Here is a 201,102-nt window from a genome sequence, read left to right on the forward strand (position 1 = left end):
CCGCAGGACGATGACGTCGAACTGGCGCGGCGGCAGGCTGGACATCGCCTTGAACAAGCCGATGTCGCTGCGCAGCAGGGCGAGCTTCCTTCGGATCCCTCAGGGGCTTGCGATATGACGACCCGGCGCAGGATCGCCCAGGCACCTACGTCTTCGACGAGGTCCGGATCGAGCCCGTACGGGTCAGTGACACCGCGGACCGCTGGGCGGTCACCGCGGGAGCGGTGCTCGACCTGCGGTTCACCGCCGGCGGGCGCAGCCTCACCGGGCTGCTGCTGCGCACGGTCCCCGGTGCCCTGGCATCCCGGCCCGGCTGGACGGCGGTGATGGACCCTGCGGCCCGGCTGCTGCTGCGGGTGCGCACCCGGGGCACGGCCGGTGGCGGCCGGTACGAGTGGTACGGGGCACGCGACCTGCACCGCATCGTCGCCGCCGGCGTCGTCCTGGAGGGGCGGGACCTCGGACCGCTCACCGCGGTATGGCCGCGGGTGCGGTTCGGCTTCGACTCCGCGCCCCGAGCCTCGTACGCGTCATGACGACGGTGCGCACACCCCCGGTGAACCCGACACAGGAAGGGCGGTCTCCTGCCGCCCACCGGCGAGGGCCCGGTGTGCCGCCTGACAGCGGCCTTGCAGCCCGGCCTCGCCGTGCGGCCCGTCCGGGCCGGCGGGCGCGCCCGCCCGCCGGCAGTGGCCGTCCGCCGGCCCCTGCCGCCTGCCGGCCGTACTCGGCCTGCTGCCTACCGAACGGGCGGGCTGAGCGGTCAGCGTCCAGGTGTACAGGCCATTGGGAAGCAGTCCGCCGGTCGCGTCACGACCGTCCCACTCCGCCGCGATGGAGTACTCGGCCGGTCCGCCGCTGCGCGTGACCACAGCCTGCCCGTCGCCTTGTGCCGTATCTCCAGCTTCCAGGAGGCGGCCGGCTCCGACGGTGAAGCGTGGCAACGAAGTTGGGGGGTCCCGTGAGGCGTCGGTGGGTGGCAATAGAACATCAGACGCATGTCTTACACATCCCGACGAAGACTCCTCACCGCCTTCGCGGCCTCTGCCGCCGCTGCCCCGCTCACCGGCCTGGCCGCCACCCCGGCGCGCGCCTCCACAGCGGCAGACGTCCCGGCCTTCCCGGGGCCGGGAGGCCTGTCCTCGGCCCATTCGTGGGTGACCATGGCGCCGCTGGGCGTCTCGTACTTCACCCCGGTGACCCTCAGCACCCCACTCACCACCACTGTGCTCTCCGGCACCCCAGCCCGCACCGAGGTCACCTCCGGCGGCAAACGCGTCGCGCTGCTGACGCACGGCGCGCGTACCGTCGTACTGCCCGGCCCGCAGCGGACGTTCGCGGAGAACAAGCGGCCCTTCGTGGACGACTTCCAGCGGACACTGCCCGACCTCGCGCTGGACGCGGAGGACCGGGTGCACTGGGGCACCTCGCCGGGCGGTGGCAGGTGGGTCACGTCCGAAACCTTCAAGACCGATTTCTCCGTGGTGCCGGGCACCGGAATCATCGACCTCACGACCGCCGGGTACAGCCGATACGCCAGCCTGCTCGATGACGAGATCACCGATGTCGACGTGCGCTGCACGGCCAGGTCTGACAAGGTCCCGATGGGTCAGGCCTGTTCGTTCGCGCTGACCTTCGGATACGTCAGCACCCAGAACCACTACCGGGCGCGGCTGTCCTTCCTCACCTCCCGGGCGGTCGAGATGCGGTTGGAGAAGGAGACCAACAACGACGTAACCTCACTGGATACGGCGGTCACGCTGGCCACGGGTGTGCCGGCGGGGACCGACTGGACGATCAGGGTGCGGCGGGAGGGCGCCCGTATCCAGGCGAAGGCCTGGCAGTCCGCGTCGGCGGAACCGTCTTCGTGGGCCTTCGACGTCACCGACTCCACGCCCACCTTGGCCAAGGGCCGGGTGGGCCTGCGCGCCTTGGCCAACGAGGGCTGCACCAACCTGCCGGTCCGACTGTCCGTGAGCCGTTTCGAGGTGAGCGCCGCGAACTGGGCGGACCTGCCGACCGTTACCCATAACGACTGGGTGCGCCTCCTGCCCCAGCCGTACGACGGCACCTGGACGGCCGAGTTGGAGCAGACGATCCGCGGCTGGGCCGGATCCACCGACCCGGACGTCCTCGCGTACGCTGCGATGTTCCTCGGGGGTGTTCCGCCGGTCACGGCTGGCGCCGGACCGGCCCAGGGCAAGCAAGTGCTGGGTGAGGCCGGGTACGGCTATCTCGATGCGCAGGGCTACCGGCTCGAGGGCGCCGATTTCCACGAGTACATGAAGGTGGGCTGGACCTTTCCGGACGGTACGCACAAGGGGCCGTCCAGCAAGCAGGTCGGCAACCTCGACTGCTCGGGCTACACACGCATGGTCTACGGCTACCACCTGGGCGTTCCCCTGGCTGCCGATGAGGACACCTCGGGCACCCGGATCCCGCGCAGGTCGCGGCACCTCGCCGACTACGCGCCGGGCGTGGTCGTCGACCGCGCCACCGGCACCACCCCTCCCGCCGCGGCCCTGCTCCAGCCCGGCGACCTGGTGCTGTTCAACGCCGACTCCAGTGACGACGGGGTCAGCCCGACCGTCGACCACGTCGGCATCTACCTGGGTCTCGACGACGGCAAGCGCCGCTTCTTCTCCAGCCGCAAGACGGTCAACGGGCCCACCATGTCCGACCTCGGCGGCGCGTCCCTGCTCGACGGGCCGGGGACGTACGCCAAGACACTGCACACCGTGCGCCGTATCTGAGCCGGGTCAGGGGCCACTCGGCCGGATCGAGCCGGTCGCGGCGAGAAGCTCGGGCCCGTCAGCGGGCACACGCTGCGCTGCCTGTCCTGCGGCCACTTCGCGGTGCTCGTCGCCCCGGGAAACGGCGGTGTGCGGCCGGTCGCATGCCTGCTGTGCGGCAAGGCGTACGACGACGTAGCGGATGTGGTGGACGCCTACGGCGTGGGCAGCTTTTTGCGAAGCGATCACCGAAGGCGGCGAGCCGCCCGCCTACGAGTGCGCGGAGTGCTCCACGGGGCAGGCAAGCGTCGTGCCGACCCAGACGGCCGACGATCCGGACGGGGAGGTCCTGCTGTGCCTGACGGGCGGGCACCCACTCGACTTCGCTCTGCCCGACATGTGCAGTTGGATATTCGGTGGGCGAAGTTCTGACAGGTGTGAGCACCTGACCCGGCAGGTCGCTGTGCAAGCCGAACAGCGCGCGGGGAAAACCGCTGGTCGGCGCCTGCCCGCGATGTTGGAATGAGGCATGCGAGTCGATGCTTCGACGGTCGTGGACCGGGGCCGTTACGCGGACGTGGTGACTCCGTGGGAACAGGAGTCGTGGCGTGCGGCGGCCCTCGACTGGGTGGCCGCCCGGCTCGCCGCGCACGGCCTGAGCGCGGACGGTGCCCCGCAGGTGCGGCTGCGGCCGTGGTCGGTGCTGGTCCGGGTGCCCGTCGCGGGCCGGCCGGCCGTCTGGTTCAAGGCGAATCCGCCGGCCAGTTCCTTCGAGGGGCCGCTGACCGCCGCCCTGGCCCGCTGGGTGCCGGAGCATGTGCTGCACCCGCTGGCCGTCGACGCCGCGCGCGGCTGGACGCTGTTCCCCGACGGAGGCGACCTGTTCCGGACCGTGCTCGGCCGGGAACCGGTCGAGCCGCGGGAATGGGAGGCCCTGCTGCACCAGTACGCGAGCATGCAGTGCGAACTGGTCGCGCGCGGGGACGAGATCGAGCGGCTGGGTGTGCCCGCCGCCCGCACCCGGGACCTGCCCGCGGTGTTCGACGAACTGCTCGCAGGGAACACCGCGCTCGGCCCGGACGGGCGCGCCCGGCTGGAGGGGCTGCGGCCCCGGCTCGCCGAGTGGTGTGCCGAACTGGCCTCCCCAGGCGTCCCGGACACCCTCGACCACGCCGACCTGCACGACGGCCAGCTGTTCCGGCGGGCGGCGGGCCGGTTCACCTTCTTCGACTGGGGCGACGCGGCCGTCTCCCACCCGTTCAGCAGCCTGCGGGTCACGGTGGAACGGGCCTGCGAGCGCTACGGACCGGGGGTGCTCCCCCGCCTGCTCGACGCCTATCTGGAGCCCTGGACCGGCAACGGCCGTACGGCGGCGGAGCTGCGCCGCGCGGCGGAGCCGGCCTGGCGGCTGAGCGTCCTGAGCCGGGCCGCCGCCTGGGGCCGGATGTTCCCCGGCGCCGGCGCCGAGCCGGGCGCGGCGCAGACGGCCCGGTGGCTGCTGGAACTCCTGGCCGAGCCGCCGTTCCGGGCCGGCTGAGCGCGCCATCGCGCCCATGGCCTCAAGCGGGACAGGCCGCCGGGTTCCCCCTCCCCGCCACGGGCGGGCGGCGTGCCGCCGCGGTCAGGCCGTCGGGGCGTTCGCCCCGGTGGCGCGCATCCGGTCCCTGCGGGCGAGGTTGTAGATCCGCAGGAGATGCTTCGCCACCGCACAGGGCGCCGCGTCGGCGTGGCACTGGCGGCACGTCTGCATGTGCTGCTCGTAGGTGAAGCGCGCGTTCTCGAACGCGTCGATGACAGAAGACATGGACTTCTCCGGGCCGGGCGCGTCCTGGGACCGCGCCGAGTTGACTGACTGGTACACCCGGAACAAGGTGATCATGTTACTGGCGGTACTGGGAAACTCGTACTGTGACGCCGTCGACCCGGGAGCCGGCCCCGCGCGCCGAGACCCCCGGCGGCTCCGGTGCGCGTGGACGGCACCGTGGAGGGCGGTACGGCGTGGCTGGAGCATCCCGACTGCCACGGCCAGGGCACGGACGCGTTCTGGCCCGACCCGCACGCCTACGCCGCGGCCGTGCGCACCCTGCACGCGGCCGGCGTCCGCACCGCCACGCACGCCATCGGGGACGCCGCCGTCCGGCACGTCCTGGACACCGTGGCCTCCCTGGGTCCGGGCGCGCACGGCGCGCACCGGATCGAGCACATCGAGACGGCGCCCGGCGAACTCCTCCCATGCTTCGACGAGTTGGGGGTCGCAGCCTCGATGCAGCCGCCGCACACCGGCTACACCCGCGACGACGGCACCGACGAGTGGTCGCGCCGGCTGGGCGAAGACCGGGCCGCCCGCGCCTGGCGGCTGCGGGATCTCCGGGAGGCCGGGGCCACGGTGACCCTCGGCTCGGACTGGCCCATCGCGCACTACGACGTGCGGGCCGTACTGGCGACGGCCCGCAGGCCCAGGGGCGCCGCCGCGCACCGGCCGGGGCTCACGCCGTTGCAGGCGCTGGAGGGCTGCACCAGTCATGCGGCGGCCGCCGCCGGGAGACCGCCGTGGCCGGCCGGATCGCACCCGGCCGGCGTGCCGACCTGACCGTGCTGTCCGTGGATCCGGTGCACGCGTCCACCGACGAACTCACCGATGCGCCGGTGGTGTTGACGGTGACGGGCGGACACGTCACGCACCGGGGGCCGTCGAATCCGGGACGGTAGGATGGTCACACGGCATCGCGTGCCGGTCACCGACCGGGTGAGGCATGGAGGTGCCCGTGAGATTGCCCTCGGAGGCATTCCACTCATGTCAGTCGAGCTGAACCACACCATCGTCCACGCCCGGGACAACCGGGAGTCCGCCGCGTTCCTGGCGGACATCCTGGGGCTGGAGGTCGGCCCCGAGTGGGGCCCGTTCGTCCCCGTCGCCACGAGCAACGGGGTGACCCTGGACTTCGCCACGATCCCGGCGGAGTCGATCGTCATGCAGCACTACGCCTTCCTCGTCTCCGACGAGGAGTTCGACGCTTCCTTCGCCCGCATCCGGCAGGCCGGGATCACCTACTACGCCGATCCGCACGGGAAGCAGCCGGGCGAGATCAACCACCATCACGGCGGCCGCGGCCTGTACTTCATGGATCCGGCCGGACACGGCATGGAGATCATCACCCGGCCCTACGGCAGCCACGAGCAGCCGGCGGAGTCCTGAGACAGGGGCGGGCCGGCGGCCACTCCCGGCCCCCGGCCCGCCCCGGCGGCCGCGCCCGTCCGCGACCGGGCACACTGTGCGGGTGAACGACTTCCCCCTGGTCGACCAGGAACCCGCCCCGGAGTGGTACGGCCGCCTGCACGTGCAGACCGGCGACCTCTCCCCCGCCGGCCGGCTCACCGGGCTTGGGCAGGGCGCGTTCGGCACGGTCGCGGCCATCGCCGCGCCGGGGTTCCCCGCCTACGCACGCGTCCTGCACCCCGCCGCGCTCGACGAGCGGCCGGTACGCTGGTCGACGGTGGCCGCCGCGCACGGAACGCGGGTGACGCCGGTCGTGCGCTGGCACGAGGTCATCGGAACGGACCGGGACTTCGTCAACCGCTCCGACCAAGGCCTGCCCGGCGTGTGGGACGAGCATCCGGAGGAAGGGCCGACCCCGCCGGACGTCGCGCGGGCGCTGCTGCCCGTCCTGGCCCGGCACACCGGGACGCCCGACCGGTGCTGGTTCGGGCTCTGGTGCGGGTACGGCCGCTGGGACTTCGGCCGGTTCCCCACCTTCGAGACCCCGGGACGGGACGAGGTCCTGCTGGCCGGCCGGCTGCGGGACGCGGTCTCGCCGGTGTCCCTGGACGACTTCGCCCAACTGCCCGACCTGTGGTGGCCGCAGGACCTCGCCTGGTGTCTGGGCGGGGACGTGGACCTGGTCAGCACCTACGTCGGCGGTTCACCGGAGCTGATCGCCGACCTCCTGTCCGCGCCGGACCTGGAGGCACATCCCGTCACCCCGGACGACCACGTCGGCTGAACCACGGCTACGGCCCGGCGGGAGCCGTCGGTGCCGCTGCGCAGGCCGCTGCCGGAGTATCCGGTCCGGTCCGAGTCCGGTCGAGGGGCTGCTCGCCCGGGGGCTAGTGCTGTGACCGGCAACGTTCACCGGTTCTGCCATGGATGAACGGAAGTTAGGCAGGGCGGAGTCGATGTCTGGGCTACTGCGCTGAGGGAGCGCGCTGTGCGGTCAGCACGGGCTGGTAGTACCCGCTGGAGGCCGGACTGTGCCAGGCGATTTTGGTGAAGCCGGCTTCAGTCACGAACTCTGTCAGCTGCGGGGGCGTCAGCGCCCAGTGGGTGGTCCGGCGGACTCGGACCTGCCAGGTGTTCTTTGCGGGGATGAGCTGGAAGTGCTCCAGGTCGTAGCGTTCGCCGTCTTCGTGCCAGTGCCACAGCTGGAAGGTGATCGCTTGGCCGTCGCGTGTTTGCGAGACCTGGGGAGGTGTCGACGTGGGTCTGGTCCGGCTCACCTCGTCGTAGGCCCGGACGGTGATCACCAGCAGTCCGTCGTCTCGGAGTACCCGTCTCATGCCGAGGAGTGCCGTCCGGAGATCTTCCCCGGAGAGTAGGTGCGTGAGCGAGTTGTCCGCGCAGAGGACGACGTCGAATGACGTCTCTCTGAAAGGAAGTCGGCGCATGTCAGCCGCAGCGGTCGGAAGCCGGCTGCCACGGGCCGCCGCCTCGGTGGCTGCGCGCGCGGCGGCGACGGGGCTCAGGTCGCTGCCGACGACCTGGTGCCCGGCCAGGGCCAGCCCGATGGCCTGGGTGCCGATCCCGCACGAGCAGTCCAGGACGGTGTGTGGTCCAGCGCCGAGGGATTGACAGACGAGCCCGCCCAATACCTCGGCCTGGTAGGCCATGCTTGCGTCCCAGTCCCGGAACATCAGGTGGTAGTCGTGGGCCAAATCGTCGTAGAAATCCCGCACGGAGGGCTCGGACATGTATCCCACCGTAGTGCGTGGTCGCCGGGGAGTGCGGGCAGTTTTAAGGCAGCGGCTGGCTGACTTCGGCCGCCCCAGCGGATGCCCTTCTCGCTGCGGATACGGGAGCGTTCGCGGCGTTGGGCGGCCAGTACGGCGGGGTGGCGGGCGTTCGCGTTGCGCCAACGAAGGTAGGCGTGGAGGGCTCGGGTCTGCGCGGTGTGGTTGCGGTGGTTGGAGTCGGCGACGGTGAACTGCCGCAGCGGTCCGAAGTGGGCCTCGATCGGGTTGGTCCAGGACGCGTAGGTCGGGGTGAAGCACAGCTCGACCCGGTTCTTCTTTGCCCAGCGCCGGATGGTCTCGCCCTTGTGGGCGGACAGATTGTCCAAGATGACATAGATCGGGGCGCCGTCCGGGCGGGCCGCCCGGATCGACCTCAGCGCGGTCAGGGTGTTCGCGGCCCCTTTCTTGCGGCCGGTTGACGCCCCAGAGCGTGTCGTCGCCGACCGAGTAGCAACCGTGAAAGTAGCGCACCCCGTGAGTACGGTGATAGGTCGCGGGATGCCGCTCGGGCCGACCCTGTTCGGCCCAGCACGACCCGGCGGTGGGCCTGATGCCGAGCGGGCCGAACTCGTCGAACGCGAAAATGCGGTCCGGGAAGTGCTCCAGCACGTGCTCGATCCGGTCGAGCTTGGCGTCGCGCTCGGGGTCGGGGGATTCCTTCCAGGTCTTGGTGCGGCTGGAAGGTGATCCCGCGGCGGGCGAGCAGGCACCGTAACGCCTCGCGGCCGATCCGGATCACCCGGTCGTGTACGCGGCGCAGGTAGGGGGCGAGTTTGCGGATGGACCAGCGGGTGAAGGGCTGCCCGAGCTTGGTCGGTCGGGTGGTGGCCGTCTGGACGACGAAGTCCTCGTCGTCAGGACTGAGAAGGCGGGGACGGCCTCCCGCCCACCGAGGGTCCAAGCAGACCAGACCGATCTCGTTGAACCGGTGGATCACGTCCCGGACCGTGTCCTCGTCGGCCTGCACCAACTTCGCGATCACCGGCACTCGGTTCCCGCCAGCCGAGGCCAGCAACATAACCGCGCGCCGGTAACGCACCGAACTGGTGCTGCCCCGGCGCACGATGTGCTGCAGCTTCTGCCCCTCCTGGTCAGTCAACCTGCGCACTCGGACAGCCTCAGCCACCACACCCCCGGCGGTCAGATCGGACGTCACCGCCCATCCAACCGCTCGGATGCCCAACCCGGCGAACCTACGTGGTCAGAGCACTAGACGAGGGGGCTACTCGCCGGGGGCGACGAGGCGGGCCGCGATCCGGGCCGCCTCCTCGATCAGCTTCTCGTCCACCGGAGCGTCCTGTGCCGGCCTGGTGGACAGGACGGTCAGCACGACGGGGGTCCCCCGGGTCGTCCAGGCCACACCGATGTCGTTGGCCGTCGCGTACGAACCCGTACCGGTCTTGTCCGCCACGACCCAGCCCCGCGGCAGCCCGGCCCGGAACCGCGCCTTGCTGGTCGTGTTGCCCTTCAGCCAGCCGACGAACCGCTCCCGGTCGGCGGGCCCCAGGGCCCGGCCCAGCGCCACGCACTCCAGGCTCGCGGCGACGGCCCCCGGAGTCGTCGTGTCGCGCGGATCACCGGGGACCGCGGTGTTCAGCTCCGGCTCCCACCGGTCGAGCCGGCTCACCTCGTCGCCGAGCGAGCGGTAGAAGCGGGTGAGACCGGCCGGACCGCCGATCTCACGGAGCAGCAGGTTGCCGGCCGCGTTGTCGCTGTACTGGATCGCCGCCGCGCACAACTCGGCCACGGTCATGCCGGTCTCCAGGTTCTCCTCCGTGCGCGGCGAGTTGGGCAGGATGTCGTGCGGCGGGTAGTGGACCACCCGTTCCATCGGCGCACAGCCGGCGTGGTCGCGCAGGACCGCCGCCGCGGCGAACGCCTTGAACGTCGAGCACATCGCGAACCGCTCGCCCGCCCGGTGGGTCACGGTCCGCCCGGTACGGACGTTGCGCGCGAACACACCGAGCCGGGCGCCGTAGCGCCGCTCCAGTTCGGCCAGCTCCGCCTGCCCGGCACGCGGTCCGGCGGCCGGAGCCGAGGCCGCGGCGGGCGTGGAGAGGGCGGTCGCCGTCACCGCGGCGCCGGTGAGCGCGAGGCCGGCCTTGATCAGACCGCGGCGCGGCAGCTGGGTGGGGCGGTCGGGGCTGGTCATGGGCGAAGTCCTCCCGGATCGTCCGTCGTCTGCGTCGATCTTCGACGGCCACAGCGAAACAGCCGGATCCCCTTCATGTCCAAGAGGAAACTTTGAAGATCCCATGCCTTATTGATATGAGTGCAGGGTGGATCTGCTGGCACACCTAGAGGCGTACGTGGCGACGGCCGACGAAGGGAGCTTCTCCCGGGCGGCCGACCGGCTCGGCATCGCCCAGCCGCTGCTCAGCCGCCGTATCAAGACGCTGGAGGAACACTTCGGCGGCTCGCTGTTCGACCGTTCCCGGCGCCGGATCACGACCACCGAGCTGGGCGTCACGCTGCTCCCGTACGCACGGGACGTGCTCGACCGGGCCCAGCGGCTGCGCCAGGTCGCCGGCTCGGCCCGCCGGTCCCGGGTGCGCGCCGTCGGAGTGCCCGCCGACTGCGCCCCGGCCACGCTGGCCCGGGCCATCCGGGCCGGGGGCGAGCGCGGGATCACGCTCGGCATGCGAGAACTAACGCCCCTGGAGCGGGAGTCCGGGCTGGCCGACGGTTCGCTCGGGTACGCGCTGCTGCGGACGGCGCCGGAACAGGCCGCGTATCAAGCACCGTTGGGTCTGGCGTCCGCACCGGAGCCGGACGCCTCGGCGAGCGGGCTCACGCGGCGTACGGTCCACCTCGAAGAGCTCCGGCCGCGCCGCGGCAGCACCGCCCGGCCCTCCGCCCCGCCTCCCCTGCTGCTTCTGACGGAGGATCAAGTGCCGTACTTCGAGGACAGGATGGCGCGGGCCGCCGCTCGTGCGGGGCTGCCCGAGGGGCGCATCCGGCCGGCCGGCCCGGCGGCCACCGCGCTCGCGGAGACCCTGGCCGGGCGAGCCCTGCTGGTGTGTGCCGAACCGTTCGCCCGGCAGCACGGGGCGCACTGGACGCCCCTCGCCGAGCGTGCGCTGCACCGGGGGTACGACGTGAGCGGCGCGCCGGGCCGGACCGACGCGGAAGACGTGCCGGACTGGCTGGCGGCGCCGCTCGCGTCGGCCGTGGGCGCCGTACCCCGCCGGAACGGCGGGCCGGAGCCCGGGGCCGGGGGCGAGGACGCATCCGCGCGGCTGGCGGCACGCGGATGAGCGCGGCGGAGCACCACCCGGTCCACGCCGAGCACGGCCCGGTCCCCGCGGAGCACCGTCCGGTCTGCACCGGTGACCACGGTGCCCTCCTGGACGTCGCCGAGGCCATAGCCGGGGACTGGGCGGCTCTCGGCGTCCGCGGCTCCTTCCTGGCCCGCAACCTCGACACCGGCGAACAACTGGGCTTCGACGTGGACGAGTCGACACCGCTGGCCTCGGTGGCGAAGGTGCCCCTCGCCCTGGTCGTGCTGGACCGGGTCGCGGCCGGGGAACTCGACCCGGCGCACCCGGTGACGGTGGACCCGGGCAGCAGCAGCGTCGGTCCCACCGGGCTCGCCGCCTTCCGGCACCCGGCCACCGTGGCCGTCGGCGACCTGCTGCTGATGATGCTGTCGGTGAGCGACAACGCCGCCGCGGACGCGCTGTTCGGCCTGGTGCCGCCGGCGGAGGCCGACGCGCGGCTGCGTGCGTGGGGGTGCGACGGGGTCCGGGTGCGGCACCGGATGAACCACCTGTACGAGTGCGCGGCCGGTGCCGCCGGCAACGACTTCTCCCTCGCGCTGGAACTGGCCCTCCGGGACGAGCGGACGGGCCGGCACACCATCGAGACCCTCGATCCGGCGCACGCCAACGCCGGCTCCGCGGCGTCGCTCGTGGATCTGCTGCGGCGCGTGTGGCGCGACGAGATCGCCAGTCCTCCGGCGACGGCGGAGCTGCGCCGGCTGATGGGGCTGCAGGTCTTCACCCATCGGCTGGCGAGCGAACTGCGCGCGGACACCCTGCGGTGGAGCGGGAAGACCGGTACGTTCCTGCATCTGCGGCACGAGATAGGCGTGGTCGAGGCGGACTCCGGGGACCGGGTGGCGATGGCCGCGCTGACCCGGTCGGCGCGTCGGGCGGGTCTCGCCCCGGACATCGACCTCGCGATCGGCGTGGCGGGGCGGGAGGCCTTCGAGGCGTTGCGCTGCCGCTGACGACGTGCGTGCGGGCCGCCGCGCCGGCGGGCAGGGCCGGCGGCACCGGGACACCGCCGTCCCGCGGACGGAGCGGGGCCCGCCGGACGTCAGTCGGCGGGGCGGAACCGGAGGGCCGACCAGGTGTCGTCGATGGCGATCTGCCGCACGGGCCGCACACCCCGCTCGGAGAGCGCGGCGGCCAGGGTGTCGCGGTTCAGGTCCGTTCCGAGCTTCCCGCCCTTCGGGTAGGCCACCCAGGCGAGGCCGTCGCGCCGGGCGGCGGCGAGCGCGGCCTGCGCGTCGGCCCCGAGAAGGTCACCGGAGGCGGTCACGAAGGCGACCACCGCGTCGGCCGTGGCGGGGTCACCCGTGGTCTCGGCCTCCAGCTGGACGTCGTCGGGCTTGCCCAGGACGACGACGCTCTGACCGGGCTTGATCTGCAGCTTGCTGATGACGGACATCCCCCTGATCCTGCCACCCGCGACGCGGTTCCGGCCACCGGTCGGGTCACGTCGGTTCCGCCCCGCGCCGGTCCGCGCCCGCGCCTCTCGGGGGCGCTTCGCCGGGCAACGGTCAGGCCGGGAGACCCGGGTCCGGTCCGGCGTCAACCGCGCGCGGGAGCGCACCCGGCGCGGGCCCCGGTCTCGTTCGGCGGTCGTCAGGGCAGCAGGCGTTGTTCCTTCGCGACCGCCACCGCGCCCGCCCGGCTGTCGACGCCGAGTTTGTCGTAGATGCGGCGCAGATGCGTTTTGACCGTGGCCTCGCTGATGTACAGGGCCCGGGCGATGGCGTGGTTCGACAGGCCCCGGGAGAGGTGCGTGAGGATGTCCCGTTCGCGTGGTGTCAGGGCGGGGCGCGGGTTGCGCAGCCGGGACATGACCAGGTCGGCGACCGGCGGGGAGAGCGCCGGGCGGCCCTGGGCGGCGGCGTGGATCGCCGTGAAGAGGTCCTCGGCGCGTTCGGCCTTCAGCAGATAGCCGGTGGCGCCCGCCTCGATCGCGCGGGTGACGTCGGCGTCGGTGTCGTACGTGGTCAGGACCAGCACGTGCGGGGCGGGCGGCGCGGCGCGCAGCCGGCGGGTGGTCTCGACGCCGTCGATGCCCTCGCCCAGTTGCAGATCCATCAGGACGACGTCCGGGGCGGTTCTGCGGGCCAGGGCGAGAGCCTCCTCGCCGCTGCCGGCCTCGCCGACGACCTCGATGTCCGGCGCGCTGTGCAGGAGCGCCAGGAGTCCGGCGCGTACGACGGCGTGGTCGTCGCAGACGAGGATCCGCACCGGTGCGGGCGCGGCCGTCTCGGGGTTGTGGGTCATCTCGGCTCCAGCGGGATGGCCGCCGACAGGGCCGTGCCCTGGCCCGGCGCCGACTCGATGGTGAGGGTGCCGCCCAGCTGGCGCAGACGGGCACGGATGGCGGGCAGGCCGTGACCGCGCGACTCGGCGGCGGGCCGTGGGACGTCGGTCGCGGGACCGGTGGCCGTGGGGGCGGTCCGGGTGTGGGGGTCGAAGCCGCGGCCGTCGTCCGTGACGTCGAGCACGATCTGGTCGTCCAGGCAGGTCAGGGTGAGGGTCGCGGTGGTGGCCACCGCGTGTTCGCGGACGTTGGCCAGGGCGCCCTGGGCGATGCGCAGCAGGGCCGACTCGACGGGGGCGGGCAGCGGTTCGGGCGGGCTGCCCTCGGTGTGCACCCGGACGGTCAGCGAGGACGTCGTCTCCCGCTCGGCGACGGCCCGCAGCGCCCGCAGCAGGCCCCCGCCCTCGGCCAGGTCCGCCGGGGTCAGGTCGTGGACGAAGCGGCGGGCCTCGGCGAGGCTGCGCTCGGCGATCGCCGCCGCCGTACGGACGTGGTCCCGGGCCGTGCCGGGCGCGGTGTCCCACAGGCGGTCGGCCGCCTGGAGGAGCATGCGCTGGCTGGACAGCCCCTGGACGAGGGTGTCGTGGATCTCCCGGGCGAGCCGCTCGCGTTCGGCGAGGGTGCCCTCGCGGCGCTCGGTGGCGGCGAGGTCGCGCCGGGTGCGGACCAGGTCGTCGATCAGGGCGTCCCTGCGGGCCGCCTGGCGCTGCATCACGATGAACACGGTGGTGGCCACGGCGGCCACCGCCGGCGGCGCCAGCAGCACGTTGGGGTCCGGCCAGCCGGCCAGGCTGAGCTGCGCGGCCACCGCGAGCGCCGTCAGCAGCGCGACCAGCGGGATCGCGGCGCGTGGCGGGAGCGTGCGCAGCCCGGTGTAGAAGAGCGGGACCGCGCACCAGGCGAAGCTCGGGGCCAGGACGACGAGCAGGGCCCACGCCGCCACGACCAGGCCGAGCCAGGTCAGCCGGCGCGGGGTGGGACGGGTGCCGAGGGCGGGGCCGAGGACGTAGAGCACGGCGAGCAGCACGGACAGGGCGATCACCCAGGGGGTGTGCGGTCCGTCGGCGTGCCGGGCCAGATAGCGGGCGACGGACGCGGACAGCAGCACGAAGAACGCCGTGTGCATGACGACGGTGAGGGCGCGCGTGTCGTCGCGCTCGGGTTCCGGCATCGTCGGCACCTCCCTCGGCTCCGCGCTGAACTGGGCAAACACCCTCCATTCTTCCCTGGCCGGGCGGGCACGGGGTCATCCGATCGGATGACCCCGGGGACGCCCGGTCCGGCGACGGGACAGGGCCTCCGCAGGGCCCAGGATCGGTTCCGGGAGCGATTGCGCCCCCGCCCCGGCTCTCCTGGAAGGTTCCTCAGCATGCCCAGCCGCAAGAAGCCCTCTGCCCGTACCCGCGTCCTCGTCGGCGGTGCCGCCCTCGCCGTCGTCGGTGCCGGTGTCGTCGGCACCGTCGCCGCCAACGCCGCCGACTCCACCGACGCCACGCCCGCCGCCGCCCCCGTGGCGGCCCGGAGCGGCGAGCTGACCCAGAGCACCCACCTCACCCTGGACGCCGCCACGAAGGCCGCGCGCGCCGCGGTGGACGCCGCCGAGAAGGACGGCCGCCATGTGTCGGTGGCCGTCGTCGACCGCAACGGCAACACCCTGGTCATCCTGCGCGGTGACGGGGCGGGCCCGCAGTCGTACGAGTCCGCGGAGCGCAAGGCGTTCACCGCGGTCTCCTGGAACGCGCCCACCTCGGAGCTGGCCGCACGGCTGGCGCAGGCGCCGAACCTGAAGGACATCCCGGGCACGCTGTTCCTGGCCGGCGGCACGCCGGTGACCGCTAAGGGCGCTCCGGTCGCGGGCATCGGCGTGGCGGGCGCTCCGTCGGGCGAGCTGGACGAGCGGTACGCGCAGGCGGGCGCGGCGGTGCTCGGCCACTGACGCGGACGGCCGGCCGGTCACCGCCCTGACCGCGGACGGCCGACCGGTCACATCCGGAACGCAGAACGTCCGGGTCCGCCCTGCGAGGGCGGACCCGGACGTTCTGTTCAGCGGGTCGGATCAGGCCGGAGCGGTCCGCGGGCCGAGCGGCCTCGGCCCGTTGGACCGGTCAGGCGACCGGTCGTGCGACGGTCACGCGATGTCGAACCGGTCCGCGTCCATGACCTTGTGCCACGCGGCGACGAAGTCCTTGACGAACTTCTCCTTCGCGTCGTCGCTCGCGTAGACCTCGGCGAGCGCGCGCAGCTCGGAGTTGGAGCCGAAGACCAGGTCGGCACGGCTGCCGGCCCACTTCACCTCGCCCGTGCTCGCGTCGCGGCCCTCGAAGGTGGTCTGGTCCTCCGAGGTGGACTTCCACGTCGTGCCCAGGTCGAGCAGGTTGACGAAGAAGTCGTTGGTGAGGACGCCGGGCGTCTTGGTGAACACGCCGAGCTGCGACTGCTGGTGGTTGGCGCCGAGGACGCGCAGGCCGCCGACCAGGACGGTCGTCTCCGGAGCGGTCAGGCCCAGCAGGTTCGCCCGGTCGAGGAGCAGGAACTCGGCCGGCAGGCGGTTGCCCTTGCCGAGGTAGTTGCGGAAGCCGTCCGCGGTCGGCTCCAGCGCCTCGAAGGACTCGGCGTCGGTGTGCTCCTCGGTCGCGTCCACACGGCCCGGGGTGAACGGCACCCGGACCTCGAAGCCGCCTTCCTTGGCCGCCTTCTCCACCCCGGCGACGCCGCCGAGGACGATGAGGTCGGCCAGGGAGACCTTCTTGGCGCCGGAGGAGGCGTTGAAGTCCTGCTGGACGCCCTCGAGGACGCGCAGCACCTGGGCCAGCTCGTCGGGGTCGTTGACCTCCCAGCCGCGCTGCGGGGCCAGGCGGATGCGGGCGCCGTTGGCACCGCCGCGCTTGTCGCTGCCGCGGAAGGTGGACGCGGACGCCCAGGCGGTGGTGACCAGCTGGGACACGCTCAGGCCCGAGTCGAGCAGCTTGGTCTTCAGGGTCGCGATGTCGCCGTCGTCGATCAGCTCACCCTCGCGCTCCGGCAGCGGGTCCTGCCACAGCAGCGTCTCCTGCGGGACCTCCGGGCCGAGGTAGAGCGACTTCGGGCCCATGTCGCGGTGGGTCAGCTTGTACCAGGCGCGGGCGAAGGCGTCCGCGAAGTCGTCCGGGTTCTCGTAGAACCGGCGGGAGATCGGCTCGTAGATCGGGTCGAAGCGCAGCGACAGGTCAGTGGTGAGCATCATCGGGCGGTGCTTCTTCGCCGGGTCGTGCGCGTCGGGGACGATCTCCGGGGCGTCCTTCGCCACCCACTGGTGGGCGCCGGCCGGGCTCTGGGTGAGCTCGTACTCGTACTCGAAGAGGTTCTTGAAGAACCCGTTGCTCCACCGGGTCGGCGTGGTGGTCCAGGTGACCTCCAGGCCGGAGGTGATGGCGTCCCCGCCCTTGCCGGTGCCGTAGGTGCTCCGCCAGCCCAGGCCCTGCTCCTCCATCGAGGCGGCCTCGGGGTCGGCGCCGACGTGGTCCGCCGGGCCGGCACCGTGGGTCTTGCCGAAGGTGTGGCCACCGGCGATCAGGGCGACGGTCTCCTCGTCGTTCATCGCCATGCGGCCGAACGTCTCGCGGATGTCGCGGGCGGCGGCGACCGGGTCCGGGTTGCCGTTCGGGCCCTCGGGGTTGACGTAGATGAGGCCCATCTGGACGGCGCCGAGCGGGTTCTCCAGCTCGCGGTCGCCGGTGTAGCGCTTGTCGTCCAGCCAGGTGGTCTCGGGGCCCCAGTAGACGTCCTCCTCCGACTCCCAGACGTCCTCGCGGCCGCCGCCGAAGCCGAAGGTCTTGAAGCCCATCGTCTCCAGGGCGACGTTGCCGGTGAGGATCAGGAGGTCGGCCCAGGAGATGCTCTGGCCGTACTTCTTCTTGACCGGCCACAGCAGACGGCGGGCCTTGTCGAGGTTGCCGTTGTCCGGCCAGCTGTTGAGCGGGGCGAAGCGCTGCTGGCCGGCGCCGGCGCCGCCGCGGCCGTCGCTGATGCGGTAGGTGCCCGCGCTGTGCCACGCCATACGGACCATGAGGGGGCCGTAGTTGCCGAAGTCGGCCGGCCACCAGTCCTGCGAGGTGGTGAGCACCTCGGCGATGTCCCGCTTCACGGCGGCGAGGTCCAGGGCCTTGAACGCCTCGGCGTAGTCGAACTCTCCGTCGAGCGGGTTCGTCTCGGCCGCGTTCTTGGAAAGGATCTTCAGGTTGAGCCGCTCCGGCCACCACTGGCGGTTGCCGCCACCCTGGGTCGGGTGCAGGGCCCGGTCATGCGCGACGGGGCAGCCGCCGCTCCCCTCCTCCGACTTCGAGTCTGTGACGATCGCGTCGTGGTTCTCAGTCATGGCAATCCTTCCGAACTGTGCGGAACTCGGTGCTCAGGAACTGCGGCCGGTGGAACAGTCGGGGCAGGTGCCCCAGTAGACGACCTCGGCCTCGTCGATGGCGAAGCCGTGGTCGTCGGCGGCGGTCAGGCAGGGCGCGTCGCCGACGGCGCAGTCGACGTCGGCGACGGCGCCGCACGACCGGCACACGATGTGGTGGTGGTTGTCGCCCACGCGCCCCTCGAACCGGGCCGGGTGGCCGGCCGGCTCGATACGGCGCACGAGCCCCGCGGCCGTCAGGGCGTGAAGGGCCTCGTAGACGGCTTGCAGGGAGATGTGGCCTACGCGATCGCGGACTCCGGAGGCGATCGCCTCGACGCCGAGGTGGTCGCCGTCCCGGACGGTCTCCAGCAGCGCGACGCGAGCCGCCGTCACGCGCAGGCCGGCACCGCGGAGCTCTTCGGCGGTGGTCGGTGTCGGGGAGGCGGTCATGAGGCCGAACCTACCCTCATAAACACGAAGGGTTCAAGAAAACGAACGATGCAATTCTGGCCACGTGCCGACGCCCGCCGTCCACCTCGGCGCCGGCTCCCCGCCCCCTCGTCAGCGGGTCCGCGCGTGGCCGGTACGGGCGGCGAGGTAGCGGCGGGCCAGGGCGTGGAAGGCCTCCTTCGGCTCCCAGTGCCAGTCGGAGGCGGGGTCGTCCGGGCGGTCCTTGACGGTCCGGGTGAGGGAGTAGCTCGCCATGTCGAGGTCGTGGCGCGGGTCGTCCGGGCGGTACGGGGCGTCGGCGGTCACGAACTCGAAGGCCATCGCCGCGTACAGGTCCACCGAGGAGAAGGCGTCGAGGAGCTGGGTGAGGTAGGCCGCCTGGGTCCGCTCGCTGCGGACCAGGTCGCCCTTGATCTCCTCGGGCTTCTTGTCGTGGTCGACGACGTCCCAGCCCATGCCGCCGGCCTGGGGCGCCCCGACGTAGGCACAGGTGCCGAACTCGGTGATGGCCAGCGGTTTGCCCCAGCGCAGACAGCGGCTCAGCTCCTTCACGTAGTCGGCCTTGTGCGGGAAGTACGAGTAGTAGTCGATGCCCACGATGTCGAAGAGGCGCCAGTCGACCTGGTCGTCCTGCGCGGCGGCGTAGGCGAGCCGGCCGTGGTAGACGGACCGGCCGACCGCTGCGGCCTTCGCCGTGAAGCGGTCCAGCCGGCGCTGCATCGCGTCGTGGTCCACCTTGCCGTCGAGCAGGTTCCGGATGCGTTCGAGGACATCGGCGCCGGGCACGATCCCGGGCACGAACAGCCAGAACTCACAGCCCACGCTGAAATCCACGGCCGCACCGTGCCGGCGCAGCCGCTCCGCGAACCGGCCGGTCTCGGCGATGTGCTCCAGGATGTCCCGCTCCGGGGCGTCGCCGAGGGTGGGCTGGAGCCAGACGCGCAGCCCGTGCTCGGCCGCCTCGGCGGCGGTGGCGGTGAGCCGCTCCACGCCGTCACCCGTCACGTCGACGGTGTCGGCGTGCAGCTCGTCCCGGATGGCGCGGATGTCCCCCCGCATCCGCGCCGCGCTGAACGCCGTACCCGGCGTCTCCCCCTCGCCCACGGTGTACACCACCCCGTGGTGACGCGGCCCGCCTCGCGCGCCGCGCCCCTGTCCGGAGCCGGCCCGTTCGACGCGCCCCTGCGCGGCCCCGCCCTGCCCGGAGCCGCCCTGCACCGCGCCGGCCCGGCCCGCCGGCAGCACGGTCGCGGCACCCGCGGCGGCCAGGCCGGCCAGGAACTGCGCACGCTTGATCCCGTTGGTCTTCTGCATGCGATCACCCTGCCGGGGCGGCCCGCCCGGCGGCGTCGGCCGACGGTCTACGGAGTGGGGCCGAAGGGCGGGAGTCCGGCGCCGAAAGGCGGGGGCCCCGGGCCGAAAGCAGCAGTGCGTACCTCTCCCCCGAACCATCACATAAGGCACATGAAGCACCCAGGGTGAGAAACTCGGACTCCCACACCGAGGGGCCGTCGAGAGGGACGCTGGTGGACCTGGACGCCGTCGCCGACGAGCTGTACGCGCTGCGGCCGGAGGACTTCGTGGCAGCCCGTGACCGCCGCGCCCTGGACGCCCGCGAGGCCGGTGATCAGGCCCTCGCCAAGGAGATCGGCGCGCTGCGGCGGCCGAACCTGGCCGCCTGGGTCAGCAATCTGCTCGTCCGCCGGCAGCCGGAGGAGGTGCGGCCGCTGCTCGGTCTCGGTGAGGAGCTGCGCCGCGCGCACCGCGAACTGGACGGGGCGCAGCTGCGCAAGCTGGCCCGGCGGCAGAACGAGGTGATCGGCGCGCTCGGCCGGCAGGCACGGAAGCTGGCGGGGCAGGCCGGGCATCCGGTGGGTGAGGGTGTCCAGCGGGAGGTGGAGGAGACCCTGCACGCCGTGCTCGCCGATCCTCGGGCGGCGCGGGAGTGGGCGGCGGGCCGGCTGGTGAAGCCGCTCAGCTCGACGGCCGGGTTCCCGGCGGCCGACGAGGCCGTGCTCGGCAGCCGCCCCGCTCCCCCCGCGGCCGAGCCGCGGACACCCGCCCGGGGCAAGGGCCGCGCGCAGGGCGCGGAGCGCCGTCGGCACCTCACCGAGGCCCGGGAGGAGGCCGACGCGGAGCGCCGGCGGCATCTCGCAGCGGCCCGGGAGGAGGCCCGCGAGGCCGAGCGGGAGCTGCGTGCCCGTGAGACGGAGGCCGCCGACGCGGCGCGGGCGGCGGACGAGGCCGGTGCCCGGCTGACCGAGGCGGAGGAACTGGTCGCTGAGCTGCGGGAGCGGCTGCGGCACGCGGAGGAGGGGCAGCGGCGGGCGCGGGCCGGTGAGCGGGACGCGCGGGAACGGGCGCGGCAGGCCGGCCGCGCGGCGCAGGAGGCCCGGCGCCGGGCCGGAACGGCCGCCGCGCGGCTGGAACGTCCGGCCACGGGCTAGCGTCGGAACACGGGACGGGAGACGACGAGTCATGGCGAGACCGATCTGGACCGGTGTCCTGACCTTCGGGCTGGTCACCCTGCCCGTGGCGCTGTACACCGCCACCGAGGACCACACGGTCCACTTCCACCAGCTGCAGCGCGGCACCTCGGACCGGATCCGCAACAAGCGGGTCAACGAGCGCACCGGCAAGGAAGTCGCCGCCGACAGGATCGTCAAGGGCTACGAGCTGGAGGAGGGCGAGTACGTCGTCGTGGAGCCGGAGGAGCTGGAGGAGATCTCGCCGGGGCGGTCGAAGGTGATCGACCTGGCCGGCTTCGTCGACCTCCGCCAGGTCGAGCCCGTCTACTTCGGCCGCACGTACTATGTCGGGCCGCGCGGCACGGAGTACGGGAAGGTGTACGAGGTGATGCGGGCGGCCCTCGACCGCTCGGAGAAGGCCGGGATCGCCACCCTCACCCTGCGCGGCAAGGAGTATCTGACCGCGCTGCGCGCACAGCCGGACGTCCTCGTCCTGCACACCCTGCACTGGGCCGACGAGGTGCGCGACCCCGGCGACGTGGTCCCCGAACTGCCGGAGCGGCGCGCGAAGCCCGACGGCAAGGAGCTGCGGACGGCGGAGCGGCTGATCGACGCCCTCACCATCGGCTGGGACCCGCGCGACTACCACGACACCTATGAGGAGCGCGTCAAGCGGCTCGTCGCGGCCAGGCGCGAGGGCGAGGAGGTCGTCGGCGAACCCGAGCCGCCGGAGTCGACCAGTGTCATCGACCTCATGGAGGTGCTCAGCCGCAGCGTCGAACAGAGCCGGTCGCGGGGCCGCGAGGGTGGTGGCGGGAAGCAGGGCGGAGGGAAGCGAGGCCGCGGCGGCAAGCAGGACACCGGCCGGAAGGAGGCCTCCCGCCGGAAGGCCGCCCCCCGGAAGACGGCGCCTCGCCGTGGGCGGTCCGAGGACCTCGCCTCCCTGTCGAAGGCGGAACTGTACGAACGGGCGACCGCCGCCGGCGTACCGGGCCGGTCGAAGATGACCCGGGACCAGCTGATCGAGGCCCTGGGCCGGCAGGGTGCCGCGGCCTGACCGGGGCCGTCCCGGCGGGGTCCCGATGGGTGCCCTGCCCCCAGCAGTCCGGCACCCGACCGGACCCGGACCCGGACCCGGTTCCGGTTTCTCCGTGCGCCGGCCGTCGAAGCGGAGCGCGTGACCTTCCCCTCTCGGGGCCGAGCCCTACGGGGTCACCGAAGAGAACCGACCGCGCGCTCGGGGCCGCGCGGGCACACGCCGGTGTGTCCTCCCGGCGCCGTGAACGGCACTTGTCACCTCGGCGGGTGCCCTCACTCGTGTGGGTGCACCTGGTCCCGCCGTCCGTGGCATGGACGGCGGTTCCTCGTTCGGCAGCAGTGTGATGTTTGCCATTCGGCGTGATGGATCGGGGACAGACGGGCAACGTTCCCCTTCATGCCCCACGCGAACCCCCTGCGGCAGGTGATGTGATGACCACGGCGACGACCCGGGAGCTCCGGACGCCGCCCGCCCGAGACGGCGCGGCGACAGCCAGGTCCTCCCCGCCGGCCGCCCAGCCCTCCCTGCCGTCCCTCACCGGCCTGCGCTGGATGGCGGCGCTGCTGGTGTTCGGACTGCACGTCAACAACTTCGGCTATCTGGGCGGAACGGGGGGCCGCCTCGTGAACTGGGCCTTCAGCCCCGGCGCCACCGGAGTGTCCTTCTTCTTCGTGCTGTCCGGATTCGTGCTGACCTGGTCGGCGCGGCCCGGCGACCGGCCGCTCTCCTTCTGGCGGCGGCGCATCGCCCGGATCTACCCGGTGCACCTGGTCACCCTCGTCGTGGCGTTCGTCGTGGCGTGCACGCTGACGCACCAGGCGCGGCCGACGGCGAAGCAGGCCCTGTCGAACGCGTTGCTGCTGCACTCCTGGTGGCAGCCGTGGTGGCAGACGCTGAACCCGGTGAGCTGGTCCCTGGCCTGCGAGGCGTTCTTCTACGCCGTCTTCCCGCTGCTGATCCCGCTGCTGCGCCGGCTGGAAGCACGCGGGGCCACCGCCCTGGGCGGGCTGTCGGCGGCGGCGCTCCTGGTGCTGGCCTGGATGGACCTCCACCACTGGTGGTCCCACTCGATCTACTCGTTCCCGGCCGCGCGGCTGCCCGAGTTCGTACTCGGCGCGGTCACCGCCCGGCTGGTGCTGCTCGGCCGCTGGCGCGGACCCGGCATGGAGGCGTCGCTCGCCCTGGCCCTCATCGGCTACTTCCTGGTCCCGCAGGCAACGCACGGCGGCTACCCCGCCACCGTCTGCACCATCACCGGGTTCGCCCTGCTCATCCCGGCGGCGGCGGTCGCGGATCTGCACGGGCTGCCGTCCCTGTGGCGGCGCGGGTGGATGGTGCGGCTCGGGGAGCTGTCGTTCGCCTTCTACATGATCCATCTGCTGGTGCTGCGGTCCGCGACCTCCCTGCTCGGCACGAAGCCGCGCTTCGGGGCGCCGGCCGGCCTGGCCGTCACCGCGGGCGCTTTCGCCGTGTCGCTCGCCCTGTCCTGGGTGCTGTACGAGGCGGTGGAGCGCCCGGCGCGGCGGCTGCTGCTGCGCCGCCGCCGAGCGGTCCCGCCGCCGGAGCGGACCGCGGCCCGCCGTGAGGCCCCTGCGCCGGCGCGCGACTGACGACGCGACCGGCGGGACCCTTTCACCCACGCCTACGCCGATCGGCCCCCGCGCCGCCATGACCGGCGCGACCGGCCGCGACCGGCGACGCGTACGGCCGTTCCCCGCCTCACACACCGGTCGTCCGTACGCGTCGCGGGCCGCGGCCGGTCGCACGCGTGGGTGACGTCGGTAACAGCGAGGAGAGTCCCGCGGGTTTCGGGGTAGGCGGCTGATCTACACCGGCCCGGCGGCGCACCCGGCGGGCCGGCACCGTTGGAACGCACCGAAGGAGCCGAGTCGACGTGCGCGGGAAGCAGAACCGGGGAGCCGGCGGCCACCGGCCGGCCCGTCCCTCCGCCCTGCCCGCCGGTGCCCCGCGGCACTCCGGGCCGGGGCACGGGCGTCGGCGCGGAGCCGTGACCGGCGTGCCCGGTGACGCGAGCGCCGGGCCGGACACCTCGCCGCGGCGCCGACGCGTCCGGTATGCCACGGTGACACCAACTTCCCCCACACAAGGGCAAGTTGAGGCACGTTTGGCGTCGCGGGGGGCGGGATCGGCCAGGCCGGACGCCGGGGGTTACGGTGGGCGGCCGACGATGATCGACTTCGGGAGACCGGCCGACCGGCGCACCGGGTTGTGCGAGAGGAGAGGATGACAGTGTCCGAGCAGGACGCGGCGGAATCAGCACCGCGGGTGGTGAGTTCCTTCCTGGAACAGCGCAAGGAGCAGATCGCCCAGCGCTGGGCCGACGCCCCCTTGTTCCGCTCGGTCTTCACCGTCTCGCGCGACGAGGCGGTCGAGGCGTGCAAGGCCGTGGTGGAGGCGCTGTCCGAAGTGGCCGTCACCGGACGGCTGGAGGACATCGCGGCACCCGGCTTCGGCACCGTGCGCGACCAGCTGGGACGCATGGCCGCGACCCGGGCCCGCAGCGGGTCCGCGCCGGCCCAGATCGCCGCCGAGGTGGCCGGACTGCGCGCGCCCGCGGTCGACCTGCTGCGCGAGGAGTTCGCCGACCCCACGGCCCCGCAGGCCCAGGAGTGCGTGCTCACGCTGACCCTGCTGCTGGGCACGCTGCGCCTGGTGGTGATGGAGACGGCGCTGGACGCGAACACGGAGCTGATCGAACGGCAGCGGCAGCAGCTGCTGGAGGTGGCCACCCCGGTCATCGAGCTGTGGGAGGGCACGGTCGCCGTACCGCTGATCGGGACGCTGGACAGCGCGCGCAGCCAGATCGTGATGGAGTCGCTGCTGGAGGCCATCGTCGACCAGCGGGCCCGGTACGCCATCCTGGACATCACCGGGGTGCCGACCGTGGACTCGCTCGTCGCACAGCACCTGATGAAGACGGTCGCCGCGGCGCGTCTGATGGGAGCCGAGTGCATCGTCTCCGGTATCCGCCCGGCCATCGCGCAGACCATCGTGCAGCTCGGCATCGACCTGGGCTCGGTGCTCACGCGGGCCTCGCTGGCCGACGCGCTGGCCTACGCGCTGGGCAAGCAGGGCATCGAGATGTCCCGTTCGGACGCGGGTGCGAGCGCCCGGTGAACCAGCCCCTTCCCGGCCAGCCGTCCCAGGTCCCGGTGCTCGCCCTGGGCGACGTCCTGCTGGTCTCCCTGCAGGGCGAGTTGCACGACGGCATGGCCGAACAGCTGCAGCACGACATCACCCACCGCGTCTCCACCAGCCGGGTGACCGGTGTGGTGATAGACATCTCAGGGGTGGATGTCGTCGACTCCTTCCTCGGCCGGGTGCTCGCGGAGATCGCCTCCACGGCCCGGCTGCTGGCGGCCCGTACGGTCCTGGCCGGCATGCGGCCCGCGGTGGCGATCACCCTGGTCGAGCTGGGTCTCGCCCTGCCCGGCCTGGTCACCGCCCTGGATGTCGACCGCGCCATGGAACTGCTGTCCCAGAGGGGGAGCTGATGCAGCCGTCCGGCCAGGCGTCCGCGACGAGCCTGCCCATCGGCTCGGACGCGGATCTGGCCTGGGTCCGGCAAGAGGTGCGGCAGCGTGCGGCAGGGCTCGGCTTCGGCCTGGTGCAGCAGACCAAGCTGGTGACGGCGGCGAGCGAGCTGGCCCGCAACACGCTGGTACACGGAGGCGGCGGCCGGGTCGAGATAACGCCGCTGGACAACGGCCGCACCCGGGGCCTGCGGATGTGTTTCATCGACAGCGGCCCCGGCATCCGCGACCTGGAGCTGGCCATGACCGACGGGTACACCACCGGCGGCGGCCTGGGGCTCGGGCTGAGCGGTGCCCGGCGGCTGGTGCACGAGTTCACCGTCGACACCGAACCCGGCCGGGGCACGACCATCACGGCCGTCGCCTGGGTGGCTCAGGTGCCCTCGTCACGTCCGGGGGTGGGATGAGCCGGGTATGGGAGATCCCGGTGCACGACTCCACGCGGGTCCGGGACGCCCGGATCGCGGCCCGTGAGGCGTGCGGGGAGGCAGGGCTGGCCGCGCCGCGCACGGCGATCGCCGAGCTGGTCGCCACCGAGCTGGCCACCAACCTGCTCAGGCACGCCGGAGGGGGCCGCATGGTGGCGAACCTCGTGGACCGGCCGGGCGACGGAGCGGGCACGTCCGTGCAGCTGTTCTCGCTGGACAACGGGCCGGGCATCGCCGACGTGGCCACCGCGCTGCGGGACGGCCACTCCACCGCCCCCGGATCGCTCGGTGCCGGCCTGGGCAGCTGTCTGCGCAGCGCCAGCGCCTTCCACCTGTACAGCCTGCCGGGCCGCGGGACGGTGGCGACGGCCCGGATCGACCCGGAGCCCGGCGTGCGCGGGGCGCGCACGGAACAGCTGCCCGCAGGCGGCATCACGGTCGCCCTCGGACAGGCCGACCAGTGCGGTGACGCCTGGGCCTGGGTGCGCTCCGGGACGCTGCTGACGCTGCTGCTCGCGGACGGTCTCGGGCACGGCCCGAAGGCCGCGCACGCCGCCACCGCGGCGGTGGCGGAGCTGCGCCGCACCGCTCACCTGCCGCCCGGGGACATCCTGCGACGGCTGCACACCGCGCTGCGGCCGACCCGGGGGGCCGCGGTCGCGGTGGCCCAGGTGGACGCGGAGCGGGCGGAACTCCGCTTCGCCGGTGTCGGGAACGTCGGCGCCCGGTTGCGCGACGGGGAATCCTGGACGTCCCTCGTCTCCCATCCGGGGATCGTCGGGGCGTACTTCCCGGCGCACGTCCCCGTGCGCCGGGTGCCGTGGCGCCGGGACAGTCTGCTCGTGCTGCACAGCGACGGACTGCCCAGCCGCTGGGCCCCGCCGGAGGACCACCGGCTGCTCGCCCACGACCCGTCGGTGGTGGCCGCGGCGATCCTGCGCGACGCGGGCAGCCCCGCCCGCCCCGTACGCGACGACACCAGTGTGGCCGTACTGGCCCCCGACCGCCGGACCGGCACCCATGACAGCCGCCTCTGAGAACTGGACCATCGCCTCCGCGGCCGACGCGGCCCGCGCCCGTGCGCTGCTCGCGCGGCTCACCGCGGAGGCCGGCGTGCCCGCGCTCGACCGCGCCCGTTTCCTGACCGCGCTCGGCGGCCGGCTGCTGCGCGGCCTCGACGCGGGCGCCACGGAACTGACCGTGACCACCGGCGTGGGCCGGGAGCTGCGGGTGGCCCTGGGCGGACCGGAGCCCTGGCGGCACACCCTCGTCTGCCCCTCCCCCGTCCCCGGACCGCTGCCCCGCCTGGACGAGGCGCCGCTCGCCGAGGCGCTGCTGGGCGCCGACGAGGACGCCGCCGCCCTGCTGTCGAGCCTGGCCGAGACGGAGGAGCTGCTGCGGATCCACCGGGAGGAGCTGCACCAGACCAATCAGGGGGTGCTGGCGCTGCACGCCGAGCTGGAGGCGGCGGCGCTGGCGCAGCGCGAACTCCTCGACGCCGAGCGGACGGCCCGCGCGGAGGCGGAGAAGGCCCGCCGGCTGCTGACCTTCCTCGCCAACGCGAGCGCCGTGCTCAACGCCTCCCTCGACCACGACGACATCCTGCGCCGGCTGCCCGAGCTGCTGGTGCCGGAGTACGCCCGGCACGTGGACGTGTGGATCGTGGACGACGAGCGGACCCCGCCGGGCGAGCGGGCGGCGGCCACGGTGACGGCGGCACGCACCGGCCGTCCCCAGCACGCGGGGCGCCATCTCGCCGAACTCCCGGGCGTGGACGACCTGCCGGCCTCGGCGCTCTCCCCGGACCGGCCGCTGCTGTGCCTGCCGGTGGGCGCCCGGACGGTGCAGGGTGTGCTGACGCTGGCCGCGCCCGGCGACCGCTTCGACCCGGACACCACCGTGATGCTGCTGGAACTGGCCCGGCGGGCGGGCATCGCCCTGGACAACGCCCGCCAGTACGAGCAGCACCGGGATGTCGCCGAGGCCCTGCAGCGGGCCCAGCTGACCGAACTGCCCCCCACCCCGGGCCTGGCGCTGGCCGCCCGCTATCTGCCGGCGACGCACGGCCTGAACATCGGCGGCGACTGGTACGACGCCTTTCCGCAGCCGGACGGCAGTGTGCTGGCGGTGATAGGGGACGTCACGGGGCACGGGCTGCGGGCGGCGGTCATCATGGGTCAGCTGCGCACCGCGTTGCGCGCCTACGCCTTCGAGGGCAACGGTCCGGCGCGGATCCTCACCCTGCTGCACCGGATGCTCCGCCATCAGGAGCCGGAGCTGTACGCGACCTGCGCGATCGCCCGGTTCACGTCCGGTGAGCCCGGGGTGGTGTGGGCCGCCGCCGGACATCCGCCGGCCGTCGCCCGCGGCCCTCGGGGCGAGGTGCGGGTGCTGGAGGCGAAGCCGGGGATCATGCTCGGGGTGCCGATGCCGTACGAGTACGAGGAGCACACCGTCGACCTGCCGGCGGGGTCCACCCTCGCGCTGTACACGGACGGTCTGGTGGAGCGGCGGTCGGCCGGGATCGACACGGGCATCGACCGGCTCGCCCGGGCCATGGGGGCGCTTCGCACGGAGGATCTGGCGGACCTGGACGCGGCGGCGGACTCGCTGCTCAAGCCGATGCTGCACGACTCCGAGCACGACGACGACATCTGTCTGCTGCTCTGCCGCACCGCGCGGGTCTGAACAGCCGTGCGCCGGCCCCGGGCGGCGGGGGCCGGCGCACGGCGGGCGTCACTTGGAGGTGGTGCAGGAGCTGCCTCCGGCGGGATTCAGCAGCGCGATGAGGTCGATGCTGTCACCGCACAGGTTGAGCCCGAGATTGACCGGCACCTGGATCACGTTGCCGGAGACGACGCCAGGGCTGTTGGCCGCGACCCCGGTCGTGGGGTTCGGGTCGGCCGCAAAGGCATTCGCGGCGCCGGCCAGGGCAAGTACGCCCGTCAGTGCGGTCGTTGTGGCAAAGCTACGAAGACGCATGGTCTGCCTCACTAGTTGGCATTGGGACGCTTCCATCACAACCGGGGCGTGCGTCGTCCGCCTCTCCTGGTACGCCGTCCGTGCGGGGGCCCCGCGGCGATCCGCCGGGCGGCCGGTCAGGCGGCGGACGGGAAGCGTTCCCAGACCCGGTGGGCGCCCAGTAGTTGGACGAGCTGCTGGAACACGGTGGAGGCGCTGTCGCCGGCGATCACCCCGGGGGCGTCGAGCGGGATGCCGGCCGCCTCCAGCGCGGCCTCCCCGCCCTTGGCGGCACCGATGGCCTTGCCGTGCCGGAACGCCTCCGCCAGCAGCAGCCCCACGCGCGGGTCGGGGGTTGCCTGCTGGGCGTCGGGCAGGGCCGCCTTGGCGTCCCGGGCGCCGAAGGCGTCGGCGCCCACGCCGGGGGTGCCGGCCACCAGCACCGCGTCGAACTCCACCGAGCGTGCGGTGGCGTAGGTCCGCTGGACGGCCAGTGCGTCGGCGCCGTCGCCGAGGGTGCCGCCGGCCGGGGCGACGACGAGCGGGACCATGCCGCCGTCGAGCACCTCCTGGCGTACGGCCCGTACACCGTCGAGGTCGCCGTCGGGGCCGGTGACGATGCCGACGACGCGGCCGTCGGTGGGCCAGGTGTGTCCGATCTGGGAGAGGGCGGGGCTGGGCGCGACGTCGGCCAGGGGCACGGTGGGCTCGGGGGCGGGCAGGCCGAGGCCGGCGGCGACGCCCGCGCACAGCTCCGGGTCGATGTTCGCCAGGACCTGCAAGGCCCGCTCCCGGATGGCCTGTTCGTAGCACTTGGCGAGTTCGAAGCTGTAGGCGCCGATGATGTGCTCGCGCTCCACCGGGCTCATGCTGAGCCAGAACCGGCGCGGCTGGCTGAAGTGGTCGTCGAACGACGCCGGCGCCTCGCGGACCTTCGTCGCCTCCGGTACCCGTACGGGCGCCTCGATGTACGCGCCCATGTCCGCGCCCGCCGTGAACGGGCAGCCGCCGTCCAGGGAGTTGGGGCGGTAGGGGGCCACGCCCCGGTGCACGGCCGACTGGTGGAAGCCGTCACGGAGCATGTCGTTGACGGGGGCGTGCGGCCGGTTGATGGGAATCTGCGCGAAGTTGGGGCCGGCCAGGCGGGTGATCTGGGTGTCCAGGTAGGAGAAGAGGCGGCCGGCGAGCAGCGGGTCGTCGGTGATGTCGATGCCGGGGACGAGATGGCCGGGGTGGAAGGCGACCTGTTCGGTCTCGGCGAAGAAGTTGGAGGGGTTGCGGTTGAGGGTGAGCAGCCCGATCGGCTGCACCGGGGCGAGTTCCTCGGGGACGATGTTCGTCGGGTCCAGCAGGTCGATGCCCTCGAAGGTCTGGTCCGGGGTGTCGGGGAAGGTCTGGATGCCGAACTCCCACTCGGGGTAGGCCCCGGCCTCGATGGCGTCGGCCAGGTCGCGGCGGTGGAAGTCCGGGTCCATGCCGTTGACGAGCTGCGCCTCCTCCCACACCAGGGAGTGCACGCCCAGTTTGGGCTTCCAGTGGAACTTCACCAGGGTCGTCCCGCCGGCGGCGTCGACCAGCCGGAAGGTGTGGACGCCGAAGCCCTCCATGGTGCGGAACGAGCGGGGGATGCCCCGGTCGGACATGTTCCAGAGGGTGTGGTGGGTGGCCTCGGTGTGCAGGGTGACGAAGTCCCAGAAGGTGTCGTGGGCGCTCTGCGCCTGCGGGATCTCCCGGTCCGGGTGGGGCTTGCCGGCGTGGATGACGTCCGGGAACTTGATGGCGTCCTGGATGAAGAACACCGGGATGTTGTTGCCGACCAGGTCGAAGACGCCCTCGCTGGTGTAGAACTTCGTCGCGAAGCCCCGGGTGTCGCGGACCGTGTCGGACGATCCCCGGGAGCCGAGCACGGTGGAGAAGCGGACGAACACCGGTGTCTCGACGTCCTCGGCGAGGAATCCCGCCTTCGTCACGTTCGCCGCGGTGCCGTAGCTGCGGAACACGCCGTGCGCTCCGGCGCCGCGGGCATGGACCACGCGCTCGGGGATGCGCTCGTGGTCGAAGTGCATGATCTTCTCCCGCAGGTGGTGGTCCTGGAGGAGGATCGGGCCGCGGGGCCCCGCCTTGAGGGAGTGGTCCGTGTCGTACAGCCGGGTGCCCTGGGCGGTGGTGAGGTAGCTGCCGCTCTGGGCCGTCCGCGCCTGGTCGGCGCCGGTCGGCTGGCCGGTCGGGGAGACGGTGTCCGGGCCGCTCTGGTCGGGCTTGGGCGGAAGCGGCTCATGGGGTTCGGTCGGCTCGGCGACCGTCGGCGACTCGGGTCCCGGCTTGCCGGGGATGCCGTTCTCCGGGCCCGCGGGTGTTCCCTGCAGGGCGTCCGCCACCTTGTCCGCCGCTCGCTTCAGGGGGTTCGTCTCGCTCATCAGTACCAATTCCTTCGCTGGTCACGGGGCGGGCCCGGCGCGGGCGAGGTGGGCGTCACGATGCGCGGTGACCACGCCGGGGCAGGCGGCCGACATCGCGGATGTTCCGGGTGAAACGTGGGCGAACAGGGTTGACGGCGGCCCTCGTACCGAGGTCCCCGGGGCGGGGCGTCCGAAACCGGGAAACGCGGTGGTTTCCCGGTCGGGGTGAAGTCGGGCCGTCTCACGTCGAGTTGCCGGGATGACAGACCCGCCGGACGCACTGGTCCGGACCCGGGGACCGCCGGCAGGGCCATATGCCCCCTGCCGAGGACGCCTTCGTCAGCAGGGCCGGCTTCTTGACCCGGAGCGGGCGCACACCCGGCCGCCCGCACGAGCCCACCCTAGGCGCTGAGCCCGGGCGGCGCAGTTCGAAAGGGGCCGGTCAGGGTCGTGTACGGGGGTGGGCCGGTCAGGCGCGTGCCGTGACGCGGAGGGTCTCCAGGGAGGAGTCCGCCGCGTCCGGGACGAGGAAGCCGTGGGCCATGCCGGAGCGCAGATAGTCGACGACCTCGGCCGTGATCTTCTCGCCCGGTGCCACGACCGGCACGCCCGGCGGGTAGGGGCTGATCGTCTCGGCGGCGATCCGGCCCACGGCCCGCTCGGCGGGCACCTGTTCGGCGGGCCCGAAGAAGGCCTCGCGGGGCAGGACGGCCTGTTCCAGTTCGAGCGTGCCGGGCTCGGGCAGGTCCACGGCGGGCTGCCGTTCGATGGAGTCCGCGTGCCGCACCAGTGAGCGCACGGACTCCAGCAGCAGTTTCTCGGTCTCGTCGTCGTCGGAATGGGTGATGGAGGCGCTGATCCGGCAGCTGTCCGAGCCGCCCATGTCGATGTGGCGGTGGGCGCGCAGCCACTCGGTGGCCTGCATGCCGCTGATGCCGAGGTCCCGTACGTCGACGACGATCTTCAGCGGGTCGAACTCGGCGGCCAGGCCCTCCTCGACGACCTCCCCGCCCATCACGCGCAGCCCCGGCAGTTCCCGCAGCTCGGCCCGGATGCGCTCGGCGCGGTGCAGGGCGGCGTCGAGGAGGCCGTGCCCCTGCTCGACCATCTGCCGGCGCCAGCCGTCGAGGGCCGCGTAGACCAGGGTGGAAGGGCTGGTGGTGCCGAGCAGGTCCTCACGCTGTTTCAGCACGACGGGCGAGACCCGGTCGTGCTGGAGGTGGAACACCGAACTCTGCTCGATGGCCCCGCCCATCTTGTGGACGCTGGTGACGACCAGGTCGGCGTCCGCGTTCATGCCCCAGGCGGGCAGCGCGGGGTGGAAGGGCAGATGGGCACCCCAGGCCTCGTCGACGATGAGTGGCACGTCGACGGCGTGGCAGGCGTCGGCCACCCCGCGGACGTCGGCGCAGGTGCCCCAGTCGGTGGGCGTGATGAGCAGCATGCCCTTGGCGTCGGGGTGCTCGCGCAGGCGGTCGCGGACGTCCTCGGGCTCCGGCGGATGGGCCATGTGCCGGTCGGCGTCAAACTTCGGGTGGACCCAGACCGGCTCGACGCCGTTGATGATCACCGCGGCGATGACCGACTTGTGCGCGTTCCGGGACAGCAGCAGCTTCTCCCCCGGGCCGGCGACGGAGCACATCGCGGTCTTCACGGACAGGGAGCTGCCGCAGGTGGAGAAGAACGCGTGCTCGGCGCCGACCGCGTCCGCCATCAGCTCCTGCGCCTGCTCCACCACGCCCTGGGACTGCCGGCGGTCGTCCAGCCCGTTGAGGCTGAGCACGTCCGAACGGAAGACGTCCGGTCCGAGGATGTCGGCCACGCGTGGATCCGTCCCGCGTCCTTGCTTGTGACCCGGAGGTCCGAAGACCACGTCTCCTCGTCGCCGGAACTCCTGCAGGGCCTCCAGGACGGGTACGCGTGAGTGATCCATGTGCCGGTCCTCCTGAGCCGATCGTCGTCGCACCCCCGAGTTGCACCCGTCCGGCACCCCAAACCCGGCGGCCGTCGTCACGGCGGTCCGGGCGACCCGCTCCGGGCCCGCGCCGACCCGCCCGGCCCGGATCGCGGACGTCGGCGCTCCGGCGGCGCGTCGGTCACGCTCAGACCGGCCGGCCGCAGCGGACCTCCCCCGCGTCCTCCCGCCCGTCGGCGTGAGTGCGGGCGCGCGCGTATTCCACGGCGGCGGGCAGCGCCCGCCGGATCGCCTCCGGGACCCTGCCGCGGGCCGGCCACTCCACCAGGCAGCGCGCCACCTCCCGCAGTTTGACGTTGGTGTGCTGCGACATGTGCTTGAGGGCGTCCCAGCCCTGGTCCGGACTCAGTCTGCCCACGGTGATCACCACGCCGATCGCCTGGTCGATCAAGGCGTGCGAGACCAGGGCCTGACGCAGCTGGCCGACCTCCTCCTGGAGCGCTGTCAGCCGGTCCGCCGTCTGCTCGTCTCGTCCGATCATGAGATCACCCTGGGCAGCCCGGCAGCCCGGCGACAGCCACCTGGCGAACAACGGGGCAAGCCACCGTACAGAAAACGAAAAACCGCTGGTCAGCGAATACATGTAAGCGCCGGAAGGGGGCAATTGGGGTCCATGGAATCGCTCACTTTCGACAGCGACGACCTGGATGTGACGGAGGAATTCCTCAGCCACGCCTACGCCAGAATGCGTATCGCCAGCGGTACCCCCGGCTCGCACCGGGCCCGGATCCGGCGCTCCGGCATTCCGTCGGTGAGCCTCGACGAGCTCGCGCTGGACTTCGAGATGGAGTACTCGGTGACGCCGCTGGGCCGGATCTGTCTGTGTGTCGTGCACGAGGGCACCGTGCGGGACCACAGCTTCCAGGGCGTCGAGGACTCCTTCGGCCCGGGTGACGTGGTGCTGTTCGCGCCGCCGGACCTGCCGTACGCGGGACGGATCTGCGACGCCCGCTACAACATCACCATGCTGGACCCGGCGCTGCTCTCCCAGGTGGCCGGGGGCCCGGACGGCTCGCCGCCGGTGCGGCTGACCGGTCACCGGCCGCGTTCGGAGGCGGCGGCGCGCCATCTGCACCGGACCATCGCGCATCTGCGCGACACCGTGCTCGTCGATCCGGAGATCGCGGACCAGCCGCTGATCGCCGCCACGGCCGGCCAGCACCTGGCCGCGAGCGTCCTGGCCGCGTTCCCCAACACGGCGCTGGACGAGCCCGAAGGCGCGGACGGGGACGGTGTGCGCCCGGCGGTGCTGCGCCGCGCGCTCGCCTACATCGACGACCACGCGGACCAGCCCGTCACGGTGGCCGACATCGCCGCCGCGGCCCATGTGACGGTGCGCGCGCTGCAATACGCCTTCCGCCGTCATCTCGACACCACCCCGCTGGCCCAGCTGCGCCGGGTGCGGCTCGCGCACGCGCATCATGACCTGGTGGCGGCCGGCCCCGGTGACGGGGTCACGGTCACGGAGATCGCGGCCCGCTGGGGCTTCCACCACCCGGGCCGTTTCGCCTCCCTGTACCGGAGCACCTACCGCCGCGCCCCGCACCGGACGCTGTCCGACGGCTGACCCGCGTCCCGTACGAAGGCGGGCCTGTGTACGGGACGCGGGGGCGCGCTACGGGAAGGACGTCACCTTGGACGGGACCGTGCCGGTGCCCGAGGTGGGTGCGCCGGTGCTGTTCACGACGTGGGCGTACTGGCCCTTGCCGCCGAGGGAGATCACCTGCAGGTCGTGCATCCTGATCCCCGGTCTCGCGGGCACCTGGAAGCCGTGTGCCTGGACGATCGACGGGTCGGCCGTGTAGTTGCAGTAGCTTCCCAGGCCCCACGCCTCGTGGGCGGTGACGGAGTCGGCGACCTTGTAGGCCGCGTAGCCGGTGATGCCGTCGTGGGTGATGGCGGCGGCGTTCGGGGCGTCGTACGCCTTCTCGTTCTGGAAGAAGATCGTCCGGCCGCGTTCGCCGTTCCAGTAGACGTCGTACTTGTTGAAGTGCTCGACGAACAGGCCGGTGGCCAGGACGTCGTCGCCGTTCACGCGCAGGCCGTAGTCGGCGCGGTTGGTGTCCCAGCCGACGCCGCTGCCGTGGTCGGCACGCCAGATCCAGGTGTGGTCGATGACGACGTCGTCGCTGTTGACGACCACGGAGTCGGTGGCGAGCCCGGGGCCGGCGCCGCCGATGCGGACGAACACGTCCTGCATGGTGGTGGGGTTCGCCGAGTGGTCGGCGGTGGAGCCGGGCTCGCCGATCCGCAGCAGGGTGGCGGAGTCGGCCGGGCCCGCGTCGATGAGGAACCCGGCGAGCCGCACGCCGTCGACGTCGGCGACGTGCATCGCGTCGACGCCGTTGTCGGGGACCAGGGTGGCGAGGCCGAGCCCGAGGACGACGGTGTTCGCGCGGGTGACGTCGATGGTCCGGTCGAGGTGGTAGACGCCGGGCGTGAACAGGAGGTTGAGGCCCTGGGCGAGGGCCGCGTCGATGGTGGCCGCCGTGGCACCGGGCTTGACGACGTAGAACTGGTCCAGCGGGAGGGAGGTGCCCGCGTCGGCCGGCCAGGAGACGCCCCGGGCGCCCGTGCGCTTGGCGGGGACGAACACCTTGTAGTCGCTGCCGTCCAGGTAGAGGAACGGCTTCTCACGCGAGACCGGGGTGGTGTCCAGCGTGGTGTACGGGCCGCTGTCGAAGTCGGTGGCGGGTGCGCCCTGGACTCCGGAGAAGGTCATGTTCCACACGCCGTTGGTCCAGCCGCCGACCGAGCTGTCGCGGGTGTACCACTGCTGCTGGGAGTACGGGCCGACCGTACCGTCGATCTTCGAGTCCGCGATGTAGCCGCCGGACGCCCAGCCGTAGCCGTTCGGGGCGAGGTTGAGGCCGCCCTTGACGTGGATCCGGCGGAAGGGTGCCGCCTGCGCGACCGCCCAGCGGTCGGTGCCGTTGGACGGCGTGATGGCGAGGTTCTCCGCCGAGCGCCAGAAGTTCTGGGTGGCGTTGCCGTTGAACCAGCCGGCGTCGACGGTCACGTCACCGTTGATCTGGGTGTCGTCGGGGTTCAGGCCGAGGCCCGAGATCGAGGTGTAGAACCCGATCTGGGCGTTGATGCCGTTGTAGGTGCCGGGCTTGAGCAGGAACTGGTAGCGGCCGGTGCCGAACTGGGCGGATTCCTGCTGGGCGAAGACCTGGTCGAACTTCTGCTGGAGGTTGGGCGTGGAGGGGTCGACGACGATGACGTTCGGGCCGAGGTCGCCGCCGCCCTGGACCGGCGGGACGCCGGTGGTGCCCGTGTGCACGGCGACCTCCCACAGGGAGTAGCCGTAGCCGGTGGCGCGGGCGGTGCCGTGGATCCGGACGTACCGGCCGGAGCCGCTGACGTCGTACGACGCCTTGCCGCCGCTCGCGCCGGTGACGCTCCGGAGCGTGTTCCAGCTCTGGCCGTCGGTGGAGGCCTGGATCTGGAAGTCCTTGGCGTAGGCGGCCTCCCAGTTCAGGTCGACCCCGCACAGGTCCTGGACGGAGCCGAGGTCCACCTGGAGCCACTGGGGGTCGGCGGCCTGGCTGGACCAGCGGGTCGCGGTGTTGCCGTCGAAGGCGGCGGAGGCGGGTGTGCCGGCGTTCTCGGTGGAGGAGGCCGTGGCGGGCCTGCCCTGGGCGGCGTCGGCGGTGCCGCAGCCGGTCTGGCCGCCGTCCGTGCTGCCGAACACCTGGAACTCCCAGAGGGAGTAGCCCCACTGGGTGGCCCGGTGCACGCCGAGCATCCGGACGTAGCGGCCGCGGCCTGACACGTCGAGCGTGTCGACGCCGCCGTCGGAGCCGGTGACGGACTTCAGGTCGGTCCAGGTGGTGCCGTCCGCGGATATCTGGACCTTGTAGTCCTTGCCGTAGGCGGCCTCCCAGTCGAGGACCACCCGGGTGACGGCGGTGGTGCCGCCGAGGTCGACCCGGAACCACTGGTCGTCGCCGGCGGCCGAGGACCAGCGGGTCCCGGTGTCGCCGTCGACGGCCTGGGCGGCGGCGGTGCCGTTGTTCTCCTGGGACGACGCGGTGGCCGTCTTCCCCTGGGACAGGGGGATCTCGGCCGCGGTGGCCGAGGGGTGCGTGGCGGGCAGGACGATCAGCGCGGCCGCGGCGGACAGCGCGACGCCCAGCGATCTCCATCTCATTCGGCGGCTCCAGACGAGTGCGGGGGTCGAACGACTCGACCCCACGGCTTAGTTCATGTTTTGATTTAAGTGATGAACCAAGCGGGCCACAAGCCTTCGGAAGTCATCTCCTTCAACTGATGTGCCGGACCGGCACTTTGCTCAACGCGACCGGGACGTCCCGGCCTTGACCGACTCCAGCAGGGCGGCGTGGGTCCCGGTGTCGGCCGCCGCGATCAGCCCGCCCGCGCCGGTGTGCAGCGGCTCGCCGTACAGGCCGGTGACCGTGCAGCCCGCCGCGCGGCACAGCGCGATGCCCGCGGCGAAGTGCACGCTGTCGGCGAGGTGTCCGTCGGTGACGTAGGCGGCCCGGCGTCCGGCGGCGACCCAGGCCACCGCGAGGGTGCTGGAGATCACCCGGGGCCGGAACCGCTCCGCGAAACCGGGGTCGGCGAGCAGGCGGACCGCATGGAACCGGGGCGCGTTCGGGAACGGAGGATCGAGGTTGACGTCCACCAGCGCGGACCCGGCCGACGGACTCAGTTCCGCGTCGTCGCCGTCCCGGCGGACCCGGGCCCGCTCGCCGTCGGTCCAGAAGACCTCGCCGCTGAACGGGTCGGCCGTCGCCGCCGCGGTGACCTCCCGGCCCACCCGCAGGGCGACGTTCACACCGACGAGCATGTTCTGCACGGCGTAGTTGAGCGTGCCGCACAGCGGGTCGACCAGCCAGCGGCGGCCGGCGCCGGCGGCGCCGGTGCGTCCGCTCTCCTCGGCCGTGACCGCGTCCCCGGGGCGGGCGGCGCGCAGGACGTCCAGGATGGCCCGCTCGGCGGCGAGGTCCGCCTCCGTCGCGAAGTCGCCGCCGGACTTCGCGTAGTGGTCCAGCCGCCGGCCGTACAGCTCGCGGACCACCGCCGCACCGGCCTGGGCCGCGGTCACGGCCACCTGGGCGTCCGACGCCCCGTTGCTGATCGACATGGCCGCAGGATACGGGGGCCCACGGACCCGGTCGCGTCCGGGCCCGGAGCCGGCGCGGCGGGAGCACGCACCTGCCGCCGCGAGGTCGCCGTCCGGCGACGTCGCGGCGGGCGGGGGGCCTCAGCCCTTGGCGGGGGTGAAGGACAGGGTCTGTTCGGCCGCGGTGCGTCCGTCGCCGAGGGAACCGGTGCCGGTGTCCGTCCAGGTGCGCGGCGGCGTGGTCTCGGCGAGGCGGCCGGAGGCGGCGGAGAGGCCGAGCACGAGGCCGCTGTAGCGGTTGACCAGGCGGTATCCGCCGGCGGACGCGGCGGGGATCACGAACCACTGCTGTCCGACGGCCGGTCCGCCGGCCCGGGCCACGCCGGCCGTGGGCTTGGCACCCCAGGCACGGCCGGCCGTCCTCGTGGAGTCGACGCCCAGCAGCCGGCCGGTCGCCGCGTTGGTGAGGGTGAAGGCGCCGTCGCCCGTCGGGGTGAAGGACCATGTGGCCCGGGCGGAGCGGGTGGCGCCCGCCGTCGAGGTGACGGCGGAGCCGCCGGACGCCTGGACGAGGATCCGGCCCGTGCCGGCGGCGATGCGGTACCCGCGGCCGGTGTCCACGGGCGGGGCGGCCGGGGCGGAGGAGTCGAGGGTGAGGTCGACGTACTCTCCGGAGGAGTCGTGGGAACAGCCGAAGGAGCAGTAGGCGCGGAAGGTCTTCCCGACGACCGCGGAGCCGGTGCGGCCGACGCGGTCCAGGAACCAGCGGTACCAGGAGGCGGTGGTGTAGTCGCCCGTGTCGCCGAGGAGTTCCCACTTCTGGCCGGCCAGGTCGTCGGTGGCGTACAGGTACTGCGGTGCGTCGCCGCTCTGGTCGACGGCCTGCGGTGTGCCGATGTAGCGGCCGAGGTAGGCGTCGTAGGCGATGTTCATCACGAACAGCGGTGAGGTCGGGGGCATTTCGCCGGCCGCGATCTGTTCGGCGGCGGTGCCGGTGTTCGCCGGGTCGTACTCGGCGGAGACGGGGGTGTAGCCGGTGGGGTGGCCGGCGTCGACGGGGACGATGTTGCTCTCCCGGCCGCTCGTGCCGGGCTGGGACCAGGCGCCGTCGTACCACTTGCGCCAGGAGCCGGGGGCCATCTTCGCGGCGATCGGGGCACGGGCCACATGCTCGTAGAACGCCTTCCAGCCGCCGCTCTTGTCGACGATCCGCGAGCCGTAATAGACGTAGAAGTAGCCGGAGGCGGTGTCGGCGAACAGCCGCTGGTCGCCGTCGCCGTAGGAGTACGTCTGGTGCGGGAAGGCCGTGGTGTCGGCGCGCTTCGTGCTGTACGGCGAGGTGATCACATGGTCCTTGACGGTCCAGGTGCGGCCCCGGTCGGTGGAGACGGCGTAGTCGATGGCGTCGTAGTGCAGCCCGTCGCCGAAGGGCTGTGGCGTGAACTCGTTGTGCACCAGGCCGTACCAGTCACCGGTGTCGGGGTCGATCCACACGCCGGACAGGTCGCAGTAGTTCCGCTGCGCGTAGCCCGAGCCGCTCGGGGCGTAGGTCGCCTCGCGGCCGGTGGGGCTGTTGTTGCAACGCCAGGTGGTGTCGTCGTTGCGGTCGGCGGGGTTGGCCGGGTTCACGGCCTCGCTGAGCTTCTTGTCGTACGTCGCCGAGTCGAAGTCCCTGCCGGTGTAGAAGTCCCAGACCCGTGGGTCGTCGGCGCCGTAGAGCGCGGCGGACTGCTGGTAGTGGAAGGTGCCGTCCCGGTCGAGGTACGGGGTGGCGGGGGTGTCCGTGGGGTGGGTGAACGGTACCGGGGTTCCCACGGTCACGGTGTAGCCGGTGCCGGAGGGGGGCGCGGCCTGTGCGGGGGACACGGTGCCGCCGCCCAGGACGAGGGCGACGGCGGCGGCCACGGCGCCGCCTGCTCTGCTCAACAGTCGCACGGGAGCTCCTAGTTGCCGAAGGTCCGGTTGCACGGAACGATCCGGCCCCCGGCGTCGCCCCGGCAATGGATTCCCGTACGCCGCTTCTTGCACTTTCGCGCGTGCATTCCCGACCGTGCGACCACGTTCGCGCAGGGTTCGATGCGCGCAGGGTTCGACCGGAGCGGGCACTCCTTCCGGGTCAGTGCGGCTCGGACGGCACGGCGCTCAGGGGGGTGTCCCAGGCCAGTTGGCCGAGGAGCCGCTCGTCCGGCCCGGTGGGACGGGCCATGACGGGGGCCGGGCCGGACGGTGTGCGGGTGCCGCGGGACAGGCCGCCGCTGACCGTGATGTTGTGCTCCGCGCGCGGCCGCCGGTGCCGCTCGTACTCGGCGAACGCGGCCTCCGGCGCGGGCAGGTCGCGCAGTGCCTTGGCCAGGACGACGGCGTCCTCCAGGGCCATCGAGGCACCCTGGCCGGTGGCCGGGGAGGCCGCGTGGGCCGAGTCGCCGACGAGCAGGACACGTCCGGTGTGCCAGGGCGTGCCGAGCGGCAGCTCCGTGGCGTTGGTGACCATGATCGCGTCGGCGGAGCCGTCGACCAGCCCGGCGGCGGGCGTGGCGTCCTCGCGCAGCAGCGGGAGAAGTTGCTCGCGCAGCACGTCGGGCGGCGCCGGGGGCGCCCCGGCGGGCAGCGGCTCGCCGCCGGCGCGGGCGAACCAGTACGTCTCCCCCGCCGGGGACACCGCGTACCCGAAGGCGGTCCCGCTGCCCCGCACCATGGTGATGGCGCCGTCCGGGCCGGGTGCGGGCGTGCCGGCGTAGCCGTAGTAGACGCGCTGGCCGGCGTACACGGGCCGTACGCCGGGCGTGAGCAGCCGGCGTACGGTGGAGTTCAGTCCGTCGGCTCCGAGGAGCAGGTCTCCGGTGGCCGTGGTGCCGTCGGCGAAGCGGGCGGTCACACCGTCGGGGCCGTCCGCCACGGACACCAGCCTGGCGCCGTGGCGCAGCCGGATGCCGCGCCCGACCGCCTCGTCCTGCAGGGCCGCGTTCAGCTCGCCCCGGCGCAGACAGCGGTAGCGCAGGGCGGGGTCGTCCGTCTCGCCCATCGGTACGTGCGTCACCTCGGTCCCCCGGCCGTCCAGCAGCCGCAGTGAAGTCAGCGGAAAACCGACGGCCGTGACGGCTTCGGTGGCGTCCAGTTCGGCGAGCGCGCGCATGCCGTTGCTCGCCAGGGTCAGGAAGGCGCCGAGGTCCTCGGCCGTGTCCGGGTGGGCCTCGAACACGGAGACGTCGAAGCCGGCCTTGTGCAGCCCCAGGGCGGTCGCGGTCCCCGCGATGCCACCGCCGATCACCAGTACCCTCATCGCATCCGCTCCGGTCGCCTGCCGCCTCCGCGCGCCGGCAGTGGTGGCGACCATCTAAGGGCAGCGGGGGCCGCGCCGGGGCGTGCGGGGCCGAGATCCGGACACGGCCGGCGGGCGGGGGACCGGGCCCGGGCACCGCCGGTGGGCGGTGGCGGACGCGCGGAGGGTAGTGGCCCCGAGGGGTCGTCAGCGCTTCGGCAGGATCTGGACGGTGTCTCCGACCGTGCGTTCGCCGGCGGCGTCGGACGGATGGTTGACCAGCTTGCCGTTGACGGTCATCGCGGTGGAGCCGCCGCCGTCGAGGTTGATCGCCTGCACGGCGCCGAGCGACTTCATGAAGGCGGCGGACTCGTAGACGGTGAACCCTTCGCTGCCGTTCGTCAGTCGCCCGTCCACCGTGACCAGGAGCAGCCGGCCCAGCTTGTCGATGCCCGCGAGGGTGCGCGGCTGACGGACGCTGGCCCACGCATATCCGAAGGAGGTGTACGGGGGGTCGACGAAGCCCTCGGCGGCGGCGTCGATGTCGATGCTGCCGTCCTTCACCAGGGTCGGGGCCGCGCTGACGATCGAGTCGCCCGCGCCGAGCACGACGCGCTCGCCCTCCGCCGTCCGGATGACCTCGTCGACCCGGACGCGGCTGTGCGGCTTGGCATGCGTCTTCAGCCAGTCGGCCGCCCGTCCGATGCCCTGCAGCACGTGTCCGCCGCTGGGTACGTGACCGCCGCGCGCGCCGACGGACACGACGGTGCCGGATGCGTTCAGCACGACCTGCACGCCGGCTCCGGTGGGCAGGGCGGCCCGGAAGGCGGGCGTGAACTGGACCATGTCGTTGGCGAGTTGGCAGGTCACGTCCTGCCAGGGCAGTTCGCTGGGCGTGGTGCCGGGACGACCGCAGTTCCGGACCGTGCCGGGCACCCGGTTGATGCCCTGGATGCGGTAGGCGGCCGTGCCCGACCGGGCGGTGACGGTGGTCGTGAGGTCCGCCATGCGGTAGCCGCGGCCCCCGTCCTCGATGATCAGCGCGGAGCGGGAGCCCGCCGCCATCGACTCCAGTTCGCCCCGGTAGGCGCCGATGCCGGCCATGGTGCCCGGCACGCCGTCGCGGGCCGTCATCACGAAGAAGCCACCGTTGACCCCGACCAGCGACTTCATCTTCCGGGCCACCGCGGAGGTGGTCTCGCGCTGGGCCACGTTGCCGTCGTGCGTGGCTTCGACCCTGCCCTTCAGGGTCTTCGGGTCGATGACCGCCACGTGGATGTTCTCCCGGTCGGCCGGCTCCTGGACGTCGTATCCGGTCCAGGAGAGCGTCGCGTGGAACCCGGCCCTGACGACGGCCGACGCGGCCTTCTTCGCCTCCGCCTGGGTGGCGAAACGGCCGGTGCGGACGCGGTATCCCATCAGCCCGTGCGGGGTGTCGGCGTAGCGGGGCCACTGGACGCTCTCGGTCCGGGGCCGCAGGCCGGCCGCGGTCAGCTTGCGCGCCGTGTCGTCGGCCCATGTGCGGGTGCCGACCTCGGCCCAGGCCATGGGCGAGTCCGGGTCGTTCGAGTCCCACCGGGACTTGGCCGGGGCCTGGACGGTGACCGTCCAGGAGTGTTTCGTGCCGGGGTGCAGGATGACGCCGGTGCGGACCGTGACGCCGGGAGCGAGCGTCCTCGATGTCCACCGGGCGGTCGTCGTGCTCTGCGCGGTACGCACGAGCTGCGCGGTGTGGGCGGCGTGGGCGGTGTGCGCGGTGTTCGAGGCGGGTTCCGAACCCGCCTCCGCCGCGCTGAAGAGGAGGAGGAACGGTGCCGTCACGGCGAGCACGACGGTTGTCGCGAGCCGCGCGCGGACACGAGTGGTGTTTTGTGCAACACCCTGGACATGGGTTTGACGCATGCGCATGCACCTCACGAATGGTCTGGCGCGACAACGCACCTCGGCAGCTGTCGTCTACTTCACCGGCCGTAGGTGACGACCACCGTCTCGTGAGCCGAAGTAATCACGACAGGCATATGAACTCGACAGCGCCGAAGGGGGATCGAACGATTTCTTCCCGCGCCGTCGACAACGCACGCGGCCGACCGGGTGACTATTTTCGCCGAATGGGGAGGAATCCCGCGCCGGACACGCCGGAACACACGCGAACGGCGGCGCGCAGGGGGCGCCGGGGAAACCGGGCCGTCCGCCGGCCGCGCGGGCGGTCGGCGGCGCGCACACTGTCGTGCGGGCCGGTCTCGTGGATCCCCGGCACCGTGCGCCGGCCACCACCGCTCGGCGCGGGGCCGTCGCACGAGCCGTCGCCGAGGCACGCGCCGGTTGCGCTGTGCGCCGACACGCCCCCCGTGCGAAGCGTTGTCACCGGTGAAGTGGGTACGTCCCGGCCATGCGGGTGAGTGTGGTGGATGCGGGGTCGAACACGGTCCGGTTGGTTATCGCGGATGTGGAGGGTGGCGTTCCGCTGCCGGTGCACACGGTCAAGTGGAAGCTGCGCCTGTCCGAACAGGTCGGTCCGGACGGCACCATCGCCGACGAGGCGGTGGAGCGACTGGTCAAGGCGGTGGGCGCGGCGGGCGCCACGGCGCGGAGGTGGCACGCGGGGGGCCCGCTGGCCTTCGCGACCGCGGTGGTCCGCAACGCCCCGAACCGCCATGACGTGCTGCAGCGGGTGGCGTCCGGGACGGGAATCCGCATGTGCACCCTGCCCGGTGAGACGGAGGCCGAGCTGACCTTCCTTGCGGCCCGCCGCTGGCTGGGCTGGAAGGCGGGCCCGCTCGCGCTGCTGGACATCGGCGGCGGCTCACTGGAGGTGGCTTTCGGACGGGGCCGGCTGCCCGATTTCGCCGCGTCCCTGCCGCTGGGTGCGAACCGGCTGACCCGGGAGCACCTGGGAGTCCAGGACCCGCCCGGGCCGGGCGAGCTGAAGGAGCTGCGCCGCCGGATCCGTCATGAACTGCGGGACGTGGCCTCGCGGATCCGCTGGGAGCGTCCCCGTACCGCCGCCGTCACCTCGCGTACGTTCCAGCAGCTGGCCCGGCTGTGCGGGGCGGTGCCGGGGCGGTACGGCCCGTTCGTGGAGCGGGAACTGGTCTGCGGGGACCTGAAGGCGGCGGTGCACTCCCTCGCCGCGCTGCCCGCCGCCGAGCGGGCCCAGCTGCCCGGGATCTCCGCCCCGCGCGCCGCCCAGAGCCTGGCCGGAGCGGTCGTCGGGCACACGGCACTGAAGCTGATGGGCCTGCCCCGGGCCGTCGTCTGCCCCTGGGCGATCCGCGAGGGCGTGCTGCTGCGGTACGTCGAGGACGGCGCCGACTGGTGGACGGACGCCACCGGCACCGCCGACACCACCGTGGCGCCGTCCGCCACGGCACCCCTGCGCATCGCGATTCCGCCGGTGTGACCGGGAGCAGTGGCCGGTCACGTCGCAACTCCCCGCACCCGGCGGGGAGTTGCGACGAGCCGATCAGGGCACCCAGGGCATGTGGTCCGGGCCGTGGCGCTCCTCAGTCCGTGGGCGTGGTCTTCTTGCGGGCGCGGTACGCGGCTGCCTTGATCCTGTTGCCGCAGGACTCCATTCCGCACCAGTGACGGCGCATGCCCCGGGAGCGGTCGATGTAGGTGCGGGTGCATTCGGGGTTGCCGCACTCCTTGAGCAGGGGCACCTCCGGTCCGCTCAGGAGCTCGATGGCATGGCGCGCCACGACGGAGAGGGCTTCCTCCGGCGTCGCCTGGGTCCATCGTCCCGCAGGGGTGAGCTGTGACACGGCGGGCGGGGTGCGTGCCGCGTTGTTCACGACGGTCAGCGCCGCCCCGTCGTAGTCCTCGCCGAGCCGGCGCGCGGTGACCAACCGGTAGACGGCCTCCCGGACGGCCTTCGCCTGCTCCACATCGGCCTCCTGGCCGGGCGAGACGGCGTCGACGAGGCCGGATTCCACGTACCATGCGGTCAGCCTGTCCGGCGTCCCGAACATCTCGAAGCGCGCGGTGCGGCGTGCTCGCAGTGTCGCGGCGAAGTCGAGTGCCGGGTTTCCGCACACGAAGACATGGTCCAGGTTCACATCACCATTCTGGCCGGTGACTGCGACGTCGGGCAAGGTCTCCGGCTCACAGGCCCAGATCGACGGCGAGGCAGGAGAAGGACGTCCAGGACCTCTCCGGGTCGTGGGCGTACCGGGCCGGATCGTGCGGTGCGACCGTCTTCACCTCGGTCATGTCCTCGTAGCGGATGCGCTCGGGCAACGTGCTGAACCGGGCTCGGCGTACCGCCGCGGCGCCGTCGGCGTGGTGCGGGTTCTCCATGATCGGACTCCGTTCGGTCTCTTCGGGAATCGGGCGGGTGTGTCACTTGTCGAGAAGGTGAGCGGGGGCGGGTCGGCGTCAGAAGCGGTCCACGTCGACGACGGCCTGGGCGAAGGCGGTGGGCGCCTCCTGGGGCAGGTTGTGGCCGATCCCCGCCAGGGCCCGGTGCTCGTACGCGCCCGTGAACCTGTCCCGGTAGGACGCGCCGCCGCCCGGAGCGGTGAAGGGATCCCGCTCGGCGTCCAGGGTGATGGTGGGCACCCCGATGACCGGGCGGCCGGCGAGCCGCTTCTCGAGTCCGTCGTAACGGCGCTCCCCCTCGGCCAGGCTCAGCCGCCAGCGGTAGTTGTGGATGACGACGGCCGCGTAGTCGGGGTTGTCGAAGGCCGCCGCGGTGCGCTCGAACGTGGCGTCGTCGAAGTCCCAGGTCGGGGAGACCGTCTCCCAGACGAGCCGGGTGAGGTCGCGCCTGAGGGTCCGGTCCTCCATGGCGAGCCGGCCCCGCTCGGTGGCGAAGTAGTACTGGTACCACCAGGCGTGCTCGGCCGCGGGCGCCAAGGGCTTCAGGTTGGCCCGGAGGTCGGTGACGAGGTATCCGCTCACCGACACGAGGGCCTTGCAGCGTTCGGGCCAGAGCGCGGCGATGATGTCGGCGGTGCGCGAGCCCCAGTCGAAACCGGCGAGCACGGCCTTCTCGATCTTCAGCGCGTCCATCAGGGCGACGATGTCGACGGCGATGGCCGACTGCTGGGCGTTGCGGAACGTCCGGCCGGAGAGGAACCGCGTGGTGCCGTGGCCGCGCAGGTACGGGACGATCACCCGGTAGCCCCGCTCGGCCAGCGGCGGGGCGACGTCGACGTAGCTGTGGATGTCGTAGGGCCAGCCGTGCAGGCAGATGACGGCGGGGCCGCGGGCCGGGCCGAGTTCGGCGTAGCCGACGTCGAGCAGGCCGGCTCTGATCTGCTTCAGGTGCGGAAACGAGGTGCGCGCGCCGGATCCGGCCGTGCGGACGGCGGGCCCCGCGGTTCCGTGCGTCGCGGTTCCGTGTCCCGCGGCGGCGGAGGCGGAGGCGGAGGCGGACGGAACCGCCCGCGGACCGCCCAGCGAGACGGCCGCCGCGCCCGTGCCGAGCGCCTTGCCGAAGGTACGCCTGCCGATCATGTGAGCCCCCACGAGTCGTCACCACGAACTGCCTGCGCGACAACTGTCGCAGGGGTCGCGTCACCAGTCAAGACGGTGACGAATCAACGGCAAGCGAAGTCCTCGCCGCATGATGACAACTAGTACTGACCTGACTGCGATCGAGTCACCCATCGAAAAGGTGACGGGTGCGGGATGCGCGAATGCACCGCCGACCGCCCCGGTGTTCGTGGGGTTCGCCACCCGCCCGCACCCGGTGGAGCCGGCCCACCGCCTGTGGCGCAGGCCGGTGGGCAACCTGCGGACGCGCGGCCAGGAGCCCGCCGCGACAATCCGCCCCCGCCCACCGCGCGCTTCGCCGTGCTCGCCGCCTCTGCCGAGGCCCTGGCGCACGACCTGCACCTGCGGCGGGGCTGGGTGAAGGTCGGCGAGCTCAGCGGGCCGCCGCACGGCGTGGACCTCCTCGCTCTTCCGCTGCCCCGCCCCTCGTCCGGACCCGCACCCCGCTGAGGCCGCGTTCCACCGTGGGCGGACCACGGCCGCCACGCCCTCCCCCTCCTCCCGAGCCCCGCGCATCCGAGGGCCGTGCGGGCGGTGCCGGGACGTCCGCGCTCTTGACATGTCCCCGCGCCAACACCGAGGCTCATGCGTGAAGTTGCTCGATTCTTGCTTATTTCAAGCGCGTACGAGCATTTCCAGCAAGGGCAGTCAATCCGCAAAGGTGCGAGGGGAGCTGTTCCGCCGTGCGAAGAATCCGACACCGTGTGCCGTGGCCGGCCTGGATACCGCTGGGGCTGGCGAGCGTCCTGGCCGGGACCGCGCTGGCCGCCCCGGCCCCGGCCCAGGCCGCCGCGACCACGGCCGGCGCCGTCCTGGACGCCGCTCACAGCAGCGTCAGCTGGCAGAGCCCGGTCTACGCCAAGGGCACCGGCGGCGGCCCCGAGAAGTGCCCCGCCGCGGCCGACGACCCCGACGGCAAGGTCTGCGACCGCTTCGACCTGACCGTCTCGGTGCCGGACGGCTACTGGGACGACAATCCCGAGGGCGGCATCCCGCTGTCGATCAAGTGGGAGCACCCCTCCGACGACTTCGACCTGTACGTCTACGACGACCACGGCAAGCAGGTGGCGTCCAGCGCGGGCACCGCCGACCCCGAGGCCACGGTGATCCCGCGGGCGTCGGGGGCGTACCACGTGGTGGTGGTGCCGTACGACGTGCACGACAACTCCTTCACCGGCACCGCCTACCTTCCCGCGACCACGGACGCCGGCGACCTCACCGCCTTCTCGGGCGGCGACGGCAGCTACACCGTGCGGGCGGGACAACTCGCCGCTCGAACCGACTTCCTGTCGAACGGTCAGCTGCGGATACAAGCCGATCCGTCCGGCTCGCTGAGCGACCCGGCCGGTGACGCCATCGTGCGGAAGCAGCCGCCCCTCCAGCGGCACACCTCCTCCTTCGACGCCGGCGACTACTACGGCATCCGCTCCCCGGAGGCCGTGCTGCGCGTGTACAAGAAGCCGCTGCGGTTCGGGCTGTACAAGCCCGACAACCGCACCCGGATCTGGCAGGAGGACAAGCCGCTGCGCTGGTCGACCGGCGGGATGCGGCAGAGCCTCGCGCGCGGCGCGGACGAGCAGTTCTTCGGCGGCGGCGAGCAGAACGGCAGCTTCTCGCACCGCGGGCGCACGATGTACGTGGCCAACAGCTTCGACTGGAACGAGGGCGGCTACAACAACTCCCAGCCGTTCTACCTCTCCAGCGCGGGCTACGGCGTCTTCCGCAACACCTTCGCCCCGGGCGTGTACACCTTCGGCTCGCCGGTCACCACCGGTCAGCAGGAACGGCGCCTGGACGCCTACTACTTCCTCGGTGATGCCAAGCAGGTCATCGGCAAGTACACGGCGTTGACGGGCAAGCCCTTCATGCCACCGGTGTACGGCCTCGAACCCGGTGACTCCGACTGCTATCTGCACAACGCCAACCGGGGCGAACGCCACACCCTCGACGCACTGAAGATCGCCGACGGCTACACCGAGCACCAGATGCCGCTCGGCTGGATGCTCGTCAACGACGGGTACGGCTGCGGGTACGAGAACCTGGAGCAGACCGCCAAGGGCCTCGCGGACCACAACGCCCAGCTCGGCCTGTGGACCCAGGACGGCATCGACAAGCTCGCCGACCAGGTCAAGGCGGGTCAGCGAGTGGCCAAGCTGGACGTCGCCTGGGTCGGCAACGGCTACAAGTTCGCGCTGGACGCCTGCGACGCGGCGAAGAAGGGCATCGAGGACAACAGCGACGCGCGCGGTTTCGTGTGGCTGCCGGTGTCCTGGGCGGGCGCCCAGCGCTGCGGGGTGCTGTGGAGCGGCGACCAGAAGCTGTCCTGGGACTACATCCGCTGGCAGATCCCGACGTACGCCGGAGCGACGATGTCCGGTATCGCCTACAACACCGGTGACGTGGGGAGCATCTACCGCCACGACGCCAAGATGTACGCCCGCGACCTGCAGTGGAAGGCGTTCCTGCCGGCCATCATGACCATGGACGGCTGGGCGAGCGACATCACCACCGGCAAGCCGGCCGATCAGCAGCCCTGGCTGGACGGGGAGCCGTACACCTCGATCAACCGCACGTACCTGCAGCTGAAGGAGCGGCTGCTGCCGTACATGTACACCCTGTCCGCCCAGGCGGCCAGGACGGGCGTGGGCGCGGTGCGTCCGCTGTGGCTGGAGTACCCCGACGACCCCGGCACGCTCGGGGCACAGGCCACGTACGAGTTCCTGTCCGGCCCGGACTTCCTCGTGGCGCCGGTCTACGAGGACTCCGACACCCGTGACGGCATCTACCTGCCGAAGGGCACCTGGACCGACTACTGGACCGGCCGCACCTACGAGGGCCCGACGACACTGAACGGCTACCACGCCCCGCTGGACACCCTGCCGCTGTTCGTGCGCGAGGGGGCGGTCGTCCCCATGTGGCCGAAGGGCACGACGAGTTGGCAGACCCGCGACCGGCACGAGCTGGACTGGGACCTGTACCCGGCCGCGCACGGCACCAGCCACTACACGCTCTACGAGGACGACGGCGTGACCCGTGACTTCACCAAGGGCGCGGCGGCCACCCAGCGGGTGTCGGTGCGCGGCGACACCCGGGGCACGACCGTGACGGTCGGCGCGAGCCGGGGCGGCTACACCGGCAAGGTGGACGCGCGGACGTACCGGTTCACCGTGCATGGCGACACGACACCCGCACGGGTGCTGCTCGACGGGCGCCAACTCCCCTTGAGCGCCTGGTCCTACGACGCCACCCGGCACGTCACGACCATCAGCACACCGCGCCTGCCGCTCGACCGCGGGTTCACCGTGCGCCTGGTCGACAAGAGGTAAAGGAATCGTATGGTCTAGTCCAAAGAGCGAGTTGGTCTAGTCCAACTTATTGACGTGACCGCAACAGCTCCCGGAGGGTGGGGCTCCCCGCTGTGGGGTCCCCACCCTCTGGAGGCACACATGAGACGTCTTCGGGCATGTCTGGGCGCGGCCGCGGTCGTCACCCTCGCCGCGGCCGGCACCACCGCGCTGGTCGCGGGCAACGCCTCGGGCGCGACCGCCGCGCTCGGCAACCGCTGGTACGCCGCCGCCCCGTACCTGATGCCGCTGGACAACGAGCCGCCGGACCCGGCCGCCATCATGGACGCCACCGGCCTGAAGGCGTTCCAGCTGGCCTTCGTCCTGGCCCCCGACGGCGGTGGCTGCACGCCGACCTGGGGCGGCACGGCACCGGTCTCCTCGGACACCGCCGTACGGTCGGTGATCGACACCATCCGGGCCAAGGGCGGTGACGTCTCGATCTCCATCGGCGGCTACGGCGGCACGAAGCTCGGCCAGGCCTGCGCCGATCCGGCCTCCACCGCGGCGGCCTATCAGCAGGTCATCACCAAGTACGGGCTGCACGCCATCGACTTCGACCTGGAGGAGCCGGAGTACGAGAACAGCGCGGCCATCAGGAACGAGATCGGCGCGGCGAAGATCCTGCAGCAGAACAACCCGGGGCTCTACGTGTCCGTGACCACGGCCGGCACGGCGGACGGCACCGGCTGGTTCGGGAAGCAGATGCTGCTGGAGGCCAAGTCGCAGGGGTTCACCCCGAACAACTTCTCCATCATGCCGTTCGACGGCGGTTTCAACGGGGCCGCGAGCCAGACCAGCGCGCTCACCAACTTCAACTCGATCCTCCGTTCCACCTTCGGCTGGGACGAGGCCACCGCCTACGCCCACGAGGGCTTCTCGGGCATGAACGGCCGCAGCGACACGGGCGAGTACTTCACCCAGGCCGACTTCCAGACCGTGCTGGACTTCGCGACGAGCCACCACATGGACCGGTTCACGTTCTGGTCGCTGAACCGCGACCGGCAGTGCACCCCGGCCGACAACGGCGGCCGCACCTCCGGCACCTGCTCCAGCGTGGCCCAGAACTCCTGGGACTTCGCCAAGTATTCGGTGAAGTTCGCCGGGGTCACCCCGCCCAACGCCACGCCCACCCCGACGCCGACACCCACCCCCACCGTCTGCAAGACGGCCTGGAGTGCGGCGACGGCGTACACGGGCGGCAGCGAGGTCTCCTACAACAAGCACAACTGGAAGGCCAAGTGGTGGACCCAGAACGAGGCGCCGGGCGCCTCGCAGTGGGGGCCGTGGCAGGACGAGGGCGCCTGCTGACGCCGCGGAGCCACCGCGCCTCTTGACGTGTCAGGTTCAGACCTTTAACTTCTCGGGTCACCGGCGACCACGGATGCGTTCAGCGTTCATCATGCTGAACGCATCCTGGTCCGACGAAGGGACCCCCGCATGACGCGCTCACGGCTGCTCGCGGCGACGACCACCGCGGGTCTCGCCCTCGCCCTCACCGCCCTCGGCACCGGCGGCGCCGACGCGGCGGACCCGCATGTCGCCCCGGGCGGCAACTTCGACCTGTCGGTCTGGCAACTCCAGGAGCCCGTCGGCTCCCCCGGCAAGCCCACCACCATCCCGTCGTCCCGGCTCCAGGGCGCGAACGGCTACCAGGACGCGTACTTCTACACCGACGGCCGCGACGGCGCGATGACCTTCTGGGCACCCGAGAAGGGCGTCACCACGCCCAACTCGAACTACGCCCGCTCCGAGCTGCGCGAGATGAACCGCGACGGCTCCGCCGCCGACTGGCCGTTGAGCGGCAGGCACCGGATGAACGCGACCCTGCGCGTGGTGTCCGTGACGAAGAACGTCTGCGTCGGCCAGATCCACCTCGGCTCCGGCGGCTCCTCCACCAAGCCGCTGGTGGAGCTGTACTACCGCTCGAACGGCGACATAGTCCTCGGCACCGAGGACTCGCCGTCCGGCGGCCAGACCCAGCATCCCCTGGGCCACGTGTCCGTCGGCAAGACCTGGAGCTACACCATCGCCGTCTCCGGCGGGAACACCGTCGACCTGACGGTGAACGGCACCACCACCCACTACGCCATCCCGTCGTCCTTCAAGCCCTACAAGCAGTACTTCAAGGCCGGCTCCTACAACCAGTCCTCCTCGGACAGCACCACCCAGGGCGCCCGTGTGGCCTTCTACGGGCTGACCGTCTCCCACGGCTGACACACGGCCCGACCTGCGCGACTGGTGCGAACGGCGGGACGGTCGTAGCGTCGGTTGAACGCGGTCGGACACAGCACGACGGTGGGAGCGGCCATGCGCGGGACAGTGGTGGGAACAGCGGTCACCCTCTCTGCGGGGGCCCTGCTGACAGCGGCGATGACCACGGCGACGGCAAGTCCGCCGACCGCCGCCACGACGCCTCCCCGGACCGCCGTGGCGCAGCCCGTCCTGGTCGACTGCGTGTGGCAGCGCACCGTGCGCCCGATCGACTTCCTGCTGGCCTGCGGCGACGGCAACAGCCGCCTCACCGGGCTCCACTGGGAGCAGTGGAGCCCGACCAAGGCGACCGCCGTGGGCGTGAACGTGGTCAACGACTGCAAGCCGTACTGCGCGGCCGGCAGGTTCCACTCGTACCCGGTGACCGTCCGGCTGGACGGCACGAAGCCGTGGAAGAAGCACCCGGGGGTCCAGCGCTACACCCTCATGACCCTCACCTACTCGGACTCCCGTCCGGACGGCTTCAAGCAGGTCATGAGCTACCCGCTCTGGGACTGACGGGGTTCTGGGACTGACGGGGTTCTGGGCTCGGCGGAGCGCCGGGACCGGCGGGGCGGGTTTTCGGCAGCGGCTGACGAGCCGGGTTTTGGGCCGGGGCCGACAGCCGGGCCCTCAGGCCTTGAGAGCGGCGTCGCGGCCGGACGCCACGGCCGTACGGCCCGTCAGGGTGGTCCGCGCGGGCGATCCCGCGGCCCCGGCTCCCGCCACCGGCGACCCGTCCCCCCTCATGTTGGTGTGACCCCGCACGCCGGCGCCTCGCGCGCCGACCGAAATGAGGTCACATGCCCCGTCTTCCCCGGCTGACCGGCGCCGCCACAGCCGCCCTCACGCTCGGCCTCGTCGCGGCGGCGCCCGCCGCGCCCGCCGCCGACGACGAACCGCTCGTCACCGACGCGCGTGTCATCGCCCACTTCGACCCGGCCACCGGTCAGACACCCGAGAACATCACGCTCGAACCCGACGGCTCCGCCGACCTCACCTTCGCCTACGCCCGCACGGTCGCCCACGTCGCCCTCGACGGGACCACCACGCCCCGCGCGAAACTGCCCGAGGTGGCGAACCCGGACACCCCCCTCGTGCGCAGCGCCGTCGTGACCGGCATCGCCCGGGCCCACGACGGCACGCTGTACGTCAACTACGCCACCGGCACCAGCGCGACCGGCGTCTGGCGCGTCTCCTCCGGCAGCGCACCGGTACAGATCGCCGAGCTGCCGCCGGACGGCTTCCCCAACGGCCTGGCCCTCGACGAGCGCCGGGACGTGCTCTACGCCGCCGACTCGGTCCGCGGCACCATCTGGCGCGTCCCGCGGGCGGGCGGCACGGCCACCGCGTGGGCGACGGGCCCGGCGTTCGCTCCGCTCCCGGCGCCGCCGGCCTCCGGCTTCGGGGCCAACGGCGTCAAGGTCCACCGGAACGCCGTGTGGGTGTCCAACACCGACCGGGGCACGCTGCTGCGCGTGCCCGTCGTCCAGGACGGCTCCGCCGGCCCCGTGGAGACCCGCGGTGACGGGCTCACCGGTGTCGACGACTTCGCCTTCCCCGGGCACGACAAAAGCGTGCTGGTCGCGCTGAAGTCCGGCAGCGAGGTCGTGCTGGTGCGTCCGGACGGAACCGTCGCGAGCCTGCTCACCGCGGCGGACGGCCTGTCCGAGCCGACCTCCGTGGCCGTCCGCGGCCGGACCGTCTACCTGCCGAGCGCCGACCTGTCCACCCGGCGCAACCCGAGTCTCCTCCTCGCCCACCTGCGCCACCTCATCGGCCGCGGGTAGCGCGACCCCGGGCCGCACCGGCAGCCCGAACGCCGCTCGCCGCCGGCCGTCCCTCCCGGCCGACGGCGAGCCCACACACCACCCACCGGACGGACGCTGCCACCGGCAGCCACCACCACGGCGGCACGGCACGTGCGCCACCACCAGGCACACGCCGCCGTCAGGCGGACACCGCCGTCAGGCAGGCACCGCCCTCGGGCAAGCATCACCGTCAGGCGGGCGCCGCCCCCGGGCGGCCGTCACCGTCAGGCCAGTTCCGCCAGGAGGTCGCCGCCCTCCACCTGCTGGATGCGGTTGATGGCCAGCCGGGAGACGCGGCCCGCCTTCGGGGCCGTGATCGTGGCCTCCATCTTCATCGCCTCGATGGTGGCGATCGTGGCCCCGGCGGCCACCTCGTCTCCTTCGGTGACGGCCAGGGTCACCACACCGGCGAAGGGTGCGGCGACATGGCCGGGGTTGGCACGGTCGGCCTTCTCCGTGACCGGGACGTCGGTGGCGGCGGCCCGGTCACGGACCTGAATGGGCCGCAGCTGCCCGTTGAGCGTGGACATCACGGTGCGCATACCCCGCTCGTCGGCCTCGCCGATCGCCTGGAGCTCGATCAGCAGCCGGACACCGGGGTCCAGGTCGACGGCGTACTCCTTGCCGGGACGCAGACCGTAGAAGAAGGCCTTGCTGTCGAGCACGCTGGTGTCGCCGAAGTTCTGCCGGTGCGTGTCGAACTCCCGGGTGGGGCCGGGGAACAGCAGCCGGTTGAGCGTGGCCCGGCGGTCCTTGGTCAGGCCGTCGCGGTCCTCCGCGGACAGTTCGGGGACGGGCTTGGGCGCGGCCCGGCCCTGCAGCGCCTTGGTACGGAACGGCTCCGGCCAGCCGCCGGGCGGGGTGCCCAGCTCACCGCGCAGGAAGCCGATCACCGAGTCGGGGATGTCGTACTTGTCGGGGGTGGACTCGAAGGCGTCCGGGGAGACACCGGCGCCCACCAGGTGCAGGGCGAGGTCGCCGACCACCTTCGAGGACGGGGTGACCTTGACCAGGCGGCCGAGGATGCGGTCCGCGGCGGCGTACATCGCCTCGATGTCCTCGAAGCGGTCGCCGAGGCCGAGGGCGACGGCCTGGGTGCGCAGGTTGGACAGCTGGCCGCCGGGGATCTCGTGGTGGTAGACGCGGCCGGTCGGCGAGGCGAGGCCCGCCTCGAACGGGGCGTAGATCCTCCGCACGCCCTCCCAGTACGGCTCGAGGTCGCCGACGGCCTGGAGGTCGAGTCCGGTGGGCCGGTCGGAGTGGTCGGTCGCCGCGACGATCGCGGACAGCGACGGCTGCGAGGTCGTGCCGGCCATGGAGGCCACCGCGCCGTCGACCGCGTCGGCACCCGCCTGGATCGCGGCCAGATAGGTGGCCAGCTGGCCGCCCGCCGTGTCGTGCGTGTGCAGATGCACGGGCAGGTCGAACTCGCGGCGCAGCGCCGAGACCAGCTTTGCGGCGGCCGGCGCGCGCAGCAGGCCGGCCATGTCCTTGATCGCGAGGACGTGCGCGCCGGCGTCCACGATCTGCTCGGCCAGGCGCAGGTAGTAGTCGAGGGTGTAGAGCCGCTCGGCGGGGTCGCCCAGGTCGGCGGTGTAGCAGAGCGCGACCTCGGCGATCGCCGTGCCCGTCTCCCGTACGGCCTCGATGGCGGGGCGCATCTGGCCGACGTCGTTGAGGGCGTCGAAGATGCGGAAGATGTCGATGCCGGTGGCGGCGGCCTCCTGCACGAAGGCGTCGGTCACCTCGGTCGGGTACGGCGTGTAGCCGACGGTGTTGCGGCCGCGCAGCAGCATCTGCAGGCAGATGTTCGGCACCGCCTCGCGCAGGGCGGCCAGCCGCTCCCAGGGGTCCTCGGCGAGGAAGCGCAGCGCGACGTCGTAGGTGGCGCCGCCCCAGCACTCCAGCGAGAGCAGCTGCGGCAGGGTGCGGGCGACGACCGGGGCGACGGCGAGCAGGTCCTTGGTGCGCACCCGGGTGGCGAGCAGGGACTGGTGGGCGTCGCGGAAGGTGGTGTCGGTGACACCGATGGTGGGCGACTCGCGCAGGTGCCGGGCGAAGCCCTCGGGGCCGAGGTCCACGAGGCGCTGGCGGGACCCGGCGGGCGGCGCGCCGGCGGGCAGCGGGGGCAGCTTGGTCAGCGGGTCGAGCAGGCCGGGCCGTTCGCCGTGCGGCTTGTTGACGGTGACGTCGGCGAGGTAGGTGAGCAGCTTGGTGCCGCGGTCGGCGGAGTGGCGGGCGGTCAGCAGGTGCGGCCGCTGCTCGATGAAGGAGGTGGTGACCCGGCCCGCCTGGAAGTCGGGGTCGTCCAGGACCGCCTGCAGGAACGGGATGTTGGTGGCCACGCCGCGGATGCGGAACTCGGCGACCGCGCGCCGGGCCCGGCCGATGGCGGCGTGGAAGTCACGGCCCCGGCAGGTGAGCTTGACCAGCATGGAGTCGAAGTGGGCGCTGATCTCCGTACCGGCGTGGGTGGTGCCGCCGTCGAGCCGGATGCCGGAGCCGCCCGGGGAGCGGTAGGCGCTGATGCGGCCGGTGTCCGGGCGGAAGCCGTTGGCGGGGTCCTCGGTGGTGATACGGCACTGGAGGGCGGCGCCGCGCAGGGTGACCGTGTCCTGGGCGAGGCCGAGGTCGGCGAGGGTCTGGCCGGAGGCGATGCGCATCTGGGCCTGGACCAGGTCGACGTCGGTGACCTCCTCGGTCACCGTGTGCTCGACCTGGATGCGCGGGTTCATCTCGATGAACACGTGGTTGCCGGCGCGGTCGAGGAGGAACTCGACGGTGCCGGCGTTGCGGTAGCCGATCTCGCGGGCGAAGCGGACGGCGTCCTCACAGATCCGGTCGCGCAGCTCGGGGTCGAGGTTCGGGGCCGGGGCCAGCTCGATGACCTTCTGGTGGCGGCGCTGAACCGAGCAGTCACGTTCGAAGAGGTGGATGACGTTGCCCTCGCCGTCGGCGAGGATCTGCACCTCGATGTGGCGGGGCTCGACGACGGCCTTCTCCAGGAAGACGGTCGGGTCGCCGAACGCGGACGCGGCCTCGCGGGAGGCGGCCTCGATGGACTCGCGCAGCTGGGCCGGGTCCTCCACCCGGCGCATGCCGCGCCCGCCGCCGCCCGCCACCGCCTTGACGAAGACGGGGAAGCCGATCTCGTCGGCGGCGCGCACCAGTTCGTCGATGTCGGTGGAGGGTGCGGAGGAGCCGAGGACGGGGACGCCCGCGGCGCGGGCCGCGGCGACCGCGCGGGCCTTGTTGCCGGTCAGCTCCAGGGTGGCCGCGCTGGGGCCGACGAAGGTGATGCCCGCCTCCTCACAGGCGCGGGCCAGTTCGGGGTTCTCGGACAGGAAGCCGTACCCGGGGTACACGGCGTCGGCGCCGGCCCGGCGGGCGGCGCCCACGATCTCCTCCACGGAGAGGTAGGCCCGCACCGGGTGCCCCGGCTCCCCGATCTCGTACGCCTCGTCGGCCTTGAGCCGGTGCAGCGAGTTGCGGTCCTCGTGCGGGAACACGGCGACGGTGCGCGCGCCGAGTTCGTAGCCCGCCCGGAACGCGCGGATCGCGATCTCGCCACGGTTGGCGACCAGCACCTTGCGGAACATTCTGGATTCCCTTCAGCTGCCTGCCGGCGACGAACACCCTGGTGTCAGCCACGCCCTGCCGTACTGGCGGACACCTTAGGGGCTGCCCGCACGGGTCGATGTGCGAAAACCATCACACTGCCGGGGTGTCCGACGCCACAGAGGCACGCCGTTCCCGGTCGGCCGGTCCGGCTCCCGCGGGCCGGCTGCGTCCGGTCCGGCCGGGCATGTGGGCAGGGTGGCGGGGGTGTTCGGTTCGGTTCAGGCATCGGTGCCGTGCCCGGGCGCACAGCCGGCTTCGAGGCCGGGGGCGAGCCGGCAGGAGCGACCGGCTTCACGCGGACGACTGAACCAGTCGCAGTGTCTGGTTCAGGTTGTGCTCGGCGATGCCCGCCATGACGGCCCGGTCGGGGAAGTCCCCGTCCAGCAGCCGCAGGGGCCCGGCCGTCAGGGAGAGCCGCTGGGCGAGCAGGTAGAACGCGAGCCGGTCCTCGTCCAGCCCGTCCACCCTCAGTGGCGGGTAGGCGTCGTGCAGGCGGATCCGCAGAAACACGTGTTCCCATTCGACGTCGAAGTACATCAGTCCCTCGATGTCGATCGGCACAGGGTTCCCGTCCGTGTCCACCCGCACATGATCGGGGCCCAGTTCGCCGTGCACGACCGCGTACTCCTCGCGCGGCCGCACCGCCGCCGCCAGGCCCAGCAGCCGCTCCTCCAGCCGGTCCCGGGCGCCCGCGATCCGCGGATCGCGCGATGCCGCCTCGGCGAGGTCCCGCAGCGCACGGTCGAGAACCACGCCCTCGCACGACGTACCCCGTGACGTGCCTCCCCCGTCGACCAGGGCCACCTTGCCGTACGCGGGCGCCCGGTGGCCCCGCATCGCCTCCAGCGATTCCGCGAGCCGGGCCATGACCGGGGCGGCCGCGCCCCGGTCCCGGGCGAGCAACTCCTCCAGGTTCTCCCCCGGGATGTCTTCGACGATCGCGAGTCCGGCCTGGCAGTGAGCCCCGTCGCGGTCGACGAGCCGGATCGCCGGGACGCGGACGCCGAGCGCGTCCAGGCGCGCGTGCGCGGCCTGGAACGGATCGAGCCCGAGGCCGGGCGAGAACGGGTCGGTGAGGTCGTCGTCACCCTCGGCCGCCGGCCAGTAGTTCTCGGCGTCGTCCCACAGGTAGGCGATCGCCGTCGTCGCATCGTCCATCACCAGGCGGTACACGCCCTTCTTGCTGCCGCCCGCGACCCGCTCGACCGCCTCCAGCCGCCGTCCGCCGCCCAGCGCGGTCCGCGCCGCACCCGCCAACTGCTCTCGCGTCACCGATCTGCGTGTCACGTTCCGAACCGCCCCTCCGCCACGACAACCCGCGAACCCTACGGGAGCATCAGCGTGCGGGCGAACGGCTTGTCCCGGATCCGGGCACTCGCCGGACCGGGACCGGCGGCGGTGCGCGCCGGACCGGGCTCGGCGGGGCGCCCGCGACAGCGGACCACGCGGTGCCTCCCCGGTGGCCGTCGGGGAGGCACTCCCGTGCCGGGCGCTGCCGTCAGCGGCGCAGTGCCGCCAGGTTGCGGTAGCCGATCGCCGCGTGCTCCAGGGACTGCCCCGGGCTGGTGGAACTCGGGGCGTTGTCCTGCTCGACCATGGGGTTGTGGTAGTTGCGGTGGCCGACGCGGGAGAAGAACGTCCGGTAGTCGATGACACCGGTGCCGAACGGAACCATGTCGTAGCCCATGCCGTTCGTCGCGTTGACGACGCCGTCCTTGGCGTGGAAGAGCGGGTAGCGCTTGTCGTGGCGGGTGACGAGGCCGGCCGGGTCGAAGATGTTCGTCCGCGTCGAGCCGTCGTGGGCGGTGTAGGTGCGGAACTTGTACTGGGCCACGTGCGCCCAGAAGATGTCCATCTCCAGCCAGACCAGCTTCGGGTCGGTGATGGAGAGGAAGTACTCCAGCTTGCGGATGCCGGAGCTGCGGGTCGGCCGGCCCTGAGCGTCGAGCGGGCCGCCGTCGAGGAGGAAGCCGTAGGCGGCGTCGTGGTTGTGGGTGTACAGCTTGAGGCCGGCGCGGCGGGCCAGCTCGCCGAGGGCGTGCCACTTGTCGGCGGCCACGTCCCAGTCCGCCTTGTAGGCGCTGCCGGTGGGGTCGCCACCAGTGCCCACGTGGGCCATGCCGAGGAGGTTGGCGATCTCCAGGTGCTTCTTGAAGGTGTCCAGGTCGGTGCTGCTCAGCGGCCAGGAACCGGGGATGAAGCCGTGGTTGCCCTGGGCCCGCAGCCCGTAGTCGTCGAGCCAGCGCCGCAGCTGCTTCGCGCCCTCGACGGACTCCAGGTTCGCCCCGCCGGGCGCGTTGGCGTGCTGGCCGTAGCCGGCGAACTCGACCTGCCGGTAGCCGAATCGGGCGAGCTGTTCGAACACCTCCCGGAAGCCGGACGGCAGCGACGTGGACTGCGGGTCGCGGCCGACGGCGTCGCGGACGGTGTACAGGATGATGCCGCGCTTGTCGGCCGGGACGAGGACCTGCCCCTTGCCGTGCTCACCGCCCGGCCGGGGAGCGGCCTGGACGGGGCTCGCGCCGAAGGCGGGTGCGGCGATCGCGCCCGCCGCGACGGCGGTGCAGGTGCTCAGGAAGCGACGGCGGCCGATGCCGAGAGTGCGGCGCAGCTGGTCGTCGGTGTCAGGCGTGTTGTTCACGAATGCCTTCCTTCACAGGTGGTCGGTGCTCAGACCGGCGAGGTGGAGCAGGAGCGGTTTCACGTCGGTGGCCGCGATGCGGTCGCCGACGGCGCGGGGGGTGGAGGACAGGAGGAGCGGACCGTCGTCGTCGCTCGAGGGGAGGCGGCCGTGGCTGCCCCGGACGGGTGAGGGGTCGAGGGGCACGACCGCCATGCGGTAGCGCAGGCCGAGCTTCTTGCGGGCGAGCGCGGTGGCGGCCTTGAGCTTGACGTAGGGGTCGTGGGGGTCCATGAACAGCTCGACCGGGTCGTAGCCGGGTTTGCGGTGGATCTCCACGAGCCGTGCGAAGTCGGGGGCGCGGGCGTCGTCCAGCCAGTAGTAGTACGTGAACCAGGCGTCCGGTTCGGCGACGGCGACGAGTTCGCCGGAGCGCGGATGGTCCAGGTGGTGGGCCTTCTTGCCCTCGTCGTCGAGGAGCTGCTCGATGCCGGGCAGCCCGTCGAGGGCGGCGCGGGTGGCGGCCAGGTCCTCGGGCCGGCGCACGTAGACGTGGGCGATCTGGTGGTCGGCGACGGCGAAGGCGCGGGAGGCCATCGTATCCAGGTACTCCATGCCGTCCTGGGTGTGCACCTCCAGCAGCCCGGCCCGGCGCAGCGCGCGGTTGATGTCGACGGGCCTGCTGACGCGGGTGATGCCGTACTCGGAGAGGGCGACGACGGTACGGCCCTCCGCGCGGGCCTCGTCGAGCAGCGGGGCCAGCGCCGTGTCCAGGTCGGTGGCGGCCCGCAGGGAGCGCGGGTCGTCGGGGCCGTAGCGCTGGAGGTCGTAGTCGAGGTGCGGGAGGTAGCAGAGCGCCAGGTCGGGGTGGCGGGTGCGCAGGATGTGCCGGGTGGCGTCGATGATCCACCGGCTGGAGACCAGGTCGGCGCCCGGCCCCCAGAACCGGAAGAGGGGGAACGTGCCCAGCTTTGCGGTGAGTTCGTCGTGCAGGGCGGGCGGCCTGGTGTAGCAGTCGGGTTCCTTGCGGCCGTCCGCGTAGTAGACGGGGCGCGGGGTGACCGTGATGTCGGTGTCGGCGCCCATGGCGTACCACCAGCAGATGTTGGCGACCGTGTAGCCGGGGTGGGCGCGGCGGGCCGCGTCCCAGATCTTGTCGCCGGCGACGAGGCCGTTGTGCTGGCGCCACAGCAGGACGTCACCGAGCTCGCGGAAGTACCAGCCGTTGCCGACGATGCCGTGCTCGCCGGGGAGTGTCCCGGTGAGGAAGGTGGACTGGGCGGCGCAGGTGACGGCGGGCAGGACGGTGCCGAGGTGGGCCCGGGAGCCGGCCTCGGCGAGCGCCGAGAGGTGCGGCATGTGGGCGAGGAGCCGGGGGGTCAGGCCGACGACGTCGAGGACCAGCAGCGGGGTGGGTCCGGTCATGGCAGCTCCTTCAGGCCCAGGTCGGTCAGCAGGTCGCGGGCGAGGGCGAGTTCGGCGGCGATGCCGTCGGCGAGCCGGTCCCGGCCGCGAGGGCGCAGGCCGGGCGGGAGCGCCTGCCAGGTGTACGTCTCGACCTCCAGATGGCGGGTGAGCGGGCGGGGTCCGCCGACGAGGCGGGTGAGCGCGGCGCGGAGCACCGGGAGGGTGGCGGTCAGCGGACCGTCGGGGCCGGCGTGCAGGGGGACGTGGAAGTGGGCGCGCCACGGTGCCGTCACGGGGAGGGCGTCGCCGCTCAGGGCCTCGGGCAGGTCGTCGGTGCCGCGCGGGCCGGCGGGGGTGACGGTGCGGGTCTGGTGCAGGAAGCGGGGCTCGGCGAACGCGGCCAGGGCGTCCCGGACTTCGGGGCGGCCGGGGTGTTCCGCGTGCAGGGCGGCCGACAGCTGCGACTTCACGACGGGTATCCGTGCGGTGGCGAGGGCGTCCAGTGCGGTCCGCGGGTCCTCGAAGGACGTGGCGAGGTGGCAGGTGTCGACGCAGACGCCGATGCGGGGGTGGTCCACGGCGGTGAGCGGGGCCAGGGCGTCCTGGGTGGTCTCGACGGTGCAGCCGGGCTCGGGTTCCAGGCCGATGCGGATGGAGCGGCCCGTCAGCTCCGCGAGCGCGTCCAGGCGTGCGCCGAGGGTGCGCAGGGCCTCGTGTCCCGTGCGGGCGCGTTCGGCGGTCCAGGTGGTGCGCCATCCCAGCGGCAGGGTGGAGACGCTGCCCTCGGTGACGTCGTCGGGCAGCAGCGCGCCGAGGATCCGGGCCAGCGCGGTGGTGTACTCCAGGCGCTCGGGATCCGCCCAGTCCGGCCGGTACACACGGTACTTGACCTCGTCGGAGCCGAAGCCCTCGTAGGGGAAACCGTTGAGGGTGACGACCTCCAGGCCGCGCCGGTCGAGTTCCCCGCGCAGCGTGCGCAGCGCGGACGGGTCGGTGTCCACGGCGCGGGCGGCGTCGTGGGCGAGCCACAGGCCGATGCCGAGGCGGTCGCGGCCGAGCCGGCGCCGTACCGGCTCGCAGTGGTCGCGCAGTTGGGCGAGGACGCCGTCGAGGGTCTCGGCGGGGTGGACGTTCGTGCAGTAGGCGAGGTGGACGGTCGTGCCGTCCGGATGCCGGAAGCGCATCCCTCACTCACCGCCACGGGCCAGGGAGTTGCCCTCGTGGGTGGCGTCCGGCGGGGCCACGTCGAGGTCCAGACGTCCGCTGAGCCCGTAGAAGGCGACCGGGTTGCGCCACAGGACCCGGTCGACGTCGTCCTCGGTGAAGCCCTCGGCCAGCATCAGGTCGGCCACCGCGCGGGTCTTCAGCGGATCGCTGCGGCCCCAGTCGGCCGCGGAGTTGACGAGCACCTTCTCCGGCCCGTACGCGCGCAGGATCTCGACCATCCGCCGCTCGTCCATCTTGGTGTCGGGATAGACGGAGAACCCGAGCCAGCAGCCGCTGTCCTTGGCCTCCTCGACGGTCGTCTCGTTGAGGTGGTCGACCAGGACCCGGTCCATGGGCAGGGCGGACTCGCGGACGGCGTCGAGGGTGCGGCGCAGGCCCGCGAGCTTGTCGCGGTGCGGGGTGTGCACGAGGGCGGGCAGGCCGTGGTCGGTGGCGAGCTGGAGCTGTGCCGCGAGGGCCTTGTCCTCGGCGGGGGTCATCGAGTCGTAGCCGATCTCCCCGACCGCGACGACCTGGTCCTTGACGAGATAGCGGGGCAGTTCGTCCAGGACGGCGGCACAGCGCGGGTCGTTGGCCTCCTTCGGGTTGAGGGCGAGCGTGCAGTGGTGGGCGATGCCGTGCTGGGCGGCGCGGAACGGCTCCCAGCCGAGCAGGGAGTCGAAGTAGTCGAGGAAGGAGGCGGGTGAGGTGCGGGGCTGGCCGAGCCAGAAGGAGGGCTCCACCAGCGCGCGGATGCCGGCGGCCCGCATGGCCTGGTAGTCGTCGGTGGTCCGGGAGGTCATGTGGATGTGGGGGTCGAACAGGCGCATCAGGACTCCTTGCGGGTCTCCGGGCCGGCCAGGGCCAGCACGCGGTACAGGCCGCTGGGCACGGGACGGTCGGCCGCGGTGCGTTCGGCCGCGAAGTCGGTGAGCATGCGGGCGAGTTCGGCGTCGGCGTGGGCGCGCTGGGCGAGGCCGGCCACGGCGTCGACGGGGACGCCGGTGAACAGGCACTTGAGGACGGCGTGCCGCCAGCTGTGCGCGTCCAGGTGGCGGGCCGCGTAGGGGCCGACGGCGGCGGCGATCAGCCGGGTGTCGTTGGTGCGCAGGGCGTCCTCGACCAGCGGGAGCGCGTCCGGTCCGGACACGAGGTGGGGCAGGGCGAGCAGGACGGCCCGGCGCTCGGCTGCGGTGCCCTGCCGGTAGACGCGGGTGAGCGCGGCGGTGCCGGCGTGGGCGGCGTGCAGGATGAGGACGCGGGCCGCGTCGGCGTGCCGGCTGCCGCAGCGGCGCCCGGCCTCCGCGAGCCGGAGCTCCCACGCGGTGATCGGGCCGTGTCCGCCGGGGTGGTCGGCGGCTTCGGCGAGGGCCTGGCGGCACCACTCGCGCGCGGCCGGATCAGGGTGGGCGTCGAGGTGATCGCGCAGGGCGTCGAGGGAGGGTGCCGCTGCGTCGGTCGAGTGGGTCACGGGGTGCTCCCTTCAGCGGTGGCACGGCCCGGGTGGGGCGGCTTCACGACTCGCTCCTTCCGGGTACGGCCGCGGGACGGGCAGCGGCGGCGCGGCGGAGGAAGGGCAGTGAGGTCTCCGCGTGGTGGGGGCCGGCGTGGGAGTGGCGGGGCAGTTCCACGACCGTGAGGCCCTGGTAGCCGGAGGCGTCGAGGGCCGCGAGGACCGGCGGGAAGTCGATCTCGCCCTCCCCGAACGGGAGGTGGTCGTGGACACCGCGCCGCATGTCCTCGATCTGGACGTACCGGAGCCAGGGCGCGGCGGCGCGCACGCAGTCCTCGGGCGGCAGGGGTTCCAGGCACTGGCAGTGGCCGATGTCGAGGGTGAGGCCGAGGGCGGGCGGGTCGCCGAGGAGCCCGCGCAGGTGGTGGAAGTCGGCGAGGGTGGCGAGGAGGTGGCCGGGCTCGGGTTCGACGGCGAGCGGGACACCGGCGGTGCCCGCGGCCTCCAGGACGGGGCTGAGGGACGCGGTGAGCCGCTGCCATGCCGTGGCCGGTTCCCGCACCGTCGGCGGAACGATTCCGCTGAAGCAGTGCACGGCCCGCGCGCCGAGGTCCGCCGCGACCCGTACCGCCCGCAGGAGCAGGTCCGCGCGCCGGGCGCGGGCCTCCGGGTCCGGGTCGAGCAGGGAGGGCCCGTGTTTGCGGCGCGGGTCGAGGACGTAGCGGGCGCCGGTCTCCACCGTGACGTCGAGGCCCAGCTCGGCCAGCCGCTTCGCGACCCGGCGGGTGCGGCCGGCGAGGCCCGGCGCGAGCGGGTCGAGGTGCATGTGGTCGAGGGTCAGGCCGACGCCGTCGTAGCCGAGGTCGGCGAGCAGGGCGAGGGCGTCGTCCAGCCGCAGGTCGGTGAGGCCGTTGGTGCCGTATCCGAAACGGAGGGTCATGTGACGCTCACCTTTCTGGCGAACCGCGCCGCGAGCGGGGCGAGCGCGGCGATGCACAGCGCGGCGACGGGGGCACCGGCGCGGGCGCACAGGGCGGCCTGGAGGGGGATGGTCGCGCGGATGCCGCCGCCGACGGCGCGCTGGGTGAGCTGGGGTGAGGGGTGGAGAGCGGCGTGGAGGTAGGGGCGGGCGGCCAGGGCCGTGTAGGCGGCGGTGAGCACCCTGTCGAGCGGGTGCCGGCCCGTCCGTGGCCGGGCGCCGGCGCTGCCCGGCGGACCGGGGGTGGGTGCGGTACCCCGGCCCGCCGGGAGTTCACGGGCGAGCAGCAGCCCGAGGGCGCCCGACGTGGTCAGTGCGGCGAGCGGCGGCAGTACGGCTCCCCCGGTGGTCTCGTGCCGGGAGACCGCGGTCAGGGCCAGGGTGTGGGCGCTCAGCAGCGCTGCGGAGGGCAGGGCCCGGCGCACCGATCCGCGCGCCGGTCCGGTGGCCGCCGCGCCGAGCAGCAGGTCGAGACCGCGGGCCGCCGCCATCGCCACGGGCCCGGCAGGCGTGCGTTTGAGGACCAGGTCGTACGCCCACACGGTCGCCGCGAGCGGTGTCGCGACGGCGAGGGCGGGGCGGCCGGCGCGGGCGGCGAGGGCCAGGCCCGCGGCGGTGAGGGCACCGGCCGCGGTGAGGGCGGCCGCGGGGCGGACACGGCCGGAGGGCAGGGGCCGGTGCGGTCGCTCGACGGCGTCTTCCGTGCGGTCGGCCCAGTCGTTGAGGGCCATGCCGGCCGCGTAGAGGCAGAGGGAGGAACAGGCCGCCAGCAGGGTGCGGCCGCCCGGCCGGCCCGGTACCGCCGACGCCCCGGCCAGCACGTCCCCGGGTACGGTGAACAGCGCGGGCAGACGCAGCAGTTCGGCCCAGGCGCGCGCGCTCACGCGGCCTCCCCCAGCTGCCGTCCGAACCGTACGAGGGCCGCGTACTGCTCCGCGAGCGCCGAAGGCCCCTGACCCACCGGGTCCTTGAAGTAGAAGCCGAGATCGGTCAGCGGCCCGCGGACGCCCGACTCCTGTGCCCGGAGAGTCAGTCGGGCCAGGTCCAGGACCAGGGGCGCCGCCAGCGCCGAGTCGCAGCCCTGCCAGGTGGTCTGCAGGACCATGCGGGTGCCGAGGAACCCGTCGAAGGCGATGTGGTCCCAGGCGGTCTTCCAGTCGCCGAGCGCCGGTACGTCGTCGATATGGACCTCGCCCTCGGGGCTGCCGCCGAGGGTGTCGGTGAGGACGCGTTCCTTGCCGGCGTTCTTGGCGGCGGCGGCCGCGGGATCGGCGAGCGCCGCGCCGTCGCCGCCGCCCAGCAGGTTGGTGCCGGACCAGGCGCGCACGTCCAGCGCCCGCTGCGCGAACATCGGTCCGAGGACCGAGCGCAGCAGGGTCTGGCCGGTCTTGCCGTCCCGGCCGGCGTACGGCACACCGCTCGCCGCGGCGGCCGCGGCCAGTGCCGGGTGGTGCAGTCCCGTCGACGGGGTGAAGTTGACGTAGCCGCAGCCGGCGCGCAGGGCCGCCGCCGCGTACAGCGAGCTCGGCGGCAGGGCCGCGCCGTCGGCGGCCGGCTCGGTGGAGGCCACGTTCACGACGACGGCCCGCTCCAGCCCGCCGCGCCGTACGAAGTCCTGGATGTCGGCGGTGAAGGCGGCGATCAGCCGCTCGGTGCCGCGGGTGTCGCCGGGGGCCGGCCCGCCCGGCCGTATCTCCGCGTCCGCGGCGGCGAGTTCGGCCGCCACGGCCGCGGGGAGGCCGTGCGGCAGGACACCGCCCGCGGCCAGTTCCTCCGCCCGTTTGGGCAGCGGGCAGTCCATCGTGTCGTGGCCGCCGAAGACCAGCGACGTGAGGGCCGGCAGGCCGCTGTCGGCGAACGGGGGCGTCTCGGTGACCATGCCGGTGGGCGGGTGCAGGCCCGCCGCTACGGCGGCGCAGCCGGCCACGGCGGTGGTGGCGACGGAGCCGCGGGCACCGATCAGCCACACTCCCACGCGGGTGCGGGGAAGGGACGCGGACATGGGCAGCCTCCTTGACGGGCACGAGCCCCGGGTGAGTGGGGGACCAGGGCGGCGGGCGGGGGTCCGGCGTCCCCCGCCCGCCGCCGCTCACCTGCCCTTGGCGGGCAGTTCCTTGATCCGGATGTCGCGGAAGGACACGTCGTCACCGGTTCCGTGGTTCTGGATGCCGATGTGTCCGTCGCGCAGGCTCCGGGCCGGATCGGTGTTGGTGAAATCGTTGATCTTCACGCCGTTGAGCCAGACGCGCAGGCGTTCGCCCTGCACCCGGATCTCGTACGTGTTCCACTCCCCCGGCGGGTTCAGCGCACGGTCGCGCTTCTTCAGGTCGGCGGACCGGAAGCCGTAGACGGACCCGGTGGTCTTCTCGGGCACGTCGGTGGCGTCGATCTGGATCTCGTAACCGTTGTCGACCGCCGACCAGGGGTCGTCCGAGGGCGGGAAGCCCACGAACACCCCGGAGTTGTCGTCGCCGGCGGCCTTCCAGTCGAGCTTCAGCGAGTACGAGCCGAAGCTCGACGGGGTGTACCAGAGCAGCCCCAGTCCCCCGGTCGACGTGAGCGTGCCGTCGTCGGAGAGGGTGAAGCCGCCCGGGCCCGCCTGTCGCCAGCCGTCCAGGGAGGTGCCGTCGAAGAGCGGCCGGTAGCCGTTCTCCGGCCGGCAGTCGGCCCGGGTGTCGCCGATGACCCAGCGGATGCCGCCCAGCAGGTGCTGCCGGAAGGCGGGGTCGGCGTAGGACTCCTTGGTGTGGCCGCCCCCGGTGTAGAAGGCGCGGCCGCCCTGGTAGTCCTGGCACCAGGCGATCGGATGGTCGCCGTTCATGGTGCCGCCGGTGTACGACGTCTCGTCCAGGGAGGCGAGGACGTGGGCGCGTTCGCGCGGGTTCGAGCGGTAGTTGTACCACTCGTCCGTACGCTCCCAGGTCCGTCCCAGATGCGAGGTCGCCGGGTGGGCGCGGTCCTCCACGTTCACCGTCGCCGGCTGGATCGCCGGGTGGTTCTGGAACCAGGCGCCCGCGAGGCCGCCGTAGAAGTCCCAGTCGTACTCGGTGTCGGCGGCCGCGTGGACGCCCACGTAGCCTCCGCCGTGCCGGATGTACCCCTCGAACGCGTCCTGCTGGGCGGCGTCGAGGACGTCACCGGTGGTCGACATGAAGACCACGGCGTCGTAGCGGCTGAGGTTCCTGCCGGTGAAGGCGCCCGCGTCCTCGGTGGTGTCGACGGTGAAGCCGTTCGCCCGGCCGAGCTGCCGGACGGCCTCGACGCCCTCGGGGATGGAGTCGTGCCGGAAGCCCGCGGTCTTGGAGAAGACCAGGACGCGCTTGGTGTGGGCCGGGTCCGACACGGCGGGTGCGGTCACAGAGCCGAGGAGCAGGGCGGCACCGAGCACCGCGGTGGTGATTCTGCCCGTGGGTCGCATGGTGTGCCCTCCTCTCAGCCGGTGGTGAAGGTGAAGTCGTCCAGGTCGAACAGGGCTCCGCTGCCTCCCTTGAAGACCAGGTAGAGGGTGGTGGTGCCGCGCGGTGCGCGGGACAGGCCGGCGGTGACGTCCTGGTAGGTGTCCGGGCCGCCGGTCGCGGGCACGGTGGCCTTGCCCAGCAGGGTGCCGGTCGCGGATCCGGCGCGTACCTCGAGGGTGCCGCCGGCGCCGCCGGAGGCGATGCGCGCGGTGATCTTCTTGGCGTCGGACAGGACGTAGGGGGTGAAGGAGATCCAGTCGCCGTTGTGGATGTCGCCGACCACCTTGGCGCCGTGGGCGCTGCTGCGGGCGGTCACCGTGACGCCGGAGGAGTCGCCGAAGTGCTCGGCCTGGCGGTGGCGGGGCTCAAGGACGCTGCGGGCGTGCGTGGTGAGCGCTTCCTGGCCGCCGCCTCCGCCGTCGGTGTACTGGGCGTCGAGGACACCGAAGATGTTCGCGTCCTCGTCGTGGCCGCCGTCGGCGCTGGTCTGGATGGTGCCGGAGCAGCCCTGGGCGGAGGTCAGCGGGTGGCCGTGGGTGTCGTGGCCGAGGATGAAGTTGACGGTGACCTTGGCGCAGTCGACCGCCTTGCCGTCCTCGGGGTCGGTGACCTTCACCTTGAACGGTACGGCGTCGCCGAAGCTGAACAGCCGGCCGTCCTGCGGGAGTTCCAGGGTGACCTTGGGCGCGGTGTTGCCGACGACGACCCGGACGCTCGCGCTGCCGGTCCGGCCGGTGGTGTCCTTGGCGGTCACCGTGGCGGTGTAGGTGCCGTTCTTCTTGTACTTGTGGGTGGGGTCGGCCGCGGTGGAGGTGGCGCCGTCGCCGAAGTCCCAGCTGTAGGTGAGGGCGTCGCCGTCCTGGTCAGTGGTGCCGGCCGAGGAGAAGGCCACCTTCAGCGGCGCCTGTCCGGAGGTGCGGTCCGCGGCGGCCTGGGCCACCGGGGAGTGGCCGTCGGTGGCGTTCTCGATGCGGAACAGGCCCGAGTTGTCGTCGCCGCCGAACCAGGAGGTGCCGTAGTCCAGCACGTAGAGGGCGCCGTCGGGGCCGAAGGCCATGTCCATCACCTGGGTGCCGCTCCAGGGGACGTCCTTGATCGACTGGACCTTGCCGTCGGCGTCGCTGCTGATGCGCTTGATCCAGCGGCGGCCGAACTCACCGGCGAAGAAGTCGCCGTCGTAGGCCTCGGGGAACTTCACGGGCGAGTCGAGCGCGGGGTCGTAGTGGTAGACCGGGCCGCCCATCGGGGACTCGGAGCCGTCGCCGAACTCGGGTACGGAGGGGCCGTTGTACGGAATCCAGGCGGGCTGGGCCGGAGGCAGGTCGGTGAGACCGGTGTTGTGCGGGGAGTCGTTCTCCGGCGCCGAGCAGTCGAAGGTGGCGCCGGAGGTCTTCGTCGCGAAGTCGTAGTCGACGTAGGGGTCGTTGGCGCCGGTGCAGTACGGCCAGCCGAAGTTGCCGGCCTTGGTCACGCGGGCGAACTCGACCTGGCCGGCCGGGCCGCGGCCGGGGTTGGCGGCGCCGGCGTCGGGGCCGTAGTCGCCGACGTAGACGATGCCGGTCTTCTTGTCGACGCTGAACCGGAACGGGTTGCGGAAGCCCATGGCGTAGATCTCGGGCCGCGTCCTGGCGGTGCCGGGCGCGAAGAGGTTGCCGTCCGGGATGGAGTACGAGCCGTCGGCATCGACCTTGATGCGCAGGATCTTGCCGCGCAGGTCGTTGGTGTTGCCCGCGGTGCGCTGGGCGTCGAACCCGGGGTTGCGGTCGGCGCGCTCGTCCAGCGGGCTGTAGCCGTCGGACCGGAAGGGGTTGGAGTCGTCGCCGGTCGACAGGTACAGGTTGCCGTCCGCGTCGAAGTCGATGTCACCGCCGACGTGGCAGCACAGGCCGCGCGTGGTGGACACGTCGAGGATCTTCTTCTCGCTGGCCTTGTCGAGGGTGCCGTCGGTGTTCAGCACGAAGCGGGAGAGCCGGTTCACGCCGTCGAAGGGCGCGAAGTCGGCGGCGGTGCCGGTCTCCGGGGCGTCGCCCGCCGGTGTGTTCAGCGGCGGTGCGTAGTAGAGGTAGATGAAGCGGTTATGGGTGAAGTCCGGGTCGACGCCGACGCCTTGCAGGCCCTCCTCGTCGTGCGCGTAGACGTCGAGCTTGCCGGCGACGCGGGTGTTGCCCGCGGCGTCCGTCAGGCGAAGCTCGCCGTCGCGGGAGGTGTGCAGGACCGAGCGGTCGGGGAGGACGGCGAGCGACATCGGCTCGCCGACCTCCGCCTCGCCCTTGGCGAGGGTGACCTGCTGGAAGTCCTCCGTCGCCGCGGCGGCGTCCTGGCCGGTGACGGCTGCGCCGGCCTGGGGGGTGGTCAGGGTGAGGGTGGCGCCCGCGAGCAGTGCGCCGCTGAGCAGGGCGAGCGACTTGCGCAGGCGTGTTCCGCGGGGTCCGGTGCGGGTGGTGCGGTCGTTCCCGTGCACGAAGGGCCTCCAGAGTGGGGCTGGTTGTACGGGGCGGGTGCGTACGCCGGGATGCGCCGTCATCCCGGAGCCGTGACGAGCCGACGTGTGCGTCAGCTGGAGAAGGCCGCGTCGAACGAGGCCGACGGCGGCTCGAAGTCGAAGGTCCGCAGGCGGGCCAGGGCCTCGGGGGCGCCCTGGAGCCGGTCCATGCCGGCGTCCTCCCACTCCACGGATATGGGGCCGCGGTAGTCGATGGAGCGCAGCATGCGGAAGACGTCCTCCCAAGGGACGTCGCCGTGTCCGGCGGACACGAAGTCCCAGCCGCGGCGCGGGTCGCCCCAGGGCAGGTGGGAGCCTAGGCGGCCGTTGCGGCCGTCGAGGCGCTTGCGGGCTTCCTTGCAGTCCACGTGGTAGATCCGGTCGCGGAAGTCCCAGAGGAAGCCGACCGGGTCGAGGTCCTGCCACACGAAGTGGGAGGGGTCGAAGTTCAGCCCGAAGGCGGGCCGGTGGTCCACGGCGTCGAGGGCGCGCTGGGTGGTCCAGTAGTCGTAGGCGATCTCGCTCGGGTGGACCTCGTGGGCGAACCGTACCCCCTCGGTGTCGAAGACGTCGAGGATCGGGTTCCAGCGCTCGGCGAAGTCCTCGTAGCCGCGCTCGATCATGGATTCGGGGGCCGGCGGGAACATGGCGACCAGGTGCCAGATCGCGGAGCCGGTGAAGCCGATGACGGTGTCGACGCCGAAGGCGGCGGCCGCGCGGGCGGTGTCCTTGATCCGCTCCGCGGCGCGGCGCCGTACGCCCTCGGGGTCGCCGTCGGCCCAGATGTCACCGGGGAGGATGGCCTGGTGGCGTTCGTCGATGATGGCGTCGCAGACGGCCTGGCCGACGAGGTGGTTGGAGATCGCCCAGCACTTCAGGCCGTAACTGTCGAGGAGCTGGTGGCGGGACGCGAGGTAGCCGGGGTCGGCGAGCGCCTTGTCGACCTCGAAGTGGTCGCCCCAGCAGGCGAGTTCGAGTCCGTCGTAGCCGAAGTCACGGGCGAGGCGGCACACCTCCTCCAGGGGCAGGTCGGCCCACTGACCGGTGAACAGGGTGAACGGGCGGGGCATGTGACGGGCCTCCTCAGTCCGCGACGGGCGTGTAGACGGAGTTCTTCTCGGCGCTCTCCTCCACCGCCGCGAGGACACGCTGGACCTGGAGTCCGTCGGCGAAGGAGGGGTCGGGGCGGCGGCCCTCGTCGATGGCGTGCACGAGGTCGCGGGCCTGGTGGACGAAGGTGTGCTCGTAGCCGAGGCCGTGGCCCGGCGGCCACCAGGCGGCCATGTAAGGGTGGTCGGGTTCGGTGACGAGGATGCGGCGGAAGCCGGCCTCCGCCCCCGGTTCCGTGGCGTCGTGGAACCACAGCTCGTTGAGCCGTTCCAGGTCGAAGGAGAGCGAGCCGCGCTCGCCGTTCAGCTCGATGCGCAGGGCGTTCTTGCGGCCGGTGGCGTACCGGGTGGCCTCGAAGGACGCCAGGGCGCCGGAGGCGAACCGGCCGGTGAACAGGGCGGCGTCGTCCACGGTGACCGTGCCCGTGCCCGCCGCCGGCATCGCCGTCAGCCCGCTGCCCGCGCCGCCCGGCAGTGGCCGCTCTCGTACGAAGGTCTCCGTCAGCGCCGACACCCCGGCCAGCCGCTCCCCCGCGAGGTACTGGGCGAGGTCGACGATGTGGGCGCCCAGATCGCCGAGCGACCCGGAGCCCGCGAGCTCCCTGCGCAGCCGCCAGGTCAGCGGGAAGGCGGGGTCGGCCAGCCAGTCCTGGAGGTACGTCACCCGGACGTGCCGCAGGGTGCCGAGCCGGCCGTCGGCGACCATCCGGCGGGCGAGCGCGGTGGCCGGCAGCCGCCGGTAGTTGAAGCCGACCATGGCCAGCTGCCCCCGACCGTACGCCTCCTCGGCCGCCCGTGTCATCGTCTCGGCCTCGGCGGCCGAGTTCGCGAGCGGCTTCTCGCACAGGACGTGCTTGCCGGCGGCCAGCGCGGCGAGCGCGATCTCGGCGTGGCTGTCCCCGGGCGTGCAGATGTCCACGAGGTCGACGTCGTCCCGGGCGATCAGCGCACGCCAGTCGGTCTCGACGGCCGCCCAGCCGTGCCGGTCGGCCGCCGTCCGCGCCGCCACGCCGTCCCGGCCGCACAGCACCGCCAGCACGGGCTCCCGGGGCAGGCCGAAGACGCGTCCCGCGGTACGCCACCCCTGCGAGTGGGCGGCGCCCATGAAGGCGTATCCGACCATGCCCACACGCAGCGGGGGTTTCCCGGCGCCAGGTTCCGTCTCTGGGTCCGCCGACGGCTGCGGCTGCGGCTGTTCCATGCGCTCGTCCTCCTGTTGGTCGTGGCGCGGTAGGGGCTTACGTCCTCGCGCGGTGGGGGGTGCGGGCGGGACCGGTCACCGGAAGCCGGTGGACATGTACTGGTCGACGTTGGTCTTGTCGACGACGGCCGAGTAGAGCGTGATCGACGCGGGGATCTCGAACTCGGCGAGACCGCCGACGCCCTTGCCCTGGCCGAGGGCGCGGGCGAGGTCGATCGCGGAGGCGGCCATCGTGGGCGGGTACAGGACGGTCGCCTTCAGTACGCCGTCGTCCTGCTTGATCGCCTGGAAGGCGGCCAGCGCGCCGGCTCCGCCGACCATCAGGAAGTCGTTCCGGCCGGCCTGCTGAATGGCCCGGAGCGCGCCCACGCCCTGGTCGTCGTCGTGGTTCCACAGGGCGTCGAACTTGGACTGGGCCTGGAGCAGTTGCGCCATCTTGGACTGGCCGGACTCGACCGTGAACTCGGCGGCCTGGCGGGCCACCTTCTTGATGTTGGGGTAGTTCTTCAGGGCGTCGTCGAAGCCCTGGGTGCGCTGCTTGGTCAGCTCCAGGTTGTCCAGCCCGGCGAGTTCGACGACGCGGGCGTCGGGCTTGTCCTTGAGCTTCTCGCCGATGTAGCGCCCGGCGTTCAGGCCCATGCCGTAGTTGTCACCGCCGATCCAGCAGCGGTACGCCTGCGCGGAGTTGAAGATGCGGTCGAGGTTGACGACCGGGATGCCGGCGCGCATCGCCTTGAGGCCGACCTGGGTGAGCGCCTTGCCGTCGGCGGGCAGGACGACCAGGACGTCGACGTTCTTGTTGATGAGGGTCTCGATCTGGCCGATCTGCTGGGCGGTGTCGTTGGAGCCCTCGGTGATCTCCAGGGAGACGTCCGCGTACTTCTTGGCCCGGCTCTTGGCGTTGTCGTTGATGGCGTTCAGCCAGCCGTGGTCGGCCTGGGGGCCGGCGAAGCCGATGGTGACGTGCTTGCCGGGCTTGTCGTCGGCGGCCGGCCGCTCGTTCGCGGCGGCCTTGCCGTCGTCGGTCTCGTTGCTGGTGCAAGCCGTGAGCAGGGCTCCCGCGGAGACCGCCGCGGTCCCGAAGAGCAGTCCTCTGCGACTGGTGAGGTGCGACATGGCGATGAAACCTTTCCTCAGGCCGTGCGGGCGGTGCGGCGCTGGACCAGGACGGCGGCGACGATGATCGCGCCCTTGGCGATCTGCTGGACGTCGCTCTGGAGGTTGTTCAGGGCGAAGATGTTGGTGATCGTCGTGAAGATCAGGACGCCGAGCACGGAGCCGGTGACGGTGCCGCGGCCCCCGCTGAGCAGGGTTCCGCCGATGATCGCGGCCGCGATGGCGTCTAGTTCGTACAGGTTGCCGTTGGTGTTCTGGCCGGAGCCGGAGAGCACGATCAGCAGGAAGGCGGCGATGCCGCAGCAGAGCCCGGACAACAGGTAGAGGTAGAGCCGCTGGCGGCGGACGTCGATGCCGGCGAGCCGGGCGGCCTCGGAGTTGCCGCCGACGGCGACGGTGCGCCGGCCGAAGGTGGTGCGGTTGAGCAGGAGCCAGCCAACGATCGTCACGATCGCGAACACGATGACCAGCGGCGGGACCCCGAGCACATAGGAGTCGCGCTCCCCGAGCCGGAGGACGCTGTCAATGGTGACGATCTGCGTCTTGCCGTCCGTGATCTGGAGGGCGAGCCCGCGCGCCGAGGCCAGCATGGCGAGGGTGGCGATGAAGGGAACCATCCCGCCGTAGGCGATGAGCACGCCGTTGACCAGTCCGCAGCCGAGGCCGACGACCATCGCGGTGAACAGGATGCCCGCGAAACCGTACTCCTGGGTGGCGACCGTGGTCGCCCAGACGGAGGCGAGGGCCACGATGGCGCCGACCGAGAGGTCGATGCCGCCGGAGGTGATGACGAAGGTCATGCCGACGGTGACCACGCCGATCACGGAGGCCTGGGTGAGGACGAGTTGCAGGTTCCGGGTGTCGAGGAACTCGTCGGGCTTGGTGACGCCTCCGATGACGACGAGCGCGGCGAGCACACCGAGCAGGGAGAGGGTACGGACGTCGGCGCGGGCCGACAGGGAGCGCCAGGTGGCGGGCCGGCCGGCCGGCCCGATCTTGCCGGCGGTGTCCCGGGGCGGGGAGACGGGCTGCGTCATGACGCCGGGCTTCCTTCCATGACGAGGTCGAGGACACGGTGTTCATCCAGCTCCCGGGCGGGCGCCGTGTGGACGACCCGGCCCTCGCGGAGCACCAGCACGCGGTCGGCGAGGCCCAGCACCTCGGGTACCTCGCTGGAGACCAGCAGGACGGCGAGCCCTTCGTCGGCGAGGCGGCGCACCACCGCGTACAGTTCGGCGCGTGCGCCGACGTCGACGCCACGCGTGGGCTCGTCCAGCAGCAGCACCCGGCAGCCGCGCAACAGCCAGCGGGCCAGGACGGCCTTCTGCTGGTTGCCGCCGGACAGGGTCCGTACGGGCACGTCCGGGTTGTCGGGCCGCAGGGACAGTTCACGGACGGCGGCCCGTGCGGCGGCCCGTTCGGCGCGCCGGTCGACCCAGCCGGCCCGGGAGAAGCGGGACAGGGAGGACACCGAGACGTTCCGGGTGACGGACTCCAGCATCAGCAGGGCCTGGGCCTTGCGCTCCTCGGGTGCCAGTCCGAGTCCGGCGCGTACGGCCGAGCGGACGCTTCCGGGGCGCAGGGTCCGTCCCTCCACGGTGACCCGGCCTGCCGTGGGCCTGCGCGCACCGTAGATCGTCTCCAGGATCTCCGAGCGCCCGGAGCCGACCAGTCCGGCCAGTCCGACGATCTCCCCCGGCCGCAGGTCGAGGTCGAGCGGCGCGAACTCGCCGTCGCGCGCGAGGCCGCGGACCTGGAGGACCGGTGCGGCCTCCGGTTCCCCGACGGGCCGCTCGGGGAAGACGTACTCGACGTCGCGGCCGGTCATCAGCGCGACGACGTCCCTGGTCGGAGTGGTCTTGGCGGGCAGTCCCCCCGCGACCGCCCGCCCGTCCTTGAGTACGGTCACCCGGTCGCCGATGCGCCGGATCTCCTCCAGCCGGTGGGAGATGTAGACGACGGCGACACCGTCGGCGGTGAGGTCCCCCACGATCCGGAAGAGGTTGTCCACCTCGTCGGGGTCGAGCGCGGCGGACGGCTCGTCCATCACGATGAGCCGTACGTCGTGCGAGAGGGCGCGTGCCATCGACACGATCTGCTGCTGGGCCGCCGACAACTCCCCGACCAGCCGGGTGGGGTCGATCTCCGGATGTCCGAGCCGCTTGAGCAGCCCGCCTGTCGAGGTGCGGGCCGCCTTTCCGCGGACGACGAAGCCGGCGGCTGTCGGCTCGTGGCCGAGGTGCACGTTCTCCGCCACCGACAGGTGTTCCACCAGGTCGAGTTCCTGGTAGATGGTGGCGATGCCGAGCCGCATGGCGGCGATGGGCGAGCGCAGGGTGACCGGCTCGCCGCGCCAGCGGATGGTGCCGTCGTCCGGCTGGTGCGCGCCGGCCAGGACCTTGATGAGCGTGGACTTGCCGGCGCCGTTCTGGCCGAGCAGACAGTGCACTTCCCCCGCCTGGACGTCGAGGTCGACGCCGTCCAGGGCGCGGACACCGGGGAACGACTTGGTGATCCCGGACATGCTGAGCAGCGGTGGTTCTGGTGCCATGTGGGTTCCCCTCGGCGGACGTGCGGGCCGGTGTCAGGGCGTGCCGCGCCTGCGGCCGGGCAGGCGTGCTGCGGCTCGGAGGGCAGGGCTGTGTGCCGTACGGACGGAAGGCGTCGTTACACGAGTCAGTGGGCGTAGTGGATCAAGGTCGCGCGCGCTGACCGAGGGTCGGCGCGGTGAGGAGCTGTCGTGGGCCTACGCGGGTGAGAAGAGGTGGTCGCTGATCAGCCGGGCCGCGCCGATGACACCGGCGGTGGGACCCAGCTCCCCCAGGACGATGGGCAGGTTGCCGGTCGCGAGCGGGAGCGACTGGCGGTAGACCTGGGTGCGGATGGCTGCGAGCAGGGTGTGGCCGAGGCCGGTCACCCCGCCGCCGATCACCACCAGGCCGGGGTTGAAGAAGGACACGAGTCCGGCGATGACCTGGCCGACGTGGGTGCCGCCCGCGCGGATCAGATCGAGCGCGGTGGCGTCGCCGGCCGCCGCGGCGGCGGCCACGTCCACGGCGGACAGGGTGCCGTTCGCCTCCAGACGTGCCGCCAGCTCGGCGGACAGGCCCTGCCCGGCCGCCTGCACCGCGTCTCTCGCGAGCGCGGCGCCGCTGAAGTGGGCTTCCAGGCAGCCCCGGTTGCCGCAGGCACAGGGCCGGCCGTCGGGTACGGCCTGGATGTGGCCGATGTCCCCGGCGCTGCCGGTGGTGCCGCGGTGGACCCGGCCGCCGACCACGATGCCGCAGCCGATACCGGTGCCGATCTTGACGCAGAGGAAGTCGGCCGTGGTGCGGGCGACTCCGGCGTGCTGCTCCCCCATGGCCATGAGGTTCACGTCGTTGTCCACCATGACCGGGCAGCCGAGTTCCTGGCTGAGCGCCTCCCGTACGGGGAAGCCGTCCCAGCCGGGCATGATCGGCGGGGCGACCGGTACGCCGTCGGGGAAGCGGACCGGCCCGGGGACACCGATGCCGGCGCCGTCGAAGCCCCCGGCGAGCCCGGCGGCTTTCAACTTCTCCGCCATGGCCAGGACTTGTTCGAAGACAGCGACCGGTCCCTCACGGACGTCCATCGGCTGGTTGAGGTGGCCGAGGATCTCCAGTTCGGGGGTGGTGACGGCGACGTCGACCGAGGTCGCGCCGATGTCGACACCGAGGAACCTGAGGTCCGGGTTGAGCCGGACGTTGTGCGAACGGCGGCCGCCGCGCGAGGCGGCGAGTCCGTCGGCCGCGACGAGCCCCGTCTCCAGCAGCCGGTCCACCTCGACGGCCAGCTTGGACCGGGAGAGTTCGACCTGGTCGCCCAGTTGGGCACGGGAGTTGGGGCCGCTGTCACGGAGCAGCTTCAGCAGACGGGCCTGGTGCGCGTTCGCCGGTCGAGCGGTCATGCGTCTCACGTGCCCCTCCCCGCCAGTTTCGGCCACCAGTGTCGGGCTTTCGACGGCGAACGTAGCAGTGACGGCGGACCTGGGGAAGAAGTCGTGCACGGATTCCCGCAGACTTTTTCCACTGAGAGGACAAAGGGCCTGGCCCGGCGGCCGTCCACCACAGCGGCCCTTTCGCAGGCGACTCTCGCGCCCCGGACGTGACCGACCGTCTACCCGGGTGACCGCGACCGCTCTTCACACGCCGGTGAGCGTGCGGGAGGCGATGCATCCGTACGGGTGGGTGTGCGTGCCGTGGTCCGGCCCGCACCAAGCCGGGGGTTGCTCACCGGCCGACACCGAGGGATGTGCCCCACATACAGCCATGGCCCCCGGAAAGGACTTCCGGGGGCCACCGATCGGGCGTCGGCTCAGGCGACGATCGTGATGTTCTCCGCCTGCGGGCCCTTCTGGCCCTGCGTGACGTCGAAGGTCACGGACTGGCCTTCCTGCAGCTCACGGAAGCCGGAAGAGTTGATGTTGGAGTAGTGCGCGAAGACGTCGGGGCCCCCGCCGTCCTGCTGGATGAAACCGAAGCCCTTTTCGGCGTTGAACCACTTCACGGTCCCGCTGGCCATGCGTTTACCTCTCGGTCGAGCCGGGTCCGCACCGTGCAGACCCGCAGTGACTGCCGCGAGCACGCCATACATCAAAACGCCCGCACCTGGCGGTACGGGCAGGAACGGCGAACCACGACAACCACCCTGACGCTACACGCCGCAATGGTCCGACGCCACAGAGAAACACATCACCCGGCCCGCCGGCCCGCATAAATCCTGCCCCCGCGCGGCCCCGACGACTTCTCGAACGAGCGGCCAGGCGGGTGACGGTACGGCCGGCAGCCCCGTCTTGTGCCCGGCTCGCGCGCGGTGGGAAGTTGGAGGACCTCCACTCGCTGGGGAGAGGATCGCCGATGGCCTCGGACCACGACATGCTGTGGCGTCGCTGCGCGTACCTGGGGCGCGTCCTGCTGCCCCTGCTGGACCGCGAGCCGTGGCGTCAGGGTCGCCGCCATGACCGGCTGCGGGCCTGGGGCATCGACAGGGCGGTGGGAGAACGGCTGATCGAGGTCTTCGTGGCCCTGGCCTCCCACGCTGTCGCGGTGGACGCTTCCCTGTCCGTCGCGGAGTTCGAGGACCTGTCCATCAGTACCGTGGCCGACGCGACGACCGGCAAGCAGGACTTCGAACTGCTCGCCGGGCTTCCCGGCACCTTCGCCGACGACCGCGACGAAACCGCCGTCAAAATCTTCCGCCTGTACGCCTACACGGGCGACAGGTCCTGCCTGCAGCTGCTACGGCTGAGCACGGAGGCGCGGCATACGCTGACCGTCCTCGCCGCCCGCGCGACGGCACCGTTCCCCACATGCGCGGACATCTTCCGCCAGGCGGACGAGGCCGGGCGGCGAACCTCGCCCTCGCCGGATGAGACGTAGGCACCCCGGGCGCGCCGAGGCACCGCCACGGGCATCACTCACGGGACGGCCCCAGGAGGCTCGGGGCGCCGGCTGCACGACGCAGGCGCACGTCATGGTCTTCGTACGGAGAGGTCCTGGTCCTTGGCCTCGCTGATCACGCCGTCTTCGGCTCCGTCGCGTCTTCCCCGGGTGGGCTAGGTCGGCGGGCTCTCTGACGAGCCTCCGAGGCCGGACCGCCACAGCCGCGCCACGGTCGCCGCCACAGCCGCGCCGCGGTCGCCGTCACGCCGTCGCACGCGGCCTCCCCTCGCCCCGGCCGGAACCGGCCACCGGTCCGGGCTATTCTGGCCGGCGTACCTGGACACGGGGTGCCCCCGCACGGGGGCTGAGATCACACCCGTTGAACCTGAACCAGTTAGGACTGGCGGAGGGATGTCGTATGTCGTTGCCGTATGCCCATGAAGAGACGGCCGTCGCCGAGGCGCGCCGCGTCTTCGACGGCCGGATGCCGACGGCCCCCGGGGATCTGCGGGTGGAGGCGCGCGGCATCACGCCGGTGCCCGAGGACGCTCGCTACGGCAGCCCCCGGCGGCTCTTCACCGTGTGGTTCGCCCCCAACCTGACGATGACCGGCGTGTTCACCGGCACCGTGGGGGCGGCCCTCGGGCTGGACTTCGCCACCGCGCTGCTGGCCGTGGTGCTCGGTACCCTGCTCGGTGCGGTGCCCACGGCCTATCTGGGGACCTGGGGCAGTCAGACCGGCGCGGGCCAGCTGCCGCTGGCGAGGCTGGCCTTCGGACGGGCCGTCGCCCTGCCGGGCGCCCTGCAGTGGCTGTCGTCCATCGCCTGGGACGCGCTGATCGGTCTGTTCGGCGGGGACGCCCTGGCCCAGTTGTTCGGCTGGCCGTTCTGGCTGGGCGTCCTGGTGATGCTGGCGGCCCAGGGGGCGCTGGGCGTGATCGGATACGAGGCGATCCACCGCCTGCAGACGGTGATGACCTTCGCGCTCGGCGCCTCGTTCGTCGCGCTGGCGGTGAAGCTCGCGCACGGCGGCCATCCCGCGACGGCCGCGACCGTGCACGGCGCCGATCGGGCGGGCGCGTTCGTACTGACCTGCACCATCGCTTTGAGTCTCGCCCTCTCGTGGGCCCCGTACGCCAGCGACTTCAGCCGCTACCTGCCCCGGACGGCGTCCCGCCCGCGCATGTTCTGGTGCACCCTGCTCGGTGTCGGCGTGTCCTTCGTGGCGGTGCAGGCACTCGGGCTGTGGGGTGCCGCGCAGTTCACCGACCAGACCGCCCGCGGTGTGGACCGGCTGCTCGGCGGCGGCGCGCTCGGCGCGTTCGGGCTCCTCGCGGTCGCTCTCGCGGCGCTGTGCAGCAACGCCATGAACGACTACAGCGGGTCACTGGCGCTGCAGACCGTCGGCGCGCGGCTGCCGCGGCCGGTGGCCGCCGCGCTCGCCGCGGTGCTCGGTTTCCCGCTCGTGCTGTGGATGCATGCCGCCGACACCACCGCCCGCTTCCAGAACGTGCTGCTGTTCGTCGGCTACTGGATCCCCGCGTTCGTCGCGATCGTGATCGTCGACTGGCTGGCCCGCGCGCGGGCGCGCGGCGGCCGGCCGGTCGACCTGGCGGCGGAGGAGGCGGAGCCGCAGCCGTGGTGGCCGGCGATCACGGCGTTCGTCGTCGGATTCGCCGTCGCGGTGCCGTTCATGAGCACCAGCCTGTACGTGGGCCCGGTCGCCCAGGCCCTGCACGGCGCCGACCTCGCCTACCCCGTGGCGTTCCTCGCGGCCCTGCTCGTGTACACACCGCTGCGCCTACGCCGCGGGGCCTGAGCGCGCTCGCTCCCTTCGCTCACGGGGTGACCCTCCGTGCTCGTGGACGCATGACGCGCGAGTCTCCCCCCTCTCCAACCACCGGGCAGGCCAGGTCTGTTCACCCTGCCCGTGGGTACGGGAGCGTCAGCCGTCGTCGCTTGAGGGGCGGGACTTGCCTGCTCCCCGCCCGGTACCCGCGACGGCGGGGCACCCCATGCGTGCTCCGCCCGGCGGGTCTCATCGCCCTGCACGCCCCGGCCGGTACACCCTGCCCAGGCACGCGCCCGCTGGCAGGATCGGCGGTGTGATCGTATCTTCGTCCACCCGCCTGCTCGATCTGCAGCTCGCCGCATCCCTCACCCCGGAACAGCTGCGGCCCGGACGACGTGGCAAGTGACACAGGCCGTTGCACCGCGGCCTGCAACTAGGATGATCGCTCCGTGCCCGCGGACATGACACCGGGCCGGCCCCACTCACCTCCACACCCGTGGATCAGCCCTGCGGCTGCACCGTGACCGTGGGTTGATTGGCACGCTTTGTTACGAGATGACAGCCCTGGAGAGCTGAGTGCGCATAAGCAAGAGAACCAGGCCGGACGCTACGGGCGGTCGCCGCCCGCGTGGGCGGCGGAAGACCGGGCGGCAGGAGCGCGGCAACCGGATCGTCGTTCTTGATGCCCTGCGGCTCATCGCGGCCCTGATGGTGGTTTCCTACCACTATGTAGCGTTCGGCGAGGGATGGGACGGCCCCCAGGCGCAGCTCTTCCCGGTCATCTTCCGGCCTTCCGCCTACGGGTGGCTGGGCGTCGAGCTGTTCTTCATGATCAGCGGCTTCGTCATCTGCATGAGCTGCTGGGGACGTACCGTCGCGGATTTCTTCACCTCCCGGGTGATCCGGCTGTTTCCCGCCTACTGGCTGGGCGTGCTCGCGACCACCGCGGTGGTCACCCTCGTTCCCGGCGGCCTCGAGCCGCATGCCTGGCGCGAGGTGCTGGTCAACCTGACGATGCTCCAGTGGCCCCTCGGCGTCGAGCACGTCGACGGGGTGTACTGGACGCTCTGGGCGGAACTGCGCTTCTACCTGCTGTTCGCCCTCGTCGTATGGCGTGGCCTCACCTACCGGCGGGTGATCACCTTCTGCTGCGTCTGGGCGACCGTCGCACTGCTGGCCAAGGGGTACGGCTCCGGTCCGCTCAGTGACCTCGTCATGGCCCAGTACTGCTGGTTCTTCATCGCCGGCCTGGCCTTCTTCCTGATCCACCGCTTCGGGCCGAACCTGCTGCTGTGGGGCATCGTGGGCCTGTCCTTCGCCATGGGGCAGCACACCGCCATGCAGACCTGGCGACGGAGCCTGCACTACGTGGGGCACAACATCCCCGGCGGGGGTGTGGCCGTGCTGATCACGGTCTTCTTCGCCGTGATGGCGGGCGTCTCCCTGGGCTGGTTCCACCGGATCGACTGGCGCTGGCTGCCGGCGGCCGGTGCCCTCACCTATCCGCTGTACCTGCTCCACGAGTCCATCGGCTGGGAGGTCTTCCACCACCTCCAGTACAAGGTCGACCGCTGGCTGCTGCTCGGCGGCACCGTGGCAGGCATGCTTCTGCTGGCCCACCTGGTGCACCGGCTCGTCGAGAGGCCGGTCTCCAGGAGGCTGAAACGCGGATTGAGCGCCGCCTTCGCGCAGGTACGCGCCGCCGACACCGACGACGGCCGGCGCCCGGGCGAGCCGGCGCCACCGTTCGGCGACACCGGCCGACCTGCCTCGGACCCGGTCACCCCGCCGCTGGAGACCACCGCGGCCGCGCCCCGGACCTGAGGCCGGTCCCACGGACCCGGCGCCATCCTGTCGGGTTCAGATCATGTAGATTCAAACCCACCTTCACCGTTTGTTGTGACGATGTGATCACAACGTCATCGCTCACGGACCCGGTCGAGGGTAGGTTCGATCGTCCGGCTCCGGGGCGATCACCGGCGCCGCCTCTTCTGGCGGCGCCCCGCCTCCGGAGCCTTGCCGATGGCGCGTGAAGGCGTCTCGGTGACGTCTGACGAGCAAGGAGATCCTGACGGTGCCCGTTCGCCGCCTCGCGCACCCTCCGCGGCCCACATCCGAGGAAGCCGCATCCATACCGAAACCGCGCGACGGCGCTCCCGGAGAACGGGGCGGGCGGACGGCGGCCGGCAACGCGGGCTTGCGGCTGGACATCCAGGGCCTGCGCGCGGTGGCCGTCTCGCTGGTGGCGTTCGCGCACGCCGGCGTGGCCCCGGTGGCCGGCGGCTACATCGGTGTGGACGTCTTCTTCGTGATCTCCGGCTTCCTGATCACGTCGCTGATGCTCCGGGAACACCGCCGTGAAGGCAAGATCGCGCTGGGCCGCTTCTACGCCCGGCGCGCGCTGCGTCTGCTGCCCGCCTCGACGCTCGTCGTCATGGCGACGCTCGCGGGCTCCTGGCTCTTCCTCGGCCCGCTGCGCTTCGCGGACTACGCCAAGGACGCCATCGCCTCCGCCTGGTACGTCGTCAACTTCCGGCTCGCCGACGCCGGCACCGACTACTTCAACACGGATGTGCCGCCCTCGCCGTTCCAGCACTTCTGGTCGCTGGCGGTGGAGGAGCAGTTCTATCTGATCTGGCCGATCCTCCTGATCGTCGCCCTGAAGCTGTTCCGGCGCCGGGCGCTGCTCGCGCTGCCGCTGCTGGCCCTGGCCGCGGGCTCCTTCGCGGTCAACCTCCACCTCACCGAGACCTCTCCGTCCTGGGCCTACTTCGGCTCACAGGGCCGCATCTGGGAACTCGCGGTCGGCGCCGTGCTGGCGCTGGCGGCGGACCGTCTCGACGACATCCCGCGGCCGGTCGCCGCGGTCGTCAGCTGGGCCGGTCTGGGCGCCATCGCCTACGGTGCCGTCGTCTTCGACGACAGCACCCGCTTCCCCGGCCACAACGCGATCGTCCCGGTGTTCGGCGCCGCCGCCGTGCTGGCCTGCGGCGCCGCGGGCGGCCGCTGGGGCGCGGGCGCGCTGCTGTCCCTGCGCCCGGCCGTCTGGGTCGGCGGTGTCTCGTACGCCTGGTACCTGTGGCACTGGCCGCTGATCCTGCTCGTCCCCGCCGCCGCCGGCTTCGGCGAGCACGACGGTCCGCTGCGTCTGATCGCCGCGCTGTGCGGCATCCCGCTCGCCTGGCTGACGCTGCACCTCATCGAGAACCCGATGCGTTTCCACCGCGCCTTCAAGGCCCGGGCCGGGCGGGGTCTGGTGCTCGGTCTCGGCCTGTCGGCCGTCACGGCCTGCGTCGCGGTGGTCGCCGCGCAGTTCCCGCCGCAGCTGGACGAGGGCGTGGCCCGGCAGAAGACCCAGCAGGTGCTCGCCAAGGCGGCCGACCCGCGGGCGGCGCTGACCGAGCTGCTGGAGCAGAAGGTGGACAAGCTGCCGTCCAACCTCTCGCCCAGCATGCGGGACACCGCCTACAAGCGGTCCAAGGTGTACACCGACGACTGCGCCCTGACGATGACCGGCACGGTGCAGACGCAGCCCTGCCTGTACGGCGACACGAAGGCGGACCGCAGCGTCGTCCTGTTCGGCGACTCGCACGTCGCCCAGTGGTTCCCGGCGCTCGACGCGATCGCCAAGAAGCACCACTGGCGGCTCTACTCGCTCACGAAGAACGCGTGCAAGGTCGCCCAGATCACCATCGAATACAACAAGGGCCCCTACTCGACCTGTGACGACTGGCGGAAGGTCACGATCGAGAAGATCCTCAAGATGAAGCCCGAGCTCGTCATCACCTCCAGCTCCAACTCGGCGAAGCTGTGGGGCGACGGCGACATCGCCGAGGCCTGGGGCAAGGGGCAGGCCGAGACGTACCGCATCCTGCAGCACGGCCGCACGCGGGTGATGACCATCCTGGACACCCCGTGGCCGAAGAACAACGCGGTGGACTGCGCGACCGCCCACTCGAGCGATCTGAGTGCCTGCGCGCGCGACCGCTCGGAGGCCGACCCGAAGCCGGAAGTCACCAAGGCGATCAAGGCGGCCGCCGACGCCGAGGGTGTGACGATCGTCAACCCCTACGACTGGGTGTGCGCGCCCTCCGGCAACTGCCCGGTCGTCGTGGGCAACACGATGGTCTACCGCGACTACGGTCACCTCGCGGACGGCTATGTGAAGGCCCTCACGCCGGTCGTCGAGGACAAGCTCCTGCGCCTGTTCGGCGAGGATCTCCGTAAGCGCCCGGGCGCCTGACCCGGAACACGAAGGGGCCGGCGGTCGTTCACCGACCACCGGCCCCTTCGCCGTCTCCGCTCCGGCGCCCGCCGCGTTCGCCCTCCCTCGGGCCTCGTGGCGCCGACGGGCGAGATGGACGGTGAGGCCGGCGGTCATCTCGACCCGGTCCGGGAGACCCCGCGCGATCCGGCTGAACACCTGCTCCCGCTTCGACGTCGTCTCGGCCTACCTCCTCGTGCCGACTCCGCCTCGACGGCTTCCCGCGGGGCCGGGATCCGCCCTGATGTCCTCTGAAGAATTCGCGTACCTCGACGGAACGTTTCGCGTGGACGGCTCCTCTGGAGGGTGACGGATTCCCGAAGTCGCCGCAGGAGGACCCATGCCGTATCGGACCGACAGTCCCGCGCCCGTCCGCGCCGCCACGCTCGTCGCCTCGGTGCTCACCGTGGACGCCCTGCTCCACCTGTACTGGACGACCGGCGCCACCTGGCCGGCGACCGACGACGGGAGCCTGTCCCGAGCGGTTCTCGGTACGGACGCACCGTTCACACCGCCGGTCCTGCTCCCGCTCGTCGCCCTCCTCCTCACCGCCGCCGCGTTCGTCCTGGCCCACTCCCGCCGCCCCCGCCACGCGGTCCTCCGCCTCGGCACCCTGGCCGTGGCCGCGGGCCTCTCGCTGCGCGCCCTCGCGGGAATCTACTGGCTGTTCGCCAAGGAGACCGGCACCGCCTTCTACTGGCTCAACCTCGCGCTCTACACCCCGCTGTGCGCCGTCCTGGCCGTCGCCGCCCTGCGCGTGGCGCGGTGGAAGGATCAGGCCCGTGCCCGATGACCGAACCGACGACCGGACGGCCGTGCTGGTGCGAGCCGCCCAGCGTGGCGACACCCTCGCCATGGCCGAACTCCTGGACGTACTCGCCCCGTACGTGGGTCGTGTGTGCTCGGCCGTCGCCCTGGACCAAGGGGCGGACGCGGCGCAGGAGGCCCTGGTGGCGGTCTTCAAGTCGCTGCGCACACTGAAGAACCCGGCCGCCCTGCACGGCTGGGTCCGGGCCATCGCCGTGCGCGAGGCGCTCCGCACCGCACATCGCGCCGGCCGCACCGTACCGGCCGATCTCAGCGCGCTCCCGGCCCGCGGAGACCCCCAGCTCTCCACCGACATCAGGGACGTACTGGACCGGCTCTCCCCCGAACACCGTGCGGTGCTGATGCTGCGTGACGTGGAGGGCCTGGACGAGCGCACCGCCGCGGCCCTCCTCGGTGTGCGCACGGGCACCGTCAAGTCGCGACTGCACCGAGCCCGCGACACCTTCCGGAAGGCGTGGACGTCATGAACGAACACTGGCCCACCACCGACCTCGACCCCGTGCGCCGCCTGCACGTCCTGGCCGCCGGCATCCGCGGCGCCCACGTGACCGAGGCGCACGTCGACGCACCCTTCGAGCGGGTCTGGTCCCTGCTGGGCGACCTGGAGGGCGGGTTCGGACAGGTGGTGACCGACATGGAGCGGCTCCGGGTCGTCCGCCGGCAGGGCGAGCGCGTCGAGGCGCTGGCGCGCAGCAGGTATGGGATGCGGGCCCGGCTGCGCGGGGTGCAGCGGCCGGGCTGGTGCTGGCTGCAGAGCCGGTTCCTGCTGATCGGTGTGGCGGCGGCGCCCGAAGGACCGGGTACGCGGGTGGCGTTCACCGGCGGCGTGCGGCTGCCGTCCCGCGCCGCCCTGGTCCCCCTGGGCGTACGCCGGGAGGGCGGCCGCAGCGTGCGGAACCTGACGGCCCTGCTGTGAACCGGACAGCGACCTTGCTCCTCGATGAGCGCGGTGGGTCACCGGCAGCCGGCGCGGCGCGCTCCCGGAGAGCTTCCCTCGGGCTTGCGGGAGGTCATGTGCGGTGCCGCCCGGGCGGAATCCGGCATTCTGCACCCTGTTGCAAAATCACCGGGACAGACGTGCGAAGATCCGGACAATGAAGCGAGCGCGGCCCACACCCTTGCCGGGCGCGCCGCCTGGTTCCGCATCCCTCATGGAGTCCTACGTGACCCGGTCCTCCCCGCGTGCACGCGCGTCGTCGCGTCTCGTCACTTCGGCGATCTCCGTCGCCCTGGTCGGCGCCACCGCCGGCACCGCCCTGGCCGACACCGCCGCGACGACCGGTCCGGCGGAAGACGTCGCCCGGAGCGCCGCGGCGGCCGGTCAGCACAGGCCCACCCCCGCGGCGCCCGACTTCTTCCTGTCCGGGATCCTGCCGTCGGGCCAGATGTACGTGTACATGCGCGACGGGAAGGGCGGCTTCGATGCCCCGTCGGGCGGCTACCAGTGGCCGCACTTCAGGCTCGGGGTGTCGATCGACCCTGATCTGACGGGTTACCAGGACGGCGCGTACCACGTCATGGACGACGGCACGCTGAATCTCTGGCGCTACGGCCGCCTCAAGAAGGTGGCCACCGGCTGGGGCCGGTACAACGTCGCCTTCTCCCCCGGCACCCTGGGCGGTGCCAAGCACCCCGACCTGCTGGCCCGCGACAAGCAGGGCATCCTCTGGCGCTTCCAGACCAGGGCGGGCGGCTCACTGGCACCGCGCGTCAAGGTCGGCTCCGGCTGGGACCGGTTCACCCAGATCGCCGGCCAGGGCGACCTCTCCGGCGACCGCAGGCCGGACATCGTCGCCCGCGACAGGCAGGGCGCCCTCTGGCTCTACAAGGGCACGGGCGATCCACGCAAGCCGTTCGCCTCCGGTGTGAAGGTGAGTTCCGGCTGGAACCGGTTCAACAAGCTGGTGGCCACCGGTGATGTCGACGCCGATGGCCACAGCGACCTGCTCGCCCGGGATTCCCAGGGCGCCCTGTGGCTGTACAAGGGGACGGGCAGGGCGGCCGCGCCCTTCAAGGCCCGAACCAAGGTCGGCACCGGCTTCAACCAGTACCGCGACCTCTTCTGACGCCCCGTGCGGCGGCCCGGCACCGACCGAACGGTGCGGCGGCGACGTCCGTCAGACTTGGAGGGCGGCCACTTGTGACACGCAGCGCCTCACGCACGGAGCACGCGCTGTACGCGATTCGTGGCGTTCCGTGACGCACGGCACCCGTGCGTCACGGCCGACGCGTACAGTGGCGGAGCTACTTGTCCGATATGTCGATGTGCATGTTGAACTTGACGCCGTTGATCTTCACCAGCAGGTTTCCCTGCACCTTCCGCTTGGCCAGGGTGCCGCCGACGTTGCCCTTTCCCTCGGCAGCCTTGTCCTGGGGCTCGAAGGAGTGGAAGTTCGTGTAGACGCCGCCCGCGCCCAGCTTGCCCGCCGCCTTCCACTCCTCGCGCAGCTCGGCATACGCCGTCGAGTGCATCGGCTTCCCACCGAGGCCGAGGTCGACCCGCTCGCCGGCCACATAGGCGCCCCGGCACTGCTTCAGGATCGTGAGCACCAGGGAGTCCTTGAGCGAGTAGTGCGTCTCGATCGCCGCGATCAGCCCGGACGGATCGTTGTCGACCACGCCCTGACGAGCGGTCCTGGCCCCCGCCTTCACCATGGCCGAACGGTCCTCGTCGATGGTGCCGTAGGCCACGGTGAGACCCTTGCCCTTGTCGCGGGCGATCCTGATCGTCGTCGCCCAGTCCTCCGGCGTGATCCATTCGGCATCGAAGCCGATCGAATCGCAGTACTCCCGCAGGGCCTTGTCGGCTTCCTCGTCTGTCTGCGCGTATTTCGGCACGGCTGTTCCCCCCTCTGTCAGCGACGGAAGGGCTACAACCTGGCATGCCGGCCGGGGGTTGTCACCCCCGGTGTACCAAGGTCGGGACACCGGGCGCCTGCTGCGACGAATGTGGTGCCGCAGACCGCTACTTGCCTTCCAGCGCCGTCACAAGCTGGGGCAGGCCGCCGCCGGCCACGATGAGAGCCAGGTGGTCGTGGAAGTCCCTGCTGTGGACGATCAGGCCCTCGCGGACCCGCAGCACCTGGATGTTCGCGGCTTCGAACGTCCGGCCGGTGATCCGGTGGTGCACCTGGTAGTCCCACTCGGCGACGACCACTTCGGGATCGTCGGTCTCCCGGACCACCACGTTCTTCGCCCGAAGTTCCATGGGCGAACGCGTGGCGGCTTCCGTGAACCGCCCCGCGAGCGCGGCCCTCCCCTCGATCCGCCGCGGCCCGACCGGCTCGAAGGCGGTCTCCACCACGGCGTCCTCGGAGTAGAGCTCGGCCAGCTCAGTGAACCGCCCCTCCGTGATGCCCTCCAGCAGCTTGAGGAAGACCTCGCGCGCAGACATGGTTTCGGACATGATCGACCCCCATCGGACATGCCACTAGAATCGGACTAGCGACTCCGTTTGAACGATACGGACTGGACACTCCGGTTGTCCATGGACGGGTCCGCCTCGCACGGAGAGGGCAGATGAGCGGGATGAGCGGTGCTGCGGAGCGACCGTTGCGGGCGGACGCGGCCCGCAACCGGGCCAAGCTGCTGGACATCGCCACGGAGGTGTTCACCACCCGTGGCATCGGCGTGCCGACGGAGGAGATCGCCCGCGCCGCCGGCGTCGGGGTCGGCACGCTCTTCCGGCACTTCCCGACCAAGGAGGCGCTGCTGGAGGCGGTCATGGTGCGCAGGCTGGAGACGATCACGGCCGAGACCGCACAGCTGGCCGCCGAGGCCGACCCCGCCGAGGCCTTCTTCGGCTGCTTCCGCCTGGTGGTCGAACAGTCCGCGGGCAAGGAGGAGTTCACCAGGGCGCTCGCCGCGGCCGGGGTGGACGTCCACGCGTCGTTGCAGGAGTTGACCACGACGATGCGGGCCCAGCTGACCGGACTCCTGGCCGCGGCACAGCGGGCCGGTGCCGTCCGCCCCGAGCTGGGCCTGCCGGAACTGATCGCGCTGATCGTCGGCACCGGCACGGCGACGGAGCAGCTCGCCACGGACCCGACGGCCCGACAGCGGGTCTTCGACGTGGTGTTCGCCGGGCTCCGGCCACACTGACCCGCCCGCGCCCCCGCGCCTCACCGCCCGGCGGAGGAACCGTGCACGGATGTGCAGCGGGACGGGCCTCCACCGGGGCGGAGACCGGTCCCGCTGTCACGCCCTGAGCCTTCGGGCAGAGGACTAGGCGAGGCCGTTGAGGCCCCACCACTCGCCGTCGGTCCGCTCGCCGGCCGCCAGCGTGCCGGTGTTCCGGCCCAGGTACTTGATCAGCCAGCCGGGGTTGCCTACGTAGCCGTCGATCGCGTACTTCTCATTGGTCACCGTGGCGAGGTCGGGACGCCCGTCGCCGGAGAAGTCGCCGACCGAGATCAGGTTCGCCATGGCGTTCCAGCCGCCGGAGCCGACCAGCTTGCGGGTGCCGAACTTGCCGGTCGTGGTGCCGGGGTAGAGCCACAGCTTGCCGGTGGCCGCCTCGCGGGCGTACAGGTCGGCACGGCCGTCGCCGCTCACGTCGCCCATGCCGACGAGGGCGTTCATGCTGTTCCAGCCGCCCGACCCGATCAGCCTGCGGGAGCCGAGCGTGCCGGTCGTGGTGCCCGGGTAGAGCCACAGCTTGCCCGTGGACTTCTCGACCGCGAGCAGGTCGGAGCGGCCGTCACCGGTCAGGTCACCGAAGGCGGTGATCTTGCTCATGCTGTTCCAGCCGCCCGCGCCGATCAGCCGGCGGCTGCCCAGGGAGCCGGTGCCGGTGCCCGGGTAGAGCCACAGCTTGCCGGTGGCGGCCTCGCGGGTGACGAGGTCCTCGCGCCCGTCGCGGCTGAGGTCACCGTGCCGGGTGAGGGTGTTCATGCCGTTGAAGCCGCTGCCGATGAGCCGGCCGGTGCCGGTGCCCGGGGTGAACCACAGCCGCCCCGCGTCGTCGCGGGCGATGACGTCCGCCCGGCGGTCCCCGTTCATGTCCCCGAAGCCCTGGGCCTTCGGGGCGATCTCGGAGTACCAGCCCGGGTAGGCGGTCTGGCCGCACTCACGCTCGGTGTGGACGAACTTGATCGAGCTGGTGGTCGCGTCAGGGCCCGAGCTGTACTCCCCCGCCGAGTTCGGGTCCTGGGCGAAGTAGCCGCCCCACGGCGAGTAGTTCTTGTCCTCGTAGACGCAGGCGAACACCTTCGTACGGTTCACGTACGAGCGGATCTTGTTGTCCCAGGCACCCAGGTCCGCGACGCTCTTGCTGGTCTTCCACATCGAACCGGTGGCGCTCTCGCCCGACCAGCCGCAGAAGTAGCCGGCCGGGCAGTCGTACGAACTCGCCGCCGCCGGCGTGGCGTTCACGACACCGAGACCGAGACCGGTGCCGGTGAGCACGAGGCCGGCGAATGCCGCCGCGCCTCGGGTCAAACGATTCTGCATGTGCTGCGTTCCCCTCCATGTCCTGCGCGGCCGCGGCCCTTCCCCTCAGCACCCCGGATTCCCGGGACTTCCCGGACCGTCACTGCCGGTCCCAGGCGGCCTTTCGACGCGAGTCAGGTGATCGTAGAACACGGCCGGACCGTCCGCCTCGGACCACAACGGTGGGCTTGGCGGTGCCGACCCGATGAGGCGCGGTCGGCGCGGAATCAGCGACCGGTCGTGCCGTCGACGAGTTCGCGGAGGATGTCAGCGTGGCCCGCGTGACGGCCGGTCTCCTCGATCATGTGGGTGAGTGCCCAGCGGACGCTGGGAGCGGGGCGGTCCGACCGAGGCCGGGGAACCGGTGCGCCCAGATCGGCGCACCCGTCGAGAACGACGTTCGCCTGCCGGACCGCGTTCCGGTAGCGGGCGACGACCTCGGCCACGCTGTCCGTCGGTGCGGCCTGGAACGTCGCCTGCCAGTCGGTGACGTCGTCTCCGAGGAACATCGAACGCTCGACGAACGTCAGGTGGTTGAGCAGGCCGAGCGGGTTCGTGCCGGAGGGCACCGCTGCTGTGCGCACCTGCGGTTCGGGGGCGCCTTCGGTCTTGGCGGCGATCGAGGTCCGCAGGTAGTCGAGGAACCCGCGCAGGGTCTCCGTCTCGTCGCCACCGGTCCGGGGCGGCGGAGTGTCGCGGCGGCGGTCGCGCCGCCGCGTGGTGCTGGGCATCGTGGTCTCCCTTCCTTTGTCGGGGGCGGGCGCCGGCCGCCCTGTCAGGCGGTCGTCGGGGGGCGGGCGCCGGCCCCTGGGCCAGGCGGTGCGGCGGATGACGAGGATGTGGTCGGTGACCTCGGCGGTGCGCCCGTCCGGTCCGGTCGCGGTCCGGACGGATGCGTCGGCCCGCTCAACCGTCCATGTCCGCGGGGCCAGGCCGATCCCCGCGGCAGCGCCGACGGTGGCGCGGTGGAACTCCTCATGCCGTTCGGGCTGCAGGGGGTACGTACGCTCTCGCGGCGAGCCGCGGGCCGTGCCCGGCTGGGCCTCGCGAGGCGGTGCACGGCGCCGCTACGCCCCGGTGCGGTGCCGGCCGGTCGCACCGGGGCGTGCGCTGTCACCGTTCGTTTTGCCGGAACGGCAACAGAGGTGGCGTGCCGGGGACGTACCGGGCGACGGTGGAGCCGTGACCGACGACATCGCAGCAGCAGCGCACTCATCCGACATCCCCTTCTCCCCCGACGGATACGTCGGGGATCCCGCGGTGCGGGCCGATTGGGACAACCGCTACGCCGACCGGCAACGGCTGTGGAGCGGCCGGCCCAACGGTGCGCTCGTGGCCGAGGTCGCCGGGCTCACCCCCGGGCGCGTGCTCGACGTGGGCTGCGGTGAGGGCGCGGACGCCGTCTGGCTCGCGCGTACCGGCTGGGAGGTGACCGCGCTCGATGTCTCGGGCGTCGCACTGGAGCGGGCGGCCGGGCACGCCCGGGACGCCGGCGTCACCGTGAACTGGGTCCATGCCGCACTGACGGAGGCGGCGACGGCACCGGCCTCCTTCGACCTGGTCTCCGCCCAGTACCCGGCCCTGCTGCGCACCCCCGACGCCGCGGCCGAGCGTGCGCTGCTCGGTGCCGTCGCACCGGGTGGTGTGCTGCTGCTCGTGCACCACGCGGGAATGGAGACCCAGCAGGCACACGACAACGGCTTCGACCCGGCCGACTACGTCTGGCCCTCCATGGTCGCCGCCCTCCTCGACGACGACTGGGTGGTGGAGGTGGACGAGCAGCGACCGCGCGTGGCACCCGACGGCGGCGCGGGCGCGCACCACACCGACGACCTGGTGCTGCGCGCCCGCCGACTGCGCGGGGGCCGCTGACCTCGCGTCCGGCCAGGCGGAGTAGACGCTCCCCCAGCTCGACGAGGGCCGCGCGGCGCTGGACGCCCCCCACACACGGCCTCACCGGCAGGCCGCCGACTCCCTCGGGCCGGCCCCCGCACGAGTGCGGAGAGCCGATTCGAGCGTCTGGAGCGCGACCCCGCCGGCCACCGCCACCCCGGGAGCCACGTGCGGGGTGGTGCGTAGCGAATGCCGGATCGACCCGTTGCCACGAAACCAGCGAGCAGGGTGAGGAACAGGGACGCCAGCCAGGGCCGGGAGACCGGTAAGCCGTCATGGTTCCGGCACCGCGCGCGGCGGCCGTGCCACCGGCCCCGGCGATGACCCGCTGCACGGAGCAGCAGGTGCCGAACCGCGACATTCCAGAAGTCGTGGTCCAGGGAAACGGCGGCGGCAGTGATCGGCCCCGCTGCCTGCCCGCACGCGCCCTACAGGGGGGCTCTCAGTGACACAGAAGCCCGTGGGCATCGGGGAGAATTACGGACCCGATGGCACCGGAAGGGTGGCGGACGGCTCATTCCCGTATCCCGGCCTGTCTCAGTACTCAGCGGTGCTGCGGTTCAACAACAACCCGGGAGGCTGGGTGGACTCCCCTGTCCAGGCCACCGCGTTCCAGCAGTGCACCCGATGGGACCGCAGCCTTCCGGTACGTCTGCTCTTCGGGGTCAACGACCCGAAACTCGATGACAACGGCGGCATGTGGAAGTTCCGGGTGCCGATCTACAAGGCCTCCGTATCCGCCACGAACGCCATGGACCGGTGCAGCAGAAGGGCGCCCGCGAGCAGCCCCGGAGACCGTGACGAACTGGTCAGCGTATGGGGAAAGGAGGCCGGAAGCTTGCCCTCCGGGCCCAACCCGGGAAACGTCCTCGCCCAGGGGAACGTCGTGCGGATCATCCCTGACCTCAGGAGCACGATCACCATCGACTACTGGAACAACTGGGTGTACCCGAACGGCAACCTCCTGGCCGCACCGCCCAGCGGGTGGCCCTATCCGGAGCTGTTCCAGTTCTCCGCCGTACTCAGGTTCAACAACAACCCGGGCGGCTGGGTCGGCCCGCCGGCTCAGGCCACGGCGTTCGGTGGCTGCATGACCTGGACGGACAGTCGGCCCGTGCGGCTGCTGTCCGGGGTGAACGATCCCGATGTCAGCGACAACTCATCCTCCCAGTACCCGGGCGCCCCCTCATGGAAGTTCCGGGTCCTCGTCTACAAGAGCTGACCACGACACCATGCGGCTGTTTACAGCCGATGGTCCCCCACGGTCCCGCTCCCCGGCGGGACCTGCCGGACGAAGACGGCGGCCGGGCTCGGGGCCCGGGAGCGGCGCGGGTCACTCGGTGTCGAGGCCGTCTATGAGCCGGCCCAGGAATCGGGTGAAGGTGGCTTCGGCGGTGACGGGGCGCACGGGCGCGGAGAGGGCTTCGGCGAGTTCCGGGTGGTGACCGTCGGCGGCGACGGCGGCGAGGTAGCGGGCCTCGGCCGCGGCCCTGTCCGGGGACCGGGAGACCGCGGCCTGCGCGACCTCGTGGGCGACGTGCCCGGCCACGAACGCGGTGAGCTGGGCGAAGATCTCCAGCTTCGCCGCACCGTCCAGCCCGGTGGGCCGCAGGACGGCGAGCGTGTGCTCCAGGAAGGCCAGCGTGTTGGGGCCCGGTACGCGCCGGGTGGACAGGGCGGCGGGCAGCCAGGGGTGGCGCAGCATGTGCGCGCGTTGCGTGTGGGCGATGGCCTTCAGGTCGGCACGCCAGTCGCCGCTGGGCGGGGCGGGCGCCGTCAGCTCACCGCTGACGTGGTCGACCATCAGTTCCAGCAGTGTCTCCTTGTCGGGCGCGTAGCTGTAGAGCGACATGACACCCGCTCCGATCTCGGCGGCCACCCGTCGCATGGTGACCGCTTCGAGTCCTTCCGCATCCGCCAGGGCGACGGCCGCCGCGGTGATCGCCTCCCGGCTGAAGGAGGGTCTGCGGCCCCTGCGGGGTTCGCCGGAACGCAGCCAGAGCTGTGCTGGGTCCACGCCGGTGGTACCGGGCGTGCCGTCACTGGACACGGGCTCGCTCACCTTTCCCCTGGTTGTCGAGGCAGTTCTCGCCGGACCATCCAAACATGGTCTATTCTCGTACACCGTACGGAATAAAGGAGGGGAACCATGCCACCACGCATGTCCGACGCCGTGACCGGCCCGGCCTGGGCGTCGCCGGCCGGGAAGCCGCCGCTGTCCTCGCGGATGATGAGGGCGACCTGGCGGGGTCTGCCGGCGAAGCGGTACGAGGTCGGGTGGGAGCCGGGACTGGTGGTGCCGGCCGGCGACGGCAGCCCGCTGATCACGGACCACTACTTCCCGCGTGCCGAGGGGGACTTCCCCACCCTCCTCGTCCGCTCGCCTTACGGCCGAGGCCTGCCGTGGTCGCCCCAGTACGGCCTGCTCTTCGCCGAGCAGGGGTTCCACGTGGTCCTGCAGAGCTGCCGCGGCACGGGCGGTTCGGGCGGCGTGTTCGACCTGTGGCGCAACGAGGCCGCCGACGGCCGGGCCACGGTGGCCTGGCTGCGCCGGCAGCCCTGGTTCACCGGGACGCTGGGCACGGTGGGCCCCAGCTATCTGGGCTATGTGCAATGGGCCCTCGCGCTGGACCCGCCGCCGGAACTGAAGGCCATGGTGGTGCAGGTGGGGCTGCACGATCCGTACGCCCTGTTCCACGCCGAGGGTGCGCTGCGGCTGGAGAACGTCCTCGCCGTCGGCCTGGGTATGACCTACCAGCACCAGGGCATGGCACCGTTCCTGAGGGCGACGCTGCGCCTGCAGCGCCGCCTGCGCGAGGCCACCACCGCACGTCCCCTGCGCGGGGCGTACGCCGCGGCCCTCGGCGGCGAACTCCCCTGGCTGGACGACGTGATGACACATCCGGACGCCGAAGACCCCTACTGGCGTGGCGCGTCGACGGCAAAGGCGGCGGAGCGACTGCGCGTACCCACGGCTCTGATCACCGGATGGCACGACGCACTGGCCGACCAGACCTTCGAACAGTACGAACGGCTGTGCCGGGCCGATTGCGACACCGCACTGCTCGTCGGTCCCTGGACCCACACCTCCGCCCTGCAGCAGGGATGGCCCGAGGTGTTCGCCGAGAGTCTCGCCTGGCTGCGCGCTCACCTGCACGCCGACACCTCCGGCCTGCGTCCCACCAAGGTGCGCGTGCACACCGGCGGCGAAGACGCATGGCGGGATCTGCCGGACTGGCCGCCGGCTCTCACCGGCACCTCCTGGTACCCCGCCCCGGACGGACATCTCACCCGGCAGGCCTCCACGGACTCCGCCCCACTGGCGTCGTTCCGCTACGACCCGGCCGACCCCACCCCCTCCCTCGGCGGCCCGCTTCTCTCCCGCACCGCCGGCCCACGCGACAACGGCACCCTGGAGGCCCGCGATGACGTCCTGACGTTCACCGGCCCACCGCTGACGGAGGCCGTCGATGTGCTGGGCCCGGTCTCCGCACGGCTGACCGTCTCCACGGACACCGGGTACGCCGACGTCTTCACCCGCCTGTGTGACGTCGACGAACAGGGCCGGTCCGTCAACGTCTGCGACGGGCTGGGCCGGATTCGCGCGACCGGACACGCGTCCTCACAGGTCACCGTGGCGATGAGTGCCACGGCCCACCGCTTCGCCGCGGGTCACCGGATCCGCTGGCAGATCAGTGGAGGCGCCCATCCGCGCTACGCCCGGCATCCCGGCACAGGGGACCCACGGGTGGACGCCATCACCTTCACACCGGTGCACATCACACTCCACACGGACTCGACGCTGATCCTCCCGTCCGGTCCTCCGCTCACCTGACTCGCAGAACCAGGCCACGCGCGGCGCGGCGACGGCGCGCCGCTCACGCATGAGCGCGTCGTCGAGCGGATGACCCCGCGAATAGCGCATCAGGGCCCAATACTTGTCGCCGCCGAGGAAACAGCCGCCGGTGTGATGCAGGTAGAGGAATCGTCCCACCTGGTCGATGAGGATCGTCCCGCCGTCGTACGTGTCGTGCGCGACGGGGAAGACCTTCCGTGTCCTCGGGAGAGGTGTGCAAGGGCGCCACGAGACCGACGTGCTCACGCAGGAAGTCGAGAGCGGGCGCGATGACGTCCAGGCTGCCGCCGTCGTTGCGGAAAGACTCCACTGCGCTTTCCGCCTCGGCAGCGGCGATGCCGTCGCACCGGCGTCCCGGGTGCCATCCGGCCTTGGTCAGCCAGGCGTCCACCGCCTCCGGCGACTTCAATGCGGGCACGGTTCTCGTCCTCTGGCGGTGACGGCCCGGGTTCGGCGGACATGGCTCGCGGCACCTGTCGGAACGTCACTTCCGGGGCCAAGATAGCCGTGTGAGCGGGGACACACACGGCGGGGACCGGATCGACTTCAGGAACGGGACGTTCCGAGGTGAGGCGATCGGGAAGAAGGTGGAGCATCACCACCACTACGGACCGATGCCGCACGTAGAGGACGCGCTCCCGCCGGCAGCTTTCGAGTTCACCGGGCGCGACGAGGAACTCGGCTCGCTGCTGACGGCCTTGGCCCCCGCCGGCGCCGGCCGCGCTCCGGTCCCGGTCACCGCGGTGGTCGGGCTGGGCGGTGTGGGCAAGACCGCTCTGGCCGTGCGGGCCGCTCACACCGCCAGGGAACGCGGCTGGTTCCCGGGCGGCGCGCTGTTCGTCGACGGTCACGGCTACGACGAGTCACCCGCCGGATCCGAACAGCTCCTGGAGGCCCTGCTGCGCGCCCTGGGCGTGGCGGCCGCGCACGTGCCGGGCACGCTGGACGAGCGCGCCGGGCTCTACCGCTCGGTCCTGGCCGAGCGGGCCCGCACCAGCGGCCGCGTGCTGATCGTGGTGGACAACGCCTCGCACCCCGGGCAGGTCAGACCACTGCTGCCCGGTCACACCGCGCACCGGGTGCTCGTCACGTCGCGCGACACCATGCCCCAGCTCGGTGCCCACGTGCTCCATCTGGACATCCTCGGCCCGGAGGTGGCCCGGGACGTCCTGCACGGCGCGCTGCGCACGGCGGCCCCCGCCGACCGACGCGTCCTGGACGACCCCGGGGCGACCATGCGGCTGTGCGAGCTGTGCGGGGGGCTGCCCCTGGCGCTGCAGATCGCGGCCGCTCTGCTGATCACCGATCCGGGAAAGCCGGTGGCGGAACTCGTGTCGGAGCTGGCCGGCTCCGCCACGCTCCTCGATCACCTGGACGACGGCGAACGGGGCGTGCGGGCCGCCTTCGACCTGTCGTACCGCCGCCTGGACCCGGAACCCGCGCGCCTGTTCCGCTTCTTGGCCCTCGCGCCGGGATCGGAGACGAGCGACGAGGCGATCACCTTTCTGTGCGGAGCCGGCGCCCTGCCGCGGCGGGAGCTCAACGTCCTGATCCGCGCCCACCTGGTCGCTCCCGGCAGCGTGCGGGGCCGCTGGACCCTGCACGACCTGGTACGGGCCTACGCGCTGGACCAGGTCTCCGGGCAGGAGGCGCTGCAGCAGGAGGGTGCGCTGGCCCGGGCCCGGCTGCTCGCCCAGTACCAGCGGCGGGCCGAGGCGGCCGACTGGTATCTGCAGGCCCGGGTGGGCCGGGCGCCGGCGGCCGGCTTCAGCGGCCGGGAGGAGGCGCTGAGCTGGCTCGAGCGGGAGCGTACCGGTCTCGTCTCCGCGGCGCTGTGGGCGGCCGACCCCGCCTACGCCCGGGCCGGGCTGGGACTGGCTCTGCGCCTTCACGGGTATCTCAGCTGGCAGCGGTACTTCGACGACGCCGTGTCCGTCTTCCGGTGCGCCGTGGAGACGGCGGGCGCGCTGCGCGACGGCCTGAGCGCGGGCAAAGCGTGGAACTGTCTGGGACTGGCTCTGCGCAACAACCGCAGAATCGAGGAGGCCGTAGCGGCGCACACCCGGGCGTGCGAGATCCACCGGGAGCGTGGCGACCGGCTCGAGGAGGGGAGGACCTGGGACATGCTGGGCATCTCCCTGACCGAGGCGCGCAGGTTCGACGACGCGATCGCGGCCCATGAACGTGCCCGTGAACTGGTGCACGCATGCGGAGACACCCAGGCCGAGGCCTCGGCCTGGAACAACCTCGGGCGCGCCCGGTTCAAGCTGGGCCGGTTCGAGGAGTCGGTCGTCGCGCTCACCCGGGCCCGCGAGATGTTCCGTTCGGTCGGCGACCGGTTCCGCGAGGCCACCGCGGCCAACAACCTGGGGCGCTCCTTCCGGGAGACCGGGCGCCTGGAGGAGGCGCTGGCCGCCCACACCACCGCTCGGGCGGTCTTCGAGGAGCTGGGCACCCGCGAGCGCGTCGCGACGGCATGGAACGACTCGGGTACCGCCCTGTCCGCGCTGGGCCGATGGGGCGAGGCCGTCGACGCGCATCTGCGTGCCGTACGGGCGTACCAGGACCTGGGCGACCGGCATCGGCAGGCGGTCGCGGGCAACGACCTCGGGGTCACGCTCCGGCGCGCGGGCCGCCGCGACGAGGCTCGCGACGAGCATCTTCGTGCCCTGCGCCTCTTCCGGGAACTCGCCGACCCGCACGGTGAGGACGAGACGCTCCGGCACCTCGCCGCCGTGGCGGAAACCGAACGGCTCGGGGAAGCGGGGAACCGATGAGGCAGCCGCCGCTGCGGCCTCGACTGGCGAGGACGAGTTCCCTCGTGCTGGTCCAGCCGACACCGCTGTGCAACCTCGACTGCCGCTACTGCTACCTGCCCTCGCGGGGGCTCGCTCGCGTGATGTCCCACGAGGTCGCCGACGCCGTCGCGGAAACCGTCGCCGCCTGGTCGGAGCACCACCCTGTCACGGTGCTGTGGCACGGCGGCGAGCCGCTCACCGCGGGGGTGTCCCGGCTGCGGGCACTGCTGGACCGGTTCCCCGCGGGCCGTGAGCATCTCGTGCGGCACGCCGTGCAGACCAACGCATCGCTCATCGACGAGGCGTGGTGCCGGCTGTTCACGGAGCGGCGCATCAGCGTCTCCGTCAGCGTCGACGGTCCTGGACCCGGTTCCGCCCGGCTGGACCGCGGCGGCCGGGACGCCACCGACCGCGCGCTGCGGGGTGTCGGGCTGCTCAAGGAGCACGGCATCGCGTTCGGCGCCATCGCCGTCGTGGCCGACCCGTCTTCGCGCAAGGCGGCCGAGCTGCACCGGTGGTTCGCCGCTCTCGGCTGCCGCGTTCTGGGGGTGAACCTGGTGGAACGCAAGGGCGTGAACGCCTGGACCGTCCGCGACGACGAGAACGTCGCGGAGTTCTGGGCCACGCTGGCGGCCCGCGGGCGTGCCGACCGGCGCATGTCCCTGCGGGATGTGGAGCACGCCTGGCGGTACGTCAGGGCGGAGCTGGCCGGAGTGACCGGGCGGTGGGCCGACCAGCCGGTCGATCCGTTGCCCATGGTCACCTGGGACGGGCAGGTGGTTGCCCTCAGCCCGGACCTCGCGGGCTTCTCCTCCGCGCGCCACGGTCCGTTCACCGTCGGCGATGTGCGGGAGTCCGGGCTGGCCGGCTGTCTGGCCCGGGCCGAGGAGACGCCCTGGGTCGCCGAGGCCCTCGACGGGGTCGGCTCCTGTCGCGCCGCATGCGATCTGTTCGCGTACTGCCGGGGCGGTCAGGCCGCCAACAAGTACTTCGAGACCGGTCGGCTGGACGCGACCGAGACCCGCTTCTGCCGCAACGGCAGAAAACTCCTGATGGAAGGACTCCTGCGCGATGCGGAACGAGTTGCCGGAGAAGCCCGGGATTGAGGAACGCATCCGGTCTCTGGGCGCGGACCAGTTTCCCCAGCCGGATGCCGAGGCCTGCGAGGAGTGCGGCGACGCCGCGTGCGCACACCCCGGCGTGCTCTATTCGGGCGGCACCGAACCCCCGATCCTTCCCGCGCCCCCTCGGTGAGTCCGGCAGATCCCGTCGTACAGCGCGCTGATCCTGTCGCAGCGACCCTTCACCGTCCGGCGCACGAGTCACGAACACCTGCGCACGAGTCACAGATCGGCGCACAGGGAGCGGGCGGCCCCCAGATCCTTCTGCACCGCCGGCTCGGCGAAGTCAGCGAAGCGGAGCTGCTGATTCTGCACCCGGCGCATCGCTTCGGCCAACGGCTTGTACTCGTTGTCACCCGCGGCCGCCGCGTCGGACAGGACGACGGCGGCGGCGAAGCGGTTGAGGGCGACGTCTCCCTCGGCCCCCTTGGCCCCGTAGTCGGACTCGTCGAAGCCCTCCAGGGCGTCGCAGGCCCGATGGGCGTCACCGGCCGCGCCGCTGCCGGTGGAACCGTCGCCGCCCCTGAGCGCCCAGGCAGCGCCGACCCCGCCCGCGCCCAGGACGAGCCCCGCGACGAGGGCGGCGACCACGGCAGGACGGAACCGGCGGGCCGGCGGGGTGGGGCCGAAGTTGCCATAGGGGGCGCTGTAAGCGGGCGGTGTTGGCGATGACATGCCAGCAGCGTACCGACCGCGAGGCGGCGGGCAACCTTGTGGGCGGGTTGTGAGTCTCCTGAGCGATCACGTCGTGATCGGACCCCCGAGGAGACCATCATCAGCACCATGCACAAGACCCTGACCGCCGCCGCCGTCACCGGTGTCGTCCTCGCGGGCGCCGCCGCCTGCGGCACGATGGAGCAGCTCTCCGCCGGAAAGAAGCTCGACCGGGCCTTCGAGAAGCTCGGTGAGAAGAACACGATCTCCTTCGAACTCGACCTGGACACCGACGCCGCCTCCTTGAAGGCGCTGGACGCCGAGTCCGAGCCGGAGCCCGGTGAGGAGATACCGGACGAGGCCGCCGAGCTGCTCAGCGGGGTGAAGATCAAGGTCACCGTCCAGTCGAAGAAGCCGATCGCCGAGTCCGGCGAGAAGGACCTCGTGGGTACGGCCGTGAAGCTCAGCGGACCGGACGGGGACATCGCCGAGTACCGGGTGATCGGCGACTACACCTACTTCCGTTCCGACCGTGATGCCGTCAGCAGGGCGACGGGCAGCCCCATGCCGGCTCCCGAGGACCTGCCCCCGCAGGCCGGGGCGATCAAGGACGTCCTCGAGGGCAAGTGGGTGAAGTTCAACACCAAGGAGATGCGGAAGACCGCCGCCGAGGGCCAGGGGGCCGAGGAGGGTCCCGCGCCGGCCCCGTCCGTCGACGCCAAGACGCAGAAGAAGCTCGTGAACGCCTTGCGCAAGGTGATCGCCCATGAGGTGCGCTTCAAGACCGCAGGCGGCGAGGACGGCACCGAGCACATCACCGCCACGGCTCCCTTCCGCACCCTGGTCACCGAACTGCTGCGAGAGATCCGGCCGCTGGCCGATGACCTCCCGCCGGGCGTGGAGCTGCCGACCGAGAAGGACCTGAAGGATGCCCCCGTCGCCAAGGCGACGGCGGACTTCACGCTCAAGAACGGTGAGCTGTCCGAGGTGGACGTCGACCTCGCCAAGCTGGCCGACAACGCCAAGGTCAAGAAGCTGGGCCTGACGCTGCGGATGGGTGGCGGCACCAGGCCCACCGCCCCGGCCGGTGCCACGGAACTGGACCTGGAGGAACTCGCGCAGGGCTTCTTCGGGGCCCCTGAGCCGGATGATGCGGAGTTCGACACGAGCGGCCTCGGCGACCCGGACTTCCCGCAGGACGAGTACTGATCCCCCGCACGTGAACCACCGGTCGGCTCCGGCCCGTTCTCCTGTGCACAGAGGGCCGTTCGCGCGGTCCCCGGTCAGCGGGACCGGCGGCCCAGGAGTTCGATCAGCCCCACCGGCAGGTACGCGGGCCGGTGGGGCCGGCCGACCTGGTACGGCACGAAGCCCAGCGAGGAGGCCACCGTGACCTCTTCGGCCGTCTCCGCCTGGTAGACGACTCGGCAGCGGCCCGAGCCGGCCTTCGCGCGCTGCCAGAGGACCGGAGCCGGCTTGCGCTCGCTCTCGGTGCGCGGAGTGAGGACGCGGTCCCCGAAATCCTCCCAGGCGAAGGGAGCCGGACCCCGCCACGTCGCGTCGACCTCCGCTCTCAGCCTGGCGGCCCGCTCGGCGTCGGTCGTGCCCCAGGAGGACGGAACATTGGTGATCAGGCCGACTTCGATGTGGCGTTCGCGCAGGGCACGCAGATAGGAGGCCGCGCCGGGCCGGTAGTCGGTGCTGCCGTCGTCCGCGGTGTGTACGAGGGTTTCGCCCAGGTCGAAGTACACGACGGGACAGCGGCGTTGGCTGCTCGCTGCGGCGACGTCCGCCGCCGTGTCTCCCCTCGTGTACTCGGGGGCGGCCCCGCTCGCCGGGGCGCACAGCACCGTCGACAACAGGACCGTGCCCAGCACGAGGCTCGCACGGCTCAAGCTCTTGGAACCAGACCAGTCCATGGCGTCGTCGCCCTTTCTCGCCGGGGACATGGCACGATATCCGGCCTGTGCACCGGTGGTGGGGTGAACGCCGGCATGACCGGCGGCCGAACGGTCCGGCACGGGCGGGCAAGGCTGCCGACGGGCCGCCCCTCCCCTCGCTGTTACTCTCTGCGGGATCCAACGACCCAGGGGGAAGTCCGTGCTCACGTCGGTCGTCACGCAGTGGCCGTGGCTGTTGGCCATCACGGCCCTCGTGATCCACTGCTCCGCCCTGGCGAAATGGGTACCGATCCAGAGGTTCTGGACGGTGTACCCGTTCATCTGGGTGGTGTGTGGCACCGGAGCGGTGTCGTACGGCGCGTGGCGCGGGTTCGCCGTGGAGAACATGCTCGTCGTGTGCTCGTCCGCGCTCACCGGACTGACGATCGGCATGTACCCGACGCGCAAGCTGTTCGCGGAGTGGGCGCACGAGATCAACCAGGGAGAGACGCGCGAGCGGTACGACTACCCGCGCACGCACCTGGCGTTCTGCGGCGCGTCCGTGCTCGTCATGATGGCCGGCGCGATCCTGCTGACCCGCTGAGGGCCCCGGGGACGGCCGGCACGGAGGCCCCCGACGGCAGGGCGAGCGGCTCCAGGCAGCCGTCGGCCGGGGCGGTACCCGCGGGCCGGGTCCGGTCCAACGAGCCGCCCCGCCCTCGTCGGCGTGGTCAACGCCCTACCGGCACAGGCGGAGCGGGCGGCCGGGGCTGGTCAGTGGATGACGTCGAAGATCTGCTTCTGCAGGCCGTTGGCGTACGCCTCGTGCTCGACCAGCTTCAGCTTCCGGGTGTCGTTGTCGGCGCTGCTGAACAGACGCTTGCCCGCGCCCAGCAGCAACGGGAAGACGAGCAGGTGGTAGCGGTCGATCAGGCCGGCGTCCGAAAGGGCGTGGTTCAGAGCGGCGCTGCCGTGGACGATGATCGGGCCGCCCTCCGTCTCCTTCAGCGCGGCGACCTCGTCGAGCGAGCGCAGGATCGTGGTCTCGCCCCAGTTCGACACCAGGTCGTCCTCGGTGAGGGTGGTGGAGACGACGTACTTCGGCATCTCCTTGTAGTCGGCGAAGTCCGCCATGTCGGGCCACACCGGGCTGAACGCCTGGTAGCTGACCCGCCCCAGCAGCATCGCGGTGGCTTCCTTCTGCTCCCGGCCCTTGATCTCGAAGGCCTCCGGGAGGAACTCGGTGTGCTTGAAGGTCCAGCCGGAGTTGCGGTAACCGGGCTCTCCGCCCGGCGCCTCCACGACGCCGTCGAGCGAGACGAAAGCGGTGCTGATCAGGGTGCGCATCTGGGTTCCTCGGTGTCTTGTGCGGGGTGGTGCCGAGTGCGGGCCGGCCGCGTGTGCCGAGCATGTGGGCCGTCGCTCGTGTGCCGGTCGTGGTTGTTGACTGCCGGCCCCGTGAAAAATCATCGCTCGCCGGTCAGCGCCTTGTCGACATGATCGAACGCGGTGTCTGATCCCGCCGGCCGGAGCGTGGCCGCAGGCGTCAGGCTCGCAGGTGGCTGAGGACGGCCAGGACCCCGCGGTGTGTCCGGTCCGTGGGGGGCAGGTCCAGCTTGGTGAGGATGTTGCCGATGTGCTTGCCGATCGCGGCTCGCGTCGTCGTCCTGGTGCGGGGCGTAGAAGATGGCCGGCTTGGCGGCGGCCGACGCCGCCGGGGCCCGGCCCGCCTGGTAGGCCAGGGCAAGTCCAACGGCGGGTCGGTGTTCATGCGCACGGCCAGGTCGGGGTTGCGGCCGTTGCTCACCAGCACGAGGTACACGGGCCGGCCCGCGGCCTTGTGCTCCAGGATCGACCCGGCCAGGCCGGGTGTGCGGCGGTCTGCCGACGGCGGGTGGTCGGCGCCGCTCCCGCACCCGCTCAGTCCCCGGCGGCTGTCCGCCGAAGGTGTGCCGAGCCGGGTGCGTGTGTCCGGAGGGCGTCCCGCGTCTGCCTTCAATCGATCATTTCCGGTCTGCCTCGCCCAGGCGGTTCTCCCGGCAGAAGTGCCGTCGGCCATACTTCTGCCGAGGGCTCGCGCCGGACGAGCCGATGGATCGGGGGACATCGACGGTGCGCGACGGCACGCCCTCCGCAGGGGACTTCGGGCAGCGGTTGCGGAGCCTTCGGGTGCGCGCCGGGCTGAGCCAGGAGGCGCTGTCGCATGCGGCCGGGGTGAGCGTCAGGGCTCTGGCCGACATGGAACGCGGGCGTACCCGGGGGCCGCAGCGCCGCACGGTGCAGGCGTTGGCGGAAGCACTGGGACTGGACGACTCCGAGGCGGTGAGCCTGGAGAAGTCCGCCGCCGCCGGCCGTCCGCGTGCCAGGGCCGCGACCGGCGCGGCGGGCTCCGGCGCACTGGCCCTGCCACGCGACATCCAGGACTTCACCGCGCGCGGCCCGGCCCTGGCCGGGCTGCTGGAGTTGGCCCGGGAGGACGGTCCGGGCAGGCCGGCGGTCACCGTGGTCACCGGACAGCCGGGCCTGGGCAAGACCGCGTTCGCGGTGCACGCCGCGCACCGGCTCGCCCCGCACTTCCCGGACGGGCAGTTCGCCCTGGACCTGCACGGCATGGACCCCGAGCCGACCACCCCGCGGGACGCGCTGGCCCGGCTGCTGGGCGCGGTCGGGGTGGCCGACGCGGCGATCCCGTCGGGCACCGACGACCGCGCCGGTCTGTGGCGGTCCCTGGCCGGCGAACGGCGCGTACTCGTGCTGCTGGACAACGCGGCCGACGAGTCCCAGGTCGGCCCCCTGCTGCCGGGCCCCGGCCCCACCCTGACGATCGTCACCAGCCGCCATGTCATGGCGGGTCTGCCGTCCGTCCACCGCACCGATCTGGCCCTGCTGCGGCGCGAGGAGGCGGTGGAACTCCTGACCCGCATCATCGGCCCGGACCGGGTGCGGGCGGAGGCCCAGGCCGCGCGCGACCTCGCCGACCTGTGCGGACACCTGCCGCTGGCCGTACGGATCGCCGGCCAACGGCTCCTGAGCCGGCCGCACGAACGCCTCGGCAAGCTCGTCGCCCGGCTCGCCGCCGAGGGCCGCAGACTGGACGGCCTCCAGGCCGGAAGCCTGCGGGTACGTGCCGCCTTCGCGCTCTCCTACCGGCAACTTCCCTCCGATTCACGGACGTTGCTGCGCCGTGCCGCGCTGGCCGCCGGAGCGGACTTCAGCCCCGAGACCGGCGCCCTGCTGTCCGGCCTGGCCTACGACGAGGCGGTCGCCTGCGCGGAGGAACTCACCGACGCCGGGCTGCTCCAGAGCGACCCCGCCGCCGAGCGGTACCGCTTCCACGACCTGCTCAGGCTCTACGCCGCCGAGCAGGTCGACGCCGAGGACGGCCCCGGGGTCCGCGGCGCCGCCCTGGACCGGACCGCGGACTGGATGCTGCGCCGGGCCACCGCCGCCGCGCTGCACTTCGACGTCGACCACGAGCGGACCGCATCGCCGAGCGACCCGGACCCGGACGGAGCGCCCACCGGCCGGGAAGAGGCGCGGGCCTGGCTGGAGGCGGAGCGGGCCCAGTGGCTCGCCGCCCTGCGCCACGCCCATGACGCGGGCCGGCACCGACAGGTCCTGGACACCGCTGAGGCGATGCACTGGTTCTCCGATCTCAACCAGCACTGGGAGCAGTGGGTGGAGATCTTCCGGCGCTCCGCCGACTCCGCCCGCAGTCTGGGCAGCAGGCAGGAGGAGGCCGTTCACCTCAACTACCTCGCCTGGGCCTACAACCTCTGTGTGCACGACCCCCATGCCGCGCTGACGGCCGCCGACGGCGCGCTGGCGGCGGCCGTCGAGTGCGGGGACGGACTCCAGCAGGGCTGGGCGCTCGGCTACGGCGCGGGCGCCCTGCACCGGCTGGGCCGGATGGAGGAGGCCCAGGCGCGGCTGCGCGAGGGGGCCCGCTGCCTCGCCTCGCAGGAGTCCCCGCAGAGCCGGCTGGCCGAGCTGACGATGCTCAACAGCCTCGGCACCCTGCTGCGCCAGACCGGCCGGCCGGCCGAGGCGCTGGAGATCCACCGCCGCAGCGAGAGGATCTGCCGGGACGGGGTCCCGGGCCGCACGGAAGAGGTGATCGCGTTGTACCAGGCGGTCGCCCGGCAGCAGATCGGCAACGACCTGGCGGCCCTGAAGCGCTGGCACGAGGCCGAAGCGCCGCTGCGGCAGGCCCTCGCCGCCTTCGACGCCGCGCAGATGCCGATCTGGTCGGAGCAGGCCCGGCTCGACCTGGGGCAGGTGCTCGGCGCCCTCGGGCATCCCGAGGCGCGGGGGACGCTGCTCAGCGCCCGCGACGCCCTCGCCGCGCTGCGCAACCCACGACAGGCCGAGGCCGCCGAGGCACTCGCCGCTCTCGACGAAGCCGGCACCGGCACCGGCACCGGCTGACGCGGGAGCGGTTGCGGACGCGGTGGATGCCCGAGCCCACCGGTGCCGGGGCTGATTTCCTTACGCGTAGCAGCCGTTGACGGTCGCCGCGAGGCCGTCCATGGCGTCCTTGATGGCGTTCGGGTCGGCCGTGGAGCCGTTCTCGACGAAGGAGAACACCTTCCACTTGCCGTCCTTGCCCTGCGTCAGACCGCTCAGCGCGATGGCTCCGGTGAGGGTGCCGGTCTTCGCGTGCACCTTGCCCACCGCGCACTTGGAGTCGGCGTCGTCGAACCGGCCCCACTCCGGGCCCAGCGTGCTGCCTGCCTCGCCGGAGACGGGCAGGCCGTCGAGGATGGGACCGAGGGTGTGCGCGTAGCGGGGCTGCGCCGGCAGTTCGAGGATCTGCGCGAGGGTGGCGGCCGGGATGCGGTCGGCCCGGGACAGGCCACTGCCGTCGTAGAGCTCGAAGTTGGCGAGCGAAACGCCGTACACCCGGCTCAGCACATGGCGCACGACCTCGGTGCCGCCCTCGAAGGTGGCCGGACGGCCGGCGCCGAGGGCGGTCATCCGCAGCAGCGTCTCGGCGATGTCGTTGTCGCTGCGCTTGAGCAAGGTGTGGACGATGTCCGACAGCGGCGCCGACCTGTGCTGGGCCACCGGGACGTCCGTCGGGCGCGCGGTGGAGCGGGTGACCTCTCCGGTGACCGTGACGCCGGCCGCCGCGAGTTGCCCGGCGAAGGCCTGCCCGGCGTCGATGGAGGTGTCCTGCACGCCGTGCCCGTCGACGACCAGCGCGCGGACCGGGGCGACGGAGTCCGGGTAGTAGCCGTCGTTCCAGCCCGTGGCCAGGGTCGGCTCCGGGAACAGGCTGTCGTCGACGGTGACCTTCACGGTGGTCAGGCCCGCGGCCTTGAGCCCGGCGACCGCGGTCTTCGCCAGCTCTTGGAGGTCGGCGGTGGTCAGGGTGCGGTCGCCGCCTCCGACGAGCGTCAGAGTGCCGTGGCCGTAGACGACCTTCGTGGTGAAGCGGTGCTTCGGGCCGAGCACGGTCAGGGCGGCGGTCGAGGTGGCGAGCTTGGCGTTGGACGCCGGCATCAGCGCGGTGGAGGCGTTGTGACCCCAGATCGTGGTGTGGGAGTCCGCGTCGACGACCACGCCGCTCACGTTCGGCCCCAGCCGCTGATCGAGCACGCGGCTCTGCAGATTCTTGGCCATCTGCTGGTCGGCGGTGTCGAGGTCGTGGGGCGTGGCCGTCGTACCGACACCCTTCGGTGCGGCGAAGGCGGACGGACCCGCCAGGGCCGCGGACGCCACGGGCACGGCCATGGCGAGAACGAGGGCCCGGCGCAGGCCGGTTCGCCTGCCCTGGTGCCGGAGGGCTCGGTGCCGGCGGCGACCGCCGGGGAGGAAGGTGTTCTCGGGCATCGTGGCGGTTTCTTCGGTCATCGGGTTTCAACGCTTTCAGGAGTCGGGGCACTTCAGTAACGGAACGTCACACACGCCGCCTCGGCCATCGCACGGTCGCTCGGCCGGGGCATGCGTCATCTATGCCTGGGTTGCGCACAGTTGATCTGAGGTCGGACCGCGGGACACCACGCCGGCAGGCGTCGCAGCGCGGCGACCAACGCCACGTGGTCCGTGCTCGGTGCGGGAACCGGGCCCGGCGATCAACGCGCGGAGCGCGTGGGGCGGACCGGTGGGACGGGGGGTGGTGCGGTCGGCCGAACGGTCCACGTCCATGTGATCCCCCGAGTGTGGTGCAGCATCGCCTCTACTACGCACGGGCCCACAGGCAGGTTGCATCGCCCCGCGACCTTTTTTTCCGGCCGGCCGGCAGTGCTCGCGGCCCGTACCTAGGGGTGCTCGTAGAGCTGGAGGACGCCGGCCACGGAGAAGCACAGGGCGCCGGTGAGTGTGCCCCAGTTGGCGACGTCGGCGCTGATCAGAATGCCGGTGGCGGGGCGGGTGTAGGCGGCGAGAGCGGCGACCATGAACAGGACGGAGCCGAGCTGGTTCACGGCGACGATCCACCAGCCGAGGCCGCGCGGACGGAGGCGGGGCCGGCCGTGGCAGATCTCGACGAAGCCCAGGTGCCCGGAGACGAGGAACAGCACACAGCCGACCACGTCGGGCACCCAGATCAGCCGGTTGACCTGCTGGACGCTCAGGCCCCGCAGGAAGGAGTCCAGCAGGTTGACCGCGAACACGAGGGTGCCCAGGAAGAGGACGAACGTGCTCAGCCAGTCCACCCGCATCGGCTCGTAGCTCCACCACCGCCAGCGGTGGGTGGCCAGCCGCCCTCCGTCGGCGGCGGTGTCGTGGCGGGGTGCGTTGATGACCTGGAGAAGCGAGACGTAGCCGCCGGTGTTGAAGAAGAGACCGCCCGTGAAGTAGATCGACGCGCACTCCGTCGCATCACCGGAACCGAACAGGGCGACGGCGGCACCGGCCGCGAAGAGGGCACCGCCGACGACGAAAGCGGTCGCCGCGATGGCGTTGAGTCTGCGCAGCCGGCCGATGGCGACGGCATCCGCACGGACCTGACGGCTCCGCGTCGCGCCGGGCGGTCGGACGGCGAGCGCTCCGCGCCGCCGCGCGATCCGTGACTCCCACACCGCCATGTCGCCACTGGGAAGGTGCCAGCTCAGTCTGGTGATGAACGGTCCCGCGCCCTCGGCGTGCTGCTCCGGCTGTCCCACGGGCCGAGCCTAGGCATCGGGCGGGCCCGGCAGGCGTACGAAACGCCGTCCGGCCGGGACCAGCGGATCACCCGGCTGCGCGGACCGCCGGACCGGCGAACCACTGGTGAACAGGTGCTCGATCGGACGGCGCGGGTCCGCGGGCCGCCCACGGACATCGGCGCACGGCCTTGAACGGCCCCCGCCGTGCGTACAGTACGAGCCGACCCGCCCGTCGCCGCCGCGCAGCCCGGCACCGTTGAGGAGAGCAGGCAATGCCAGAGACCAGCTACGACGCCGAGGCCGCCGCGGCGTACCGGGAGGCGCGGGAGGTTCCCCGCGAGGGCCTCGCGTCCTGGCGGCAGGCGGTCGCCGAGGAGGCGGGGTTGGCGGCCGGGATGACCGTCCTGGACGTCGGTGCGGGTACCGGTGGCTTCGCGGCCGCGTTCCGCGACTGGTTCGGGGTGAGCGTGCTGGCGGTCGAACCGGCCGCGGCGATGCGGGCGTTGATCCCGGCGGGCGGGGGCATCCGGGCGCTGGACGGACGCGCGGAGGCCCTGCCCGTGCCCGACGCCTGTGCGGACGCCGCCTGGCTCGGCTCCGTCATGCACCACATAGGTGACCTGGAGGCCGCCGCCCGCGAGCTGCGCCGCGCGCTGCGCCCCGGGGCGCCGGTCCTGATCCGCAACACGTTCCCCGGCCGCGGCGAACGCGACCTGCGCGTCCGCTTCTTCCCCGAGACCGCGGACAGTGTCGCCGGCTACCCCACCGTCGAACAGGTGGAGGCGGCCTTCGGCACGGCCGGCTTCCGGCGCACCGCGCTGCACAGCCTCCCCCAGGAGTCGGCGCCCACCCTCGCCGCCTACGCCGACCGCATCCGCCGCGACACCGACACCAAGCTCCGCGCCCTCAGCGACGACGCCTACGCCCGTGGACTCGCCCGCATCCGCGAGGCGGCGGCCGCCGACCCCGGGGAACCGGCGATCAGTTGGATGGACCTGCTGATCCTGCGCTGACCGCCGGTACGAGCCCCGGGCCGGTGCCGGGCCGCCTCTCCATTCCCATGACGCCGGAGGCTACTGGCCGCCCCGGCGGGCGCCAGCGTGGCCGCGGGCACCAGCACCGCGCGCTCTGCCTCCTGACGCCCCTCCCGCAGGAACGTGAACGGTGACGGGTTCGCCGACCGCTTCGGCCAGCCCGAGCACCCTCGGAAGGCGGCGTTCGAGGAGTTCCTCGCCCGGCAGGCGTCCCTGGGCGCGCAGTGACACGCCGGGTCAATTGACCCGTTGATGTGGCATCAAATTGCACTCTTCGACCGGTCTTTCAGCCCCATAGAGTGGTGATCACAACGACGGCGAGCACCTTGCAGAACCGAGGGAGACACCACCATGGACAGCAACGACACGAACCACGCCCCCGTCCTCACCCGCGCCGACGAGGCCGAGACCTCCGCCGACCCCAGCAGCGTGATGACGCTGCTGGCGGACACCGACGGACCGGGCGGCGGCTTCACCACGTACCGCTCCACCTTCGCCGAAGGAGCGGTCGGCGCTCCCGCGCACTTCCACACCAAGGCCACGGAACTCTTCTTCGTGATCAGCGGCTCCCTCCGGGTACTGGTGGGTGAGGAGATCACCGTCCTCAACGCCGGCGACTTCCTCGCCGTACCCCCGCACACACCGCACGCGTTCGCCGCGGCACCCGGCTGCAAGGCCGACGTTCTGTTCACCTTCACGCCGGGCATGGCCCGTTTCGACTACCTGCGCCTTCTCGGCAGCGTGATGCGCGGCGAAGCCGACCCGAAGAAGATCGCGGAGTCGTCCGAGCGCTACGACAACCACTACGTCGACAGCCCCGTGTGGCGGGACGCGCTCGCCGCGTCGTGAGCAGACGACTTGGGTACCCGGGAAAGGCGCCCCGGTGCCCCCGAGAGGGCACCGGGGCGGCGGCGGGTCAGTTGGCCGGGACCAGGTGGAACATCACGCTTTCCGCCGGGACGCTGATGGGGTGCTGGGCCACCAGCCGCCAGCCGGCCTCCTCGAAGACCGGGCCCCACTCGTCCAGCGTCGGGAGGTAGTCGCCCATCACGGCGTGGGCGAACTCGAAGGCCATGCTGAAGACGGGCATCTCGGAGTCCGGGTAGGAGGTGGTGCGCGTGGCGTCCGCGAGCAGGAAGTGCTTGAGGTCGGGGAAGACCTCCCGCATGCGCCGCAGCGACGCGACCGCTTCGGCGCGGGGCCAGAAGTCGTGGCCCATCATGAACGACGTGAGCAGGTCCACGCCCGCGTACTCGGGTCGCGGCTGGAGTGCTGTGGCGTCGTCCTGGGTGATGCTGATGCGGTCCGCGAGGCCGGCCTCGGCCACCGACTTGGTGGCGACCTCGATCGCCCCGTCGGCGGCGTCGATGCCCAGGCCCCGCACACCCGGTCGCGACCGGGCGAGGCGGATGAGCCGCTCGCCGCTGCCGCAGCCGAGGTCGGCGACGTACTGGAAGTCCAGGTCACGGACGACCGGCAGGAAGATCGGGTCCCACCACTCGGCGTTGATCTCGCGGCAGGCGACGCTGATCGCCGCGGCGTCCCGCCGGTAGAAGTCGCCCACGCGGTTGTCCTTGCGGATCAGGTCCGGGAGGGTGTCGAACAGTTCGCCGCAGCCGCGGGTCATCCAGTGGAAGAGGGACTTGGTACGGTCCGCCTCGGCGAAGTTCGGGCCGGGCCGGACGGTGTCGCCGTCCCGGCTGACGATGTCCGCGGCGGAGAGGGCGCGCGCCAGTTCGCGGAGCGATCCGGCGTCGAGTCCCCGCTCGGCCGCGAAGCGGTCGAGGTGCACGAGACCGTGCTCGCGTATCGCGTCGAAGACGCCGGTCTCCCATGCCGCACTGATCGACCATGCCGCGAGTGCGTGGTTGTACACCTGGGTCATCGTCGTACCGCTGCTGTTCATGTCGCTTTCCTTTTTGTCGAGTTGAGCACGTTCTCGGGACGCCGACCCGTCCGCTGCGGGTCCGCGTGGGTCGCGGGTGGGTGTCACGCGGTCATCGACCGGAGGCCGTCGGTGACATGGCCGATGACGGTCTGCTGGTGCCGGTGGAGGAAGAAGTGGTCGTCGTCCACCGTGTGCAGGGTGAAGGGACCGTCGGTGTGCCGTCGCCAGTCGGCCACGGACCAGGTGGGCACCTGGGGGTCGCGGGTGCCGGCGAGGGCCGTGACCGGCATGGGCAGCGGCGGGCGGGGACGGTAGCGGTAGCTCGCCAGGACCGAGAAGTCCGCGCGGATGCGGGGCAGGCACAGATCGAGGAGGTCTTCGTCCTCGAACACCTCCTGCGGGGTGCCGTTGAGGTTGCGCAGCCGTTCGACGAACTCGTCGCGGGGCAGGCCGTGGATGCTCCAGTCGGGCCGCTCGACGTCGGGGGCGGCACACGCGGAGACGGTGAGCAGCTCGGCGGGGGTGCCGGTCAGCTCGTGCAGCCGGTGGGCGATGTCGTAGGCCAGCAGGCCGCCCATGCTGTGCCCGAAGAGGGCGTACCGTTCCCCGGTCCACGGCGCGATCCGGCGGGCCAGTCCGCCGGCGAGGGCGTCGAAGTCCGTCTCGGGCTCCTCCGTCATCCTGTTCTCGCGGCCGGGCAGTTGGACGGGGACGAACTGCGCGCCCGCGGCCGTGTGGCCGGCCCAGGACCGGTAGAGGCCGGCGCCACCGCCCGCGTACGGCAGGCAGAAGACCCGTACGAGGGCCTCGGTGTCGGGAAGGCCGAAGGGGAACAGGGCGGCGGGGTCGTCAGCTGCGGTGGTCATGGGACTCTTTCTGCAGTATCCGGTCGAGGGCGGCGGCGCAGCCGGCGACGGTCGGGTTCTCCATCACCACGCGGACGGAGAAGTCGGCCTGCCATTCCTGGCGGATGCGCGACGCGATGCGGGTGGCCTTGATGGAGTTGCCGCCGAGCGCGAAGAAGTCCTCGTGCGCGCCGACGCTCTCCAGGCCGAGGGTGTGGGCCCACAGTTCGGCGATCCGCTGTTCGAACGGGGTCGTGGGCCGGGTGCGTGTGTCGGTGGTCAGGGCACGCTCGTGGGCCGGCAACGCGGCGTGGTCCAGTTTGCCGTTGGCGGTCAGGGGCAGGGAGGGCAGCGTGACGAAGGCGTTGGGCACCATGTAGTCGGGGAGCTTCTGCCGCAGGAAGTCCCGCCAGTCCGCCTCCTGATGCGTGTCCTCGGGCGTCATGACGAGGTAGGCCACCAGGAGTTGGTCGCCGTCCGCCGCGCCCGCCCGGACCTGGACGGCGGCGTCCTTGACGGCCGGGTGCTCGCGCAGCGCGCTCTCCACCTCTCCGGTCTCGATGCGCAGGCCGCGGAGTTTGGTCTGCCCGTCGGCCCTGCCGACGAATTCGAGACGGCCGTCGGGGCGCCAGCGCAGCAGGTCGCCGCTGCGGTAGATCCGGGAGCCGGCGGTCGGGTCGAAGGGGTCCTCGGGGAAGCGCTCGGCGGTGAGGCCGGGCCGGTTCAGGTAGCCGCGGCCGACGGCGACACCGCCGAGCCAGAGCTCGCCGGGCAGGCCGACCGGAACGGGGTTGCCGTCGCCGTCGAGCAGGTGGAGGCGTACGCCGCGCACCGGGACGCCGGCGGAGGGGCGGCGGCCGTCGGCGGCGCACTCCTGCACGGTGGCCCAGATGCTGGTCTCCGTGTGGCCGTAGACGTTGAAGACCTGACGTCCGGGGCACCAGCGTGCCATCAGTTCCGGGGACAGCGATTCGCCGCCGAGGACGATACCGCGCAGTCCGGGGAGGCGGCCGGGGGCGTCCGCCGGGAGGGCCGCCAGCGCCGAGGGCGCCATGACCAGCCAGGTGATGCGCTCGCGTGCCATCAGGTCGACCAGGGCGGGGCCGGGCAGGAGTTCCTCCTGAGCGCCGAGGCACAGGGCCGCTCCGGCGCCGAGGGCGAGGAAGACCTCGAACACCGAGGCGTCGAAGCTGGGGGAAGCCCACTGCAGTACCCGGTCGTGCGGGCCGACGCCGAACACGTCGCGCTGGGCGAGGCAGCTGTTCACCACGCCCTCGTGGGTGAGGAGGGCTCCCTTGGGGCGACCGGTCGACCCGGACGTGTAGATGACGTAGGCGAGGCTGCCGGGCGGGACGTCGCCGGCGAGGGGGGCCGGGTCGTAGCTGTCGAGGTTCTCGTGCTCCTCGTCCAGTTGGAGGCAGGGCACGTCCAGGCCCGAGAGGTGCCGGCGGGTCGTGCGGTCCGTCAGAAGCAGGGAGAGTCCGGCGTCCCGGCTCATGAAGTCGAGGCGGTCCCGGGGGTAGGCGGGGTCGAGCGGCACGAAGGCGCCGCCCGCCTTGAGCACACCGAGCAGCGCGACGACCAGGTCCGTCGACCGGTCCAGGCAGAGTCCCACGCGTGCTTCGGGCGTGACGCCCCGCTCGTGCAGCAGACGGGCCAGTCGGTTGGCGCGCTCGTCGAGTTGACGGTACGTCAGGAGGCGGGAGCCGTGAGTCAGTGCGGGGGCGTCGGGTGTGGCCCGGGCCTGTTCCTCGAAGAGCCGGTGGAGGGAGATCGCCGGACGCTCCGTGACCGGTCCGCGCCCCCAGGCGTCGATGGTCCGCCGTTCCTCGTCGGTCAGCAGGCTGATCCGGCCGGGCGGGCGGGTGAAGTCGGCGGCGACGGACTTCAGGACGGTGACGAAGTGTCCCAGCAGGCGCTCGATGGCGGCCGCGTCGAAGCGCGTGGGGTCGTAGCCGATCCGCAGGTTGATCTCCTCGTCCGGGACGACGAGGACGGCCAGCGGATAGTTGGTGTGGTAGCGGTACTCCCCACGCCGGACGGTGAGTTCACCGGCCCGCTTGCCCAGGTCGCCGATCCTGGGCACGTTGAGGATCGTCATGATGCTGTCGAACAGGGGCTCGCCGGCCTCGGCGCCGCTCCACTGCTGGACGTCGGCGAGGGCGCTGCCGAGATGGCCCCGTACGCGGGTCTGCGTGGCCTGCAGCTCGGCGCACGCCTCCGCGAAGGGGCGCTGCGGGTCGAGGTGGGCGCGCAGCGGGAGGGTGTTGATGAACAACCCGAGCGTGTCCTCGATGCCGTCGAGTTCGGCCGGACGGTGGGTCATCGTCATGCCGAACACCACGTCGGGCCGGCCGGTGTAGCGGCTGAGGACCAGCGCCCAGGCGGTCTGCAGCACGGTGCTGAGGGTGAGCCGGTGGTCGCGGGCGAGTCGTTTGAGGGCGTCGGCGGTGTCGCTGTCCAGCACCCGCGACAGCTCCGGGTTCTCCCGCTCCCCGCTGCCGGGTTCCGGGCGCTCGGGGGCCGGCAGGGCGATGGGTTCGGGCCGGAAGCCGGCGAGTTCGGTGCGCCAGAACTGCTCGGTCCGGCTCGTGTCCTGGCTTCGCAGCCAGGTGACGTAGTCGTGGTAGGGGCGTGCCCTGCGGAGGGCCTGCGGCTCCGCGCGCACCAGGCTGTCGTACGACGTGAAGGTCTCGTCCAGCAGCATCAGTGCCGACCAGGCGTCGAGCAGGATGTGGTGGTAGCGCAGGACGAAGATGTGGCGGCGTTCGGCCACGCGGAGCAGGTGCAGCCGCAGCAGCGGCGGGCGGTCCAGTCGGAAGCCCCGGCCGCGGTCGGCGCGCAGGAAGCTCTCCAGCCGCTCCTCCAGAGCGTCGCTCCCGGTGGTGCGCCAGTCGTGTCGTTCGACGGGGGCGACGCCCTGGGCGTACACGACCTGTGCCGGTTCCTCGATCTCCTCCCAGTGGAAGGAGGTGCGCAGGATGGCGTGCCGGTCGACGACCCGCTGCCAGGCCTGCTCCAGCGCGTCGGCGTCGAGGTCGCCGTCGAGGCTCTGGATGATCTGGTCGACGTAGAAGGACGTGCCGGGGTCGAGGATGGTGTGGTAGAGCAGGCCTTGCTGGAGCGGGGAGAGGGGGTGGACCCCCTCGACGCTCGTGGTCATCCGTTCTGCCTTTCTGTGCGTGCGTCGGCCTGGGTGGCGTGGGTGGCCACGGGATCGTCCGTACCGGCCATGACGCCGCCGATCCGGGACAGCAGGTGCCGCAGGTCGCCCTCGGCGAGGTGGGTGGCGGGGACGCGGGCGGGCGGGGTCCGGTCGGTGGCCGGCTGCGGGTGCGCGGTGGTTCCGCCTGGTTCGGGTGCCGGGCTCCCGGCCGGCGGGGACGGGGGTGCGGTGGTGGGCGAGGTCATCGCCGCCAGCTGCGCCACCGTCGGGTGGGTGAAGAAGTCGGCCTCGGTGAGCCGGATGCCGGCCTGCTTGGCGCGGCTGATGATCCGGAGGCTGGTGATCGAGTCGCCGCCGAGCTGGAAGTAGTCGTCCTCGGTCCCGATGGGGTGGATGCCGAGCAGTGACTCCCAGATCGAGACGAGGGTGGCTTCGGTGGTGTTGCGTGCGGCGGTGGCGGGGCCGAGTCCCGCGGGCCGGTCGTACACGGTCTGCCGTGCGGCGGCCGGGGTCCGCCCGTGCGTCCGGGTGCGGGCCGGCGTCCCGTCGGGGCGGGCGTCGGTGGCCTGGCCGGCGTGGACGTAGGCGTGGTGGGCGCCGGAGCGCACGAGCTCTTCCAGTGCGCGGAAGGCGGGTTCGGGTTCCAGCATGCCGAAGCCCTTGCCGTGGACGCGGCGGGTGGCGTGCTCATCGAGCGTGGAGATCATTCCGGCGCCGCTCCACGGGCCCCACGCCACGCTCGTGGCGGGCAGGCCGCGGGACCGCCGGTGGTGGGCGAGGGCGTCCAGGAAGGCGTTGGCGGCCGCGTAGCCGCTCTGGCCGCGCGAGCCCATGAGGGCGGCGACGGACGAGTACAGGACGAAGAAGTCCAGTTCGGCGTCCTGTGTCAGCTCGTGCAGGTTCCAGGCGCCGGACATCTTGGGGGCCATGACCGTGCGCAGCCGCTCGGCGGTCTGCCGCTGCAGGGCTCCGTCGTCCAGGACGCCGGCGGCGTGCACGACGCCGCGCAGGGCGGGCAGGGAGCCGTTCACGTCGGTCAGGACCCGGCGCAGGGCGCGGACGTCGGCGACGTCGGCTCGGTGGACCGCCACCCGGACCCTCTTGCTCCGCCAGGCGTGGATCCTGCGCTCGGCGGCGGCCGAGGGGGCGCCGCGTCCGATCAGGGCGAGGTGCCGGGCCCCTCGGCGTACCAGCCAGTCCGCCGTGTGCAGGCCCAGTGCTCCGAGCCCGCCGGTGACCAGATAGGTGCCGTCCGGTCGTACCGGGCCGGTGTCCGCCGTGTCCGCCGGGGCGGCCGGGGCGGCCGGGGCCGTCCCGGCGACGTGGCGGCGGCCGTCGCGGAGGGCGACCTGTGTGTCATCGCCGGTGCCGAGGGCCTCCGCGAGGAGACCGGCAGCCGCGCTCGCCGGGGGTTGCCCGTGCGGGTCCAGGTCGACGAGGGTGCATCGGACCTCGGGGTTCTCGGCGTTCGCGATGGCGGCGAGGCCCCACAGCGGGGCGTGGGCCAGGGCGCCGGCCGGTGTGGCCGGCGTCGTGTCCGGCGACTGGGCGCCACGCGTCGCCACGAGGACCCTGGCCCCCTCCCCGGTGGTGGCCAGCGTCTGCAGGACGGTGAGCAGGGCGCCGGTTCCGTGCCGCTGCGCCTGGTCGAGGACGTCCGCGGTGAGCGCGTCCCCGGGTTCGTCGAGGCCGCGCAGGAAGGCCACGTTCAGCGGGCGGCGAGGGCCGGGGGCCGCGGCATCCGCTGTCCGGCCGGTGTCCGCGGCGCTCAGCCGGTTCAGGGCCTCCCGGATCCGGGCCGCGTCGGTGTCTTCGCCGCCGGCGTCGCCCGCGGGCTCGGCGAGGACGACCGAGTGGCCCGCGTCGCGCAGTTGTGCGGCCAGGGCGGCCCCCACTCCCCCGCGGTCCGGGAGGACCAGCCAGTTCGCGGCGACCGTGGCGGCGGGAGACGCGGGGGGCGTGGCCTGCCACACCGGGAGCTGGATGACGGCGGTGTCCCGGCGCAGCAGGGCCGATGCCGAGACACGGCGGACCCACAGGCCGTCGAGTTCCAGGACGACCTCGCCGCCGGCGTCGAGCAGCGTGAGATCGGCGACGGTCGTGTCGCCGTCCGGGCTGAGGTCCGGCTGTTCCTCGACGCGGCACCAAAGGCCTTCGCCGGAGGGCGCTTTGTGCAGGCGCAGGGCGTCGAGCCGGATGGGGACGCGGACGCCGAGCGCGGCATCGGGGCGGGCCGACCACGCCAGGGCCACCACGGCCTGGACGCACGCGTCGACGAGACCGGGGTGCAGCAGGAACGGGCCGTCGGCGCCGTCGTACTCGGGTGTGTCCATGCGGATCAGCAGTTCGCCCTGACGGCGCCGTAGCCGTCCGAGGCGGCGGAAGCCCGGGCCGAGGTCGGCGCCGGAGGCGTGCATGGCCGCGTAGAAGGCGGTGCCGTCGAAGCGCTCACCGGGCTCGTCGAGGGGGTCGGCGGGTCCGTCGAGGAGGCCGGCGGGCTCGTCGAAGAGGTCGGCGGGCGGGGTCGAGCGCGGCCGGGTCGCGGGGGCCGGCGTCGGGCGCAGCGTGCCCTGGGCGTGGCTGGTCCAGGTGCGCGGACCGCTGGTGCCGGCGGGTGCGCTGACGACGCGGAAGGTTCTGGGCTGTGCGCCGGCCGAGGCCGGGGTGTGCTCGGGTGTGTCCGGTTCCTCGATGATCAGCTGGACGTCGCGGCCGGTGCCGGACGGTGTCAGGGCCTGCGGGAAGGAGACTCCTTCGAGCAGGACGCCCCCGCCGGCGGGGCTGAGGTCCTGGACGGCGGCCGCCAGGGTCATGGCGAGATGGGACGCGGCCGGGACCACCACCTCGTCGAAGAGGACGTGGTCGGCGAGGAAGGCCGGGGCATCGGCCGTGAACCGGCTCTGGTACACCGTGCCGGTCAGCGCGGGCGAGCTCAGCGGGGTGCCGGGGAAGACGGGGGTGCCGACGGGCCGTTCGGAGCGTCCGGTCCGGGTGTCCCGCCAGTAGCGCCTGCGGTCGAAGGGGTAGGTGGGCAGGGTGACCCTGGCGGCCGGAGTCCCCGCGTGCACGGCCTGCCAGTCGATGTCGGCCCCGGCCTGGTAGAGGCTGCCCAGGGTCTGCAGGACCTGCTGCCAGTCGTCGGTGCGGCGGGTCAGGGAGGGCAGCCAGAGCCGGTCCTCGCGGGTGTCCAGGCCCTGCCGGGTGACGAGGCGGGTGAGCACGGCGTCGGGGCCGATCTCCAGGGCGATGTCGAAGCGGCGCTCCAGCAGGGCGCGGACGGCCGGCAGGAACCGGACCGGCTCGCGGACGTTGCGCCGCCAGTAGTCCGCGGCCATGTCCTCACCGCGCAGTGGTGCGCCCGTCACGGTGGAGATGACCGGGACCGTGCCCGTGCGGGGGCTCAGGCCGGCGGCCCGGGAGCCGAACGCCTCCAGCATCGGGTCCATGAGCGCGGAGTGGAAGGCGTGCGAGGTCTCCAGGCGGCGGCCGCCGATGCCGTGGTCGCGGGCCGCGGCGAGCAGGTCTTCCAGGGCGTCGAGGGGGCCGGACACGGCTGTCTGGAGGGGGCCGTTGACGGCGGCGACGCAGAGGCGTCCCGCGTGGGGGGCGAGGAGGTCGGTGACGGTCGCCTCGTCCGTGGCGAGGACGGCCATGCCGCCGCCCTGGGGCAGCTCACCCATGAGCCGGCCGCGTTCGGCGATCAGGGGCAGGGCCTCTTCCAGCCGCAGGACGCCGGCCGCGCAGGCGGCCGCGTACTCGCCGATGCTGTGTCCGAGGACGAGGGAGGGTTTCACACCCCACGCCTGCCACATGGACACCAGCGCGTACGCCACCGAGAACAGGGCCGGTTGGGCGTACTCGGTCCGGTCGATCAGGCGGGGGTCGGCGTCCGGCCCGTACAGCAGGTCGGTCAGGGACCATCCGTAGCGCTCGTCGATCAGTGCGGCGCAGGTGTCCAGGGCCTGGCGGAAGACCGGCTGGACGGCGTAGAGCCCGGCGCCCATGCCGAGGTACTGGGAGGCCTGTCCGGTGAAGAGGAAGGCGGTGCGCAGTTCCCGGCCGGTGCCGCGCGGCGTGGCCGGTGTGGAGGGTGCCTGCCATGCCGCGAGCTGGGCGGTGAGGTCCTCGGTCCGGGAGGCGGTGAAGAAGGCGCGGTGGTCGAAGTGGGTGCGTCCGGTGTTCGCGGAGTACGCGAGGCCGGCGAGGTCGAGGTCCGGGTGCGCCGCCAGGTGGCGCCGGTACTGCTCCACGACGCGGCGCAGGGCGGGCTCGTCCGGGCCGGACAGGGTGAGGGGGTGGTGGCCGGGGCGGGCCCGGCCGGCCGGGGCGGAGGGGGGCTGTGGGGGTGCGGGCGCCTCCGCCACGATCACGTGGGCGTTGGTGCCGCCGATGCCGAAGGAGCTGACCCCGGCCAGTCGGGGTCTGTCGCCCCGGGGCCAGGGCAGGGGCCGGGCGGGCACGTCGAGGAGGAGTTCGTCCCAGGACACGTGCGGGGTGCGGGCGCGCAGGTGGAGGTGGGCGGGTATCCGCTGGTGCTGGAGGGAGAGCACGACCTTCATCAGCCCGGCGACGCCGGCGGCCGCCTCCAGGTGGCCGAGGTTGGTCTTCACCGTGCCGATCCGCAACGGGCGTTCGGGGTCTCGCCCGGGCCGGTAGGCGGCGCCGAGCGCGTTGGCCTCGATGGGGTCGCCGATCGGGGTGCCGGTGCCGTGGGTCTCGACGTAGTCGACGTCCGCGGGGGCGGCTCCGGCGGCCTTGAGTGCGGTGGTGATGAGGGCTTTCTGGGCGTTGCCGTTGGGCACGGTGAGGCCGCTGCCGCGGCCTCCGTGGTTCACGGCGGAGCCCTTGAGCACGGCGAGGACGGTGTCGCCCGCGGCCTGGGCGTCCGCCAGGCGCTTGAGGACGACGATGCCGGCGCCTTCGCCGCGGGCGTAGCCGTCCGCGTCGGCGTCGAAGGCGCGGCTGCGGCCCTGCGGGGAGAGGACTCCGGCCTGGGAGAGGTCGATGGTCATCTCGGGGGCGATCATGAGGTGGACGCCGCCGGCGAGCGCGAGGTCGCACTCGCCCGAGCGCAGGCTCTGCATGGCCAGGTGGACGGTGACCAGGGACGAGGAGCATCCGGTGTCGACGGCCAGGGACGGGCCGTGCACGCCGAGGTGGTAGGAGATGCGGCCGGCCGCCGTGCAGAAGAGGTTGCCCGTGGCCATGTGGCCGTCGAGCCGGGCGGGGTCGCTGGTCTGCAGCAGTTTGTAGTCGTCGATGCCGATGCCGACGAAGACGCCGGTGCTGCTTCCGCGCAGCGCCGTGGGGGCCTGTCCGGTGTGTTCGAGGGCTTCCCAGGCGACTTCGAGGAGCAGCCGGTGCTGCGGGTCGAGGGTCTCGGCCTCGCGCGGGGAGATGCCGAAGAACTCGGCGTCGAAGGTGTCGATGGAGTCGAGGAATCCGCCCCGGGTGGAGCGGGTGGAGCCGGGGCGGGCCCCGTCGGGGTCGTGCAGGAGTTCGGCGTTCCAGCGGTCCGCGGGGACGGAGCGGGTGGCGTCCGTCTGAGCGGTGAGCAGGTTCCAGTACGTCTCGGGGTCGGTGACGCCGCCGGGGAAGCGGCAGCCCATGCCCACCACGGCGATCGGCTCGGGAGTGGCGGGGTCGGTCTTCTTCCGGCGCAGGCGCTCCTCGATCAGGGCCCGCTGGGCAGCGGGAAGGGCTGCGATGCGGTCGGTGATGCTAGTCATGCGTCTGGTCTCCTGCGAGCTCGTCACCCAGCGTCAGCTGGTCCAGGTACCGGGCCGCCTGGTCGGCGGAGAGGTTGTCCACCTCGGCCAGCAGTGCTTCGACACCGGTGTCGTCATGGTCGTCCTGGGTCTCCCCCGGGCCGGCCTCTTCCGGCTGGGCCGGGGCGGTGAGGGCCAGTTCGTCGAGGAGGTGGGCGGCGAGGGCGGCGCACGTCGGGTGGTCGAAGGGAAGCGTTCCCGGGATCGTGATCCGGTCGCCGAGTTCCTGGCGCAGCCGCGTCACGAGTTTCAGCTTCATCAGGGAGTCCAGGCCGAGCTGGAAGAAGCCGGTGTCGGCGTCGACCTCGTGGTCGGCGGCGAAGCCCGCGATGTCGGCGACCAGGGCGGTCAGATGGCCGATCAGGGAGTCGAGCCGGTCGCCGGGTTCGGTGGCGGCCAGCCGGTCGGGCAGCGACCGGGCGTGGCCGCCGTCGGGTCGGGCGTCCGTGCCGGGTGTGTCCGGTGCGGCCGCGGTGGCCGTGCCGGCCGGGGGGTGGACCAGGGCGAGCGTGCCGCGATGAGCGGTGGCGGGCAGCCAGTCGTGGTAGGCCGTCCAGTCGACGCGATAGACGCCGAGCTGGGCCGCGTCGTGACCGAAGATCTCGTCGAGGAGGCGGGCGCCGTGGTCGCGGTCGATGGTGCGGGCGCCGCGCTCGTTCCAGCGGTAGTGTGCCGCGGCTGTCGAGTCCGTCATGCCGACGCCCTGCCACGGGCCCCAGTTGACGCTGGTGGCGGGCAGTCCCCGGGCCGCGCGACGGTGGGCCAGGCTGTCCAGGGCGGCGTTGGCGGCCGCGTAGCTGCCCTGTCCGGGCGAGCCGAGGACGGCGACGAACGACGAGAAGAGCACGAAGAAGTCCAGCGGCAGGTCGCGGGTGCAGGCGTCGAGGTGGCGGGCGCCGCTCACCTTGGGCGCGAGGACCGCCAGGTAGCGGTCCCAGTCCTGCTGGAGCATCGTGCCGTCGTCGAGGACGCCGGCGGCGTGGACGACGCCGCGCAGGGGCGGCCGCTGCGCGCCGAAGGACGCCACCACGTCGCGTACCTCCTCGGCGTTGCGGACGTCGGCCGGTACGACGTCCACCCGGGCGCCCGCCGCGGCGAGATCGGCCAGGACGGCGCGGGCGGCGGCGTCGGGCGCGCGGCGGCCCACGAGGACCAGGTGGCGGGCGCCGGCCTCGACCAGCCGGCGGGCGACCACGAGGCCGATGCCGCCGAGTCCGCCGGTGATGAGGTAGCCGCCGTCGGCGCGCACGGTGACCGGTTCGCCCGCCGTGGTGCGCCGCGGCGCGGCCTCGATGCGCGCCACGTGGCGGGCACCCGCGCGGAAGGCCAGCTGGTCCTCGCCGTCGCCGGTGAGGAGTTCGGTGACGAGGGCGGTCGCGTTCGGGGCCGGCTCGCCGGAGTCGAGGTCCACGAGTCCGCCCCAGAGTTCGGGGTGTTCGAGTGCCAGGACGCGGCCGAATCCCCACAGCGCGCTGTGGCCCAGGGGGCCTTCCACCGGGTGTCCGGGCACGGGCTGGGCGGCGGTGGTGACGAGCCAGAGCCGGGGGGCCGGTCCGTCCTCCCAGGCGGCCAGGGCCCGTACGGTGGCCAGGGCGGGGCGCAGGACGTGCGCGAGGTTGTCCTCCGGGCCGGCGTCCGAGGGGACTGCGGCCAGGTGAAGCACTCCGTGGCAGGGGGTGCGGGCGGCGCGGACGGCGTCGCGCAGCGCGTCGGCGAGCCGGGGGCCGGCGTCGTCGCCGACGGGCAGCAGGACACAGTCCTGGCCGGCGGCGCGCAGCGCCTGTGCCGTCGCGCGGGCCTGGGGGCCGTGCGGATCGTCGGTCAGGGCGATCCAGGTGCCGGACGTGGTGGTCGCGGCCGTCCTGGCGAGCGGCTGCGGGTGGAAGGTGAGGTGGTGCAGCCAGTCGGCCGGGTCCTCGGCGGCAGGCGGTGCCAGCCGGCGCAGGACGGCGGGCAGCAGGGCTCGTTCGGCGTCCGTCAGGCGGCCGTCGCGGGCCAGCGCGTCGGCGACGCCGTCGATCTCGCCCTGGGCCAGCCGGTCCAGGAGCGGCGTCCGGGCGGTCCCTGCGGTGGGCAGGGGGGCGGGGTCGATCCAGTACCGTTCGCGCTGCCAGGGATAGCCGGGGGTGGACAGCAGGCGTCCGGGGCGGGTGCCCACGGCCTTCCAGTCGATGTCCTGGCCGTGCGCCCACAGGGTGCCGGCGGCCTCGCGGAGCGTTCGCCGCTCTCCGCTGTCCCGGCGCATGGTCGCGACGACGACGCCGGGGTGGCCGCTCTCCTCCAGGATCTGGGTGGTGGGGGCCACGAGGACGGGGTGCGGGCCGAGTTCGGCGAACGACCGGTGCCCGGCTGCGGCCAGGGCCGCGACGGCGGGGGCGAACCGCACGGGCTCGCTGATGGTGCGGACCCAGTACGCCGCGTCGAAGTGCTCGCCGTCACGGAAGTCGCCGTCGATGGTGGAGAACACCGGGATGTCGCCCGGCCGGGGCCGGACGGCGGCGAGCAGCCGGCCCAGTTCCGGACCGTACTCCCGCATCTGGGCGCTGTGTGAGGGGTAGCCGACGCGCAGTTCCTTGCGGAAGACGGCGGGGTCGAGGCTGTCGAGCAGTTCCCGCAGTGCTTGCGTCTCGCCGCTGAGCAGGGTGGTGCGGGGGCCGTTGACGGCGGCGACGCACACGTCGCCGGGGCGCCGGCGCAGGAGGTCGGCGACCTCGTGCGCGGCCAGGCCCACCGCGGCCATGCGCCCGGTGCCGGTGGCCTTCTGCAGGATGCGGCCGCGGTGCAGGGCGACCAGGAGGGCGTCTTCCAGGGTGAGGGCGCCTGCGCAGTGGGCCGCCGCGATCTCGCCGGCGCTGTGTCCGGCGACGGCGGCCGGCTGGACGCCCCAGGACCGCAGCAGGGCGTCCAGGCCGGCCTGCACGGCGAAGAGGGCGGGCTGGGTGATCTCCGTCTCGTCGATGCGTGACGACTCCGCGGCCGTGTGCAGTTCCGCGATCAGCGACCAGCCCGCCTCCTGGGCCAGCCAGGCGTCGCAGCGTTCGACGACCTCCCGGAACACGGGTTCGTGGGCGAAGAGTTCACAGCCCATGCGGGCGCTCTGGGCTCCCTGGCCCGAGAAGAGGAAGACCGGGCCGGCCGTCGCGCGCCGGGCCCTTCCGGTGGCCAGGTGCTCCGTCTGCCGGCCGTCCGCGCAGGCGTCGAGGAGGTCGCCGAGTTCCGCGGGCGACTCGAACACGGCGAGTGCGCGGTGTTCGTGCCGGTCGCGGGCGAACGTCGCGGTGTGGCACAGGTCGTCGAGATCGACGAGGCCGGGCGGGTCGAGCAGTGCCTTCGTCTCGCGGGCGAGTTGGCGCAGTGCCGGTCCGGAGTGCGCGCTCAGCGGGAGCGTGCGCGGCCGCTGCTCCGGCTGGGACGGGGAGGCGGAGGCGGTGAGGTGCGCGGGAAGGGGCGCCGGGCGCAGGTCGGCCGGGAAGACCTTGCGCCAGCTGAGGTCGCGTCCGGCGCGGTGGAGTTCTCCGAGGGTGTGCAGCATGACCTCGCGGGCGTTCCTGCCGCGGTGCTGGGAGAGCAGTACGTTCACCGTCGTGTCGCGGTCCCGGGCGATCGCCGTCACCGAGGTGGCGAGCACGGGGTGCGGGCTGACCTCGATGAAGTGGTCGTAGCCGTGTTCGAGCAGCAGCTCGACGGCGTGCGCGAACAGTACGGGGCGGCGCAGGTTGTCCGCCCAGTAGCCGGCGCCGAGTTCGTCGCCGTCGACGAAGCCGGCGGTCACCGAAGACACCATCGCCACGGTGGTCCGGCGCGGCCGTATGCCGTCCAGGCCGGCGCGCAGGGCGGGGAGCAGCGGGTCGCACTGTCCGCTGTGGGAGGCGACACCCATGTTCACGCGCCAGTGGCGGATGCCGCGCTCGTCGAGGCCGGCCAGGCAGGCGTCGAGTGCCGCGGTGTCGCCGGACAGCACGGAGGTGGTGGTGGAGTTGGCGCCCGCGGCGTGGACGCCGGGGTGGGCGGCGGTCAATTGCGGCAGGTCGGCGAAGGGCACTTCGACGACCGCCACCGAGCCCTCGCCGTCGATCCGGCTCATCTGGCGGCTGCGCTCGCAGACGACCCGCACCGCGTCCTCCAGGCCGAGTGCGCCCGCCACATGGGCTGCCGCCACTTCGCCGAGGCTGTGGCCCACCACGGCGTCCGGTGTCACTCCCCAGGAGCGCCACAGGGCGGCGAGGGCGACCTGGACGGCGAAGACGGCGGGCTGCAGCACGGTCGTCTCGTCCAGCCGGGACGCGTGGGCGGGGCGGCGCAGTTCGTCGACGACGGAGATCCCGGACCGCGCGCGGATCAGGTCGTCGCATTCCTCCAGGGCCTGCCGGAAGACCGGTTCGCTGTGCAGCAGGTCCAGTCCCATGCCGCACCACTGCGAGCCCTGTCCGGAGAACACGAAGGCGGTACGGGGGCCGGCGGCGGTGGTGGTGGCGGGTACGGCGCCGGAGGCGATGTCGTGCAGGGCGGCGCACAATTGCGAGGTGTCGCGTACGGTGGCCGCGGCCCGGTAGGGGTGGGCGCTCAGGTTCAGCGCGGTGGCCGCGCACCAGTCGGCGGCCGCGTGCGCCGGGTTCTCCTCGACCGCGTCCAGCAGTGCCCGGGCGCTGTTCCGCAGCTCTTCGGCGGTGGGTGCGGACAGCGGGAGCGGATGGGCGTGGGCGCCGGGGGGTCCTTCCACGACGACATGGCAGTTGGTGCCGCCGAAGCCGAAGGAGCTGATGCCGGCCAGGAGGCGGTCGCCGTCGGCCGGCCACGGGACGGGCTCGGTGGGGACCGCGAGGCGCAGGCCGTCGAAGTCGATGTCGGGGTTCGGCGCGTCGTGGTGCAAGGTGGCGGGCAGCAGGCGGTGGCGCATGGACAGGGCGACCTTGATGAGCCCGGCGACTCCGGCCGCCGCCTCCAGGTGGCCGATGTTGGTCTTGACCGATCCGATGAGCAGGGGTGCGTCGGCGGGCCGGCCCTGGCCGAGGACCGTGCCCAGCGCGTGGGCCTCGATGGGGTCGCCGAGCCGGGTCCCGGTTCCGTGCGCCTCCACGTACTGCACCTCGTGCGCCCCGACGCCGGCACGTGCGTAGGCGGTGCGGAGCATGGCCTGCTGCGCCGCGGGGTTGGGGGCGGTCAGGCCGTTGCTGGGGCCGTCGTTGTTGACCGCGCTGCCGCGGATCAGGCAGTGGATCCGGTCTCCGTCGGCCAGCGCCGTCGACAGCCGCTTGAGTACCACGACGCCGCCGCCCTCCGCGCGGACGTAGCCGTCGGCGGAAGCGGCGAAGGCCGCGGACCGCCCGTGCGGGCTCATGGCGCCGAACTTCGACATCGCGGCGCTGCTCTCGGGGGCGAGGACGAGGTTGACGCCTCCGGCGAGCGCGAGGCCGCTCTCGCCGGAGCGCAGGCTCTGGCAGGCGAGGTGCAGCGCGACCAGCGAGGACGAGCAGGCGGTGTTGACGCCGATGCTGGGCCCTTGCAGGCCGAGGGTGTAGGAGATGCGGGCCGGCACGATGCTCGGCTCATGGCCGGTGGCCGTGTGCTGCCGGACCGCGTCGAGACCGCGTCCGGCGAGGCGGGCGTAGTCGCTCCACAGGGTTCCGAGGAAGACGCCCGTGCTGCTGCCGTGCAGGGAGCCGGGCGGTATCCCCGCGTCCTGCAGGCCGTTCCAGGCGAGTTCGAGGGCGAGGCGCTGCTGGGGGTCCATCTCGGCGGCCTCGCGCGGGGAGATGCCGAAGAACCGGGGGTCGAACCGGTCCACGTCGGTGAGGAAGCCGCCGCGGCGGGTGCTGAGCCTGCCGGGTGCGGCCGGGTCCGGGTCGTAGAGAGCCGCGGAGTCCCACCGCTCGGCGGGGATGTCGGTGACGGCGTCGGTGCCGGAGCGCAGCAGGTCCCAGTAGCCCTCCAGGTCGGGGGCGCCGGGGAAGCGGCAGGCCAGGCCGACGACGGCGATGGGTTCGTCGGTCGCCGGCAGGGGCGCGGCTTCGGTCGGCGCGGTGCGCTGCGGCGAGGTGGCGCCGCCTTCGCCGAGGGCGTCGGCGAGGGCGGAGACGGTCGGGAAGTGCCAGGCCACGGTGGGGCTGAGCGACGTCCGGAGGTACTCGGCCAGCCGCACGGTGAGGGCGGTCAGACGCTCGGAGTCGAGGCCTAGGTCCCGGAACTGGGTGTCCAGGTCGAGATCACGCAGTTCTCTCCCGACCTCGTCCCCGATTTCCCTTTTCAGCCACGCGGTTATGTCGCCCGCAGCGCGCACTTCTCCCCCTGCCGGTATGTGAAGAATGAAAAACGTCGCACAGCGCAACTCGAAGTCGACGGTAAAGTCGATTTTGCGCCATCAAGATCAATTACTTTCTACCCCACCACGCGAAGGACCGTCAAGATCGTTTCGGAGGGGTGGCGACCCGGCCGCCCGGAGGCGCACAGGTGCTGCAAATCTCCCGCTACGGCGCCGATTCGGCGGAAGCCTGAATGGCATGCCGGTGCACTGCGTGCCGGGACGCGCCGGGCGCAGTGGGCAGGGTGAATGCGCGTGGATAGCGGCTTCGACCAGGAGTCGCGACGGTGAGAAATGCAGGGCCGAGCGCCGGACACCTCTCACCATTGTGAAGATTCCGTGAGTGAGATGACCGGGCGGTTTGTCGCGCCGTACGCCCGCAGCTCCGAAGACCGGAAATCAGCGGGTGATGCGCCGTACGGAACACACGGCGGTACCGCACACCGCGCTCGCCCGCCCGAGGCGGGACGACGGTGCTTCGCGGGCGCCGTGAGGCGGTGCCATCGGGCGGACGGGCGGAACTGGCCGCGCCGACGGTCACGGCCGGGCCCGCGGCGGCCGCGGGCCCGGATGTGCCGGGCCCGCGGGCGCCTCACGCATCCCGCTACGGTCACCGCCGCGCAAGGCGTGCCGGGCGGGCGGACCGGCGCGGTCGCCGCCGGCGGGTCGCCGGGTCAGGAAGAGGCGTTCGGGGGCTTGTCGTGCGTGGGGGGCCCGAGACGGGGCAGGATGCGGTCGCCTTCGAGGCATTCCAGCGCCTTGGCCATGGTGCGGATGTGGATCTCCTTCTCGTGGCGTTCGAACATGAGAGAAAGAGCATCACGCAGTGCCCGTGCGTCGGACACGAGCGCCTGCGCCGCCCGGAGCGCCGAATAGGTGCCGGTCGTCTGCGCGGGGTTGACACCGCTCAGGCGCTTCAGCACGGCCATGTAGGCGTCCACCACCTGGCTCTCCGCCTCGGTGAGGGCCGGGACGCGAGGCCCTTCCGGGGACATCACGGACTAACCACCGCCTTGCGTTCGTCGACTGCGTCGGCCGCCGGGCCCGGGCACCTCAATGGCTGGAGCGGGGGGTGATGACCTGGTCCACGATCCCGTACTCCAGAGCCTGCTGGGCGGTGAGGATCTTGTCCCGCTCGATGTCCTCGCGGATCTTCTCGATCGGTGTGGACGAGTGCCTGGCGAGCATCTCCTCCATCTGCTGCCTGATACGCATGAACTCGTTCGCCTGGATCTCCAGGTCGGAGATCTGGCCGCGACCCGTTTCGGTGTACGGCTGGTGGATCAGAACCCGCGCGTTGGGCAGGGCCATCCGCTTGCCGGGAGTGCCGGCCGCCATCAGCAGGGCGGCACCCGAAGCGGCCTGCCCCAGGCACACCGTCTGGATGTCCGGCTTCACGTACTGCATGGTGTCGTAAATGGCCGTCAGCGCCGTGAAAGAACCACCCGGGCTGTTGATGTAAATGGAGATGTCGCGGTCCGGGTCCATCGACTCCAGGCACACCAGCTGGGCCATGATGTCGTTCGCCGAGGCATCGTCGAGCTGCACACCGAGGAAGATGATGCGCTCTTCGAAGAGTTTGGCGTAGGGGTCGTATTCACGGACTCCGTTCGCACTCTTCTCGACGAAACGCGGAATCACATACCGCCCCTCGGCACCGGGAAGCTGGGCGGCGGGACGGGCGGGAAAGTGAAGGCTCACGTATTTCTCCAGATGGGCTGTAAACGCCGGACGGGCCGGACGAAGGGGCTTTGCCTGGGTGGGTGACGACCTGACGGTGTGCCTGCCGGGCACTCTCACGAACTGACGGGCGACGGCCGCACGACGCGTTCCCGGGCCGGGTGGGGCGCTGCCGCCCACTCCTCGATCGCACGGTCGACGATGCGGGCGATCCCGGGGAGCCGGTGTTCGTCCATCAACGTGTAGTGCGTTCCGGGAGCCCGCACGACGGGTACGGCGCGGCCCACGAGCGCGGACCATCCCAGGCACTCGGGCTCCGCGTTCCAGCCGGTCTCGTCCTGCGCCCGGACCATGAGCAGCGGTGCGGCGCACGGGCGGGCCTGCCAGCCGTCGTCGAAGATCCCCTGATGCCAGACGTACACGTCCCAGAAGGGGCGCAGGTCCGCACCCGTCAGTCCCGGGGTGTCGCTGGCCACGGCGATCAACTCGGCGGCTTCGTCGAGCAGTTCGTCGACCGACCGGGCGTCGGTCGCGGACAGGTCGAGCCCGAGGAGTCCGCCGATCTCCGCGGCGTGGTCGGCCGTCCGGCCGCGCAGGGCCTCCGGGGGCGCGCTGTCCAGGAGGATGACGCCTGCCGGTCCCCGCCCCTGCTCCTCGCCGAGGCGGGCCATCTCCACGACGACCGGGCCGCTGAAGGACCACCCGACGTAGATCGGCGTCGCGTCGGGGGCGGCGGCCTGGAACTCCGCCAGGTACGCCTGCGCGATCCCTTCGATCGACCGCGGGCGGCCGGCGTCGACACCGGTGGCCTGGAAGGCGTAGACGGAGAAGTCCCCGCCGAGGTGCGGCTCCAGGGCACGGTACGAGGCGGCCGACCCGCTCGCGGGATGGATGAGCACCAGCGCGTTCGGCCCGGTGGACTCTCTCAGACGGACCAGGTGGTTCCCCCGCACTCCAGCTCCCTTTCGGTGGTTCACGTGCACAGCCGGCCGACATGGCGTCGAGTGATCGTCCCGGCGGCAGCAGCCTAGCAGAAATGTACAGGACGTACAGAATGTAGGATGCGCTCATGGCCCATGAGATTCCCGTGACGCAAGCCCGTTCCGAGCTGGCGGAGCTGATCAACCGCGTGGTCTACGGCGGCGAGCACGTCGTCCTCACCCGCCACGGCAAGCCGCTCGTCGCTCTTGTGTCCGCCGCCGATCTGGAGCGGCTGGAGTCCGCCAAGCAGGAGCAGGACGAGGTGATCGGCACGGTCTCCGTCGTGATGGACGGCCTGCCCTCCCAGGGTGAACCGAACCGCTTCGGCCTGGTCGCCGGGTTCGGGGGCCCGTCGGAGCCCTACCGGACCCACTGACCCACTGACCCTTTGCGGGCCCGGCACCCGCTGGACGAGGAGCGGTGCCGGACCGGCGGCCTCATTCGGCGGTGGGCCCGGGCTCCGGGAGGAAGTGGACGTCGTAGCGGTCCTGTTCCGGCAGCAGGCGGTCGAAGGGCTCCCGCCCGGACCGGACGCGCCCGAGCGCCCGGAAGTAGTCGAAGCGGTCGACACCCGGGGTCAGGATCGCGAGCAGGTCCGCGGTGGAGTCGGCGGCCGCCCCGAAGGAGTGCGGGGTGCCCGGCGGGACGCAGACCAGACCGCCGGCGGCGATTGTCGTCGTGGTGCCCGCCACGGTGAACCACATGGTCCCGTCCAGCACGTGGAACAGTTCGGCCGACCGTGCGTGGTAGTGGGTTCGGGCCCCGGTCGTACCCCGGCCGAGGGCGAGGCGGTTCGCCCCGAGCGCCCCGCCGGTGTCCGACCCGTCCGCCAGCAGAACGAAGCCGCCGCCGTGAGGAAGCGGGACCCGCTCGGCCTCCTCCGCGGCGGTACGGCCGTGCCTGGTCTCATCGGTCCGGCCGGGGTGGGATGCGGCTCGGCCATCAGCGCGGACGGGCCGGACCGACCGAGACGAAGGCGATGGTGAGTTGCTCGAACAGGGGCGCCGCGCAGGGGTGGGCGGCGCGGGGTGGCGTGATCGTGCAGATGCCCCGGTCGGGGGATCGACGAGCCCGACGGTCGTGACGTCGGTCCGCAGCGCGCCCGACAGCGGGCCGGGGATCAGCGCGATGGCGTGTCCGGTCGCGACCAGGGCCGGCTTGCCGAGCAGATCGGCCGCGGTGAGATCGATGCGGACGCTTCGTCTCATGGCGCCTGGACGACCACTGCGCCCTCTTCCGGGGCCGGCCGGCCCCGGACGAACCGGCTCGCTCCCGCCGCATCGACGCGGTCGATGTCCACGGCACCGTCGCGACCGCGGCCATGACGCTCGCGCACGGCGCGGACACGTTCACCGACCTCTTCCTGCTGGTCCGCGCCGACGGCGCATGGCGCATCGCCGACAAGGCCTGTCACCGGCACTCCTGCGGGGCGCTCGCCGCCGAGGAAGGCCACGCGGCGGGACGGCGTCTGAATTGTCCTCTGATCGTCCTAGGAGCCCGTCGGCAGTGGCTCCCCGCCTCCTTCCGCGGACGCCGCGCCGGGGCTGTGGGCGGCCGTCTTCCGGTGCGGTGTGCCGCTCGCGCGCGGGCGCCGCACGACCAGGCTGCTCACCTCGAAGGTCATCTCGGTCGTCCCGGGAGACGGCCGCGGATGGTAACGCCCGGCGCAGACGGAGAGGTTGACGATCAGGTAGGCGTACCAGAAGGGGCCCACGCCCCGCCCGTCCGCGAAGACCCGCTTGCCGTTGAGCCACCACACCACCGAACGGGCCCCGAACTCGGTGCGCAGGTCCACCCAGGCGCCCGGCCGGACGGCGTCGGAGTGCAGGTACCGGTTGGCGCCGTACACGTGGTTGGTGAACTCCAGCACGTCCTCGTTGTCCGGGTGGTATTCGAAGACGTCGATCTCCTGGTCGCCGTCGCGCCAGGTCCAGATGGCGGGCCAGGCGCCGATCTCCCGGGGCAGCCGTACGCGGGTCTCCAGGACGTCCCCGGTCTGGACGGTGAAGTCCTCCTCGCTGCCCTCGGTGGTCAGCAGTCCGGTGTCCCACCTTCCGTCCGTCCGGCGTGTGGCGCGGAAGACGCCCGACCGGCTGTAGTCCGCGTCGCGTACGAGGTGGTCCAGTTTGTCGTCGCCCGGATTGACCGGGCCGCCTCCCGGATAGGCCCAGGAGCGGCCTGCGACCCACTGTGCCGTGGAGGAGAAGTCGGCGGTGAACACGAGGTCGGACGGCGGTGGGTCGCGAGGGGCCGGCAGCGGGCCCCGCGATGTCGGTTCGTTCATGTCCGATTCCTCACCGGTGGCGGCCCGGTCATGCGCCAGGGTGCGCTCGGGGCGGCCAGATTGATCCGTCCGGGTGAACGGTGCCGCTTCGCGGGCCCGTGCCGGACACGGAACGGGGGTCGGAGAACGGGTGGGCGGGCGCGGCGGCTACGGGGCGCTTTCGGCGAGTCGGGCCAGTGCGTCCGCGGAGTCGGGAGCCAGCCGGTAGAAGCCCTGCAGGCTGACCGAGTGCTCCAGGCGGCCGTCCACCACGTACTTCAGGTTGCGGGTCCGGCCCCGGCGGTTGCGCCAGGTGAGCGTCGCCAGCAGGTCACCGGGTATCCGGGTGTCGAAGCGCACGGGGGTGGCGTCCACGTGCACCGCGCTCGCTCCGCAGCCGCCGGCACCGAGCATCGACCAGTCACCGTGTCCGGGGAACGACGGGGCCTGCCAGGTCGCCGGGGCGGTGCCGCAGCAGTCGGCTCGTTCCATGTCGATCACTCGCATCCTGGAGACGACGAACACCTCGCAGCGGTTGACGTGCAGTGCGTACACCTCGTCACCGGCACGGGCGCAGGACCAGGCTGGCAGGGACGTGTGCACGCCGGAGAACGCGACCGGCGGCCGCTCGCCCACGCGCCCCGCTCTGCGCAGCGCTCGGCACGTGTCCTGGGTCCACAGGACGGTGAAGGCATCAGACATGCGGTGATCCTATGAACGAGGACTGACAGCCGCTGCGCGGCTCCGGCTGCGGAACCGGGCCGCCGCAGCGGCGGTCGACGACAGATCGACAGATCGACACGCCGACAGGTCGGCGGAGCAGATCGTTCAACCCGCTGCCGACGCAGCGCACTTGTCAGTCGACGGCCGGATCTGCCGGTCAGTCACCGTCGCTCACCCGCCCTCGTACACCGATGCCTCCGGAAACCCTGAGGCGAACGCCTGGTGCTCGGGTCCGGTCTCCTCGCGGGCGGCCTCCCGGAAGAGGCGGATCAGTTCCCGCCGGTCCTCTTCAGGTGCCTGGTCCAACCGCCTCAGCCACGATCCCCGCTGTCCGGTGACCCCGCGCGGGGCGAGGCCTGGCGGGTGGCCCGGCGCCGGGCCCTGCACCTCGTGCTGGACGCGATCGCCGCGTCACGGTGGGTGGACGCGCTGGTACTGCGGGGCGGCGTGCTGATGTCGGTGTGGCTCGGCGACGCCGCTCGCGAGCCGGGTGACCTGGACTTCGTCGTCGTACCCCCCACCTGGCGGATCGACGACGGCCGCACGGACGGGATGCTGCGCGGGATCGCCACCGCGGCGCAGGCGCCGGCCGACGCGCGGGGAGGCGAGATCGGGATCTCGGCGCGGGGCGCGGTGGTCGAGGACATCTGGACCTACGACCGGGTCCCGGGCCGCCGCATGCTACGAGCTGCTGCACGAGGTGTTCCGGCTGTCGGGCGAGTGGCCGTACCCCCACCGCGAGAGAATCCTGCTCGAAGACGTGGCGCAGGCGGTCGGGTATGGGGGGGGTGGGACCACTTCGTCACCGAGTACCCGCGGTTCGCGGACGCCGAGCGGGAGTACGCCGAACGGCTGGTGCGGGCCGTGACCCCGACGTTCGATGGCGTCGCCGGCTGATCCGGCTCACACCGCTTCCCGTTCGGGGTGCGACCGCCCGCACGCGGCCCTGGGCCCCTGCGTTCAGGCGGCCGGCTTCACGGTCAAGTCGCCGTTCGTCGTCGACAGATCCAGGCGGAACCTGCCTGACGGGTCGTTCTCGAACGCCACGTGCTTGTCGCCATGGGAATTGTTCGCCGAAACGCGGTAGCCGGCGGGCGGGGCCGTGACCGTGAGGCCGCCGTTGGTCGTGCGGGCCCTGATGTTCTGCGGGACGGCCGTCCGGATCGTCACCTCGCCGTTCGATGTCTGCGTGTCGATGCCTCCGCCCTTGACACCCTTCACGTCGACGGCACCGTTGGACGTGCGCAGCTTCACCGGGCCCGTCGCGTCGGTCACCGCGATCTCGCCGTTGCTCGTGTGCACGTCGACCACGCCGACACCGGTCAGCGCGAGAGCGCCGTCGGACGTGCCCCCCGTCACCGGGAGGCCGGCAGGCACTTTCACGATGTAGTCGACGCCGCAGTCCTCTCCGCAGCCGGAGAGCGTCAGGACACCGTCGGTGACGTGGAAGGACGTGCCACTCGGCTTGTCACCGCGATAGTTGACCCTGCGGTGCACGGAGATCGTGGAGGCGTCGGCCGAAGCGTCCACCTTCACGCCCCCGTTCTCGTTGTCGAGTCGGATCGAGGTGACTTTCCGAGACACCTCGGCATCGTCCTCGAAGGTCTTCTGGCTGAGGGCTGAGCACGCGGACAGCCCGCCGACGGTGAGAGCGGCCAGAGCCACTCCGGTCAGAGTGCGCGTCAGTGGGCGTCGCATGGAAATCCCCCGTGTGGAGCGAGTCGAACGGTGATCAGTCACCACGATCCTACGCAGCCGCACTCCGGCCCCCACGGGGGAAAACCCCCCAATTCCCGGACCGGGCCGCCCCCTTGCGAGGAAGCCGGCTCAGCTCCGGCCCTCCGCCGCCGTGGTGGCCCGTGACCGCTTCACCCGCGCCCTGCCGCGATCCCGTGCGTTCCAGCACGCGCGGTGCCAGTGCCGCCGCTCCTGCGCACCCTGGTGCTCACGCCATGCCACCACATGCGGGACGCCGGAGGGGATCGTCTGTTCACAGCCGGGGCAGCGGTACGCCTTGCCCCCGGCGCCCGCCACCTGCCGCACGGCCCAGTCCTCGCCCCGCCAGACGCCCGACGACTCCTCGGGAGACCGTCCGCCGCGGAGCCGGCGCAGCATGCGCACACACCATGGGTACAGGGACGTGGAGGCCGCCCAGGTCAGCGATACGACCAGCAGAACCGCCACGACTGCCTGCGGCCACCCCCAGCGCGCCAGCCAATGCCCCATCCGCGCCGCCGGATCACCGCCCGCCGCGGGGTCGACGGGCAGTGTGCCGGTCCGTGCCCACTGCGCGGTGAAGGCGGCGAGCACCACCCCCAGAAGGGTTCCGAGAGTCACCCGCAGGGCGACGACCGCGCGGGAGACGTGGGTGGCGACGGTGCCCGGCGCCGCGCCCATCACCTCGGCCGTCTCCGCCTGGGTCAGTCCCAGCGCCTTGTTGCACCACACTGACGTGCGCTGCCGGGGCGGCAGGGCGGTGAGCGCCGCGCCGAGGTCCAGGCGCAGATCGGCCGCGGCGCACGGGTCGGCGGTGCCGGCGGCCGTCTCCAGCCGTACGTCCGCGTCCAAGGACGCGTAGCCCTGGCCGCCGAGGTAACGCCGCTGCGCGTGCCGGACCTCGTTCTTGATGGCCGTGAAGAGGTACGGGCGCAGCCGCTCGATCGGCCCGGGGCAGGCCAGCACGCTCGTGAGGGCGTTGTGCACGACGTCCTCGGGATCCGCCCACGACCGTGGGACCCCCGAGTCGCACAGCCGCTTGCGGGCGAAGCCGACCATCTGCCCGCGCCGCTCGGTGACCAGGGCCGCGAGCGCCTCGGCACGCCGGGCCCTGCGCTGTTCATCCATGCCGCTCCTGCCTCCCCTCGCGTGCGCTGAGCTTACGGCCGTCCCGTTCCCGCTCGGCCCGTACGAGTTCGGCCTTCCCGGCCGCTCGGAAGCGGTACGCGATGCTTTCCAGCACGCTGGTCAGTCCCGGCGCGAACAAGAGCACCAGATACACGGCGACGCCCAGGCTGGTCGTCTCCACCGAATTCACCCCCCGGTCTGCGGCCTTCGAGCGCCTCACCGTGAAGCGGCGGCCGTACACACCCCCCACAGCCGCCCGGCCCCCGGATTCTTGACACGACGACCAAGATTTTCTGCCGAGGGCCCGTGCGGGACCGGCCCGGGCCCGCCTGATCCGGAGCCGCTTGGGTGCCGGACACGGCGGGAGCTGCCGGGTCAGGTCGTGGTGGTGGGGCCGGGGGGCAGGTGGACGGTCATGATCAGGTGGCAGGTGTCGTCGCCCGCGCCGCGGTAGGTGTGGGTGACGTCGCCGCGGAAGGCGGCGGTCTGTCCGGCCCCGACGGGGTACTCGGTGCCGTCGACGACGAGGGTCATCCGGCCGGCGGTGACGCTGACGGTCTCGACGACGTCGGCCTGGTGGGGGTGGCTGGGGTACTCCTCGCCGGGCTCCAGCGTCCAGCGCCGGACCTCGGTGGGCGCCGGGCCCGTGGTGGTCAGCATGAGCCGGGCCTCGCCGCCGTGCTCTCCCTTCCACAGGGGCATGACGGCGGCTCACCGACGGCACCTGGGAGCCCGCCGGCGAGAACGACCCGCGCATCGAGGCCTGGTACACCGCCTACCGCTCCTTCGGCACCAACCCCCGCCGCATCCGCCCCAGCGTCGACGCCCTCGGCCGGCGCATGACCAAGAAGGGCGCACTGCCGCGGATCAACCCGGCCGTCGACTCGTACAACGCCGTCTCCGTCCGGCACGGCCTGCCCGCCGGCGCCTTCGACCTCGACCACGTCACCGGGGACATCGAGATCCGGTACGCGGACGGGCGACGAGAAGTTCACTCCGGGCCGCTTCGTCGGGTACCGGATCCTCCGCGCACCGGCCGGGGGACGGTGACGGGGTCATCACGGCGATGTCGTTTTTTGCATGTTGGATGACATTGCCGACGCACGATCCTGGCCATAGCGTCATAGGCGCAGGTCACCGGACCGATGCGTGCCGGCCCCAACTCCCCCCTCACAGGTGGTACTCCATGCCCAGAACGACGCAGCGTCAGCTCGATTCGTTAGACGAGACGCCGGCCGAGCCCGTACGGGGTCGTCGTGCCGTCCCCGGAAGGTCCCGGCCGACGATGATGCCGCTGCGGTCAGCCGTCGCGCTGTGCACCGCAGCCGTCCTCGCGGCCACCGTCGCCGGGTGCGGCGGCGGTTCCGAGGCCGCCGCACCCGGGAGCGAGCCGTCGGCGCCCGTCGCCCGGGCGAACGTCGCCGAGGACACCACGACGCTGAGGCAGCTCAACGGCCTCGACGAGACCCCGGCCGAGCTGTCCGACGCGACGCTCATCCTCGTCGACTACCAGAACACCTACACCGACGGCGTGATGGAACTCGACGGCTGGCAGCCCGCGGTCGACAACGCCGAGGCCCTGCTGAAGCGGGCCCGCGAGGCGGGCACCCCGGTCATCCACATCGTCGACAAGGGCTACGACCTCAAGTCGAAGGCCGGTCGGATCATCCCGGCGCTCAAACCCGTCAAGGGTGAGCCGGTCGTCGTGAAGAGTGTTCCGAACGCGTTCCACGACACCGGTCTCGCCGAGAAGGTCAAGAAGGCCGGGCACAAGAATGTGATCGTCGCCGGGTTCATGACCAACATGTGCGTGCTGTTCACCGCACAGGGCGCCTTCCTCAACGGTTACCGGCCGACCGTGGTCGCCGACGCCTCGGCCACCCGGCCGCTGCCGCTGAAGGGCAGCCCGAACGGCATCCCCGCGAAGCAGGTCCACGAGGCCGCTCTCGCCACGGTCCAGGACCTCTACGGAGTCGTGGTGCCGTCGCAGAAGTCCCTGACCTGAGAACGGCGTCCGGTCGGCCGGCGCTCTCCCCACGATCGAAACCACTTCCGGGCCTCCCCCACGCCTGTCCCCCCACCCTGAACTCCCCCCACATCTTTCCCCCCACCCCGCAGAAACCGATCACTCACCATGGAAAGACGGGGCATGGCAACTCGTAGAGGATTTCTGGGTACCGTTTCGGCAGCAGGGGCAGCCACCTTCCTCACACAGACACAAGCGGCCACCAGCGCGTCGGCCGCACCGGCCGCGACCGACGAGAAGGCGGCACGGGACGCGATACGCAACGTCAACGCCGGAATGCGCTCCAACTACGCGACTCTCAAAGCCGAGTTGGTCAAACACCTCAGCCCGGTCATCATCGTTCAGAACAACGCCGTCGGCGGGCGTTTCACCCTGATCAACAACGGGGTGCGGGTCGAGACGGTCGACCCGGTTCCCGAGTACTTCGAGCTGGCCAAGTCCATCGCCCACATTCCCCTGGGCATCTACTCCGTGCTCGCCGCCTACCTCGGCGACCAGGTGCCCAACATCCCCAACGCGGAGCGCATCGACCCGCACGACCTGGACATGGTCGCGTTCAAGACCCCGGGCGACAAGGGCTGGATCACTCCGCTGAACACCTACCGGACCACGCTCGGTTCGGCTCTCACCAAGCTCCCCACCGCGAACCTCCCGGACGACCTGTACACCTCCTGCGACAAGATCCTCACGGAGGCCGTCAAGTTCATCGACGCGATCGTCAAGGCGCAGTCGTTCGACATGGTGACGTACAACCGGTTCGCGGCGAGCGTCTACCCGTCCATCCGCGTCAACATGACCTTCGCCGCCACCGCGCAGATCACCGGCATCGAGGGGCTGATGAAGCGGTGGCGCACGCTGATCGGTGAGCAGGCGTGGAGCGACCTGTACGTCACGGTGCTGTCGATCTGGACGACGTCCGAACTGAACCAGGCGTCCATCATCATCCGCCGCACCATGAACCAGGCGAAGGTGGCCACCCACCTGATCGACCTGCCCACCGTGGAGACCCCCTCGGACCCGATCGCGGTGGCCCTGGACAACCTGGCGCGCATCGTCCAGGACAACGTGGCCGCCGAGATGGTCTTCAACGCCGACCTCGAAGTCGCCGATGCCCTCAAGGGCAAGGAAGACCTGTTGTCGGACGAGATCCTGAAGCAGATCGGCGGTACGGCGCCCGCCGCCGGGACGGCCGCCTTCGGCACGGCGGCGGCCGCGGGGGCCTGCCCGGTCACCGGGCGCACCGCAGCCGTGTAGTCGGCCGCAGCCGCGATCACCGGACGCCCCCTGGCTCCTCGCGGGTCAGGGGGTGCGGCGGCCTGCGCACCGCACGGAGGCACGCCCCTGGCGCGAGCGTCGCGGCGACTCCGCCGGGCCGGATCAGCTTTCCAGTGAGGACACCGGAACCTTGGGCTGGTCGGCTCCGGGACGGTCGGGGATCGCCGGGGCGGACGCGGGAGCCGGAAGCGCGAGGGCGGGCCGGGCCCCTCGCGGGGGCAGCGGGGAGCCTGCGGTCGTGCGTCGCGGCCGCACCCCTCGGCCGTGCAGAAGCCCGAGGACGATCGCCGTGCCGACGGCGATCAGATGCTCGCGGCCGGCCAGGTTGGGAACGGCGAAGGACTCCCACACCATCGAGCCGCCGGTCAGCGTGAACAGCACGGGCGCGCGCCGGATCACGGCGAGGTAGGTGAACAGGCCCACGACGGCCGCGGAGGGACCGGTGTCGAGCACATGCCCGGCCTCGGGCGGCAGTCCGAACCCCCACAGCCCGGGCCCCGTCGCGACCATCAGCCGGGCGGTGAAGGTGCCGGCCAGGGTGGCGGCGTAGGCGACCGCCAGCGTCCTGGCCCGGCCCAGGGTCAGTTCGGCGAGGGCGAAGGCGAGGAAGAGCTGGGTGATGCCGCCCCACACCGGCAGGTCGAGTGCCGGGACGTACAGCGACACGGGGGTGCGCAGCAGGGACAGCCACAGCGGCAGGTCGGCCTGGACACCGCCGAGCCGCCGCACCCACACCTCTCCGGCGGGGTGCTGGGCGATGTCGTGGAAGAGGATCACGCCGAACGCGGCGACGAACGCCAGCAGCAGCCCGGACGGTCCGCGACGCGCGAGCCGCCGCACCGGTTCGACGACGATGGAGTGCCACTCGGCCCGCAGCGTGCGCCAGGTGAACCGGGCGAGGCGCGCGGGAAGCGGGCGGACGCGCGCGGTGGGCCCGTCAGGGGTCATGCGACGCGGCAGCCCATCACCGTCGGCTCCCCCGTCATGCGCCTCTCCCCCCTGGCCTCGCTCCCGGTGGTCCGACCGGGCGAGGCGTTTGTCCGTCATCGGTTTCTTTCCGTCACCATCGTACGGATGTACGGATCACGACCCTGGTCAGGGACAGTTCAGCGAGCCGGCAGGCAGGGGTCAAGTTCCGTGGCGCACCCCGCGGGTGTGGGAAGACCCACAGGCGCGTGGCGCGAAAAATGGAGGTCATGCAGGCAACCCGCGCCCTCGCGTTTCCGTCCCCGGCCGGGCCGTCCTCGGCAAACGTCGAGGCGCGGCCGAGGCGAGGCGAGGCGGGGCGCGCCTTGACTTCGTGTGCGCTCCAACTCGTAGCGTCACGGACAGCGCGCAGGCCCCCGGGCCCGGCCTCTCCCACGGGATGCCGGGCGCCGGAATCCGTCGCTAGATGGAAGGAGGCCTTCGCGCCCGGGAGAACGACGAACGAGTGTGCACGAAAGGACCTCCCATGCAGAAGCGCAGCCTGCGGGACCTCCAGGTATCGGCCATCGGCCTCGGATGCATGGGGATGTCCGCCTTCTACGGCACCGCGGACCAGGAGGAGGGCGTCGCGACCATCCGGCGCGCCCTCGACCTCGGCATCGACTTCCTCGACACCGCGCAGGTCTACGGCCCGCTCACCAACGAGTCGCTGGTCGGCGAGGCGATACGCGGGCACCGCGACGAGTACGTGATCGCGACGAAGTTCAACTACCGCATGGACGACGCCGTGCCCGGCGACATGAGCACGCTCGGCCGCCAGGACGGCTCGGCCGAGCACGTCCGCAGCTCGGTGCACGGGTCGCTGGAGCGGCTGGGCACCGACCGCATCGACCTCTACTACCAGCACCGTGTCGACCCGGACGTGCCCATCGAGGAGACGGTCGGCGCGCTGGGCGAGCTGGTCGCCGAGGGCAAGGTGCGGTACATCGGGCTGAGCGAGGCGAGCGCAGAGACCATCCGGCGTGCCCACGCCGTCCACCCGGTCACCGCCGTGCAGAGCGAGTACTCGCTGTGGACGCGGGACGTGGAGGCCGAGGTGCTGCCGGCCTGCCGGGAGCTGGGCATCGGGTTCGTGCCGTACTCGCCGCTCGGCCGCGGGTTCCTCGCGGGCCGCTTCACCTCGCCCGACGAGCTGGACGAGAACGACTTCCGCCGCAACAATCCGCGCTTCACGGAAGCCAACCTGAAGGCGAATCTGCGGCTGGCGGAGAAGGTGAAGGAGATCGCGGCGGAGAAGGACGTCACGCCGGCCCAGCTGGCCATCGCCTGGGTGCTGGCGCAGGGCGAGGACCTGGTGCCGATCCCGGGAACCAAGCGGCGCAGCTACCTGGAGCAGAACGCCGGTGCGGTCGGCATCGAGCTGACCGAGGAGGACCTGGCCCGCATCGACGCGGAGCTGCCCGAGGTGGCGGGTGAGCGGTACGACGAGGCGGGGATGCGGGCGGTGAATCGCTAGCGGTCGCTGGGCGGGCCGTCGCGGGACGTGAGTGCGGAGCGTTGCCGGCGGGCGTCCGCGGGTGCGTCGTGGCCGGTCGCGCAGTTCCCCGCGCCCCTTTCGAGGCGATCCGGTCGGCCCCCTTCTGATACCGGCCGGTGCGGCTGGCTGCCGGTGGGCGTGGCTTGGGGCGTGGTTCCTCGGTGTCCGTTTTGCAGGGTTTCCCGGCGTGGTGTTGGTCACGTGCGGTGGCCCTTCACAGGGCCGGGGCGGGACTGTCCGGGAGGGGCTGTGAGGAACCCCACGCGTCGGTCAACCGGCGTGTGGGCCAGGTGTGTTCGGGGCTTCGGGGCGGGGCGGCGGACGTCTGGGCGGTGGTCGGGGCGACCCGTCTGCCACGATGGTCTTCGCCCTGACCAGGCGGCCCGGCCGTGCAGCGCAGCCGGACCGAAGGGATCCGCCGGTCACTCCCCCTCTCGGTTGTCGAGTACCTCTCCGTGGCCTCTTCCTCTGCCCTGCCCACGTCCACGCCCCCCACCGCCCCGGCCTCGCGTTCGCCGTGGCGGTCCCTGCGCCACCGGAGCATGCGCTGGTGGTCGGCGGCCAACCTCGTCTCCAACGCCGGTACCTGGATGCAGCTCACGGTGCAGAACCTGCTCGTGCTGCACATCACGGGCTCGGCGGCGGCGACCGGTCTGTCGATGTCCGTCCAGGCGGCGCCCGCGCTGTTCGTGAGCCTGCTCGGCGGCGCGGCCGTGGACCGCTGGCCCCGGAAGCTGACGGTCGCCGTCAGCCAGGCCCTGCTCGGCGCGGTGGCCTTCACGACGGCCCTGCTCGTGGCGCTGGACCGGATCGACCTGACGGTGCTCATGGTGCTGGCGGCCGTGACCGGCATCATCGCCACCGTCGACGGGCCCGCCTGCGCCCTGCTCGGCAACGATCTGGTGCCCGTGGCGGACGTGCCGTCCGCGATCGGGGTGGGCGCCCTGGTGCACAGCGCGGGCCGGCTGGCCGGCACCGCCCTGGCCGGGATGACCGTCGCCTTCCTCGGCACCTCCGCCGCCTACGCCGCCAACGGGCTGTCGTTCCTGTTCGTGGCGTCGGTGGTGCCGTTCCTGCGCCCGGCCCCCGGGGCCGCACAGGAGCCGCCGGCCGAACCCCGGAAGGCGCCGGCGTGTGCGGGGATGACCGTGCGGGAGGGCCTGACCTTCTTCGTGCGCAGGCCCCGGCTGGTCGCCCTCGCGGGCATCACCGGGATCAGTTCCGTCTTCGGCCGCAACTACGGCCTGACCCTCGCCGTCCTCGTCACCGGGCCGCTGGCCGGCGGCGCCGGGGCGTTCGGCACGGTCTCCACGGTGCTGGCCGTCGGCGGCATCCTCGGCGCGGTCCTGGGTGCCCGGCTGCGCAGGCCGTCGGTGCGGACCGTGGGCCTGCTGGCGGCGGCGGGCGCGCTGCTCCAGGTCGTCGCGGGACTGTCGCCGTCGCTGGCCGTGCTGCTGGTGCTGGTGCTGCCGATGGCGATCGTGGAGTCCGTGTCCGACACCGCCGGTACGGCCGTGCTGCAGACCGATCCGCCGCCGCATCTGCGCGGCCGGGTGCTCGGGGTGTGGGCCAGCATCGGCACGGTGTGGGGCCTCGGCGGGCCGCCCTTGCTGGGTCTGCTCATGGAGTGGGCCGGGGCGCGCGGCGCCCTGGTCGCGGGCGGGCTGCTGATCGCCGGGTCGATCGGCGCGGGCCTGCTGGTGCGCCGTCGCGGCGGCACGGTGGCCCTGACGCCGGCCCCGAAGTGCGGCGACGTGACCGGCCGGGAGGCCCTGGGCACGGCGGCCTGAGCGGCCCCGTCCGGCGTCAGCCGGACCGGCCGGGCAGGTGGTACACGTGGAAGGCCTGCCCGATCACCGGCTGCGCGACATTGCGCACCCGGACGCCCCCGCTGGTCATGCCGTGCTCGGTGCCGGCGTGGGCGTGGCCGTGCACCGCGAGGTCGGCGCCGCCGGTGTCGATGGCCTCCGCGAGCAGATAGCTGCCGAGGAACGGATAGATCTCCAGCGGCTCCCCGGCCAGGGTGTCCGGGACGGGCGAGAAGTGGGTCAGCGCGATCCGCACGTCGCAGTCCGACTCCTCCAGGTCCTTCAGGGCTCCGTGCAGCGCGTCGGCGCACCGGCGGGTGTAGCGGACGAACTCCTTCATGAGCGGTTCGCCGAACTCCCCGGCGCAGCGGCCCACGAAGCCGCCGCCGAAGCCCTTGGTGCCGGCGACGCCGATCCGGGCGCCGTCGGAGGTGACGACGGCGGCCTGCCCTTCGAGGACGTGTGCGCCCGCGTCCCGGAGGATCGCTGTGACTTCCTCGGGACGTTCGTCGTGGTGGTCGTGGTTGCCGAGCACGGCGACGACGGGCACCTGGAGGTCCTTGATCTCCCGGGCGACGATCGCGGCCTCCTCCGGTGTTCCGTGCCGGGTGAGGTCGCCGGCCAGCAGCAGGACGTCGGCGCAGCGGGGCAGGGTCTCGAAAGAGGGGCGGAGCGTGCCCTGGCTCTCGGGGCCCATGTGGATGTCCCCGACGGCCGCGACGCGGATCATGTCAGGTCCTCTCCGTGGTCGGGCGAGGAGGTACCGGCGATGAGCAGGTCGCTGTGGACCGGATGCCCCGCCAGTTCCTCTCGGGCCATGCGCAGGATGTGGTCCCGGCACTGGGTGGACGGCACCGTGCCGGTCAGCAGGACCGCGTCACCGCGCAGCTCCAGCCGCACGCCCAGTTCCCCGAGATCCGAGGAGGCCAGGTGGTCGGCGAGGTGGGCGACGAGGTAGTCCAGGTTCCCCTCCGCCGACGGGGGCGGTGGGCTGGTGTCGGTCATGGCTGCCCCTTCCGGGCGTCGATGACGTTCAGCCGTTCGAGGAGGAAGAGGAAGGCGGCGGGCATGGGCTGGTCGCCGCAGGCGGCGCGTACCACGTCCCAGTCGACCTTCTCGCGGACGGCGCGGACGACCGGCAGGACCGATCCGAAGTCGCAGTAGTGCTCGGAGAAGGCGCTGATCAGGCTGTGGATCAGGTCGGTCGGGCACAGTACGGGCATGAGCACCGAGTCGACCGGCAGGACATGGGCCCGGTCGAGCATGTCCCGGGTGACGGGCTGGTGCGCCAGCTCGAAGATGATGTCGACGTTCTGCCCGTGGCAGGTGGTCTTCAGCAGCCAGTCCTCCGGTGGGACGCGCACGTCGAGGCCGGCCTCGCGCAGGGTGCCGGCCACCGCGTCGGCGTCGTCGGGGAGGATGGCGAAGTCGGCGTCGTGCTGGAGGTAGCGGCTGCCGCCGTGGGCGTAGACGGCCACGCTCCCGGCGAGCGCGAAGGGGTGTCCGGCGCGTTTGAGGATGGCACCGATCTGCTTGGCGGCCTCCAGGATCGCCTGACTGCGGTCCTGTGGCAGTGCCGTGGGATCCGCGGCGGACGACGCGCACGCGCACGCCCCCCGGCCGGGCCCGTCCGAGGCGAGGCGGAGTTCGGTGACCTCCGATCGCCGGAGGGGCGCGGTTTCCTCCCCGTTCTCCGTCATGACCTCTCCATTCGGCACCCTTCGGCCCCGGGCGGCCGGAGCGGCCCCGGGGCAGTACGGGTACCCGGCGCGCTGCCACCGACACAGCGCGCGGCGGGCCTCAGTCCTCGACGACGAGCGCCGGGGTTCCGGCGGTGAGGACCTGCCCGCGGAAGAAGGCCGGGCTGCGGCGCCGCGTCACCAGCATGATCACCAGGCCGAGGAGCAGCAGGCCGACGCCGATGACGAAGACGGAGCCGACACCGAGGACGGCGGAGCCGCTGCCGTATGCCGGGTTCCCCATGTCGTACAGCGTCTTGCCGAACACGGCGGTCAGCAGCAGGCCGCCGAGGACCGGGAAGAGGCCCTTGAAGAGGGCGTCGCGGGCGGAGCGGGTGAGGTCGTGGCGGAAGAACCGGGCGCAGGCGAACGCGGTGAGCGCGTAGTAGAAGCAGATCATCAGGCCGAGGGCGTAGATCGTGTCGACCAGGACGTGCTCGCTGAGGAGTGACATGACGGCGTAGAAGACACCGGTGGCGGCGCCGGCGGTGACGGTGGCCCGGCCGGGGGTGCGGAACCGCTCGTGGACGCGGGCGTAGGAGGCGGGCAGCGCCCGGTACGTCGACATGGCGAGGACCGTGCGGGCGACCGGGATGAACGTGGTCTGCAGGCTGGCGGCGGCGGAGGCGAGGACGGCGGCGAAGAGCAGGATGCCGAGGGCGTGGCCCATGACCGGGCCGGCCAGGGCGGCGAAGACGTTGTCGGAGGTCGCCGGGTTGGCCAGGCCCAGTCCCTCGGTGCCGGAACCGACGGCCATCTGCGCGGCGACGGCGGTGGTGAGGTAGGAGCCGACCAGGACGACCATCGCGATCAGGGCGGCGCGCCCGGGTGTCTTCTCGCTGCCGATGGTCTCCTCGTTGGCGGTCAGGCAGGTGTCCCAGCCCCAGTACATGAAGATCGACAGGGAGAGGCCGGCGCTGAAGGACGCGAAGGACTTCACCGCGAACGGGTTCAGCCAGGACCAGGAGAAGTCGGCGTGGCCGGGGAAGGAGCCGGTACGGGCCTGGTGCAGGGCGAGGACGACGAAGAGGGCGAGCACCACGAGCTGGAGTCCCACCAGCGCGTACTGCACGCCCTTCGTCGTGGTCATGCCGCGGTAGCTGACGGCCGTGGCCGCGGCGATCAGGCCGAGACAGGTCAGGATGTGGACGGCCTTGTCGCCGTCGAGGTCCGCGACCGCGCCGCTGCCGGTGATCGCGCCCGCCAGGAGCCAGAAGTAGGAGGTGGCGACCCCGGCGAGGTTGGACAGCACGATCACGGTGGCGATGACCAGGCCCCAGCCGCACATCCAGCCGACGTGCGGGCCGAACGCCTTGACGGTCCAGGTGAAGGAGGTGCCGCAGTCGGGCACGGCCTTGTTGAGTTCCCGGTAGGCGAAGGCGACCAGCAGCATCGGCAGGAAGCCGGCGAGGAACACGGCCGGCATGTGCAGGCCGACCTCGCCCGCGGTGGAGCCGAGCGTGGAGGTGAGGCAGTAGACCGGGGCCACGGTGGAGACGCCGATGACCGCGCTGCCCAGCAGGCCGATGGAATTTCCGCCGAGGCCCTTGCCCCGTACTCCGTCACCGGATGCCGTGTCGTGGGCGTCCGGCCTCATCGCCGTCTGTGTCATGACACAAGACGCTAAATGCTGCGATTTCGGTAGAGGGTGCCACAGAACGCCTCACCGAGAACCTTAGTTTCGCAGGCCATGCAGTCATATCAACCAGTATTTGAACGGAGGATTACGCTAATCGATCCATTGTATGAAGGCAAAACGATCACCGTCCGGTATCCGGGAATCGAAGAGCCACCCGGAATGCCCGATTCTGATTCTTCCGTGTGACGTACGCCGCTTCCGGGCGGGCCCGGCGGTGAGTGGCCGCTCCACCTGCCCGGGCGCACGCTGGTAGGCATGGAACCCCGGGTCCGGCGCACGGGCCGGTGGCGGCCGTGGCAGTCGGCCCACGCGCTGCTGCTGTTTCCCGTCGCGCTCATCGTGGTGATCACGGTGGTGGACCTGCGCACCCCCAACGACATCCACCTCGGGCCGGCCCTCGTGATCGCACCCGCGCTCACGCCTTCCTTCGCCGGGCCCCGGACCACGGCCGGCGTCGGCGCGCTGGCGGTCGTCGCGCAGATCTTCATCGGTATCCATCACGGCGGGATCGGCACGACGAACCACGTCGTGCAGATCATCACCCTGTCGGTCCTGGTGGTGCTCACGATCGTCTACAGTGCGCTGCGCGAGCGCCGCCAGGCCCAGCTGGCGCAGGTCCGCACGGTCGCCGAGGCCGCGCAGCACGTCCTGATGTGGCCGCTGCCCGAGCAGATCGGCACGCTGCGGATCGCCTCGCTGTACCTGGCCGCGGAGGACGAGGCCCAGATCGGCGGGGACCTGTACGCCACGACGCTCAGCGACGGCGCCGTACGGGTCCTGATCGGTGACGTCCGCGGCAAGGGGCTGCCCGCCATCGGTGAGGCGGCGCTGCTGCTCGGCGCCTTCCGGGAGAGCGCGCACCGGCACATCCCGCTGGCGGACCTGGCCACCGCGCTGGACCAGAGCATCACGCGTTACGCGGCCGAGCTGGAGTCCCCCGAGGAGGAGGGCGAGCGGTTCGCCACCGCACTGCTGGTGGAGATCCCGGACAGCGACCCCGTCACCCGGATGACCAGCTGCGGCCATCCGCCGCCGCTGCTGCTGAGCCCCGGCCATGTCGTCACCGTGCCGAGCCTGCACCCGTCGCCGCCGCTCGGGGTCCACAGCGGCACCGACCACACCCTGGACGTGTTCTCCTTCGAGCCCGGTGACACGCTGCTGCTGTACACGGACGGGGTCGTGGAGGCCCGGGACGAGCGCGGCCGGTTCTATCCGCTCACCGACCGGGTGGCGCGGTGGACCGACGACAGCCCCGAGGCGCTGATGCACCATCTGCGGCGCGATCTGCTCGCCCACGCCGGCGGCCGGCTCGGCGACGACGCCGCGCTCATCGCGCTGCACCGCACTCCCACCGAGCGCCGTCGGCACCACGTCCGCGCCGACACGATCCGGCAGGGGTGAGCCGCCCCCGCGCCGGGGAGCCACCCCGGCACGGGAGAGCCGCCTTCCCACGGGCACGGCAGCCCCCACCCCGGCACGGGAAAGCTCCCCGGGGGGAGCCGCCCCGGCACGGAGAAGACCCCGCGCACCCGCTCGGCCTCCGACGTCGGCGCCGGCACCGGCACCGGCACCGGCACCGACGTTCAGCCGGCTTTGCGGCAATGTTCAGTTCGGAGGGTGGCCCGGCCTGCCGAGGCGTTGCGAGAATCTGCGGCGCCTCGACAACAGGGAGCCCCCGTGCGTCACTTGACCTCCGCGCTCGCCGCCGCCCTCGGCGCGCTCACCCTCGTCCTCACCGCGCCGGGCGCCGCCGGTGCGAGCGTCCTGCGGCTGCTGCCGCAGAACGCCGACGGCCTGGAGCAGACCTTCTCCCCCGCCTACGACTACGACGGTGACGGCTGCTACGCCACGGCCGCCATCGGCGGCGACGGAACGATCAACCCGGGCCTCAGGCTGGGCGGCGACGTCAACGGCCACTGCCACGACCCCGCCCAGCTCGCCAACGCCAACACCTACTCGCGCGAGAAGTGCGACAACGGCTGGTGCGCGGTGATGTACGCCAGCTACTTCGAGAAGGACCAGGCCACCCTGGGGCCCGCGGCCATCGGGCACACCCACGACTGGGAGCACGTCGTGGTGTGGATCAAGGACGACACGGTCCAGTACGTCTCGGTGTCCCAGCACTCCGGCTACCAGGTGGCGAACCGGTCCGCGGTGCGCTTCGACGGCACCCACCCGAAGATCGTGTACCACAAGGACGGCGCCTCCACGCACTGCTTCCGCTTCGCGAACACGAACGACGAGCCGCCGGAGAACGTCACCGGCGGCTGGTTCTACCCGCGCCTGGTGGGCTGGAACGGCTATCCCGCGGGCTACCGGGACAAGCTGCTGAGCGCCGATTTCGGCGCGGCCACCATCAAGATCAAGGACGGCGACTTCCAGTACGCCCTGGCGCACTCCATGCCGTCGGGCATCCCCTTCGATCCCGGCGCCTGACCGGCGGGCACACGCGCCGCCCCTCCCGACCCGAGTGAGGTACCCGATGTCCGCACGACACCCGACCGTACGACACCTGCCCGGACGCCCGGCGGTACGGCGCCTGCTCGCCGGCCTGGCCCTGCTGCCGGCGCTGCTGTCCCCGGTGACCGCGCACGCGGCACCGGGCGGGCACGCGAAGGCCCGCTTCGACCTCCAGGCGCACCGCGGCGGCCTCGGCCTGACGACCGAGGAATCCCTGGAGGGATTCGGCAAGGCGATGCGGCTCGGAGTGTCCACGCTGGAGCTGGACACCCAGATCACCAAGGACCTGAAGGTGGTCGTCAACCACGACCGGCAGATCAGCGGCGTCAAGTGCCGGGACACCGGGCCGGTCACCCCCGGCGACCCGATGTACCCGTATGTCGGCAAGTACCTCAAGGACCTGACGCTGGCCCAGGTCAGGACGCTGGACTGCGGCTACCGGCAACTGCCCGGCTTCCCGGAGCAGGAGGTCGTCGAGGGATTCCGGATGGTGCAGCTCAAGGACGTGCTCAACCTGGTCAGGCGCTATCACGCGTGGGGCGTGAAGCTGAACGTCGAGACCAAGGTGGAGGCGGGCGCCCCCGAACAGACCGCGCCGCAGGAGGTGTTCGTCCGCCGGGTGTACGAGGAGATCCACCGCTCCGGCATCGAGCGGCAGGTCACCATCCAGTCGTTCGACTGGGGCGCGCTGCGGGTGATGCACCGGCTGGCGCCGAAGTGGCCGCTGGTGGCGCTGACGAACTACGACTTCCTGGAGGTCGGCCGGCCCGGTGCGTCCCCGTGGCTGGGCGGGATCGACGCGGACGACTACGGCGGGGACTTCGTGCGGGCGGCCGCGACCCTGCCCGGCGTGACGGCACTCTCCCCCAACTACGGTTTCCCGCAGAGCGGCAAGGTCGGCGACCCCGGCTTCCGGTTCTACGCCGACGCGGCGATGGTCGGGGAGGCGCACGCCCGCGGACTGAAGGTGGTCCCGTGGACCTGTGACGATCCGGCGACCCTGGAGGCGCTGATGGACCTGGGCGTCGACGGGATCATCACCGACTACCCCGACCGGGTACGCCGGATCATGGCCGGCCGCGGCATGCCGCTGCCGCGGCCCTATCACCCGCACGGCCGCGGCTGACCCGCGTGGCGGGTGTGAGCCCCGCCCCGAATGGGGCGGGGCGGGGCCCACATCCGGTGTACCCCCGGGTCAGCCGGCCGGCATCAGGTCGGTGATCTTCAGGGTCTGCAGGCCGCCCTGGGCGGACGGCACCGCGGCGGCACGGGGGCACGGCTCGCTTGAGGCACCCGCGAGGGCGGGCGTGACGGCGGCGAGGGTGAGACCGGCGGTCGGGGCGGCGGCGACGAGAAGGGTCTGACGGCTGCTCACGGACATGCGTCTCATTCCCCCGGCATACGTACCGACCGGGTTGATCCCGGCCTTCGGCGGACCTTAAGACCGGATTTCCCACGGCCTGGTTCCGCTTCTTCGCCTTTCTTTCCGGACAGGAGCCGGTGGACGGCGAACGGGGACGCCTGCACGTGCTCGGGGGCTCTTCGTACGGCCGGGGCGGGGCCGAGGTCCGGGAGGTGGGTCGGACCCCGGCCCCGGGTCTGTCACGGCTTGCGGGCGACCGCGCCGTACATGGCGATGTCCTCGTCCCGGATGCCCTGCTCGCCGTTGCCGTCGGGGTGCCACTTGTGCACCTGGACGATGCCGGGCTCGGCCAGCTCCAGGCCCGTGAAGAACTCGTGGGCCTCGTCCAGCGTGCGCAGCCGCATCGGCATATTGCGCGCGGCGTACTCGCGGGCGACCCGGCCCACCTCCTCGGGGGCGAACTCGGCGGTGCCGATGGACATCGCGAGGTAGCTGCCGGAGGGCAGCGGCTCCAGCAGCCTGCGCACGACGCCGACCGCGTCGTCCGCGTCCAGCATGAAGTGCACGATCGCGATCACGGTGAGGGCGACGGGCCTGCTCAGGTCCAGGGTCTCGCGCAGCTCGGGGGCGTCCAGGATGGCCGCCGGATCACGGAAGTCGGCCTCGACGTACGCGGTCCGGCCCTCGGGGGCGCTGGCCAGCAGGCCCTGGGAGAGGGTGAGGACGATCGGGTCGTTGTCGACGTAGACGACCCGCGACCCGGGGGCCACGGACTGGGCGATCTCGTGCAGGTTGGGCGAGGTCGGGATGCCCGTGCCGATGTCCAGGAACTGGCGCATGCCCGCCTCCTCGGCGAGCCAGCGCACGGCGCGGTTCATCCAGTCGCGGTTGGCGCGCATATGGACCGGGAGCGCGGGCCACTCCCGGGCCATGGCGTCGCCCGCTTCCTTGTCGGCGGGGTAGTAGTCCTTGCCGCCGAGTATGTAGTCGTAGATGCGGGCGGAGTGGGCGTTCTCGGTGTCGATACGGTCGGCCGGCCATCCGTTGTCGGGCAACGCCGTGTCTCCCATTCGAGTCGGGGGTCGGGGCTCGCGTCAGCGAGTGCGGGGCGCGGGTGCGGGTGCGGTCGGCTGGTACGGGCGGCGGTCACCACTCCTTGCGCAGAGCGGCGAGCAGGTTCTCGGTCATCTTCGCGGACGCGGCCTGGGCGCTCAGCCGGTCCAGGGCCTCCCGGTAGACCACGACGTCGTCGGCCTTGTCGAGATAGACCGCCCCGGCCAGACCGTTCAGGTAGGCGATGTCGGGCAGTTCACGGGCCCGGAACCGGAAGAGGTGGTACGCGCCGGCCCACAGCGCGGGATGCGGCCCGTTGGCGAACGGCATGAGCTGCACGGTGATGTGGGGCAGCCGGCTGACCTCGACGAGGTGGTCGATCTGCGCGCGCATCACCTCGGGGCCGCCGACCGGCCGGCGCAGCACGGTCTCGTCCATCACCACCCACAGCCGCGGCGGACCCTGCCTGGCCAGCAGTTCCTGACGGCGCATGCGCAGGGCGACGCGGCGCTCGACGGCCTCCGCGGACGCGTGCGGGCCGGCCGCGGTGAGCAGGGCTCGGGCGTAGTCCTCGGTCTGCAGCAGGCCGTGCACGAACTGGTTCTCGTACGCGCGGATCTGCACGGCCGCCTGTTCCAGACTGAGGTAGGCGGCGAACCAGTCGGGCATGACGTCGCGGTACGCGTGCCACCAGCCACGCTTGTTGGCCTCGCGCACGGACTGCAGGAAGGTGTCGATCTCCTCCTGGTCGGTGACGCCGTAGACCTGCAGGAGCTTCTCGGCGTCCGCGAGCCGCAGCCGTGCCACCTTGGCGGCTTCCATACGGCGGATCGTCGAGTGGCTGACCCCGATCGCCGCGCCCGCCTCGGCATAACTGAGCCCGGCCCGGGTGCGCAGTTCCTCCAGCTGTCTGCCGAGGATCATGCGCAGCACGGAAGGGGCGCCGCCCCAGTCGGTCTCCGCGGTCACGCCCACCCCCCTCGTCAGGTCCACGGGATCGCCCTCGCACGCGATCGGTTTCCCCGTCCATTCGATCACGTTCTGGCGGATGCAGCATGCACTTGGCCAAATGAAAATTTCAACTTGCCGGTTGCGATGCGTCATTGGCGGATGCCAAAGTGGACTTACCGCTCCGGCCGATCCAGGGAGCGGGCGACGCGGCCGACTTGGGGGAGACAGGCCGCCACCGCCGCCTCCCGTGCGGCGGTGAACGTCCGCTGTCAGGGCGGCCGGCCGGACATCCGCAATCCCATCCGCGAGGCCGGACGAAAGGCGCACGGCGATGGCTCCGCCCTCCCTCCTCCGACCGCTCGACCGACCGCTCCCCCCGGCGGGCGACGAGCACAGACCGGCGCGGACCGCTTCGCGCCGCGGGGAGTCGTTCCGGGGCGCCGTGGTGCCCGGGCACCGGGCGGCGACCGCCTTCGCACGTCGCCGCCGAATACCGGACGGCGGGCAGTCGCACCGGCTGCCGGCCCCGGACCGCGTCCCCGGACCACCCGGAGGCGAGCGACCTGGTCGACTCCCTGGGCCGGCCGGCCCCGACCGGCTCGCCTCCGGGTCCTCACTCCCCGACTCCGGCGACGGCGCCGGCCGCCCCCGGTCCGCCGGCCGAGCGGCCGTGGGCACCGCTCCCCACGGCACAGGCGGACTCCCCACCGCCCGCTGACCGTCCGCCGGAGCACAGCGGCACCGGCGGGGCCTCGTCCGCATCCGCGCACCGAGACCCCGTCGGCCCTGTGTCCTCCTCCCCCCTCACCGCCCCGGACCATCCCCCCACTCGTCCGAAGGACAGCCCCATGCACCTCATCGCACCCCGCCCGGTCCCCGCCCCGGCCGCCGCCGACCCCTCCTGGACCCGCACCCGCCCCAAGCCCGGCTCGCAGGAGCAGCTCGGCTGAGCGGCACCCGGCGCGCCGCCCTCCCCGGTCGGCGACAGGCCGTGCCCCCGCGTACGGCATCCGGCCCGCGACCCGCTAGATTCACCGCCGGTGCGGGTCGTCCGCACCCGTCGGCAGGGCGGTTCCGGTGACGCGTCCCGCGTCCGCCGCACGTGCCGTACCGCCGAGGGGTGCCATGGTCTGGTCGCTGATCCGCCGCCGCCGGACCGCGTCCGGGCTCCCCGAACCAGGGAGTTGCGGGCCCGGCCGGCACGTGCTGGCCACCGAGCGGCTGCTGCTGTTCACACCGCGGACCCGGCTGGACGTGGTCGCGGGGCTCGCGGCGAGCGCGGACGCCGAGGCGCAGCGGTGGCTCGGCACCCAGGCGGACGAGGTGCTGCCCGACCCGGAGCTCCGCCGGCGCCTGCTGGCCTGGCGGCCCGTCGGCGGCGACGCCCGCCGGATCCCCCGGATCCTGGCCGAGCCGTACGCGCCCGGTCCGGACGACCCGCTCTTCCTGGTCTGCGTGCGCCGGTCCGACCTCAGCTATGCCGGCGGACTCGAACTCCAGCACGTAACGGGTGAGATGGGCGGCTGGCTGGCGCCGGACTGCCGTGGCAAGGGCCTGGGCGGGGAGCTGTTCCGCGCGGGTGTGGAGCTGGCTCACACCCATGCCGGTCTGACCACGGTGCGGGCCGGGGCCGAGCCCGCGAACACCGCGAGCCGACGGGCCCTGGCCAACGCGGGCTTCGTCCCCGACCGGGGGCCGGCCCGGCACACCCTCCCCGACGGCCGCGTCATCGACGCCGTCTGGCACCGGCACGACAGCACGACGGCCCGCCGCTGCCACTGACCACGGACGCACCGGTGGACCGCACCACGGTCACCGCCGAGATGCACGACGCGCGAGGGGGGGGCGATCGCGACGTGGACGACCGGGAGCGGCTTCGAGGAGGAGGGCACGGTCGGCCCCGCCGCCGTCAGAGCCGGTCGTCCACGGAGCGGCGCTCACGCGCGCACCCGTGCTGCCCCGAATGCCTGTCCGACGTGCGGCGTCCCCGGGCCGGTGGCTGAATGGCCGTCATGGAGTTTCTCGCCGCGTACGACGCGGTCCCCGAGGACGACGTCCCGCAGCGAGTGGCCCTGCTGCGGCAGGCCATGGTGACCGGCAGGGCGGCCCTCTTCGCGGAGCTGCGCGCGCACCGGCCGGCGTTCGCCACGCCGGTCGGCGTGTTCGTCACCCGGCACCCCGATGTCCTGGAGGTGCTGTCGGCACCTGAGACGTTCACCGTGGGCGTGTTCGGACCGGCTCTGGAGGATGTGCTCGGGGCGCCGTTCGTCCTCTCCCGGGACGGCGCCGACGTGCACTGGCAGGAGCGCGGGTTCGGGCAGCTGATGCTCGCCGCCGAGGACGCGCCCCGGGTGCGGAAGCTGACCGCGCGGATCGCCGACGAGGTGCTGGACGAGGCGATCGCCGGCAGCCCGGACACCTTCGACCTGATCCAGGACTACGCCCGCCTGGCAGCCGCCCGGGTCGCCGACGCCTACCTGGGGTTCACCGGCATCGCCGAGGAGACGCTGCACTCCTGCACACGCCGGATGCAGTGGGCGTTCGCCGTCAACCCCGACCGGGACCCGGAGATTCACGCGGCGGGCGTGGCCGCCGGTCGCGAACTGCGCGAACACGTGGCCGGCCTGATCGCCCGCCGCCGGACCGCGAACCCCGGGGACGGCCCCGACGACGTGCTCGGCCGGATGCTGCGCACCCGGCTGCCCGGCGAGTACGGCTTCGACGACGAGCGCATCGGCACCAACCTGGTCGGCTATCTGACGGCCTACCAGCAGAACGCCACCCAGTGCACGGCCGCCGCGCTCAAGGAGCTGGCCGTGCGCCCCGGGGTGCTGGCCGAGGCCGAGCGCGCGGCCGGCGAGGGCGATCCGGCCCGCTTCGACGCCTACGTCTGGGAAGCGCTGCGCTTCCACCCGTTCGTGCCGATCACGCCCCGGCTGTGCGTGCGGGACCACGTGCTGGCCGCCGGCACCCCGCGGCAGACGGTGATCCCGGCCAGAAGCGTGGTGCTGGCCTGCTTCGCGTCGGCGATGTTCGACGAGGAGGTGCTCGACGCCCCCGCCGAGTTCCGGCCCGGACGCCCGCCCGCGCACAACCTCGTCCTCGGCTACGGCGCGCACGACTGCGTCGGCAGGTACGCGGCCCGGGTCATCGTGCCGGAGCTGGTGCGGCGCGTGCTGCTGCGTCCCGGCGTGCGCCCGCTGCCCGGCGCCGAACGCGGCCTGGACTACGCGGGCACCCCGTTCCCGCAGCACTACGCGGTGCGGTCCGGCCGTACCGCCGTGGCCACGGCCGCGGCCACGGCCTGACATCCCGTCGGCCCGCCGCGCCGACGCCTGCCCCGGCGGTACGGGCACCGGGGCACGGGCCGCCCAGGCTCCGGGGCACGGAATGCTCGGGCGCCGGAGCACGGGATGCTCAGGCGTCGGGGCACGGAATGCTCAGGCGTCGGGCATCAGACCCGCCGCGACGGTGGCGCCCAGTTCCCAGCACGCCTGGGTGCCGGCCTTGCCCGGCTCGCCGGTGACGGTCACCGGTTCGGCCGACCGGCGCCAGCCGAGTCCGGTGGTGACGGTCTCGATGGCACGGACGGCGCCGGTGACGTCGTTGCCGCCGTGGACGTAGAAGCCGAAGGGCCGGCCCCGGGTCTCGTCGAGGCAGGGATAGTAGATCTGGTCGAAGAAATGCTTGAGGGCGCCGGACATGTAGCCGAGGTTGGCGGGCGTCCCGAGCAGGTACCCGTCGGCTTCGAGGACGTCGGAGGCGGTGGCCGACAGGGCCGCCCGGCGTACGACGCGGACGCCCTCGATGTCCGGTGTGGTGGCTCCGGACACCACGGCCTCGAACAGCGCCTGGCAGTTGGGAGAGGGAGTGTGATGGACGATCAGCAGGGTAGGCACATCCGGCACCCTGCCGTGCGCCCGCCGCCCTTGCAAACGGCGGGCCGGGGCGGGCGTCGTCAGCGGCGTGCCGAGGGGCGCGCCCCATGGGAGGACGGGAGGAGCTGTCGTGGCCGAGGAGGACCGCCGGGCACCGGCCGCCGTGGTGTTCGACGCGCTGGGGCCGGCCTACGAGCGGGCGTTCGCCGGCTCCGCACCGCACCGGGCGTCGCTGGACCGGCTGCTGGAGCTGCTGGCACCGGGCAGCCGGGTGCTGGACGTGGGCAGCGGCACGGGACGGCCCACCGCGCAGGCCCTCGCCGAGGCCGGCCACCGGGTGCTGGGCATCGACGTCTCCCCCGTCATGGTCGGCCTGGCCGCCCGACAGGTGCCCGGCGCCGAGTTCCGGCTCGCCGACATCCGTGAGACGCCGTTGGCGGAGGGTTCGTTCGACGCGGTGTGCGCGTACTTCTCGCTGCTCCAGATGTCGCGCGCCGAACAGGCGGACGTCGTGGCGAAGCTGGCCCGGGCCGTGCGGCCCGGCGGCCCGGTCGCGCTGGCCACCGTGCCGCTGGACCTGGAGGGCGCCGAGGGGCTCTTCATGGGGCAGCCGGTCCGGGTGACGAGCTTCACCGCGGAGGCGTTCACCCGGCTGGTCGCCGACGCCGGTCTGACGGTGCTGTCCGAGGAGCAGGCGCTGTTCACCCCGGATCACCCCGAGGCCGTACCCGAACCGCATCTCTTCCTGCTGGCCCGGCGCGAGGCGGACTGAGCCGAAGCCGGTGGGCCTGCGCGCGAAAAAACGCCGTCAGCGCCGTCGGTGCCCTCGGTTACAGTGGCGGCTCTGAACCGAGAGGGAGACGACAGTGCAGGTCAGGGTGGGGACGGTCGGGGGCCGTATGGCCGCCGCGACGGCGCTCGCGGCGGTGCTCGCCGGGTGCGCCGGATCGGCGGAGGACGACGGGAAGAAGTCCGTGAGCGCGTCGCCGAGCGCCAAGGGCGCGGCGGCCGGCGGTACGGCGGCGAAGGACACGGCGGCGGCCCGCGGCGGCACGGTCGGGCCGGCCGGATCCGCCTGCGAGCTGCCCGTCACGTTCGGCCTCGCCCAGCACTGGAAGGCGAAGTCGATCGACGCCGAGAAGGAGCTGTCCAAGGCGGCGAACGGCGAGGACGGCGACCTGAGCGGGGCACTCGCCGAAGCATTCCTGCGGCAGGGACCGGTCACCGCGGCCTGCGAGATCGACGCCAAGCCGGCCGGCAACATCGGCTTCCTGCGCGTGTGGACCGGCAAGCCCGGCGACGCGGACGCGGGCAGCGTGCTGCGGGGGTTCGTGGCCGCCGAGGACAACGTCAGCAAGCCCGAGTACCACTCCTTCAGGACCGGCAGCGGCCTCGCCGCGGTGGAGGTGGAGTACCTCTGCACGAGCAAGCTCCTGGAGGAGACCAAGAAGGAGAGCGCCTTCGCCGTCAGCACGCCCGACGGCCCGGTCGTCCTGCACCTCGGCGGCATGGACACCGACGAGCACGAGGAGATGCGGCCCGCGTACGACCTCGCCAAGCAGACCCTGACGCTCTCCTGAGACCGGCCGCCCGCGCCCCGCTCGTCGCGCCTCGTGGCCCGGCCCAGGTAGGTGAGCGGGCCGGCGTCCACGACCGGGATCTCATGGAAGCCGACCCGGTCGTAGAACGCACGGGCGGCGGTGTGGGCGGTGACCATGCCCACGTGGACGGCCCCGGCACCCTGCCCGTGCAGCGCGTCCAGGAAGGTGTGCATCAGGCGGCGGCCGTACCCGCGCCCCTGCCAGGGCGGCAGCAGGTCGAGGTGCAGATGCGCCGGGTAGGCCACGAGTTCGGGCACCAGCATCCGCTCGGGCCGGTGCAGGAGGCCGATCATCTCCTCGCTGGGCGTCCCGGGCGGCCCGGCGGGCTCCGGATAGCGGCCGGCCAGCCCGGGTATCCAAGTCCGCCGGAAGTCCTTCACGAAGCGTTCGGTGTCGGCGGTGCCGAGGATGTACCCCACGGCCCGGCCCGTGCCGTCGTCCAGGACGAAGGCGAGTTCCGGGGCGAAGTGGCAGTACGGCTCGGCGAAGATCGACGGCATGAGGCGCTCGTCGGGGTGGATCGACCGGGAGTCGCCTCCGAGGTGCGCGGTGCGGACGCAGACGTCGGCGACGGCGTCGCGGTCGGCGGGGCGGTACGGACGGATCCCGGGGGCCTGTTCGAGGGACGGCATGACTCCCATCCTCATCCCTTTGGGAGCGCTCCCACAAGGGGCCGACGGCGCCGGAAACGCGTCACGGCGGCCACCCCTCGGACGGGTGGCCGCCGTACGCGGACGGTCGGGACGTCCCGGTCTCAGGTGCCCGGGGCGTCGCGCGTGCCGGTCAGTAGCGCATGCGCCGGGCGCGGAGCAGCATGAACAGCCCCGACAGGGCGAGCAGCGTGCCGATGGCGGCGGGCCACAGATGGGCCCCCGTCTCCGCCAGGCCGCCCCCGGCAGCCTGGGGTTCGGTCTGTCCTGCCGTCGGCGGGACGTCTCCGGCGGCGGCCTGGCCCGGCGCGGAGGAGCCGGACGCGGCCGGGGCCGGTGCGGAGCGCGTCGCCGCCGAACGCGCCTTCGTGGAACGGGGTTCGGCGGACTCGGCCGGTGCGGCCTTGGCGTCCGTGTCGCGCTTGGTGGTGTCGGCCGGTGCGGTCGTCACGTCGTTCCCCGGGGCGTCGCCGGGCGGGGAGACCGACGGCGCCGGCGAGAGGGTCACGCCCCCGCCGGGCTCTTCGGTGGCGCCGTCGCCGTAGCCGGTGCCATCGCCGGTGCCGGTGCCGGTGCCGGTGTTGCCACCGTTGCCGCCAGTGCCGGTGTTGCCACCGTTGCCGGTACCGGTGTTGCCACCGTTGTTGCCGGAGCCGTCGCCGTTGCCCGGGCCGTCGCCCGTGTTGCCACCGTTGCCGGTGCCGGTGTTGTCCCCGTTGTCGCCGCCGCTCGCGTTGTCGCCGCCGTCGCCGCTGCCGTCCGGACCGCACGTGCGGCCGGAGTTGATGCAGTCGACCATCTCACTCATCAGGTCCTCGTCGAAGACGTTGATGAAGTCGCCGTGATCGGTGACGGGCTTGTGCAGCTGCTCGGGGAAGGAGTCCACCGCGAACAGCGGAACGGTACGGCCCCCGTCCGCGACGCTCGGCGCGGGCACGTCGTAGACGATCCGCTGCACCAGCTGCGGAATGGGCTGGAAGCCTGCCGGACAGGAGCCGTCCTCGGCGGCGAAGGCCACATGGGTGCGGTGGTTGGCGCTGTCGATGTTGCGGCCGTCCCAGCAGCTCTGGAACCGGAAGGTGCGTACCACGTCGCTGCCCTGCGGGCACAGCGGGTACTTGTCCTTCAGCTGCCGGTCCTCGAAGCCGGTGCAGCTCCAGGACGCGTTGGCGTTGCCGGGGCCGTTGACGAACGCCTTGGCGTCGCCGGTGATGATGCGCAGCAGGCGCGGCATGGCCGTGACCTTGCCGCGCGGATTGCCCTCGAAGGTCAGCGTCACCTGCTTGGGCGTGACGATCTGGCCCGCGTTCCCCTCCGTGCCGCCGCCCGGGGCTCCGGCGTCCCGTTCCTGGGTGCCGTTCTGCAGACGGAGCACCGGCCAGTAGTACGTCGACTTGTCGCCCTGGTCCACGCAGCTCGTGTCGGCGTTCGCCAGGTCCTCGTCGCTGGCGAAGGCGGTGTTGCTCTGGTTGCCGATGTAGTCGTGGAAGTGGTGGGCGCCGTTGGAGACGCCCGGGGCGACGATGACGTTGTCGGAGTTGAACAGGCCGCCCGCGTTGACGCCGCAGTCGGAGGTGAAGGTGCCGCGCGAGGCGTCGTCCTGCGGGGACGGGGCCTGCGCGTCGGGCTGCGTGGTGGTGATGTCCACGTAGTCGGAGACGACGGGCCCGTTGCCGCCCTGACCCGCACCCCCCTGCCCCTGACCGTTCTGCCCCTGACCGCCCTGCCCTTGGCCCTCGCCGCCGCCCGGCTGGGTGCCGTCGCTCTGCGAGGCCGTGGGCTGGGTGCTCTCACCGGGGCGCAGCGTGCAGGCGGCCAGGGAGTCCAGGCCCTGCGGCCGCTCCCCCGCCCGGTCGATGGCGTCCACGATCCGCCCGATGGACGCCGACCGCTTCTCGTTCAGCGGGTTCATGATCGTGTCGTCGGCGGAGTCGCCGTCCCGGCCGCCGCTCCCGCTCCACTGCTGAAGCTGCCGGTAGGCCTCCGCGGTCTGCTGGTCGAGCAGGGCGAGTTCGCGGTCCACGTCCGCACGGGCCGCGTCGGGCACCGCCGTCAGCCGGCTGCCGACATCGGGGCAGTCGACGGTCGGCATGCCGGTGGACAGGACGTGTCCGGCGGAGTCCGTGCCGGATCCGTCGCCCCAGCCCTCGGAGGCCGAGGCGTAGACGTTCACCGCGACGAGCCCGGCTCCGCCCAGCATCAGGGCGACCGCTGCGAGGGTCGCGCGTCGTGCGCCGGTCGGGCGCCTGCGCCTGTTCCGTACCAAGGTTGTCCCCTGTGTGTGATCGCCGGTGGATGTGGTCGCCGGTCGGGCATGGAGTTCCCCGGCTTCATACGGGGGGCGGCGCCACCGTGTTCAACGGAATCGCGAATTCACCGGAGGCTCACAGGAAACCATGACCTCCACCCCTTCCCTGTCGAACTCCACTGCGAACATCACGAATATGTATCGGACATTTCACACCTCAACCTTCACATGAGGCACACACGTTGGCTAGGTTGACGCCAGGCCGCCGCCAGGTATCGCCCCGGCGAGCCGCCCAACCGCCCTGCGGGGCAAGGAAGGAGCACGTCTTCCATGGCGCCGGAGAGCCGCGACGAGGTTCGGCAACGGATCGACTCGCTGTACGACCAGGCCGAGAACGCCACCGGTAACTTCAACGCGACCCGGGCCATGGCCCTGCGGACGCGGTCACGGGGCGTTCCGCTGGCCAAGAAGCCTGCCCGGCGCTCGGATCCGGCGCTCGACCAGATCGCCCAGCGGTGGTTCGACTCGGCGCGCGGCAGGCTCGGGCCGACCGTCCCCGCCGCACTGCCCGCCGACCGTCTGCCCGATCCGGTACGCGAATTGCCGGCCGCCCCGGTCCGTTCCCCGGACCTGAACGGGGGCGGCGCCCTCACCGGCGGTGAGCGGGCAGCCCTGGAACCGGCGCCCTCGGCACCGGCACCCCAGGCCCTGGAGCGGGGCGTCGGCGGCACGACGGCCGAACTCCCGCCCCCAGGCACGGTGGCCGCACTGCCCGCCGCGGGCGCGGTGGCCGCACTGCCTGCGGGGGGTGCCGTGGCCGCACTGCCCGCCGGAGACGCGGTGGGCCCACTGCCCGCCGGAGGTGCGGCGGCCGCACTGCCGACGGGCCTCGCCGTGGGCGTATCGCCGGCGGTGACGTCGACGGATGAGTGGGGGGTGCCGGCCGGCGCCGAGTCACACCCGCCCATGGGCTACGCACCCGAGCCGGCCGGCGGGCCGACGGCGGCACCGGTCGGCCTGGAGGCCCCCGCCGCAGGACCGGCGACACCGACCACACACGGCGGCTTGGCGTACCTGCCTGGCCCGCCAAGCCTGTCGGGCTTGCCTGGTGCATCGGGTCTGTCCGAGTTCGGGGAGCCGGAAGCGGTCGGCGGCGTTCCCACGGGGCCGGCCCTCCTCGCGGCCCCGGCTCCGCCCCACCCCCGGGACCAGGGCCGGGCACCCAGGCCGCTGCCCGGTACCGCCGGGTTCGGCAGCTTCTCCCCCGCCGCGGCCAAGGCGGCCGGCCGGAGCAGGCTCGCCACCGCCGGCGAACTCCTCACCCGTCACACCGCCCCGCCCACCTGGTCGGCCCAGGCGGTCCAGGCGCCGGCCGCACCCGGACCGGTCCCGGCCGCCGACCTGCCGCCCGCCACCGTCGACGGGACGACCGGCACGGGCACCTTCGCGTACGCCACCGACATACCGGGCACCAGCACGTACGCCACCGACCCGTCCTTCACCGGCGCCTCCGCCACGGGCGCGAGCACCATCACCCCCTCCGCCACGGGCGCGTACACCATCACCCCCTCCGCCACGGGCCCCTACGCCGACGCCCTCTCCGCCGTCGGCACCTACACCGGCACCCCCTCCGTCACCGGCGCGTACGCCACCGATCCCTCCGCAACCGGCACGTACGCCGAGGCCCCCTCCGCCACCGGCACTTACGCCACCGGTACGTACGCCGCCCACCCCTCCGTCACCGCCCCCTTCGCCACCGGCTCCGGGTCCGTCCCGTATCCGGCCGCTCCCGGCGCCGCCCTCGCGCCCCCGACGGGGGTCCCCGCGGATACACCGGCGCCGGAGTCGCCCCGCGCCCTCCGCGCCGCCAAGGCGATCGCGTTCGCCCGTGCGCAGATCGGGAAGCCGTGCGTGTGGGGTGCGACAGGGCCGGATTCGTACGACTGCTCAAGCCTCACCCAGGCCGCGTGGCGGGCCGCCGGCGTCACGCTGCCGCGCGCCGCGCACGAGCAGGCGGTGGCCGGGACCCAGGTGACGACGGGCGGGCTCGAACCCGGTGATCTGGTCCTCTTCTTCGACGACGACCGGCACGTGGGCCTCCATGTCGGCGGCGGCATGATGGTGCACGCCCCGGGGCCGGGTTCGACCATCCGCGAGGAGTCGGTCTACGGCGCCGGGGAGGCGGCCATCCGCCGGATCGTCCGGCCGGCCTGACCGCGCTCGGCCCAGGCGTCGCCGGGCGCGCCGGCCCCGCGGTGGTCGAGCGTGTCTCGGCCACGGGGCGCCAGGTGAGGCCGGATTCTCGGACGCTCCGGCCGGCGTCGGCACGGAAGCGGCTGCCGAGGTGACGGCGGATGCGGTCACGGGTGAGGCCGACGGCCGGGGCCCAGGACCCCGCTTCCATCCGCCTTCGTACCAGGTGGCGCCACCGAAGCCGCCGCCGGCCGTCGCCGCGACACTCGCCCCCGGCGCGACCGCCCCGTGTGCCCGCCGACGCCCGCTCGCCCCGCGCCGCCGGCCCGGCCCCCGGGCATGCATAAGCAACCCCTGGAAAGGCCATAAGATCAGCTTATGAGGTCATAGACCCGACCCCCGTACCAACTTAGGTCTGCCTTAGTTTAGGCTTCCTGATCAAGTCGCCCATTCACTCGAAGGGAACCTGATCATGCCGCGCCCCCTGCGGGTAGCCATCGTCGGAGCCGGCCCCGCCGGGATCTACGCCGCCGACGCCCTGCTCAAGTCCGAGGTGGCCGCCGACCCCGGCGTGTCCATCGACCTCTTCGAGCGGATGCCCGCCCCGTTCGGCCTGATCCGGTACGGCGTCGCGCCGGACCACCCGCGCATCAAGGGCATCATCACCGCCCTCCACCAGGTGCTGGACAAGCCGCAGATCCGTCTGTTCGGCAACGTCGACTACCCGACGGACCTCAGCCTGGACGACCTGCGCGCCTTCTACGACGCGGTGATCTTCTCCACCGGCGCGACGGCCGACCGCGCGCTGTCCATACCCGGCATCGACCTGGACGGCTCCTACGGCGCCGCCGACTTCGTCTCCTGGTACGACGGCCACCCGGACGTGCCGCGCACCTGGCCGCTGGAGGCCGAGAAGGTCGCCGTGCTCGGCGTCGGCAACGTCGCCCTGGACGTGGCCCGCGTCCTGGCCAAGACCGCCGACGAACTGCTGCCGACGGAGATCCCGCCGAACGTCCACGACGGTCTGAAGGCCAACAAGGCCGTCGAGATCCACGTCTTCGGCCGCCGGGGCCCGGCGCAGGCGAAGTTCAGCCCGATGGAGCTGCGCGAGCTGGACCACTCCCCGAACATCGAGGTCATCGTCGACCCCGAGGACATCGACTACGACGAGGGCTCGATCGAGACCCGGCGCGGCAACAAGCAGGCCGACATGGTCGCCAAGACGCTGGAGAACTGGGCGATCCGGGACGCGGGCGACCGCCCGCACAAGCTGTTCCTGCACTTCTTCGAGTCGCCGGCCGAGATCCTCGGCGAGGACGGCAAGGTCGTCGGCCTGCGCACCGAGCGCACCGCCCTGGACGGCACCGGCAACGTCAAGGGCACCGGTGAGTTCAAGGACTGGGACGTCACGGCCGTCTACCGCGCGGTCGGCTACCTGTCCGAGAAGCTGCCCAAGCTGCCCTGGGACCTCGACTCCGGGACCGTCCCCGACGAGGGCGGCCGGGTGATCGAGGAGGGCGGCACCCACCTGCAGTCCACCTACGTCACCGGCTGGATCCGGCGCGGCCCGGTCGGCCTCATCGGTCACACCAAGGGTGACGCCAACGAGACCGTGGCCAACCTGCTGGACGACTACGCCCACGGCCGGCTGCACGCCCCCTCCGCGCCCGAGCCGGAGGCCGTGGACGCCTTCCTCGCCGAGCGGAACGTCCGCTTCACCACCTGGGACGGCTGGTACAAGCTGGACGCCGCCGAGCGCGCCCTGGGCGAGCCGCAGGGCCGCGAGCGGGTGAAGATCGTCGAGCGTGAGGACATGCTGCGGGAGAGCGGGGCGTAAGTTCCCTGCTCCTCTCGGGCCCCGGGGGGCCGGCGCCGCGCCGGCCCCCCGGGCGGTTCAGGCCCCCGCCGCCTGCGCGAACAGCTCGTGCAGCGGCACCGGGGACAGCAGCCGGGTGAAGGGGCCGTCCAGACGCTTGCCCGCCCGGACCGCGCCGTGGGTGTCCAGCTTGCCGCTCTCCACGGGCAGATGGGGGGCGTCGAGTGTCTCCCAGGTGCCGTGGGCGAAGGCCGTGCGCCCGGCCCTGGCCCGCCGGCCGGTCTCCACGGCCCCGACCGCCACCAGCTCCGCCTGCGCCGCCTTGTGCCGGTCGGCCGTCCAGCCGTTCCAGCGGCGGACGTTGCGGTCCGTCGGCCGGGCGAGCGCGTGCAGCTGGAGATGGAGCGCCGCGGCGTCCGTGCCGACCCCGAGCCGCCCCGCGACCGCGGCGACCAGGTCGGGCACGCTCAGCGCGGGGTTGGCCTCGTAGCCCCCGACGGGCACGGGTGTCCCGTCGGCGCGGGCCGCCATCCGGGCGAGGCCGTCGAACAGGGCCCGGGTGCGGGTGAGTTCCCGCCGGAGTCCGGGCAGGTCCAGCCGGTCGCACAGCTCCAGCGCCCGCGCCACCTTCTCCGGTTCCGCGAGGGCGGCCGTACGCAGAAAGACGTCCCCGCTCGGGACGGCGACGACGAACATCCCGTCGTCCACCGCCGTGGGAGCCTCCGGCACGGTGTCCGGGAGCGGTTCGGGGCACGGGACCACGGTGCCCGCGTAGGGCCGGAAGGCCGGATCCCCCGCGGCCTTCCGGGCCAGGGCCGGACAGCCCGGCAGCTCGACCAGCGTGTCGGGCGCGGCGGACCAGTCCCGCAGGCCCTTGTGCAGTCTCAGCGCGCCGTCGGCCGCGGGGTCGCCGGCCGGCCGCTCGGTCAGGGCCCAGGCGATCACGGACAGCGTCTCGGTGTGCGGGGCCCGGTCGCGGCGTATCCATTCGCCGGGTGTGCCGTCCGGCTCCGCCCGGTGCAGGTGGAGCCGGCCGCCGCGGCTGACGGCCAGAACCTGTGCGCCCGGTTCGGCCGGCGGGCGGCCCGTGGGCAGGGCGCGGGCCCAGTCGGCGGGCAGGCCGAGGTCCGCCTCCAGGGTTTGCGCCAGTTCCTCGTCGACGTAGGGCCGGGTGCCGAGCAGTTCGGCCCAGACGGCCGCCATGCGTTCCGCGGCCCGGGCCAGGCCGTCCGCCGTCCACAGCTCGGCCGGGTCCTCGGGAAGTCCGGCGGCCAGCAGCGCGCGCCGGCCGGGGGCGCCGAGCCGGTGCCGGAAGCCGTCGTACTCCGCGGCCGTGGTCCTGTTCGCCTTGTAGGGCTTGGAACGCAGCATCCTGGCGTGCTCCTGGTACCCCTCGCGGCTCGGGAGGCCGCCGAGGGCCAGGGTGGCGACGGGGCGCCGTACTCCGGTGCGCCAGGCGAAGACGGCGAGGGCCTCCGGGGTCAGCTGGACCGGTCCGTCGCGTTCGACCAGGTCCAGGAGGCGGAGCAGGCGGGCGGCGTCGTCCCGGGTGATCGTGACGGTCCGCTCCTCCTCGGCGCCGGCCGGGGCGGGTGCGGCGGCCGGCTGCACGAAGCGGGAGAGGCTGCCGCGGACGGGGCCCGCCGCCGTGTCCCGCACGGCGGCCGCCTCCTCCCGCGGGGCCCGGCCGGTGCGCCAGGTGCCGCCGGGTTCGGCGAAGGGCTGCCGGCTCCAGGTCCGCAGCAGGGCGTTCAGCGCGGTGCGTTCGTCCGCGGGTGTGGTCTCCACGGCGGCCCGCCAGGCGACGGCGTCGATGTGGCCCAGCAGCACCTGCCATTCCGCGGGACGTGCGGGCGGGGCCAGGCGGCGGGTCTCGTCGTCGATCTCGCCGCGCAGGAAGCGGCCGTCGGCGGCGAGGGCGGTGAGCGTGCCGGGGTGCCGCCCGGGGACGTGGGCCTCGTAGGCACGCAGGTCGGGCAGCAGTCCGGACAGGGCGGGGAGGAGCGCGGTGTCGGGAACGCCGGCGGGGAGGTCCACCACCGGGCCGGAGCGCATGATCCCGACGCGCCGGGACAGCTCCTCACGGCGGCGCAGGACGCCGGCCGCGAGCCGGGCCGCGCGGACCACTCCGTCCCGCACTCGGGCGTCGCCGGCCTCGGGCAGCAGCCGGGCGACCCGCTCGCGCAGCCCTTCGTCGTCCGGGGTGTCCAGGGCGGCGTCCAGGAGGGCGCGCACGGTCGCGCCGGAGACGGTGCGCAGCGCCTTGGAGGAGCGTTCGTCACGGGGGGTGAGGAAGTGCCAGAACGCGGGCGGCGGGACCGGGCCGGCCTGCTCGCCGAGGGTGGGCGGATGATCGCGGTCGCGTCCGGAGGGCGGGGCGAAGCCGTGCACCTGCCACAGCAGCGAGTTGTCCGCGGAGGCGTGGCAGCGGATCGTCGTCTCGCCGACGGTGACGGCGTCCTCGCCGACCTCGGGGAGGCCGATGATGCCCCACGGGTGGCGGCCGAAGCGGCGGCTGCGGTAGCGGGCGGTGCGGCCGTCGACCGACTCCAGCAGGAACTCGGTGGGTGAAGGGCCCTGGTAGGGCGTGCGGTTGAGGACGCGGCAGCCGACCAGCTGTCCGTCCTGGCCGAACGGGGAGGCCGGGGCCTCCTCCGGCAGCTCGGCGAGGAACTGACCGCCTTCGAACTCCTCCATGCCGGGCGGGAGTTCCCGGTCGCGGTGGAAGTCCGGCAGCGTGCGGTCGGCCGCGGGGGCGCCGGTCACGGGGTCGTGGGGCGTCCAGTTGCCGCGGGTGTGGAACACCTCGGCGCCGAAGAACCGCCGGCCGTCGCTCAGCTGGAAGTCATGGCCGCCGATGCCCTCGCGCCCGCCCGGCCGCAGCACCCGCTGCCCGTCGAACCGGCCCTGACGGTCCGGCGTCTCGAACTGGTACCCGAACCCGCCTCGGATCAGTCCGCCGTACGGCCGCAGCCCGAAGCCGTCCTCCGGGGTGAATATCTCGTGCGGCCGGTCGGTCCAGAACGCCCCTTCGGCGGACGACGACTGGCGGTCGCCGGGGCGCCAGCTGACGAGGAATTCCCCGCCGGCGTAGTGCACGGTGTGCGAGGCCGCGTCGTCCGGCACCCGGAAGGTGCAGGTCGCCCGGGTGCCGGCGGGGTCGACGGCCACGGCGCGGCCGGCGCCGAAGACGGTGAGGACGGGCCAGGTGCAGGTGACGCGAAGCGTGTCGGCCGGGTCGAAGCCGGCGAGGGCCGCGTCCAGGGCGGGCCAGCCCAGCTCCTCCGGGAGCCCGGCGTGCAGCGCGCGGGCCAGCGGGCCGGTGAGGTCCAGCCCGGCCAGCGCCTCCTCGATGCCGTCCAGGGCGACGGCGGTGGGCCGGTCGAGGAGGCCGGCCAGTTCGGTGACCGCCTCGTCGGCGGCGGCGAGTCCGCCGCCGCGCAGCGCGCCGAGCAGTCCCTCGACACGGGTGTGCACCTCGGCGGTGATGCCGGCGTTCTCCGGGAGCCGGGTGATCGCCGTGCCGGCGCCGCGCAGACCTTCGTGCACCGTGCCCTCCAGGCGGCGGCCGAACACCGGGTGCGCGGCCAGGGCCTTCAGGTCGCGGCGTGACCGGTCGTCCCAGAAGGTCAGACGCACGGCGTCACCCGGGTCCTCGACGGCGATGCCCTCGGCGAGGCAGGCGTCCAGGAGGTCGGCGTCCAGGTCCGGCCAGCGGTACCGGTCCTCGTGGATCACCACGGGTGTGGCCGCGGCGCGCAGCCGGGGGGCGAACCGGGAGAGGATGTCGAAGAGTTCGGCGGGCATGGGCTGGCGGGTCACGCCGCCGTACGCCACTTTCCGGTGCCGGTACGTGCGCGTGTACCGGCGCAGCCAGCCGGCCGTGCCGCCCTCCGGATCGAGGTGGCCGGCCGCGGCCGCGTCCACGATGCCGCCGCGCAGCAGCAGGCGCAGCCAGGACGCCGCGTCCTTGCGGGACTCGGGGAACAGGTCGAGCAGAGCGGCCCGCACCCGCGGTTCTTGCGGATGGTCGCCCAGCGGGCCCGCGGCGGCCTCCAGCAGGGCGTCCGGGACCGCCTTGCCGTGTGCGGCACCGAGGACGTGTCCGAGGACCCGGGCGTCCTCGTCGGTGCCGAGGCCGGCGGCCCGGGCGGAGGCCGCGATCCGGCGGGCGAGGTCCGCGGGGAGGTCTCCGGGCGAGGCCGCCCAGGCGGTGAGCACGCGCACGTACTCCTCGTGTGCCGTGACGGGCGGCAACTGCCCGGCCAGCCAGCGCTGGTGGTCGCTCAGCTCCTTCACCGGCAGAGCTCCACGCGTCGCGAACAGATACGCGTTGGCCCGCCGCCAGTCCGGGTCGACGGGCAGCGCGTGCTCCTGTTCCGCCTTGCGGGCCAGGGTGTACGCCTTGGCGGCGGCACCGCCGGGGTAACCCAGCAGACGGTGGCCCACCGTGTCCCAGAACCAGGGCTGCCGGGCGGGGGGAAGGCCGCTCGCCGGCCGACGCAGCCGCTCCAGGCAGCGCCCCATCCTGGGATACGCCGCCGACACGGCCGACGAGACCTCGCCGAGCAGGGCGACGGCGGCGGTCTCCGCGCCCGGGTCGTGCGACGTGACCCAGCGCGCGTAGGTCGTGGACCGATGGGGTTCCGTGGGCAGCAGGTCGTGAGTGAGCATGCGGCGATCTTGACACGGGGGCCCGACACCCGGTCCGGGCCTGTGGACAACCGCCGGAAGCCGCCGGCCCACCCCTGTGGACGATCAGGGCCGCGTCCGGGGCCGTTCCGGGAAAACCCCCAACCCGGTTCCGGATAAGCCCTGTTAGGGTCCTGCGATGTTCTCGTTGTCCGAACCGGCCTTCTTCACCCGCCTGCGCGAGGCCCGTCGCGTGCTCGTCGCAGGCGCCGGCGGCGGCTTCGACGTCTACGCCGGGCTTCCGCTCGCCCTCGCGCTGCGAGCGGCCGGCAAGGAGGTACACCTGGCCAGCCTGTCCTTCGCCGATCTGTACGGCCTGGGCCTGGAGAACTGGGTCGACGTGGACGTCGCGGCCGTCCGTCCGCAAACCCCGCTGCGCGGCGACTACTTCCCCGAGCGTTCCCTCGCCCGGTGGCTGCGGTCCCAGGGCCTGCCCGACGTCGTGTACGCCTTTCCCCTCACGGGAGTCGCGCCGCTGCGGGCCGCGTACCGGGCGCTCCTGGACCACCTCGGCGGGGTGGACGCGATCGTGCTGGTGGACGGCGGCACGGACATCCTGATGCGCGGTGACGAGCACGGGCTCGGCACTCCGGAGGAGGACATGGCGAGCCTGGCCGCCGTCGCCGGGCTGGCGGAGGTCCCGCACCGCCTGGTGGCCTGCCTGGGCTTCGGGGTGGACGCCCACCACGGGGTCAACCACTCCCTGGTCCTGGAGAACCTGGCCGCTCTGGACCGCGCGGGCGGCTATCTCGGCGCGTTCTCCCTCCCGCGCGAGAGCCCTGAGGGTGCCGCCTACCTCGACGCGGTGGCCGACGCCCAGCGCTGCCACGTGAGCCGTCCGAGCATCGTGCACGGGTCCGTCTCCGCGGCGGTGCGCGGGGACTTCGGCGACGTGCGGTTCACCGAACGCACCCGGGGCAGCGAGCTGTTCGTGAACCCGCTGATGTCGCTGTACTTCTGCGTCGACCTGCCCGCGCTGGCGGCCGCCAACCTCTACCTGTCCCGGCTGGAGAACACCGTGCTGATGCGGCAGATCAGCACGGAGATCGCCGGGTTCCGGGACGAGGTGCCCCGCCAGCGGCCGCCCCGCGCGTTCCCGCACTGAGAGCCGGCCGGGCCGGGCGGCGGCGCCCGGTACCAGTGCGGTCGGCGGCGCCCGGTACCGGTGCGGGAGGTCAGCGCCGTACGAGGTCGCGGCCCGCGATCACGGCCAGCGCCGCGGTCAGCAGGGCGAGCACCGCCGTCTGGCCGATGCCGCCGCCGACCAGCGCGCCTGCGCCGGGCACGTGCAGCCAGGGGTAGAGGGCGGCGACCCGCACCGAGAGGACGAGCAGGCCGAGCGCGGCCAGGGCGAGGGCGGCACCCGGGGGCGTGCGGTCCGTGCGCCGGGCGCGCCACAGCAGCCAGCCGAGGGCACCCACGGCGAAGCCGGTGGCGGGCGCCCAGACCGTGTCCACCGCGGCCGGCACCAGCACGACGGACCCGCCGGTCACCACGCATCCGGCCAGGTACACCAGTCCCGGAGAGCCCGCGGGCAGGCGGGCCGAGGGCGCGTCCCGGTGCTGGGCGGCGCACAGGGCGAGCACCGGCAGCCAGGCCAGCAGCGCCGTCGGGGTGTCGTACCAGGGCATCCACGGTACGGCTCGGTCGTCGGCGAGCGAGCCGGCCAGCGGCCACAGGGTGGGCAGGGCCGCGACGAGCGCGCTGTACCGGGCCGCGCGGCGGTGGTCGTGCAGCAGCGCGAAGTAGGCGACCGTCCACAGCAGGGGCAGCGTCCAGGTGAGCACGGCGACGACCGTGTCGGTCGTGTCCCTACCGGTGAACCCGGTGAGGAACAACCGCCGTTCGTCGGCGCCCCGGGTGAAGGACCAGGTCAGGCCCAGGGCCCGGTCCACGACCGCGGAGGCGGCCTGGAGCAGCACGGCGAACAGGGCGAACTGACGGACGGCGGAGCCCAGGAGGGCGTACGGGCGCGGCGCTCCGGGCCCGCCGAGCCGGCAGCGCACGGCGAGTGCCGCGATGCTGGCCACCTCACCGAGGGTGGGCCGGCTCTGGTCCTGGGTGTCGCGGTCGAGGTCCCACAGGTATGTCTCGACCATCTCCTCCTCCCGTTCCCGCCGGTAGTAGGCGGGGAGCAGGCGCAGGACGGCGCGGTAGCGGGCTTCCAGCAGGGTGGTCATGCGTAGCCTCCCGCGAGTCCGGGCGGGGTGGGGAGTTCGAGGCCGGCCGGGCCGTCGGCGGCGGGACGGGCCGGGGTGCCGGCGCGGCGGCCCTCGGCGATGCGCCGTTTGGCGGCCCCGGCGCCGGCGGCCATCCGTTCAGCCTCGGCGTCGAGTGCCGCGACGCCTTCGTCGGTGAGCCGGTAGTAGCGCCGCAGCCGCCCCTGCTGCACCTCTTCCCGGTCCAGCACGATCAGGCCGTCCGCGGTGAGCCGGTCGAGCACGCCGTAGAGCGTGCCGACCCGCAGCTGCACCTCTCCGTCGGAGAGTTCCTCCACCTCGCGCAGGATGCCGTAGCCGTGCCGGGGCTGGTCGGCGAGCGCCGTGAGGACGAGGAACGCCGCACGGGTCATGCTCTTCGCTGTCATGCGCCCATAATATATCGGCTGCCGATATATATCGCGCAGAGTGACACGCTCGGGTGTGCCGTGTACGCCGTCCGGGTGGATCCTCGGGCGACCGCGCCGAGGCATCCGCAGCAGGTGAACAGCGACGGTGCCGGGGCCCCCGCGCGGGGTGAACGGGGACCGCCCCTAAGCGGATGGACGGACGGGCCCCGTTCGCCGGACCATTGTGGCGGCCGTGCACGGCGGCCGGGCACGGGTGAACCGTGGGCACCTGACGCGTACCGCGCGCACCCCGGGCGTACGCCGCACACCCCGTGCGCCGGTCGCGCTCCCGGGCGACGCGCGGGGCCGGGCCCCGGCGGCCGTGTCGCACCCCCCAGCGGTGATACTGGGAGACGCACCCGCCCCCATCAGCAGATTGGCTCATGTCGAACTCCGCCACCGACCACGCCACCATCCCGCAGACCCTCTGGGCGGCCCGGGGCCGCCACACCGGTCCCGCCCCCGAGGAGGTCGTCCGCCGCACCCTGCGCCGGCACAAGGAGAACGGGGACATCGACGACTTCGCCGAGCCGCCCGCAGACGGCGGCCCGGCCCGGCGGGTCTTCGAGGCCCGCTGGCGGGCCGGCGGCACGGTGACCGTGCGGTCCCGGCTCACCCTCGTACCGCCCGACGGCCGGCCGCAGGGCCACGAGTGGCGGCTGGTCGCGGAGGCGGAGCGGCCGTGGGACGACGCGTGGCCCTCGCCCGCGACCCTGTTCTGGCCCGAGACTTCCGCCCACGAGGGCGCCGACGACTCCTGGGACCATCACCCGACGGTGGCCGGTCTGCGGCTGCGGCAGGCGAACGCGCTGCCCGAGGACGACAAGGAGATGCGGCGCCGGCTGCGGGACGCGGCCCGTGAGGCGTGGTGCGTCCATGTCGTCGTGCACGAGGCGATGACCCCGGACGAGCGGGGCCGGCTGCCGCTGACGCGGCTGCTCCCGTCCGGTCTGCGGCACCGTGTGGTCGAGCACCGGGCCGCACCGCAGCAACTGCGCGGCGTGAACTGGGCGCTGAAGGACCTCGGCGTCGAGGTGCCGCGCGGCGGCGCGGTGCTGCTGCCGCCGGATCCGGCGGCGGCGGGGTACGACGGCCGCGAGCACAGCGTGCGCAATGTCTTCCTGGACGGTTCGGAGCCGGCCGAACTCGTCGCGGCCCTGCGGCGTTTCGTCGCCCTGCCCCGGTACCTGCCGCGGGACGCCGCAGAGGCGCTGACGGACCTGCGCGAGAACTGGACCCTGCTCACCCTTCAGGAGGAACTGGAGCGCGAGCGGAAGCTGGTGGCGATGTACGCCGAGGCGCTGGACGCGATGACGAAGTCCCGGGACCTGTACAAGCAGGCCGCCGAGCAGGCGCTGGAGGCGCTGGCCGCCTACCGTGACGTGCCCGCGCCGGCCCTGCCCCAGCAGCGGCCCGGCCCCCGGACTCCGGGCGCGCTGCAGCAGCTCACGCGTACGTTCGAACGGCTGAAGCTCACGGCCAAGGGCCGGCAGCAGCCGGAGCCCGCCACGGGTGCCGCACCCAACGGCACGCCGGACGGCACACCGGAGGGCGCCACACGGGAGGAGAAGCGGGAGAAGCAGGGTAAGAGTTCCGACGGTGAGGCGGACGACGGCTCGTCCTAGCCGTCCCCCTACCCCCCGGACGAGGAGCGAGGATGGACACGACCACGACCCTGCTGGTGATCGCCGCCTGCGTCGCGGCGGTGCTGCTCGCCGTCGCCGTCGCTCTGCTGGTACGGCTGGTGCGGGCGCGGCGGACGCTGCGGCGGGCGGGTCTGCCGACGGGCCCGCGCTGGGTGTTCTGGGGCGCGGTCGCGTATCTGCTGCTGCCCACCGACCTGTTGCCGGACCCGGTCTACCTGGACGACATCGGCGTCCTGCTCCTCGCCCTGCGCAGCCTGCGCACCGCCGGGCCGCTGCCCCGGCGGACGACCGGGGCCTGACCGGCCGCGGCCTGCCGCACCACGCGCGGCGCGGCCGGCGCCCACCGGCACACCGAGCGCCCCGACAGCCCCGGCCCGGCCCGCGGGACGCGTTCACCACGGCCGCCGCGGCGCCGAGCGGGTCCGGCCGCAGCCGTACGCGGCGGATGCCGAGACCGGGGACGGTCCCGGCATCCGCCGGCACGGCGAGCCCGGTCCGCTCAACGCACTCCCTCGCGCTGGGCGTCGGCCAGGGTCAGGCCGGTCAGCAGGACCGACAGTGCCCCGAGGGCGGCCGCCGCGGCCACCGGGCCGGCCAGCCAGGACGGGGCCAGGGTCGCCGCCTGCAGCCGCGCCGGGTCGGGCAGGCCGAACCGTCCGCCGAGCACGTGCCCCGCCGCGAGCGCCGCCGTCACGCCGACCGCGGCCGTGGCCGCGACGAGCCGGGCCGACGCCGCGCGCGCCGTGAGGGCGAGCGCCAGCAGTCCGCACACCGCCGAGGCGAGCAGGGTGGCCCCGAGCACGCCGTGGGACAGCCCGGCCCAGTAGCGCGGGACGTGGGCCAGCCCGCACAGGAGCACCAGCAGCGCGGCGCCCCGGGCGGCCCACACGGAGGCGCCCGGAAGAGGGCCGTCCCCGGCACGTGCGTCGGCCACCCGCGGCTGCCTCGGCTGCCGCGTCTTGTGCTGCCGTGCCCCGGCGGGCCGGACCCGCAGGGACGACGCGAGCCCCGGTGCCGTGGCGGCGGCCGTGGACCAGGGGCCGGCGGGCTCGGAACCCATCGGCTCGGCCGGCGCCCGCTCGGGACACGCGGGTGCGACGCCCGGCGGTTCGAGGTTCGTCGGCCGGAGGTACGCGGGGCCGGCACCCGGCGGCTCGACGACCGGCGGCTCGCCGTTCCTCGGCTCGGGGTCCGTCGGGCCGGGGCTGACCGGCCCGGGGTTGACCGGCCCGGGGTTGACCGGCCCGGGGTTGACCGGCCCGGGGTTGACCGGCTCGGACCGCCGGCGCTCGAACTCCTTACGGTCCTCGGCCAGCCGGCCGATCAGCTCGGCCAGCTCCTCGACGGGCCGGTGGACGGCCACCGCCCGGACGGCCTCCTCCCAGCAGTGCGGTTCCAGCGGTCTGCGGTGCAGCAGCTGCATCAGGCGGGAGACGTCCTCCAGCGGCCGGCGCTCGGCGGCGACGCGGATCGCTTCGTCGGCGCTGCCCGTCTCCCGGGGCGGCTCGGTCAGCAGCGTCACCAGCCGGGCGAGGTCCTCCACGGACCGGTCGACCGCGACCGCGCGCAGCGCGTCGGCCTTGATCCGGGCGTGTTCGGGTGAGCTCTCCAGCAGCGTGATGAGCCGGACGACGTCCTCCAGCGGGCGGTCGGCCACGGCCGCGTGGACCAGGCCCTGCAGGGGGTCGCCGGACTCGGGATCGTCCGCGGGCTGGGCGTCGGGAAGTCCCTCGGGCGGCCGCAGGGGCCACATCAGGAGCTTCGGGGGCGGGGTGGCGAGGCCGGTGGCGGCCGGTGCCGGAGTTATCAGCGAGTCGTCGGGACAGGGGGACGAAGGGCGGGTCGTCATCTCGGCTCCAGGAGAGGCGGCGTGCGACCGCACCTGCGCCCCCGCACGCGGTCGCGGCGTTACGGAGTCCATTACTAGGAGCGGGCCCGGGACGCCGCCACTCGGGCGGGGCACTGGTGTGAGACGACCGGGCGCCCTCCCCCACCGGTCCAGCCTGCGCGCCCCCGTCCCGGGCACCGGCCACCGGCCACGCGCCCCCAGCCCGGCCCGACCGCCGACCGCGTCCCCTCTCCTCGCCCCCGCCGCCGCGTGAACTCCTCCCTGCCCTCACCACCCACCGCACGCCGCCCGCCCGTGGCCCCCGCCGCCAACCGCGCACGCCCTCCCGCGTCCCGGCCGAGGGTGCCGCCCCGCCGTACCCGGAGGGTCCGCCCGGGCGTGCCGACGGGACGGGGAGACGGCACCGGTGCGGGAGGATGCCCGGCCCTTCCTCTTTTCCTCCGCCGCCCAGGTGCGTCCGGTGCGTCTCGTGGCGCATTCTTGCTGTGTCAGCCACCGGAGGCGCACGGGACGAGGTAGAGCCGATGGCTGGGAGCGACGAGGCGGTCCGTACGCGGGACCGGCTGGCCGCGCTGCTGGTCGACGCCTCGACCAGCGCCCTGGGTGCGGCCGGCGGCCGGGTGGCGGGCGTGTATCTGCGGTCCGGCACGCCGGGCCTGCTGCGCCTCTCGGTGCTCGCGGGTCTGCCGGGACCGCTGTTCAGGCCCTGGTGGCGGCTGCACGTCGACCGTCCCTTCCCCGTCGCCGACGCCTACCGGCTCGGCGTCCAGGTGATCCTGCCGAACGCCACCGAGACCATGCGCCGTTATCCGCAGTTCGCGGCCGGGCTGCCCTTCCCGTTCGGATCGGTGCACGTGCCGGTCCCGGGCGGCACCGAGCCGCTCGGCGTGCTCAGCGTGCTGCGCCCGGCGGTGACGGACACCGTGGACGAGCTCCTGGACCGGGAACCGCTCGCCCGGCTGGCCGAGGGCCTGGGCGCGGAGCTGCTCGCGCTGGCCGACGGGGACGAGAGCGCGGTGTTCTGGGACGGGGAGCCGATGTGCGTCCGGCCGCCCCCGGACCGGCCCGCGCAGGCCGCCGCGGGACGGTTCAGCTGGGACCCGGTGACCTCCGTGGTGTGCGCGGACGACCGGCTGCACGCCCTCCTCGGTCTGCGCCCCGGCGAGTTCGCGGGTACGGACGCGGCTCTCGCGCAGGCCGTGGCCCCGGCCGACGCGCACCGGATCCTGGCCGCGCTGCGCGAAGCAGCCGCGGGAAAGCCGCCGAACGCGCCGCTCGTGCTGCGCGCCGGGGACGGCACGCAGCGGCTGATGGACCTGTGGCCGGAGGGTGCCGGGGACGACGAGTCGCCGGTCGCCGGTGTGATCTTCCACCCCGGTCCGGCCGCCTCCGCGGACGGCGCGGCCGACCTGCTGCCGCAGGGCGTGTTCTGCCTGGACCGGCTGGGGCAGATCGTCTACGCGAATCCGGCGATGGCCCGGCTCACGGGCCGGGCACAGGAATGGCTGCTCGGGCGTGAGCTGTGGGACGCGCTGCCGTGGCTGGGCGGGCCGCCGTACGACGACCATCTGCGCGGTGCCCTGCTCGCCCCGGATTCGGTGCACTTCCACGTGCAGCGGCCGGCCGGCGAGCGGGACGGGGCCGGCGAGGGCGACTGGCTGGCCGTGTCGGTGCATCCCGGCACGGACCTGCTGACCTTCACGCTCGCACCGGCCAGTCGCATGGACACCACGGCCGAACCGGTGCCGGTGCCGCGTGCGAGCGGGGACACGGTGGTCGGCGACCGCTCGCTGGCGCCGCTGTACCGGCCGATCGCGCTGGCCATCGCGCTGACGGACGCGGTGACCGCCCGGCAGGTGTCGGCGGTGGTCATGCAGGAGCTGCTGCCCGCTTTCGGCGGCCGGCGACTGGCCATCTACCTGCTCCAGGACCGGCATCTGTACCTGGCCTGGGAGAACGGGTTCCCGCAGGGTTTCCTGGCCCCGTTCGACGGTGTGGGACTCGACGCGCCCATCCCGGGCGTGGAGACCCTGACCACCGGCCGGCCCCTGTTCTTCGAGTCCATGGAGCAGCTCGCGGCGGCCTACCCGGGGCTCGCGCTCGACGCCGACGTGGGAGCCCGTGCCTTCCTGCCGCTGATCGCCTCCGGCCGGCCGGTCGGCTCCTGCATCCTCGGCTTCGACCGCCCGCGCGGCTTCAGCACGGAGGAGCGTACGGTCCTCACGGCGCTGGCCGGGCTGATCGCGCAGGCGATGGAGCGGGCCCGCCGGTACGACAGCGAGGCGGCCCTCGCCCGTGGGCTGCAGCAGGCCCTGCTGCCGCGCCGGCTGTCGGCGCATCCGCAGGTGGAGACCGCGGGCCGCTATCTGCCGGGCACCCAGGGCATGGACGTGGGCGGCGACTGGTACGACGTGGTCGAGGCCGGGGACGGGCTGGCGCTGGTCATCGGCGACGTGCAGGGTCACGGGGTGCAGGCCGCGGCCACCATGGGCCAGCTGCGCAGCGCGGTCCGGGCCTTCGCGCTGGGCGACCGGCCGCCGGACGAGGTGCTGAGCGGCACCAACCATCTGCTGATCGATCTGGACCCGGGCCAGTTCGCCAGCTGCTGCTATCTGCGTCTGGACCCCGCCACCGGCCGGGCCCGGATCGCCCGGGCCGGTCATCCGCCGCCCCTGCTGCGCTGCCCGGACGGCCGCACCCGGGTGCTGGACATCGCGGGTGGTGTCGTGCTCGGGGTGGATCCGCACGCCCGCTACCCGGTGACCGAGCTGCCGCTGGAGCCGGACGCGATCCTCGCCCTGTACACCGACGGCCTGGTGGAACGGCCCGGCACCGACATCGACGACGGGATCACCGCGCTGCGGCTGGCGCTGGCCAAGGCGGGCGCCGCCGCCTGCCGGCGCGGCGGGCGGACCCTGGCCGCGGTCGCCGACCGGCTCACCGCCACCGCCCGGCTGGCCACCGACCGCCCGGACGACGTGGCCCTCCTCCTGGCCGCCCGCCGCGCGGCGGCCTCCCGGGACGGCCGGCGGAGCCACTGCGCCCGCGGCCCGGCAGCCGCGCACCGGTCATGACCGGGCCCCACCGCCCGCACGGCGCGGGTGCCGGTCCTGAGCCGTCCGGTCGGCGGTCGTCACCTCGGGTGACAGTCTCGCCTGACGGCGCCCGGCAGTGTAGACATGGGCACATGGTGCGACTGCCCGGCCGGCCCGCGACTCGGCCGCCCCGATCGTCTGGGCACCCACGCGCACCGCACAGCCCGTCGGAAGCGGAGGGCGGCACGGACGGCGGCAGGTCCGGGGTGCTCCGGTCGGCGGTGACCGGGCGCAGCGTGGCCGGTCAGGTGTTCGTCCTGCAGGTGGTGATCGTGCTGCTGCTGGTCGTCTCGGCGGTGGTGGCCCAGGTGCTCCAGGTACGGCACGACAGCGACGTCGAGGCGGCGAATCGTTCCCTCGCCGTGGCCGAAACGTTCGCTCACGCGCCCGGCACGGTCGCGGCCCTGCGCTCCCCCGATCCCACGGCCGTGCTCCAGCCGCGTGCGGAGGCCGCCCGCAAGGCGACCGGCGTGGACTTCATCGTCGTGATGGACACCGACGGCGTCCGCTACACGCACCCCAACCCCGACCGCATCGGCAAGAAGTTCGTCGGCGACATCACCCCGGCCCTGGAAGGCCGCACGGTCACCGAGCACATCACCGGCACCATCGGGCCGCTGGTGCAGGTCGTGGTGCCCGTGAAGGACTCGGCCGGCACGGTGGTGGGCCTGGTGTCCGCCGGGATCACCACCGCGCACGTGGGCGGGGCCGCCGACCAGCAGCTGCCGCTGCTGGTCGGCGCGGCGGCCGTCGCGCTCGTGCTGGCCACCGGGGGCACCGCCCTGGTCAGCAGACGGCTGCTGCGCCAGACGCACGGTCTCGGGCCGTACGAGATGACCCGGATGTACGAGCACCACGACGCGGTGCTGCACGCGGTCCGGGAAGGTGTGCTGATCGTCAGCGGCGACGGCCAGCTGCTGCTCGCCAACGACGAGGCCCACCGGCTGCTGAACCTGCCCGCGGACGCGGAGCGGCGGCATGTGCAGGAGCTGGGACTGGACGAGGAGACGGCGGACCTGCTGGCCTCGGGACGGGTCGCCACCGACGAGGTGCACCTGGTCAAGGACCGCCTGCTGGCGATCAACCAGCGGCCGACGGACCTGCGCGGCGGCCCGCCCGGCAGCGTCACCACGCTGCGCGACTCGACCGAGCTGCGCGCCCTGTCCGGCCGGGCGGAGGTCGCCCGGGAGCGGCTGAACATGCTGTACGACGCCGGGGTGGGCATCGGCACCAGCCTGGACGTGACCCGGACCGCGGAGGAGCTGGCCGAGCTCGCGGTGCCCCGGTTCTCGGACTTCGCGACGGTGGACCTGTTCGACGCGGTGATCAGCGGGGAGGAGCCGCGGCCGGGGACGGCCCTGCGCCGCACGGCCGTCTCGGGTATCCGGGGGGACGCCCCGCTGTACCCGGTCGGCGAGCGGATCCGGTGGGTGGCCACCTCGCCGCAGGCCCGTTCGCTGACGACCGGCCAGTCGGTCGTCGTGCCGGAGCTGCGCAAGGAGCCCGGCTGGCGGGCGCAGAACCCGGAGCGCACGGACCGGGTGCTGGACTACGGCATCCACTCGCTGATCACCGTGCCGCTGCGGGCCGGCAGTCTGGTGCTGGGCGTGGCGAACTTCTGGCGCGCGCAGAGGCCGCAGCCGTTCGACGCCGAGGAGGTGGCGCTGGCGGAGGAGCTGGTGGCGCGGGCCGCGGTGTCCATCGACAACGCCCGCCGCTACACCCGTGAGCACAGCATGGCGGTGACCCTCCAGCGCAGCCTGCTGCCGCGCACCCTGCCCGAGCAGGGCGCCCTGGACATCGCCTACCGCTACCTGCCGGCCCAGTCCGGGGTCGGCGGCGACTGGTTCGACGTGCTGCCGCTGTCCGGTGCCCGGGTGGCCCTCGTGGTCGGCGATGTCGTGGGGCACGGACTGCACGCGGCGGCGACCATGGGCCGGCTGCGCACGGCGGTGCACAATTTCTCCTCGCTCGACCTGCCGCCGGACGAGCTCCTCGGCCTGCTGGACGAGCTGGTCGGCCGGATCGACCAGGACGAGAACCCGGCGGGGGACGCGGCCCTGGTCACGGGCGCCACCTGTCTGTACGCGATCTACGACCCGGTGTCCCGGCTGTGCACCCTGGCCCGGGCGGGGCATCCGCCGCCCGCGCTGGTGCGGCCGGACGGTGGTGTGGAGTTCCCGGAGGTGCCCGCCGGCCCGCCGCTGGGCCTGGGCGGGCTGCCGTTCGAGACGGCGGAGCTGGAGCTGGCGGAGGGCAGCCGGCTGGTGCTGTACACCGACGGTCTGGTGGAGGACCGGGAGCGGGACATCGACGAGGGGCTCGCTCTGCTGAGCGACGCCCTGCGCCGGACGCCGGGCGCCTCCCCGGAGGACACCTGCCGTGCCGTGCTGGAACGGCTTCCCGCCCGGCCGAGTGACGACGTGGCGCTGATCGTCGCCCGGACCCGGGTGCTGGGTTCCGACCGGGTCGCGCAGTGGCAGGTGCCGTCCGAGCCGGCCGCGGTGTCGCAGGTGCGGTCCTCGGTGACCCGGACCCTGTCCGACTGGGGACTGGACGAACTGGGGTTCACGACGGAGCTGGTCCTGAGCGAGCTGGTCACCAACGCCATCCGCTACGGGCGCGGCCCGATCGGGGTACGGCTGCTGCGCGACCGCACGCTGATCTGCGAGGTCTCCGACAGCAGCACGACCTCGCCGCATCTGCGGTACGCGGCGAGCACCGACGAAGGCGGCCGGGGCCTGTTCCTGGTCGCGCAGCTCGCCGAGCGCTGGGGCACCCGGTACAGCCCGCACGGCAAGGTGATCTGGGCGGAGCAGCCGCTGCCCTGAGCGTCCGGCGCGGGAAATCCGTTGAGGACACCTCGGCCGCGGGCCATGTGCTCGCGCAGGAATCGCCGTCTGATCCGCCCGCGGTCACCCCGGACAGCGTCGCGCTGCTGTACCAGTCGGGTGGTGGCGCCGTGGGGCGGCCAGCTGCGCCAGGGGCCGGACGCCGGGGACGGCGCGGGCACGGCGGACGGCGCCGCGGAGTTCACCGCGTTCGCCACGGCCGTCGGGGGCACATGGCTGCGCGGTGACCGGGCGCGTGTGCGGTCCGCCGGGCCCGTTCCCAGTTCCCGGTTCGCCTGAGCGGGGCGGCGGTCAGCCGCCGTTCAGCCGGGAGCGCAGCAGCTGCTTGCCCAGCTCGGCGCCCTTGCGGCTGTCGGACTGTGCCTTGCGGAACAGGTCCGCGACCTCGTTGTCCTTGTCGCGCTCGGCGTCCTGGATGTACTGCTCCAGCCGCAGGGCGTTGTTCAAGCACGCCTCGACGTACCAGATCAGGTTGTAGTCCTTGTCGCGGGTGCCGGTGACGTCGCCGGTCTCGCTGGTGCTGGTCATCCGGGGTCTCCTCCTTCTGTCGACCCTGAGTCGATTCCGCTTTCCGGACACCCCGGGTACCCCTGCGACCTGCGCACACACAGCCCGATCGGAGCCGGTGCCGGCGGACGGCTCAGCCGAGGGCGCGGTCCAGGTTGAACGCGGCGCTGATCAGGGAAAGATGGGTGAACGCCTGCGGGAAGTTGCCCTGTTGCTCGCCGGTGCGGCCGATCTCCTCGGCGTACAGGCCGAGATGGTTGGCGTAGGTCAGCATCTTCTCGAAGGCCAGCCGGGCCTCGTCCACCCGGCCGGCCCGGACGAGCGCCTCGACGTACCAGAAGGAGCAGATGGAGAAGGTGCCCTCGTCGCCGCGGAGGCCGTCCGGGCTGGCCTGGGGGTCGTAGCGGTAGACGAGGGAGTCGGAGACGAGGTCCTCGGTGAGGGCGTCCAGCGTGGACAGCCACTTGGGGTCGGTGGGGGCGATGAACTTGGCGAGCGGCATCATCAGCAGCGAGGCGTCGAGCACGTCGGCGTGCTCGTACTGCACGAAGGCGCCCCGGCGCTCCGACCAGCCGTGGTCCATGATCCTCCGGTAGATGGTGTCCCGGGCCTGGCGCCAGCGCCGGTGGTCTGCGGGCAGTCCGCGGTGGGTGGCGAGGCGGATGGCGCGCTCGATCGCGACCCAGCACATCAGCCGGGAGTACAGGAAGTTCTTGCGGCCGCCGCGGGTCTCCCACACGCCCTCGTCGGGCTGGTCCCAGTGGTCGCACACCCAGTCGACCAGGTGGCACACGTCGTCCCACTGGCCGCTGGAGATGGGCTGGGCCCACTTGTCGTAGAGGTAGATCGAGTCGATCAGGGCGCCGTAGATGTCCAGCTGGAGCTGGTCGGCGGCGGCGTTGCCGACCCGGACCGGCGCGGAGCCCAGATGTCCCTCCAGGTGCGGCAGCTCGCGTTCGGGCAGATCGGCCCGGCCGTCGATGCCGTACATGATCTGCAGTGGTCCGGAGGCGGCACCGTCGCCGGGGCTGATGTGGGTGGTCAGGAACTTCATGAAGGCCGCGGCCTCGCCGCTGAAACCGAGCCGGAGCAGCGCGTAGACGGCGAAGGCGGCGTCGCGGACCCACACGTAGCGGTAGTCCCAGTTGCGCTCGCCGCCGAGCTGCTCGGGCAGGCTGGTGGTGGGGGCGGCGACGATGGCGCCGGTGGGGGCGTAGGTGAGCAGCTTCAGGGTGAGGGCGGAGCGGTGCACCATCTCGCGCCAGCGGCCCCGGTAGCGGGACTGCTGCAGCCACTTGCGCCAGTAGGTGACGGTGGCGTTGAACTCGTGTTCGGCCTCGGCGTGGGCGCAGCCGCGGGGCATGACCTCCTCGCCGATCTGGTCGAGGGCGAACACCGCCGTCTCGCCCTCGCTCAGCTTGAAGTCGGCCCACGCGTCCCGGCCGTCGTTCTCCACCGTGACGGTGGAGGTGAGCGCCAGGGACCGGCCGGGGGACTCGAAGACCTGCATGCCCTCCGCCGCGGTCAGGGTGTGCGGGTCGGCGCCGTAGTTGAAGCGCGGGGCGATCAGGGCCCGGAACGGCACGGTGCCGCGCACGCACACCACGCGCCGGATCACCCGGTGCCGGCGCACCTCGCGCGACTCGTCGCAGCAGACGGGCATGAAGTCCTGGACCTCGCCGACGCCGTCCTCCGTGAAGAACCGGGTGATCAGCACATTGGTGTCGGGGAAGTAGAACTGCTTGGTGCGCGCCGGTACGGCGGCGGCCAGCTCGAAGCGTCCGCCGCGCTCGGCGTCGAGGATCGCCGCGAAGACGCTCGGGGAGTCGAAGGAGGGGCAGCAGTACCAGTCGATCGTGCCGTTGGTGCCGACCAGGGCCACGCTGCGCAGGTCGCCGATGAGTCCGTGCTCGGCGATGGGCGGGTAGCGGGGGCCGGGGGCGTCCCCGGCGAACGGCGTCGCGGCCATCGGCGGCCTCCCGGTGAGCGTGCGGTGCGGGTGTCCGCCCGGGGCGCGTTCCCCTCGTGCGGTGCACTGTCCGATCCGGCGGAGATTTCTCCCTGCTTGCCGTACTTTCTACCACTTACGGTGGATTTTCCAGTGTGCGGGATGTTTTCCATGGTGGAGACGCGTGGTTTCGTGTGCGGTGGGAAGGTGCTCCACAGCCGATCCCCGGGCGCTTCCGGATGCAGGGTGCGCCCGGGAGGGCAATGGTGAGAGTGTGCCCCGTTCGAAAGGCACCGGAACGGATGCGGTCATCCGGACCGAGGAGGAGGCATCATGGCGACATCCACCCCTGAAGAGTCCCGTTCGTCGGACGACGTCCGCACCCCGGACGCCCTGCTCCACTCCGCGCCGTCGAGCAACGTCACCCCCGAGGACATGGTGATGGCGTCGGGCAGGGACGTCACACCCCAGAACCTCGACTGGGCGCGTCGCAAGCTGGAGTCGGAGGGCCCTGCGGCCATCGAGAAGCTGCTGCCCTAGGGCGGTCCGGGGACGAAGCGAACGAACGGGGAGGCGGGCCGGACGGCACCTGACGTCCGGCCCGTCCGGCGTGCCGGGAATTCCGATCGGCGGCCGTCTCTTCCCCGGGACGCCCCCTGGCTGCCAGACTCCCGAGCGTGCCCGACTTCGACTTCGACATGCTCGTCATCGGATCCGGACCCGGCGGCCAGAAGGCCGCCATCGCCGCGGCCAAGCTCGGCCGCCGGGTCGCCGTCGTCGACCGCCCCGACATGCTCGGTGGGGTCTCCCTGCACACCGGCACCATCCCCTCCAAGACGCTGCGCGAGGCGGTGCTGTACCTGACCGGCCTCACCCAGCGCGACCTGTACGGACAGAGCTACCGGCTCAAGGAGGACATCACCGTCGCCGACCTGACGGCGCGCACCCGGCACGTGGTCGGCCGTGAGGTGGACGTCGTCCGCAGCCAGCTGACCCGCAACCACGTGACCGTGTACTCCGGTACGGCCCGCTTCACCGACCCGCACACGGTGGCGGTGTCGGAGATCTCCGGCCGGGAACGGCTGATCGGCGCCGAGCACGTGGTGATCGCCACCGGCACCCGGCCGGCCCGCCCGGGCAGCGTCGAGTTCGACGGGCGGACCATCATGGACTCCGACAACGTGCTCTCGCTGGAGCGGGTGCCGCGGTCCATGGTGATCGTCGGCGCAGGGGTGATCGGCATGGAGTACGCCTCGATGTTCGCCGCGCTGGGCAGCAAGGTGACCGTGGTCGAGAAGCGTCCCGGCATGCTGGACCTGTGCGACGTGGAGATCGTGGAGTCGCTGAAGTACCACCTGCGGGACCTGGCCGTGACCTTCCGGTTCGGGGAGACCGTCGCCGCCGTGGAACGCCACCCGCGCGGCACGCTCACGGTGCTGGAGAGCGGCAAGAAGATACCGGCGGACACCGTGATGTACTCGGCGGGCCGGCAGGGTCTCACCGACGGCCTCGACCTGGACCGGGCCGGCCTGGCGGCGGACGCGCGCGGCCGGATCGAGGTCGACGAGAACTACCGCACCGAGGTGCCGCACATCTACGCCGTCGGTGACGTCATCGGCTTCCCGGCGCTCGCGGCGACCTCGATGGAGCAGGGCCGGGCCGCCGCGTACCACGCGTGCGGCGAGCCGGCCGGGCGCATGCACCAGCTCCAGCCGATCGGCATCTACACGATCCCGGAGATCAGCTTCGTGGGCCGGACCGAGGACCAGCTCACCGAGGACCGGGTGCCGTTCGAGGTGGGGACGGCGCGCTATCGGGAGCTGGCCCGGGGGCAGATCATCGGGGACTCCCACGGGATGCTGAAGCTGCTGGTGTCCCCCGTGGACCGCACCCTGCTCGGGGTGCACTGCTTCGGGTCGGGCGCGACCGAGCTGATCCACATCGGGCAGTCCGTGATGGGGTGCGGGGGGACGGTGGACTATCTGGTCAACGCGGTCTTCAACTACCCGACGCTCGCGGAGTCGTACAAGGTCGCCGCGCTGGACGCCACGAACCGGCTCCGCCAGGTCGACCGCCTGGACTGAGGGCTTCCGCCGGGGGTCCAGGGATGGGCACGGGGGCCGGTGGTCCGGTGCGGGATGGCTGTGGCTGGGCGCGCGCAGTCCCCGTGTCCCCTTGGCCGGACCGCTGCCGTCGGCCGAGGGGTCAGGGTTCTTCCTCCACCACGTGGACCGCGGCCTCCTCCGCTCCCGCCGCTCCCCCGTCGATCCCCACGTCCTCGGCGACCTCCTCCTTGACGGTGTGCGGGTGGGCGCCCTCGTCCGGGGCGACCAGGCGGCCCGCGCGGAACTCGCCGGCCTCGGGGTCGACCGGCTCGCCCTCGCCCCCGGGCAGGTCGCCGACCTCGTCACCGGCCGGCGGGGTCACGTCCGGCACCTCCTGGCCGAGCCGCTGGTCCAGGGTCTCCCCCGCCTGCTGCTCACCGGCGGTGGTGCCGTGCTTGGTGACGCCCAGCGGGCGTTCCGGCGGGGAGTAGCCCTCGTCGAGCATGTCGTCGTACGTCCGTTCACCGACCGCGTCCTGCAGGTCCAGGGGCCCGGCGTCCTCCTGTTCCTCGTTGGTTCCGGTGGGCTGGTAGGCGTCGTCCGCCATGGGGGTCTGCTCGGACTGCTGGTCGCTCATGGTCGCCTCCCTCGGGGTTGCGGGCGGTCCCGGTCCGCGTTTCCCGGGACCGGATCATTAATCCCGCCGGCCCCCGGTCAGGTCGGCCGGCGGGCGTGCCGACCGGTGACGTGCGGGTCAGGACGAAGCGACGTCCGGGGTCAGGAGGAAGCGACGTGCCGGGTCAGGACCGAGGGGGGCCGGCCGCCGGCCCTGATCCGCTCCTGTCGCGTCGTGGAGCCGGGGACGCGGTGCCAGGCCGAGCGGGTGGCGTCCGGCCTGAGCGGGGAGGGTCGGAGCGGAATCAGGGGCGGCCGTCACAGAGGGAATCCTCCGTCGGTGACACGGGTACGGCTGCGCTCCACAGCCTTGTGCCAACTCCCCCGCATTTGCAAGAGATATGCAGTAAAGGTCGCGGCAGGCCTTCCCCATGGAGCGGGAAAACCTGCCGCACACCCAGCCGCAGGGGGCGTCCTACTCGGCCTGCAGGCCCTTGCGGATCGTCTGCGCGGTGGCGGCCGCGTCGTAGCCCTCGGGGACCCCCGGGACCAGGATGATGTCGCCGTCGATGTGCCGCGAGCGCAGGGGCGCGATCTCCTGGTAGGCGGGCGAGTCCCACCAGGCCTGCGCCTGGGCGACCGACGGGAAGAAGATCACCACGACGTGCCCGGGCCAGCCGCCCTCCTTCACCTCGTGCTGCGCACCGTGGACGAGGAAGCGTCCGCCGTACGGCTCGAAGGTGCCGGTGATGCGCTCGATGTACTCGGCGATCTCCGCGTGCGGCGCGGCCTCCTGCAGGTGACCTATGACGTAGGCGGTCATGATGTCCTTCCGGTGGACCGGGCTGGCGTACACCGAAGATCGTGCCACGGAGCCGCACCGAGATCGATGACCCGGCAGGTAATCGTCCCGGCGTACGGCCGTGTCGCGGCCTCACCCGTCTCGCGCCGGCCCGGACCGGAGTCCGGTGCGGCCGATTCCCCGTCCGTCACAGGGACTTGCGCCGTACCAGCAGCCCGAGCACCAGCAGGCCGGGGAGCAGCGGCAGCCACACGGTGAGCAGCCGGTAGCCCAGCACCGCGGACGCGGCGGCCGCACCGGGGGTGCCGGCGGCGGTGAGGGCGAGGGCCAGCGCGGCGTCCAGTGAACCCAGACCGCCCGGAGTGGGCAGCAGGGCGGCGGCGCTGCTGGCCGCGAGGTACAGCAGGGCCACCTGGAGCGGCGCGAGCGGCAGCCCGACGGCCCGGGTGACGGCGATGAGCACCAGCGCGTGCAGCGCGGCGAAGGCCAGGGAGCCGCACCACAGGGCCGCCGCGCGGGCCGGACAGGCGTGCAGCGCGCGGATGTCGGTCAGGACGGCGGCGAGCGCGGGCCGGCAGCGCGACCACAAGGGGGTGGCCAGCAGGACCGCCGCCAGTACGGCCACGCCCAGGGCGACGGCGACCGCCGCCGGGGAGACGCGCGGCAGGCGCAGCAGCCCCGGGCAGGCCGGGGCGAGCAGCGCGATCAGCGCGAGGCGGACCGCGGCGCCCGTGGTGGCCTTGACGGCGAGCGCGCCCGCCGCCCGCGCGGCCGGCAGTCCGCAGCGCATCAGGAAGCGCAGGTTCACCGCGCCCGCGCCGAGCCCGGCGGGCAGCAGATGGTTGGCGGCGGACGCCGCGAACTGGGCGGCGACCAGCCGGACACCGGGCAGCCGCCGTACGACGGCACCCTGCTGGGCGAGGGCGGAGGCCGCCCAGGTGCCCACGGCCGCCGCCGCGCCGGTCAGCAGCCAGCCCTGGTCGGCGACCGCCAGCCGCCCGGCCCCGCTCTCCAGCGCGGGCCAGTGCCGACGGGCCAGATACAGCGCGCCGGACAGTACGGCGAGGCAGACACCGGCGTGCCAGCAGGCGCGCCGGCGGCCGAGGGAGGCGGCGAGGCCGGCCGGGGACGTCATGAACCGGCGCCCGGTACGACGTAGTAGAGCCGGACGGCGCCGACGACCACGGACGCCCAGTTCCGGGCGTGTCCGGGCGGCGCGGAACCGGCCGGCACCAGCGTGGCGACCGGCATCCGCCGGGCGGCCCGGGCGATGCCGTCCGCGGTGGTGTTGGCGTTGGGGCCGGCCGTCGCGGCCGAGGCGCAGCCGGCGGCGAAGGCGACCGGAATGGCCTCGTGGCCGGTGAGCAGGCAGGGCGGGCGGACGCCACGCCGGTACAGCTCGGTCACGGTACGGGACCAGGTCCGGTGGAGGGTGCCGGCGCTGCCGACCGCCCGCGTGACGACGTCGAGCTGCACCGCGAGGTGGACGGCGAGCCCGGCACAGACCAGTGTCACGGCCGCCGGGCGCCGGGTCGCCGTCAGCCGGACGAGCGCGTCCGCGACCGGGACCGCGAGCAGGGCGTAGGCGGGGAGCAGGAAGCGGGGTGCCGCGTAGCCGATCAGGAACAGGTAGGGGAAGGCGGCGGTCGCGGCACAGGCGAGGGACAGGGCCGTGGCCGTCGGGCGCCGGGCGCGGACGGCGACGGCCAGGGCGAGGGCGGCGAGCAGGGGCAGCGCGAACCACCAGAGGGTGAGCAGCGGGTACGGCAGGGCGCCGGTGCACGGCCGGCACAGCGTCCGGCCGCCCAGGCTGCGCAGTTGGTCCACGACGGCGAGGTGCCAGCCGAACCCGCCCTGGATCGCCGCGCCGTCGGACAGCCGGCGGGCCAGGCCGCCGTACCCGGTGTACGCCTCGATCACCCACGGCGCGGCGCCCGCGGCGAGCCCGGCGAGCAGGACGGCCGACGCCCGCCGGCCGCGGCGGGCCGGGCCCAGGGCGAGCAGGGGCAGGGTCACCCAGACCGCGTCCACCGGCCGCATGCACGCCATCAGGGCCGCGCTCGCCGCCAGGCCCCACAGGGCACCGCGGTCCGTCCGGTCGGCGCGGGCCCGCAGGAAACAGGCGACGGCGGCCAGGGCGGCGACGGCGACCCAGTAGTTGGGCATGGCCTGGGGGCCGTAGAACAGGGTCACCCACAGCGAGGCGAACAGGGCGCCGGCCAGGGCGAGTACACGGACGGGGAAGAGGGTGCGCCAGACGCGCAGGGCGAGGAACAGCGCGAGTCCGGAGAGCAGGGCCAGGTGGAGCCGCAGCAGTGGCGTGGACGAGGTCCAGGCCGCGACGGGTGCGACCAGCAGGGAGACGCCCCGGGCGCGGGGTGCGCTGAAGAAGGCCGCGGGGGCGTGTCCGCTGACCTGGCTGACGTACACCGTCTCGTCCCAGCCGAGTCCCATGCCGGGCCCGACGAGGAGCAGTTGGGCCAGGGTGAAGGCCGCGGCGACGGCAGCGAGCGGCCAGGCGGCCCGCGCGGCAGCGGCGGACGCGGGGCGCGGGCGCCCCCGCCTCACCGCGTCGAGTGTCGCGTGCACGCTGCCGGCCATGACCACCCCTTTGTCCCTACAGGTCGTAGGGCCCACTGTCACCCCATGGCCCGTGAAGCCGGTGAGTAAACAGCGAAAAACACGGTCAAACCAGTGCGGATCACCCGACCGTGCCCGGCAGGCAGGGCCATCCGGCCGACGCCCCTACGCGCTGTAAGGTTGGTGCATGGCTGGCACAGGTTCCCGCGGCAGGGCGGAGCGGCGCGGCGCCGGGGAGCTGGAGAGCGCGGTGCTGGCCGCGCTCTGGGCCACCGAGCGGCCGCTGACCCCGGCGGAGATCCAGCAGGACATCGGTGGCGCACTCGCGTACAACACGGTGCACACGATCCTCAAGCGCCTGTACGACAAAGGGCTGGTGCTACGGGACGCGGACGGGCGGCGCGGCGCGTACCGGCCGGCCAAGAACGCGGCGGAGCTGACCGCCCAGGCCATGCACGCGGCGCTGGACCGGGGGCCGGATCCGATCGCCGCGCTCCGGCACTTCGTGACCGGGCTGAGCACCGAGGAGGAACGGGCTCTGCGCGCGCTGCTCGCCGAAGAGGGCCTGTGAGGTTCGCTTCCGCGGGGTCTCGGGCCGGACGCCGGGTGACCGCTACCGGGTCCCTCTGCGCCCGCTCAGCGCGTGATCTCCACGGCGGGCGGGACGGTGATGGTGCACAGCCGTTTGGTGGCCCGGGTGAGGGCGACGTACAGGTCTCGCTCACCCCCCGGGCGGGCGGCGGTGATCCCGTCCGGGTCGATCACGACGGCGGCGTCGAACTCCAGGCCGCGCGCCTGTGAGGCCGGCACCAGTCGGGCATGCCGCTCGATCCCCGCGGCCGCGAGCTGCTCCATCCTGTCGTCGGCGCAGATGACCCCGGTCAACTCGCCCGGATGCGCGGCGCCCTGCTCGCGCAGCTCCCGCAGGAGGGTGGTGACGAGCGCGTCCGGGGCCGTGGCGACGGTTCGGGGCGGCTCGCCGCGCCGGATCGAACGGATCGGTGGCCGGCCCGGGGCGATCCGGGCGAGCAGGTCCTCCGTGGTGGCGAGGATCTCCTGTGTGGTCCGGTAGCTGACGGTCAGGGTGCGCAGGTCGAAGCGCCGTCCGAGATGCGGGCCGAGCGCCTCCTGCCAGTCCCGGGCCACCGTCGCCGGGCCCGCCTGTGCGAAGTCTCCGACCAGTGTCATCGACCTGCCCGGGCAACGGCGTACGATCATCCGCCACTGCATGACGGTGAGTTCCTGTGCCTCGTCGACGACGACATGCCCGAAGACCTGCTCGGGCGGGCCGTCGACCAGGCTCGCCGCCTCGTCGAGAAGCGGCACATCGGCGTCCGTCCAGGGCGCATCGGGCGTTCGCCGCAGCAGGGCCCACTGGTCGTCGGTGAACTGCACCGGGTGCGGCGGCTCGTCCCCGTCCGTCAGCAGGGCGCGGACCACGTCGCCCGGGGTGAGGCGCGGCCACAGGTCCTCGACGGCCCGGTCGATCAAGACGTCGTCCAGCAGGTCGGCGCGCACGGCGTCGGCGTCGAACTCGTCGGCACCCGAGGCGGGTGCGTCGTCGATACCGAGGCGGCGCAGGTCCGCCGCCGCGGCCTTGTCCAGGTCGAGACCCGTCAGTTGCGCCACCTCGGCGTCGATGCGTTCGAGCGCCTCGGCGCCACTGCGGGCGAGTTCCCGGACGAGGGCGTCGACCAGCAGCTCCTTGAACACCTGACGCGCCCGGTTGTGCGCGAGGCCGCTGGTCCGCGCCGACTCCCGCGCCTGCGCGACATCCCCGCCGGGCAGACGAATCCACTCCTGCCCGACCCGGACGTCGAAGTCACCGTCCGGGGCCTGCCGGGAGCGGACCACGGCGGCCAGCGCGTCGGCCAGTGCGCCGCTCCCTTTCAGGCGGGCCACCTCGTAGGGGTCCGCGGCGCCCGGAACGATGCCGGCCAGCTCCTCGCACGTCGCCAGCACGACGTCGTTCTCCCCGAGCGAGGGCAGCACCTGGCAGATGTAGTCGAGGAACCGCGCGTTCGGCCCCAGTACGAGCACGCCGCGCTCCGACGCCTTCGGGAACGCGTACAGCACGTACGCGGCGCGGTGCAGCGCGACCACCGTCTTTCCGGTGCCCGGACCACCCTGTACCACCGTCACCCCGCGGTGCGGCGACCGGACGATCGCGTCCTGCTCGGCCTGGAGCGTGGCGACGGCCGTGCCCATCCGCCCCGTACGCCTCGCCTGGAGTGCCGCCGCCAACGGACCGTCGCCGACCACGTCCTGTCCGGTGGGCGAGGAGCCGTCCAGCAGCTCGTCGCTCACCGCCTCCACGGTGCGGCCCGTCAGGCGCAGATGGCGGCGGCGGCGCAGCCCCATGGGATGAACCGGTGTCGCCTCGTAGAAGGGCCGTGCGGCCTCGGCGCGCCAGTCCACCAGTACCGGCAGTTCGTCCGCATCCCTGTGCAGCCCCAGCCTGCCGATCCGCAGGACGGTTCCGTCCGCCAGGTCGATCCGGCCGAAGACCAGCCCGTCCTCGGCCCCCTCCAGACGGCGGATCTCCCCCGCCAGCCTTCCGGCGGCCACCTCCCTCTCGTACGTCTCGCTCGCGCCGTCGGCCGGCGACGCGAGCACCCGCGCCAGCTGCTCCCGCGTCCCGGTCAGCCGCTCGTCGAACAGCTCGCCTATGACGGAGACCTGAAGCCGCTCGGACTCCACCTCGCGCGCGGCAACCTCGTTGATCTGAGACAAGAAAAGGCCCTCTCCGGCTCAATCCGCCACTATTTCGAGGCGCCACTATGCAGACGGTTTCCGGAAAAGTAAACGTTGACCAAACCCGGTGGAATGTGTCCCTCGATGCATTCTCCCCGCACGAACAGCCGGAAGTTTCCTTGCCGTTCGGGGGAAAGGGTGCCCCCGAGGATCCCGGCACCGCACATCCAGCCCGGACGCCGTCACCCGCGTTTCACAGGAAGCGGCGGATGGGGGTGACGGCGGCCTCCTTGGCGCGTTGGAGTACCGCCCGTCGATTCCACCGGGCGAGGTCGATGTCGACGCTTCGTCTCAGGTCGGCGTCGTAGTCGCGGTCGAGCGCCGCGGTGAACTCCTCGTCCAGGACGGCGAGCATGACCTCTTCGTCGTGGTCCAGGGAGCGGCGGTTGAAGTTGGTGGACCCGATGAGGGAGGCGACCGAGTCCACGGTCATGATCTTGGCGTGCATCATCGTCGGCTGGTACTGCCGGATACGCACTCCTGCCTCCAGCAGGCGTCTGTAGTGGTGCTGGCCGGCCAGCTGGCAAGCGCGCTGGTCGGTGTGGGGGCCGGGGAGCAGGATCTCCACGCGCACACCACGGCGAGCGGTTCGGCACAGCAGGTCGACGAAGTACGTGTCGGGCGCGAAGTAGGCGGTGGCGAGGCGGAAGCGCTCCTCGGCGGAGGTGAGCATGACCCGGATGAGGGTCTGCATGTCCTGCCAGCCGAGGCTGGCGGAGCCGCGCACCACCTGGACGACGGACGAGCCGGCCTGGTGGTGCTCGGTGAAGCGGTCGCGGTCGTCGAAGAGTTCGTCGTGGCACTCGGCCCAGTTCTGCGCGAACGCGGCGGCGATGCCGTCCACGGCCGGGCCGCGCACCTGGACGTGGGTGTCCCGCCACTCGCCGGGGTTGCGGGCGCTGCCGCACCATTCCTCCGCGATGCCGACGCCGCCGGTGAACGCGGTGTGCTCGTCGACGACGAGGGCCTTGCGGTGGCACCGGTGGTTCTGTTTGAACGGGGACAGCCAGACCGGCTTGCGGAACCATGCCACCTGTACGCCGGCGGCCTCCATGAGGTCCAGCAGACGCCGTTCGATCTCCTTGGCGCCGAAACCGTCGAGCAGCAGCCGTACCCTCACTCCCGCACGGGCGCGGTCGGCGAGGGCGGCGGCGAAGTCGTGGGCGATCTGACCGCGCCAGTACACGAACGTCATCATGTCGATCGTGTACCGGGCCGAGCGGATCGCGCCGAGCATCGCGGGGAAGATCTCGTCGCCGTTGCGCAGGGGCCGCAGCTCGTTCCCCTCGGTGGCGGCCACCCCGATCAGCCGTTCCAGACGGCGGCGCAGGTGTTGCTTACGGGCATCCGTGTCAGGGGCGGTGCCACCCTCGGCGGGTGCCGGTATGCCGTCGAGGATCACTCGAGTCTCCCGTCGGACCAAGCGGACGAAGTGGTGCGGGCAGCCGGTGGAGCCCAGGGGGCGGATGCCCGGGTACCACCGTCTCACTCCCGGTATTCACCCGGACCGGCGCGCGGCGCGCGATGTCACGCGCCGGTGCGTACGGTGATCAGGCAGGGGCAGACGAGCCTCCGGAGGAGATGTCCGCTCCGTTTCGACCGTGGCGCCGGCCGGCAGGTGCGCGCACGGAGGCCGCGGGACCGCGGTGACGGCCCGCCCTGGAGAGAGGTTGTCACTGTGTCGCTGCCCGCCGAGAAGGAACTGCGCTCGTTGCTGGCCCGCTTCGCCGATGCCCGCTTCCGCCACGACCTGCGGCCCACCGGCCGCTCGAGCCGCGAACTGGAGGACGCCTCCCGGGCGTTGTGCGTCATGACCGGCACCCGGTCGGTGGACCGGGCCCTCGCCGCCGCCGACGATCTCCTGGAGAAGCTGCGAACGGCCCGCTGTGCGGCCGCCCGGGCGCCCCGGACCTTGGCCGCCTGACCCGGACGAGCCTCGCAGGGCCGGAATAATCCTCCGCTCGGGTTCCGTCGGCCGCATGCCGGGCAGACGGGACCTAGTACGCGGCGGCTGAAGGAGAGACCGTGGTACGGAACTCATCACTGAGGGCTGTGGGATGGGCGCGTTCACTGCCGGTGAGCAGCGGGGTGAAGGCGGCCAGGGACTGGACGCGTGCGCATCTGGCCACGCTCGGCTGGGAGCGGGCGGCACCGGATCTGGTGGACTCGGTCGTGCTGACCGTCTCCGAGCTGGTCACCAACGCCCACGTCCACGCCCACAGCACGGCGAACCTCATCCTCACCTGGGACGAGGAATGCCTGCACGTGACCGTGCACGACGCCTCGCCCCGGCTGCCCGAGCAGCGGGACCGGAGCGACGACGCGCTCGGGGGACGCGGGCTGCTCCTGATCGACGCGCTCGCCGACGACTGGCAGGCCCAGCGCTGCCCCCGCGGCAAGGACGTCACCGCCTGCTTCCAGCCGCCCACGGCTCCCCGGCCGGAATGAGCGGCCGCGCCGCATCCCGTCGCACCCCCTTCGTCTCCAGCGCCGCGCGCTTCCGGCTCCGCCCGGGCGCCCGCGTGCGGACGGCCCGTCCGCGAGCCCGCACGTGAGCGGGCGTCGCCGAGGCGGGCGACGGCGCGTCCTTGAGGACCCGGGGATGAACTCCCTGCCCAGCTTCCGCTAGAGAGGTGTCCTGCCCATGGCCGACGAGGCCCTGCTGTTCGTTCTCCCCGAGCGCCATCCGCGTCTGGGCGCGGCCATGTCCGCCGTGGGCGAGTTGGAGTGTTCCCAGAGCCCGGCGGTGCTCGGCTGGCTCGGCGCTCACGGGATCCCCGCTTCCTCCGAGCGCGTCAGGATCGTGCCGGCGGGGGCGGAGGTCCTCGTCCCGGAGGACGCGGAGCGGCTGCCGGTGCCGCTCAGCGAGGAGGAGACGCTGCGGGTCGAGCACGCGTGCGCACCCGAGTCCGTGACGGACATGGAGTCCGAGCTGATCGGCTTCCGGGACACCACCCAGGACTGGCGGTCGCTGGTCCACCGCGCCCTCACCGCAGGGATTGCCGCGCCGCGCATCGCACAGCTCACCGGCCTGGATCCGCGGGACATCGTCCAGGCCGTCGACGACTGATCCGCCGGGCCGTCCCGCGGGACCGGTCGCCGGGCCCACCGGTCCGGTCGCCGGTCCCGCCGGTCAGGCCGGTCAGCCCGGGTCGGTGCAGCCGAACAGGCCGGCGTGCCCGGGTGGCAGCTGGGTGAGCAGACGACGCAGCAGAGCCTGGTCCGCGATCTCGGCCAGGGTGGGCAGTACGGCGTCGATCTCGCGCCTGGCCTCGGCGAGGTCCTCGTTGCTGCGGTCGGCCACGGCCTCGACGAACGACGCGGGCGTCAGCGGTTCGCTGCCCGGCACGCTCGCCGTCAGCAGTGATCCGCACCCGCCGGGCAGCAGGGCGGCCAGGTCCGTGCGGTCGTCACCCACCAGGTGCGCCCCGAGGACCTCCAGCACGTTCTGTACGGCTCTGGCTCCCTGTTGCGGCCTGTCGTAGCCCGCGCGTTCGGTGACCTGGGTGAGAAAGGCGTCCAGGCTCCGGTCCATGGTGGCTCCTGTCGTGGATCTCTGCTCCGCGGCGGCACGGATCGCCCCGCGGCCGGGTCTTCGCGAGGGGGACGCGGGCGTCACGCGGGGGTGGCGGATACCTGCAGGAGCGCGAAGAGGACCTTGACGGCTTCCTGGTGGGCGGACTCGATGTGCTCGACGGTGTCGGCGTCCTCGAAGGAGACGAGGACGGGGTGCACCGAGGCTCTCTCGGCCTCGCCGTGAGCGATCATCAGGTGCGCGAAGTCGTGCAGTGCCGTCTGACGGTCGGCCTCGGTGCTGCGCATCAGGCGGAGCAGGTCTTCCATCGTCCGGTGATCCTCGAGGATCAACTCGACGACGTCCCGGGTCGGTGTCATGTGCGCCTCCTTGCTGGAGTGGCTTTCACCTCCCGATACCCGCAACCCTGCCGCGAATTCTCCGCTTTGCCCCATTTGCCCAGGCTTCCCAGGTCAAACAGGCCTCCGGTGCTGCCGACTTCGCGCCCTCCTGCACGAGAGGCGCCTGACGAGAAGCGGGGCGGAGCAGACGGCGGCGCAGGCCGGCCCCGCACACAGCAGGGGCGTGACCCAGAACCACACCGTTTCCGTGCTGTGGCCGCTGGTCCAGTCACAGGTGACGGACGGAGGGAAGGCGTCCACGCACACCGACGTCAGGCCGAAGTCCCGCCCGGCATCCCGGTGGACGCCGTCGCCGGTCTCGTCCCCGCACACGTCCAGCGGATGCGTGAAGGCGAGCCCGTAGACGGTCCCGGTACTTCGGCCACGGGGACGCCGCCGGTGCGCCCCGCCCGGAACGCGCCGAGGCCCGGACCTGGTGGTCCGGGCCTTCGCCGTGCCGCGTGCGTCGTCCCCCCGTGAGGGCGCCTGGTGGGGGTGGCTCAGTAGGCGGAGTTGACGTTGTCGATGGAGCCGTAGCGGTGCGCGGCGTAGTTGGCGGCGGCGGTGATGTTCGCGACCGGGTCGGTGATGCTGTGGGCGGTGCCGTTGACGTGGTAGGCGTTGAAGGTGGGGTCGATCACCTGCAGCAGGCCCTTGGAGGGGATGCC

General features: G+C 72.8%; 160 protein-coding genes, 9 pseudogenes and 1 riboswitch. Of the genes and pseudogenes, 73 read left to right on the top strand and 96 right to left on the bottom strand.

Going from position 1 to position 201,102, the window contains the following annotated elements; genetic code table 11:
• Window positions 1-107 precede the first annotated feature (107 nt).
• The 3 genes from FHS34_RS33940 (at window position 108) to FHS34_RS33950 (ending at window position 4,269) form a co-directional block, all read left to right on the top strand.
• Window positions 108-536 carry a hypothetical protein gene (locus tag FHS34_RS33940; protein WP_184972708.1) on the top strand — a complete coding sequence of 143 codons (429 nt, stop codon included), beginning with the start codon at window positions 108-110 and terminating at the stop codon, window positions 534-536.
• A 462-nt stretch (window positions 537-998) separates the two neighbouring features.
• Window positions 999-2,753 carry an NlpC/P60 family protein gene (locus FHS34_RS33945; protein ID WP_184972710.1) on the top strand — a complete coding sequence of 585 codons (1,755 nt, stop codon included), beginning with the start codon at window positions 999-1,001 and terminating at the stop codon, window positions 2,751-2,753.
• A gap of 508 nt (window positions 2,754-3,261) precedes the next feature.
• Window positions 3,262-4,269, top strand: coding sequence for a phosphotransferase (locus FHS34_RS33950; protein WP_184972712.1), 1,008 nt, complete (start codon window positions 3,262-3,264; stop codon window positions 4,267-4,269).
• Between the two features lie 84 nt (window positions 4,270-4,353).
• Here FHS34_RS33950 and FHS34_RS33955 read toward each other — a convergent pair whose 3' ends face one another.
• Complete coding sequence (locus tag FHS34_RS33955; RefSeq protein WP_225817374.1) at window positions 4,354-4,611, bottom strand: hypothetical protein; 258 nt, start codon at window positions 4,609-4,611, stop codon at window positions 4,354-4,356.
• 90 nt (window positions 4,612-4,701) lie between these two features.
• Here FHS34_RS33955 and FHS34_RS33960 point away from each other — a divergent pair.
• The 3 genes and pseudogenes from FHS34_RS33960 to FHS34_RS33970 all read left to right on the top strand — a co-directional run.
• Window positions 4,702-5,441: pseudogene (locus FHS34_RS33960) on the top strand (amidohydrolase family protein); the annotation flags it as partial.
• An 85-nt stretch (window positions 5,442-5,526) separates the two neighbouring features.
• A complete protein-coding gene (locus FHS34_RS33965) occupies window positions 5,527-5,928 on the top strand; it encodes a VOC family protein (protein ID WP_184972714.1) in 402 nt (133 codons plus the stop codon).
• A gap of 82 nt (window positions 5,929-6,010) precedes the next feature.
• A complete protein-coding gene (locus FHS34_RS33970) occupies window positions 6,011-6,733 on the top strand; it encodes a hypothetical protein (protein WP_225817375.1) in 723 nt (240 codons plus the stop codon).
• 181 nt (window positions 6,734-6,914) lie between these two features.
• On the opposite strand, the gene FHS34_RS33975 is transcribed toward FHS34_RS33970, so the two are convergent.
• The 3 genes and pseudogenes from FHS34_RS33975 to bla all read right to left on the bottom strand — a co-directional run bounded on the left by FHS34_RS33975 (window position 6,915) and on the right by bla (window position 9,891).
• Entirely contained in the window at window positions 6,915-7,697 is a 783-nt protein-coding gene (locus tag FHS34_RS33975; RefSeq protein WP_184972718.1) for a class I SAM-dependent methyltransferase, read from the bottom strand.
• A gap of 47 nt (window positions 7,698-7,744) precedes the next feature.
• Window positions 7,745-8,865: pseudogene (locus tag FHS34_RS33980) on the bottom strand (IS630 family transposase); the annotation flags it as partial.
• Between the two features lie 96 nt (window positions 8,866-8,961).
• The gene (gene bla, locus FHS34_RS33985; protein WP_184972720.1) at window positions 8,962-9,891 is read right to left on the bottom strand and encodes a class A beta-lactamase; all 930 of its coding nucleotides are present in this window, start codon (window positions 9,889-9,891) and stop codon (window positions 8,962-8,964) included.
• 127 nt (window positions 9,892-10,018) lie between these two features.
• Between bla and FHS34_RS33990 the strand changes: the two genes are divergently transcribed.
• Window positions 10,019-10,996 carry a LysR family transcriptional regulator gene (locus FHS34_RS33990; RefSeq protein WP_184972722.1) on the top strand — a complete coding sequence of 326 codons (978 nt, stop codon included), beginning with the start codon at window positions 10,019-10,021 and terminating at the stop codon, window positions 10,994-10,996.
• Complete coding sequence (locus FHS34_RS33995; protein ID WP_184972724.1) at window positions 10,993-11,970, top strand: serine hydrolase; 978 nt, start codon at window positions 10,993-10,995, stop codon at window positions 11,968-11,970. Before FHS34_RS33990 ends, FHS34_RS33995 begins: the two co-directional genes overlap by 4 nt.
• 89 nt (window positions 11,971-12,059) lie before the next feature.
• Here FHS34_RS33995 and FHS34_RS34000 read toward each other — a convergent pair whose 3' ends face one another.
• From FHS34_RS34000 to FHS34_RS34010, 3 genes are all read right to left on the bottom strand, one after another.
• A complete protein-coding gene (locus FHS34_RS34000; RefSeq protein WP_184972726.1) occupies window positions 12,060-12,413 on the bottom strand; it encodes a hypothetical protein in 354 nt (117 codons plus the stop codon).
• Between the two features lie 197 nt (window positions 12,414-12,610).
• On the bottom strand, window positions 12,611-13,264 hold the full coding sequence (locus FHS34_RS34005; protein WP_184972728.1) for a response regulator: 654 nt from the start codon (window positions 13,262-13,264) through the stop codon (window positions 12,611-12,613).
• Window positions 13,261-14,475, bottom strand: coding sequence for a sensor histidine kinase (locus tag FHS34_RS34010; protein ID WP_184972730.1), 1,215 nt, complete (start codon window positions 14,473-14,475; stop codon window positions 13,261-13,263). Before FHS34_RS34010 ends, FHS34_RS34005 begins: the two co-directional genes overlap by 4 nt.
• A gap of 198 nt (window positions 14,476-14,673) precedes the next feature.
• On the opposite strand from FHS34_RS34010, the gene FHS34_RS34015 reads away from it, so the two are divergent.
• Window positions 14,674-15,240 carry a GlcG/HbpS family heme-binding protein gene (locus FHS34_RS34015; protein WP_184972732.1) on the top strand — a complete coding sequence of 189 codons (567 nt, stop codon included), beginning with the start codon at window positions 14,674-14,676 and terminating at the stop codon, window positions 15,238-15,240.
• A 192-nt stretch (window positions 15,241-15,432) separates the two neighbouring features.
• Here FHS34_RS34015 and katG read toward each other — a convergent pair whose 3' ends face one another.
• From katG to FHS34_RS34030, 3 genes are all read right to left on the bottom strand, one after another.
• A complete protein-coding gene (gene katG, locus FHS34_RS34020) occupies window positions 15,433-17,658 on the bottom strand; it encodes a catalase/peroxidase HPI (RefSeq protein WP_184972734.1) in 2,226 nt (741 codons plus the stop codon).
• Between the two features lie 33 nt (window positions 17,659-17,691).
• Window positions 17,692-18,129: a Fur family transcriptional regulator gene (locus tag FHS34_RS34025; RefSeq protein ID WP_184972735.1), complete on the bottom strand. Its 438-nt coding sequence runs from the start codon at window positions 18,127-18,129 to the stop codon at window positions 17,692-17,694.
• 111 nt (window positions 18,130-18,240) lie between these two features.
• Complete coding sequence (locus FHS34_RS34030) at window positions 18,241-19,443, bottom strand: glycoside hydrolase family 113 protein (protein WP_184972737.1); 1,203 nt, start codon at window positions 19,441-19,443, stop codon at window positions 18,241-18,243.
• A gap of 164 nt (window positions 19,444-19,607) precedes the next feature.
• On the opposite strand from FHS34_RS34030, the gene FHS34_RS34035 reads away from it, so the two are divergent.
• From FHS34_RS34035 to FHS34_RS34070, 8 genes are all read left to right on the top strand, one after another.
• Window positions 19,608-20,576 carry a hypothetical protein gene (locus tag FHS34_RS34035; RefSeq protein WP_225817376.1) on the top strand — a complete coding sequence of 323 codons (969 nt, stop codon included), beginning with the start codon at window positions 19,608-19,610 and terminating at the stop codon, window positions 20,574-20,576.
• A 31-nt stretch (window positions 20,577-20,607) separates the two neighbouring features.
• Window positions 20,608-21,654: a non-homologous end joining protein Ku gene (gene ku / locus FHS34_RS34040; protein WP_184972739.1), complete on the top strand. Its 1,047-nt coding sequence runs from the start codon at window positions 20,608-20,610 to the stop codon at window positions 21,652-21,654.
• Window positions 21,655-22,067: 413 nt separating this feature from the next.
• On the top strand, window positions 22,068-23,246 hold the full coding sequence (locus FHS34_RS34045) for an acyltransferase family protein (protein ID WP_184972741.1): 1,179 nt from the start codon (window positions 22,068-22,070) through the stop codon (window positions 23,244-23,246).
• A gap of 634 nt (window positions 23,247-23,880) precedes the next feature.
• A complete protein-coding gene (locus FHS34_RS34050; protein ID WP_184972743.1) occupies window positions 23,881-24,774 on the top strand; it encodes an STAS domain-containing protein in 894 nt (297 codons plus the stop codon).
• Window positions 24,771-25,151 (top strand): STAS domain-containing protein, encoded by a 381-nt coding sequence (locus FHS34_RS34055; protein ID WP_184972745.1) that lies wholly within the window; start codon window positions 24,771-24,773, stop codon window positions 25,149-25,151. Before FHS34_RS34050 ends, FHS34_RS34055 begins: the two co-directional genes overlap by 4 nt.
• Complete coding sequence (locus FHS34_RS34060; protein ID WP_184972747.1) at window positions 25,151-25,597, top strand: ATP-binding protein; 447 nt, start codon at window positions 25,151-25,153, stop codon at window positions 25,595-25,597. The genes FHS34_RS34055 and FHS34_RS34060 overlap by 1 nt, the downstream gene beginning before the upstream one ends.
• On the top strand, window positions 25,594-26,655 hold the full coding sequence (locus FHS34_RS34065) for a SpoIIE family protein phosphatase (RefSeq protein WP_184972749.1): 1,062 nt from the start codon (window positions 25,594-25,596) through the stop codon (window positions 26,653-26,655). The genes FHS34_RS34060 and FHS34_RS34065 overlap by 4 nt, the downstream gene beginning before the upstream one ends.
• Window positions 26,639-28,306 (top strand): PP2C family protein-serine/threonine phosphatase, encoded by a 1,668-nt coding sequence (locus FHS34_RS34070; RefSeq protein WP_184972751.1) that lies wholly within the window; start codon window positions 26,639-26,641, stop codon window positions 28,304-28,306. The genes FHS34_RS34065 and FHS34_RS34070 overlap by 17 nt, the downstream gene beginning before the upstream one ends.
• Window positions 28,307-28,354: 48 nt before the next feature.
• On the opposite strand, the gene FHS34_RS34075 is transcribed toward FHS34_RS34070, so the two are convergent.
• From FHS34_RS34075 to FHS34_RS34090, 4 genes are all read right to left on the bottom strand, one after another.
• Window positions 28,355-28,600: a chaplin gene (locus FHS34_RS34075; RefSeq protein WP_184972753.1), complete on the bottom strand. Its 246-nt coding sequence runs from the start codon at window positions 28,598-28,600 to the stop codon at window positions 28,355-28,357.
• 116 nt (window positions 28,601-28,716) lie between these two features.
• Entirely contained in the window at window positions 28,717-30,996 is a 2,280-nt protein-coding gene (locus tag FHS34_RS34080) for a catalase (protein ID WP_184972755.1), read from the bottom strand.
• Window positions 30,997-31,447: 451 nt separating this feature from the next.
• Window positions 31,448-32,911: an aminotransferase class I/II-fold pyridoxal phosphate-dependent enzyme gene (locus tag FHS34_RS34085; RefSeq protein ID WP_184972757.1), complete on the bottom strand. Its 1,464-nt coding sequence runs from the start codon at window positions 32,909-32,911 to the stop codon at window positions 31,448-31,450.
• A 169-nt stretch (window positions 32,912-33,080) separates the two neighbouring features.
• Window positions 33,081-33,434, bottom strand: a complete 354-nt coding sequence (locus FHS34_RS34090; protein ID WP_184972759.1) for an ANTAR domain-containing protein — start codon at window positions 33,432-33,434, stop codon at window positions 33,081-33,083.
• Window positions 33,435-33,566: 132 nt separating this feature from the next.
• Between FHS34_RS34090 and FHS34_RS34095 the strand changes: the two genes are divergently transcribed.
• Window positions 33,567-34,520: a helix-turn-helix transcriptional regulator gene (locus FHS34_RS34095; RefSeq protein WP_184972761.1), complete on the top strand. Its 954-nt coding sequence runs from the start codon at window positions 33,567-33,569 to the stop codon at window positions 34,518-34,520.
• Window positions 34,521-34,568: 48 nt separating this feature from the next.
• Here FHS34_RS34095 and FHS34_RS34100 read toward each other — a convergent pair whose 3' ends face one another.
• The 5 genes from FHS34_RS34100 to FHS34_RS34120 form a co-directional block, all read right to left on the bottom strand.
• Window positions 34,569-37,109: a discoidin domain-containing protein gene (locus tag FHS34_RS34100; protein WP_184972763.1), complete on the bottom strand. Its 2,541-nt coding sequence runs from the start codon at window positions 37,107-37,109 to the stop codon at window positions 34,569-34,571.
• Between the two features lie 141 nt (window positions 37,110-37,250).
• Entirely contained in the window at window positions 37,251-38,066 is an 816-nt protein-coding gene (locus FHS34_RS34105; RefSeq protein ID WP_184972765.1) for an inositol monophosphatase family protein, read from the bottom strand.
• Window positions 38,067-38,186: 120 nt separating this feature from the next.
• Window positions 38,187-39,971: an RICIN domain-containing protein gene (locus tag FHS34_RS34110; protein ID WP_245002500.1), complete on the bottom strand. Its 1,785-nt coding sequence runs from the start codon at window positions 39,969-39,971 to the stop codon at window positions 38,187-38,189.
• Window positions 39,972-40,161: 190 nt separating this feature from the next.
• Complete coding sequence (locus FHS34_RS34115) at window positions 40,162-41,325, bottom strand: FAD-dependent oxidoreductase (RefSeq protein ID WP_184972769.1); 1,164 nt, start codon at window positions 41,323-41,325, stop codon at window positions 40,162-40,164.
• Window positions 41,326-41,511: 186 nt separating this feature from the next.
• On the bottom strand, window positions 41,512-43,125 hold the full coding sequence (locus tag FHS34_RS34120; RefSeq protein ID WP_225817377.1) for a phosphodiester glycosidase family protein: 1,614 nt from the start codon (window positions 43,123-43,125) through the stop codon (window positions 41,512-41,514).
• Between the two features lie 568 nt (window positions 43,126-43,693).
• On the opposite strand from FHS34_RS34120, the gene FHS34_RS34125 reads away from it, so the two are divergent.
• Window positions 43,694-44,704 carry a Ppx/GppA family phosphatase gene (locus FHS34_RS34125; protein ID WP_184972774.1) on the top strand — a complete coding sequence of 337 codons (1,011 nt, stop codon included), beginning with the start codon at window positions 43,694-43,696 and terminating at the stop codon, window positions 44,702-44,704.
• A gap of 103 nt (window positions 44,705-44,807) precedes the next feature.
• On the opposite strand, the gene FHS34_RS34130 is transcribed toward FHS34_RS34125, so the two are convergent.
• The 3 genes from FHS34_RS34130 to FHS34_RS34140 all read right to left on the bottom strand — a co-directional run bounded on the left by FHS34_RS34130 (window position 44,808) and on the right by FHS34_RS34140 (window position 46,764).
• Complete coding sequence (locus tag FHS34_RS34130) at window positions 44,808-45,362, bottom strand: CGNR zinc finger domain-containing protein (RefSeq protein ID WP_184972775.1); 555 nt, start codon at window positions 45,360-45,362, stop codon at window positions 44,808-44,810.
• A gap of 46 nt (window positions 45,363-45,408) precedes the next feature.
• Window positions 45,409-45,603: a hypothetical protein gene (locus FHS34_RS34135; protein ID WP_184972777.1), complete on the bottom strand. Its 195-nt coding sequence runs from the start codon at window positions 45,601-45,603 to the stop codon at window positions 45,409-45,411.
• A gap of 78 nt (window positions 45,604-45,681) precedes the next feature.
• A complete protein-coding gene (locus FHS34_RS34140) occupies window positions 45,682-46,764 on the bottom strand; it encodes an alpha/beta fold hydrolase (protein WP_184972779.1) in 1,083 nt (360 codons plus the stop codon).
• Between the two features lie 339 nt (window positions 46,765-47,103).
• Here FHS34_RS34140 and FHS34_RS34145 point away from each other — a divergent pair, with 339 nt between their 5' ends.
• The 6 genes and pseudogenes from FHS34_RS34145 to FHS34_RS34170 all read left to right on the top strand — a co-directional run bounded on the left by FHS34_RS34145 (window position 47,104) and on the right by FHS34_RS34170 (window position 54,190).
• Entirely contained in the window at window positions 47,104-47,253 is a 150-nt protein-coding gene (locus FHS34_RS34145) for a hypothetical protein (protein ID WP_184972781.1), read from the top strand.
• A 704-nt stretch (window positions 47,254-47,957) separates the two neighbouring features.
• Window positions 47,958-50,114: pseudogene (locus FHS34_RS34150) on the top strand (glycoside hydrolase family 31 protein); the annotation flags it as partial.
• 135 nt (window positions 50,115-50,249) lie between these two features.
• Entirely contained in the window at window positions 50,250-51,458 is a 1,209-nt protein-coding gene (locus FHS34_RS34155; RefSeq protein ID WP_184972783.1) for a chitinase, read from the top strand.
• 129 nt (window positions 51,459-51,587) lie between these two features.
• A complete protein-coding gene (locus FHS34_RS34160; RefSeq protein ID WP_184972785.1) occupies window positions 51,588-52,364 on the top strand; it encodes a polysaccharide lyase family 7 protein in 777 nt (258 codons plus the stop codon).
• A 93-nt stretch (window positions 52,365-52,457) separates the two neighbouring features.
• Window positions 52,458-52,919 carry a hypothetical protein gene (locus FHS34_RS34165; RefSeq protein ID WP_184972787.1) on the top strand — a complete coding sequence of 154 codons (462 nt, stop codon included), beginning with the start codon at window positions 52,458-52,460 and terminating at the stop codon, window positions 52,917-52,919.
• Between the two features lie 284 nt (window positions 52,920-53,203).
• Entirely contained in the window at window positions 53,204-54,190 is a 987-nt protein-coding gene (locus tag FHS34_RS34170) for an SMP-30/gluconolactonase/LRE family protein (protein ID WP_184972789.1), read from the top strand.
• A 245-nt stretch (window positions 54,191-54,435) separates the two neighbouring features.
• Here the strand turns inward: FHS34_RS34170 and FHS34_RS34175 are convergent, their stop codons facing one another.
• The 19 genes from FHS34_RS34175 to FHS34_RS34265 all read right to left on the bottom strand — a co-directional run bounded on the left by FHS34_RS34175 (window position 54,436) and on the right by FHS34_RS34265 (window position 79,405).
• On the bottom strand, window positions 54,436-57,810 hold the full coding sequence (locus tag FHS34_RS34175) for a pyruvate carboxylase (RefSeq protein ID WP_184972790.1): 3,375 nt from the start codon (window positions 57,808-57,810) through the stop codon (window positions 54,436-54,438).
• Window positions 57,811-58,123: 313 nt separating this feature from the next.
• The gene (locus tag FHS34_RS34180) at window positions 58,124-59,104 is read right to left on the bottom strand and encodes a phosphotransferase family protein (RefSeq protein ID WP_184972991.1); all 981 of its coding nucleotides are present in this window, start codon (window positions 59,102-59,104) and stop codon (window positions 58,124-58,126) included.
• A 226-nt stretch (window positions 59,105-59,330) separates the two neighbouring features.
• Window positions 59,331-60,473 (bottom strand): sugar phosphate isomerase/epimerase family protein, encoded by a 1,143-nt coding sequence (locus FHS34_RS34185; protein WP_184972792.1) that lies wholly within the window; start codon window positions 60,471-60,473, stop codon window positions 59,331-59,333.
• Window positions 60,474-60,485: 12 nt separating this feature from the next.
• The gene (locus FHS34_RS34190) at window positions 60,486-61,877 is read right to left on the bottom strand and encodes an alkaline phosphatase family protein (protein ID WP_184972794.1); all 1,392 of its coding nucleotides are present in this window, start codon (window positions 61,875-61,877) and stop codon (window positions 60,486-60,488) included.
• On the bottom strand, window positions 61,874-63,043 hold the full coding sequence (gene eboE / locus FHS34_RS34195; RefSeq protein ID WP_184972796.1) for a metabolite traffic protein EboE: 1,170 nt from the start codon (window positions 63,041-63,043) through the stop codon (window positions 61,874-61,876). Before eboE ends, FHS34_RS34190 begins: the two co-directional genes overlap by 4 nt.
• 3 nt (window positions 63,044-63,046) lie before the next feature.
• A complete protein-coding gene (locus tag FHS34_RS34200) occupies window positions 63,047-63,895 on the bottom strand; it encodes a TatD family hydrolase (protein WP_184972798.1) in 849 nt (282 codons plus the stop codon).
• Window positions 63,895-64,536, bottom strand: a complete 642-nt coding sequence (locus tag FHS34_RS34205) for an EboA domain-containing protein (protein WP_184972800.1) — start codon at window positions 64,534-64,536, stop codon at window positions 63,895-63,897. The genes FHS34_RS34200 and FHS34_RS34205 overlap by 1 nt, the downstream gene beginning before the upstream one ends.
• Window positions 64,537-64,579: 43 nt before the next feature.
• A complete protein-coding gene (locus FHS34_RS34210; protein ID WP_184972802.1) occupies window positions 64,580-65,458 on the bottom strand; it encodes a sugar phosphate isomerase/epimerase family protein in 879 nt (292 codons plus the stop codon).
• Window positions 65,455-66,381, bottom strand: a complete 927-nt coding sequence (locus tag FHS34_RS34215) for an SCO3242 family prenyltransferase (RefSeq protein WP_184972805.1) — start codon at window positions 66,379-66,381, stop codon at window positions 65,455-65,457. Before FHS34_RS34215 ends, FHS34_RS34210 begins: the two co-directional genes overlap by 4 nt.
• The gene (locus tag FHS34_RS34220) at window positions 66,378-67,499 is read right to left on the bottom strand and encodes an inositol-3-phosphate synthase (RefSeq protein ID WP_184972807.1); all 1,122 of its coding nucleotides are present in this window, start codon (window positions 67,497-67,499) and stop codon (window positions 66,378-66,380) included. The genes FHS34_RS34215 and FHS34_RS34220 overlap by 4 nt, the downstream gene beginning before the upstream one ends.
• Window positions 67,500-67,586: 87 nt before the next feature.
• Window positions 67,587-68,915, bottom strand: coding sequence for a ThuA domain-containing protein (locus FHS34_RS34225; RefSeq protein WP_184972809.1), 1,329 nt, complete (start codon window positions 68,913-68,915; stop codon window positions 67,587-67,589).
• A 14-nt stretch (window positions 68,916-68,929) separates the two neighbouring features.
• Window positions 68,930-71,416, bottom strand: coding sequence for a PQQ-dependent sugar dehydrogenase (locus FHS34_RS34230; protein WP_225817378.1), 2,487 nt, complete (start codon window positions 71,414-71,416; stop codon window positions 68,930-68,932).
• A gap of 92 nt (window positions 71,417-71,508) precedes the next feature.
• Entirely contained in the window at window positions 71,509-72,507 is a 999-nt protein-coding gene (locus FHS34_RS34235) for a sugar phosphate isomerase/epimerase family protein (RefSeq protein WP_184972813.1), read from the bottom strand.
• Between the two features lie 13 nt (window positions 72,508-72,520).
• The gene (locus tag FHS34_RS34240) at window positions 72,521-73,747 is read right to left on the bottom strand and encodes a Gfo/Idh/MocA family protein (RefSeq protein WP_184972815.1); all 1,227 of its coding nucleotides are present in this window, start codon (window positions 73,745-73,747) and stop codon (window positions 72,521-72,523) included.
• Window positions 73,748-73,822: 75 nt separating this feature from the next.
• Window positions 73,823-74,863, bottom strand: a complete 1,041-nt coding sequence (locus tag FHS34_RS34245; protein WP_184972817.1) for a substrate-binding domain-containing protein — start codon at window positions 74,861-74,863, stop codon at window positions 73,823-73,825.
• A gap of 17 nt (window positions 74,864-74,880) precedes the next feature.
• On the bottom strand, window positions 74,881-75,900 hold the full coding sequence (locus FHS34_RS34250; RefSeq protein ID WP_184972819.1) for an ABC transporter permease: 1,020 nt from the start codon (window positions 75,898-75,900) through the stop codon (window positions 74,881-74,883).
• The gene (locus tag FHS34_RS34255; protein WP_184972821.1) at window positions 75,897-77,414 is read right to left on the bottom strand and encodes a sugar ABC transporter ATP-binding protein; all 1,518 of its coding nucleotides are present in this window, start codon (window positions 77,412-77,414) and stop codon (window positions 75,897-75,899) included. The genes FHS34_RS34250 and FHS34_RS34255 overlap by 4 nt, the downstream gene beginning before the upstream one ends.
• A gap of 195 nt (window positions 77,415-77,609) precedes the next feature.
• Window positions 77,610-78,791: an ROK family transcriptional regulator gene (locus tag FHS34_RS34260; protein WP_184972823.1), complete on the bottom strand. Its 1,182-nt coding sequence runs from the start codon at window positions 78,789-78,791 to the stop codon at window positions 77,610-77,612.
• 407 nt (window positions 78,792-79,198) lie between these two features.
• Entirely contained in the window at window positions 79,199-79,405 is a 207-nt protein-coding gene (locus tag FHS34_RS34265) for a cold-shock protein (protein WP_184972825.1), read from the bottom strand.
• Window positions 79,406-79,740: 335 nt separating this feature from the next.
• On the opposite strand from FHS34_RS34265, the gene FHS34_RS34270 reads away from it, so the two are divergent.
• The 8 genes from FHS34_RS34270 (at window position 79,741) to FHS34_RS43875 (ending at window position 89,215) form a co-directional block, all read left to right on the top strand.
• Entirely contained in the window at window positions 79,741-80,262 is a 522-nt protein-coding gene (locus FHS34_RS34270) for a hypothetical protein (protein WP_184972827.1), read from the top strand.
• Between the two features lie 336 nt (window positions 80,263-80,598).
• Window positions 80,599-80,694, top strand: a riboswitch (TPP riboswitch).
• Window positions 80,684-82,084, top strand: a complete 1,401-nt coding sequence (locus FHS34_RS34275) for a purine-cytosine permease family protein (RefSeq protein ID WP_184972829.1) — start codon at window positions 80,684-80,686, stop codon at window positions 82,082-82,084. Its footprint overlaps the riboswitch before it by 11 nt.
• 681 nt (window positions 82,085-82,765) lie before the next feature.
• Complete coding sequence (locus FHS34_RS34280) at window positions 82,766-83,881, top strand: acyltransferase family protein (RefSeq protein WP_245002501.1); 1,116 nt, start codon at window positions 82,766-82,768, stop codon at window positions 83,879-83,881.
• A 373-nt stretch (window positions 83,882-84,254) separates the two neighbouring features.
• Complete coding sequence (locus tag FHS34_RS34285; protein WP_225817379.1) at window positions 84,255-86,300, top strand: acyltransferase family protein; 2,046 nt, start codon at window positions 84,255-84,257, stop codon at window positions 86,298-86,300.
• Window positions 86,301-86,661: 361 nt separating this feature from the next.
• On the top strand, window positions 86,662-87,114 hold the full coding sequence (locus FHS34_RS34290) for a DUF3995 domain-containing protein (RefSeq protein WP_184972833.1): 453 nt from the start codon (window positions 86,662-86,664) through the stop codon (window positions 87,112-87,114).
• A complete protein-coding gene (locus tag FHS34_RS34295; protein WP_184972835.1) occupies window positions 87,104-87,616 on the top strand; it encodes an RNA polymerase sigma factor in 513 nt (170 codons plus the stop codon). Before FHS34_RS34290 ends, FHS34_RS34295 begins: the two co-directional genes overlap by 11 nt.
• On the top strand, window positions 87,613-88,065 hold the full coding sequence (locus FHS34_RS34300) for a hypothetical protein (RefSeq protein WP_184972837.1): 453 nt from the start codon (window positions 87,613-87,615) through the stop codon (window positions 88,063-88,065). Before FHS34_RS34295 ends, FHS34_RS34300 begins: the two co-directional genes overlap by 4 nt.
• A gap of 247 nt (window positions 88,066-88,312) precedes the next feature.
• Window positions 88,313-89,215 carry an FG-GAP repeat domain-containing protein gene (locus tag FHS34_RS43875; protein WP_225817380.1) on the top strand — a complete coding sequence of 301 codons (903 nt, stop codon included), beginning with the start codon at window positions 88,313-88,315 and terminating at the stop codon, window positions 89,213-89,215.
• A 178-nt stretch (window positions 89,216-89,393) separates the two neighbouring features.
• Here the strand turns inward: FHS34_RS43875 and FHS34_RS34310 are convergent, their stop codons facing one another.
• A complete protein-coding gene (locus FHS34_RS34310) occupies window positions 89,394-89,987 on the bottom strand; it encodes a hypothetical protein (protein ID WP_184972841.1) in 594 nt (197 codons plus the stop codon).
• Between the two features lie 127 nt (window positions 89,988-90,114).
• Complete coding sequence (locus FHS34_RS34315) at window positions 90,115-90,555, bottom strand: nuclear transport factor 2 family protein (protein WP_184972843.1); 441 nt, start codon at window positions 90,553-90,555, stop codon at window positions 90,115-90,117.
• Window positions 90,556-90,668: 113 nt separating this feature from the next.
• Here FHS34_RS34315 and FHS34_RS34320 point away from each other — a divergent pair, with 113 nt between their 5' ends.
• Window positions 90,669-91,250 (top strand): TetR/AcrR family transcriptional regulator, encoded by a 582-nt coding sequence (locus FHS34_RS34320; RefSeq protein ID WP_184972845.1) that lies wholly within the window; start codon window positions 90,669-90,671, stop codon window positions 91,248-91,250.
• Window positions 91,251-91,373: 123 nt separating this feature from the next.
• Here FHS34_RS34320 and FHS34_RS34325 read toward each other — a convergent pair whose 3' ends face one another.
• Together FHS34_RS34325 and FHS34_RS34330 are read right to left on the bottom strand one after the other, a co-directional pair.
• The gene (locus tag FHS34_RS34325; RefSeq protein WP_184972847.1) at window positions 91,374-92,600 is read right to left on the bottom strand and encodes an FG-GAP-like repeat-containing protein; all 1,227 of its coding nucleotides are present in this window, start codon (window positions 92,598-92,600) and stop codon (window positions 91,374-91,376) included.
• Window positions 92,601-92,806: 206 nt separating this feature from the next.
• On the bottom strand, window positions 92,807-93,310 hold the full coding sequence (locus FHS34_RS34330; protein WP_184972849.1) for a DinB family protein: 504 nt from the start codon (window positions 93,308-93,310) through the stop codon (window positions 92,807-92,809).
• A gap of 451 nt (window positions 93,311-93,761) precedes the next feature.
• Here FHS34_RS34330 and FHS34_RS34335 point away from each other — a divergent pair, with 451 nt between their 5' ends.
• Window positions 93,762-94,451: a class I SAM-dependent methyltransferase gene (locus tag FHS34_RS34335; RefSeq protein WP_184972851.1), complete on the top strand. Its 690-nt coding sequence runs from the start codon at window positions 93,762-93,764 to the stop codon at window positions 94,449-94,451.
• 604 nt (window positions 94,452-95,055) lie between these two features.
• Entirely contained in the window at window positions 95,056-95,694 is a 639-nt protein-coding gene (locus tag FHS34_RS34340) for a hypothetical protein (RefSeq protein WP_184972853.1), read from the top strand.
• Between the two features lie 111 nt (window positions 95,695-95,805).
• On the opposite strand, the gene FHS34_RS34345 is transcribed toward FHS34_RS34340, so the two are convergent.
• The gene (locus FHS34_RS34345) at window positions 95,806-96,522 is read right to left on the bottom strand and encodes a TetR/AcrR family transcriptional regulator C-terminal domain-containing protein (RefSeq protein WP_184972855.1); all 717 of its coding nucleotides are present in this window, start codon (window positions 96,520-96,522) and stop codon (window positions 95,806-95,808) included.
• A 180-nt stretch (window positions 96,523-96,702) separates the two neighbouring features.
• Between FHS34_RS34345 and FHS34_RS34350 the strand changes: the two genes are divergently transcribed.
• On the top strand, window positions 96,703-98,307 hold the full coding sequence (locus FHS34_RS34350) for a CocE/NonD family hydrolase (RefSeq protein WP_184972995.1): 1,605 nt from the start codon (window positions 96,703-96,705) through the stop codon (window positions 98,305-98,307).
• A 43-nt stretch (window positions 98,308-98,350) separates the two neighbouring features.
• Here the strand turns inward: FHS34_RS34350 and FHS34_RS34355 are convergent, their stop codons facing one another.
• Window positions 98,351-98,746 carry an SUKH-3 domain-containing protein gene (locus tag FHS34_RS34355; protein ID WP_225817381.1) on the bottom strand — a complete coding sequence of 132 codons (396 nt, stop codon included), beginning with the start codon at window positions 98,744-98,746 and terminating at the stop codon, window positions 98,351-98,353.
• 91 nt (window positions 98,747-98,837) lie between these two features.
• Between FHS34_RS34355 and FHS34_RS34360 the strand changes: the two genes are divergently transcribed.
• Together FHS34_RS34360 and amcB are read left to right on the top strand one after the other, a co-directional pair.
• Window positions 98,838-101,105: an ATP-binding protein gene (locus FHS34_RS34360; RefSeq protein WP_184972857.1), complete on the top strand. Its 2,268-nt coding sequence runs from the start codon at window positions 98,838-98,840 to the stop codon at window positions 101,103-101,105.
• Between the two features lie 44 nt (window positions 101,106-101,149).
• Window positions 101,150-102,232 carry a cyclophane-forming radical SAM peptide maturase AmcB gene (amcB, locus tag FHS34_RS34365; protein WP_225817382.1) on the top strand — a complete coding sequence of 361 codons (1,083 nt, stop codon included), beginning with the start codon at window positions 101,150-101,152 and terminating at the stop codon, window positions 102,230-102,232.
• A gap of 237 nt (window positions 102,233-102,469) precedes the next feature.
• Here the strand turns inward: amcB and FHS34_RS34370 are convergent, their stop codons facing one another.
• Window positions 102,470-102,922, bottom strand: coding sequence for a hypothetical protein (locus FHS34_RS34370; protein ID WP_225817383.1), 453 nt, complete (start codon window positions 102,920-102,922; stop codon window positions 102,470-102,472).
• Between the two features lie 108 nt (window positions 102,923-103,030).
• Between FHS34_RS34370 and FHS34_RS34375 the strand changes: the two genes are divergently transcribed.
• Window positions 103,031-104,110: a hypothetical protein gene (locus tag FHS34_RS34375; protein WP_308288279.1), complete on the top strand. Its 1,080-nt coding sequence runs from the start codon at window positions 103,031-103,033 to the stop codon at window positions 104,108-104,110.
• A gap of 74 nt (window positions 104,111-104,184) precedes the next feature.
• Here FHS34_RS34375 and FHS34_RS34380 read toward each other — a convergent pair whose 3' ends face one another.
• On the bottom strand, window positions 104,185-104,850 hold the full coding sequence (locus FHS34_RS34380; protein ID WP_225817384.1) for an HAD family hydrolase: 666 nt from the start codon (window positions 104,848-104,850) through the stop codon (window positions 104,185-104,187).
• A 151-nt stretch (window positions 104,851-105,001) separates the two neighbouring features.
• On the opposite strand from FHS34_RS34380, the gene FHS34_RS42880 reads away from it, so the two are divergent.
• Window positions 105,002-105,385, top strand: coding sequence for a hypothetical protein (locus tag FHS34_RS42880; RefSeq protein WP_225817385.1), 384 nt, complete (start codon window positions 105,002-105,004; stop codon window positions 105,383-105,385).
• Between the two features lie 170 nt (window positions 105,386-105,555).
• Here FHS34_RS42880 and FHS34_RS34390 read toward each other — a convergent pair whose 3' ends face one another.
• A complete protein-coding gene (locus FHS34_RS34390; RefSeq protein ID WP_184972861.1) occupies window positions 105,556-106,128 on the bottom strand; it encodes a dihydrofolate reductase family protein in 573 nt (190 codons plus the stop codon).
• 199 nt (window positions 106,129-106,327) lie between these two features.
• Window positions 106,328-106,435, bottom strand: a pseudogene (locus tag FHS34_RS34395) (DNA-binding response regulator); the annotation flags it as partial.
• A gap of 437 nt (window positions 106,436-106,872) precedes the next feature.
• Between FHS34_RS34395 and FHS34_RS34400 the strand changes: the two are divergent.
• Window positions 106,873-109,209 carry a helix-turn-helix domain-containing protein gene (locus tag FHS34_RS34400; protein WP_221509842.1) on the top strand — a complete coding sequence of 779 codons (2,337 nt, stop codon included), beginning with the start codon at window positions 106,873-106,875 and terminating at the stop codon, window positions 109,207-109,209.
• A gap of 60 nt (window positions 109,210-109,269) precedes the next feature.
• On the opposite strand, the gene dacB is transcribed toward FHS34_RS34400, so the two are convergent.
• Window positions 109,270-110,637: a D-alanyl-D-alanine carboxypeptidase/D-alanyl-D-alanine endopeptidase gene (dacB, locus tag FHS34_RS34405; protein WP_225817386.1), complete on the bottom strand. Its 1,368-nt coding sequence runs from the start codon at window positions 110,635-110,637 to the stop codon at window positions 109,270-109,272.
• A gap of 407 nt (window positions 110,638-111,044) precedes the next feature.
• Window positions 111,045-111,890, bottom strand: coding sequence for a hypothetical protein (locus FHS34_RS34410; RefSeq protein WP_184972865.1), 846 nt, complete (start codon window positions 111,888-111,890; stop codon window positions 111,045-111,047).
• A 254-nt stretch (window positions 111,891-112,144) separates the two neighbouring features.
• Between FHS34_RS34410 and FHS34_RS34415 the strand changes: the two genes are divergently transcribed.
• Both FHS34_RS34415 and FHS34_RS34420 read left to right on the top strand, forming a co-directional pair.
• Window positions 112,145-112,885, top strand: a complete 741-nt coding sequence (locus FHS34_RS34415) for a class I SAM-dependent methyltransferase (protein WP_184972866.1) — start codon at window positions 112,145-112,147, stop codon at window positions 112,883-112,885.
• A 372-nt stretch (window positions 112,886-113,257) separates the two neighbouring features.
• The gene (locus FHS34_RS34420) at window positions 113,258-113,755 is read left to right on the top strand and encodes a cupin domain-containing protein (RefSeq protein WP_184972868.1); all 498 of its coding nucleotides are present in this window, start codon (window positions 113,258-113,260) and stop codon (window positions 113,753-113,755) included.
• A gap of 67 nt (window positions 113,756-113,822) precedes the next feature.
• On the opposite strand, the gene FHS34_RS34425 is transcribed toward FHS34_RS34420, so the two are convergent.
• The 8 genes from FHS34_RS34425 to FHS34_RS34460 form a co-directional block, all read right to left on the bottom strand.
• The gene (locus FHS34_RS34425; protein WP_184972870.1) at window positions 113,823-114,812 is read right to left on the bottom strand and encodes a class I SAM-dependent methyltransferase; all 990 of its coding nucleotides are present in this window, start codon (window positions 114,810-114,812) and stop codon (window positions 113,823-113,825) included.
• Between the two features lie 83 nt (window positions 114,813-114,895).
• Window positions 114,896-115,660, bottom strand: a complete 765-nt coding sequence (locus FHS34_RS34430) for a thioesterase II family protein (protein WP_184972872.1) — start codon at window positions 115,658-115,660, stop codon at window positions 114,896-114,898.
• Entirely contained in the window at window positions 115,644-118,802 is a 3,159-nt protein-coding gene (locus tag FHS34_RS34435) for a non-ribosomal peptide synthetase (protein ID WP_184972874.1), read from the bottom strand. Before FHS34_RS34435 ends, FHS34_RS34430 begins: the two co-directional genes overlap by 17 nt.
• Window positions 118,799-124,534: a type I polyketide synthase gene (locus FHS34_RS34440; RefSeq protein ID WP_184972876.1), complete on the bottom strand. Its 5,736-nt coding sequence runs from the start codon at window positions 124,532-124,534 to the stop codon at window positions 118,799-118,801. The genes FHS34_RS34435 and FHS34_RS34440 overlap by 4 nt, the downstream gene beginning before the upstream one ends.
• Window positions 124,527-130,850 (bottom strand): type I polyketide synthase, encoded by a 6,324-nt coding sequence (locus FHS34_RS34445; RefSeq protein ID WP_184972878.1) that lies wholly within the window; start codon window positions 130,848-130,850, stop codon window positions 124,527-124,529. The genes FHS34_RS34440 and FHS34_RS34445 overlap by 8 nt, the downstream gene beginning before the upstream one ends.
• A 695-nt stretch (window positions 130,851-131,545) precedes the next feature.
• Window positions 131,546-131,815, bottom strand: a complete 270-nt coding sequence (locus FHS34_RS34450; protein ID WP_308288280.1) for a hypothetical protein — start codon at window positions 131,813-131,815, stop codon at window positions 131,546-131,548.
• Between the two features lie 109 nt (window positions 131,816-131,924).
• Window positions 131,925-132,572 (bottom strand): ATP-dependent Clp protease proteolytic subunit, encoded by a 648-nt coding sequence (locus tag FHS34_RS34455; RefSeq protein WP_184972882.1) that lies wholly within the window; start codon window positions 132,570-132,572, stop codon window positions 131,925-131,927.
• A gap of 95 nt (window positions 132,573-132,667) precedes the next feature.
• The gene (locus tag FHS34_RS34460; RefSeq protein ID WP_184972884.1) at window positions 132,668-133,504 is read right to left on the bottom strand and encodes a thioesterase domain-containing protein; all 837 of its coding nucleotides are present in this window, start codon (window positions 133,502-133,504) and stop codon (window positions 132,668-132,670) included.
• A 116-nt stretch (window positions 133,505-133,620) separates the two neighbouring features.
• Between FHS34_RS34460 and FHS34_RS34465 the strand changes: the two genes are divergently transcribed.
• Window positions 133,621-133,908: a type II toxin-antitoxin system Phd/YefM family antitoxin gene (locus FHS34_RS34465; RefSeq protein ID WP_184972886.1), complete on the top strand. Its 288-nt coding sequence runs from the start codon at window positions 133,621-133,623 to the stop codon at window positions 133,906-133,908.
• A 61-nt stretch (window positions 133,909-133,969) separates the two neighbouring features.
• Here the strand turns inward: FHS34_RS34465 and FHS34_RS42885 are convergent, their stop codons facing one another.
• Window positions 133,970-134,740, bottom strand: a complete 771-nt coding sequence (locus FHS34_RS42885) for a cupin domain-containing protein (protein ID WP_225817387.1) — start codon at window positions 134,738-134,740, stop codon at window positions 133,970-133,972.
• On the opposite strand from FHS34_RS42885, the pseudogene FHS34_RS34480 reads away from it, so the two are divergent.
• Window positions 134,719-134,955, top strand: a pseudogene (locus tag FHS34_RS34480) (nuclear transport factor 2 family protein); the annotation flags it as partial. The gene FHS34_RS42885 and the pseudogene FHS34_RS34480 sit on opposite strands and share 22 nt — an antisense overlap.
• A gap of 66 nt (window positions 134,956-135,021) precedes the next feature.
• Here the strand turns inward: FHS34_RS34480 and FHS34_RS34485 are convergent.
• The 3 genes from FHS34_RS34485 to FHS34_RS43565 all read right to left on the bottom strand — a co-directional run bounded on the left by FHS34_RS34485 (window position 135,022) and on the right by FHS34_RS43565 (window position 136,824).
• Window positions 135,022-135,816, bottom strand: coding sequence for a LamG domain-containing protein (locus tag FHS34_RS34485; protein WP_184972888.1), 795 nt, complete (start codon window positions 135,814-135,816; stop codon window positions 135,022-135,024).
• Window positions 135,817-135,963: 147 nt separating this feature from the next.
• Window positions 135,964-136,497, bottom strand: a complete 534-nt coding sequence (locus FHS34_RS34490; RefSeq protein ID WP_184972890.1) for a hypothetical protein — start codon at window positions 136,495-136,497, stop codon at window positions 135,964-135,966.
• A gap of 192 nt (window positions 136,498-136,689) precedes the next feature.
• Window positions 136,690-136,824, bottom strand: coding sequence for a hypothetical protein (locus FHS34_RS43565; RefSeq protein ID WP_263978356.1), 135 nt, complete (start codon window positions 136,822-136,824; stop codon window positions 136,690-136,692).
• A gap of 57 nt (window positions 136,825-136,881) precedes the next feature.
• Between FHS34_RS43565 and FHS34_RS34495 the strand changes: the two genes are divergently transcribed.
• Window positions 136,882-137,415, top strand: coding sequence for a nucleotidyl transferase AbiEii/AbiGii toxin family protein (locus FHS34_RS34495; protein ID WP_225817388.1), 534 nt, complete (start codon window positions 136,882-136,884; stop codon window positions 137,413-137,415).
• Window positions 137,416-137,478: 63 nt separating this feature from the next.
• Here the strand turns inward: FHS34_RS34495 and FHS34_RS34500 are convergent, their stop codons facing one another.
• From FHS34_RS34500 to FHS34_RS34520, 5 genes and pseudogenes are all read right to left on the bottom strand, one after another.
• Complete coding sequence (locus FHS34_RS34500; RefSeq protein WP_225817389.1) at window positions 137,479-138,183, bottom strand: DUF4097 family beta strand repeat-containing protein; 705 nt, start codon at window positions 138,181-138,183, stop codon at window positions 137,479-137,481.
• Between the two features lie 162 nt (window positions 138,184-138,345).
• Window positions 138,346-138,633: an Rv1322 family protein gene (locus tag FHS34_RS34505; RefSeq protein WP_372478559.1), complete on the bottom strand. Its 288-nt coding sequence runs from the start codon at window positions 138,631-138,633 to the stop codon at window positions 138,346-138,348.
• A gap of 231 nt (window positions 138,634-138,864) precedes the next feature.
• A pseudogene (locus FHS34_RS34510) lies at window positions 138,865-139,362 on the bottom strand (RNA polymerase sigma factor); the annotation flags it as partial.
• A complete protein-coding gene (locus FHS34_RS34515; protein WP_184972894.1) occupies window positions 139,355-139,543 on the bottom strand; it encodes a hypothetical protein in 189 nt (62 codons plus the stop codon). The pseudogene FHS34_RS34510 and the gene FHS34_RS34515, both read right to left, overlap by 8 nt.
• Before the next feature lie 194 nt (window positions 139,544-139,737).
• Window positions 139,738-140,070 (bottom strand): annotated as a pseudogene (locus FHS34_RS34520) (cupin domain-containing protein); the annotation flags it as partial.
• Here FHS34_RS34520 and FHS34_RS34525 point away from each other — a divergent pair.
• The 3 genes and pseudogenes from FHS34_RS34525 to FHS34_RS34535 all read left to right on the top strand — a co-directional run.
• Window positions 140,067-140,342: pseudogene (locus FHS34_RS34525) on the top strand (phenylalanine--tRNA ligase beta subunit-related protein); the annotation flags it as partial. The pseudogenes FHS34_RS34520 and FHS34_RS34525 overlap by 4 nt on opposite strands.
• A gap of 305 nt (window positions 140,343-140,647) precedes the next feature.
• The gene (locus tag FHS34_RS34530) at window positions 140,648-141,367 is read left to right on the top strand and encodes a cysteine hydrolase family protein (RefSeq protein ID WP_184972896.1); all 720 of its coding nucleotides are present in this window, start codon (window positions 140,648-140,650) and stop codon (window positions 141,365-141,367) included.
• A 144-nt stretch (window positions 141,368-141,511) separates the two neighbouring features.
• On the top strand, window positions 141,512-142,642 hold the full coding sequence (locus FHS34_RS34535) for a hypothetical protein (protein ID WP_225817390.1): 1,131 nt from the start codon (window positions 141,512-141,514) through the stop codon (window positions 142,640-142,642).
• A 123-nt stretch (window positions 142,643-142,765) separates the two neighbouring features.
• Here FHS34_RS34535 and FHS34_RS34540 read toward each other — a convergent pair whose 3' ends face one another.
• A complete protein-coding gene (locus FHS34_RS34540; RefSeq protein WP_184972898.1) occupies window positions 142,766-143,611 on the bottom strand; it encodes a hypothetical protein in 846 nt (281 codons plus the stop codon).
• Window positions 143,612-144,116: 505 nt separating this feature from the next.
• Here FHS34_RS34540 and FHS34_RS34545 point away from each other — a divergent pair.
• Complete coding sequence (locus FHS34_RS34545) at window positions 144,117-145,106, top strand: aldo/keto reductase (RefSeq protein ID WP_184972900.1); 990 nt, start codon at window positions 144,117-144,119, stop codon at window positions 145,104-145,106.
• 563 nt (window positions 145,107-145,669) lie between these two features.
• Entirely contained in the window at window positions 145,670-146,917 is a 1,248-nt protein-coding gene (locus tag FHS34_RS34550) for an MFS transporter (RefSeq protein WP_245002515.1), read from the top strand.
• Between the two features lie 16 nt (window positions 146,918-146,933).
• Here the strand turns inward: FHS34_RS34550 and FHS34_RS34555 are convergent, their stop codons facing one another.
• From FHS34_RS34555 to FHS34_RS34570, 4 genes are all read right to left on the bottom strand, one after another.
• On the bottom strand, window positions 146,934-147,665 hold the full coding sequence (locus FHS34_RS34555; protein ID WP_184972902.1) for a metallophosphoesterase family protein: 732 nt from the start codon (window positions 147,663-147,665) through the stop codon (window positions 146,934-146,936).
• Window positions 147,662-147,940 carry a BON domain-containing protein gene (locus tag FHS34_RS34560; protein WP_184972904.1) on the bottom strand — a complete coding sequence of 93 codons (279 nt, stop codon included), beginning with the start codon at window positions 147,938-147,940 and terminating at the stop codon, window positions 147,662-147,664. The genes FHS34_RS34555 and FHS34_RS34560 overlap by 4 nt, the downstream gene beginning before the upstream one ends.
• Entirely contained in the window at window positions 147,937-148,635 is a 699-nt protein-coding gene (locus FHS34_RS34565; RefSeq protein WP_184972906.1) for a hypothetical protein, read from the bottom strand. Before FHS34_RS34565 ends, FHS34_RS34560 begins: the two co-directional genes overlap by 4 nt.
• A 100-nt stretch (window positions 148,636-148,735) precedes the next feature.
• A complete protein-coding gene (locus FHS34_RS34570; RefSeq protein WP_184972908.1) occupies window positions 148,736-150,286 on the bottom strand; it encodes an APC family permease in 1,551 nt (516 codons plus the stop codon).
• A gap of 282 nt (window positions 150,287-150,568) precedes the next feature.
• On the opposite strand from FHS34_RS34570, the gene FHS34_RS34575 reads away from it, so the two are divergent.
• The 3 genes from FHS34_RS34575 to FHS34_RS34585 all read left to right on the top strand — a co-directional run bounded on the left by FHS34_RS34575 (window position 150,569) and on the right by FHS34_RS34585 (window position 153,899).
• Window positions 150,569-151,714 carry a PP2C family protein-serine/threonine phosphatase gene (locus FHS34_RS34575; RefSeq protein ID WP_184972910.1) on the top strand — a complete coding sequence of 382 codons (1,146 nt, stop codon included), beginning with the start codon at window positions 150,569-150,571 and terminating at the stop codon, window positions 151,712-151,714.
• Window positions 151,715-151,990: 276 nt separating this feature from the next.
• Window positions 151,991-152,749: an NPP1 family protein gene (locus tag FHS34_RS34580; RefSeq protein WP_184972912.1), complete on the top strand. Its 759-nt coding sequence runs from the start codon at window positions 151,991-151,993 to the stop codon at window positions 152,747-152,749.
• Window positions 152,750-152,795: 46 nt separating this feature from the next.
• Complete coding sequence (locus FHS34_RS34585; protein WP_184972914.1) at window positions 152,796-153,899, top strand: glycerophosphodiester phosphodiesterase family protein; 1,104 nt, start codon at window positions 152,796-152,798, stop codon at window positions 153,897-153,899.
• A gap of 69 nt (window positions 153,900-153,968) precedes the next feature.
• On the opposite strand, the gene FHS34_RS34590 is transcribed toward FHS34_RS34585, so the two are convergent.
• From FHS34_RS34590 to FHS34_RS34600, 3 genes are all read right to left on the bottom strand, one after another.
• Window positions 153,969-154,148 (bottom strand): hypothetical protein, encoded by a 180-nt coding sequence (locus tag FHS34_RS34590; protein ID WP_184973017.1) that lies wholly within the window; start codon window positions 154,146-154,148, stop codon window positions 153,969-153,971.
• A 227-nt stretch (window positions 154,149-154,375) separates the two neighbouring features.
• On the bottom strand, window positions 154,376-155,191 hold the full coding sequence (locus tag FHS34_RS34595; protein ID WP_184972916.1) for an SAM-dependent methyltransferase: 816 nt from the start codon (window positions 155,189-155,191) through the stop codon (window positions 154,376-154,378).
• A 91-nt stretch (window positions 155,192-155,282) separates the two neighbouring features.
• Entirely contained in the window at window positions 155,283-156,158 is an 876-nt protein-coding gene (locus tag FHS34_RS34600) for a Sco1979 family transcriptional regulator (RefSeq protein WP_184972918.1), read from the bottom strand.
• A 1,107-nt stretch (window positions 156,159-157,265) separates the two neighbouring features.
• On the opposite strand from FHS34_RS34600, the gene FHS34_RS34605 reads away from it, so the two are divergent.
• Both FHS34_RS34605 and FHS34_RS34610 read left to right on the top strand, forming a co-directional pair.
• Complete coding sequence (locus FHS34_RS34605; RefSeq protein ID WP_184972920.1) at window positions 157,266-157,922, top strand: GNAT family N-acetyltransferase; 657 nt, start codon at window positions 157,266-157,268, stop codon at window positions 157,920-157,922.
• A 230-nt stretch (window positions 157,923-158,152) separates the two neighbouring features.
• The gene (locus FHS34_RS34610) at window positions 158,153-159,448 is read left to right on the top strand and encodes a cytochrome P450 (RefSeq protein ID WP_184972922.1); all 1,296 of its coding nucleotides are present in this window, start codon (window positions 158,153-158,155) and stop codon (window positions 159,446-159,448) included.
• 132 nt (window positions 159,449-159,580) lie between these two features.
• On the opposite strand, the gene FHS34_RS34615 is transcribed toward FHS34_RS34610, so the two are convergent.
• Window positions 159,581-160,039, bottom strand: a complete 459-nt coding sequence (locus tag FHS34_RS34615) for a flavodoxin family protein (RefSeq protein WP_184972925.1) — start codon at window positions 160,037-160,039, stop codon at window positions 159,581-159,583.
• 109 nt (window positions 160,040-160,148) lie between these two features.
• Between FHS34_RS34615 and FHS34_RS34620 the strand changes: the two genes are divergently transcribed.
• On the top strand, window positions 160,149-160,790 hold the full coding sequence (locus FHS34_RS34620) for a class I SAM-dependent methyltransferase (RefSeq protein ID WP_184972927.1): 642 nt from the start codon (window positions 160,149-160,151) through the stop codon (window positions 160,788-160,790).
• Window positions 160,791-160,884: 94 nt separating this feature from the next.
• Complete coding sequence (locus FHS34_RS34625) at window positions 160,885-161,598, top strand: lipoprotein (RefSeq protein WP_184972929.1); 714 nt, start codon at window positions 160,885-160,887, stop codon at window positions 161,596-161,598.
• 26 nt (window positions 161,599-161,624) lie between these two features.
• Here FHS34_RS34625 and FHS34_RS34630 read toward each other — a convergent pair.
• Together FHS34_RS34630 and FHS34_RS34635 are read right to left on the bottom strand one after the other, a co-directional pair.
• Window positions 161,625-162,251 (bottom strand): annotated as a pseudogene (locus tag FHS34_RS34630) (GNAT family N-acetyltransferase); the annotation flags it as partial.
• 151 nt (window positions 162,252-162,402) lie between these two features.
• Complete coding sequence (locus tag FHS34_RS34635) at window positions 162,403-164,469, bottom strand: DUF1996 domain-containing protein (RefSeq protein ID WP_184972931.1); 2,067 nt, start codon at window positions 164,467-164,469, stop codon at window positions 162,403-162,405.
• Window positions 164,470-164,847: 378 nt separating this feature from the next.
• Here FHS34_RS34635 and FHS34_RS44225 point away from each other — a divergent pair, with 378 nt between their 5' ends.
• Together FHS34_RS44225 and FHS34_RS34645 are read left to right on the top strand one after the other, a co-directional pair.
• On the top strand, window positions 164,848-166,731 hold the full coding sequence (locus FHS34_RS44225; RefSeq protein ID WP_372478553.1) for an NlpC/P60 family protein: 1,884 nt from the start codon (window positions 164,848-164,850) through the stop codon (window positions 166,729-166,731).
• 451 nt (window positions 166,732-167,182) lie between these two features.
• Window positions 167,183-168,547, top strand: coding sequence for an FAD-dependent oxidoreductase (locus tag FHS34_RS34645; RefSeq protein ID WP_184972933.1), 1,365 nt, complete (start codon window positions 167,183-167,185; stop codon window positions 168,545-168,547).
• A 57-nt stretch (window positions 168,548-168,604) separates the two neighbouring features.
• On the opposite strand, the gene FHS34_RS34650 is transcribed toward FHS34_RS34645, so the two are convergent.
• On the bottom strand, window positions 168,605-173,200 hold the full coding sequence (locus FHS34_RS34650; RefSeq protein ID WP_184972935.1) for a hypothetical protein: 4,596 nt from the start codon (window positions 173,198-173,200) through the stop codon (window positions 168,605-168,607).
• Between the two features lie 157 nt (window positions 173,201-173,357).
• On the opposite strand from FHS34_RS34650, the gene FHS34_RS34655 reads away from it, so the two are divergent.
• On the top strand, window positions 173,358-174,323 hold the full coding sequence (locus tag FHS34_RS34655) for a DUF1152 domain-containing protein (protein ID WP_184972937.1): 966 nt from the start codon (window positions 173,358-173,360) through the stop codon (window positions 174,321-174,323).
• Window positions 174,324-174,393: 70 nt separating this feature from the next.
• Here the strand turns inward: FHS34_RS34655 and FHS34_RS34660 are convergent, their stop codons facing one another.
• Both FHS34_RS34660 and FHS34_RS34665 read right to left on the bottom strand, forming a co-directional pair.
• A complete protein-coding gene (locus FHS34_RS34660) occupies window positions 174,394-175,398 on the bottom strand; it encodes a hypothetical protein (RefSeq protein WP_184972939.1) in 1,005 nt (334 codons plus the stop codon).
• Window positions 175,395-175,790 carry a PadR family transcriptional regulator gene (locus FHS34_RS34665; RefSeq protein ID WP_184973013.1) on the bottom strand — a complete coding sequence of 132 codons (396 nt, stop codon included), beginning with the start codon at window positions 175,788-175,790 and terminating at the stop codon, window positions 175,395-175,397. The genes FHS34_RS34660 and FHS34_RS34665 overlap by 4 nt, the downstream gene beginning before the upstream one ends.
• 419 nt (window positions 175,791-176,209) lie before the next feature.
• On the opposite strand from FHS34_RS34665, the gene FHS34_RS34670 reads away from it, so the two are divergent.
• A complete protein-coding gene (locus tag FHS34_RS34670; protein WP_225817392.1) occupies window positions 176,210-177,451 on the top strand; it encodes a hypothetical protein in 1,242 nt (413 codons plus the stop codon).
• A 32-nt stretch (window positions 177,452-177,483) separates the two neighbouring features.
• Entirely contained in the window at window positions 177,484-177,771 is a 288-nt protein-coding gene (locus FHS34_RS34675; protein ID WP_184972941.1) for a DUF1232 domain-containing protein, read from the top strand.
• Window positions 177,772-177,971: 200 nt separating this feature from the next.
• Here the strand turns inward: FHS34_RS34675 and FHS34_RS34680 are convergent, their stop codons facing one another.
• Complete coding sequence (locus tag FHS34_RS34680) at window positions 177,972-179,321, bottom strand: hypothetical protein (protein WP_225817393.1); 1,350 nt, start codon at window positions 179,319-179,321, stop codon at window positions 177,972-177,974.
• 524 nt (window positions 179,322-179,845) lie between these two features.
• Between FHS34_RS34680 and FHS34_RS34685 the strand changes: the two genes are divergently transcribed.
• The 3 genes from FHS34_RS34685 to FHS34_RS34695 all read left to right on the top strand — a co-directional run bounded on the left by FHS34_RS34685 (window position 179,846) and on the right by FHS34_RS34695 (window position 185,547).
• Window positions 179,846-182,395 (top strand): SpoIIE family protein phosphatase, encoded by a 2,550-nt coding sequence (locus tag FHS34_RS34685; RefSeq protein WP_184972943.1) that lies wholly within the window; start codon window positions 179,846-179,848, stop codon window positions 182,393-182,395.
• Between the two features lie 113 nt (window positions 182,396-182,508).
• A complete protein-coding gene (locus FHS34_RS34690; RefSeq protein ID WP_221509844.1) occupies window positions 182,509-185,247 on the top strand; it encodes a SpoIIE family protein phosphatase in 2,739 nt (912 codons plus the stop codon).
• 123 nt (window positions 185,248-185,370) lie between these two features.
• A complete protein-coding gene (locus FHS34_RS34695) occupies window positions 185,371-185,547 on the top strand; it encodes a hypothetical protein (protein ID WP_184972947.1) in 177 nt (58 codons plus the stop codon).
• A gap of 12 nt (window positions 185,548-185,559) precedes the next feature.
• On the opposite strand, the gene FHS34_RS34700 is transcribed toward FHS34_RS34695, so the two are convergent.
• Both FHS34_RS34700 and FHS34_RS34705 read right to left on the bottom strand, forming a co-directional pair.
• Window positions 185,560-185,796, bottom strand: a complete 237-nt coding sequence (locus FHS34_RS34700) for a hypothetical protein (RefSeq protein ID WP_184972949.1) — start codon at window positions 185,794-185,796, stop codon at window positions 185,560-185,562.
• A gap of 112 nt (window positions 185,797-185,908) precedes the next feature.
• Window positions 185,909-187,744, bottom strand: coding sequence for a glycoside hydrolase family 15 protein (locus FHS34_RS34705; protein ID WP_184972951.1), 1,836 nt, complete (start codon window positions 187,742-187,744; stop codon window positions 185,909-185,911).
• A gap of 312 nt (window positions 187,745-188,056) precedes the next feature.
• Here FHS34_RS34705 and FHS34_RS34710 point away from each other — a divergent pair, with 312 nt between their 5' ends.
• Together FHS34_RS34710 and sthA are read left to right on the top strand one after the other, a co-directional pair.
• Entirely contained in the window at window positions 188,057-188,263 is a 207-nt protein-coding gene (locus FHS34_RS34710) for a hypothetical protein (protein ID WP_184972954.1), read from the top strand.
• A 137-nt stretch (window positions 188,264-188,400) separates the two neighbouring features.
• Window positions 188,401-189,807, top strand: a complete 1,407-nt coding sequence (gene sthA / locus FHS34_RS34715; protein WP_184972956.1) for a Si-specific NAD(P)(+) transhydrogenase — start codon at window positions 188,401-188,403, stop codon at window positions 189,805-189,807.
• Between the two features lie 121 nt (window positions 189,808-189,928).
• Here the strand turns inward: sthA and FHS34_RS34720 are convergent, their stop codons facing one another.
• From FHS34_RS34720 to FHS34_RS34735, 4 genes are all read right to left on the bottom strand, one after another.
• On the bottom strand, window positions 189,929-190,405 hold the full coding sequence (locus FHS34_RS34720) for a DUF5709 domain-containing protein (protein ID WP_184972958.1): 477 nt from the start codon (window positions 190,403-190,405) through the stop codon (window positions 189,929-189,931).
• Between the two features lie 453 nt (window positions 190,406-190,858).
• Window positions 190,859-191,206: a DUF1330 domain-containing protein gene (locus FHS34_RS34725; protein WP_184972960.1), complete on the bottom strand. Its 348-nt coding sequence runs from the start codon at window positions 191,204-191,206 to the stop codon at window positions 190,859-190,861.
• A gap of 166 nt (window positions 191,207-191,372) precedes the next feature.
• Complete coding sequence (locus FHS34_RS34730) at window positions 191,373-192,320, bottom strand: lysylphosphatidylglycerol synthase domain-containing protein (protein ID WP_184972962.1); 948 nt, start codon at window positions 192,318-192,320, stop codon at window positions 191,373-191,375.
• Window positions 192,317-193,786, bottom strand: a complete 1,470-nt coding sequence (locus FHS34_RS34735; RefSeq protein WP_184972964.1) for a hypothetical protein — start codon at window positions 193,784-193,786, stop codon at window positions 192,317-192,319. The genes FHS34_RS34730 and FHS34_RS34735 overlap by 4 nt, the downstream gene beginning before the upstream one ends.
• 166 nt (window positions 193,787-193,952) lie before the next feature.
• On the opposite strand from FHS34_RS34735, the gene FHS34_RS34740 reads away from it, so the two are divergent.
• On the top strand, window positions 193,953-194,336 hold the full coding sequence (locus FHS34_RS34740; RefSeq protein WP_184972966.1) for a BlaI/MecI/CopY family transcriptional regulator: 384 nt from the start codon (window positions 193,953-193,955) through the stop codon (window positions 194,334-194,336).
• 65 nt (window positions 194,337-194,401) lie between these two features.
• Here the strand turns inward: FHS34_RS34740 and FHS34_RS34745 are convergent, their stop codons facing one another.
• Window positions 194,402-196,498: a HelD family protein gene (locus FHS34_RS34745; RefSeq protein ID WP_184972968.1), complete on the bottom strand. Its 2,097-nt coding sequence runs from the start codon at window positions 196,496-196,498 to the stop codon at window positions 194,402-194,404.
• 214 nt (window positions 196,499-196,712) lie between these two features.
• Complete coding sequence (locus FHS34_RS34750; protein WP_184972971.1) at window positions 196,713-197,921, bottom strand: phospholipase D-like domain-containing protein; 1,209 nt, start codon at window positions 197,919-197,921, stop codon at window positions 196,713-196,715.
• A gap of 276 nt (window positions 197,922-198,197) precedes the next feature.
• Between FHS34_RS34750 and FHS34_RS34755 the strand changes: the two genes are divergently transcribed.
• The 3 genes from FHS34_RS34755 to FHS34_RS34765 all read left to right on the top strand — a co-directional run bounded on the left by FHS34_RS34755 (window position 198,198) and on the right by FHS34_RS34765 (window position 199,589).
• Window positions 198,198-198,443, top strand: coding sequence for a DUF5133 domain-containing protein (locus FHS34_RS34755; protein ID WP_184972973.1), 246 nt, complete (start codon window positions 198,198-198,200; stop codon window positions 198,441-198,443).
• 101 nt (window positions 198,444-198,544) lie between these two features.
• Window positions 198,545-198,967, top strand: coding sequence for an ATP-binding protein (locus FHS34_RS34760; RefSeq protein WP_184972975.1), 423 nt, complete (start codon window positions 198,545-198,547; stop codon window positions 198,965-198,967).
• Window positions 198,968-199,163: 196 nt separating this feature from the next.
• Window positions 199,164-199,589, top strand: coding sequence for a DUF6003 family protein (locus FHS34_RS34765; protein WP_184972977.1), 426 nt, complete (start codon window positions 199,164-199,166; stop codon window positions 199,587-199,589).
• A gap of 72 nt (window positions 199,590-199,661) precedes the next feature.
• Here FHS34_RS34765 and FHS34_RS34770 read toward each other — a convergent pair whose 3' ends face one another.
• The 3 genes from FHS34_RS34770 to FHS34_RS34780 all read right to left on the bottom strand — a co-directional run.
• The gene (locus tag FHS34_RS34770; RefSeq protein WP_184972979.1) at window positions 199,662-200,054 is read right to left on the bottom strand and encodes a DUF2267 domain-containing protein; all 393 of its coding nucleotides are present in this window, start codon (window positions 200,052-200,054) and stop codon (window positions 199,662-199,664) included.
• 80 nt (window positions 200,055-200,134) lie between these two features.
• Window positions 200,135-200,413, bottom strand: a complete 279-nt coding sequence (locus FHS34_RS34775) for a hemerythrin domain-containing protein (protein ID WP_184972981.1) — start codon at window positions 200,411-200,413, stop codon at window positions 200,135-200,137.
• Between the two features lie 521 nt (window positions 200,414-200,934).
• Window positions 200,935-201,102 (bottom strand): transglycosylase SLT domain-containing protein (locus FHS34_RS34780; RefSeq protein ID WP_184972983.1); only part of this gene is annotated, 168 nt, incomplete at its 5' end.

Origin of the sequence: Streptomyces echinatus, from assembly GCF_014203595.1 — a bacterium.
GTDB classification, from domain to species: domain Bacteria; phylum Actinomycetota; class Actinomycetes; order Streptomycetales; family Streptomycetaceae; genus Streptomyces; species Streptomyces echinatus.

Coding starts and splice junctions, on each gene's coding strand:
- FHS34_RS34045 (WP_184972741.1), top strand. CDS start 22,068: ATGACCACGGCGACGACCCGGGAGCTCCGGACGCCGCCCGCCCGAGAC.
- FHS34_RS34740 (WP_184972966.1), top strand. CDS start 193,953: ATGGCTGGCACAGGTTCCCGCGGCAGGGCGGAGCGGCGCGGCGCCGGG.
- FHS34_RS34080 (WP_184972755.1), bottom strand. CDS start 30,996: ATGAGCGAGACGAACCCCCTGAAGCGAGCGGCGGACAAGGTGGCGGAC.
- FHS34_RS34505 (WP_372478559.1), bottom strand. CDS start 138,633: ATGCTGCGCCGGCTCCGCGGCGGACGGTCTCCCGAGGAGTCGTCGGGC.
- FHS34_RS34380 (WP_225817384.1), bottom strand. CDS start 104,850: ATGTCCCCGGCGAGAAAGGGCGACGACGCCATGGACTGGTCTGGTTCC.
- FHS34_RS34245 (WP_184972817.1), bottom strand. CDS start 74,863: ATGTCGCACCTCACCAGTCGCAGAGGACTGCTCTTCGGGACCGCGGCG.
- FHS34_RS34210 (WP_184972802.1), bottom strand. CDS start 65,458: ATGACCCTCCGTTTCGGATACGGCACCAACGGCCTCACCGACCTGCGG.
- FHS34_RS34155 (WP_184972783.1), top strand. CDS start 50,250: ATGAGACGTCTTCGGGCATGTCTGGGCGCGGCCGCGGTCGTCACCCTC.
- FHS34_RS34135 (WP_184972777.1), bottom strand. CDS start 45,603: ATGGAGAACCCGCACCACGCCGACGGCGCCGCGGCGGTACGCCGAGCC.
- FHS34_RS33965 (WP_184972714.1), top strand. CDS start 5,527: ATGTCAGTCGAGCTGAACCACACCATCGTCCACGCCCGGGACAACCGG.
- FHS34_RS33945 (WP_184972710.1), top strand. CDS start 999: ATGTCTTACACATCCCGACGAAGACTCCTCACCGCCTTCGCGGCCTCT.
- FHS34_RS34530 (WP_184972896.1), top strand. CDS start 140,648: ATGATGCCGCTGCGGTCAGCCGTCGCGCTGTGCACCGCAGCCGTCCTC.
- FHS34_RS34320 (WP_184972845.1), top strand. CDS start 90,669: ATGAGCGGGATGAGCGGTGCTGCGGAGCGACCGTTGCGGGCGGACGCG.
- FHS34_RS34010 (WP_184972730.1), bottom strand. CDS start 14,475: ATGCCGGAACCCGAGCGCGACGACACGCGCGCCCTCACCGTCGTCATG.
- FHS34_RS34775 (WP_184972981.1), bottom strand. CDS start 200,413: ATGACACCGACCCGGGACGTCGTCGAGTTGATCCTCGAGGATCACCGG.
- FHS34_RS34100 (WP_184972763.1), bottom strand. CDS start 37,109: ATGAGATGGAGATCGCTGGGCGTCGCGCTGTCCGCCGCGGCCGCGCTG.
- FHS34_RS34050 (WP_184972743.1), top strand. CDS start 23,881: ATGACAGTGTCCGAGCAGGACGCGGCGGAATCAGCACCGCGGGTGGTG.
- FHS34_RS34655 (WP_184972937.1), top strand. CDS start 173,358: ATGTTCTCGTTGTCCGAACCGGCCTTCTTCACCCGCCTGCGCGAGGCC.
- FHS34_RS34610 (WP_184972922.1), top strand. CDS start 158,153: ATGGAGTTTCTCGCCGCGTACGACGCGGTCCCCGAGGACGACGTCCCG.
- FHS34_RS34685 (WP_184972943.1), top strand. CDS start 179,846: ATGGCTGGGAGCGACGAGGCGGTCCGTACGCGGGACCGGCTGGCCGCG.
- FHS34_RS34235 (WP_184972813.1), bottom strand. CDS start 72,507: ATGCCCCGCCCGTTCACCCTGTTCACCGGTCAGTGGGCCGACCTGCCC.
- FHS34_RS34170 (WP_184972789.1), top strand. CDS start 53,204: ATGCCCCGTCTTCCCCGGCTGACCGGCGCCGCCACAGCCGCCCTCACG.
- FHS34_RS34260 (WP_184972823.1), bottom strand. CDS start 78,791: ATGACCGCTCGACCGGCGAACGCGCACCAGGCCCGTCTGCTGAAGCTG.
- FHS34_RS34160 (WP_184972785.1), top strand. CDS start 51,588: ATGACGCGCTCACGGCTGCTCGCGGCGACGACCACCGCGGGTCTCGCC.
- FHS34_RS33950 (WP_184972712.1), top strand. CDS start 3,262: ATGCGAGTCGATGCTTCGACGGTCGTGGACCGGGGCCGTTACGCGGAC.
- FHS34_RS34190 (WP_184972794.1), bottom strand. CDS start 61,877: ATGACCGGACCCACCCCGCTGCTGGTCCTCGACGTCGTCGGCCTGACC.
- FHS34_RS34440 (WP_184972876.1), bottom strand. CDS start 124,534: ATGACTAGCATCACCGACCGCATCGCAGCCCTTCCCGCTGCCCAGCGG.
- eboE (WP_184972796.1), bottom strand. CDS start 63,043: ATGCGCTTCCGGCATCCGGACGGCACGACCGTCCACCTCGCCTACTGC.
- FHS34_RS33995 (WP_184972724.1), top strand. CDS start 10,993: ATGAGCGCGGCGGAGCACCACCCGGTCCACGCCGAGCACGGCCCGGTC.
- FHS34_RS33955 (WP_225817374.1), bottom strand. CDS start 4,611: ATGATCACCTTGTTCCGGGTGTACCAGTCAGTCAACTCGGCGCGGTCC.
- FHS34_RS34015 (WP_184972732.1), top strand. CDS start 14,674: ATGCCCAGCCGCAAGAAGCCCTCTGCCCGTACCCGCGTCCTCGTCGGC.
- FHS34_RS34710 (WP_184972954.1), top strand. CDS start 188,057: ATGGCGACATCCACCCCTGAAGAGTCCCGTTCGTCGGACGACGTCCGC.
- FHS34_RS34490 (WP_184972890.1), bottom strand. CDS start 136,497: ATGTCTGATGCCTTCACCGTCCTGTGGACCCAGGACACGTGCCGAGCG.
- FHS34_RS34555 (WP_184972902.1), bottom strand. CDS start 147,665: ATGATCCGCGTCGCGGCCGTCGGGGACATCCACATGGGCCCCGAGAGC.
- FHS34_RS34770 (WP_184972979.1), bottom strand. CDS start 200,054: ATGGACCGGAGCCTGGACGCCTTTCTCACCCAGGTCACCGAACGCGCG.
- FHS34_RS34575 (WP_184972910.1), top strand. CDS start 150,569: ATGGAACCCCGGGTCCGGCGCACGGGCCGGTGGCGGCCGTGGCAGTCG.
- FHS34_RS34635 (WP_184972931.1), bottom strand. CDS start 164,469: ATGCTGGGCGGAGCCGGGCTCGTCGCGGTGAACGTCTACGCCTCGGCC.
- FHS34_RS34000 (WP_184972726.1), bottom strand. CDS start 12,413: ATGTCCGTCATCAGCAAGCTGCAGATCAAGCCCGGTCAGAGCGTCGTC.
- FHS34_RS34270 (WP_184972827.1), top strand. CDS start 79,741: ATGGCCTCGGACCACGACATGCTGTGGCGTCGCTGCGCGTACCTGGGG.
- FHS34_RS34005 (WP_184972728.1), bottom strand. CDS start 13,264: ATGACCCACAACCCCGAGACGGCCGCGCCCGCACCGGTGCGGATCCTC.
- FHS34_RS44225 (WP_372478553.1), top strand. CDS start 164,848: ATGGCGCCGGAGAGCCGCGACGAGGTTCGGCAACGGATCGACTCGCTG.
- FHS34_RS34065 (WP_184972749.1), top strand. CDS start 25,594: ATGAGCCGGGTATGGGAGATCCCGGTGCACGACTCCACGCGGGTCCGG.
- FHS34_RS34650 (WP_184972935.1), bottom strand. CDS start 173,200: ATGCTCACTCACGACCTGCTGCCCACGGAACCCCATCGGTCCACGACC.
- FHS34_RS34125 (WP_184972774.1), top strand. CDS start 43,694: ATGCGGGTGAGTGTGGTGGATGCGGGGTCGAACACGGTCCGGTTGGTT.
- FHS34_RS34560 (WP_184972904.1), bottom strand. CDS start 147,940: ATGACCGACACCAGCCCACCGCCCCCGTCGGCGGAGGGGAACCTGGAC.
- ku (WP_184972739.1), top strand. CDS start 20,608: ATGGCGAGACCGATCTGGACCGGTGTCCTGACCTTCGGGCTGGTCACC.
- FHS34_RS34430 (WP_184972872.1), bottom strand. CDS start 115,660: ATGACCACCGCAGCTGACGACCCCGCCGCCCTGTTCCCCTTCGGCCTT.
- FHS34_RS34265 (WP_184972825.1), bottom strand. CDS start 79,405: ATGGCCAGCGGGACCGTGAAGTGGTTCAACGCCGAAAAGGGCTTCGGT.
- FHS34_RS34330 (WP_184972849.1), bottom strand. CDS start 93,310: ATGCCCAGCACCACGCGGCGGCGCGACCGCCGCCGCGACACTCCGCCG.
- katG (WP_184972734.1), bottom strand. CDS start 17,658: ATGACTGAGAACCACGACGCGATCGTCACAGACTCGAAGTCGGAGGAG.
- FHS34_RS34665 (WP_184973013.1), bottom strand. CDS start 175,790: ATGACCCGTGCGGCGTTCCTCGTCCTCACGGCGCTCGCCGACCAGCCC.
- FHS34_RS34680 (WP_225817393.1), bottom strand. CDS start 179,321: ATGACGACCCGCCCTTCGTCCCCCTGTCCCGACGACTCGCTGATAACT.
- FHS34_RS34280 (WP_245002501.1), top strand. CDS start 82,766: ATGGTGGTTTCCTACCACTATGTAGCGTTCGGCGAGGGATGGGACGGC.
- FHS34_RS34700 (WP_184972949.1), bottom strand. CDS start 185,796: ATGACCAGCACCAGCGAGACCGGCGACGTCACCGGCACCCGCGACAAG.
- FHS34_RS34720 (WP_184972958.1), bottom strand. CDS start 190,405: ATGAGCGACCAGCAGTCCGAGCAGACCCCCATGGCGGACGACGCCTAC.
- FHS34_RS34090 (WP_184972759.1), bottom strand. CDS start 33,434: ATGATCGGACGAGACGAGCAGACGGCGGACCGGCTGACAGCGCTCCAG.
- FHS34_RS34485 (WP_184972888.1), bottom strand. CDS start 135,816: ATGAACGAACCGACATCGCGGGGCCCGCTGCCGGCCCCTCGCGACCCA.
- FHS34_RS34425 (WP_184972870.1), bottom strand. CDS start 114,812: ATGAACAGCAGCGGTACGACGATGACCCAGGTGTACAACCACGCACTC.
- FHS34_RS34565 (WP_184972906.1), bottom strand. CDS start 148,635: ATGACGGAGAACGGGGAGGAAACCGCGCCCCTCCGGCGATCGGAGGTC.
- FHS34_RS42885 (WP_225817387.1), bottom strand. CDS start 134,740: ATGAGACGAAGCGTCCGCATCGATCTCACCGCGGCCGATCTGCTCGGC.
- FHS34_RS34140 (WP_184972779.1), bottom strand. CDS start 46,764: ATGATCGGCAGGCGTACCTTCGGCAAGGCGCTCGGCACGGGCGCGGCG.
- FHS34_RS34250 (WP_184972819.1), bottom strand. CDS start 75,900: ATGACGCAGCCCGTCTCCCCGCCCCGGGACACCGCCGGCAAGATCGGG.
- FHS34_RS34370 (WP_225817383.1), bottom strand. CDS start 102,922: ATGTCATCGCCAACACCGCCCGCTTACAGCGCCCCCTATGGCAACTTC.
- FHS34_RS34375 (WP_308288279.1), top strand. CDS start 103,031: ATGCACAAGACCCTGACCGCCGCCGCCGTCACCGGTGTCGTCCTCGCG.
- FHS34_RS34200 (WP_184972798.1), bottom strand. CDS start 63,895: ATGCGCCTGTTCGACCCCCACATCCACATGACCTCCCGGACCACCGAC.
- FHS34_RS34095 (WP_184972761.1), top strand. CDS start 33,567: ATGGAATCGCTCACTTTCGACAGCGACGACCTGGATGTGACGGAGGAA.
- FHS34_RS34670 (WP_225817392.1), top strand. CDS start 176,210: ATGTCGAACTCCGCCACCGACCACGCCACCATCCCGCAGACCCTCTGG.
- FHS34_RS34325 (WP_184972847.1), bottom strand. CDS start 92,600: ATGCAGAATCGTTTGACCCGAGGCGCGGCGGCATTCGCCGGCCTCGTG.
- FHS34_RS34465 (WP_184972886.1), top strand. CDS start 133,621: ATGGCCCATGAGATTCCCGTGACGCAAGCCCGTTCCGAGCTGGCGGAG.
- FHS34_RS34085 (WP_184972757.1), bottom strand. CDS start 32,911: ATGGATCACTCACGCGTACCCGTCCTGGAGGCCCTGCAGGAGTTCCGG.
- FHS34_RS34535 (WP_225817390.1), top strand. CDS start 141,512: ATGGCAACTCGTAGAGGATTTCTGGGTACCGTTTCGGCAGCAGGGGCA.
- FHS34_RS34690 (WP_221509844.1), top strand. CDS start 182,509: ATGGTGCGACTGCCCGGCCGGCCCGCGACTCGGCCGCCCCGATCGTCT.
- FHS34_RS34275 (WP_184972829.1), top strand. CDS start 80,684: ATGTCGTTGCCGTATGCCCATGAAGAGACGGCCGTCGCCGAGGCGCGC.
- FHS34_RS34175 (WP_184972790.1), bottom strand. CDS start 57,810: ATGTTCCGCAAGGTGCTGGTCGCCAACCGTGGCGAGATCGCGATCCGC.
- FHS34_RS34730 (WP_184972962.1), bottom strand. CDS start 192,320: ATGACGTCCCCGGCCGGCCTCGCCGCCTCCCTCGGCCGCCGGCGCGCC.
- FHS34_RS34390 (WP_184972861.1), bottom strand. CDS start 106,128: ATGCGCACCCTGATCAGCACCGCTTTCGTCTCGCTCGACGGCGTCGTG.
- dacB (WP_225817386.1), bottom strand. CDS start 110,637: ATGACCGAAGAAACCGCCACGATGCCCGAGAACACCTTCCTCCCCGGC.
- FHS34_RS34165 (WP_184972787.1), top strand. CDS start 52,458: ATGCGCGGGACAGTGGTGGGAACAGCGGTCACCCTCTCTGCGGGGGCC.
- FHS34_RS34545 (WP_184972900.1), top strand. CDS start 144,117: ATGCAGAAGCGCAGCCTGCGGGACCTCCAGGTATCGGCCATCGGCCTC.
- FHS34_RS34315 (WP_184972843.1), bottom strand. CDS start 90,555: ATGTCCGAAACCATGTCTGCGCGCGAGGTCTTCCTCAAGCTGCTGGAG.
- FHS34_RS34255 (WP_184972821.1), bottom strand. CDS start 77,414: ATGGCACCAGAACCACCGCTGCTCAGCATGTCCGGGATCACCAAGTCG.
- FHS34_RS34115 (WP_184972769.1), bottom strand. CDS start 41,325: ATGAGGGTACTGGTGATCGGCGGTGGCATCGCGGGGACCGCGACCGCC.
- FHS34_RS34225 (WP_184972809.1), bottom strand. CDS start 68,915: ATGCGACCCACGGGCAGAATCACCACCGCGGTGCTCGGTGCCGCCCTG.
- FHS34_RS34240 (WP_184972815.1), bottom strand. CDS start 73,747: ATGGAACAGCCGCAGCCGCAGCCGTCGGCGGACCCAGAGACGGAACCT.
- FHS34_RS34290 (WP_184972833.1), top strand. CDS start 86,662: ATGCCGTATCGGACCGACAGTCCCGCGCCCGTCCGCGCCGCCACGCTC.
- FHS34_RS34585 (WP_184972914.1), top strand. CDS start 152,796: ATGTCCGCACGACACCCGACCGTACGACACCTGCCCGGACGCCCGGCG.
- FHS34_RS34705 (WP_184972951.1), bottom strand. CDS start 187,744: ATGGCCGCGACGCCGTTCGCCGGGGACGCCCCCGGCCCCCGCTACCCG.
- FHS34_RS34075 (WP_184972753.1), bottom strand. CDS start 28,600: ATGCGTCTTCGTAGCTTTGCCACAACGACCGCACTGACGGGCGTACTT.
- FHS34_RS33975 (WP_184972718.1), bottom strand. CDS start 7,697: ATGTCCGAGCCCTCCGTGCGGGATTTCTACGACGATTTGGCCCACGAC.
- FHS34_RS34540 (WP_184972898.1), bottom strand. CDS start 143,611: ATGACCCCTGACGGGCCCACCGCGCGCGTCCGCCCGCTTCCCGCGCGC.
- FHS34_RS34350 (WP_184972995.1), top strand. CDS start 96,703: ATGAGGGCGACCTGGCGGGGTCTGCCGGCGAAGCGGTACGAGGTCGGG.
- FHS34_RS34660 (WP_184972939.1), bottom strand. CDS start 175,398: ATGACCACCCTGCTGGAAGCCCGCTACCGCGCCGTCCTGCGCCTGCTC.
- FHS34_RS34765 (WP_184972977.1), top strand. CDS start 199,164: ATGGCCGACGAGGCCCTGCTGTTCGTTCTCCCCGAGCGCCATCCGCGT.
- FHS34_RS34300 (WP_184972837.1), top strand. CDS start 87,613: ATGAACGAACACTGGCCCACCACCGACCTCGACCCCGTGCGCCGCCTG.
- FHS34_RS34060 (WP_184972747.1), top strand. CDS start 25,151: ATGCAGCCGTCCGGCCAGGCGTCCGCGACGAGCCTGCCCATCGGCTCG.
- FHS34_RS34570 (WP_184972908.1), bottom strand. CDS start 150,286: ATGACACAGACGGCGATGAGGCCGGACGCCCACGACACGGCATCCGGT.
- FHS34_RS34725 (WP_184972960.1), bottom strand. CDS start 191,206: ATGACCGCCTACGTCATAGGTCACCTGCAGGAGGCCGCGCCGCACGCG.
- FHS34_RS34675 (WP_184972941.1), top strand. CDS start 177,484: ATGGACACGACCACGACCCTGCTGGTGATCGCCGCCTGCGTCGCGGCG.
- FHS34_RS34400 (WP_221509842.1), top strand. CDS start 106,873: ATGGATCGGGGGACATCGACGGTGCGCGACGGCACGCCCTCCGCAGGG.
- FHS34_RS34435 (WP_184972874.1), bottom strand. CDS start 118,802: ATGACCACGAGCGTCGAGGGGGTCCACCCCCTCTCCCCGCTCCAGCAA.
- FHS34_RS34030 (WP_184972737.1), bottom strand. CDS start 19,443: ATGCAGAAGACCAACGGGATCAAGCGTGCGCAGTTCCTGGCCGGCCTG.
- FHS34_RS34070 (WP_184972751.1), top strand. CDS start 26,639: ATGACAGCCGCCTCTGAGAACTGGACCATCGCCTCCGCGGCCGACGCG.
- FHS34_RS34645 (WP_184972933.1), top strand. CDS start 167,183: ATGCCGCGCCCCCTGCGGGTAGCCATCGTCGGAGCCGGCCCCGCCGGG.
- FHS34_RS34605 (WP_184972920.1), top strand. CDS start 157,266: ATGGTCTGGTCGCTGATCCGCCGCCGCCGGACCGCGTCCGGGCTCCCC.
- FHS34_RS34735 (WP_184972964.1), bottom strand. CDS start 193,786: ATGGCCGGCAGCGTGCACGCGACACTCGACGCGGTGAGGCGGGGGCGC.
- FHS34_RS34415 (WP_184972866.1), top strand. CDS start 112,145: ATGCCAGAGACCAGCTACGACGCCGAGGCCGCCGCGGCGTACCGGGAG.
- bla (WP_184972720.1), bottom strand. CDS start 9,891: ATGACCAGCCCCGACCGCCCCACCCAGCTGCCGCGCCGCGGTCTGATC.
- FHS34_RS34025 (WP_184972735.1), bottom strand. CDS start 18,129: ATGACCGCCTCCCCGACACCGACCACCGCCGAAGAGCTCCGCGGTGCC.
- FHS34_RS34420 (WP_184972868.1), top strand. CDS start 113,258: ATGGACAGCAACGACACGAACCACGCCCCCGTCCTCACCCGCGCCGAC.
- FHS34_RS34220 (WP_184972807.1), bottom strand. CDS start 67,499: ATGTCCGCGTCCCTTCCCCGCACCCGCGTGGGAGTGTGGCTGATCGGT.
- FHS34_RS34105 (WP_184972765.1), bottom strand. CDS start 38,066: ATGTCGATCAGCAACGGGGCGTCGGACGCCCAGGTGGCCGTGACCGCG.
- FHS34_RS34550 (WP_245002515.1), top strand. CDS start 145,670: ATGCGCTGGTGGTCGGCGGCCAACCTCGTCTCCAACGCCGGTACCTGG.